Origin of the sequence: Pseudomonas phytophila, assembly GCF_025643095.1 — a bacterium.
GTDB lineage: Bacteria > Pseudomonadota > Gammaproteobacteria > Pseudomonadales > Pseudomonadaceae > Aquipseudomonas > Aquipseudomonas quasicaspiana.
Window position 1 is genome coordinate 3,439,750 of record NZ_CP081201.1, and the last position, 230,686, is coordinate 3,670,435.

At 56.3% G+C, this 230,686-nt stretch carries 184 protein-coding genes and 12 pseudogenes (2 of these 196 running past the window's edge); 99 read left to right on the plus strand and 97 right to left on the minus strand.

Going from position 1 to position 230,686, the window contains the following annotated elements; all coding sequences use genetic code 11:
• On the plus strand, positions 1-489 hold the 3' portion of the coding sequence (locus K3169_RS15630) for an IclR family transcriptional regulator (protein ID WP_263267108.1). 276 nt of this gene lie to the left of the window's left edge; 489 of the gene's 765 nt are visible here — the last part of the coding sequence; its start codon lies beyond the left edge, outside the window; it ends in the stop codon at positions 487-489.
• Between the two features lie 114 nt (positions 490-603).
• Here K3169_RS15630 and K3169_RS15635 read toward each other — a convergent pair whose 3' ends face one another.
• The 3 genes from K3169_RS15635 to sfnG form a co-directional block, all read right to left on the minus strand.
• On the minus strand, positions 604-1,575 hold the full coding sequence (locus tag K3169_RS15635; protein ID WP_122706717.1) for a carbon-nitrogen hydrolase family protein: 972 nt from the start codon (positions 1,573-1,575) through the stop codon (positions 604-606).
• Between the two features lie 444 nt (positions 1,576-2,019).
• Positions 2,020-3,081: an SDR family oxidoreductase gene (locus K3169_RS15640; RefSeq protein ID WP_263267109.1), complete on the minus strand. Its 1,062-nt coding sequence runs from the start codon at positions 3,079-3,081 to the stop codon at positions 2,020-2,022.
• A gap of 740 nt (positions 3,082-3,821) precedes the next feature.
• Positions 3,822-4,922 carry a dimethylsulfone monooxygenase SfnG gene (gene sfnG / locus K3169_RS15645; RefSeq protein WP_263267110.1) on the minus strand — a complete coding sequence of 367 codons (1,101 nt, stop codon included), beginning with the start codon at positions 4,920-4,922 and terminating at the stop codon, positions 3,822-3,824.
• A gap of 238 nt (positions 4,923-5,160) precedes the next feature.
• Here sfnG and K3169_RS15650 point away from each other — a divergent pair.
• Positions 5,161-5,291, plus strand: a pseudogene (locus tag K3169_RS15650) (monooxygenase); the annotation flags it as partial.
• Positions 5,292-5,297: 6 nt separating this feature from the next.
• On the opposite strand, the gene K3169_RS15655 reads toward K3169_RS15650, so the two are convergent.
• The 5 genes from K3169_RS15655 to K3169_RS15675 all read right to left on the minus strand — a co-directional run bounded on the left by K3169_RS15655 (position 5,298) and on the right by K3169_RS15675 (position 11,090).
• Complete coding sequence (locus K3169_RS15655) at positions 5,298-5,702, minus strand: DUF2251 domain-containing protein (protein ID WP_263267111.1); 405 nt, start codon at positions 5,700-5,702, stop codon at positions 5,298-5,300.
• Positions 5,703-5,884: 182 nt separating this feature from the next.
• Positions 5,885-7,870 carry a glycoside hydrolase family 3 protein gene (locus K3169_RS15660; protein WP_263267112.1) on the minus strand — a complete coding sequence of 662 codons (1,986 nt, stop codon included), beginning with the start codon at positions 7,868-7,870 and terminating at the stop codon, positions 5,885-5,887.
• A gap of 545 nt (positions 7,871-8,415) precedes the next feature.
• On the minus strand, positions 8,416-9,819 hold the full coding sequence (locus K3169_RS15665) for an MFS transporter (protein WP_263267113.1): 1,404 nt from the start codon (positions 9,817-9,819) through the stop codon (positions 8,416-8,418).
• A 108-nt stretch (positions 9,820-9,927) separates the two neighbouring features.
• Entirely contained in the window at positions 9,928-10,089 is a 162-nt protein-coding gene (locus K3169_RS15670) for a hypothetical protein (protein ID WP_161628588.1), read from the minus strand.
• A gap of 251 nt (positions 10,090-10,340) precedes the next feature.
• Positions 10,341-11,090: an SDR family NAD(P)-dependent oxidoreductase gene (locus K3169_RS15675; RefSeq protein ID WP_263267114.1), complete on the minus strand. Its 750-nt coding sequence runs from the start codon at positions 11,088-11,090 to the stop codon at positions 10,341-10,343.
• Positions 11,091-11,211: 121 nt separating this feature from the next.
• Between K3169_RS15675 and K3169_RS15680 the strand changes: the two genes are divergently transcribed.
• Entirely contained in the window at positions 11,212-11,583 is a 372-nt protein-coding gene (locus K3169_RS15680) for a winged helix-turn-helix transcriptional regulator (RefSeq protein ID WP_263267115.1), read from the plus strand.
• A gap of 225 nt (positions 11,584-11,808) precedes the next feature.
• On the opposite strand, the gene K3169_RS15685 is transcribed toward K3169_RS15680, so the two are convergent.
• Positions 11,809-13,434 carry a methyl-accepting chemotaxis protein gene (locus tag K3169_RS15685; protein WP_263267116.1) on the minus strand — a complete coding sequence of 542 codons (1,626 nt, stop codon included), beginning with the start codon at positions 13,432-13,434 and terminating at the stop codon, positions 11,809-11,811.
• Between the two features lie 454 nt (positions 13,435-13,888).
• Here K3169_RS15685 and K3169_RS15690 point away from each other — a divergent pair, with 454 nt between their 5' ends.
• Complete coding sequence (locus tag K3169_RS15690; protein ID WP_231666683.1) at positions 13,889-14,332, plus strand: hypothetical protein; 444 nt, start codon at positions 13,889-13,891, stop codon at positions 14,330-14,332.
• Between the two features lie 21 nt (positions 14,333-14,353).
• Here the strand turns inward: K3169_RS15690 and argE are convergent, their stop codons facing one another.
• The 8 genes from argE to K3169_RS15730 all read right to left on the minus strand — a co-directional run bounded on the left by argE (position 14,354) and on the right by K3169_RS15730 (position 22,281).
• On the minus strand, positions 14,354-15,505 hold the full coding sequence (gene argE / locus K3169_RS15695; protein WP_263267117.1) for an acetylornithine deacetylase: 1,152 nt from the start codon (positions 15,503-15,505) through the stop codon (positions 14,354-14,356).
• Complete coding sequence (locus K3169_RS15700; RefSeq protein WP_263267118.1) at positions 15,502-16,179, minus strand: DUF1028 domain-containing protein; 678 nt, start codon at positions 16,177-16,179, stop codon at positions 15,502-15,504. Before K3169_RS15700 ends, argE begins: the two co-directional genes overlap by 4 nt.
• 11 nt (positions 16,180-16,190) lie before the next feature.
• Positions 16,191-16,607: a RidA family protein gene (locus tag K3169_RS15705; RefSeq protein ID WP_027900371.1), complete on the minus strand. Its 417-nt coding sequence runs from the start codon at positions 16,605-16,607 to the stop codon at positions 16,191-16,193.
• Positions 16,608-16,662: 55 nt separating this feature from the next.
• Entirely contained in the window at positions 16,663-17,952 is a 1,290-nt protein-coding gene (locus tag K3169_RS15710) for a flavin-containing monooxygenase (RefSeq protein WP_263267119.1), read from the minus strand.
• Between the two features lie 126 nt (positions 17,953-18,078).
• Positions 18,079-18,810, minus strand: coding sequence for a class II aldolase and adducin N-terminal domain-containing protein (locus K3169_RS15715; protein ID WP_255877816.1), 732 nt, complete (start codon positions 18,808-18,810; stop codon positions 18,079-18,081).
• 162 nt (positions 18,811-18,972) lie between these two features.
• Positions 18,973-19,806 (minus strand): ABC transporter substrate-binding protein, encoded by an 834-nt coding sequence (locus tag K3169_RS15720; RefSeq protein WP_099271342.1) that lies wholly within the window; start codon positions 19,804-19,806, stop codon positions 18,973-18,975.
• Between the two features lie 49 nt (positions 19,807-19,855).
• Positions 19,856-20,728: a phytanoyl-CoA dioxygenase family protein gene (locus K3169_RS15725; protein WP_099271341.1), complete on the minus strand. Its 873-nt coding sequence runs from the start codon at positions 20,726-20,728 to the stop codon at positions 19,856-19,858.
• Between the two features lie 32 nt (positions 20,729-20,760).
• On the minus strand, positions 20,761-22,281 hold the full coding sequence (locus K3169_RS15730; RefSeq protein WP_263267120.1) for an amino acid ABC transporter permease/ATP-binding protein: 1,521 nt from the start codon (positions 22,279-22,281) through the stop codon (positions 20,761-20,763).
• Between the two features lie 475 nt (positions 22,282-22,756).
• Between K3169_RS15730 and K3169_RS15735 the strand changes: the two genes are divergently transcribed.
• Together K3169_RS15735 and K3169_RS15740 are read left to right on the plus strand one after the other, a co-directional pair.
• Positions 22,757-23,701 (plus strand): LysR family transcriptional regulator, encoded by a 945-nt coding sequence (locus K3169_RS15735; protein ID WP_263267122.1) that lies wholly within the window; start codon positions 22,757-22,759, stop codon positions 23,699-23,701.
• Between the two features lie 380 nt (positions 23,702-24,081).
• Complete coding sequence (locus K3169_RS15740) at positions 24,082-24,738, plus strand: DUF2625 domain-containing protein (RefSeq protein ID WP_263267123.1); 657 nt, start codon at positions 24,082-24,084, stop codon at positions 24,736-24,738.
• Positions 24,739-24,787: 49 nt separating this feature from the next.
• Here the strand turns inward: K3169_RS15740 and K3169_RS15745 are convergent, their stop codons facing one another.
• From K3169_RS15745 to K3169_RS15755, 3 genes are all read right to left on the minus strand, one after another.
• Positions 24,788-25,351: a hypothetical protein gene (locus K3169_RS15745; RefSeq protein WP_231675546.1), complete on the minus strand. Its 564-nt coding sequence runs from the start codon at positions 25,349-25,351 to the stop codon at positions 24,788-24,790.
• A gap of 128 nt (positions 25,352-25,479) precedes the next feature.
• A complete protein-coding gene (locus K3169_RS15750) occupies positions 25,480-26,415 on the minus strand; it encodes a LysR family transcriptional regulator (RefSeq protein ID WP_263267124.1) in 936 nt (311 codons plus the stop codon).
• A 114-nt stretch (positions 26,416-26,529) separates the two neighbouring features.
• Complete coding sequence (locus K3169_RS15755) at positions 26,530-27,219, minus strand: GntR family transcriptional regulator (RefSeq protein WP_255881423.1); 690 nt, start codon at positions 27,217-27,219, stop codon at positions 26,530-26,532.
• A gap of 323 nt (positions 27,220-27,542) precedes the next feature.
• On the opposite strand from K3169_RS15755, the gene K3169_RS15760 reads away from it, so the two are divergent.
• The 3 genes from K3169_RS15760 to K3169_RS15770 all read left to right on the plus strand — a co-directional run bounded on the left by K3169_RS15760 (position 27,543) and on the right by K3169_RS15770 (position 30,998).
• Positions 27,543-28,220, plus strand: coding sequence for a DUF2848 domain-containing protein (locus K3169_RS15760; RefSeq protein WP_263267125.1), 678 nt, complete (start codon positions 27,543-27,545; stop codon positions 28,218-28,220).
• A 5-nt stretch (positions 28,221-28,225) separates the two neighbouring features.
• A complete protein-coding gene (locus tag K3169_RS15765; RefSeq protein ID WP_263267126.1) occupies positions 28,226-29,566 on the plus strand; it encodes an amidase in 1,341 nt (446 codons plus the stop codon).
• Between the two features lie 100 nt (positions 29,567-29,666).
• Positions 29,667-30,998 carry an MFS transporter gene (locus K3169_RS15770; RefSeq protein ID WP_263267127.1) on the plus strand — a complete coding sequence of 444 codons (1,332 nt, stop codon included), beginning with the start codon at positions 29,667-29,669 and terminating at the stop codon, positions 30,996-30,998.
• 396 nt (positions 30,999-31,394) lie between these two features.
• Here K3169_RS15770 and K3169_RS15775 read toward each other — a convergent pair whose 3' ends face one another.
• Positions 31,395-32,735 carry an MFS transporter gene (locus tag K3169_RS15775; protein ID WP_027900940.1) on the minus strand — a complete coding sequence of 447 codons (1,341 nt, stop codon included), beginning with the start codon at positions 32,733-32,735 and terminating at the stop codon, positions 31,395-31,397.
• Between the two features lie 369 nt (positions 32,736-33,104).
• Positions 33,105-34,247 (minus strand): glycerate kinase, encoded by a 1,143-nt coding sequence (locus tag K3169_RS15780; RefSeq protein ID WP_263267128.1) that lies wholly within the window; start codon positions 34,245-34,247, stop codon positions 33,105-33,107.
• A 316-nt stretch (positions 34,248-34,563) separates the two neighbouring features.
• On the opposite strand from K3169_RS15780, the gene K3169_RS15785 reads away from it, so the two are divergent.
• The 3 genes from K3169_RS15785 (at position 34,564) to K3169_RS15795 (ending at position 37,933) form a co-directional block, all read left to right on the plus strand.
• Entirely contained in the window at positions 34,564-35,574 is a 1,011-nt protein-coding gene (locus tag K3169_RS15785) for a zinc-binding alcohol dehydrogenase family protein (RefSeq protein ID WP_263267129.1), read from the plus strand.
• A 23-nt stretch (positions 35,575-35,597) separates the two neighbouring features.
• Positions 35,598-37,121: a UxaA family hydrolase gene (locus K3169_RS15790; protein ID WP_263267130.1), complete on the plus strand. Its 1,524-nt coding sequence runs from the start codon at positions 35,598-35,600 to the stop codon at positions 37,119-37,121.
• A 98-nt stretch (positions 37,122-37,219) separates the two neighbouring features.
• Positions 37,220-37,933: a FadR/GntR family transcriptional regulator gene (locus K3169_RS15795; RefSeq protein ID WP_231675555.1), complete on the plus strand. Its 714-nt coding sequence runs from the start codon at positions 37,220-37,222 to the stop codon at positions 37,931-37,933.
• Positions 37,934-38,123: 190 nt separating this feature from the next.
• Here K3169_RS15795 and K3169_RS15800 read toward each other — a convergent pair whose 3' ends face one another.
• A complete protein-coding gene (locus tag K3169_RS15800) occupies positions 38,124-38,411 on the minus strand; it encodes a DUF1883 domain-containing protein (protein ID WP_122708867.1) in 288 nt (95 codons plus the stop codon).
• A 46-nt stretch (positions 38,412-38,457) separates the two neighbouring features.
• Positions 38,458-38,760, minus strand: coding sequence for a winged helix-turn-helix domain-containing protein (locus K3169_RS15805; protein ID WP_049826745.1), 303 nt, complete (start codon positions 38,758-38,760; stop codon positions 38,458-38,460).
• A gap of 84 nt (positions 38,761-38,844) precedes the next feature.
• On the opposite strand from K3169_RS15805, the gene K3169_RS15810 reads away from it, so the two are divergent.
• Entirely contained in the window at positions 38,845-39,933 is a 1,089-nt protein-coding gene (locus K3169_RS15810; protein WP_027898516.1) for an NADH:flavin oxidoreductase/NADH oxidase, read from the plus strand.
• Positions 39,934-40,014: 81 nt separating this feature from the next.
• On the opposite strand, the gene K3169_RS15815 is transcribed toward K3169_RS15810, so the two are convergent.
• A complete protein-coding gene (locus tag K3169_RS15815) occupies positions 40,015-40,914 on the minus strand; it encodes a polysaccharide deacetylase family protein (RefSeq protein ID WP_231675557.1) in 900 nt (299 codons plus the stop codon).
• 534 nt (positions 40,915-41,448) lie between these two features.
• Between K3169_RS15815 and K3169_RS15820 the strand changes: the two genes are divergently transcribed.
• Positions 41,449-41,886, plus strand: a complete 438-nt coding sequence (locus K3169_RS15820) for a response regulator (RefSeq protein WP_049826748.1) — start codon at positions 41,449-41,451, stop codon at positions 41,884-41,886.
• A gap of 133 nt (positions 41,887-42,019) precedes the next feature.
• Here K3169_RS15820 and K3169_RS15825 read toward each other — a convergent pair whose 3' ends face one another.
• The 6 genes from K3169_RS15825 to K3169_RS15850 form a co-directional block, all read right to left on the minus strand.
• Positions 42,020-45,118, minus strand: a complete 3,099-nt coding sequence (locus K3169_RS15825) for an error-prone DNA polymerase (RefSeq protein WP_263267131.1) — start codon at positions 45,116-45,118, stop codon at positions 42,020-42,022.
• Complete coding sequence (locus K3169_RS15830; RefSeq protein WP_263267132.1) at positions 45,115-46,530, minus strand: Y-family DNA polymerase; 1,416 nt, start codon at positions 46,528-46,530, stop codon at positions 45,115-45,117. Before K3169_RS15830 ends, K3169_RS15825 begins: the two co-directional genes overlap by 4 nt.
• A 9-nt stretch (positions 46,531-46,539) precedes the next feature.
• Positions 46,540-47,157, minus strand: coding sequence for a translesion DNA synthesis-associated protein ImuA (gene imuA, locus K3169_RS15835; protein WP_231671925.1), 618 nt, complete (start codon positions 47,155-47,157; stop codon positions 46,540-46,542).
• Complete coding sequence (lexA, locus tag K3169_RS15840; RefSeq protein ID WP_027898521.1) at positions 47,157-47,774, minus strand: transcriptional repressor LexA; 618 nt, start codon at positions 47,772-47,774, stop codon at positions 47,157-47,159. Before lexA ends, imuA begins: the two co-directional genes overlap by 1 nt.
• A 65-nt stretch (positions 47,775-47,839) precedes the next feature.
• Positions 47,840-48,520 carry a hypothetical protein gene (locus tag K3169_RS15845; protein ID WP_231671879.1) on the minus strand — a complete coding sequence of 227 codons (681 nt, stop codon included), beginning with the start codon at positions 48,518-48,520 and terminating at the stop codon, positions 47,840-47,842.
• Positions 48,521-48,805: 285 nt separating this feature from the next.
• Positions 48,806-49,924, minus strand: coding sequence for an MFS transporter (locus K3169_RS15850; protein ID WP_122708873.1), 1,119 nt, complete (start codon positions 49,922-49,924; stop codon positions 48,806-48,808).
• A gap of 357 nt (positions 49,925-50,281) precedes the next feature.
• On the opposite strand from K3169_RS15850, the gene K3169_RS15855 reads away from it, so the two are divergent.
• The gene (locus tag K3169_RS15855) at positions 50,282-50,554 is read left to right on the plus strand and encodes a DUF1652 domain-containing protein (protein ID WP_164581409.1); all 273 of its coding nucleotides are present in this window, start codon (positions 50,282-50,284) and stop codon (positions 50,552-50,554) included.
• A gap of 103 nt (positions 50,555-50,657) precedes the next feature.
• Here the strand turns inward: K3169_RS15855 and K3169_RS15860 are convergent, their stop codons facing one another.
• Positions 50,658-53,150 carry a UvrD-helicase domain-containing protein gene (locus K3169_RS15860; protein ID WP_263267133.1) on the minus strand — a complete coding sequence of 831 codons (2,493 nt, stop codon included), beginning with the start codon at positions 53,148-53,150 and terminating at the stop codon, positions 50,658-50,660.
• A 279-nt stretch (positions 53,151-53,429) separates the two neighbouring features.
• On the opposite strand from K3169_RS15860, the gene K3169_RS15865 reads away from it, so the two are divergent.
• Positions 53,430-54,125: a pirin family protein gene (locus tag K3169_RS15865; RefSeq protein ID WP_263267134.1), complete on the plus strand. Its 696-nt coding sequence runs from the start codon at positions 53,430-53,432 to the stop codon at positions 54,123-54,125.
• 350 nt (positions 54,126-54,475) lie between these two features.
• On the opposite strand, the gene pgm is transcribed toward K3169_RS15865, so the two are convergent.
• From pgm to K3169_RS15885, 4 genes are all read right to left on the minus strand, one after another.
• Complete coding sequence (pgm, locus tag K3169_RS15870; protein WP_231674572.1) at positions 54,476-56,116, minus strand: phosphoglucomutase (alpha-D-glucose-1,6-bisphosphate-dependent); 1,641 nt, start codon at positions 56,114-56,116, stop codon at positions 54,476-54,478.
• Positions 56,117-56,247: 131 nt separating this feature from the next.
• Positions 56,248-58,548 (minus strand): ATP-dependent DNA helicase, encoded by a 2,301-nt coding sequence (locus tag K3169_RS15875; RefSeq protein ID WP_263272305.1) that lies wholly within the window; start codon positions 58,546-58,548, stop codon positions 56,248-56,250.
• A gap of 550 nt (positions 58,549-59,098) precedes the next feature.
• Positions 59,099-60,604: a hypothetical protein gene (locus K3169_RS15880; RefSeq protein WP_231674573.1), complete on the minus strand. Its 1,506-nt coding sequence runs from the start codon at positions 60,602-60,604 to the stop codon at positions 59,099-59,101.
• Positions 60,605-61,244: 640 nt separating this feature from the next.
• The gene (locus K3169_RS15885; RefSeq protein ID WP_263267135.1) at positions 61,245-62,273 is read right to left on the minus strand and encodes a zinc-dependent alcohol dehydrogenase family protein; all 1,029 of its coding nucleotides are present in this window, start codon (positions 62,271-62,273) and stop codon (positions 61,245-61,247) included.
• A gap of 364 nt (positions 62,274-62,637) precedes the next feature.
• On the opposite strand from K3169_RS15885, the gene K3169_RS15890 reads away from it, so the two are divergent.
• From K3169_RS15890 to K3169_RS15935, 10 genes and pseudogenes are all read left to right on the plus strand, one after another.
• Positions 62,638-63,552 (plus strand): LysR family transcriptional regulator, encoded by a 915-nt coding sequence (locus K3169_RS15890; RefSeq protein ID WP_122805179.1) that lies wholly within the window; start codon positions 62,638-62,640, stop codon positions 63,550-63,552.
• Positions 63,553-63,920: 368 nt separating this feature from the next.
• Positions 63,921-64,220, plus strand: coding sequence for a His-Xaa-Ser system protein HxsD (gene hxsD, locus K3169_RS15895; RefSeq protein WP_034103415.1), 300 nt, complete (start codon positions 63,921-63,923; stop codon positions 64,218-64,220).
• Positions 64,217-65,704: a His-Xaa-Ser system radical SAM maturase HxsB gene (gene hxsB, locus K3169_RS15900; protein WP_038856396.1), complete on the plus strand. Its 1,488-nt coding sequence runs from the start codon at positions 64,217-64,219 to the stop codon at positions 65,702-65,704. The genes hxsD and hxsB overlap by 4 nt, the downstream gene beginning before the upstream one ends.
• Positions 65,704-66,939: a His-Xaa-Ser system radical SAM maturase HxsC gene (gene hxsC, locus K3169_RS15905; protein WP_217385257.1), complete on the plus strand. Its 1,236-nt coding sequence runs from the start codon at positions 65,704-65,706 to the stop codon at positions 66,937-66,939. The genes hxsB and hxsC overlap by 1 nt, the downstream gene beginning before the upstream one ends.
• Positions 66,936-67,544, plus strand: coding sequence for a His-Xaa-Ser repeat protein HxsA (gene hxsA, locus K3169_RS15910; protein ID WP_217385016.1), 609 nt, complete (start codon positions 66,936-66,938; stop codon positions 67,542-67,544). Before hxsC ends, hxsA begins: the two co-directional genes overlap by 4 nt.
• Positions 67,545-67,594: 50 nt before the next feature.
• Positions 67,595-68,008, plus strand: a complete 414-nt coding sequence (locus K3169_RS15915; RefSeq protein ID WP_029612449.1) for a hypothetical protein — start codon at positions 67,595-67,597, stop codon at positions 68,006-68,008.
• Positions 68,009-68,040: 32 nt separating this feature from the next.
• Positions 68,041-68,346: a hypothetical protein gene (locus K3169_RS15920; RefSeq protein ID WP_038856402.1), complete on the plus strand. Its 306-nt coding sequence runs from the start codon at positions 68,041-68,043 to the stop codon at positions 68,344-68,346.
• A 134-nt stretch (positions 68,347-68,480) separates the two neighbouring features.
• The gene (locus K3169_RS15925) at positions 68,481-69,431 is read left to right on the plus strand and encodes a hypothetical protein (RefSeq protein WP_244997590.1); all 951 of its coding nucleotides are present in this window, start codon (positions 68,481-68,483) and stop codon (positions 69,429-69,431) included.
• A 128-nt stretch (positions 69,432-69,559) separates the two neighbouring features.
• Entirely contained in the window at positions 69,560-70,030 is a 471-nt protein-coding gene (locus K3169_RS15930; RefSeq protein WP_263267138.1) for a hypothetical protein, read from the plus strand.
• Positions 70,031-70,942: 912 nt separating this feature from the next.
• Positions 70,943-71,124: pseudogene (locus K3169_RS15935) on the plus strand (transposase); the annotation flags it as partial.
• 189 nt (positions 71,125-71,313) lie between these two features.
• On the opposite strand, the gene K3169_RS15940 reads toward K3169_RS15935, so the two are convergent.
• Both K3169_RS15940 and K3169_RS15945 read right to left on the minus strand, forming a co-directional pair.
• Positions 71,314-74,118: a type I restriction enzyme HsdR N-terminal domain-containing protein gene (locus K3169_RS15940; protein WP_217385015.1), complete on the minus strand. Its 2,805-nt coding sequence runs from the start codon at positions 74,116-74,118 to the stop codon at positions 71,314-71,316.
• Between the two features lie 237 nt (positions 74,119-74,355).
• Positions 74,356-77,286 (minus strand): DEAD/DEAH box helicase, encoded by a 2,931-nt coding sequence (locus K3169_RS15945; RefSeq protein ID WP_217385014.1) that lies wholly within the window; start codon positions 77,284-77,286, stop codon positions 74,356-74,358.
• Between the two features lie 679 nt (positions 77,287-77,965).
• On the opposite strand from K3169_RS15945, the pseudogene K3169_RS15950 reads away from it, so the two are divergent.
• Positions 77,966-78,180 (plus strand): annotated as a pseudogene (locus tag K3169_RS15950) (transposase); the annotation flags it as partial.
• Positions 78,181-78,321: 141 nt separating this feature from the next.
• Here K3169_RS15950 and K3169_RS15955 read toward each other — a convergent pair.
• The 5 genes from K3169_RS15955 to K3169_RS15975 are packed head-to-tail and all read right to left on the minus strand — an operon-like array spanning position 78,322 to position 90,430.
• Complete coding sequence (locus K3169_RS15955; RefSeq protein ID WP_263267139.1) at positions 78,322-79,764, minus strand: multidrug DMT transporter permease; 1,443 nt, start codon at positions 79,762-79,764, stop codon at positions 78,322-78,324.
• The gene (locus tag K3169_RS15960) at positions 79,764-84,257 is read right to left on the minus strand and encodes an ATP-binding protein (protein WP_263267140.1); all 4,494 of its coding nucleotides are present in this window, start codon (positions 84,255-84,257) and stop codon (positions 79,764-79,766) included. Before K3169_RS15960 ends, K3169_RS15955 begins: the two co-directional genes overlap by 1 nt.
• Positions 84,250-87,453: a helicase-related protein gene (locus K3169_RS15965; protein ID WP_217385012.1), complete on the minus strand. Its 3,204-nt coding sequence runs from the start codon at positions 87,451-87,453 to the stop codon at positions 84,250-84,252. The genes K3169_RS15960 and K3169_RS15965 overlap by 8 nt, the downstream gene beginning before the upstream one ends.
• Positions 87,450-89,225: a phospholipase D family protein gene (locus tag K3169_RS15970; RefSeq protein ID WP_217385011.1), complete on the minus strand. Its 1,776-nt coding sequence runs from the start codon at positions 89,223-89,225 to the stop codon at positions 87,450-87,452. Before K3169_RS15970 ends, K3169_RS15965 begins: the two co-directional genes overlap by 4 nt.
• The gene (locus tag K3169_RS15975; RefSeq protein ID WP_263267141.1) at positions 89,219-90,430 is read right to left on the minus strand and encodes a helix-turn-helix domain-containing protein; all 1,212 of its coding nucleotides are present in this window, start codon (positions 90,428-90,430) and stop codon (positions 89,219-89,221) included. The genes K3169_RS15970 and K3169_RS15975 overlap by 7 nt, the downstream gene beginning before the upstream one ends.
• Positions 90,431-90,665: 235 nt before the next feature.
• Here K3169_RS15975 and K3169_RS15980 point away from each other — a divergent pair, with 235 nt between their 5' ends.
• The 9 genes from K3169_RS15980 (at position 90,666) to K3169_RS16020 (ending at position 104,034) form a co-directional block, all read left to right on the plus strand.
• On the plus strand, positions 90,666-93,209 hold the full coding sequence (locus K3169_RS15980) for a DEAD/DEAH box helicase family protein (protein ID WP_217385010.1): 2,544 nt from the start codon (positions 90,666-90,668) through the stop codon (positions 93,207-93,209).
• The gene (locus K3169_RS15985) at positions 93,196-94,335 is read left to right on the plus strand and encodes a hypothetical protein (protein WP_217385009.1); all 1,140 of its coding nucleotides are present in this window, start codon (positions 93,196-93,198) and stop codon (positions 94,333-94,335) included. Before K3169_RS15980 ends, K3169_RS15985 begins: the two co-directional genes overlap by 14 nt.
• A complete protein-coding gene (locus K3169_RS15990) occupies positions 94,335-95,855 on the plus strand; it encodes a phospholipase D-like domain-containing protein (RefSeq protein ID WP_263267142.1) in 1,521 nt (506 codons plus the stop codon). Before K3169_RS15985 ends, K3169_RS15990 begins: the two co-directional genes overlap by 1 nt.
• A complete protein-coding gene (locus tag K3169_RS15995) occupies positions 95,852-97,258 on the plus strand; it encodes a sigma-54-dependent transcriptional regulator (protein WP_217385007.1) in 1,407 nt (468 codons plus the stop codon). The genes K3169_RS15990 and K3169_RS15995 overlap by 4 nt, the downstream gene beginning before the upstream one ends.
• Before the next feature lie 673 nt (positions 97,259-97,931).
• Complete coding sequence (locus tag K3169_RS16000) at positions 97,932-100,628, plus strand: ATP-binding protein (protein WP_244997588.1); 2,697 nt, start codon at positions 97,932-97,934, stop codon at positions 100,626-100,628.
• 592 nt (positions 100,629-101,220) lie between these two features.
• Positions 101,221-101,511 carry a type II toxin-antitoxin system ParD family antitoxin gene (locus K3169_RS16005; RefSeq protein WP_177121182.1) on the plus strand — a complete coding sequence of 97 codons (291 nt, stop codon included), beginning with the start codon at positions 101,221-101,223 and terminating at the stop codon, positions 101,509-101,511.
• 2 nt (positions 101,512-101,513) lie between these two features.
• Entirely contained in the window at positions 101,514-101,870 is a 357-nt protein-coding gene (locus K3169_RS16010) for a type II toxin-antitoxin system RelE/ParE family toxin (protein WP_263267143.1), read from the plus strand.
• A gap of 981 nt (positions 101,871-102,851) precedes the next feature.
• Positions 102,852-103,097 (plus strand): hypothetical protein, encoded by a 246-nt coding sequence (locus K3169_RS16015; protein WP_231674576.1) that lies wholly within the window; start codon positions 102,852-102,854, stop codon positions 103,095-103,097.
• Between the two features lie 190 nt (positions 103,098-103,287).
• Positions 103,288-104,034, plus strand: coding sequence for a hypothetical protein (locus tag K3169_RS16020; RefSeq protein ID WP_231674577.1), 747 nt, complete (start codon positions 103,288-103,290; stop codon positions 104,032-104,034).
• Between the two features lie 128 nt (positions 104,035-104,162).
• On the opposite strand, the gene K3169_RS16025 is transcribed toward K3169_RS16020, so the two are convergent.
• Complete coding sequence (locus K3169_RS16025) at positions 104,163-104,318, minus strand: hypothetical protein (protein ID WP_231674578.1); 156 nt, start codon at positions 104,316-104,318, stop codon at positions 104,163-104,165.
• Positions 104,315-104,575: a hypothetical protein gene (locus K3169_RS16030; RefSeq protein ID WP_231674579.1), complete on the minus strand. Its 261-nt coding sequence runs from the start codon at positions 104,573-104,575 to the stop codon at positions 104,315-104,317. Before K3169_RS16030 ends, K3169_RS16025 begins: the two co-directional genes overlap by 4 nt.
• Positions 104,576-105,238: 663 nt before the next feature.
• On the opposite strand from K3169_RS16030, the gene K3169_RS16035 reads away from it, so the two are divergent.
• The 6 genes and pseudogenes from K3169_RS16035 (at position 105,239) to K3169_RS29800 (ending at position 110,776) form a co-directional block, all read left to right on the plus strand.
• Complete coding sequence (locus K3169_RS16035) at positions 105,239-105,709, plus strand: hypothetical protein (RefSeq protein WP_231674580.1); 471 nt, start codon at positions 105,239-105,241, stop codon at positions 105,707-105,709.
• 469 nt (positions 105,710-106,178) lie between these two features.
• Positions 106,179-106,511: an IS66-like element accessory protein TnpA gene (gene tnpA / locus K3169_RS16040; RefSeq protein ID WP_003317539.1), complete on the plus strand. Its 333-nt coding sequence runs from the start codon at positions 106,179-106,181 to the stop codon at positions 106,509-106,511.
• Positions 106,508-106,843, plus strand: coding sequence for an IS66 family insertion sequence element accessory protein TnpB (gene tnpB, locus K3169_RS16045; RefSeq protein ID WP_263267146.1), 336 nt, complete (start codon positions 106,508-106,510; stop codon positions 106,841-106,843). The genes tnpA and tnpB overlap by 4 nt, the downstream gene beginning before the upstream one ends.
• 83 nt (positions 106,844-106,926) lie before the next feature.
• Positions 106,927-108,453, plus strand: a complete 1,527-nt coding sequence (locus K3169_RS16050) for an IS66-like element ISPsy43 family transposase (protein ID WP_007247618.1) — start codon at positions 106,927-106,929, stop codon at positions 108,451-108,453.
• 1,192 nt (positions 108,454-109,645) lie between these two features.
• Positions 109,646-109,900, plus strand: a pseudogene (locus tag K3169_RS29795) (HAMP domain-containing protein); the annotation flags it as partial.
• Between the two features lie 159 nt (positions 109,901-110,059).
• Positions 110,060-110,776, plus strand: coding sequence for a methyl-accepting chemotaxis protein (locus tag K3169_RS29800; protein WP_370445645.1), 717 nt, complete (start codon positions 110,060-110,062; stop codon positions 110,774-110,776).
• A 250-nt stretch (positions 110,777-111,026) separates the two neighbouring features.
• Here K3169_RS29800 and K3169_RS16060 read toward each other — a convergent pair whose 3' ends face one another.
• The 8 genes and pseudogenes from K3169_RS16060 to K3169_RS16105 all read right to left on the minus strand — a co-directional run bounded on the left by K3169_RS16060 (position 111,027) and on the right by K3169_RS16105 (position 116,766).
• A complete protein-coding gene (locus K3169_RS16060) occupies positions 111,027-111,302 on the minus strand; it encodes a hypothetical protein (RefSeq protein ID WP_231674581.1) in 276 nt (91 codons plus the stop codon).
• Between the two features lie 1,044 nt (positions 111,303-112,346).
• Positions 112,347-112,571, minus strand: a complete 225-nt coding sequence (locus K3169_RS16070) for a DUF6555 family protein (protein WP_231674583.1) — start codon at positions 112,569-112,571, stop codon at positions 112,347-112,349.
• Between the two features lie 296 nt (positions 112,572-112,867).
• A complete protein-coding gene (locus K3169_RS16075) occupies positions 112,868-113,419 on the minus strand; it encodes an ATP-dependent Clp protease proteolytic subunit (protein WP_231674584.1) in 552 nt (183 codons plus the stop codon).
• 52 nt (positions 113,420-113,471) lie between these two features.
• Positions 113,472-113,753: a general stress protein gene (locus K3169_RS16080; RefSeq protein WP_231674585.1), complete on the minus strand. Its 282-nt coding sequence runs from the start codon at positions 113,751-113,753 to the stop codon at positions 113,472-113,474.
• 350 nt (positions 113,754-114,103) lie between these two features.
• Positions 114,104-114,256, minus strand: a pseudogene (locus tag K3169_RS16085) (general stress protein); the annotation flags it as partial.
• A 355-nt stretch (positions 114,257-114,611) separates the two neighbouring features.
• Positions 114,612-115,735: pseudogene (locus tag K3169_RS16095) on the minus strand (SGNH/GDSL hydrolase family protein).
• A gap of 277 nt (positions 115,736-116,012) precedes the next feature.
• Positions 116,013-116,450: a cell wall hydrolase gene (locus tag K3169_RS16100; protein WP_231674588.1), complete on the minus strand. Its 438-nt coding sequence runs from the start codon at positions 116,448-116,450 to the stop codon at positions 116,013-116,015.
• Positions 116,451-116,505: 55 nt separating this feature from the next.
• Positions 116,506-116,766: a tail fiber assembly protein gene (locus K3169_RS16105; RefSeq protein ID WP_231674589.1), complete on the minus strand. Its 261-nt coding sequence runs from the start codon at positions 116,764-116,766 to the stop codon at positions 116,506-116,508.
• A 299-nt stretch (positions 116,767-117,065) separates the two neighbouring features.
• Between K3169_RS16105 and K3169_RS16110 the strand changes: the two genes are divergently transcribed.
• A complete protein-coding gene (locus tag K3169_RS16110) occupies positions 117,066-117,233 on the plus strand; it encodes a hypothetical protein (RefSeq protein ID WP_231674590.1) in 168 nt (55 codons plus the stop codon).
• A gap of 121 nt (positions 117,234-117,354) precedes the next feature.
• On the opposite strand, the gene K3169_RS16115 is transcribed toward K3169_RS16110, so the two are convergent.
• On the minus strand, positions 117,355-117,582 hold the full coding sequence (locus K3169_RS16115; protein WP_231674591.1) for a hypothetical protein: 228 nt from the start codon (positions 117,580-117,582) through the stop codon (positions 117,355-117,357).
• Between the two features lie 546 nt (positions 117,583-118,128).
• On the opposite strand from K3169_RS16115, the gene K3169_RS16120 reads away from it, so the two are divergent.
• Positions 118,129-118,725 carry a hypothetical protein gene (locus K3169_RS16120; RefSeq protein ID WP_263267148.1) on the plus strand — a complete coding sequence of 199 codons (597 nt, stop codon included), beginning with the start codon at positions 118,129-118,131 and terminating at the stop codon, positions 118,723-118,725.
• A gap of 56 nt (positions 118,726-118,781) precedes the next feature.
• Here the strand turns inward: K3169_RS16120 and K3169_RS16125 are convergent, their stop codons facing one another.
• The 3 genes from K3169_RS16125 to K3169_RS16135 form a co-directional block, all read right to left on the minus strand.
• Complete coding sequence (locus tag K3169_RS16125; protein WP_231674593.1) at positions 118,782-118,979, minus strand: hypothetical protein; 198 nt, start codon at positions 118,977-118,979, stop codon at positions 118,782-118,784.
• A gap of 125 nt (positions 118,980-119,104) precedes the next feature.
• Positions 119,105-119,323, minus strand: a complete 219-nt coding sequence (locus K3169_RS16130) for a hypothetical protein (protein ID WP_231674594.1) — start codon at positions 119,321-119,323, stop codon at positions 119,105-119,107.
• Between the two features lie 83 nt (positions 119,324-119,406).
• Complete coding sequence (locus tag K3169_RS16135; RefSeq protein WP_231674595.1) at positions 119,407-119,559, minus strand: hypothetical protein; 153 nt, start codon at positions 119,557-119,559, stop codon at positions 119,407-119,409.
• Between the two features lie 104 nt (positions 119,560-119,663).
• Here K3169_RS16135 and K3169_RS16140 point away from each other — a divergent pair, with 104 nt between their 5' ends.
• The 6 genes and pseudogenes from K3169_RS16140 to K3169_RS16170 all read left to right on the plus strand — a co-directional run.
• Positions 119,664-120,764 (plus strand): DNA-methyltransferase, encoded by a 1,101-nt coding sequence (locus K3169_RS16140; protein WP_263267149.1) that lies wholly within the window; start codon positions 119,664-119,666, stop codon positions 120,762-120,764.
• A gap of 207 nt (positions 120,765-120,971) precedes the next feature.
• Positions 120,972-121,760, plus strand: a pseudogene (locus K3169_RS16145) (DUF2786 domain-containing protein).
• A gap of 70 nt (positions 121,761-121,830) precedes the next feature.
• Positions 121,831-122,238, plus strand: a complete 408-nt coding sequence (locus tag K3169_RS16150; RefSeq protein WP_231674597.1) for a hypothetical protein — start codon at positions 121,831-121,833, stop codon at positions 122,236-122,238.
• A gap of 38 nt (positions 122,239-122,276) precedes the next feature.
• Positions 122,277-122,704: pseudogene (locus tag K3169_RS16155) on the plus strand (PAAR domain-containing protein).
• Between the two features lie 3 nt (positions 122,705-122,707).
• On the plus strand, positions 122,708-123,343 hold the full coding sequence (locus K3169_RS16160) for a hypothetical protein (protein ID WP_263267150.1): 636 nt from the start codon (positions 122,708-122,710) through the stop codon (positions 123,341-123,343).
• A gap of 194 nt (positions 123,344-123,537) precedes the next feature.
• Positions 123,538-123,725 (plus strand): annotated as a pseudogene (locus tag K3169_RS16170) (dienelactone hydrolase); the annotation flags it as partial.
• A gap of 1,092 nt (positions 123,726-124,817) precedes the next feature.
• On the opposite strand, the gene K3169_RS16175 reads toward K3169_RS16170, so the two are convergent.
• The 5 genes from K3169_RS16175 to K3169_RS16195 all read right to left on the minus strand — a co-directional run bounded on the left by K3169_RS16175 (position 124,818) and on the right by K3169_RS16195 (position 130,916).
• Positions 124,818-126,437, minus strand: a complete 1,620-nt coding sequence (locus K3169_RS16175) for a methyl-accepting chemotaxis protein (protein WP_231674599.1) — start codon at positions 126,435-126,437, stop codon at positions 124,818-124,820.
• A 218-nt stretch (positions 126,438-126,655) separates the two neighbouring features.
• Positions 126,656-127,816: an L-talarate/galactarate dehydratase gene (locus K3169_RS16180; protein WP_263267151.1), complete on the minus strand. Its 1,161-nt coding sequence runs from the start codon at positions 127,814-127,816 to the stop codon at positions 126,656-126,658.
• A 37-nt stretch (positions 127,817-127,853) separates the two neighbouring features.
• The gene (locus tag K3169_RS16185; protein ID WP_231674601.1) at positions 127,854-129,374 is read right to left on the minus strand and encodes a tripartite tricarboxylate transporter permease; all 1,521 of its coding nucleotides are present in this window, start codon (positions 129,372-129,374) and stop codon (positions 127,854-127,856) included.
• Positions 129,375-129,385: 11 nt separating this feature from the next.
• A complete protein-coding gene (locus K3169_RS16190) occupies positions 129,386-129,877 on the minus strand; it encodes a tripartite tricarboxylate transporter TctB family protein (protein ID WP_231674602.1) in 492 nt (163 codons plus the stop codon).
• A gap of 64 nt (positions 129,878-129,941) precedes the next feature.
• Positions 129,942-130,916, minus strand: a complete 975-nt coding sequence (locus K3169_RS16195; protein ID WP_263267152.1) for a tripartite tricarboxylate transporter substrate binding protein — start codon at positions 130,914-130,916, stop codon at positions 129,942-129,944.
• Between the two features lie 733 nt (positions 130,917-131,649).
• Here K3169_RS16195 and K3169_RS16200 point away from each other — a divergent pair.
• Together K3169_RS16200 and K3169_RS16205 are read left to right on the plus strand one after the other, a co-directional pair.
• Entirely contained in the window at positions 131,650-132,984 is a 1,335-nt protein-coding gene (locus K3169_RS16200; protein ID WP_099269352.1) for an MFS transporter, read from the plus strand.
• Positions 132,985-133,029: 45 nt separating this feature from the next.
• Entirely contained in the window at positions 133,030-134,448 is a 1,419-nt protein-coding gene (locus K3169_RS16205; protein ID WP_099269353.1) for an FAD-binding oxidoreductase, read from the plus strand.
• 41 nt (positions 134,449-134,489) lie between these two features.
• Here K3169_RS16205 and nhaA (K3169_RS16210) read toward each other — a convergent pair whose 3' ends face one another.
• On the minus strand, positions 134,490-135,839 hold the full coding sequence (gene nhaA, locus K3169_RS16210) for a Na+/H+ antiporter NhaA (RefSeq protein WP_099269354.1): 1,350 nt from the start codon (positions 135,837-135,839) through the stop codon (positions 134,490-134,492).
• Positions 135,840-136,076: 237 nt separating this feature from the next.
• Here nhaA (K3169_RS16210) and K3169_RS16215 point away from each other — a divergent pair, with 237 nt between their 5' ends.
• Positions 136,077-137,354 carry a DUF2254 domain-containing protein gene (locus K3169_RS16215; protein WP_263267153.1) on the plus strand — a complete coding sequence of 426 codons (1,278 nt, stop codon included), beginning with the start codon at positions 136,077-136,079 and terminating at the stop codon, positions 137,352-137,354.
• A gap of 1 nt (position 137,355) precedes the next feature.
• Here the strand turns inward: K3169_RS16215 and K3169_RS16220 are convergent, their stop codons facing one another.
• Positions 137,356-138,663: a chloride channel protein gene (locus K3169_RS16220; RefSeq protein ID WP_411567002.1), complete on the minus strand. Its 1,308-nt coding sequence runs from the start codon at positions 138,661-138,663 to the stop codon at positions 137,356-137,358.
• Positions 138,664-138,912: 249 nt separating this feature from the next.
• Here K3169_RS16220 and K3169_RS16225 point away from each other — a divergent pair, with 249 nt between their 5' ends.
• The 5 genes from K3169_RS16225 (at position 138,913) to K3169_RS16245 (ending at position 145,728) form a co-directional block, all read left to right on the plus strand.
• Positions 138,913-139,869, plus strand: a complete 957-nt coding sequence (locus K3169_RS16225; RefSeq protein WP_263267155.1) for a TAXI family TRAP transporter solute-binding subunit — start codon at positions 138,913-138,915, stop codon at positions 139,867-139,869.
• An 80-nt stretch (positions 139,870-139,949) separates the two neighbouring features.
• Positions 139,950-141,977, plus strand: a complete 2,028-nt coding sequence (locus K3169_RS16230; RefSeq protein ID WP_263267156.1) for a TRAP transporter permease — start codon at positions 139,950-139,952, stop codon at positions 141,975-141,977.
• Entirely contained in the window at positions 141,974-142,354 is a 381-nt protein-coding gene (locus K3169_RS16235; protein ID WP_263267157.1) for a DUF1850 domain-containing protein, read from the plus strand. The genes K3169_RS16230 and K3169_RS16235 overlap by 4 nt, the downstream gene beginning before the upstream one ends.
• A 490-nt stretch (positions 142,355-142,844) precedes the next feature.
• Positions 142,845-144,515, plus strand: coding sequence for a BCCT family transporter (locus K3169_RS16240; RefSeq protein ID WP_263272308.1), 1,671 nt, complete (start codon positions 142,845-142,847; stop codon positions 144,513-144,515).
• 100 nt (positions 144,516-144,615) lie between these two features.
• On the plus strand, positions 144,616-145,728 hold the full coding sequence (locus K3169_RS16245) for a mechanosensitive ion channel family protein (protein WP_263267158.1): 1,113 nt from the start codon (positions 144,616-144,618) through the stop codon (positions 145,726-145,728).
• A 121-nt stretch (positions 145,729-145,849) separates the two neighbouring features.
• Here the strand turns inward: K3169_RS16245 and K3169_RS16250 are convergent, their stop codons facing one another.
• Together K3169_RS16250 and K3169_RS16255 are read right to left on the minus strand one after the other, a co-directional pair.
• Positions 145,850-146,554: a 3'-5' exonuclease gene (locus K3169_RS16250; protein WP_263267159.1), complete on the minus strand. Its 705-nt coding sequence runs from the start codon at positions 146,552-146,554 to the stop codon at positions 145,850-145,852.
• Between the two features lie 14 nt (positions 146,555-146,568).
• A complete protein-coding gene (locus tag K3169_RS16255) occupies positions 146,569-148,449 on the minus strand; it encodes a DUF294 nucleotidyltransferase-like domain-containing protein (RefSeq protein ID WP_263267160.1) in 1,881 nt (626 codons plus the stop codon).
• Positions 148,450-148,740: 291 nt separating this feature from the next.
• Between K3169_RS16255 and nhaA (K3169_RS16260) the strand changes: the two are divergent.
• A pseudogene (gene nhaA, locus K3169_RS16260) lies at positions 148,741-149,916 on the plus strand (Na+/H+ antiporter NhaA); the annotation flags it as partial.
• A gap of 585 nt (positions 149,917-150,501) precedes the next feature.
• Here nhaA (K3169_RS16260) and K3169_RS16265 read toward each other — a convergent pair.
• Positions 150,502-151,065: a carboxymuconolactone decarboxylase family protein gene (locus K3169_RS16265; protein ID WP_263267161.1), complete on the minus strand. Its 564-nt coding sequence runs from the start codon at positions 151,063-151,065 to the stop codon at positions 150,502-150,504.
• Positions 151,066-151,210: 145 nt separating this feature from the next.
• Here K3169_RS16265 and K3169_RS16270 point away from each other — a divergent pair.
• Positions 151,211-151,423: pseudogene (locus K3169_RS16270) on the plus strand (winged helix-turn-helix transcriptional regulator); the annotation flags it as partial.
• A 719-nt stretch (positions 151,424-152,142) separates the two neighbouring features.
• On the opposite strand, the gene K3169_RS16275 reads toward K3169_RS16270, so the two are convergent.
• Complete coding sequence (locus K3169_RS16275) at positions 152,143-153,057, minus strand: LysR substrate-binding domain-containing protein (RefSeq protein ID WP_263267162.1); 915 nt, start codon at positions 153,055-153,057, stop codon at positions 152,143-152,145.
• 393 nt (positions 153,058-153,450) lie between these two features.
• Between K3169_RS16275 and K3169_RS16280 the strand changes: the two genes are divergently transcribed.
• From K3169_RS16280 to K3169_RS16290, 3 genes are all read left to right on the plus strand, one after another.
• Positions 153,451-154,611: an MFS transporter gene (locus K3169_RS16280; protein ID WP_122397613.1), complete on the plus strand. Its 1,161-nt coding sequence runs from the start codon at positions 153,451-153,453 to the stop codon at positions 154,609-154,611.
• Positions 154,612-154,897: 286 nt separating this feature from the next.
• Positions 154,898-155,476 carry a DUF1349 domain-containing protein gene (locus K3169_RS16285; protein WP_411567051.1) on the plus strand — a complete coding sequence of 193 codons (579 nt, stop codon included), beginning with the start codon at positions 154,898-154,900 and terminating at the stop codon, positions 155,474-155,476.
• Positions 155,477-155,615: 139 nt separating this feature from the next.
• A complete protein-coding gene (locus tag K3169_RS16290) occupies positions 155,616-156,053 on the plus strand; it encodes a DUF4174 domain-containing protein (protein WP_263267164.1) in 438 nt (145 codons plus the stop codon).
• Between the two features lie 77 nt (positions 156,054-156,130).
• Here K3169_RS16290 and K3169_RS16295 read toward each other — a convergent pair whose 3' ends face one another.
• Positions 156,131-157,336: an MFS transporter gene (locus K3169_RS16295; protein ID WP_263267165.1), complete on the minus strand. Its 1,206-nt coding sequence runs from the start codon at positions 157,334-157,336 to the stop codon at positions 156,131-156,133.
• A 124-nt stretch (positions 157,337-157,460) separates the two neighbouring features.
• Here K3169_RS16295 and K3169_RS16300 point away from each other — a divergent pair, with 124 nt between their 5' ends.
• The 11 genes from K3169_RS16300 to alc all read left to right on the plus strand — a co-directional run bounded on the left by K3169_RS16300 (position 157,461) and on the right by alc (position 166,138).
• Positions 157,461-158,084: a TetR/AcrR family transcriptional regulator gene (locus K3169_RS16300; RefSeq protein WP_122709028.1), complete on the plus strand. Its 624-nt coding sequence runs from the start codon at positions 157,461-157,463 to the stop codon at positions 158,082-158,084.
• A gap of 28 nt (positions 158,085-158,112) precedes the next feature.
• Positions 158,113-158,553: a hypothetical protein gene (locus K3169_RS16305; RefSeq protein WP_027898543.1), complete on the plus strand. Its 441-nt coding sequence runs from the start codon at positions 158,113-158,115 to the stop codon at positions 158,551-158,553.
• Between the two features lie 640 nt (positions 158,554-159,193).
• Entirely contained in the window at positions 159,194-159,643 is a 450-nt protein-coding gene (locus K3169_RS16310) for a hypothetical protein (protein ID WP_122709029.1), read from the plus strand.
• Positions 159,644-159,822: 179 nt separating this feature from the next.
• Entirely contained in the window at positions 159,823-160,701 is an 879-nt protein-coding gene (locus K3169_RS16315) for a MurR/RpiR family transcriptional regulator (RefSeq protein ID WP_231671895.1), read from the plus strand.
• A 234-nt stretch (positions 160,702-160,935) separates the two neighbouring features.
• Entirely contained in the window at positions 160,936-161,787 is an 852-nt protein-coding gene (locus K3169_RS16320) for a transporter substrate-binding domain-containing protein (RefSeq protein WP_263267166.1), read from the plus strand.
• 8 nt (positions 161,788-161,795) lie between these two features.
• Complete coding sequence (locus tag K3169_RS16325; RefSeq protein ID WP_263267167.1) at positions 161,796-162,413, plus strand: urea carboxylase-associated family protein; 618 nt, start codon at positions 161,796-161,798, stop codon at positions 162,411-162,413.
• A 10-nt stretch (positions 162,414-162,423) separates the two neighbouring features.
• On the plus strand, positions 162,424-163,068 hold the full coding sequence (locus tag K3169_RS16330; protein WP_263267168.1) for an urea carboxylase-associated family protein: 645 nt from the start codon (positions 162,424-162,426) through the stop codon (positions 163,066-163,068).
• Between the two features lie 3 nt (positions 163,069-163,071).
• The gene (locus K3169_RS16335) at positions 163,072-163,731 is read left to right on the plus strand and encodes an amino acid ABC transporter permease (protein ID WP_027898549.1); all 660 of its coding nucleotides are present in this window, start codon (positions 163,072-163,074) and stop codon (positions 163,729-163,731) included.
• The gene (locus K3169_RS16340) at positions 163,731-164,393 is read left to right on the plus strand and encodes an amino acid ABC transporter permease (RefSeq protein WP_263267169.1); all 663 of its coding nucleotides are present in this window, start codon (positions 163,731-163,733) and stop codon (positions 164,391-164,393) included. The genes K3169_RS16335 and K3169_RS16340 overlap by 1 nt, the downstream gene beginning before the upstream one ends.
• Positions 164,394-164,412: 19 nt before the next feature.
• Positions 164,413-165,099 (plus strand): urea carboxylase-associated family protein, encoded by a 687-nt coding sequence (locus K3169_RS16345; RefSeq protein WP_263267170.1) that lies wholly within the window; start codon positions 164,413-164,415, stop codon positions 165,097-165,099.
• Between the two features lie 34 nt (positions 165,100-165,133).
• Positions 165,134-166,138, plus strand: a complete 1,005-nt coding sequence (gene alc / locus K3169_RS16350) for an allantoicase (RefSeq protein WP_263267171.1) — start codon at positions 165,134-165,136, stop codon at positions 166,136-166,138.
• A gap of 208 nt (positions 166,139-166,346) precedes the next feature.
• Here alc and K3169_RS16355 read toward each other — a convergent pair whose 3' ends face one another.
• A complete protein-coding gene (locus K3169_RS16355; RefSeq protein ID WP_122805195.1) occupies positions 166,347-167,258 on the minus strand; it encodes a LysR family transcriptional regulator in 912 nt (303 codons plus the stop codon).
• Positions 167,259-167,379: 121 nt separating this feature from the next.
• Here K3169_RS16355 and K3169_RS16360 point away from each other — a divergent pair, with 121 nt between their 5' ends.
• Complete coding sequence (locus tag K3169_RS16360) at positions 167,380-168,306, plus strand: alpha/beta hydrolase (protein WP_263267172.1); 927 nt, start codon at positions 167,380-167,382, stop codon at positions 168,304-168,306.
• Between the two features lie 177 nt (positions 168,307-168,483).
• Here the strand turns inward: K3169_RS16360 and K3169_RS16365 are convergent, their stop codons facing one another.
• Positions 168,484-168,930, minus strand: coding sequence for a GNAT family N-acetyltransferase (locus K3169_RS16365; protein WP_122709064.1), 447 nt, complete (start codon positions 168,928-168,930; stop codon positions 168,484-168,486).
• Between the two features lie 190 nt (positions 168,931-169,120).
• On the opposite strand from K3169_RS16365, the gene K3169_RS16370 reads away from it, so the two are divergent.
• The 4 genes from K3169_RS16370 to K3169_RS16385 all read left to right on the plus strand — a co-directional run bounded on the left by K3169_RS16370 (position 169,121) and on the right by K3169_RS16385 (position 172,726).
• Positions 169,121-169,594: a hypothetical protein gene (locus K3169_RS16370; RefSeq protein ID WP_206361752.1), complete on the plus strand. Its 474-nt coding sequence runs from the start codon at positions 169,121-169,123 to the stop codon at positions 169,592-169,594.
• A 113-nt stretch (positions 169,595-169,707) separates the two neighbouring features.
• Entirely contained in the window at positions 169,708-170,205 is a 498-nt protein-coding gene (locus tag K3169_RS16375) for a hypothetical protein (RefSeq protein WP_122709035.1), read from the plus strand.
• A gap of 135 nt (positions 170,206-170,340) precedes the next feature.
• Entirely contained in the window at positions 170,341-170,796 is a 456-nt protein-coding gene (locus tag K3169_RS16380) for a GNAT family N-acetyltransferase (protein ID WP_231671907.1), read from the plus strand.
• 76 nt (positions 170,797-170,872) lie between these two features.
• Positions 170,873-172,726: an ABC transporter ATP-binding protein gene (locus K3169_RS16385; protein ID WP_263267173.1), complete on the plus strand. Its 1,854-nt coding sequence runs from the start codon at positions 170,873-170,875 to the stop codon at positions 172,724-172,726.
• Positions 172,727-172,819: 93 nt separating this feature from the next.
• Here K3169_RS16385 and K3169_RS16390 read toward each other — a convergent pair whose 3' ends face one another.
• From K3169_RS16390 to K3169_RS16430, 9 genes are all read right to left on the minus strand, one after another.
• On the minus strand, positions 172,820-173,842 hold the full coding sequence (locus tag K3169_RS16390) for an ABC transporter permease (protein WP_027898404.1): 1,023 nt from the start codon (positions 173,840-173,842) through the stop codon (positions 172,820-172,822).
• A 36-nt stretch (positions 173,843-173,878) separates the two neighbouring features.
• Complete coding sequence (locus tag K3169_RS16395) at positions 173,879-175,432, minus strand: sugar ABC transporter ATP-binding protein (RefSeq protein ID WP_263267174.1); 1,554 nt, start codon at positions 175,430-175,432, stop codon at positions 173,879-173,881.
• 70 nt (positions 175,433-175,502) lie between these two features.
• Entirely contained in the window at positions 175,503-176,438 is a 936-nt protein-coding gene (locus K3169_RS16400; protein ID WP_231674629.1) for a sugar ABC transporter substrate-binding protein, read from the minus strand.
• A gap of 475 nt (positions 176,439-176,913) precedes the next feature.
• Positions 176,914-177,924, minus strand: coding sequence for a Gfo/Idh/MocA family protein (locus K3169_RS16405; protein WP_263267175.1), 1,011 nt, complete (start codon positions 177,922-177,924; stop codon positions 176,914-176,916).
• A 207-nt stretch (positions 177,925-178,131) separates the two neighbouring features.
• The gene (gene iolD / locus K3169_RS16410; RefSeq protein ID WP_263267176.1) at positions 178,132-180,063 is read right to left on the minus strand and encodes a 3D-(3,5/4)-trihydroxycyclohexane-1,2-dione acylhydrolase (decyclizing); all 1,932 of its coding nucleotides are present in this window, start codon (positions 180,061-180,063) and stop codon (positions 178,132-178,134) included.
• Positions 180,064-180,227: 164 nt separating this feature from the next.
• The gene (locus K3169_RS16415; protein ID WP_263267177.1) at positions 180,228-181,730 is read right to left on the minus strand and encodes a CoA-acylating methylmalonate-semialdehyde dehydrogenase; all 1,503 of its coding nucleotides are present in this window, start codon (positions 181,728-181,730) and stop codon (positions 180,228-180,230) included.
• A gap of 24 nt (positions 181,731-181,754) precedes the next feature.
• Positions 181,755-182,543, minus strand: a complete 789-nt coding sequence (gene iolB, locus K3169_RS16420) for a 5-deoxy-glucuronate isomerase (RefSeq protein ID WP_027898410.1) — start codon at positions 182,541-182,543, stop codon at positions 181,755-181,757.
• A complete protein-coding gene (iolE, locus tag K3169_RS16425; RefSeq protein WP_263267178.1) occupies positions 182,540-183,433 on the minus strand; it encodes a myo-inosose-2 dehydratase in 894 nt (297 codons plus the stop codon). Before iolE ends, iolB begins: the two co-directional genes overlap by 4 nt.
• Before the next feature lie 52 nt (positions 183,434-183,485).
• Complete coding sequence (locus K3169_RS16430) at positions 183,486-185,423, minus strand: bifunctional 5-dehydro-2-deoxygluconokinase/5-dehydro-2-deoxyphosphogluconate aldolase (RefSeq protein WP_231674635.1); 1,938 nt, start codon at positions 185,421-185,423, stop codon at positions 183,486-183,488.
• A gap of 284 nt (positions 185,424-185,707) precedes the next feature.
• Between K3169_RS16430 and K3169_RS16435 the strand changes: the two genes are divergently transcribed.
• Both K3169_RS16435 and K3169_RS16440 read left to right on the plus strand, forming a co-directional pair.
• The gene (locus tag K3169_RS16435; protein ID WP_231666559.1) at positions 185,708-186,628 is read left to right on the plus strand and encodes a MurR/RpiR family transcriptional regulator; all 921 of its coding nucleotides are present in this window, start codon (positions 185,708-185,710) and stop codon (positions 186,626-186,628) included.
• Positions 186,629-186,826: 198 nt separating this feature from the next.
• The gene (locus K3169_RS16440) at positions 186,827-187,942 is read left to right on the plus strand and encodes a Gfo/Idh/MocA family protein (RefSeq protein WP_231674636.1); all 1,116 of its coding nucleotides are present in this window, start codon (positions 186,827-186,829) and stop codon (positions 187,940-187,942) included.
• A gap of 47 nt (positions 187,943-187,989) precedes the next feature.
• On the opposite strand, the gene K3169_RS16445 is transcribed toward K3169_RS16440, so the two are convergent.
• Together K3169_RS16445 and K3169_RS16450 are read right to left on the minus strand one after the other, a co-directional pair.
• Positions 187,990-188,991, minus strand: coding sequence for an NADP-dependent oxidoreductase (locus K3169_RS16445; RefSeq protein ID WP_263267179.1), 1,002 nt, complete (start codon positions 188,989-188,991; stop codon positions 187,990-187,992).
• Positions 188,992-189,184: 193 nt separating this feature from the next.
• The gene (locus K3169_RS16450; RefSeq protein WP_263267180.1) at positions 189,185-189,973 is read right to left on the minus strand and encodes an SDR family NAD(P)-dependent oxidoreductase; all 789 of its coding nucleotides are present in this window, start codon (positions 189,971-189,973) and stop codon (positions 189,185-189,187) included.
• Positions 189,974-190,276: 303 nt separating this feature from the next.
• Between K3169_RS16450 and K3169_RS16455 the strand changes: the two genes are divergently transcribed.
• A complete protein-coding gene (locus tag K3169_RS16455) occupies positions 190,277-190,846 on the plus strand; it encodes a TetR/AcrR family transcriptional regulator (RefSeq protein ID WP_263267181.1) in 570 nt (189 codons plus the stop codon).
• Between the two features lie 520 nt (positions 190,847-191,366).
• Here K3169_RS16455 and K3169_RS16460 read toward each other — a convergent pair.
• Together K3169_RS16460 and K3169_RS16465 are read right to left on the minus strand one after the other, a co-directional pair.
• Positions 191,367-192,563, minus strand: coding sequence for a diguanylate cyclase (locus K3169_RS16460; protein WP_027899671.1), 1,197 nt, complete (start codon positions 192,561-192,563; stop codon positions 191,367-191,369).
• A gap of 132 nt (positions 192,564-192,695) precedes the next feature.
• Positions 192,696-194,720 (minus strand): methyl-accepting chemotaxis protein, encoded by a 2,025-nt coding sequence (locus K3169_RS16465; RefSeq protein ID WP_231674640.1) that lies wholly within the window; start codon positions 194,718-194,720, stop codon positions 192,696-192,698.
• Positions 194,721-195,262: 542 nt separating this feature from the next.
• Here K3169_RS16465 and K3169_RS16470 point away from each other — a divergent pair.
• From K3169_RS16470 to K3169_RS16495, 6 genes are all read left to right on the plus strand, one after another.
• Positions 195,263-197,695 carry a TonB-dependent receptor plug domain-containing protein gene (locus K3169_RS16470; RefSeq protein WP_231674641.1) on the plus strand — a complete coding sequence of 811 codons (2,433 nt, stop codon included), beginning with the start codon at positions 195,263-195,265 and terminating at the stop codon, positions 197,693-197,695.
• A gap of 284 nt (positions 197,696-197,979) precedes the next feature.
• Positions 197,980-199,221: a multidrug efflux RND transporter periplasmic adaptor subunit MexE gene (mexE, locus tag K3169_RS16475; protein WP_027898638.1), complete on the plus strand. Its 1,242-nt coding sequence runs from the start codon at positions 197,980-197,982 to the stop codon at positions 199,219-199,221.
• Positions 199,222-199,233: 12 nt separating this feature from the next.
• Positions 199,234-202,425, plus strand: a complete 3,192-nt coding sequence (locus tag K3169_RS16480; protein WP_263267182.1) for an efflux RND transporter permease subunit — start codon at positions 199,234-199,236, stop codon at positions 202,423-202,425.
• Positions 202,425-203,822 (plus strand): efflux transporter outer membrane subunit, encoded by a 1,398-nt coding sequence (locus tag K3169_RS16485; protein ID WP_122396476.1) that lies wholly within the window; start codon positions 202,425-202,427, stop codon positions 203,820-203,822. The genes K3169_RS16480 and K3169_RS16485 overlap by 1 nt, the downstream gene beginning before the upstream one ends.
• Positions 203,823-204,743: 921 nt before the next feature.
• Positions 204,744-205,847, plus strand: a complete 1,104-nt coding sequence (locus K3169_RS16490; protein WP_263267183.1) for a tetratricopeptide repeat protein — start codon at positions 204,744-204,746, stop codon at positions 205,845-205,847.
• 380 nt (positions 205,848-206,227) lie between these two features.
• Positions 206,228-206,590: a histone-like nucleoid-structuring protein, MvaT/MvaU family gene (locus K3169_RS16495; RefSeq protein ID WP_027901819.1), complete on the plus strand. Its 363-nt coding sequence runs from the start codon at positions 206,228-206,230 to the stop codon at positions 206,588-206,590.
• A gap of 459 nt (positions 206,591-207,049) precedes the next feature.
• Here the strand turns inward: K3169_RS16495 and K3169_RS16500 are convergent, their stop codons facing one another.
• Positions 207,050-207,601: a DUF4946 domain-containing protein gene (locus tag K3169_RS16500; RefSeq protein ID WP_099269504.1), complete on the minus strand. Its 552-nt coding sequence runs from the start codon at positions 207,599-207,601 to the stop codon at positions 207,050-207,052.
• Between the two features lie 174 nt (positions 207,602-207,775).
• Here K3169_RS16500 and gloA point away from each other — a divergent pair, with 174 nt between their 5' ends.
• Positions 207,776-208,297 (plus strand): lactoylglutathione lyase, encoded by a 522-nt coding sequence (gene gloA / locus K3169_RS16505; protein WP_095097829.1) that lies wholly within the window; start codon positions 207,776-207,778, stop codon positions 208,295-208,297.
• 63 nt (positions 208,298-208,360) lie between these two features.
• Here gloA and ahpF read toward each other — a convergent pair whose 3' ends face one another.
• Together ahpF and ahpC are read right to left on the minus strand one after the other, a co-directional pair.
• The gene (ahpF, locus tag K3169_RS16510) at positions 208,361-209,923 is read right to left on the minus strand and encodes an alkyl hydroperoxide reductase subunit F (protein ID WP_099269503.1); all 1,563 of its coding nucleotides are present in this window, start codon (positions 209,921-209,923) and stop codon (positions 208,361-208,363) included.
• Between the two features lie 124 nt (positions 209,924-210,047).
• Positions 210,048-210,611 carry an alkyl hydroperoxide reductase subunit C gene (ahpC, locus tag K3169_RS16515; protein ID WP_027902690.1) on the minus strand — a complete coding sequence of 188 codons (564 nt, stop codon included), beginning with the start codon at positions 210,609-210,611 and terminating at the stop codon, positions 210,048-210,050.
• Positions 210,612-211,024: 413 nt separating this feature from the next.
• On the opposite strand from ahpC, the gene K3169_RS16520 reads away from it, so the two are divergent.
• The gene (locus K3169_RS16520; protein ID WP_263267184.1) at positions 211,025-211,999 is read left to right on the plus strand and encodes a DNA-binding protein; all 975 of its coding nucleotides are present in this window, start codon (positions 211,025-211,027) and stop codon (positions 211,997-211,999) included.
• Here K3169_RS16520 and K3169_RS16525 read toward each other — a convergent pair.
• The 3 genes and pseudogenes from K3169_RS16525 to galU form a co-directional block, all read right to left on the minus strand.
• Positions 212,000-213,658: pseudogene (locus tag K3169_RS16525) on the minus strand (ATP-binding protein); the annotation flags it as partial. It abuts the gene before it with no gap.
• 144 nt (positions 213,659-213,802) lie between these two features.
• On the minus strand, positions 213,803-215,161 hold the full coding sequence (gorA, locus tag K3169_RS16530; RefSeq protein ID WP_122709093.1) for a glutathione-disulfide reductase: 1,359 nt from the start codon (positions 215,159-215,161) through the stop codon (positions 213,803-213,805).
• A gap of 100 nt (positions 215,162-215,261) precedes the next feature.
• Positions 215,262-216,095, minus strand: a complete 834-nt coding sequence (galU, locus tag K3169_RS16535; protein WP_027902687.1) for a UTP--glucose-1-phosphate uridylyltransferase GalU — start codon at positions 216,093-216,095, stop codon at positions 215,262-215,264.
• Between the two features lie 341 nt (positions 216,096-216,436).
• Between galU and K3169_RS16540 the strand changes: the two genes are divergently transcribed.
• On the plus strand, positions 216,437-216,664 hold the full coding sequence (locus tag K3169_RS16540) for a hypothetical protein (RefSeq protein ID WP_411567003.1): 228 nt from the start codon (positions 216,437-216,439) through the stop codon (positions 216,662-216,664).
• Between the two features lie 102 nt (positions 216,665-216,766).
• Positions 216,767-217,048: a hypothetical protein gene (locus K3169_RS16545; protein WP_099269500.1), complete on the plus strand. Its 282-nt coding sequence runs from the start codon at positions 216,767-216,769 to the stop codon at positions 217,046-217,048.
• A gap of 6 nt (positions 217,049-217,054) precedes the next feature.
• Here K3169_RS16545 and K3169_RS16550 read toward each other — a convergent pair whose 3' ends face one another.
• Positions 217,055-217,405 carry a hypothetical protein gene (locus K3169_RS16550; RefSeq protein ID WP_122395669.1) on the minus strand — a complete coding sequence of 117 codons (351 nt, stop codon included), beginning with the start codon at positions 217,403-217,405 and terminating at the stop codon, positions 217,055-217,057.
• Between the two features lie 168 nt (positions 217,406-217,573).
• Here K3169_RS16550 and K3169_RS16555 point away from each other — a divergent pair, with 168 nt between their 5' ends.
• The 3 genes from K3169_RS16555 (at position 217,574) to alkB (ending at position 219,026) form a co-directional block, all read left to right on the plus strand.
• Positions 217,574-217,879: a DUF1883 domain-containing protein gene (locus K3169_RS16555; protein WP_095097853.1), complete on the plus strand. Its 306-nt coding sequence runs from the start codon at positions 217,574-217,576 to the stop codon at positions 217,877-217,879.
• Between the two features lie 26 nt (positions 217,880-217,905).
• Positions 217,906-218,088 (plus strand): hypothetical protein, encoded by a 183-nt coding sequence (locus K3169_RS16560; protein ID WP_027902682.1) that lies wholly within the window; start codon positions 217,906-217,908, stop codon positions 218,086-218,088.
• A gap of 260 nt (positions 218,089-218,348) precedes the next feature.
• Positions 218,349-219,026: a DNA oxidative demethylase AlkB gene (gene alkB, locus K3169_RS16565; RefSeq protein WP_122395668.1), complete on the plus strand. Its 678-nt coding sequence runs from the start codon at positions 218,349-218,351 to the stop codon at positions 219,024-219,026.
• Between the two features lies 1 nt (position 219,027).
• Here alkB and K3169_RS16570 read toward each other — a convergent pair whose 3' ends face one another.
• Genes K3169_RS16570 through K3169_RS16590 form a run of 5 tightly spaced genes read right to left on the minus strand, consistent with a single transcriptional unit; the run spans position 219,028 to position 224,494 of the window.
• The gene (locus K3169_RS16570) at positions 219,028-220,845 is read right to left on the minus strand and encodes a glycoside hydrolase family 15 protein (protein ID WP_231677601.1); all 1,818 of its coding nucleotides are present in this window, start codon (positions 220,843-220,845) and stop codon (positions 219,028-219,030) included.
• 37 nt (positions 220,846-220,882) lie between these two features.
• Positions 220,883-221,701: an HAD family hydrolase gene (locus K3169_RS16575; protein WP_122395666.1), complete on the minus strand. Its 819-nt coding sequence runs from the start codon at positions 221,699-221,701 to the stop codon at positions 220,883-220,885.
• Positions 221,694-223,226, minus strand: a complete 1,533-nt coding sequence (zwf, locus tag K3169_RS16580; RefSeq protein ID WP_122395665.1) for a glucose-6-phosphate dehydrogenase — start codon at positions 223,224-223,226, stop codon at positions 221,694-221,696. Before zwf ends, K3169_RS16575 begins: the two co-directional genes overlap by 8 nt.
• A complete protein-coding gene (gene gnd / locus K3169_RS16585) occupies positions 223,226-224,203 on the minus strand; it encodes a phosphogluconate dehydrogenase (NAD(+)-dependent, decarboxylating) (RefSeq protein WP_099269494.1) in 978 nt (325 codons plus the stop codon). The genes zwf and gnd overlap by 1 nt, the downstream gene beginning before the upstream one ends.
• Positions 224,204-224,257: 54 nt before the next feature.
• On the minus strand, positions 224,258-224,494 hold the full coding sequence (locus tag K3169_RS16590; RefSeq protein ID WP_147471352.1) for a hypothetical protein: 237 nt from the start codon (positions 224,492-224,494) through the stop codon (positions 224,258-224,260).
• 45 nt (positions 224,495-224,539) lie between these two features.
• On the opposite strand from K3169_RS16590, the gene K3169_RS16595 reads away from it, so the two are divergent.
• Positions 224,540-224,713 carry a DUF6026 family protein gene (locus K3169_RS16595; protein WP_099269492.1) on the plus strand — a complete coding sequence of 58 codons (174 nt, stop codon included), beginning with the start codon at positions 224,540-224,542 and terminating at the stop codon, positions 224,711-224,713.
• Between the two features lie 441 nt (positions 224,714-225,154).
• On the opposite strand, the gene K3169_RS16600 is transcribed toward K3169_RS16595, so the two are convergent.
• Entirely contained in the window at positions 225,155-225,646 is a 492-nt protein-coding gene (locus K3169_RS16600) for a GNAT family N-acetyltransferase (RefSeq protein WP_122395664.1), read from the minus strand.
• A 598-nt stretch (positions 225,647-226,244) separates the two neighbouring features.
• Between K3169_RS16600 and glgA the strand changes: the two genes are divergently transcribed.
• The 3 genes in view from glgA to malQ are tightly spaced (at most 15 nt apart) and all read left to right on the plus strand, a layout consistent with a single transcriptional unit that may run on beyond the window.
• The gene (glgA, locus tag K3169_RS16605) at positions 226,245-227,834 is read left to right on the plus strand and encodes a glycogen synthase GlgA (protein WP_027902675.1); all 1,590 of its coding nucleotides are present in this window, start codon (positions 226,245-226,247) and stop codon (positions 227,832-227,834) included.
• Positions 227,835-227,849: 15 nt separating this feature from the next.
• Positions 227,850-229,664, plus strand: a complete 1,815-nt coding sequence (treZ, locus tag K3169_RS16610) for a malto-oligosyltrehalose trehalohydrolase (protein ID WP_122395663.1) — start codon at positions 227,850-227,852, stop codon at positions 229,662-229,664.
• Positions 229,654-230,686, plus strand: the start of a protein-coding gene (gene malQ, locus K3169_RS16615) for a 4-alpha-glucanotransferase (protein ID WP_122395662.1). 1,046 nt of this gene lie beyond the right edge of the window; the window shows 1,033 of its 2,079 coding nt (coding positions 1-1,033); it begins with the start codon at positions 229,654-229,656; the stop codon falls past the right edge of the window. The genes treZ and malQ overlap by 11 nt, the downstream gene beginning before the upstream one ends.

Genomic DNA, 230,686 nt, shown 5'->3' on the forward strand with positions numbered 1-230,686 from the left:
CATGCCCTGCAGGAAATCGTCAGCCAAACACATGAAACCGCGCAGATGTGTCTGCTCAACGGGCGCAAATACACAGTGGCCCTGATGAAGGAGGGCGAGCGGCATTTTCGCATCTCCTCGGACATCGGTGAAAACGCCCCGATCCCGTGGACCGCGTCCGGGCGCCTGTTGCTGGCGCATTTGAGCGACCAGGCAATCATCGACTTGATCGACCACGATGACTTCATCCTGCCCAACGGCGAGCGATTGCCGCTGGAGCAGTTTCTGGGTGAGATCCGTCAAGCGGGCATTGATGGCTTCTTCTCCTTCGATAGCGTCGCCGACACCTTCACCCATTGCTTCGCCGCGCCGGTCAAAGACCCGAACGGCATCGCCATTGCGACCCTGTGCATCGTCGCGCCACGTGCCGATGCGAAGAGCAATTATGACCAATATCGCCGGGTACTGATCGACAGCGCCAATAGCCTTGGCCGGCGTATCAACGAATAACCGCGGCTGTCTGCGCTCGCAAAAAAGCCCGCTAAGGCGGGCTTGTCTTGTGGGGTATTAACAGAATGTCGCGTAAAGCAGGACTCCCGCTTGCCTTGCTTGTTTTAGCTCACATCAATCCTCAAACGTCACAACATTTTGACGGCGCCGGTCAACGACAAGTCGCGTCACGTCTGGCCGGGAATAATGCCCAACCTGATCAAGGTTCTGCCGCTCACGGCGTACTTCATTGCGGTCCAGCGTCGCGACCAACAGGCACTCGTCACCAACGGCGGGCGGAATGACCCAGTCACCATTTGGCGCAGCAATACATGAGCCGCCGTTTGCGAGGATCTCTGGGCAATTTGCGAGGATCAAGTCCAGGTGCGGCGTATCGGATGGAAAATCTTCACGCCGCATCAGCGCCGATACCGAGATGGTGAAGCAACGCCCCTCTTTGGCAATGAAGCGAGTGATGTCGTCGGTATTGCGCAGGTTGCCGGGCCATAGAGCGACATGCAGATCTTCGCCTTGGGCATACAGTGCGGCACGCGAGAGGGGCATCCAGTTTTCAAAGCAGTTGAGACCGCCGACGGTAAATGACCCGACCGGGTGGACTTGCAAACCATGCCCGTCACCCGGTGACCATGTCAGGCGCTCTTCGTAGGTAGGCATCAACTTGCGATGCACTGAACCAATCACGCCATCGGCGCCGATATGAACCCGCGAACAATACACGCTGTAGCCGCCACGATCTGCTGCCCGCTCTATACAACCCAGCATGACAGCGATGTTGTGTTTGGCAGCGGCAGCACAGACGGCATCCAGATGCCCGGCCTCTATCTGTACTGCCTGCTTTAGGTAGTAAGCGTGGATATCTTTTTGTATCGAGCAGTTGAAGCGCGCTCCATCGGTCAGCTCCAGCCAGAAAGGGTAGCCGGGCAATAGGGCTTCGCCGAACGTGACGAACTGGCACTGTTGCTCTGCAGCACGTCCAATGTAATCGACTATTTTCTCAAGCGTTGCTTCGCGGTTAAGCCAGATGGGTGCAATCTGTGCCAGACCAACAGTTAATAGATCCGGATTTTGAGTAGAACTGGATGGCATCGGTCATTTCCTTAATGAATTAAAGTGACTCGCACGCGAGAGAGATTCGCTTGATTAATAATTTACCCGAGGTAGGTGGTTATTATTACAAGACAATACAGTAGCGCTCAGGGCGCTGTTCTCGCCTGATGAGTGACATAGGCTTAAACGGACATATAAATTTCTGAAAATGCTAATTGAGCATCGATCAGTTATTAACAAACTGTTTGATATCTGGCAGTGCAACAGTTGCTATGGAGTTACTGTCTACGAGCATATCCTACCCGGTGCAGCGGCAGGTGCCAGCCCCCCACAAATCAAATGCGCAAGATTATGCAAGTCTCCGATCAAGGCGGAATCGGTGGGCGTGCCGCTGATGTAGTGGAGTCGCGGCTGACCAAATTTGGGAGAGATTGAAAAGGGGCCACGAAGGCCCCTTTTCAAGATATGCGTTTTTGAAACGACTTAAGGTATCAAGCGCATCTCACGTAGTTTGTCGAACACGTCGAAAAATGCTTGATCACTGGCCTGGTGGGCAGTGAAGCCCAATGCACGGCTTTTCGACATGTCCGTTACCACTTCGATGGGTCGACCGAGGTCTGCATCGGTATGCCATGGGGATATCAGGCGACCAATATCGGATTCTTTCAGGCCGTGCTCCGCAACTATTTGCGTCCATACGGCCTGGTCTTCAGCCATTTGCTCCTCGAGGGGAGAAAGTGAAGCGGGATAATCGGCAGCAGACAAGTCGAAGTATTCGGCGATCCTGCTCCACATCCATTTCCAGCGGAACACATCGCCATTAGTGATGTTGAATGCCTGATTGGCCGCAGCCGGTGTAGTGGCCGCCCAAAGCTGTTGTTTCGCCAACTGCCGTGCGTCCGTCATATCGGTGAGGCTGTCCCACTGAACTCTTGATCCGGGAAACACAAAAGGGCGATTGGTTTTTTTGCAAATCGAGGCATAGACGGCGAGGGTGGTTGCCATGTTCATCGCGTTGCCCACGGCAACCCCGGTGACGGTGTGCGGGCGATGAACGCTCCAGGTGAAGCCGTCTTTCTCGGCAGCGGCGAAGAGTTCGTCTTCCTGGGCATAGTAGAAATTTTCGACATCCAGCCGACCCTGTTCCTCGCGGAACGGTGTTTGCGGAAGGCTACCTTTACCATACGCCTCGAATGGGCCGAGGTAGTGTTTCAACCCGGTAACCAGTGCTACGTGCTCAACGCTCCCGGCCGGGCGAATCGCGGCGAGTACGTTACGTACCATGGCGGCATTAACGCGAATGTTCTCGGCTTCCGTGGCTTGCCGTGACCATGTAGTAATGAATACGTGAGTGGGCTTCAAATCCGCCAGCGCTTTTTCCAGCGAAGCAGGATCCTGAAGATCTGCCGCGACAGGGATCACGCCTTGCACTTGCGACGGGTTCCTCGATAACGCCGCGACCTGCCAGTTGTTGTCAATCAGTAACTGCGTGATGGCGCTGCCGACGATGCCGCTGGCGCCCACAACCAATGCTGTCTGGGTCATAAGTTTCTCCTGGATTTAGGTTTGGGAGTCCTCTAAGCAATAGAGGTTCAACCTAAACCGGATTCGCATTGGCGGTAAAGGTTTGACAAGTAGCCCTTACGAATCCACGTGGCCTGATCATAAACGCGGCATCTGAAGCCAAGGGTAAGAGGTGTCGTGGATGAGCTCGGGCTGAAAAGAAGCCTGAGCTTATCGATAGCAGTCCTGTCCATCGGGAAGTGATTTCGAGGATGAGTTGGGCGAGCAATGAGGACTCGATCGGGCGGCGCAGGTTTGGGAAGCAGAGATGAGAAATGTTGAGGTACGGGTGGCGAGGTTGCTGAGGTTGCTGAGGTTGCTGAGGTTAGTGGACTCAGACAACCTCATGACATATCTAACATAACACCCTATTTAACATAATATACATTATGCGTACCCACGTGTTTACCCTTGAGGGTCGTTACTGGACAGATTTAGAGCCTACTAGCAGCGTCTCCTGCTTTCAGCTTGGAGATGCTTGCCACTGCATGCTTGAATGCCGCCCGACAAAATTGTCTCACCAGTTGACGGAGAAATAGCACTGATTATCTGGAGCTTTGATAAAGCTCAAAGGAAACGTGACCGCGCCGCAAGCGCGAAGCTTCTAGCTCAGATCATGACAACACCCGTTGGAGCTACCTGGATAGAGATCGCAAACCGTGAACATCTGTGGCGCCACCAACAGCTGCCGTAAATCTCAAAGTCCACAGCAGCCGGCAGCATCATGCGGGGACGCTTGCACCCTGTTCCTGCCTGGAAGCTTCCAGTTCGCGGACCAACGGCAACACGCGCTCGCCGAAGTAAGAGACTTCCTCCTGGAAATGCAGGAATGCCGACAGCACCAAATCCACACCCACTGACTTCAGCTCCACGATGCGCTCGGCTATCTGCTGCGGCGTACCGATCAGGTTGGTCTTGAAACCGTCGTTGTATTGCACCAGGTCCTGAAAGGTCGATTTGGCCCAGTTACCCTCACCTTCGGGGCTGGCCTTGCCGGCCTGTCTGGCTGCATCACCAAACGCATTGACCGCTTCCGGGTCAGCCTTGTCGATAATCTCGGCCAAAACCGCGCGCGCCTCTTCTTCGCTGTCACGTGCAATGATGAAAGCGTTGACGCCGACCTTCACTGAATGCCCGTTTTGCGCCGCCTTGGCACGAATGTCATCGACCTGAGCCCTGATTCCTTCCACGGTATTACCGTTGGTGAAATACCAATCGGAGACCCGCGCCGCCATGTCCCGCGCGGCGCGTGAACTGCCGCCCTGAAAGATTTCCGGATGAGGCTGCTGGATAGGCTTGGGCTTGAGGTTGTAATCATGAAAGCGATAGAAATCGCCCCTGAAGGTGAAGTTGTCAGTGGTCCAGATGCCCTTGAGGGCGCGAATGAATTCCTCGGAGCGGCGATAGCGCTCGTCGTGCTCCAGCCAGTGCTCGCCGATAGCCGTGAACTCACCCTTGAACCAGCCGCTGACAATGTTAACTGCCACCCGACCGGCCGTGAGCTGATCGATGGTCGCCAGTTGCTTGGCGGCCAGCACAGGATTCCACGGCCCTGGCAAGATCGCTGCAATGACCTTCAGCTTTTCAGTGGCAGCCAGCAGCGCATGGCTGAAAGCGACTGACTCATGCTGGAACTCGGCACCGTAACCTGCAGTGAAGCGGATCTGGGTCAAGGCGTACTCGAAACCGGATTGCTCGGCAATTTGCGCCAGTTTACGGTTGTAATCAATGGTCCAGTTGGTGCGCTGTTCGATTTTGCTGACGACAAGGCCGCCGCTGACATTGGGCACCCAGTAAGCAAATTTGATGGGCTGCTGACTCATGGAGAACTCCTCGGTTGGAAACCCCGAACGTCATTGCATCCGGGATCGACTTTCTTCACCGGAGCAGCAAACGTGCCATTGCCATAAGTCAATCAAGATCAAGCACTTACGTATAACTCACAAAACATCGCGCTGTACTGTTTGCTGACAAGCTGTTGAGCAACTGTCTGTCAGGCAACAGATGCATTTCGGGCCTCCCGAAAAGGTCTATTGAAATCAATACACAGCCGCAAACCCACTGTCCCCTGGAACCGATTACGAAACCCTGGCCAAGAGCTTTCGGCCGATTTTTCGTGAGATAAGCGCGGGTAATGCGGGCGCGAGATAGCCCGCACCCTGCCCTACAAGCCGACTGCCTGGCTAAGTGAGATTTTCTTAAGCAAACAGATCAAGGACGCTCTCATCCCATTCATGCCCGCTCTCGGACCAGTCATTGCCCGTCTGCGGTGGAAAGCCTGATCTGCAGTATCCCTGCCTGGCAGCGAAATCAAACACTGCATGGGGATAATCATTAATCAGGAGTACCGCCTTGCTGTGATCGATCGACCAGCCGATTTTGACAACCGATGGCTTGTCGCGGTCAGAAACATCAGCGACGTTGTATATATGCATCGCATCGCGAATCGGGTTATCGACAGCCGAAGTATCCAGGGCATAGAAATAACCTGTGTCACCATCATCTTCAAAAACCACGACGAAAGAGCCATCTGCTGCGGGAGCCTCCAGCACCAGAGCCTGGCCGACTTTGAGTTCATTTTCAGCAGCTAGATAAATTGGCATCCTGGCAATCCCCGACCTTTTTGGCTATTAAATGCTGTAGGTTACAGACAACCGCAGCATAAATTAATTGCCATATCCGCGAATCAACCGGCTTATGGCCCACAGCTTCGCACCAGAAGCCATAGACCGTCAGCCGGTTTTCCCTCACACGAACACAGCCCACATTGTCACAGCGCAACTGCTTAATACTTCAAACCGAAATGCACAGGATACAAAGGTAATTTGCTGTCGGCGGCCTTGCCTGATTGCTGTGCCTCGACAGATGCCATTGACGACGGTAACTCGAATGGCAGCCTGCCTTCTGGCGAGTGCTTGCCGGTCAATACATCAAGCAGTGCTTGGTCGCTCACTCCAAAGTTTGCAACGAGCGCCTGGCTGGCTTTTGCGACGTTACTCAGGATGGCTGGTCGGTCCAGGTAAACTGTCGTGATGACCGGCACTTTCGCACTGATCTTCAACAACTCTTTGTACTCGGCGTTATCCTGTTTGAAGTCCAGATCGCCTTCGTGCAACCCCGATCCAAACGCATAGGTCGCATGGGTCTCGAACGGCGCGCTCATGCGTACCAGCGCCACATCGGCGTCTTCCGGAGCGGATACCACGGTCAAGCCGTGCTGCTGAGCCTGAGTATTCGAAACTCCGACCAGATAGACCTTGGCGCCAGGCTTGAGCGGAAGCACGTTTTGCTTGTTCTGCAGCATGACCAACGAACGACGTTGTGCCTCTAGTCCTTCGTCCTTGAATTGCGGATTGCCGACAATACGCTCGGCTTCTGCGGCGTCCGCATAAGGCGTTTCGAACAGGCCCAGCTGGAATTTCTGCAGTAGCAATCGCGTTACTGACTCGTCTATCCGGGCCAGGGTAAGAGCGCCCTCCTTCACTGCCTCAATGAGAGGCTCGGTATTGAATGTGCCGCCAAACTGGTCAACACCCGCGTCCACCGCCTTGACGAAACGTTGTTTTTCAGTCAGCCCCTCAACGCCCCATGGCATTCCGTATTTGGGATATGCCTTGTTTGGATCTTCACCTGGCTTACTCCCGGTCAGGCATTCGTCTGTGCAGCTGTTGGTGATCAGCCAATCGGTGAGGATGATGCCTTTGAAACCGTATTCGTTACGCAGCAACTCGGTGAGCATTTGCTTGCTGAAACTTGCCCCGACACGCTCCAAAGGCTTGCCATTGACGTCAACCCCGTCAGGCGGCACGCCGTAGGTAGGAATAATCTCGGCAGCGTTGACAGCAAATGCCGCCTTGAACGGGCTCAATTGCGTCTTGAAGTCCTCAGCGCTGTAGGCCAGATCTCGGCCATAGGCGTTCATTGCATCAAAGCCTTTGTTTGCCGCGCCATAACCAGCCCAGTGCTTGACGGTTGCCGCGACGCCATCCGATTGCAACCCCTGGGTTCCGTGCTGGAAGCCGACGATGTAAGCCGCGGTCATCTTGCTGACCAGGTCGACGTCCTCACCAAAGGTGCCGTTGATACGTGACCAGCGTGGCTCCGTGGCCAGGTCTGCCTGTGGCGACAGCGCAATCTGAATGCCCATGGCACGGTATTCCTGACGTGCAATGTCGCCGAATCGTTGCACCAGTTTTTCGTCGCCTGTCGCAGCTAGCCCTAGCGTCTCTGGCCACTGGGAAAAGCTACCGGAGCTTACGCTCGCGCCCAGGGTGTACTGGAAGTGATTGCGCGGATCGGTGCTGAAGCTGATGGGAATTCCAAGGCGGGTTTTCTCTGCCAGGCCCTGCAACTGGTTGTAGCTGTTGACCATCTCCACCGGGGTGATGCTGAGACGCGAGATGAAATGGTTGATGTGCTTGTCAGCAATCAGGGGTGACAGCTTTGCAAGGTTGTAACCGGCGTCGGTACCTGTCGCTACGTAGGGAGCGGTGCTGTGCATCATCAGACCGATCTTTTCTTCCACAGTCATGCGTTTTACCAGGTCCCTGGTGCGTGCTTCGGGTGTCAGGCGCCAGTCTTCATAAGCGTCCAGCTGACCATTGTGATCAAGGTCTTTGAAGGTCTGGCCGTCTTTATGTAGCAGCGGACTGGAAACAGTTTTGAGTGCGGGCTGGTTGACGTGTGGCGCAGTCGTAGTGCTGTTGCTGCAGGCGCTTATGCAGCAAGAAGCGACAACGACCGCAGCTGTTCCGGAGATAGATTTTTTCATGTAAGTGACCGTTTTTGGGCGTTAGTTATCAGAGCGCACCAGCGATAGCGCTGCCACTGGAGACACTCGGCGGACGATCTACAAACGCGAATTCGGAATTCAATTACAGTGTATGCACTATTTATTTTCGATGGGAAGACCCTGATGGAATATTTCCTGAAATTTTATGAGCCCGACTATACCTGCGTATATACGAGTTAAATGGCCGTAAATCTGAATAAAAAACATGGCTCGCACTTTGCTAAAACCGCCCCCGATTTTGACAAAATACCTCCCTAATAAAGCGTATACGCTAATAAAATGCACCACTAAGCAGCGCATTGCTCCAAGGAGGTGCATACGTTGGGCGTTATTCAGGAGAAACAGACATGGCTGTCAAAGAGGAAGATTTAACTCGAATCGTCGGTCGACGTTATTGATGCTGACAGAAGCGGGTTACCGCCCATCAGTGCGCCTTGAGGGCAAGGCAGGCGCACTGATGCTTTAGGCATTAATCAAGGGCTGAGCCGAAGCTCGCCAAATTGTAAATTTCTCCTGCGCGCTGCTTACAGATCCGTAATTTCCTTATGTCGCGGCACCAATGCCTTCATCACGCACCACGCCACTAGGTATGCAAGCGCACAGATGGAAAACATGATCATGTAGCCGGTGTGGATATCGTTGATGGTTTTGTAGTAATCAAAAACCCATCCACCGATCTTGGTCATGACGACGCCGCCTAATCCGCCCGCCATGCCACCGATACCAACCACCGACGCTATGGATTTCTGAGGGAACATGTCGGATACCGTCGTGAAGATATTGCACGACCAGGCCTGATGCGCCGATGCCCCGATACCGATGAGCAACACGGGTATCCAGAAGCTGATATAGCCCAGCGGCTGAGCGAGTAACACGAGCAACGGGAAAAGCGCGATGACGAACATGGCTTTCATGCGGCCGTCGTACGGTTTGTCGCCGCGGGACATGAAATAGCTTGGGAACCACCCTCCTCCAATACTGCCCACCATGGTCATGCTGTAGAGCACGGCCAGCGGCAATACAATTGCCTGACCCTTCATGCCGTACTGTGCGCCGAGATAAGTCGGCAACCAGAACAGGAAGAACCACCACACGCCATCAGTCATGAACTTGCCGAACGCAAACGCCCAGGTCTGGCGGTAGGTCAGCAATTTGAACCACGATACTTTCTTGCCTCCTGCGACCGAGGCGTCGGCAGTGTTTACCGATACAGCCTCATCGGCGCGTATATACGCCAATTCTTCCGGCGTGAGCCGAGTCTGCTTCTCCGGTTTTTCATACACGAAAATCCACGCGCCGAGCCAGATGAAACCCAGCATCCCAATCACGATGAATGCTGATTCCCAGCCCCAGGCAGCAGCGATCAGTGGAACAGAAATCGGTGCCAGAATTGCGCCCACATTGGCACCCGAGTTGAAAATCCCCGTTGCGAAGGAACGCTCTTTTTTCGGGAAGTATTCAGCTGTGGCCTTGATCGCAATAGGGAAGTTACCCGACTCGCCGATTGCCAGTACTGCGCGTGCCAGCATGAACCCTGCGATGGATACCGGAATAACTGCGAAGCCTAGCGCACTGGATATTGAGGCGATTCCCTCTCCCAGCGGTACTGCAAAGGCATGCATGACTGCACCCGTCGACCACACCCCAATGGCGACCATGAAGGCAGCCTTGGTGCCGATCTTGTCGACGAAACGACCCGCGAAAAGCATGGAAATCGCATAAACGAACTGAAAGACCGAGGCGATGTTGGCGTAGTCGGTATTGCTCCAGCCGAATTGGGTTGAGAGGCTTGGAGCCAACAGGCTAAGTACCTGCCGATCCAGGTAATTGACCGTGGTCGCAAAGAACAGCAGTGCACAGATCGTCCACCGATATTTGCCTATGGCGTGGCTAACGCTTTGCACGTGGACCGCTTCATTAACGTTCATAGCATCACTTTATTATTGGATTATGCGGATGGTTCTCTCGACAACATTTCGAGAGCGCAGGTGTACGCCCTCCATGCCCGATGGCTGGAGTTGAATGTAAAGCTGAAGTTATCGGGTGTTCGGAAAGTTGAGCAGCGACGGGCTTGATTGCGCCTGCAGGTGCGCACTAAAACCTGAGCCGGCAACGACGGCAATCAGCGAGATATTCAAGCGATCTGGATTCATGATGGACGACACTCTGTTTTTATTTTTAGCTTTGGCCGACGACATTCGTCTGTCGTCGTACAACATCTGCTTTATATCGAGGGTGGCACCTCGATGTCAATCCGAAACATTCAGAAATGTATTTTTTTATCGAGTGCATGACCATCGGTACATCGCGCATACAGCGAGACTCGAAAAGCACCCTGCGCACGGGGAATTATCTGGCTGGTTGACACAAAAACCCTGGATCGTCAGTCAGCGCCGCATTGACTCGCAAAGCCAACATCCAGCCAGATTCGATCGCCCTCCTCTTCACCTCAAACCTGTGCAAACCCACCATCAACAAACATCTCGCTTCCCGTCATGAAGCTGCTTTCGTCCGACGCCAGGAACAAGGCCGCTGCCGCAACGTCTTCGGGCTGCCCGATACGGCCCACCGGCAACTGGGCAACCATGCCGTCAACAATGGCCTCTGCCTGGCCAGTGGGTGCAAGGGCCAGGTCGAGCCCTGGGGTGGAAATCGGCCCCGGCGAAATGACGTTGACGCGAATGCCCGTACCTTTCAGGTCCAGCGCCCAGCTTCTGGCGAAATTACGTAGCGCAGCTTTGGTCGCGCTGTAAACGCTGAATGCCGGTGTGCCCATGGTCCCTGTTGTCGAACCGGTGAGGATGACCGAACCGCCTGTGCTCATCAGTGGCAGCGCCTTCTGCACAGTGAACAGCGTCCCTTTGACGTTAGTGCCAAAAGTGCGATCGAAGGATTCTTCGGTGATCGCCCCGAGCGGCTGGAAATCGCCCAGCCCGGCGTTTGCGAACAGCACGTCAATCCGGCCTTTGGTGGCTTTGACCTCGGCGTAAACGCGGTCCAGGTCGTCCAGACTCGAAATGTCAGCCTGGATCGCTATCGCGTCATGCCCAATCTGTTGCAATGCGGCGTTCAATTGCTCTTGCCGACGACCGACGATGATGACCTGCGCCCCCTCTGCCGCAAAGCGTATGGCGCTGGCGAGGCCGATGCCGCTATTGCCGCCAGTGATGACTGCGATCTTTCCGTTGAGCCTGCTCATGTTGATGTCCTCGAAATATGAGGCACAACTGTAGATCCGCGCTATCAAGTTGAATAGTATGCACCTTTTAGTAAGTACCTTTTAGTCAGCATCCTTGAGCAAAGGACGGAGCGGCCCGATCATGGCAGACAACACCTTTAAATGTGGGCTCGAAGCTGCGCTGGCGGTGCTTGGCGGCAAATGGAAGCCACTGATTCTCTATAACCTGACGCGCAATGTTCACCGCTACGGGGAACTGAAACGTGCGATTGGCGGTGTGACCGACAAGGTATTGATCCAGCAACTCAAGGAACTGGAGCGCGATGAAATCGTTTCGCGCATGGATTTTCAGGAAATACCGCCAAAGGTTGAGTATTCCCTGACACCTTTCGGACAGTCCCTGGCGACAGCGCTGGGTGCGCTATGCGTGTGGGGTACGGAACATATGCAGACCGTAGAGCGCATCAGCGAGCGGCGCACGTCCACCCTCGCCCGTCCGATAAACCCTCGGTAAAGCGGTGGTCCAGACGTGTCGCCTTTGAAGGTAGGAGGCAACTTGTTAGCGAGAAGGCTAACGCGACTACTCAGGCGCGTCGCCTCGCGAACAAGTTCGCTCCTACCCCGACAACGCGGAGGCTCAGCCTAGTCGCCTTTGCCTCCTGCCGAAAAGCATCCCAATTCAGTAATTTACATTTCGTTTAAGCGTCGCGACAGCGCAGTGACAGTGGACAGCCTCATATCAAATCACAAAACGCGCCACCATCCCGTTCAGGTCAACCGCCAATCGCGATAGTTCATGACTCGCCGCGCTGGTTTGATTAGCACCCGCAGCCGATTGAGTGGCCAGATCACGGATATTCACCAGATTTCGATCCACCTCGCGTGACACCTGAGCCTGCTCTTCCGAGGCGCTGGCGATCACCAGGTTGCGCTCATTGATTTGCGAAATTGCTTCAGTGATCTGTTCCAGCGCTTCTCCGGCAGCGCGGGCCAGGTCCAGAGTGGTTTGCGTGCGACTGGTGTTTAATGCCATCGACTGCACTGCGTTACCGGTTCCGCTTTGAATGCCGGCGACCATTTGTTCAATCTCTCGTGTTGATTGCGCGGTGCGATGCGCCAATGCCCTTACCTCATCAGCCACTACCGCAAAACCACGACCTGCTTCGCCAGCCCTTGCAGCCTCGATGGCCGCGTTCAGTGCCAGCAGGTTGGTTTGCTCGGCGATCGAACGGATAACGTCCAGTACCTTGCCAATATCCCGACCTTGCTCCGCCAGGCCTTCGACCAGTGTCGAGGTGGTCTGCACGTCCTGAGTCATGGCCTGAATCGCCTGCACGGTCTGAACAACTTTATCGCGCCCCTGACGTGCGGTATCAGTGGACTGCTCAGAAGCCTGAGATGTGGAAACCGCATTGCGGGCCACCTCTTCCACCGCCGCTGTCATTTCGTTCACGGCAGTCGCGGCCTGTTCGATTTCGTCGTTCTGTTGCTGCAAACCACGCGATGACTCCTCGGTCACAGCGCTCAACTCTTCGGCTGCTGATGCCAACTGCGTAGCCGATCCTGAGATCATCTCGATGGTTTTACGCAGGTTCTGCTGCATGATCACCAGCGCTTCAAGCAAACGTGCCGGTTCGTCCTTGCCATCCACTTCGATATGTTTGGTCAGGTTGCCCGCAGCAATTTCCTGAGCAGCGTTCACGGCTCTGGACAATGGCGCCACAATACTGCGCGTCAATAACCAGGCGAGTAACACTGTCATCAATGACGCAATAACTGCCACAGCAATAATGGCGACCGTTGCACCATCGTATTGCTGCCCGGCTACTTTAGAGCCAGCAACCGCCCCCGCTCTGTTTATATCCACCAGGTCTTTGAGTTGCTTGGTCATCAAGTCAGAAGTTTGTCTCATGCTGGTGTTGATCATCGCACGAGTTTCTTCAACCTTATTGTCACGCGACAGTTGCGCTGCTTGATTCAGCAAGCTTATGTACTGAGTCAGTGTCCCATCAAACTGTTGGTAGATTGCTCTTTCATCGGCTTCTGCGGGCAGCGCAATGTAAGCGGACTTGGCAGCCTGCAATTGGGTAATAATTTCAGCGACACGTTGGTCGCTTTCCTGAATCATTTCAGGTTCGCGGTTAACCAGCATACGCAGGGAAAAAATCCTCAGGCGTAGCGCGTACTCGTTGATATTGCCTATCAGCGAAATGCTAGGCAGGGTATTGGTTTCCATATCGACCGTGGCCTGGCGAATCAAGCTCATGCGGTTCAGCGCGAAAAAGCCCAACGCAATAACCAGCAGCGCAATAAACGCGAAGCCAAGAAACGCACGCGGAGCGATATTCATATTTCTTATAGTCATGGACCTATTCTCATTGGAGTAAACAGCAATAGCGCTCCATGCTCTAACCATTACGAGTCGACCTGCCCGGTTTCATAACGCAGGGGCGAACGTCGTAGCCCTTACACACCTTGTTACGTCTATCGGCGGTGATTTCGTATTAGTTGAGAAGAATTTAAAATTTATTTTTTGACGCCAATAGCCTGTCTAATGCAGGCACTACCAGCGTTACACGAGTGCACTCCATATTTGTAGTTATGTGCTGCGGTACTACTAACGGGTGAACACTAAAAAAAACTGGTGCATAGCTAGTGCATAACTGGTAAGTCGTTAGTGCATCGCTAGTGCATATCACGCACGCGACAAGCAAGCTTGCTGAAACCATCATGGCGAGTCCGCCCGCTCAAAGACGTTGAAGTATCGGCACCAAGGGCCGATATAAAACATTCAGTCATCCATTACAGGAGCTTCACCGATGCACCAAAGGCTCATAGCAGGCGTCCTTCTTCTGTTACTCAGCGGTTGCTCGCTGCATCCGTATACCAAAGAAGAATTGCTGAGCAAGGGTACAGCCAGCCCGGAATATTGCCTGACGCAGGAGCGGGTTCTGGTTGAAGAGCGGGTACAACGCTATTTGAATAAATGCTATCACCCGCGTGTGATCGAAGTCGCAACGGGTGGAACGATAGTCCAGGCCATGCAACTGAAAGTGGACAGCAATGCACAACGGAGCGAGATGTTGCTTTGGGCACCGACCATCTATGGAAACCAGTACTACATGAACGTCATCGTCTCGGAAAAGAACCTCGCCTGCAAAACGACCCTGACCGTCGTAGCGTCTGGCTGGGGGTTTGGGCGCAGTTCCCCGAAGATTGTGGAAAGCGCCAACGGGGATGATCCGTGGTGTCCAATGCCGTGACCGCACCCTTTTTTTACGAGGTCAGTGCCGAACAAACGCCAACACCTGCCCCAGCATCCGGTCACATGCATCCAGTTGCTCGATACTGATGAATTCATCCGGTTTGTGCCCTTGCGCCATGCTGCCGGGGCCGCAGACTACGGCCGGGATTCCTGACTGATCGAACAATCCGCCCTCAGTGCCAAAAGCCACCGTGCCGAATGATCGTGAGCCGCAAAACTCCGCGATCAACTCTGCGGCCTGGCTTTGCATCGAGATATCCAGTCCTGGGTAACTCGACAGCTCGGTAAGGCGAATGTCGCTTTGCCCGCTGACAGCCCGCATTGCAGGCAGCAACTCATTTTGTGCGTAAGCGTGCAATGCAGAGATGACGTGGTGCGGGTCTTCTACAGGAAGCGAGCGCACTTCAAAGTCAAAGCGACAATGTTCAGGAACAATGTTTAACGCTACGCCACCGCCGATTACCCCAACCTGCACGGTCGAGAACGGCGGATCAAAGCGCGCGTCCTGCCGTTCTTCGGCCTGCAACGCTTTCCCGAGCCTTCCCAGCTCGTTGATCAACTGCGCAGCGTACTCAATGGCGTTGACGCCACTGGGCGCGTGAGCCGAATGGCAAGCCAGGCCGTGCACATCACAACGCATGGCTACTTTGCCTTTGTGCCCGAGCACCGGTTTCAGCTCCGTGGGCTCACCGATCACACAGAGCAACGGTTTAACCGGCTTTGAACCCAGCACTTCCAGCAGCGAGCGGACGCCCAGACAGCCAACTTCCTCATCGTAGGAAAGCGCAATGTGCACCGGCATACGCAATGTGTTCCGGGTCAACTCCGGAACCAGCGCCATGACACAGGCTATGTAGCCTTTCATGTCGGCAGTACCACGGCCGTATAACCTCCCCTCCTTCTCACTCAGCTCGAACGGCGGAAAAGTCCAGGACTGGCCGTCTACCGGAACTACATCCGTATGACCCGACAAGACGATGCCGGGCACGTCAGCCGGGCCAATCGTCGCGAAGAGATTGGCCTTGGTCTTTTGCGCGTTGTAGATCAGCTCGCAGGAAACGCCATGGCCATCGAGGTATTCACGCACAAATTCGATTAGCGCCAGATTCGACTCGCGGCTGGTGGTGTCGAACGCAACCAGACGAGCCAACAGCTCGCGGCTGGCGCTCATCGGTCATCTCCCGGTACGCCATAGCCTGGCGCTCCGGCGGGGTTCAGCGCGCGGTCGAGATAATCCTGCATCTGTGGCTGATAGGCTTGCCACAAACCATCCAGCACGTTGATCGGGTCGTGCTCAGCCCAATCCACTCGCAAATCAACAATCGGCCAAGGCAGATCGGCCACCACTTTCAGTGCTGCCGAATGCACAGGCCCGGCTTCTCCGCCCGCCGCATGACCTGCTTGCATGGCTTGCAGCAAACGCTCGGCGAGGTGCCCTGAAGCCAGCTCAAAAGCCTTGACCATCGCGTTGATCACTTCAGGGTTAGCCAGCATGTTGCCGGCCGCGACGCACTGTTCCCCGCTGACGGCATTGTGAATTCCAAGGGTTTTGCTGCCGCTGAAATGCGCGACGCGTCCTAGGTGATCAATCGCAGTGATCTGCCGGTACTCACTGAACGTTTGATCCGCCCACAGCTGTTCAAGCGCCTGTGCGGGTGACGCGCCCTGCTCTATCAGGTCCAGTGCTTGCGGGCCAAGGGCTGGCAGCGTGATGTTTTGCGAAGACACCGCCCCCACTCCGGCTCGCAGCCAGGGGCAACGTGCACCCACGGCGATGCTTGAGGAACTGATGGCGATGCCCAACTGACCGGTTTTGGCGCAACGTGCAGCAATGGAAAATGTCATGACGAAAGTCCTTAATCGGGAATGACGGCGATCACGTCGATTTCCATCAGCCACTGCGGCTGACCCAAAGCAGAGACCACCAGCCCCGTGGAAATAGGGAATACCCCTTTTAGCCACTTGCCCACTTCGTGATAAACCGGCTCGCGATAACGCGGGTCGATGATGTAGGTGGTGGTCTTGACGATGTGCGACAAATCGCTGCCCGCCTCCTCCAGCAGTTGTTTGACGTTCTTCATGGCCTGATGCGCTTGAGCGCCGGGATCACCGAGGCCGACCAGATTGCCATCGAAGTCGGTGCCGACCTGACCCCGTACGTAAACGGTATTACCGGCACGCACTGCCTGGCACAGGTCGTTGTCCAGACTCTGGTTCGGGTAAGTGTCTTTGGTATTGAACATGCGAATACGGGTGTGGGTCGGGGTAGCCATGTAAATCTCCTGTGAACACTGGGGCGAGTTACGCCCAATCAAAGACGATCAACGTTTAAACGTTGCGCAACCTGACTGCTGGGGCTGCGCGCTTGCCCTGGTCATACGACCGGTACTTGTGCTGGGTGGCGATCTGATCAGCGACATGTTTGGCGTCATGCCACACACCCCAGATGAAGGCCGAACCGCGTCGCGAAAGCCACGGCAGACCGACGAAATACAAACCTTGCTCTCTGGACACCCCACGCTGATGTATTGGCTTGCCCTTGGCGTCGAAAGCATCGACCTGCAACCAGCTGTAGTCCTGGGAATAACCCGTGGCCCAGATGATGGAACGGACACCGGCTGCAGTCAGGTCCAGTTCACGCAACGGATCAGTGATACAGGCGGCGTCCGCCACACGTTCGCGCGCCGCTGGCTCCAGCGGTAAATCCAGACCATTTCGATGGGCATACGCATCGGCGGCATCGAGTAGTGACAGGTAGTTCTCGTCACCGAGGTCGAGATTTTCGACGAGGTCATTCTGGAAACGTACCTTGCCATCGGCAAAGCTTTCAGTCAGGCCGACCAGCGTCATGCCTGCTTGCGCCAGGCGGCGGAAGTCAACGGTATGGCCGCCTCGCGCGCCACTGACGGCAATGGTCACGTGCTCTTTGCCTGGCTGCATGGTCTCGCTGTCCCACAGCCCGAGAACGCCAAGCCACCAGCAGAAGTCACGTCCACGGTAGGCTCGCGGCGGACGATCATGAGGACCGACCGACAAGTAGACCTGACGGCCGGAGCGCTGCAACTCATCGGCGATCTGTACACCGGACGAGCCGGCTCCAACGACCAGAACCGCGCCGTCAGGCAATTGCTGAGGGTTGAAGTACTGCGCCGAGTGGATCTGGTGCAACGTGTCATCCCTGGGCGCAATCGATGGAATGACGGGTTTCTGAAACGGGCCGGTCGCAGACACCAGGTGATTGACCACGTAGGTGCCAGCACTCGTCTCCACAGTAAAGCCTGCTCGCTCGACATTGCGGGTCACACGCTTCACCTCGACACCGGTCTTGATCGGCGCATTGAATTTACGCGCGTAGCGTTCGAAGTAGTCGGCGACCTGTTCTTTACCGGCAAACCCGTCCGGGTCCATATCGAATTCGAGACCCGGAAACCGGTCATGCCAGGCCGGACCATTGGCAACCAGCGAATCCCAGCGACCGCTGCGCCACGCTTCGGCAACCCGGTGTTTTTCCAGCACAAGATGCGCAATGCCCAATCGGCTCAGGTGTTCACTCATGGCAACACCGGCCTGCCCTGCACCCACGACGAGCGTGTCAATTTCTGTGATGTGTTCGGTCATCCTGGCATCCTTCAACACGCCCTTTATGACGGGTTGACGCAGTAAAAATAACGAAAATGTCAGCGCGCAGGCGCAACAAGCCCTACGGCATCTTCAGACGCGTATACAGTCAGTAACGTGTTCGGATCAGTCGGCCAGTGAAGGGTCCGCCTGAAGCATCAGCCACTTCATTTCTTCGAAATGCTGTTGCGAAAAATCAGTGATCTTTTCCCAGTCCCGTGCTGTTTTTTCAGCTACATCGTCCGGCAGCGTCTTCAATGGCTGCCCCGTGGACCAGGCCGTCACCAGAATCTGGCAGGACCTTTCCAGGGTCCAGATATCGTCGAATGCTTCACCTACCGTTGGAGCGGTCACCATCACGCCATGGTTACCCATCAACAAGCGACTTTTGCCGTCCAGCAGGCCGACCAGCCGAGCACCTTCAGCAGTGGTGTCAGCCATGCCGCCGTAAAGCTCGTCTATCGCAACCCGGTTGAAGTAGCGCGCCGTGTTCTGATCAATCGCCGGAATATGCGGCTTAGCCAGGCACGCCACCGCTGTTGTGTAGACCGGGTGCAGATGCAGAACCACCCGTGCTTCAGGCAGACGCTGGTGCATTTGCCCATGGATGGACCATGCCGTTGCATCCACATCCGGTCGTTGCACGGCGTCTTGATCATCAGCATCGAGCAGCAACAGATCACTGGCACGCAAGCGCGAGAAATGTTTCCACTTCGGGTTCAGCAGGAACTGCTTTCCGTCAGCTGAAATCGCCGCGCTGAAATGGTTGGCCACCGCCTCATGCATGCCCAGATGAGCAATGATGCGAAAGGTCGCGGCCAGATCCAGACGCGTCTGTTCCTCGAAGTTAAGGGCCATGTTTAAAATACTCCTGCCTACAACGCATAAATCATCGGGTTGAAATACATCCCCGGTAGGAGCCAACTTGTTGGCGAGGCGGATCATCAGGCTATGCAGGCCCGACGTCTCGCCAACAAGTTGGCTCCTACCAGGTCCGTGTTTTTTTAACGACAAACGCTTTTAGGGCTTGGGCATCAGCGCCGCGATGTCATCCGCCGTCGGTGCCTGGAACTTGTACTTGTCCAGCAAAGCCTTGTATTCCGGCGTCTTGCTGTACTTCTCGAGCCCTTCGATCAACGCATTGCGGACGACATCGTTGCCTTTCTTCACGCCGAAGCCGTTGAGCACCGGATAGATCAGGGTTTCGGATGAAATCACCACCCGGTTACCGAGCTTTTCAACCACGCCCCGCGCCACAGCAGCGTCAGTGATCTGCGCTTCAACCGCATGTGCAAGCATGGCCTGGGTCGTTTGCGGATCAGTCCCGTATTCGCTGATCGCGATAGGCGGCAGGCCGTTCTTCACGCAGTAATCCGTAGAGAGTTTCTGCAGTTGTTGTAGCCAGGACGTCGCGGCCATGGAGCCGATCTTGTGGCCACAAAAGTCTTCCGGGGTCTTTGGCTGATACGCGCTGCCCTTTACCGCCAGAATCGACTCTCCACTTTTCAGGTAAGGAATCATGTCGATGACTTTCAGGCGCTCAGCGGTGATGTACATCGACGAGTTGGTGATATCAAACCGGCCGCCTTGCAGCCCACCGATCAGATTCGGGAAACGGGTGTCGAGATTCTCGGCCTTCATCCCCATGACCTTCGCCAGGCCATCCAGGAACTCGATGTCGAAGCCTGCCGGCTGGTTTTTGTCCATGTACTCATACGGATAGAACGTCATGTCGGAACCGGCAATGATCTTGCCTGGCTGCTGGAAAGCCGAGGCCATTGATGAGGCCATGGCAACCGCAGCGCCTAATACAACCATCGCAGCGGGACGAACGAACAGACGGGATAGCTTCATAAGTATTCCTCGTGGAGTCAGTAAGGTTCAGGCAATTGCTGTTCAGGTCTCAGGCAGTAGCCATGTCGTTTCCGGCCTGCTGCACAAAAAACGAAGCACCCTTGGGTTTCTGCGGCAGACGGATCTGGTTCGCGGTGCTGCGCACCAGGCCGCTTTCATGTCCCGCCACCATCAAACCGGTGTGTTCGCTGGGCAGCGGGTTTTCCCCGAAGGGCAACGCATCTTCGGCGGCGTATACGCTGATGAATAAAGTACGCGGGAACTCGGTTTCATTCGGGCTTGAGGCGTGCAGCAAGCGGGTGTGCATGAAGCACACCGAACCCGACGGTCCATAACAGGCCACCGGTTGCTGGCAGTGCGCTTCAACAACTGCGTCTTCCACAGCACCCGTGAAACGCCCGTTCTGCCAATGCGACCAAAGCTCGCCTTTATGGCTGCCCGGTGCCACATTCAGCGGGCCATTTTCGGGTGTCACCTCACTGACCATCAGCAGCGCGGTTACCAGGTCGTCGTTGCTGTGCGGCGTAAACAGAAAATCCTGATGCCACTTCACCTGCGTGGCGGTGTGCGGCAATTTTGAGTTGATTTTGCTGTGATGAAAGCGAGTGCCGTTGCCGCCGATCAACTGCGCAGCAATAGTTGCCATGCGCGACTGAAAAGCAGCCTGTTGGTAAGCCTTTGAGATTTCCGTTGGCGAGGTCACGCGGCGCAATGACGGATGATCCGGGCGATGGTCGCCTTCAATATCAAATCGCGGCCGACCATCCAGCGTCTGCCCCCAGGCGCAGTTTTGAGTGCGGCTGTCTTCCACCCACTGGTCGAAGTCGTGCTGCAGCGCCGCCACTTCGTCGGCTGCCAGCACGTCCTCCACGACCAGAAAACCCTGCGCGTGAAACTGGTCGATCTGCCATTGCTCGATCATGTTCTTCTCCCCTGCAAACAAGCGTTAAGGTTTCAAGCCAACGAAACATCTTTCAGAAAAGCTTCCACTCGCGGGTGCTGTCCATCGCGCAGTGCCTGCGGGCTGTCATCGCAGACCACCCGGCCCTTCTCCATGAATACGATTCGGTCAGAGACCTTGAAGGCGAAGTTCATCTCATGGGTCACGATGACCATGGTGATGCCCTCTTTCGCCAGTGTTTCGATCACCTGTAGCACCTCGTTAACCTTCTCCGGATCGAGGGCTGATGTCGGCTCATCGAACAGCATGATTTGCGGACGCATCATCAACGCACGAGCAATCGCTACGCGCTGCTGTTGCCCGCCGGACAACTGATGCGGATATTTCCAGGCGTGCTCTAGCATGCCGACCTTGTGCAGCAGCTCGTACGCCTGCTGTTTGAGCTCCTGCTCTGAAGCGAGACGGTGGTAACGCGGCGCCAGCAGCAAGTTACTCAGAACGGTCAAGTGCGGGAACAGATTGAAGCTCTGGAACACCATGCCGATGTTCATTCGATGCTCCGTATGCTCGACATAGCGCGGCGGTTGCGCCCCCTGACGGACGAGGTGAATGAACGGCTGGCCGTTGATCCTGATATCGCCGTTATCGATTTGCTCAAGGCCGTTGAGCAGACGAATCAAAGTGGTCTTGCCCGAGCCGGACGGCCCGATTACAGACACCACTTCGCCAGGATGAATTTGCAGGCTGACAGCGCCCAGCACTTCGATGTCGTTGTAAGCCTTGTGCAATTTCGTGGCCTGAAGTGCCGGGCCTATGAAATCGGAGGCAGGACGGGCTATTACGGCGCGCTCCTGAGTGGCGAGTTTGAGCATTTCAGCGTCAGGCTCACGCACCACTTTGCGCTGGGTGACATCCAGATATCGCTCCAGCCGCTTGAGCAAAAAGTCGAACACGGTAACGATCAACACGTAATAAAACGCGACTGCAGCCATGGTTTCCATGACCAGAAAGTTCTGTGAATACAGGCGCTGCCCGACCATCAGGATTTCGGTCAGCGAGATCACCGACACCAGCGAGCTGAGTTTTACAATTGAAATGTATTCGTTGGTCAGCGACGGTAAAGCCACCCGCAGCGCCTGCGGGATCACAATCCGCCATTGCGTACCGACAAAGCGCAACCCCAATGCTCTTGCCGCTTCACTTTGCCCTTTGGCAATCGACAACAGACCGCCGCGATGAATTTCCGCGACGTAAGCGGTTTCACACAGCACCAGGGCAATCAGACCCGCCCAGAACGGGTTGGCCAACACTGCGGATGTGGCGGGCAGTGCCTGTGGCAGGTTGTAGACAAATATCAGTAGCACCAGCAAAGGCACGCTACGAAACAACCAGATATAGCCACGGGCAGGCAAGTTGATCAGGGGGTTGGAAGATTGTTTGGCCAGCGCCACGACGAAGCCCAGAACAATGCTGATCAGCCAGGTCAATGTACTGAGCTGTATGACGGTCCACGTTGCCATCCAGAACTCGGTATCGCTGAACAGGCTGAACATGTATTTCCAGTCAAACGTCATCGTTGGCTCGCTCGGCTAAGTAACAGTGGCGGGTGATATCCAACGCAAGTTGAATACTGAGCGCTGCCCCGCTCTCCCTTCTGAAGCCATCATGAGCGAAGTTTTGTCGAACGACCCAATAGTAAGTTTTGGCTCATAGCGTAGGAAAAACCTAAGCAGACCAGGCGGATGAGATATCCAATGCAGCCGGATGGCGAAACTATTCACCTTGCGCAGAACATCGCGCACATTTTTAGGGCGATCACTGTTTAACCTGCCTTGATTCGCTCACTTTCAGTGCGAAACCCACAGCCTGCGGGCCGTGTAGGCCAATGGATTAAGTTGGTCGGCACGCGCTAATCGCTAATAAAAAGATCAGCTATCGGTTGAGCAACCGAATAACCAGGAATTCTGGCAGCTGGCACGCTCCTCGCTAAGCATAGGCAAAAGCTATTCAGGCAACTCCGCTTATGCCCGTATGCTGACGAGGTAATCAGTGACTCACTTCACGTTGAAACAGCTCAAGTACTTCGTCACCGCCGTTGAAATGGACAGCATTGCCGAGGCGTCACGACAACTGCATATCTCCCAACCGTCTATTTCCGTCGCCATTAAAAATCTGGAAGAGGCGTTTAATCAGCCACTGTTTGTACGGCACCACGCGCAAGGCGTTTCCCTGACGTCTGGTGGCGGAAAGGTGTACGAAAAAGCTAAAGAGTTATTACGGCTCTCGGAAGAACTGGAACAAGACTCTCGCGCCGAGAGCAAGAATGTATCGGGCACTATCGCACTTGGCTGTTTTGAATCAGCCGCGCCACTGTATATGCCCAGGCTCGTCGCCGGTTTTAAACAACTCTATCCCGACGTCACTATTCAGCTCTGCGACGGGGAACAGCACGAATTGATGCATGGGCTGCATCGCGGTCGTTTCGACCTGGCCTTCCTTTACGATCTGGAACTGGGTGCGACGATCCACAAAGAAGCATTGAACGCCCCACACAAACCCTATGCGTTACTGCCAGCCGGGCATCCCCTTGCTCAACAGAAAACGGTGACGCTGCGTGAGTTGAGCCAGGAGCCCATGATCCTGCTGGATGCCGTGCCCAGCAGAACCTACTTCATGGATATCTTTACCGAGAAAAGTTATGCGCCCGTGGTGGCTTACAGCTCTCCCTCGATTGAAATGGTGCGCTGCATGGTCGGCCAGGGGCTGGGCTTTTCGGTACTGGTCACGCGGCCTTGCACCAACATGACCTACGACGGTGAGCTTCTGGCGCAGCTTGATATCGAAGATGACATGCCTGCCTCGACCCTGGTGATGGCGTATCTGCGCAATAACCAGCCATCCCGCGCGACCCGACTGTTCATGGATTACTGCCGCACCGTCGAGCTGGCGCCGCCATCAAGTTTGAGGCCGCAAGTTTCTTATCAGCTGGATTGAAATGCATCTTCTGCAGGAGCTGCCGAAGGCTGCGAAGCGTTTCTCCTGACACACCGCGATCGCAGCCTTCGGCAGCTCCTACAGGTCCTATGTTTGCCGCGAGACAGCGCGGTGCCCTGAAAACCGCGGCAGTTACAGGTCACCCGTTTCGCTGCCTCAATGACACCACGCTGTCGCGAAGCAAACTGGACTTTGTAGGAGTGAGCTTGCTCGCGATAACGTTAGACCTATTGAGAAATTAACGTCTGGCCTGACGCAATCGCGAGCACGCTCACTCCTGCACGTCCGATGTTTGACCCGAGGCAAGGTGCGCCCATCAAATGCTTAACTTTGACGCGCATGCCGGTACCATAAGGAGACTTTCCCCGAGGACCGGTTAAATGAAGCGCCTTGAAGATCTGATCGAACACGATGAACCTGCCCTGCCCTTGTTAAAGGAGTTGCTGAGCACTGCGCAACGTAGCTGCCAGTTGCTGCCTCCCTCAGAGGAAAACGCCAGAGTATTGCTGGGGCTCCAGGTCACTACGCGATCAACTTTAGGCGCGGTTGCCTACGAAACCGGAGGCATCCTCATTGACGGAGGCTGGCTACGTTTTCTGGGATCCGGACACGAGCAACTGTCCAGAAACATCCTTGACTGGACCCATCTGCACGACGGAGGTGGTCACCTGTTGGTGGCGGACGACGCAGCAGGCGGTTTCTTTTCAATCAATGGCGGACGTTTCGGAGAAGACGTTGGCTCAATGTATTACTGGGCACCGGACACTCTGGAATGGGAGCCATTGGAAATTGGCTATACAGACTTTCTGGAATGGGCACTCAGCGACCAGATGCTCATGTTCTACAAAGACCTCAAGTGGCCGACATGGCAAGAGGACCTGGAGAAGATGAACGCGGATCAATGCATGACGTTCTATCCTTTCTTGTGGACGCAAGAAGGATCGCTTGAGACAAGCAGCCGCAGGGTTGTGGACGTCGCAGAACACTATGAGTTGAACATCGGCTTTGCCAGCAAGTTGGAGAACCCATCGAGCTAGCATGCCTCAACCATTGATTTAACACGCAGCCCCTTCAGGAGCGCAGAGGTTATGACCGCCGCTTTAGTGCGCTGTAATAATGATCGTCCCAGTTTTCAAGGGAAGGCTTGCGGGTCGTGCACGGTTCATATCGGGTGTAGTACGAAAAACCTTCCTTAACAACAAGGGGAGCCGCCGTGATGGTCTCCCCATCCTTGACTCTCCAGGTGGCCAGTTCGCGCCTGAAATACCGACGCATGGCGTTGGGGGCCGTGTTGTCGCATGACTCCGCCACCTCGATATACAGCTTGCCCCCATACTCAAGGGTGAAGTCGAGTGATCCGCTAGCAGGAAATTCACCTTTGTAAACAGGGACTCTTATCTGGCCTCCCCCGCAACCCCCTCCACCATAGCCGGGTACCCCTATGCTGCCCATGCAGAAAAATCTGTCGGCGCCGAGTACGATCTGGTGGATTTTTACTGACGTGTTGGCAAGCGGTTCGCCGTTGTCACCGACCACGCGCAAGGTGAGGTGCATAGGCTCGCGCATTCGAACCCCGTTCGCGACCGGGCTACATCCGTTCAAAGACAGTGTCAACAGGGCCATCGTGGCCAAGAGGGGCAGTGCTTTCATGTGTGGTGTGGCCTTCTATGAAGGATTCCATCCCGGACGGCCGTGCAGTTTCCTTTAACGCACCCGGGTTTAAACGTGCGGCATTGTTACATGTTCTGGGGGGACTCGGCGTTGCTAATGAGGACACTTCAAACCTGTGCGCCGCTTAAGCTGAGAACCACCATTTCCGGCCCCATCTGCCTGGCATATTGCTCCAGAGCATGGCGGGCGATGCTGACCACTTGCTCAGTCAATTCCAGACCCACCCCGGCGCGCCAGCAGGCGATGATGTCCAGCGGTTGAGGCCGCGTCACGTTTTCCAGAATGAAGAGCTTGCCCTCCGCCAGCTCCTTACTGACCAGAGCAGCCGGCAGCGCACCGATGCCAAAGCCGTCGCTCACCAGCAGGGTCATGGCGGCTACGGAGTTGACGCAACTGATTCGCGGGCTGTCCACACCGTCTGCGTGCAGCAAATTAAGAATGTCCTGATGCGGACGGGAGTTGCGGGAAAAGGTGATGATGCGTTCGGCAGCCAGTTCGTCGATAGACGTGTAACTGCGCTGGTAGATGGACCCGGCTTGCACAATCCACTCAACCGGCAATACGGCCAGATGCTGGTTGCGGACCGCATCACTGCGCACCATGTCGGTCTGCACGATCAGGTCGAGATAGCCCTTCTGCAATTGGTCACACAGGTTGAGTGATGTGTCGACAGTCAGCTCGATTTCAACCGCCGGGTAACACTCCATTAACGTCGATATGAACGGGCTCAACCACGTGTGGATGACCGTATCCATTACCCCGAGTCGCATACAGCCCTTGAGATCACTGGTGGCGCTGATGGACTGCTGGAGCGCATGCATCGTGTCGATCATCTGTTCGGCATAGTTGAGCACGCGCTCACCTTCAGGCGTCAGCGACACACGTTTGGAGTCACGCAAGAACAGCTTGGCGCCGAGTTCCTCCTCCAGCGCGGCAATGCGATTGGAGATGGAAGCCTGGGTGGTGAACATCTTCTCCGCAGTCAGGCGAAAGCTTTTCAGCCTTGCCACCCAGACAAAGGTTTCCAGAAACTTCAGGTTCATGCGTAACAGCCTGTACAGAAATGATGGATCGACTTACGCAAAGAGCGTCAGCAAGCAGGATCCACACGCAAGTTGTACGCCAGAATTTTCAGAGGCAGGGGTTGCCGAGCGCTCTTAAAGAGTACGCATGATGGCTCGGCGGAAGTCATCGATGTGGTGATGGATAGCTTTGATGGCGGCCGCGCTGTCGCGATTCTCCATCGCGGTGAGTATCTGTAAGTGCTCATCGTAGATGCGCTCACTGTGGTGCATTTCGGACAATGTCAGAAACCAGAAGCGCGCCTGCTTTTCATGCAACGTACGGAGCAGTTCAGCCAGTACCCGATTGCGCGCAGCGGCGGAAATGGCCAGGTGAAACTGCAGATCAACTTCCATCAGACCCTTCACATCCCGGCGCTCCAGCAGCGGCTGTGTGCGCCCGATGATTTCGCGCATGTGGATGAAGTCATCTTCCTGAGCACGCTCGACGGCGAGCTTCACGCACAGCTCCTCATTGGTTCTGCGCACTTCGATCATGTCGAGAATGTCGTTCAATGAGATAGGCGTCACCATCACGCCCTTGCGCGGCAGGATGGTCACCATGCCTTCCATTTCCAGACGGTGCAGCGCCTGATGCACCGGCGTCCGGCCCAGCCCAAGCATCTGGGTCAATTGCGCCTCGTTGATGGCTTCACCGGGACGTAGCTGGCAGGAAATGATGCGTTGCTTGATCTGTACATACGCCAGCTCGCGCAGGCTTGCACCACTCTTGGCAGCGGGTTTGCCAACGAGATCGGCGGTGGGCAGGTCAGTTGAATCGGGCAATCCGGAAATCCTCATGGGGCGCTGCTGATATATCACTGTATTTCATATCGTCAGGATTGTCGCTTTCCCCTCTCCCCAATCCGGTAACGAAAACGCGCCGTCAGAACGCATCGTCCGCCCAAAAGTGGTGCGTTTTGGTAACACATGGCCATTTCGTACGTTCTGTCACGAATTTTATCATCCATATAACTCTTTGATAAAAATGGTTTTTTACCTCGTCCCACGGTGTCTGGCATATCAATTGCGTATTGATAATCCTGTGATATATCAGTGTAACTTCACAAATCACTGACTTTCTTCTTATCCGTAACGAGGACACCGCATTGACTCAGCTAACTCTCCAGGTCGCCAACCACGGCGCAGTAGTCGTAGAAATCGATCACCTGATCATCGCTGGCTGGGCTGGCCGTAACAGTGCTGCCGTGGAGCACCATATTGCCGAGCTGGAAGCCCTTGGGGTCCGTCGTCCAACGACGATCCCCTGTTTCTATCGGGTTGCCGCAAGCCTGCTGAACCCGGATGAAAGCATTCAGATACCGGGCAAGGACTCGTCCGGGGAAACCGAGTTTGTGTTGATCCCAAGCAGCATCGGCTTGCTGGTCGGCCTCGGCTCTGACCACACCGACCGCAAGGTCGAAGCCTTCGACGTCACCGTTTCCAAGCAAATGTGCGACAAACCGATTGCCGCCACAGCCTGGCGTTTCGATGAAGTCCAGAGTCATTGGGATCAACTGATCATGCGCACCTGGCGCACCCGCGACGGTGTTCGCAGCCTTTATCAGGAAGGCCCGGTCACCAGCTTGCTGGCACCCGACACGCTCCTGGCCAAGCTCAACGACAGTGCCAGCCTCGCACAAGGCACCGCGATGTTCTGCGGCACCCAGCCGGTCATTGGCGAGTTGGGTTATGGCGAAGCCTTCGAGATGGAATTGTTCGACCCGGTGCTTGATCGCAGCCTGCGCCACGCCTACAGCGTAGAACCGTTGCCAGTCGCGGAGTGATGCAGATGAAGCCAATCAATGAGCTTGCCAAGGATCTCGCCAGCGGCGCGACCACTAGCGAGGCCTTGGTCACTGCAGCGCTGGAGCGTATCAGTGCGCACCGAGCGGAAGGCGGCAATGCATACCTGTCGGTGGATGCTGAAAGTGCTTTGCAAGCTGCACGTGCCAGCGACCTGGCCCGTGCAGCAGGCTATGTGCCCTCCCCGTTGGCGGGCCTGCCGGTTTCGATCAAGGACCTGTTCGACGTGACGGGACAGGTCACGGCCGCTGGTTCCAAAGTGCTGGCCGGTAACGCGCCTGCTGAAATGGATGCGCCTGTTGTTGCGCGCCTGAAAGCTGCGGGCGCGATCCTGCTGGGCCGTACCAACATGAGTGAGTTTGCCTTCTCTGGCCTTGGCCTGAACCCGCACTTTGGCTCTCCGACCAGCCCGGCAGCGACCGGACGCATTGCGGGCGGCTCCAGTTCTGGCGCAGCGGTGAGCGTTGCCGAAGGGATGGCGGTGGCCGGATTGGGTACGGACACAGGTGGTTCTCTGCGCATTCCGGCAGCGTTCTGCGCATTGGTTGGTTTTAAACCTACTGCCAGCCGCGTGTCTGCCCAAGGCGCATTCCCACTCGCGACCAGCCTGGACTCCATCGGCGCGCTGACTGCCAACGTCGACGACAGCATCCTGCTGGACAGCGTTTTGTCAGGCGAAACTTTTGATACGCGGCCGGCCTCACTTAAAGGCCTGCGTCTTGCGGTGACGCGGGACTTTGTCATGGACAATGTTGATGCGACCGTCGCAGCCGCTTTCGAGCGCAGCGTGCAACGCCTGACTGACGCGGGTGCATCGATTCGCTGGTTTGACTTCCCCGAGTTGCACGAGCTGCCAAAGATCAATGCTGCGGGTGGCCTGACGGCTGCAGAAGCCTGGTATTTGCATCAGGGCTGGCTGAGTGGTGAGCAAGCAGCTGACTACGATCCACGCGTGGCACAGCGTATTCGTCGGGGTGAAGCGTTGAGTGCCGCTGATTACCTGCATCTGCTCGCCCAGCGTCAGACCATGATTGCCCTCGCCACCCAACGACTGGGCGATGCCGATGCCTGGCTGATGCCGAGCGTTGCCGTGGTCCCGCCAGAGTTGGCACCGCTGGAGCAGGACGACGCGCATTTCTTCGCCACCAACGGCCTGGTTCTGCGCAACACCAGCGTGATCAATTTCCTGGACGGCTGCGCAATCAGCCTGCCCTGCCATGTGCCTGGTGAATTACCGGTGGGCTTGTCCATTGCTGGTCTGAAGGGTCAGGACGCCCGGGTACTGCAAGTCGCCCGCAGTGTCGAAGCCCTGCTGCGCAACCCGTAAACCTGAGCGTGATTGTCGTTGCGCTCGTGGCCTTTGCCGCGAGCGAACCGCTATGGCGGCCGCTTTCAGGCTGCCATCTCTTGATCGATGGAGATGCAACATGAACCACAATCCCTCCCTGACCGGCGGCGCTGCTGACGTCGCGCCTGATCAGGCCGCAACTGCCGCGACCTATCGCAAGATCGCCTGGCGTCTGTTGCCGTTTCTGGTGTTCCTGTTCGTGCTGGCCTGGATCGACCGGGTAAACGTCGGCTTTGCCAAACTGGCGATGCTCGACGACCTGGGCTTCAGCGAAGCGGTCTACGGACTCGGCGCAGGTATCTTCTTCATCGGTTATTTTCTGTTCGAGGTGCCCAGTAACCTCCTGCTGGAAAAGATCGGTGCTCGTCGCACGCTCGCCAGGATCACGATCCTCTGGGGTCTGACGTCGATGGCCATGGCCTACGTCTCAAGTCCGATGTCGTTCTACATTTTACGGTTTCTGCTTGGCGTGTTCGAAGCAGGGTTCTTTCCTGGCGTCGTGTTGTACCTCACCTACTGGTTTCCCGCCGCGCAACGGGCACGCATCAACGGTATGTTCATGACCTCGTTCGCCATTGCAGGTGTGGTTGGCGGCCCGATTGCCGGTTTTATCATGAGTCGCATGGTGGGCGTCGGGAGCCTGGCGAACTGGCAGTGGCTGTTTATCCTCGAAGGCATTCCTTCGGTGCTGGCAGGTTTTGCCGTGCTGCGCTATCTGCCGGAGAAACCCGTCAATGCCAAGTGGCTGAGCCCTGCCGAGCAGCAGATGGTCAGCGCGGTGATTGCTCGCGAAGATGCAGAGCCGGAAAAGCACAGCGACCTGAAAGCGCTTGTACGCAACCCCAAGGTCTGGCTGTGTACGCTGGTGTATTTCTGCATCGTTTCGGGGAACGCCACCATCGCTTTCTGGACGCCTTCGGTGATCAAGTCGTTGGGTGTAAACGACACCATGAGCATCGGTTTGCTGGCAGCGATTCCTTTTATCGTGGGCACTCTGGCCATGCTGTGGAATGGTCACCATTCCGATAAAACCGCGGAGCGTCGCATTCACTGCTCAATGGCAGCCTTGCTCGCAGGACTGGGTTTGATCGCCACCGGTCTGTGCCTGGGCAATGCAACCATGGCTTTGATCGCCCTGACCATTGCAGCAGCCGGGATTCTGGCGGCGTTTCCGGTTTTCTGGTCAATTCCTGGCGCCTTCCTCGCGGGTACAGCTGCTGCGGGTGGCATCGCATTGATCAATTGCATCGGTAACCTCGCAGGCTTCATCGCGCCTTACATGATTGGCTGGCTGCGCACACTCACCGGCAGCCTTGCGGCGGGCCTCTACTTCGTAGCGGCACTGGAGATTCTTGCTGCCGTGTTGGTGTTCTTTCTGTTCAAGGATGTGAAAGTCAGCCGTACGAAATGAGCTGTGGGAGTCGCCCCGGTGTCCCTGACACCACGCTGTCGCGCAGCAAACACGGACCCTGTAGGAGTGACCGGGGTGGCGATCCACATTGCTCGCGATTCGGCCTGTCAGTCGATGAATATATCGCTTGTACTGGAGCTATCGCGAGCAAGCTCACTCCTACAGTAAAAAGCATTCCAAATCAGATAGTTATATTTTGTTTGATAGGAGCGGGGCTTGGTCTGGGCGGCATTCCGACGATAAACGATAACGCGGTATGTCTTCCGGCTGCGTCTCATGCATCGCGGGCAAGCCCGGCTCCCACAGGGTTGAGTTGGACTGTCGCGTGCCACCGCGCACAAAAAAGCCCCCGTACCATTAGGTCGGGGGCTTTTTTTATTCTGATCCCACTACAACCTATTTCTCCAACGGCTTGCCTGCTGTCTCCCTGGCGCAGATCAGCGCGATCAACGTAATACTCAACGCTGCGCACACGTACAACGAAACAGCCAACGTCGAACCATAGGATTTATACAAAGAGGCAATAATCAGCGGCGCAAAACCACCGCCGATAATCCCTGCCAACGTATAAGCCAGCGACGAACCTGCATAACGCACCCGAGTCGGGAATTGCTCAGTGACGAACGCAGCTTGCGGACCATACATCGCGGCATGAATAACCAGACCCACCACTACAGCCATGCAAATCGACAGCGGCTGAGCGCTATCCATGAGTTTGAAGAACACAAACGCCCAGACCATCGCACACAGCGCGCCACCAATATAAACCGGTTTGCGGCCGATCTTGTCCGAGAGAATTCCGAACAGCGGCACACAGATCGCGTTTAGCCCCGCGCCGATCATCGTCGCGGTAAGCGCCAAAGGCCTTGGCAAGTGCAAGACGGTAGTTACATACGTCAGGGTGAACACCACGACCAGCGCATAAAGCACATCCGAACCCACCCGTGCGCCGCCCGCCAGTAACAGCCGACGCCAGTGATTGCTGAATACTTCCTTGATCGGCGTTTTCGCAGTTGCGTTGTGAGCCTCGATTTCCTTGAACACCGGGGTTTCCTCAACACCGCGACGCAACCAAAGACCGAAGATCACCAGCGCGACGCTGGACAGAAACGGAATGCGCCAGCCCCACGACTGGAAGTCTTCAGGACTCAGCCCCCAGGAAACCAGCGCGATGAAACCCGTGCCCAGCAATGTGCCGCAGGAAGGACCGACCTGAGTGAACGAGGCGTTACGACCGCGCTGATGCTGCGCACCGTGCTCCATGGAGAGCAAAACCGCGCCCGCCCATTCACCGCCAATCGCCGCGCCCTGCACAAATCGTAACGCTACCAGCAGAATCGGACTCCAGATGCCCCACGCAGCGTAGGTCGGCAACAAACCCATCAGCCCGGTCGCCACCCCCATCAATACCAGCGTGGTGACCAGCACAAAGCGGCGACCAAGTTTATCGCCCAGGTGGCCAAACACGATGCCACCCAGTGGCCGGGAGATATAGCCGACAGCGTAAGTCGAGAACGCGAGAATGGTGCCGGTCAACGGATCAAACGACGGGAAGAAGATCGCATTGAAGACCAGCGCTGCCATCAGGTTGTAGACCGTGAAGTCATACCACTCCAGTGTCGTGCCGATGGTGCTGGCGGCTGCGAGGCGACTCATCTTCTTGCCCGAAGCCACGGGCGCTGAAGAGGCAACAGGTGGGGAGTCAGACAGCGCCTGTGTGTTTTGCGTCGTACTCATCATGTTCTCCATTAATCAACAATGAAGAAATGATCTGTCGGCACGTTATGGCTGACAAACGGGTTTTTTACACGGCAACGATCAGTTTTTCTTGTGCAAAATGGCCTGCGCACCAATCAAGTGCCGCCGTTGAACCACGCTGGCGCAAATGGCAGTCGTGTGTATGGCAAACACCTACTTTGCAGGAACTGCCGAAGGCTGCGATCGCGGTGTTGCAGGATGAGCGCTTTCGCTGCCTTCGGCGGCTCTCATCTAACAACACGTAACTATCTGAATTCACAAAGAGCCGGTGGGACCGAATTTATTCGGGAAGAGGCCAGTGCATCCGCAACATCATCTTCGTCTGGAATGCCGTCTTCCCGGTAGACACTAACGTTTTTCTCGTCCCAGTTGCCAGACCCGGGCCACATCCCTCGCCCGTTCCTGCAATAAACGCGGTGCATCTTCACAGGCTTCTGACAGGGCCATCGGGCCGGAAACCACCGAGAATGCGGCGGCAATGCCGTGCTCGTATAGCGCTTCATAGCCTTCACCCAAAGTACCAGCGAGGATGACCACCGCCACATCATGCTTTTGGGCAACCCGAGCAACACCAATCGGCGTTTTGCCCCGCAAGGTCTGGAAGTCGCAACTGCCCTCCCCGGTTATCACCAAATCCGCGCCCTGGACTTTTTGTGCCAGATCGACCAGCTCGGCTACGACTTCAACGCCTGGACGGAAGCCCGCTTTCAAGAACGCTTTCGCGGCAAAGCCCATGCCTCCAGCGGCGCCCGCACCGGGTTCGTCTCGCACATCGCGATCAAGGACCGCAGCGCAACGGTCGGCATAACGCGCCAAGGCGTGATCCAGCGATTGTATCTGCTCGGGGCTCGCGCCCTTTTGCCGGCCAAAGGTGAATGAGGCGCCGTGTGGTCCGCATAGCGGGTTATCGACATCGGCTGCGATTTCGAAGCTGATGGACTGCAAACGGGGGTCCATGGCGCTCAGGTCGATACGCGCCAGACCGGCAAGTGCCAGACCTCCGGAGGCCAATGGAGAGTCGTGCTCATCATAAAACTGCACGCCCAATGCAGTGAGCATGCCCGCCCCGCCGTCATTGGTTGCACTGCCGCCGATGGTCAACACGACTTTCTCAGCGCCAGCATCAAGTGCTGCGACAATCAATTGGCCAGTCCCGTAGGTGGACGTGATGCAAGCATTGCGCTGGTCCACCGCCACCAGTTGCAAACCACTGGCTTCAGCCATTTCGATGATTGCGGTTCGCGAATTGGGCAACCATCCCCAATGAGCAGTTACGTCAGTGCCCAGTGGCCCGCTGACGACGGTTTGACGTCGTTCGCCGTCGAGCACTGCGAGGATCGCATCCACGGTGCCCTCACCGCCATCGGCCATGGGGCATTGAACAAGTTCTGCGCAAGGAAAGACTTCAGCCAGACCCAGTGCAATGGCCTGGGCAACACCGGCCGCACTCAGGCTGTCTTTAAACGAATCAGGTGCAATAACGATCTTCATTAACGCTCCGGCGATCTGACTGCGCACAAAATAGTGACTACTCGCGAAGCATAATGAAGGTCAGGTCACGGTTTGCACAAGCGAGTGCCCGCAGCCCTCAGGCAAATTAAAAAATTTTAATTGGTCGGTCCAATTAATGATTATGAATATTGGTCTTGCCAATAAAATTCCCGGCGTGTAGTTTTTCAGACGTGATCATCCGAGCGGGCACCTGCCCGACTACAACAAAAAGAGATCAACAAAGAGAGCCTCCTGATGTGTAGATATCCCGCCTGCAGCGCGCTCGGTGCCCTTTCCCTCAACAAGGAGCATCAGCATGCTGACCGTCATCTGTAACGAACCCGGCTCGTTAACCGCTATCGAACGCGATAAACCGCTCAGGCAAACCGGAGAAGTCCTGATCCGCGTCAAACGCGTCGGAGTCTGCGGCACCGACCTGCATATCTTCACCGGCAACCAGCCTTACCTCGATTACCCACGAGTGATGGGCCATGAGTTTTCCGGGGTCGTCGAAGACGCCGACAGCGACAGCAAGCTGGCCGTAGGCGATGTGGTTTACGTGATGCCGTACCTTTCCTGCGGGACATGCATCGCTTGCCGCCAAGGCAAAACCAACTGTTGCACCAGAATTCAGGTGCTGGGGGTTCATTGCGATGGGGCTTTTACCGAATACCTGAGCATTCCCCAGGCATTCGTCCACAAGGCCGAGGGCGTTTCGCTTGATCAGGCCGCGATGATCGAATTTCTCTCGATCGGTGCTCACGCGGTACGTCGCTCGAATGTGCAGGCGGACAAGCAGGTGCTGGTGGTCGGTACGGGTCCTATCGGGATGGCCGCTGCGGTCTTCGCCAGCCTGCGCGGCGCGAAGGTCACTGTGCTGGATACCCGCGAAGACCGTCTGGCCTTCTGTAACCAACACCTGAACATTCAAGCGGCCGTGCAAATCGGCGAAGGCGACAAGCAGGCTCTGGCCGACCTCACCGGCGATGATTTTTTCGACGTCGTGTTCGACGCCACCGGCAATGCCCGGGCCATGGAACGGGGCTTTGAATTCATCGCGCACGGCGGCACCTACGTGATGATTTCGGTAGTACGGGACTCCATCACCTTCTCCGACCCTGAGTTTCACAAACGTGAAGCCACCTTGATGGGCAGCCGGAACGCCACCAAAGAAGACTTCCACTATGTGGAGGAATGCTTGCGCAACGGTTTGATTCCAGATGCCGCGCTGAACACCCATCGGCTGACACTCAAGGATGTCGCCGAGTCGTTCACCACACTGCTCGACCCGAAACAGGGCGTGGTCAAAGCCATCATCGAGTGCTGAAAAACGCCTATAGAGGACACACCATGAACCAGCCCTCCTTGCTTGTTTTGTCACCCGGAGATGATGTCGCGGTAGCGCGTGGCGATATTGCCGAAGGCCAACGGCTAAGCGCTGACGGCATTGAGCTGATCGCCCGGCAGCCAATTCCGTCCGGCCACAAGATTGCCCTGCGCGGCGTGTCGACCGGGCAACAGGTGCTCAAATATGGCCAGACCATCGGCCAAGCCACGCAAAGTGTTGAGTCCGGCGACTATGTCCATGTCCACAACCTGGCGATGCCGACAGTCAGTACCGAATACAGCGTGCGGGACGCTTATGTGCCCACGTCCCTTAGCCACGAACCGGTCACATTCGAAGGTTACGTGCGTGACGATGGTCGGGTCGGCACGCGCAATTACATCGGTATTATTTCCAGCGTCAATTGCTCTGCGACGGTCTGCAAACACATCGCTCATGCGTTCTCTGCCGAACGTTTGAAGGACTTCCCCAATGTCGACGGCGTGGTTGCTATCACCCACGGCAGCGGCTGCGGCATGGGGGCTAAAGGTGAAGGCATCGACATTCTCAAGCGGACGCTGAGTGGCTATGCCAATCATGCCAACTTCGCCGGTGTGCTGTTGATCGGTTTGGGGTGTGAGGTCAACCAGCTGACGCCGTTGCTGGATGAGCTTGACGATCGCTCGGCCCTGCTCAAGGCCAGTCTGATCATTCAAGATGCGGGCGGCACGCGGGAAACAGTGCAGCGCGGCATCGCTTACATAGAGGCGATGTTGCCGGTCATCAACAGCTTCAAACGCACAACCGTCCCCGCCAGTCATCTGTGCGTTGGTTTGCAATGCGGTGGCTCGGACGGTTACTCGGGCATTACCGCCAATCCGGCACTGGGCGCAGCGGTGGATCTGCTGGTGCAACAGGGCGGCACTGCGATTCTTTCGGAAACCCCGGAAATCTATGGCGCTGAACACCTGCTCACAGCCCGCGCCGCCTCCCCCGACATTGCAGCGAAATTGATGGATCGGATTCACTGGTGGGAAGCTTACGTACACCACAACGACGGTGACATGAACAACAATCCCTCGCCCGGCAACAAGGAGGGTGGCATCACTACCATTCTGGAAAAGTCTCTTGGGGCTGTCGCCAAAGCAGGTGCAACCGGCTTGATGGGGGTTTATCAGTACGCGGAAACCATTGAAGCCCGTGGACTGGTGTTCATGGACACGCCCGGCTACGACCCGGTGTCGGCGACAGGCCAGGTGGCAGGCGGCGCGAACCTCATCTGTTTCACCACCGGTCGGGGTTCGACTTACGGTTGCAAACCCACACCGTCCCTGAAGATCGCCACCAATACGGGGTTGTTTCAACGCATGGAACTGGATATGGACTTCAACGCCGGAGGGATTGTCGAGGGTCTGGAATCAGTGGCTGAGTCGGGCCACCGGTTGTTCCAGCTGATGCTCGACACTGCTTCCGGGCGGCAGACCTGCAGTGAAGAAAATGGTCTGGGTGATAACGAGTTCCTGCCATGGCAGATAGGGGCGGTGATGTGATGATGCCCTGAGCTTCTATTCCATGTGCCGCTTCAGCAGCGGCCAGTTAATCGGTCGCTATGGTAGCCTTCGCCAACTTTCCGATGGACGCCATAACCATGGTTTCACCGATCAACGCCGCTGAACGAAAGCCGTATCAGAAAATTGCCGATCAATTGCGCAACTACATCGCGCAGGAGGACTTCAACACCGGTGCCCGGCTTCCCCCTGAACGGGATCTGACGCGGCTGCTGGGGGTGTCCCGACCTTCGCTGCGCGAGGCGCTGATCGCGCTGGAAATCGAAGGCGCCGTTGAAATCAAGATGGGCTCAGGTGTCTATGTGCGCGCAAGCCACAAGGACGGCACCAGTAAGCCGGTGACCTTGGGCGAGAGCCCTTCCGAACTGATGCAGGCTCGTGCATTAATCGAAGGCGAGAGTGTGATTCTGGCTTGTTTGCACGGCAAGAAAAGTGACTACCGTTATTTGCAGGACTGTATCGACGCGATGCGTGAAAGCATTGCCAACGGCCTGCCGCCGCTGGAAGACGACCGCAAGTTTCATCATCGCCTGGCCAAAATGAGTGGCAACTCGGCTCTGGTGCGGATCATCACTGCGCTGTTCGATGAGCGACATAACCCGATTTCGGCTCACCTCAGCAAGCATTCAGAGAATAGGTCGACCTGGGAGGCGGCGGTGATTGAGCACGAGGCGATTCTTCGCGCTGTTGCCAACAAAGACGTGCTCGGCGCGCAGACCTCGATGCGCCAGCACTTGAGCCGCTCGGAAGGCCGCTGGCTGCAGGCGCTGGAGCCTGAGGATGTCAGGGGCTAGCGTTGACTTTATATCTGTGGCGCCTGTATCGCGGGCAAGCCCGGCTCCCACATGAGATCGCTGTCTCCGGTTGGAGCGAGGCTTGCCCGCGATTCAGTCGATGAGGTCAATCAGATAGACCGCGTCATCGTTCTTCGCGGGCAAGCCCGGCTCCCACAGTTGACCGCGTGCAGCCCGCGGTGATCAAAGATCAAGACCTGCGAATGATCTTGATCGAATGGGTCAGCGTCGGCTTGCGCGTCACGCTGATGGCGCGGCGTGTGACGGTATCGAGGGTGATGTTCCAGTAACCACTGCTTGGCACAGTGATTTTGGCTGGAAACGTATCGAACGCACCGCCGTGATAGGTGTGCCGTCCGCCGTTCTTGAAGGCGCGGAAGTTGGCATCGCTCATCAGGCGAATGTTACAGGTCTGCGAAGCCTGAATGACCACGATGTCGTCTTCATTGAGGTGTTCACGCTGGTGTATGAATTTCATCTACCACTCCGGCCAGATGGGTCAGGCCTTTCTATCGTTTAAATCTTCAGGCCCTTTGGGCAAGGATCGCGGCCATCAGCCCCGGAAAACGGTCTTCCAGATCATCAGTGCGTAGCGAGTTCATGTGCGTGGTGCCCACGTTCTGGGTCATGACCAGGCCTGCATCACGCAGCACCCGAAAATGATGGGACATACTCGACTTGGGTCTTCCACCGTCAAGCTCGCCACACGTGGCCTGAGGCACGCTGCCTAAATAACGGACTATCTCCAGGCGAACCGGATCGCTCAGGGCGTAAAACACTCGCTCGAGTTCGAAGTCGCTGGCGGGGGGATGTTTGAATGGGCGCATGGGGTGAATCATACACGGGGCTTTACCGAACAGCCATTGTTCGAATAGTATCGAACAAACGAAACGTCATCCGAGGTCTGTTCAATGTCCGCGCTATTCCAACCCTACACCCTGAAAGACATCACGTTGCGCAACCGGATTGCGGTTCCGCCGATGTGCCAATATTCCGCAGTAGACGGCCTGATCAACGAATGGCATCAGGTGCATCTGGCCGCCCTCGCGCGCGGCGGTGCAGGCCTGGTGATCGTCGAAGCGACCGCTGTTTCGCCTGAAGGCCGGATTACTCCGGGCTGCACCGGGATCTGGAACGACGAACTGGCTCAAGCGTTTGTACCGGTCGTGCAGGCCATCAAGGCAGCAGGTTCAGTGCCCGGCATTCAGATTGCCCACGCAGGTCGCAAAGCCAGCGCCAACCGTCCATGGGAAGGCGATGATCACATCGCGGCTGATGATGCTCGCGGCTGGCAGACCATCGCGCCCTCCTCCATTGCCTTCGGCGCTCACTTGTCAAAACAGCCAACGGCCATGACGCTGGACGACATTGCCCGTGTTCGCGAGGATTTCGTCGCCGCAGCCCGTCGCGCCCGAGATGCCGGTTTTGAGTGGCTGGAACTGCACTTCGCTCACGGTTACCTGGCTCAGTCGTTCTTCTCCGAACACTCCAACCACCGTGAAGATGCCTACGGCGGCAGTTTTGAAAACCGCAGCCGTTTCCTGCTGGAAACCCTGGCAGCCGTCCGTGAGGTCTGGCCAGAGCATCTGCCGCTGACCGCACGTTTTGGCGTGCTGGAATTTGATGGCCGCGACGAACAGACGCTGCTGGAATCCATCGAATTGACCCGCCAGTTCAAAGCGGCCGGCCTGGACATGCTGAGTGTCAGCATTGGCTTCTCCATTCCCGATGCCAACATTCCCTGGGCTCCAGCGTTCATGGGACCTATCGCCGAGCGTGTAAGGCGCGAGGCCGACATTCCGGTTTCGTCTGCATGGGGCTTTGGTTTCCCGGGCATCGCCGAGCAAGCGGTCAAAGACGGTCAACTGGATCTGGTCATGGTCGGCAAGGCTCACCTGGCCAACCCGCACTGGGCTTATTTCGCGGCTAAAGAACTGGGCATTGATCGCGCGTCCTGGACATTGCCTGCGCCTTACGCTCACTGGCTTGAGCGCTACTAAGCGTCAGTAATACTAGCGACAGGCTAAAAGCAGAAAGGCGACCATGGTGTCGCCTTTCTGCTTTTTAGCGGCTGAATGTCGTTATCTGGAATCGTTATCCCAGACCCAGCCCCACACTCCAGGCAAGTGAACAGCTACAGCGCTGGTGGGTACGGTTCGGGACAGTGCAGCTCGTTGCAGCTCGGCGCGGTCATCGTAAAACGGCTTGGGGGCAACTTGCAGGCCGGTTGTCTGAGCGCTGTCCAACAAAATCTGCAGGTATTCCCGGGTATGCCGTGCGGTGTATCGATTCAGGTCATGAAAGGTCACCACAATCGGAATGGCGCCATCTACAGCGTGAAACTCACCGCTGGCAACACGCTCGCGCACTTCAGACATTTCCCTGAGCATGTGGGCACGTCGGCGCGGGCTGGCGTTGAAACCCCAGATTTTTCCGTCATTGGCGCTGATATCGGTCAACAGCACCTGCATCCCATGCCGCTGGTACGCGGCAAACGTACGCTGATCGTAGTTCCAGAACGGTGGGCGGAGTAACGTCGGCGGGCTGCCCATGTTTGACGCGATGATCGCGCTGCCCTGTTGCAGGGATTGTTCCAGTACTTCGTCACTCAGGGTGCGGTGGTTGGTGTGTCCGGGCGTGCCCGAATGAAACCCCAGGATGTGCCCCGCAGCGGCTTCACGGCGCATGATTCTGCGACCACGGTCACTGTTGCCCGCGCGCGTGGCACCAGTCTGAACGAAGAAAACCGCTTTGATATCGTTCTGCACAGGGTTCTGCGCAAGACTGTGCAGCACTTGAATCGTCGGATTGGCCAGGCTGGATGCACTCGGACCATCATCGAAGGTCACAACAAAACGGATCGGCGCTTGCTGGCTCAAGCGTTCCCGGGTTTGCTGAGTCAGAGGAACAGGCGTTGCAATACACCCGACGAGCACCACTGACAGGATTAACCCGGACAAAACAGCACAGAGACTTCGCATTGACGGGGTATTCCGGGTGACGGAGGCGCGGGATGATGGCAAAGAAAGCGAGTGTATACGTAGGCCATTTAGCTGTGTAGTGCTGGATGCCTGTGCCACGTACGTTATCGCCTGGCCCCGGACATACCGAGGACAGGATCTGTAGGAGTGAGCTTGCTCGCGATAACGGTAGACCTGCCAATACATTACCGTCTGGCCTGACGCCATCGCGAGCAAGCTCACTCCTGCAAGAGTATTCATTCAACCCGAATAATCGTGCCCGGTTCTGATCCAGTTCACAGGTCCATCCACTTCTGCTTTATTTCATGACTCTGGTTGATTCCAATCGTGATAACTTTCCTGCCTGAATGGCTTTAACGGATGTTTTTGCCCTTTTCAGGCAGAGATAAACAAACCGACTGTCTGCAACTCGTCGATTTTTATAAAAAAATGAATTTTTTCGGGTTTGTTTTGTTCAGATATCGGGGAGCAACAAAATGGATCCACGTTGCTGTGCTTCCCGATTTTTAATGTATGAGGCTGAGGAAGGGAAAAATGACTCAATCACCGCAGTATGGGGAGTCCTCGCAAAACCAGGATCTGATCTTGATCGTCGAAGACGAACCGATGATCCGGGACTTTGTGCAGGAGATTCTGGAGTTCGAGGGCGGCTTCAGGACTGAGTCTGTGGAAAATGCCGATCAGGCGGTTGAGTATCTCGAGAAGCATGCGGCGGATGTCTCGCTACTGCTGACCGACGTACGCATGCCCGGCAGCATGGATGGCATTGCTTTGGCGAATATGGTTGCAACCAAATGGGGCATCCCCATAGTTGTTATGTCAGGGCATGGAACACCGGGTAGCGACCAGTTGCCTGCGGATGTTCTGTTTATCGCCAAACCCTGGACCATTTCCCAATTGCTTGATGGTGTCGACGAGACGCTAAGCGCCAGTAAAGCTCCACTGACCGTACCCGCCAGCGAGTCTCGCTGAAAAACGCAGCCTGAAATTCCCGAACTGCCTTTCAGATCTCAAAACCTTGAAGGCCGTTGCAAGACGTTAAATCATCTGCCAGCCAGTCGGCACCCTGCCCTTCAATCAACACGCCGAATGGCTGGCAGATGGTTTATTTAAAGTCCCGACTGCGTATATCCAGCCCTGTCAGCAACGGCGTCAAGTTGTATAGACGTTGAGCAATCAGGTGGCGCACGCCGCCCTGCGACTCGAGACGACCAAATACCTGAAGCAGTTGCGAATCCACAAGCACTTTGCGCTGCCGTTCGGCCAGATCGCGCCAGACCACTACGTTAACCATTCCAAACTCGTCCTCAAGGGTTACGAAGGTCACGCCGCTGGCTGTTCCAGGACGCTGGCGACCGATCACAAGCCCGGCAACGCTTAACGTGCGGCCATGTTCGAGGTCCAACAGGTCTTTTGAGCTGCGAAACCGTTTGGCAGACAACTGTCGGCGCAACATCGCCAACGGATGTGGGCCCAGCGTGGTGCCAGTCGTGGCGTAATCAGCCATCAAGTCCTGGGCGACTGTCGGCAATGGCAATGCAACCTGCGTTTCCACGACACTGTGCTCCGGGCCGAACAAGGGGCGTTGTGCCTCAACACCCGCGACTTCCCAGCGGGCCCGATGACGATGCCCGATCAGGCCACGCAAGGCTCCGGCATCAGCCAGTTGCTCCAGCGCCCGAGCGCCCAGCCCCGCGCGCTGACTCAAGTCAGTCGCGTCCACTAAAGCACTTCGCGCTCTGGCCGCTTCAATCCGCTGACCATCTTCTTCGCGAAAACCTCGAACCATGCGTAGCCCCATGCGTAATGCCAGGGAGCGGTTCCGGTCAGGATGATCTACAGGCTCAAGAGAGCAATCCCAGTTGCTATAGCGCACGTCGACCGGACGAATTTCGATGTGGTGACGACGCGCGTCTTGCAGGATTTGATCTGGACTGTAGAAGCCCATCGGCCAGCTGTTGATCAGCGCACAGGCAAAGGCCGCAGGTTCATGGCACTTCAACCAGCAACTGGCGTAAGTCAGCAAGGCAAAACTGGCGGCATGAGACTCCGGAAACCCGTAGCTGCCAAAGCCTTTGATCTGCTCGAAGATTCGCTGAATAAAGGCAGGCTCATAACCATTCGCAGTCATTCGCTCGGCGAGACGCACCCGATGTGGCTCCAACCCGCCGTGACGCTTCCAGGCGGCCATCGAGCGGCGTAATTCATCCGCCTCGCCGGGCGAATAGTCCGCAGCGATGATCGCCACCTCCATCACCTGCTCCTGAAACAATGGTACGCCCAGGGTACGCTTGAAGACTTTCTCCAGTCTGGGCGGATAGGTCACTTTCTCTTCGCCATTGCGCCTGCGCAGATAAGGATGAACCATATCGCCCTGAATCGGCCCCGGCCGGACAATGGCCACCTCGATTACCAGATCGTAAAACTCCCTGGGCTGCATACGGGGCAGCATCGCCATCTGCGCACGGGATTCAATCTGAAAAACGCCGATGGTGTCCGCACGACTGATCATTTCATAGGTGGTCGAATCGTCCACCGGAAGTGTCGCGAGGGTCCAGTCATTACCCCGATAACGGCGCACAAGATCAAAGGTGCGACGCAACGCGCTGAGCATGCCCAACGCCAGAATATCGACCTTGAGCAAGCCGACGGCGTCCAGATCGTCCTTGTCCCACTGGATGATGGTTCGATCAGCCATAGCGGCGTTTTCAACCGGCACCAGGGTGTTGAGCGGATGTTCGGAAATCACAAAACCACCGGGGTGCTGCGACAGATGCCGGGGAAAGCCAATCAGTTCGCCGGTCAGTGTCAGTACCCGATGTAGGATCGGCGTTTGCGGATCGAAACCGCTTTCACGCAGGCGCTCCGCCGATGGCAGCTCATCGCTCCAACTGCTGAAACAATCGGCCAGCGCATTGATCTGATCAGCCGGTAACCCCAGCACTCTGGCGACATCACGTACCGCGCCCGTGCCGTGGTAAGTACTCGCCACAGCCGTCAGCGCTGCCCTGCCCCGGCCATAGCGTTGAAATACGTACTGCAAGACTTCTTCACGACGCTCATGCTCGAAGTCCACATCGATATCCGGCGGCTCATTACGCTCCTTTGAAATGAAGCGCTCGAACAGCAGGTTGCTTTTTTCCGGGTTCAGTTCGGTGATACCCAATGCAAAGCAGACCACCGAGTTGGCCGCAGAGCCACGGCCCTGACAAAGGATGTGGCGGCTGCGAGCGAACTGGACGATGTCGTGAACCGTCAGAAAATAGCTGTCGAACTTCATCTCGCTGATAAGGCCCAGTTCCTTTTCGATCTGTGCCCGGGTTTCGACTGATAGCCCAAGTGGCCAACGCTTGCGCACACCTTCCTCGGTCTTTTCCCGCAACCACGAAGTAGACGTGTGCCCGGCTGGCACCAGTTCGTGGGGATACTCGTACTTCAACTGTTTCAAATCGAAGCAGCAGCGCCGGGCAATGCGTGCAGTTTCAGCCCGCAGAGCTTCAGGATAGAGCGCTGACAGAACTCCGGGCGAACGCAAATGACGCTCGCCATTGGCAAACAGATGATGACCTGCCTCGGCCACGGTAGTGTGATGTCGGATAGCGGTCATGGTGTCTTGCAAGGCCCGTCGACCCCGCGCGTGCATGTGCACGTCACCGCTGGCGACGGCTGGAATCTGCAGGGTTTGCGCCAGAGCCAGCAGTGTTTCCAGACGATGCCGATCATCGGGCCCACAATGCAACTCAACGGCTAGCCACAATACATCCGCAAAATGGCTGCTCAGCCACCGGCCTTGCTCTTCCAGGGCGCTGGCCGCCAGCCCGGTATCCGGAACCCACAACGCCAGCAGCCCTGGCATTGGCTGGCTGAAGTCGTTACGAAAGAGTTGATATTGCCCCTTTTTGGCTCTGCGTCGGCCTACGGTGATCAACTGGCAAAGCGCCTGATAGCCCTGAAGGTTTTCCACCAGCAGAACAACCTTGGGGCCGTCAGCGATCTGTATTTCGCTACCGACGATCAAGGGTAATTCAGTTTTTTTCGCGGCCTGCCAGGCGCGGACGATTCCGGCGAGGGTGCACTCATCGGTGATCGCCAGTGCCGAATAGCCATGAGCTTTGGCGCGCTCGAACAGCTCTATGGCACTGGATGCCCCGCGCTGGAAACTGAAGTTCGACAGGCAGTGCAGTTCGGCATAGTGGTCGCTCATGCAAACCAGCCGTGCAGTAACAGGTCGCCTTGCGCGCCAACAGGACGATAAGCCCAGCCACGTTGTCCGCTGCGCGTTTCAACCAGAAAGTAATCGCGCCGCACATCGCCACCATCCCACCAACCCGATTCGATGCGCTCGGGGCCGGCAAGAATGCGAGTGCCTACGCCCTGTAACGGCTGCGGCTCAGGTAATAACCAACCCGGCCTGGGGACTGTGGGCGCATCGGGCCTGGCCTTGGTCAGCACGTTACGTTGCCATGCGCATTCAGGGCGATGGTCGGCATGCATCTGCAATGCATTGACCGAATCATCGCCCAATCTAGCCCGCAATCGTTCGCGCAGTTGCTCCCAGGGCAAAGCCTGTTGTGGGCGCTCATCGAAAAGCTCCCGATGGGCAGGCACAAAAGCTGGCAGATCCCGGGCCAGCAAGCGTACGGCCTTCACGGGTGATGTCACCTGGATTTGCTCAAGCCTGCCTCTGGCCAACTCAAACAGCATGCCCGCCTCACGCTCGGCACTGAGCAACCCGACAGACACAACGCTGTCCGGCCCTTCGTTATGCTCAAGATACAGGCCAAAACGCTGCACGCCACTGTCACGCCCGGCGAGGAATGCGGCCAGATCGGCAATGAGGCGTTTGAGGGGAAACAGTAATGCCTGATGAGACTCCACATCGAAATTCAGCTCGATGCGCACGTCGAAATAATCCGGAGGCACATAACACTCCAGGGCAACCGGACGCTCGCCCAACAGTGAATCCAGATGCTGCAGGACCTGCGCCGGGAAACGTCGGGCCAGGGTGTCGCGTGGCAAGCCCAATACCTGACGCAGGTTGCGTAAGCCCATACGGGACAGCGCTACGGCGACTTCACGACTCAGACCCACACGGTCCAGGGGCATTTGCTCAAGCTTCTGGCGTAGATCGCGGGGGCATGTGACGGCCAGTCCATCATGGGCATTGGCCAACATCCGCGCCGCCACGGGGTTGGGGGCGACGACGATGCGATGGCTGAAGCCCAGCGAGCTCAGCTCCTGGCGCAGTCGCGCTTCAAACACCGGCCATGGACCGAACAGGCCCAGGCTGGACTCGATCTCCATCAGCAAAACCCGCGGATACTTCAGGCTGACCTGCGAGCTGAAACGATAGGCCCAGGCAGCCAATAACCGGTGCAGGCGTTCGGTTTCGGCAGGATCGTATTCGACCGTGGCGAAATCCCTGACCAGCACCTGCGCACTGGTCAGCGACTGACCGGAGCGCAGGCCAAGTGCCCGAGCCGCCGGGTTGATTGCTTGCAGGATGCGTCGCTGCGCACTACCGCTCACCAGCGCCAGTGGTTCATCAGGCTCGGAACGACGGCGCATGACGCCGTCCAGTGCCATTTGTGGCAGCAAGACACAGGCCCACAACATAGGCGAACCTCAGGCGTCAGTAGAGAACGGAATGGGAGAAACCGGTGCCAGACCGCCACGGCATTTGAGTACACGCAATTGCTCAGGCCGGGTATCGATGGCGATTCGCAAGGCTGCGGGTGACGGGTTGTGCAACGCCGTCATGGGCCGACAGGCGAAAGCCAGGGTCTGCCCCGTCTCGGCGGCGACTTGCAACCGGCGCAGGGCGCGATCATCGGCCTGACGTGGCCAGCACAGCACAGCCCCGCAACTGCCAGAGCGCAGACATTGCTCGACAGCCCACAGCGCATCACGATCACTGGCCTGGACCAGGCTGACCTGACGCATGTCTATCCCGGCCGCCAGCCAGGCCTGGGGATAAGGAATGTAAGGAGGCGCCACGAGCACCACACGTTCGCCGCTGTCGGTCAGTCTGGCCAGTGTCGGCCACAGCAGACGCAACTCACCACTGCCATCGGCCGCGATCAGGATCTCGCTGAGTGCCGACGCTGGCCAGCCGCCCGCAGGCAAGACGTTGTCCAGCGCTGAATGGCCAGTAGGCTGCAAGCCGACGGGCGCTGCGGGCTGCCGGCCTTTCCAGACCCGGCGCTCGTCGAGCAGCGCATCGAGACTGACCACGGCGCCCATCATGCACGCCTCACCAGACCACAGAACACACCCTCAATGGCAAAATCCTGATCTGCCTCTACCACGATGGGTGCATAGGCCGGATTACGCGGCAGCAAAACAAAGGCATCGTGGCCCTTTTGCAGCCGTTTGATCGTCACTTCACCGTCGAGTCGTGCCACCACGATCTGACCGTCATGGGCATCGCTGCTGCGGTGTACGCCCACCAGGTCGCCGTCAAGGATGCCATCCTCGATCATCGAGTCCCCCTGAACACGCAGCAGGTAATCAGGAACGCGGGAGAAGGTACTGCGGTCCAGCAGCAAGGTATCGTGGTAGTCCACATCCGGCCCGATCGGCATGCCCGCAGCCACACGGCCCATGACGGGGATTTCCAGCAATTCGGGACGCGGTGCGGACTGAATCAGGCGAATACCCCGAGCCTGATTGGGCATAACCTCAATCAGGCCCGCTTCGGTCAGGGCGATAATGTGTTTGCGGGCCACACTGCGCGAAGCAAAACCAAAGGCTTCGGAGATTTCGGCCAGGCTCGGGGATTGACCTTGCTGCGCGATACGGTCGCGGATGAAGGTCAGGATGGCGCTGCGTTTGGGAGATAATGTGCTCATGGAGCACATTTGTACTCCATTGCATTATCTGTGGCTAGAGCATTTGGTCGCCGAGTCTTGCGACTCTCGAAAAATCAGCTCGGGCAACCCTCGGCACCGTTGTTCAGTCCTTGCTTGTAGTTCTCGTATTCCAGCGAAGCTTTGCCGTTAACCCATCTGAGGGTCAGGACCAGCACTGAATCGAAGTCATCACCGGTCCAGTCATCCAGAAGTTTGATTTTCTTCCCGGAAGCCTCCTCGGCCACCTTATTGATCAATTCGGGCAGATAACCGTGGGACCAGGCCGTATAGATGGTTGCATCGTGATACTTGTCGCGCATCAACTCATCAGCCAGCGCGCCGGTGTCATTGGCACCGTAGTCAATATTGACTGGCAGACCCAGTTTGATGGCGCTCGGGCCAACCGTCATCAATGGCCGCAGGTAGCTATAGGAGAGATCACCCTCGCCCTCTTCTACATGACGGCTGGGGTTGGCGGCAAAAATGAAATTGGCTTTACCGAATTGTCGCGGCAGCAACTCGGACAGATCAATGGCGCGGTTCAGGCCCTGGCAATTGAGTTGCCCAAGACCCATGGAAGGTTTCTCCGCATGGCGCATGAATACCAGTGTCTGAACACCATTCTTGGGTTCGGCATGTACGCCTTTGCCCAGGCTGAACAGTGCGATAGAGGATGCGACCAGTGCGGCAGGAACAAAAAGCCAGGCACAGCGGCGCTGAAACCGGCTGAGGATGGGGAATTTTGAAATTTTCATGGGTCTCTGATTCTGATGTGCAGTAGTGAGGTGCGTAGCGTGAAATGCCTCCCTGACCGGGTCAGCTACCCCGTGCAACTCCCTTCTTCGAGCACTCCGAAGCGTGTCCCTGATACGCCCCACAGCCTAACGCGCACATGTTTCGATCTTGTTGACGTGCCCATAGGAGTCAAAATCGCCCCTAAGGTTTCACGGGAAGCCCTCAAAAGTCCGAGAAATCAAAGGATAAGGTGTCATTGAATGCGTGTTTTCTCCCGAACAAAACACTGAGCCTGCTTCGGTCTTCTACTTGCGAAGCCCGCAAAATACGGCACTGAGCGCTACCGCCAGACCTGCCAGAGCATACACCCATACCGCCGATGTCACAGGTAACAATAATCCCGCCAACAAAGGCCCGATGCCCGCACCGATATCCCGCCACACAGCATTGGCGGCCAATGCCTGTACGCGGTCAGGCCCGGGGTTGCGCTGGGCAACAAGCGTCGTCACCAGCGGCAGTTGCACGGCACGTAGAACCAGCACCCCGCCTGCGCCCAGTATCAACCAGTGAGAGCCGAATGCGATGAGTGCAAGACACGTCAACAGAGAGCAGACCACCAGCATGCGCACGGCGCCAAAGTGGTCCGCAGCACGACCGCCAACAGGACTCAGTACCATCTCTGAAACATAACGCAGCGCCAGCAGAACACCTGCCACGATAACGCCGTTCCCGCCCATCACGGTCTGCGCCTGTAAAGCGAGACTGAAGATAAACAAACCGTCCAGCGCAACGCCTTCGATGAATGACCAGATGGCGACACTGTCCGGGGCTTTAAAGCGTCGACCTGTGGGGGCAGGCATGACATGCGGGCTGTCAGGCAACCCTCGTGCAAGCCACCAGCCGACAAGTGCAGCAACGGCCAGCAGCATGAAAATTACACGCGGGCCATACTCGATGCTGATCAGAGCACCCAACGGCAGCGCAATCATGGGGCCGATAGCGATAAATGCCCTTGAGCGCCCCGAGCGGTGTGCGGCACCCGCCAGTTCCGAAGTTGCCAGCACCTGGGTCGAAAGATTCATGGCTGCATAGGCGAGTCCCCACCCGAGACGCAGAATCAGTAGCCACCAGAAGCCTGAAATGAAGGCATTGCCCAAGGCACAAACAGCAGCCGTTGCTGCAGCCAGCATTACTGTGGGCCGATCACCATGACGTGCGTAAAAGCGCACCACGTAGCTGTACCCGAATATCCGCACCAGCCGATTGGCCGCCAACAGCACACCCGCTTGTGCGAGGCTGATACCAAAAGCCTGAACGTGCATGGGAAGTAACAGATACAGCAAAACATCGCTGGGTAGACACAGCGCCAGAACAATTGCGGAACGACGGGAAGCTACATCAACGGTGCGCGGAGCCGAAGCCATATCCAGAAAGATCCGGTTACAAAGCGGAGCCGCAGCATGCCGTCTCAAGGCGGGTGATGACAACCCTGTGACGACGCAAATAGCTTTTTCTGTGCCAGCGCATAACCGAAAGAGCGTTTAGGAATAACAGGCATGCTTCACATCAATAAATCGAAATATTTTCCATTTACAGCAAAAAAATCCCTACGAGTGTTCCGCAGGGGTGCTACTTTTGCTCTTCGTAAGGACTGTTCGGAAATGTTGCAGGAAGGCACTCCGGCTGACGTAAGAATTCTCTGATTCATACCCGGCCACTCAGCTTTTGCTGCCGTCTCGACAGCTCCCTTGCCTCCCCATTTGAGCCATGCAATTGCTCGTTTGAAAGAGGTGGGCCTCATGAACAAAGTCACCTTCCCCAATGCTTGTCAGTTGATGCGCTGGTATTTCCATCCGGTGGGCTTTGAAGCCACGATGGACGCTCCCAGCAGCATGGTAGCCCGCCTGTTTGACCGGGCCAGTGGCGAGACAGTCATCGCTGTGGCCGGTCTGCGTTGCGCAACCGTGATGAACGCGACCGAGGTGGAGCTGATTATTGAGGCCATTGAGGCAGAACTGGATTCGTTCGTGCCGTTGCGAGCTGTAGGGACCTGAATCACCTTAGTGAAAGCTTTTCCTATAAGTGCTGGCACTGCGCTGCAGCCAAGCACCGCCCCCACATAAAAACATTGCTGTATCAATGATATAGGGCCGATATCTAAACGCTTCCCTTATGAGCTCGCCGATCCTCGAAAAACGGCTTGTCTGCCGGTATCCGGTCCGAAGCCTTTGTCGTATTCACCCCTTCCTTCGCGCTGCCATCGATATACCAGTAGCAGTGCCGCACGGCCCGGGTGATCGCCACGTAAGCCAGACGCAGGACCTCGTCTTTCTGCGCATTGTCGAAAGCATCGGTATCTCCGGGATTGCCTAATCCGGCCTGACGATAAAGCTGATTCTTGTACGGCGAGTGAGTCAGATGCTGACAATCGCCCAGCAGGAATACTGCGTCAGCCTGCAGGCCTTTGGCGCTGTGATAAGTCAGTTGTTTAAAGCGACGCGATTGAGGCGGCAACGCATAATCTGCATTCACTAAAGCTTGCAACTTACTGGATAACAAAGCTTTATCGCTGCTCTTTCTGTACAGCAACAGGATCGAATCGCCGTCGTTGTAGTGCTCGATCAAACGCTCGGCCAGGGCCTCGTCATCTCTCTCCAGCACCGTAACCGGCAGCAACTCCTGCGCCGCACCGCTGGCTTTGGCTTTCTTGCCCGCAATGGCAGGTGCCGCGCGCACGATGTGCTCGGCCGCATCAATGATGTACTGATGACTGCGGTAATTGTCACTGAGCATGACCTTGGTGGTCGCAGGCGCAGGAAACTCCTTGGGAAACTCCATGAAGAACTTCGGTGAGCTGCCACGCCAGCCATAGATCGATTGCCAGTCATCCCCGACACACAGCAGCGAGGCATGCTGCGCGGTCCGCCCGATATGCAGATCAGACCCGCGACGCCGAATTTCACGCAGACAGGCGCGCACCCACGAAACGATCTGCGGCGAGACGTCCTGAAACTCATCGATCATCAAATGGGCCAATGGCCTGAGCTGATGATCGCCCACCAACTTGAGGTTTTCCGGCGAGTTCTCGCCAAACAGGGCGAACATCCGGTTATAGGTCATCACTGGCGGCGTCTGGGTCAGCAAGTGATGTTCGAAGGCCTTCCAGAACAAACTTAGCGCTTCAAAGAAATAGCGGTCGGGATCGTTATTGGCAAAGCTCATTTCGGCAACGGCTGCGGGCACATCCAGCCCCAGGTTTTCAATAAAGCCAGCCGCTGCAACAAAGCTGTCCAGCAACGGCGAGGCGCTCAGATCGCCCTTGACCTTGTAATCGAACCCCGGGCCGGCAACTGCTGCGCCTGACAAGGACTGCAACACACGGCTACCCGCTTCATAGTTATCCAGCCAGATCAAAGGCTTGCGGCAGAAAGCTTGAAACAACGTGCGCTTGATGACCCACTCCGCCCAGATCGGCAGCTTCGCCCCCGGGCGTTTCATCTGCTGGTCTTCGGAGGGATCAAAGCCGAGTACCACCCAGGCATCCAGCTCTGCGATATAGCCGTGCAGATGAAAGCCAAAGCCGTTGATCTCAACAGTCTGCCGCATGGGTTCGACGCCTTTGATGGGCCAGGCCCTGGCACGAATCCACAAGTCTTCGATGGTGTCGCACAGCTCTTCATCGCGTTTGGCCGACAACTCGGTGACCGTCACCCGTTTCTGTACATCGGGGTGGTCGCGCTCCAGCTCCTTGAGCTGCAGCGCCTGGCGGTACAGCGGTGCCATCACATCGCGAAAACGCTCGTTACTGGCATAAAGGTCGCGATAACAGAGATTCAGTTGCTGACGCTGAGCGTCATTGATGCGCAGATCAAAAGGATTGCTGTCCGCACCCTCCTCCAGTCCCGCCGTGGATTGAGCGCCGAGGTTTTCAAAAGCAGTGAGCTTCTCAAGGCCCGGCATGCTGCGCACCAGCGGCAGAATCCGCGAGTGAAAGGTACGCACCACATCCCGCGCCTGCTTCTGGTCCAGACTCAGACCCCAGCAGGCAAATATCTCGACCAGTTTATTGACGAAGTCCTTGCGCGACTCGCGGGTGAAGGTCACCACAGTCATGGAGTCCAGTTCGAAACCCAGGTAATGACTGAGCAGCAGGATGCGCAGCACCAGCGAAGTCGACTTGCCCGCGCCCGCCCCGGCGATGACGTAAGTCGATGGCGTGTCACTGAAAATCATCTTCCACTGCGCAGCGCTGGGTTGCGCATGGGCGGGTAACTTCTGCCCGACGTCGGCTTTCATGCGTTTCTTGATGTCGGCGCTCAGCGGCAGACGCCAGTCATCGAACAAATGATCATCGACTTTCGGCCCACGATGCTCATTCGGACGCGTGTCGCGGATCACCAGAACCTTGCGGCCCTCTTCGATACCGTCCAGATGCCCCTCGGCGTAGCCCTCTTCGACACCCTGCAAGTGACCGTTGAGGTAACCGTCGGCATGGCCTTGAGTCCAGGACGGCGGATGTTGCGCGCCCAGACGATTCAACCCGCGCCCCAATAGTCGCGAGAGCAAGCGTTTGATCAGAGACAGCTGGTTGGGTGGCGTCAGATCGGATTCGGTATGGGCGGGAACATCAACAGGCAGATTGTCTGGCACGCAGGCTCCAGGGCACAGGTAAAACAAAAGTCGCCTATGGTCGCGCGATTCGACTTTCAGCTCCAGTAAATGCTTTTCGATCAGTCAATTAGCCGATCAACTGCAGGTCAAGTAGAGAATAACCCGCATCCAAAACATCGAATTAACAGATAGCTTAAAGCGAGTATTTACGCTTTTTATCGATACTTATTTGATCAATCATGGCTGCCATCGATAACCGCACAACGTTCAGCAGCCCGGGCCTACCATCATGCCCGCTTCTGCACAGGAGGCCACACCATGCTGCAATTACGACCTTTCAACACTCTGGGCGGCGCCAACCACGGCTGGCTGGACGCACACCACCATTTCTCGTTCGCTGAATATTACAACCCAAAACGCATGAACTGGGGTCAACTGCGAGTCTGGAACGATGACGTGATTCAAGCCGGTACCGGCTTCCCGAAACATCCACACCGGGACATGGAAATCATCACCTACGTTCGTGAAGGCGCCATTACTCACGAAGACAGCCTTGGCAATAAAGGCCGAACCGAAGCAGGCGATGTCCAGGTGATGAGTGCCGGGACCGGTGTCGCTCACAGCGAGTACAACCAGGAATCGACAGCGACCAAGATCTTCCAGATCTGGATCATGCCCAATGAAACCGGCGCAGCGCCTTCATGGGGTGCCAAACCGTTTCCAAAAGGTGATCGCGAAGGTTTCGTAACCCTGGCAAGCGGCAAATCGGGTGATGACGTAAGCCTGCGCATTCGAGCGGATGCACGTCTGGTGGCCGCCAACCTGAAAGCCGGCGAAAGTGCCGAATACCAGATGGATGCCGGTCGACGCGCTTACTTGGTACCGGCGACCGGCAGCATTGAGGTCAATGGTTTACAAGCGAACGCCCGGGACGGCGTTGCCGTTGAAGACGAGCGCGTACTGCGAGTGACGGCTATCGAAGACAGCGAAATCGTGTTGGTCGACGTGGCTTGAGTCTTGAGTAAACGCAAATGAAAAGCCCGGACTCTCGCGAGTCCGGGCTTTTTTGTGGAAAACAACTTACTGAATTGACATGCATTTTCTGTAGGGGCGCCCCTGTCAGCCAGACGTCGTGCTGTCGTGCAGCGATCACGGACCCTGTAGGAGTGAGCTTGCTCGCGATAGCGGTAGACCTTTTGAGGAATTACCGTCTGGCCTGACGCTATCGCGAGCAAGCTCACTCCTACAGTCAGTGCCCGATGTTTACTTCGCCACAGCGCATTGTCAGGACACAGCGCCGCCCTCATTGATCCTGCAAGAGCGCACCGAGGTTACGAGGTGAGCTCCTACAGATTCAATTTGCATCAGGCAATCGCGGCATCCACCAGCACTTGAGCTTCTGCCACAAGACGCTTGAGGTGCTCTTCGCCGATAAAACTCTCGGCATAGATCTTGTAGATGTCCTCGGTACCCGATGGCCGCGCTGCAAACCAGCCATTTCCAGTCATCACTTTCAAACCGCCAATCGCCTGATTATTGCCCGGTGCATGGCTGAGAACGCTCAGGATCGGCTCGCCCGCCAGTTCCGTTGACTTGACCTGATCCGGCGACAGTTTGCCCAGCGCCGCTTTCTGCTCAGGGCTGGCTTTGGCTTCAACGCGTGTCGAGAACGGCTCGCCCAGTTGCTCAGTCAGTGTCTGGTAAATTTCGCTGGGATCGCGACCTTTACGAGCAGTGATCTCTGCAGCCAAAAGCGCAGGAATCAGACCGTCCTTATCAGTGGTCCAGACCGTGCCGTCCTTGCGCAGGAACGACGCACCAGCGCTTTCTTCGCCGCCAAAACCCAACGAACCATCGAACAGGCCTTCAGCAAAGAATTTGAAGCCGACTGGCACTTCGTACAGGCGACGACCAAGACGCGTAGCGACACGATCAATCATGCCGCTGCTGACCACGGTTTTGCCAACCGCTGCGTCCGCACGCCAGCCCGGACGGTTCTGGAACAGATAGTCGATAGAGACTGCCAGGTAATTGTTAGGAGCCAGCAGACCACCCGTTGGGGTTACGATCCCGTGGCGGTCGTGATCAGGATCGCAGGCAAATGCAACCTGATACTTGTCTTTCAGGCCAATCAGGCCCTGCATGGCAAAGTTGGATGACGGGTCCATACGAATGCGGCCGTCCCAGTCAACGCTCATGAAGCGGAACGTCGGATCGACGAACTGGTTGACGACATCCAGATTCAGACCGTAGTGCTCGCCAATAGCCGACCAGTAACGCACCCCGGCACCGCCCAACGGGTCTACGCCCAGGCGCAGACCTGCGTCGCGAATGGCGTCCATGTCGATGACGTTCTTCAGGTCAGCCACATAGGTATTCAAATAATCATGACGATGGGTGGTGTCGGCACGCAGTGCTCGTTCGTGAGTAATACGGCTGACGCCCTGAATTTTTTCCGCCAGCAGTTCATTGGCCTTGGCTTCAATCCACTTGGTGATATGGCTGTCTGCCGGACCGCCATTGGGAGGGTTGTACTTGAAGCCACCGCTTTCCGGCGGGTTGTGCGACGGCGTGATGACGATACCGTCCGCCAGGCCGGATGTGCGGCCACGGTTGTAGCAGATGATCGCGTGGGAAACCGCCGGGGTTGGCGTGTATTCGTCACCTTCGGAAATCATCACTTGCACACCATTGGCGGCAAGGACTTCCAGTGCGCTGGCAGCGGCCGGCGTGGACAGGGCGTGTGTATCAGCCCCCAGAAACAACGGTCCGTCGATGCCGTTGGCCTGACGGTACAGGCAAATCGCCTGACTGATCGCCAGAACGTGCCACTCGTTGAAGCTGAGTTCGAACGAGCTGCCACGGTGGCCGGAAGTACCAAACGCTACGCGTTGGGTCGAAATCGATGCATCAGGCTGGCCGGTGTAATAAGCGGTAACCAGTCGCGGAATATCGACCAGCAACTGAGGCGGTGCCAGCTTGCCGGCGAAGGGACTGAGACTCATACAACCTCCATGAAAAGCAGAATAGAAATAATGCTGGCTGCTGTACGACACAAGAAAATGATCAGCGGCGCGGCAGTTTACTGGCAGTTGGACCTTGTTGCTCGGCTATCGATCCCTAAGTCGTTGAACGTTCATAGCTGCCACCAGCGCGGGAGTAACTGACGCACCTTCGGCTCGGCAAATCGATCATCGATCAGCATGACCACGCCTTGATCCTGCTGCCCTCGAATCACTCGCCCCGCCGCTTGCACGACCTTTTGCACCCCTGGGAAGAGGTAGGTGTAATCGTAGCCCGCGCCGAACAACACAGCCATGCGTTGTTTGATCTGCTCATTGACGGGGTTGAGTTGAGCCAGCCCCAGTGTCGCAATGAATGCACCGATCAATCGCGCGCCCGGCAAGTCGATGCCTTCGCCAAATGCACCACCCAGTACGGCAAAGCCGATGCCCTGACTTTCCAGGGTGAAACGATCAAGAAAGCCCTGACGATCACTTTCACTCATGCCCCGCGCCTGCTGCCAGATCGGGATGTGTGGATGGCTTTGCTGCATCAAATCCGCGACTTGCTGCTGATAATCAAAACTGCTGAAGAACGCCAGATAGTTGCCCGGTCTAGCCTGAAACTGTTCAGACAAAAGCTCCACGATGGGCGCCAGTGACGCCTGACGATGGGTGAATCGTGTGGAAATACGACTGATGATCTGCACGTCCAGCTGTTCGCGACTGAACGGCGACTCCACATCAATCCACGCGGTATCCGGCGGCAAGCCCAACAGATCGGCATAGTAGTGACGCGGGCTCAGGGTTGCCGAGAACAACACACTGCTACGGGCGGCTGTGAGCCTGGGTCGAATGAAACGGGCAGGCACCACATTGCGCAGGCACAGCCTGGAATAGCTACGCTTGCTGCTCTGCGCCCTTTTACTGATATCGAACACAAAATGCTCGTCGAACAACTCGGCGATGCGCACAAACGCAATCGCCTCAAAATAAAAGCTTTGCAGCGCGCCATTCAGCGCATGAGGGTGATCATTGAAATAATCCCCCATGGATGCGACGCACAGGTTCAGGCTTTGCAGAAATTTGCCCGGGGTTTCGGCATAGGCCTGATACGGAGCAACCTGCTCCTTGTGCAGCGCATTCCATTCACGATTCAAGCGTTGCAGGGTTTTCTGCAACGCTTCGGGTGCCGTCTGGCGCAACGTGCTCAGGTTCTGCTGATCGAGGCTGGCGCTGTACATCTGCCTGGCTCGCTCGACCATGTTGTGGGCTTCGTCCACCAACACCGCCACGCGCCACTGATTGAACTGGCTGAGCCCGAACAACAAGCCGCTGAGATCGAAATAGTAGTTGTAGTCAGCAATCACCACGTCCGCCCAACGCGCGATCTCCTGACCGAGGTAGTACGGGCAGACCTCATGAGCAAGTGCCACATCACGCATACCGGCCTGGTCCAGCCAGGGAGCGTACAACGCAGCACTGCGCGCCGCCGGCAGACGGTCATAAAAACCCTTGGCCAGCGGGCAGGAATCGCCATTGCAGGCTTTATCCGGATGCTCGCAAGCCTTGTCCCGGGCGACCAGCTCCAGCACGCGCAATTTCAACTCCGGCGCACTCGTACGGATCACTGTCAACGCATCCAGCGCCAGTTTGCGGCCAGGCGTTTTGGCGGTCAGGAAGAACACTTTGTCCAGCTTCTGCGTCGGCGCAGCCTTGAGCATCGGAAACAAAGTGCCAATGGTTTTACCAATACCAGTAGGCGCCTGCGCCATCAGGCAACGGCCGGTGCTGACCGCCTTGAAAACCGATTCCGCCAGATGACGCTGACCGGTACGGAAACTCCCGTGAGGAAATTTCAGCTGGTTTAACTGTTGATTACGCCCACTGGAGTGCTCCAGCTCCTGCTCTGCCCAGCGCAAAAATATGGCGCAATGTTGTTCAAAGAACGCCTGCAGGATCGACGCAGTGAAGCGCTCACGAATCAGCGTTTCCTGCTCGGTGACAATGTTGAAATACACCAGCGCCAGGTTGACTTCGTCCAGCTGCAATTGCTGGCAGAGGAGCCAGCCGTAGACCTTCACCTGCGCCCAGTGCAACTGCCGGTGATTGTCCGGCATCGTTGACAATTCGCCGCGGTAAGTCTTGATCTCCTCCAACTGGTTTAGTGCCGGGTCATAACCATCGGCCCGACCACGAATCCTCAGTTGCTGATATTCACCCGACAGTGAAACCTCTGACTGATAACCGGGACCGCGTCGCGCCGCAACACTGCGATGCCCCGCGATGCCTTCCTGTGCGGTAGGAGATGGCGTGAAGCGCAGATCAAGGTCGCCTGCTTTGGCGGTGAACTCGCACAGCGCACGCACCGCGACAAGATAACGAGCCTGATCAGCGGGATCAGGCGCCAGCGAGCGCAGCTCTTGAGTGCTGATCCCGTTTCCTGTTTCAGAACTGATGGATGAAGAAATGACGGTCACAACCTGAAATGCCGGTACTGGATGGGCATACAGATAACAGCACCGGTTATATCTGGCAAATACAAATGGATCGGCGGGGCCTGGATGATTCAGGTTATGCAAGGATCTTTGGGGATTGATCTATGCCCTGGCGCAGCGCAATTCCCCAAGCAAACACTGGACTGTAGGAGCTGCCGAAGGCTGCGATCGCGGTCTATCAGGAGAAATGCTTCGCGGCCTTCGGCAGCTCCTACGGGAAATGTATTTCAATCCAGCAGTTTGCACGTTGTTTGACGAGAGCCGCCCCGGTGTTACTGACACCGCGCTGTCGCGCAGCAAACATTGGATCTGTAGGAGCGCACGAGCACCGCGAGGCCGCGATGGCGGTGTATCAGACAGGACGCAATCGCTGCCTCGCGATGCTCGTGAGCTCCTACAGAAAATCATTCCAGGTCAAGTGATTGCATTTTGTTTGATAGGAGCAGCTTCAGCCGCGAGAGCGTTTCGCGGCCAGGCGACCGCGCGGTCAACGCCCCGAAAGCACCTCAACGACATTGCCACCCGTTTGCGGGTCGACGGTCATGACCCCTCTCTTGTCAGGATCAGAGGCGCGCACCCGGGCAATGATGGAGGTCGGGTCGTTGAAATCCACGCGTTTTTTGCGGTACAGGCTCTGCAAGCCTTCAAGGGTCAGCCCGCTAATATCACCCAGCCATTGCAGAACCTGATCGGGTGCGGCCATGCCCTGCAAGGCTTTATGCAAGTCGGGCAAGGCGACCAGCATGCCGGGATGCAGGCGCCGCAGGAAACCCTCAAGCTCGCGCCCTTCATTGACGAAAGGTGAAAAAAGCAGGCAAATCAGCTGTGCTTCGCTGACGCCAAAACCTTCCTGCGCAAACGTAGCTGCCAACTCGCGACGGGATGCAATGCCCTCCTCGCTGGCATAGGCGCTCATGGCCTGATCGATCAGGCGCTGAGGCATGCCTTTACTACGCATCATTGATTTGGCCAGTTGCAAATACTCCTCGACCCCCTCGGCATAACTGCGTCCCTGGACATACTGCACTTTCAACCCGCGCATGTGCGCCATCAACAACGGGTTTGCGCAATCGGATTCACTGAAACTGAACGCCAGGTCCTCAAAGCGGAACCCCAGGAATTCGGTCAGCAGCTTCCAGTGCTCTTCGGCATTGCTGACGATCAGGTCAGAGATGGCAATGAATGCTGGCGCCCCCGCTTTGTTTGTAACGCTAACGGGAGCGATCAACTGATCCCCTGACTCATCATTCGTCCCATACAGCTCCTGCTGGTAGGACTGGCTGATGCTGCCAACAACACTCAACATTGTGTTGAAATTCTGGTTTCCCGAATCGCTGAAACGATGCGCAGTGCCGGGCGCCAGGCGCATGACCCACGTGACGTACTGTTTTTGCTCTTTGCGCGAATCGCCACTCACCACCGCATCGACCCCGCCGCCCCAAGTGGTAGCCAGCTCAAAGAACTCGGCGATGCCCAGGTAACAGCTGTTGCAGAACGTGGTCCGGCCGTCCCCGGCAGAAACATGACCATTGACCAGCATGTCCGAACGATTCTGCTCCCGTCCGGCACGGGACATGGGCACATCTGGCTCAAAGACTCTGACCACCTGATGATCAACCTCCAGCAGTTCCACTCGAGGGTCGTCATGCAGAAACAGTGCTGAGTAGGTCCGCTGGATATTCTCCATGACTGCCGGTGTAATGCCGGCATGGCGCATGTTGGCAACACGCAGGTTGAAGGTGGCAGGTGCGCGCCCGGCAATGCTCAACTGGGCCGCTCGCAGCAGCGCCACGGTATAGGCGCTGTCCTTGCCGCCACTGAAAGGCACCAGCACATTGAAACTTGAAATACGCTCAATGCCGCCTGCGGCCACGATCAATCGCTGAATCAGCAACTGCAGCGCCGTGCGCTCTGCTCGTCGAAAATAACCCAGCAGCCGCTGCAGCACTTGCTGATAGACGTAGTTCATCGCCTGTTCGTGAATGGAGCTCATGCTGATGCACTCCTTTGCATTCCCCAACGAAGTGCGTTGCAAGAAAGGAGTTTAAAATCGGACAGCTTTGAAAAATCATAATTGACCATGACTCATTCCCTGAGTGGTAAAAGCACCCAACTATTATCGATATTAATTTGGTAATTACAAGATGTGAAACAGGAATTAAAGAGGCGAGATTAGTGCGTTTAAGTTTGCAAACATTAAACGTGATAGTTTAATTTCCTGTTTATAAAATTCAATTATTGAGGTGTTTCATAGAGCCTTTGCGCAAGGCCGTCGCGCTGCAATGGTAGCCTTGAGGGCGTCATTTCACTCGGGAATGCGGTGTGTCAGGGCTGCCGCCTTCGCGAATGAATTCGCTCCCACAGAACATCGGGATTCAAACCATGCACTTGCGAGTGTTCGATACACAGGTATTCAACTCCAGCGAGACGCGACAGATAACACACACTCAAGCGCATAAGTATTGCCGCGCTCTCGCAGATTCGTTTAATAATTGCCTGCGCACACAAACAATAACGCGCTGAATGTTTAAATGCTTTGAAATAACGTTCAGGTTACGGACTAAAGTCAAATGTCACACAGCAAAATGCCCTCCAGCGTGGAGGGCATTTCAAGGGTGAAGCAACCAGCCTGATCAGGCCTGAGACTCTTCCACTTCCAGCACTGCACGGCCACCAATCGGGCAACCATCCATGTAGCGGTGCGCCTGAACCACATCACTGAACGCAAAAACCCGGGTTTTGAGGGGTTCCAGCACCCGGTCGGCAGTCAGCTGATTGATGTCACGCAGCGCACGTTGTAGCGCCGCGTCATCCTGAGTGATCCCCAGTTCCGGTTTGCCCGTGAAATTACCCAGGCAATGTACGAAGAACTGAATGTTTTTCTGGAACGCTGCACAGGCCGGGAATGGCGTCTGATTACCGCCTTGCAGGCCGTACAGCACCAGGCTGCCACGAGGAGCAAGCACATCGCCCATGATCGACATCTGTGGACCGCCCAGGCCGTCGAGCACGACATCGACACCGCGATTGTCCGTGTACTTGTTGACGGCCATCAGCAGGTCCTGCTCTTCGGTCACCACCACTTTGTCGGCGCCCAGAGACAGCAGGTACTCGCGAGCGTCGTCGGTCTTGGTGACCGCAATCACTTTCAAACCCAATGCCTTGCCCAACTGCACAAACGAAGGTCCCGCACAGTGGCTGGCGTCTGTCACCAAGGCTGTTTGCCCAGGCTTGATCCGCGCCAGATCAACATATGCGAAGTACGCTACGAGCAACGGCGTGTAGTGCACGCTGGCCTCAATAGGCGTCAAAACATCGGGATAACGCGTCAATGAAGTACGCGGCATAACGATGGTTTCACCGTAAACCGGATGCTGATTCGGATCGGCCGCAGGGAAACTGGCAACCTTGTCACCGACCTTCAGATCATCGACGCCCTCACCCACTGCGGTGACAACACCGGCCATTTCCTGACCGATACCTGCGGGGAGCCGTGCCTGTGAAGGCGCCAGGTTCTGCCGCCATAGCACGTCGTACCAGCTGATGCCGATCGCCTGGACACGTACCTGAACCTCGCCGGGTGCTGGCAACGCGACCGCATGCTCTTCGATCTTGAGCACCTCGGCTGGACCAAACTGATGAAAACGGATCGTGCGGGACATTTCGAACCTCGCCTAGAAAACCTTGATGCCATGAACTCTATCCGGGCTCTGCCGGTAACACTATCAGTGGCTATTAATAGTCGACATGTCTGTCATCGATTGTCATAGGTTTCGCATGGATATTCCCAGGCCAATCGTCAAACGCTCATGGGCGGCCATTGTTCGCATGTCAGCCGGACAATGCAACCCGCAGCATTGCCGGACGTCTGGCGCGCCGAAAATTTATGAATGCGCAAAGGTAGCGTTTGCTCGTACTATTCACGCCCGAGATGTGTCAGCTAGATCCACCCTGCTTCACCAGACAGCTGCAAGTGTTCCGCTGTTTGCACACCATCGCATTGATCAACGGCCGAGATCTCCCGCCATGAACCGCAACGACCTGCGTCGCGTCGACCTCAATTTGCTCATTGTCTTTGAAACCCTGATGCATGAGCGCAGCGTGACGCGTGCGGCCGAAAAGCTTTTTCTCGGCCAACCGGCGATCAGTGCTGCCCTGTCGCGCTTGCGTGGCCTGTTTGACGATCCGTTGTTTGTGCGCACAGGTCGCAGCATGGAGCCGACGGCTCGGGCAACAGAGATCTTCGCCCTGCTCTCGCCAGCCCTTGATTCGATTTCCACAGCCGTCAGCCGTGCTTCGGAGTTTGACCCGGCGACCAGCACCGCAGTCTTCCGCATCGGCCTGTCGGACGATGTGGAATTCGCCCTGCTGCCATCCCTGCTCAAACGCCTGCGTTCGGAATCACCGGGTATCGTGCTGGTCATCCGCCGGGTCAACTACATCCTGATGCCCGCACTGTTGGCATCCGGCGAGATATCCATCGGTGTCAGCTACACCAGCGACCTGCCAGCCAACGCCAAACGCAAAGTCCTGCGCCGCAGCAAACCCATGCTGCTACGCGCCGACACCATGCCAGGCGCATTAAGCCTCGAAGACTTCTGCTCCCGCCCGCACGCACTGGTTTCGTTTGCAGGGGACTTGAGTGGTTTCATCGACGAACACCTCGAGAAGCTCGGCCACAAACGCCACGTCGTCCTCGCTGTCCCGCAATTCAACGGCCTGGCCACCCTTCTCGCCGGTACCGACATCGTCGCCACAGTACCCGACTACGCGGCGGCTGTGCTGACTGCCGCTGGCGGAGTAAGAGCTGAGGCATTGCCTATCGAAACCCAGACCTTCGAACTGCACATGGCATGGCGTGGGTCGCAGGATAATGATCCGGGTGAAAGGTGGTTAAGGTCGCGGATTCAGATGTTTTTTGGCGACCCTGAGAGTCTTTAGACGTCGTCTGGCAGGCTGTTCGGCTGAACATTTCTGCCTTTCCACAAACCATGGAGCTCCATTCATTTCCGGTGGATTGCTACATTGGGGGCACATCTGAGGGCATGCTTTGGATGGTTTGAAAAGGATGCCCCCAACCTAAGGCCAAGCAGGCTATTGATGAGGATAGCTCTGACCGGACTCTCTGCGAGTTGCTATACCGGCCTGAGATTTTCAGCGAAACGGTGAACATGCAGCCGATGAACATTTGATGATTCTTCGCATTCACACTGAATAGATGCGTGCAAATGTAAAAAATTATGATGGCATAATGCCTCGGAAAGCGGCAATATCCACACGTTCCCAACGGATTTTAAGGAGCGGTTCCGATGACATGGCCAGTCACGCTGAAGCTCGATATCTCAGCCTACCCGCTCAGCGTGGTGCAACGCGCCGCTTATTCACTGGCCGACACTGTCGCAATCCAGATCGGTATTGAAGCCAATCAAATTAGCCTCACGGCCCACCCCGCTGAAGCAAGGTTAACGCTTTCCCCGGAGCAGGCTCACTCACTGATCCTCCAGCACCTGAACGACTTCGCCCTGCGCGACCATATCAACCGCGAAACAGCAGGGTTACGTGAAATCCTGGCCCGAGCCGCGCTCGCTGGATGTGGGATTTCCCAGTGACACTGATTGCGACAGACGCCAAGCACTACCGCTTGCTGCCTTTTCGATTCATGCGCATGAACACGGGACAAGACCGTGACATCCTACTCACCTCCGATACCGGTGAGTACATGCACGTGAACGACGCGCAATTACGAGCCCTCAGTTACTTCGACGTTCAAGCAAGTACGCCTTTTTACAAGGACCTGCTGGCCCGCCACTTCATCTACGAACCAGGTCGCCACGACCCGTTCCCGGAAATGGCCGCGCAGTATCGCAGCCGCAAAGACTTCCTCTTCCAGGGCCCTGCACTGCACTTGTTCGTGGTTACATTGCGCTGCAACCACACCTGCCAGTACTGCCAGGTGTCGCGGGCCCCTCTGGGCGGATCCGGCCACGACCTGTCGGAAGCGGATGCACAGGCGGCGGTCGATCGCCTGTTCGAATCGAACGCTCCCGCCCTGACTGTGGAGTTTCAGGGTGGCGAGCCGCTTCTGGCCTTCGAGCGCGTTCGCCAGATTGTCGAATGGGTCGTCGAACGGAACATGGTCGAACAACGGGATATCCAGTTCGTCATCACCACCACACTGCACCATCTGACGGAGGAAATACTCGACTTCGCAGAAGAATATCGCATCCAGTTTTCGACCTCGCTCGATGGGCCGGCGCCCTTGCACAATGCCAACCGCCCTACCCCGTCACGAGACTCCTACGAGCGCACTGTAAAAGGCATCCAGTGGGTCCGTGAGCGCCTTGGCCATGATGCAGTTTCCGCGTTGACCACGCTGACTTCAAGAAGCCTCGAACAGCCTGAAGCGATCATCGATGAGTATGTAAGCCAGGGCTTCTCCAGCATCTCGCTTCGGCCTCTGAGCCCTTATGGGTTTGCCACCAAGAGTGCCCATCGACTTGATTACCCTATTGAGCGATACCTGGCCTTCTACAAGAAGGCACTGGCCTATTTGCTGCATATCAACCAACAGGGCGCATACCTCTCAGAGAGTTATGCGAGCTTGTTGCTGAAGAATATCCTGACACCCTTCTCCTCCGGCTATGTAGACCTGCGCTCCCCCGCTGGCGCAGGCACTGCGGCGCTGGTCTACAACTATGACGGTGACGTCTATCCCTCGGACGAAGCCCGAATGTTGCTGGAGATGGGTGAAGACGGCTTGAGGCTCGGCACCGTGCAGCAACCCTTGTCTGAATTACTCGCATCGCCCGTTATGAATGCGTTGCTCGCCAGTGGTGTAGCAGAGGCGCTGCCGGGCTGCTCCGATTGCGCACTTGTCCCGTACTGTGGTGCTGACCCCGTCGAACACTATGCCCGCCAAGCTGACCCGATCGGACACCGAGTGTTCAGCAGCTTCTGCAAGAAGAACATGGGGCTGCTGAAGCATCTTTTCGGCCTGCTTTGCGATGGCGACGACAACGTGCAGAGGGTGCTGCTGTCTTGGTTGAACAGGCGCTCTTACAACGATGTCCGGTTCCCGGGTTACAGGGGCTGATGGCGATGCTGCGCAAAGATACCCACTTCGAAATCCATCACCTGAATGAGCCGAAGCTGCTCAAGGTCATCACTCTGGATGAGTTCATCGAACAAGGCCTGGCTGTTTGTGCCGGAAGCGCTGAGTTCGGTGATCTGCTGCTTTGGCTGCCAAACGAAGAACGGCTACGGAGCCCACATCTGCTCTCATTACCAGTGGGTGGATTTCTGATCCCGGAGCCATTGATCGACGACTTCGACAGCGCGCGGACACACCTGCACACCCCCAAAGATGCGGATGTCGTGCAGCCCGGCGATGTCATTGCCATCACACCAGGCAACGCGTTGGTGAGAGTGCTCTATCGACGAGGCTCAGACAGCAACCTGCTGTTTATGACCGATCGTTGCAACAGCCTCTGTCTGATGTGCTCGCAGCCTCCCAAAGATATCGATGACCGTTGGCACATCGAGGAGAACCTACGGCTGATCGACCTGATGGACCCGGGCGAAGAAAATCTGGGAATCAGCGGTGGAGAACCAACGCTTTATCGCGACGGCCTGCTGGAAATCCTGGCCAAGTGCAAAGCCGTTTTGCCACAGAAATCCATTCATGTACTCAGCAACGGACGTCTGTTCCAAGACCCGAACTGGATCGCAGCGCTCTCTGCCATCGGCCACCCTCAGTTGAGCTGGGGAATCCCGCTGTATGCCGACAATGCCGAAGACCATGACCATGTGGTGCAGGCTCCAGGCGCGTTCAGCGAAACCCTGCAAGGTCTTTACAACCTGGCGCGGGCCAACCAGATCATCGAGATACGCGTGGTGCTCAATCGCCTGACCACGCCACGCTTGCCCGAGCTCGCCCACTACGTGTTCAGGAACTTGCCCTTCGTGCGGCATGTTGCGCTAATGGGTATCGAAAGTACCGGCCTGGCCAGGAAGAACTACGAAGAACTATGGGTTGACCCGCTGGACTATCAAGAGTCGTTGAGCCAGGCCGTGTATTTCCTGTTTAACCGCGGAGTGCCGGTTTCGATCTACAACTTGCCCCTGTGCCTGATCCCGGCCCACCTCTCGCGTTTCGCCCGCCAGAGCATCTCGGACTGGAAGAATCTGTTCATCGATACCTGCCAACAATGCGCTGCCGTCAAACATTGCTCTGGCTTCTTCAAATCCCAAACCGACCGCTGGCAGAGCCGCGGCGTACAACTACTATCGACCGAGGCCTTTAGCGCCTATGCAAGGAGTGCACAGTGAAATTGCTCGACCGCTGGAAAGTCCTGATCAGTGGGATCAGCTTGCTGCCAATGGCAGGTACCACCCTGGCACAGGCGGGCCATCTGTCGCTCGCCGATGCGAACTGGCAACCCAACGACAAGCTACAGCCCCCAGTATTTGCCGATACGCTCAATGCGCCAGACACCGTCAACATCTATGCGGCACATCGCTCGCACAGTTCACACCGGTCCCACAGCTCGCATAGTTCTCACTACAGCGGCTCGGGTGGCTATAGCGCACCTCGCTACTACAGCCCACCCGCTGCCAGTACCCGAAGCTACAGCGCGCCGAGCTCTTCGAGCAGCACCTCAAGCAGCAACAGCCTTTATCAGTCGTCTGGCACTACCAGCGGGATAAGTTCGAGCACTTCAAAGAACCGCGCGACCAATGAGCAGAAAAGCAACCTGGTCACCCGTGTGCAGACCGCGCTGATGGTGCGCCAGTATTACCAAGGCATCATTGATGGGGTGATGGGCAAGGCGACACGTGGTGCGTTGATGGCCTTTCAGATGGACAGTGGGCTGACCGTGAATGGCCGGATGGATACGCCATCGCTGAATGCGTTGGGTATCAAGATTCCATAAGTCGCTTCAGGTTAAAGCTAGCGTCCGTTCAGCAACGAAGGAATTATCCCATGCAGCACATCATTCAAGTCGACAACACTCTCTGGGCATTGATCAGCCGCCTGCAAGGCAAGGAACTGCAAACACCGTCGCGTAGCGCCCGTTTCCGTATCACGACCGTTGATGCAAATCGCGTTGTGATTGAGACCGGATCGGAAGACTCGCAGTTGGCGCTGACTCGAGCAGCTTTCCAGCAAACGTTGGACTACCTCGCTGGTAACAATCATTTCGGCCAAGCACAAGCTGTGGAAATCAGCTCCAACCATACGTACGAAAAAGCCGGCCCACTTTGCCAGGCGGCTCGTTACAGAGCAGAAGGCAAGCCGGGCCGTACCAACATCACCTACATTCTGCCGATTCTGGAGCAGTGCCAGGCAGTCGGCATCCGGTCAACCACCCCAAACAGCACTTGGCTGCTGCCCTGAACCGCTCCTGATATCTTTACAAGGACGCCAACATGTACGCCAAAATGGACACCTTCCGCCCCAGCAGTGCCGCGTCGTTCGATCAACCCTGCAAGGTTACGATCGACATCGAGTTTATCACCGTCTCCTATGACGACGCGGGGCAGACCTGGCAATACCGAGGCCAGGCAAAAGGCCCGGGGCATTACGAACTGCAAGCAGAAGGCTTCGACGGCAGAGCAACGCTGCACCGCTTCGAAGGCTCGAATGTGCTGGAAGGCACTTGGGTCGAAGGCGGCGTACGCGGGATGTGGCGAATTGTCTGCCAGCCGATTGATTCGCCATTCGTGCCCACATAAATAAGCTGAACTCGTGGTGGTTTGATGGGCCGCCACGGGGTCATCCACCTCAACTGGCAGAACGAGACGTACATCAAGGCGGCCAAGCATTGCTATCCGCATGGATTTTAGAAGCACTGAAAAGAAGTTCAAGGATGAAAATGATAGCTCTGAAAGCAAAACTGCTCGCCAAATTCCAGCAATATTCCGTATCCCAACGGTTCTATCTCGCCTCGGTAGTTACGTACCTCATCACGATTGCAGCTTCCCTATACACGGGCATATCCGCGCTTACCATCGGGACAACGGTCGCGGCTGCATTGATAATCTGCGGATTCATTGCCTGGTGCATCCCTTTCGCCCGCTGGCTCCATACAGCATGGGATAAGCCATTCGCCAAAACGCCCATCATCATTATGCATCTGCTTGCACTGCTGATGTCGACAGCATGCGCGCGTTTCGCGGTTGCCGAGACGTTAGGACTGCCCCCTCAAAGTTTTGATCTGACAGTCGGCTTTCTCGCGTTGCTGTTCTACATTCCATCGTGGCTGCTTGTGGTGGCAATACTCCTTGGTCTGACAGCAGTGCTGATCATGGTCATCGCGATGATCAGCCTGCCATTCGAAGCAGCCTGGCAACATATGACCCGCTTGGCCGCGCTCCTCGGCTTTCAGGCTAAATCCAAGCAATCGCGCAGTATGATCATGTTCCATGGTGCAGGGGCTCTTATCATTAGCGTGCTATTTGCCATGAGCTACGACTACCTTACCGACAACTTCAGCCCGGCCTTCAAGGCCGTGACCAAAGTCATTGCACTACGAAGTGATTTCCACAAGGCCCCAAACTATCCCGACGTGCGGACTGGAGAATATGTGCATCCGTTGGAGAATGGCTTTATTGCTTACGCCCGCGAACAAGAAGACAAAAGTGTCATCATTGGCGTTCGTTTACAGCCTGCCGAGAATTACGATGTCGTGGTGTCGACTATTCCGCCTTTCAAGGTTGCAATGACAACCATGGCAGAACACGTCAAGCAATCCCCTGCGCTGATTTGGCTGCTCAGCAGCGCTGCTTCAGAGACTAAGTCTGACTCGATACTGCGTTAAACCTGGTTGCCGAGCCAGCAGGACAGAAGTTCGAGACATCAGTGGATGAGTCAAGGTCGCACAGTCGTCTCTGAAAAAATACGGCATAGCTGTCTGACCCGCGACACTGAAACAATCATGGAGGAAACATGCAGATCACATTACAAGGTGAGGACGACCTGGAACAGGTACTTCGCGAGATACATCGACGAGCTTGCACGTATGAGGGACCATTGGTGCACCAGTTCATGGAGCTGGCCAAGCTCAGCGCGCCAGTCGAGCCTGATGAGCCCCTTGGAGAGGAGCCACAGCGTAATAGGTCAAGCAGCGGCTACGCGGAAGCCGCGAGGCGCAGCGAGACCAAAGAGCGATTTGAAGAGGCCCTGTCGTTACTGATGGTGCTCGCTTTTCCGGTGAACAGCGGAACCGAACAAGCAGTTCGCCGCGAACTCAACGAGTTGCTCGCACGCGATCAGCAGGTCGAGTCAATGCATATGCGCGTCGGCAACCGAAAAACCAACCTACGACATAACCTTGGACGGCGCCCGACGAAGCAGCAAATTGCGTTACGGGAAGCGTTGCTCAAATTTCTCCCACGAGAGACCAACGAGGATTTATGAGTACGACTCCATCACCCCTGGCGGCAAGCACCAAGAAAAATAAGAAGAACCAACCGGCAGCACATGACTTGGTCAAAGCTGTGGGCGCGCTCTTCGATATTGCCGCGAAAGCGCCTCCCCCTCTGCAACTACAAGCGATGACCCGCGATAAGCTGTACGAAATGCTGGTTCTAGCTCGTTTGCTGAGGGTATTTCGGCGTGCACACCCTAAAGGGTCAATCATTCATCGGCCACCCTCCAAAGGAGGTAAAGCGTCTGAGGTGATTGTGGCGAGTAAACCAGCTCTAGCTGATCGCCAGAGGTTCTCACACTTTGATCTGCTCGATGCCGCTGGCCGACCAGTAGGGGAAGCTTGGACGTCGGTCGAGTTTGAGTCGCTGAGCTGGGCGCATAACGGCGGATATCCGGGAAACGCCCCCCGCCAGGCCCGACACGAGCTTGACGTCTGTGTACTTGAACCTGGCGCGGGAGAGCGTCCGTCTCACTTGCAGGTCTTTGCGGGCATCAGTTGCAAAGACGTGCGCAGTTCCTCGAAGGAGAACGTACGTGAGGCACTGGGGCTACGGCGCGAAACAGCATTCCTACACAGGCCTGTGCAAAGCCTCGCCCCTTGGTTGGTCACTGAGGTCCCCGCGAAACCGAGTGCACCGATCCTTCTAATCAGCTCCGACGTCGGGGTAAGGAAATACTCATCACCAGTTGACGCCCTGGGCGTCTATGTCCGATTCGTGCGTCGCCCTTGGGAAGCAGAGGCTTAAGTCTTTTTGATCAAGCATCCAAGCCTGTAAATCTAAGCGGCATGCCGTTACCTTGGCCGCCACCGATTTTTGGCGTCGAGCCGCTGCCCTGTTTGTAGTCTAACGAAACCGGGCCCCCATTTAGGCGAGAATGCTCGCCAGATAGAGGTGCCTGATGACCAAACAACGTCGTTCCTTTTCCACTGAATTCAAACACGCGGCAGCAGGCCTCTTACTCGATCAGGCTATAGCCATATCGAAGCCTGCCGTTTGCTTGGAGTTGTCGAGTTCGCGCTGCGTCGCTGGATCAATCCGCTCCAGCAAGAGCACAATGGCGTCACTCCGCAGAGCAAAGCGCAGAGCAACCAAGCGCTCACCTACTCCTCATCAAAATCGTCCCTATCTTGTTTTTCATGAGCGTCCTTATTCAAGTATTGTCAGAGGAGATTCTGCTCAGCTACAAGAACATTACGCTTCACCGACAACTGTAAAAAAACACTCAAAGTCTAAACGCGACAATAAAGACAGCGAACGCCGACATACCAATCAGTGAAGCAAATTCCAAAAAAGACCGCTGATATCACTTTTTACCATCTCCGCCACCTCGCTCAGGGTGGGTGCCTCGAAATTGTATTGCCTTCCTTGATAAAACTTATTGGGCGCGGGAAAAGCACCTCCTCCCCCCGAGGTATAGATCCCACCCACTGAACGATTAAGTCGCAACAACTCAGTGCTTATGTGCTTGCTTTTTGTGGAATTCATAAACAGTCCACCAGGAAGCTCATGCTCGAACCAGCAGATAGTGCGAGAATCATCAACTTTTTGCACTGGGACCCAGTACCAATTTATGGCCCGTTCACCCGCCCCTCCCGACACTAGTGCCTCCCTTCGGAAAGGCATTGCGTTCAGGTAAGAAAATTCGTTGGCCACACTCCCAAAGCTGGCATTCACGACTTCGATATACAGATCAGCAGCTCGTGAAAAATGAAAATCTAGATAAGCTTTCACAAGCTCCGGCTTTTCAAACATTTGATCCTCATTATCCCAGTGCGGTAGCCACCACCACTCAATAATTTCGCGACCTGCATCCTGAAGACACCTTAAATCATCTATCAATGAATTAATCGGAAAGGCAATATCACTATGCTGACGAGCCGGCACAACCTCGTTCGCAAAGGGTCGGAGTTGGTCCAGCAAATAAGCTAGCGAGTCATCCGGAGTGAATTTTCTAAAACCGAGCGATGTCAGATAACGTATCCGGGAAAGTGAACGCTCATTGGCCAGTAAAACTCCGCCTCGAAAATTTCGTTGCCGGACAATCTCGTTAAGCGCACCTTTTATGTTTAGTGCCGCAGCATATCTACCCCCATTTATATTCAAACGTGAGCGCGTCAGATCAACATCATGAACCATGCGATTATCAATTGGAGAGGTCTGCTTTACGCGCAAACACAAGCCATCTGACGGCGTGATTTTATATGAAAGCTTCGAAGCGCTCGTTGAATCTATATCACCATGTATCGCAACGTCATCGACCGGAACATGCACATACGCAAGGCTAGACCGGAGCTCGTGACTGATATCCGGAAAGTAGCGAGCTTGCATGATATCGACACCACTTAACACTTCATTCAAAAACTCTTGAATATTATCCTGATCCGGATCACCCGCGGCCTTACAGCTTCGCGCCACGTTTATATATTGGCGTAAGGGAAAAGCATCAATTTTTCCCCATAGACGCTTGCGGGAAGCCGATTCAAGCACCAGCGAGATGAGCATGACTGGCAATAATGAGTCAGGTTGAATATCCAACGCATCAATACTTTCAAGAAATTCTGCTTGAGGTTTCTTCGCTAATGCTCGAGCATGAAGGTAGTCTCCTAGGGCGTCATGTAAAAAGCCTACGCCAGTACCGGTACTCACGATTATTCCAGCGTTGTGGAGGTTGTCAAAGCACTCGCTACCCAGTCCGGCATCGGTGATAAGTTTCAAAGCCTCTATAGCAGTTAATCGGCGCTTCACACTCGAATCTGCGATCAAAAGCATGGCTTCATTTAAATAAATTTTAGTCGTAGGCGTACTCGTAAAGCCTTCACTCAACTGAGTCAGCCAGTGCTCAAACAGCTCTTCCAAACGACTTGGAAAAGCGCTATTGACCATAAAGAAATTTATTATACGACTCAGTAACAAAGGCACTTCACTTAATACAGTTAGGAATTTTGGTATCCCAAATACCGGAAACTCTTTCCCCATGGCTTCCACGACCATATTTTTTTGCTCCTGACTGTCCAGCTTTTCCAGCAAAAGGCAGGGAAGTTCTAGCCGGACTGGCATCGAAGAGCGGGAAAAGATGAAAATCTGGGAATCGGGATAGTCGCGCTTGAACAGGCGAAGTTTAGAATCTACAGACGAACGCAAGGAATAAGGCACATATTCGTAACCATCGCAAACTAATGTTACACCAAATCGCAGCACGGAAGATCTAACGCTGGCTAGCGATATTTGCGCTTGCTTCGCCTTGATACGCTGACAGATAAAGCCCATCACATCGCAATTCGATTGCGCAAACTCGAACAACGGAAAGTCAATAGCGCCGACATGTTCAAAATTATAAAAACTTTTCTCTATTGCCTGCTCCATAAGTTGCTTACAGAGTACAGTTTTTCCGTACCCAGAAGGTGCAATGATAAGCGCCCCCGTACTATACGACTCCATCAACGATGTTGACAGCACCACGTCTCCAAGCTCCGTTACCAGTCTTCGGGCAATGGCACGCTGCTCATTCCTAGACAGCTCTGCAAGTTTGTAATCTTTAAAACTCAGCTCGGCGGAAACTTTTTTGATTTCCAACACCTCGATCTGTCTTATCAGCGATTGCCTGGATAACAGGAGTTCAAGCCGAGGACGTTGCTCAGCTAGACGCATGACATTGTATTCAAATATTAGAGCGCTCTCATGGGTACGCTGAAGTTGCCAAACTTGCAGATCGACTCCGTTTGTTAAAAGTAACACAGGAGTACGTAACGCAACCGCGTATGATTCGGCTTGATCTTTGGCATCCTCCAGAGTTTTTTTTGGCGACTTAGCTTCGATGACCAACAGAGAAGTATCGCGATTTTTCGGCAAGCCCGCATAGACAACCATATCTGCTTCAAACGACCGCCCCTTCTTAGTCCCCTTAATTAAAGACACCGGAACTTTCGGCTGAATATCATCTGTCTTGTAACCCAATGCCGCGAGCAAAGGAGCAACCAACCGATGTTCGACATCCGCCTCATTGGCAAAAGGGCCTAGACTTGAGAGGGACTCCCAAAATCTTTCGTAGCCACTCACAGTAAAATCAGCACGCATAAAAAAACCTTACAGATAGTGATGCTTCCGAAAGAAATACATGGTGGGTTGCGCAAATTCTTCAAACATAGCCAAGAGAACCAAGATGAGAACAAAAAAATTATAAGGGAAGAAAGCTTCGACACATTGCTCTGGCCAGAGCCTAGGCCCGTATGCCTATAGCATATAAGGCGAACGGCAAATTTAACGCTTCTCCCACCTAGATACGGCAATCGGGATTATGAGTTCGCCCTCGCGTTATACACTGGTTATAACCCTGACATCTGAACCAGACACATTTTTAATGTAGGAATAACTTGTACCGAGGACAGCGAGCTGATCAGCGGAGATCTTCGCTGCTGAAATGGCAGGCTGTACGATCACAAATCTGAAAATCATCTCGTGGTCGTGGCACTTGTTGCGAAGCAGCTCCAAATCTATTGGGTCACCCTTGAGGATTCTGTCGAACCCTTTCGGCAACGATTGCTGGTACCGCCCCATCAATCGATTGAAGAATTTTTCCTCGGTGTGCAGCCATTTCACCGATCGTGATGCCTGACCGCAGACCTCGTAAACATCGGAGACACGAGCACCAGGCCGATCTTTTTGGGGGCAATACTTGCAGTGGTAAAGGTCGACAAAGATTGCGTCCTTGCTCTCTTTGATTGCCACAAGATCCGCAATCTCACCAGCGCCATCATCGTTGAAAATGAATGCATAGTCGTCCTCAATACGGCTGTAGGTGAACCCTTGGACGGTGTCCATGTTACGGGTAGCCCTCATCGACTCGCTGTGGATCTGGGTGGTTCCCCAGTCCCAAGCCTCAATCAGCGCTATGGGAAGCTTCAAGTCCAAGCTATTGGGTGTGTAGAACCGGTAATTGCCCTCGATCATCGAACCGTCCACGGCTAGCAGGACCAAAGGGTTCATATCCAGGTACTGCTCGAACGAGCTCTCTTCGGCGAAAATGATCTTGACCCCAGGGCAGGAGACTTTGTAGCTGTCGTTCAGTAACCGTATCGTGATGTCAGGCAACAGACGCTCCGTGCCATCTACTGCAATGGCGATGAGGGGCACTTCTAGTGTCAGGTCATCGCTTCGCCGAGGTTTGCCAAGCTCGACATCAAGCAGGTTGAAAATCTCACCGTTGAACGCTAGCGAAATTTTCTGCTCGTTTTCGATCGCAATGGACTCCGGCCAATCAGCATAGAAAAGTCCCGTTGGCCAAGCCCCTTCGATCTTCTCCGAGCGAATCACATCCTTGAGCACTTCAGAAGGGTTGATCGAGGCATCGTTGAGTTTTTGCGAGGCACGTTTGCACCACTCAATCCAGTAAATGATGCTGGAAGAGTTCATCTCCCAGATCTTCCCTTTGTGAGAGCAGCCAACGGTGGTGCGATGTCCATCTTCATAGCCCGTTGCGAAGATGTTGGACTTTTTCGCCGTGCCGTTCTCGATTTCACTGATGACGGTATTGATGTCCCGCCCGACGTGCATCGTGAATCTCAGATCCTTGCGTGTCCTGGACAGCCCCACGTTCTGCAGCTTCATGAGCTTGATGTCGTGCAGGGTTCGGAAGGTAGGCTCGCCGTTGATTCGCCTGGCATCCTTTGCAATCAAATTCAAAAAACGCGTCGCTTGCGACTCATCACCAGAGGAGTGAATGAAGAGCGTCTTGTCGGGCGCGTGGTAGTACGCCAGGTACAGAATCCAGTTCGTGTCCACAATCGCCGAGGTTTGAGCCCATCCGACGGGTGTTTCTCGTCGCGTCACCATGATGATGGTGTCTGAATCGTCGTTGATAGAAAGGAACTGCAGCGGTTCTTTCTTCTGGGAGAAGTGATTCGCTTTCTCTGGCCGCCACTGGTCGCGCTCCACATGGTAGGCGATCGCACTGATCTTGGGGTTTGGGTTCAACCCGAAGATCTCCTCGGAGTCGGCATCATCCGGGAACTGTTCAGTGAACGTCTCTTTTTCGATTTCGCGGGCGATCTTGTCTTGGCTCACATCTCGAATCACGGCGCTCCAGTCGGCACTTTCCTTGTAAAGCACTGCCATCTGGTAATCGACTTTCTGGTTGGCTATGTTTGAGACGAATTTGGCGTCGCCTAGCGTGTCATCAACCCGGGTTAGCCGACCGATGAACTGTAGTGTGACGGCCGGACTGCGATGCTGGTCGTGAATAGCCGCGATTTTCAGCTCTGGCAGGTCGAAGCCTTCGCCCAGCATGTCCACGCATACGATGATCTTGTATTTCTTCTCGACAATTTCACCCAGCAGCTTGACCCGATTCGGCACCTTGCTGTGGATGAGAATGGGTGAGAGGTCCTCATGCTTTTTGTAGAGCTCAAACAGGGCTTCAGCACGTTTTTGCGATCGTGCGCGTACCATCAGTAGGTGGTTAAAGCCTTGCTCTCGATCGCCTCGCAACAACTCTACCGCCTTATCAGCAACCACTTGGTCAGCCAACTCGAGGTTGTATTCGCGCACTGGGTGAAATTCGATCGACTTGAAGTAGCCATCGATCTGCGCATCCTTCAACGGGTAGTTGTAGATAATCTTGCCTTCAAGGGGCTGATTGTCCTCCCTGAAAGGCGTAGCAGTGAACTGCAGGCATGGCTTCTCTTTAAACGCGGTTTTCACCCGCCCCCATGTCATGGCGGCCACATGATGGGTTTCATCGATGATCAGGTGGCTGCAGAGCTCAGCCAAGGCTTGGAGGGATTCTGTGTCGAATCGCTGCAATGCTTGCGGGGTAGCGACAATTACATTCGCCTCGGCAAGCTGTTGAACATCTTCAGCCGACATTCCTGAGCCGATCGCCCTAACCACAGGGTTAAGTGCTATGGCAGAAACAGCACCGATCTCCCGAAGTTTTTTCAGCCCGAGGCATTTTTCGACAAGCTGGGAACGCAAGGCATCTGACGGGACGAGCACCAATGTCCTTGCCAACCGCCCTGCGATAAGCAGACCAAGCATGGTATCGGTCTTGCCGGTACCCGTTGGCATCACGATCGTTGCCGTCGTGGCCGGAGACATCACCAGGTGTCCCAGTGAAGCGTATAGGGCGGCAAGCTGAGGTTTACGCAAGCCCGGCGTATTGGTATCCCGGACTGCCAGGTTGAAGTTGAAGATGTGTTGCTGCCAGCTTTGATATACGTCTAAGTACTTCCCTGTAGCATCGACCATTGCGTTCACCAAATTGAATGTGAAAATCAGCGCTGATTATTCAATGGCCACATGCTATCAGTGAACGTCATTTCAGGTGTACCCCGAAAAGCAGTTCTCAAACGCCCCACTCCTCTGCCTTCTCCAACCGGAGATCGATACCCAACGGTCCAATTCGAGATGAACGTACACTGAAAGCCATCCGAATCCATCTTAGCCTATGTGAGAAATCGCCATTCGCGATCACTCGCAAACCTGATTCAACTGGGGGCAAAACTGGGGGCATATTTTGAATTTTTCCGCCTGAAAATACTGTTCTAGAGCCTTGTCAAAATGTTCTTTGGCGCCCCTGACAGTCTTTAGGGGCTTTGCGCATGCTTGTTAGCTGATCATTTCTGCGTTTTTCTAGCCTCGAATAGCCATTTACTTCCAGCTAATTGCTACATTTGGGGCATATTTTAGGGCATGTTTTGGATGGCTTGAAAAGGATGCCCCCAACCGAAGATGCTCAGCGCTTTCGGTAATCTGCCGACCACGCTGTTCATCTTGGGTGCCAAAACTGTCTTCGCGGTGATTTTTCGCTTTCCAGAGTGCTCCCGAGAGTAAGACCGCTGCTTAAGCTCACCACCTTCGAAAACCAAGCTGCTCCAACAGACGTGGCGCGGAGGATTATCGGCACTGACCAACGGCCAGAGGTTACCGAGCCATAAAACGCAAGCCGAAGCCCGGCCTCCCACGGCTATTCGACAAACCAAGTACCGGGAGCGGGATGTCATCGAGCGTCTATTTGGCTGACTGAAAGAGCACCGCCGGCTGGCCACGCGTTACTGCAAGCTCGCAATAAGTTATCTCACCATGGTCACATTGGCCTGCTGCCGGCGATGTTTACGACATCTCTCTTCGTACAGTGCCTAGAACAAAGCTACAACAGTATCGATGCCGCTCGTTCGCTTGGACTGATTGAGTCAACCTTGCCCTGGGTGGTCACCCAGCTCAAGGGCGTCACGTTCCGATACCAGCGCCGCCCTACCCCGTCAGCGTGGAAGCGACAGCTGATTAGACAAAGAAGACCCCGCCCTTCAAGACCTCATCGAACGCTTCCTGCGTGCTGTTGCGCTGAAGTATCCGAACTTGCCAGAGATAGAATGACCGAACCACTTGGCCTTCAGAGGCAGGCACTTCGCGGTAGGCCGTTCCGCGCGACACTAAGGCTGCACCACAGGCCGCACTCAGTTGCGTCGGCCGCACCGGCCCCCAGCCCGAGTTCCAATGGGAATAATCCGCCACCACTTTTTCACCCTCTAGGACCTCAAGCATACCGCCTTCTTGGCGCACCTCGATTTGAGCAGTATGCACGAGAGTAGGCACAAATAATCTAGATGGATAGAGGTTCAGCTGCAGGTATCCCATGCGATCAAAGTCAACCCGTCCCGCCAAAGGCAAAGACGCCGACGGGTCGTCCAAGAGCTCATCGATAGGCATTCTACGCAGCCATACGTTTTCGTCGAGCGGCTTCGTAGGCAAGCTCGACAGCATAGGCATGTCGTCCCAGTAGGTGTCGAGATGTACTGCTAAGTCCTGATCAGCCACCTCACTGTCACCGACCTGCAACCAACGCGCCAGCGATATTTCAACACAACGCCCCATCGTCATCTCTACGGGAGAGCTGAACGCAACTAACTCATCACTGGGTCGCTCGGCCTCGACGCGGTCGACGACACCTCGCAGGATTTCCTCAATCGCCTTTGAGTCCCCATCGAAATCCCCCCGCATCAGTCCCCATGTCGGCCGTGACGGACTCAGCGCAGCCAGCGCTGGATGAACGGGCATTGCTTTAAGCGCGTAGTGGCGAACGACATCGGCCGGCAGCCCCCACAACTGTTCTGCTACCACCAAGGTACGCAGATAGGCAGATATCCCACGAAGGGCGGCACGACTCGAGTACGGTCCCACGAATCCTTCGCCCAGCGACCGCGCAAAGTGCCAGAAGTCCCCCTGTACGGGCGACTCAGGATAAGCCGTCAGGTTTTGAGTCCATTCGAACGCCATCTGGCGGATTAGCGGGAGCGAGGTCCGATTCTCTAGCCGGCTCAGATTCGTTCGTAAGTTCCTTGCCAGTTGCAGCCCCTGCATGCCATCGAAGTCACTGGGGATCTTGAAGTCTGGCGGCGCCACTTTAAGGTCGACATCGAGCGCCTGCGCCTCAAAACCGAGGGCCTCTAAGAACAGGTTGGACAGCAGGGACGGTTTGGGTGTGTGCTTCAACAAGTCCAGATTGGCAACGTATCCGTCCACCGCCGCAGCAATCCAGAAAATGCAAAACGCCTCGACGACTTCCGCCTCAAGCTTGCACGAGCTCAGCAATCTCAGGAGCGCAGCCTCGGTTTCTGCCGCTGTGTCAGGGGCGCCAAGTCGTTTTGCCAACTCCTGCATTGTCCACCATCGGCCCGCAGGTATTGGCCATCCGAGACGAGCAATGAGAATTCGAAGATCGTCCATCACTCCTCCTGAAGGTCTACTGTCGCAAGTTCGACTCCCCAGCGCGGCACAGTCAGGGGTAGCGTTCGAGTATCTTCGAGTACGCAATCGACCATCACTTGCGCAAATGCGACCGCTTCATCAATGCGCTTTTGCTTCGCATAGAAATAGACCATGGCTTCGCCCGGAGCCAATCGCGGCCGCTCTGGCTCACCGAACATGGAATAGGTCGTTTCACTTACGAATTCGTCGCACCGCTTCGGGTAATGCTTCGCCACAAGGTCCAACCGTGCCAGCGTCTTCTCTTCGCCCTCCATGAAGTTCATCCACCCGCCACTGTTAATCTGTGCCTCCACGAGATACTTCCAAGCCGCCTTCAGACCACTCATTTTGCGTCGGGTGTGGAAGGCGTGACCGGACATATGCAGTAAACCACGGCCCAGACCCCGGGCCGACAACAACGGAACATCGAGCGCCTCTAGAAGCCGCTTCCCTTGACCGTTACCCTCCCAATACCGATACCAATCCTGTAGCACCGCTTCGTCGTCGTAGCCACGACCCGAGAGGCGATCCAGCAAAGCCTCCAGTTGTTCAGGCTCGAAGGTTGAGACGTCACCATCAAAAGGTTTTCGATCGGTGTTAGAACGAGTATGTTCCTCGCGATCCAGCACACCGATATCCCATCCTCCGTGAGCGATGAGTTCCTGCAGTCGCTCAGCGGCACCCGGAATGCCCTCCTTGGAAAGGCGCTGCAGCACGTTGCCAACATTCGGATGCAACCCTGTGCGCATCAGCGCGTCAAGCTGCCAGCCAGACTTCACGCCCTGCTCAATGTAAGTACTCAGGCTATTCTCAGCCGCAGTCCACTGCCCCGCACTAACATGCTCCTCATACTTGGTCACTAATGCGGCAGGAGCTAGCTTGGCCAGCAACACGTCTGCCTCGGCCAACACATGTCGGGTACCACTGCCGTCCGTGTAGTCGAGCACCGAGTGGACTTGAGAAGCCACCTGCGCCAGCAGTTGACTTGCAACCTCTCGCGCGTGGTCGACCAGGAAGCCTATCGCATCAAGAGTCTTGCTCAACGTCGGGTCTTTGCGATGCGAAAAGCCAGTTGCCAGCTCCCAGGTCTGTCGACATAGTTTACGCGCGGGGTCCTCCAAACCATGCGCAACGGCGATTCCACACAGTTGCAGCGGCGTCTGCAAATGCACGCTGGTCTCCTGACGAACTTCCGCATCAAAAAGCTCGTGTTGGGATCTCACAAAGGTTGCGGCGGCCTCATGGGACATCTTCGTCAAACGTCCAGAGGCATACTGCTCACGGAAGGACACGGCATCGAACCATTTGAAGGTCCGTGAGGCAGACAACGTAGCCTCCGTCAGATCAGCTTCGACGTCATGGCCTAACAGGATGCTGCCGAGTCGGACATCACAGGCCACGCGATGCAGCGCTGCCCGAAAATCATCAGCCGACGATTGCCAGTGGTAACTTTGTCGAAAATGTCGGTACTCAAGCGGCTCCAGTAACTCATAGAGGTCGTGGAAATCCACAAACTCTCCTCGCCACCAGCGATTCGCAACCTGTGTCGCGACGCCCGAGAGGGCATTCAGGAAGTCTGTAATGTTTTCTCGATCCGCATAGATTGGTGCGCGTACAATGCTGAATTGAGTTTGTGCCTCGGTTGCCATGCAAAAACTCAAATGCACGGTACTGAAAAACCAGTGGTGTACCAACCTCGCCAGCCCCACCCCCCGTTTACGGTAGTCCAGCTCCAGCCAATCAATCGGGATATCCGAGCTCAAGGGCGTCACAGACCGCGTGCGGCCAGCCCCGATAGCAGCAACAAAGGGTGTCGACGAGAGCAAATTGAAGTCGGGACGCTCGACGATGCTGACATTGACTTGAGCCGCAGCTCGGAGGCAGGCATCGCTGACAACATGCTTGCGCCAGCCGTCACCCATCGACGCTGCGAGTGACATCAATTCGTCCAGTTGCCCCTCTGCGGCCATCAACCGTACGCACGGCAACCACCATTCCGGATGAGCCCGTGTTGCAAGCTGCGTGAGCCACTCCGGGGTGGTCCCTACTGCACCCAACTGCGCAAACGCACCAGCCAGGAATCTGAAAGCATCCAAACCGCTCCCCGTCGCATACTGGCTCGAGAACCGACTCGCACCTCGGAAGCGTCGCAGCGTTTCTTCACCACACATCTCAGCCACGATATGCTCGCCTCGCGATTGCAGCGCCAGTCCCAACGCCGCTACAAGTTCTATTTCCGCCTCGTGCCTAGAAGCAACAATTTCTTGGATCACTCCATCGTCCGGCGCCAGCGTCCACGTATAGGAAGCCAGTCGAGCCATGTCCTCGTCCGGCATCTGGTATTTGCTGCCCTCAATCATGCGGTCCTTCAAGTGCTGAAGGCGATAAGCCTGCGCGAACTCAGCCCGATCAAGCGCTGCAGTTACGGCGTCGGTGATCAATGTGTCGAATAGCGACTGCGGATAACCCTCCTCCAGGCGCTGTAGCACCCAGTCACGGGTCAAACCAGCGATAAGATTGCCTGGATCACCGAGCTGCGCCTGGATCGTCCAGAGCCAGTTCACCCTCAACGCGTCGGGCGCCAAAGTCTCTAGCCAATGCGCAACCTGCGGCCTCAGTTCAGCGATACGATCGGAGTACCCATCGGTCGAGCGCACGTATACGGCCAGACTCTCGTGAAAGACCTTCAGCCCAGCAGCCGACGAATGAAGCAGATGTGCCACCTTCTCGATTTCCGGCGCAGCCAGTCCCATCGCGGTAGCGATCTCAGCGAATGCGGTTCGCGGCCAGAAGAACGGAAAGGTGCATACCAGTCGCAGGGCATCCTTCGAGCTAGGAGAAAGACGCTCCCACAGTGATCCGTAGTAGAACTTCGCCTCTTGGCTCAGATCGCCAGTGAGTTGTTCGACGTCCCATCGCGTAACCTTGCCACCAGCAAGCACCAGTGCAGAGGTTGCGTAGATGACATGCAGCGGATGCCCATTGGTCTTGGCGCGGAGCGCGGTAGCAGCACTTTGCAACTCCTGCTCGATAGTAGCCTCATGTACAGCGGAAGCTCTAGACGTTTCAGCCTTACTCTCCTCCCCATGAGGTTCCGGTTCCTCAAGCTCTACGGGCTCAAGACGCGTGCTCAACCGACCGCTCTGCACTGCCTGTTGCAGGTATAAAAGGACGGCGTCGCCGGACATGGGCGGGAGCATCTTCCAATTTGCCCTGGGCGCCGCTACCAAAAGGTCGGCAGGCAATTGAGTGTCGGCCACTGGCTGTGTACCGACCAGCAGCACCAAGTGCTCAGGGCAAGGCACCAACTGAGAAAACAAGTCCTCAAGCGGTTGTTTGTCTGCAGCATGGATGCGCCATACGTGGTCAAGACCGTCCAAGATCAGCACGAACGGCTTGTCGAGCGACTTGTAGTGGGATGCAGCGGCTTCCAATAATGCTCGTAGGCTGCCTGAGGTAGCAGGAACGTTCGGATGAAATCGTTTGATCTGCGACCGGATGGACTCCTCGACAACGTAGCTGTGTACGCGATCCCGACCACGCTCCGTCGTGGACAAAAAGTAGTGGTGGCGTACAGTTGGAATATCTTTTTCGGCAAACGTGTCGCACAGAGCGCTGAGGTAGGTGCTCTTGCCACGGCCTGGCGGCCCAGTCAAGACAATCGCCTTACCGGCCGAGCGCATGGCTTCCTCGACGAATTCGCGATGGAAGACTGCATCAGGTACCTCATACCCCTTGGGGACTGCAAAATCCTCGGGCAGCGGTGCAGGCGGCGTCGCTTGAAGGATCGCGCGAAGCTCTGGCAACGTAATCCAGCCGGACGGCGGCGGAGAGTCCTTCTGAGTAGCCCAGTTCAACGCAAGAGTTTTGAGTACGGCGATGCCCTCCGGCGTGCCATGCGCGCGTAACCTTGCGTCAATCTCGTGTTCAAGGGTTTCGTAACCCTTATCGCTGTGCGTGATCTGCAACTGATCGAGAAACTTCTTGCAGTCGTTCTCGTCGCCAAGCTCGGCGATAAGCGCCGCGCGCCTCGGACCAGCAACTTTGGAAAAATCAATCTTGCCGTTCGATAGGCAGACTTCAATCTCGGCATCTGGTCGGCGATTGGTCAGCAGAGATATCTCGCCGATCCGTGCGGGATCCAGCGACCTGTATGCGTCATACCACTTTTTCAACATCGACCGGGATCGCTCTGTCTTGCCAGACTTCTCAAGCAACCAATCCCAAGACAGCGGATGTGCATCAGGGTTTGGCGTGAACTTTACCTGCTTGAGATCCTGCAGGCCGTCTGAACGCTCCACCACGATGTCATCCAGCCCCATCGGTGCATCCGCCTCGACGTCACATTCGAACTTGACCTTTGCATAGCGACTCGGCGCATCTAGCCAGTCGCACAAAACCCTCAACCCCTGCCGATTCTGATAGATGTAGCCGGAAGCGGTGATCGCCGTGTTCTTAATATTCTCAGTCATCGTTTGCGATCCTTTGCACCGCGATTACAGCTCGGCCCACATCCGTGCGGTACAAAACCGGCGCCAATCGGATCATCAACTGACGTTTCAGGTAGGCAAGCGCATCGCTGTCGAGGTTCAAGCTTTTCAAATGTTCGAGCAATTCGCTTTGCCCAGGTTGGCCGAAGGCCAAGCGATAGAGAGACAGCACCTTCTGCATATTCGGATAACGCCGTGCCTCCTCGCTGAAGGCTAGACTTGGGATCAGGCGACGAATCTTCGCGTCGCCCAGCGGATAGTGCCAGTACGGCACTAGGTCAGTGCCCCAGGACGGGCTCTCTGCAGACTTGAACAGGTGTTCCCAACTAGTCGAAGGCGTTTCGGGCCCAGCCACTGCCTGTACCACCCGCCGCCTGACAACCAGCGACTGGTAGCGATTGACCCGCCCTTCGCGTTGTTCCAGGTCGATGGGATTGCTGGGCAGGTTCCAATGTACCACCTCACTACAGTACCAGTGAAAGTCCAGCCCCTCCTGCCCGATGGAGGTCGATGCCAAGACGAAGGGGCGAAACGGCGAGTTGAAGCTTTCCCGAATGCTCACAATGCGAACCTGGCCGGCATCGTCCGTAGCCTTTTGCGCGCCTAGCGGCACCGCGTAATGGCAGCGCAGGTGGGTGTCGTCCTGATCGCGGTCGAGCTTCCATACCTTCACGCTCGACGGCGAGGTACGCAGCACGTTTTCCAGGGTCGACACCACGCCCTCGAGCGAGCGGTTGGGGGCCAGCAGATAGAGGTACTCCTCCAGCATCGCCTGAATACCGCCCTCGGCGCAGTAGCGGACAATGCCGCGCCAGGGGTGCTCGGCGTCCAGTCGCCTGGCGATCGCACTGCCGGCCACCCCGTTGAACAGGCTGACGAACCCCAGCGCCACCCGGCTGACATGCCCATGCAGGCAGTGCTGCTCCGGGTAATACTGCCTGAGGGCACGGTGCGCACAAACCGCCGGCGACCCCAGCGCCAGCCTGGCGAGGTGCTCCGGCAGGTCGGCCGGCATGGCGCCCAGGTCGTCCAGTTGACCGAAGCGATCGGCAACTTCACCCGCGCGCTGTTGCACGCCCCCGGACACCCCTGACAGATTCGACAGGCTGTCGAACCACCCGCTCGTCCAGCCCTCATGAACCTTGTCCAGCAACATCGGCGCAAACAGATACCAATAATGGCTGTTGTGCCCTCCCCTATGGCTGCGTTTGAACGGCGCCATCTGCTGCTTGAAGTGCCGAGTCAGTTCGGCGATTCGCTGCTGCAGGGTGACTGCCGAACGCTGGACAGGGATGTCGATCAGGCAGCGAGCAGGATAGATCAATGACCAGTTGGCCAGGTCGCCACTGTCGAGCTTGATCACGGCGCGCCGCTGCTGCGCTTGGGTGTCTTGCGCGTCCTGACTCAAACCCGCGCGGCGCCTGCTGAAGTACTCGGTTTTGTCGGCGATGTGCTGCTGAACCCGCCGCTCCGCCTCGTAGCTGACCAGGCCGCTGACCATCCGCGGCACCATGGCCCATGAGGAGAACAACAGCGTTTTGCTGAATTGTTCATGGCCTGCGAAAAACCCGTCGAGCGGATAGTGCGGCCAGCTGGGCGGCAGCCACAGCAGCATTTCCGGGCCGGCTTTGCGTCCTTGTGCGAACAGGTGGGTGGTCAGCCAGCGAACCTGGGGGTTGGGCGCTTCGCGGGCAACGTCGAGTGTGAACTTGTGCACCCGCTCACGGGGCAGCCAGAGCTGCTTGCTGACGTTGATGCGATTGAGTGTCTGCGGCGAACGCTTGTAATGGCGCAGCAACAGCTGCTGGATGTTGTAACCGGTGCTGAACGACAACGGCCAGGCCGCCGACTTGAAAAAGCTCATGAGCTGGCTGGCCAGCTGCCGCGCGCTGTCGTTTTCGAGCACCACAGCGAGCCGGTCGAGTTCCACGTAGGCGCGGATATCGTCAGCCCGCAGTTCTGGCCCTGGCCGAGAGGGGTTCGCATCGATCAGGCCATCGACATCCTGCGCTATCTGGCCGCGCTCCGTGCGGCAGATCAGCGGGCGCAACAAGCCTTCCACTGCTCGCCTGGGCGCGTCATCGAGGGCCCTGGCGTTGACGCTGTAGGTTCCCAGGCGCAGCAGCTCGGCCTGCAATGCCTTGCGCGCCGGCTCATACTCCTGCAGCGGCGACAGGCTCAGAAACGCCAGAATCTGCTTCAGCTTGCTCAAGTGGCTGTCATCGTTCTCGTCGTCCGCCACCGTACTCATGGCCTTGAACGGTGTGGCCGAGAGCAGCAGCACCTTGCTGTCGCGCTCCCGGCTGAAGATCTCCCGGGCGATCAGCGAGTGTTCATTGTCCTCAGCTTGATCCAGCAGGCTTTCAAAGCGCTGGAACTCGTCGAGAATGAACAGGTCGGCACGCAACTGCGTGGCGCAGCATTGCGCGAACAGCACCCGCAGCGTGCGCATCATCTCGCGCTTGCTGGCGCGGTGGCGCTGCGCACGCAGGCCGGCAACGCAACGCAACTGCTCCAGCAGGCTCGGCCGATGGTCTTGCGCACAGTCGATCTGCGCAACGAAGCGGGTCACGATCGGTTCGAGCAAGCCTTGTCGCTCGATCTGGCGCAGCTCCTCCTGCCACCCCCCGGCATCCTTGACCCTGTCCTGAAACAGCGCCGTCAAGCTGCGACGCGAGCCTTTCAATTGCGGGTGGCAAAGCAACGCCGCCAGAATGATGCCCCGTTCACGCCGATTGCCAGTGCCCATCGTCAACGCAAACGACGTGGCTGGGGTGAGGGTGCAGATTTCCAGCACCGCGCCCTCCTGCTCGGGCTGACGCAGGGCGACGTGGGCCAGGCGTTCATAGGAAGGCTGGCGAACCCAGCTACTCCCGCTCGGAAACACGGCCAGCTTGGTCAGGTTCTCGGCAGCCAGGCTCAGGTTGGAGCAGATATAGGTGACCCGCATGGGCTCGCGCTTTCGCCAGTCGCGCAACATCGACACGATCAGGCCCTTGGCGACGATGGTCTTGCCCAGCCCCACCTCATCGGCGATCAGCACTCGCCCGCCATGCTGCGGATCATTGAATTGCGCACTGATGCGCTCGACGGTTGCGCGCTGAAAATCCTTGAGCTTGCACCAGGTACGCTGCAGGGCCAGCTCGATGCTGTCGCGATCCGATACACACCCGGTCATGCTTTGCTCCTCGTAAACGCTTGGTACTGTGCCCATAAACTGCGGAGTTCAGGGGGAATCAGGTTCTCGGTTTCGGCCAGTTTCGCCAGTACATCGTCGATGCGTTGCAGCTTTTGTGGCTGGCGGGCTGCACATCGCAGCAGCGCTTCATGCAGCGGGCCGTTGAGCATCTGGTCGATGAGTACATCTGCATCGCTGTCGCTGCCTCCCCCATCCTTCGCGCGAATGTCAATTCGATGGACATGCGTGGGGTTCAGCAGCATGTGAAGGTAGGCCAACAGCTTGTGCGGGCTGTCGATCAGGGTGGTGGTGATGTGCTGCTCCCGGTTGTCGCCGCCTTCGATCTCTAGGCGCAGCTTGATCACCAGTTCACTCGCCACCTCGGCCCCCGCGACCACCCGCAGTATCAGGAAGGCGCTGAGCTGGGCGAGCCCCACGCCCTCCCACACCAGGCGCGGGGCCAATACCCGAGGCTGCCCACTGACCAGCGGCTGCGCCTCGATCACCCAGTTGTCATCGGGTTCCAGCACCTCTGGCGGGCACTCGATGGCGCAGGTGTAGGTGCCATTGGCATCGGCCTCTGCGCGCATGCACCAGTCGGCCAGGATCAACCGGTACAACAGCCTGCGCAGACATTCTTCGGTTGCCTGCTCGGGCTGCAAAGACAATGCGCCAAAGCGATGGGGCAGGAAGATGCCCTTGGAGTCCTGCTCGCTGCCCACCAGCTCGGCACGCAGTTGCTGCGCCGACTGCCGGGCGTTGCTGCTCGACAGGCGCAACATGAACTCGGTATTGCGCGGCTGCGCACCGCTGCCGCCCAGTGCCGCCTTGGTAGCATTGGCCGACCCCACATGCCAGTGGCTGATCGGCCCCTCCTGCAGCAGCACCATCTTGGCGTGTAGATCCTGCGGGCGGGCGTGGCTGAGTTCATCCTCGCCGTCGATCAGCCGGGGGTTGAGAGCGAAACACTCCCAGCCTTGCAACCGCTCCTGGCCCAGGCGCTCGAGCTCTTGCGCGCGACTGAACAGCCAACGGTGGGTGCACTCCTGCTTGAGCTGGTCGAGGGCATCGGAGTGAAGAAACGGCGACATGACCATCACGGTGTCAGCGTTCGGGCACGACAGCAGCGGCGACTGCCCGGGCTTCTCGGGCAAGGTACTCAAGGCACTGAAGCCATCCGGCCTGTCCCAGGTTACCCGCGGCAGTTCCTTGGCCAGCAACGCCAGTTCGCTGCGAAAGTCCTCGGCGCTAGGCATCAATGACTTGAGCAGCGCCACCAGCCCATGGTTGTCGTCACTGCGGGCACCGCCCAGCTCGCCTTCCAGGGCGACCGCAAGGTCCCAACTGCGGTCGAAGGTCAGGTTGCGCGACATCACCAGCAACCGGTAGCGCACCTTTTTGGCCTGATCGGTGAATCGCAGCAGCCACAGCTTGGGGTGGAACGCACTGAAGGCTTGCGTCGGCACCTGGGGCACTAACAAGGGTTCGAGCAGCGAAAAAAGCAGGTTGAACTGGCGCGGCGCCTTGATGCAACCTTGCTGGAAGAACACTTTGACCTTGCCCTTGAGCTGGCTGATCGCCTCGAGCAGCGCCAGCTTGTCGGCCTTCAGGTCGCCTTCGGGCGTGCAACTGAAGGACAGCGCCAATGGAAGGCACAGCAAGGTCTCAAGATCCAGCGAGTAGGTCGTCGCCACCGCGTGGCTCAAGGTAAAACCTTCAGGCGCGGTGAGCTTGTCGCCGTAGTCGATACGGTCGGAATGCGGATTCAGCATGCCAGGCCCTCCTGAACATCGCGCAGCACGTTGCGCACCTGTGTCCAGCGGTAGTCCAGCCGCGACATGCCATGCCATTCGAAGTCTTCGGGCAGGCGCCTGTTGAGGATGCTGCGCTGGTTCTTGTTGGCCCTGGCCTGCTCTTCGACCAACCTGTCCAGCTCGTCCTCCCGGGCATTGCCTGCAATCCCTCGAGCCCAGTTTTCGAGAAATGCCCTAGTGTGGCCGGCCAGCGAAACCTTGGTGTGCGCCAGCCATCGATCGACCTCCTGCGGGTGGGCATGGGCCTGCAAACGCCAGGCGTCCCAGTATTCGCTGTAGGTATCCAGCAACGCCCGGTGCTCGGCGCCGTTACGCACCAGCAGCATGTTCAAGCGCAGATGGGCACCGTAAATCAGCTCACTGAACGCCTGCGCCATGGCCACGCTGTCGCGGGTCTGGCGAGGCAGTTGCGTCTGATCGCCCACCCAGGCTGCCAGCGCCGGAAACCCGGCCTTTCCCTTGACCAGCGCCTGCTCGCGCAGATCGGATCGTTCAAGCTCGGTAACGAGGTTATACTCAGGCCCGGTTTTGAGCTTTTCGCTCAAGAAGCGCGCCTCCGAATCGGTCAGTTCGATGCTGACGCCGTCAAGCCAAGCCGGATCATGGCGATCTAGGTGGACGAGCCTCGACGGGCTGTGGGCGTCGCTGTCATCCCCCGCCTCTTCCTGCAGACCGGCCCAGGGTTCTTCTGCCGAGCCGATGGCCTGCGCGAACTGGCGCAGCGACCCTTGGGTATCGATCAGTTTCCAAGTGCGCAAGCCAACCCAATAAATGGACGATGGCTGCCGGGAAACCCGCTCGCCTTTTTGCAGGGAGAACCCGGAGATACCGGTCTGGCCAGAATTATGGTGCTTTACCCTGAGCAACTCCGAAAGATGCGCCTCCTGTTCCTCCAGGTAGTGGGCAAGTGGCTGCTTGCGCTGGCGCGCACAACTGAGCTGCAGGTAATCGCGGATGATCCGCGGCACGGCGATGAAATACTTGGCCCGGGTCTGCAGGGTGGAAAACCCTGGGAACATCAGGTCGGAGAATGCATCGCGCAAGCCCCCGATGCCCAATTCGTCCAGCGTGCCGGGCTGCGCAAGCTGGCTGAGCGCATGCTTGACCCGTTCACGGTCTTCGTTGGAAAAGTCCACCCATCCCAGTTGGCTACGGTTCGACACCCTGTCTCGCTCCTTGTCCTCTTCGCGCAGGCACCACAGGATATAGCTTTTAGCCATCATCCGTTAAGCTGGTTCGCCTCGATAGACAAATATGTCTGCGAATGGCCAAGTCTGGCCAGTAACCTGTTTATCTCTGAATAGCAATTTACTTATAAATCAATATCTTGAGCATGAAAACCACATAGGCATACCACTTGCAATGGACCCTGCTGACCGTCCCAACAGGAATTGACCGATGGCTTTGCTCTACTACCAAAACCTTCAGCACCACCGCCCCGACATTCTCATGAGCCGGGTTTTTCACGGCCTCAAGGACTTCAACGACTTCCTTCAGGTCTCTGAAAAGCACCTCAACAGCGACCACGCCGTCAAGCGGCTGGGGTGGGCGGCCGCCTTTCGGCCGGAGGGCATCGAAGACAACCCCGCAGGCTTCTGGATCAGCCTGGAGCCGCCCGAAGATCGGCCCGGCGAGCCGGAAGCGACCTTCCGTGCGTTTCTCGACGAAGACGCGCGTGAGGTTTACGAATTTTCCGCACCCGATGGCCTGGACGTGCAATTCAGGTTCAACCGCCAGCGTTCCCTGCGCATCCTCGACCGGGACCCCGCCGGCCAGCGGCTGCTACTGGAGCGCCAACCCACCGAGAGCCAGTTGTTGCTGCGCCCCAACACCAATACCCTCAGGCGCCAGCAGGAAGCCATCGCCTGCCTGCAGGACGTACCTTCGGTGGAGCACCGGCCCTTGTTGCGCCTGCTGGAGACCAACGACCATGCGCGCTGGCCAGAATTGCTCGCCCCTGCCCTGGCGAGCGATACCTGGAAACTGCTGCTTGACCTTGAGCGCCCCGGTACCGACGAACAGCGCCGCTTCGTCGAACAGGCCTTGCACACCACCGACTTCATGTTGCTGGAAGGCCCACCAGGCTCTGGCAAAACCACCGCGATCTGCGAGTTGATCCTGCAGATGGCCGAACAGGGCAAGCGGGTACTGTTGTGCGCTTCGACCCACGTGGCCGTCGACAATGTCCTGGAAAAACTCATGGACGCCCGCAACCCCCATCGCGACCAGATCATTCCCATCCGCATCGGTGATACCCGCAACGTGTCCGAAAAGGCCCGCGAATGGCAATTGGAGACTTTTCGAACGACCGAGCGCAAGCGACTGCAAGCAGCATTGAGCCGTCAGCCAAGCCCGAGCCTGGCGCAACGGACACTGCTCGATGCGCTGCGCCAGGATGATCACGTGATCACTGAACTGGTCCTCAGCACCGCCAACCTGACCTGCGGCACCACCACAGGCATCCTGCAGCACCCGGACCTCAAACGCCGGCGCAGCAACTACCCGCCATACGACATGCTGATTCTCGACGAGGCATCCAAGACCACGTTCCACGAATTTCTCGTTCCCGCCGTACTGGCAAAGCGCTGGATCATCGTCGGCGATCCGCTGCAGCTCTCACCTTACGTGGATGAACAGGCCATGGCGGCCAACCTTGACGCCTGCCTGCCCAAGACATGGCTGCGCAACGCCTGCGTCGATGCGTTCATGGCCCGCCATCAGGGGCGTGGCTGTGTGGTTGCCAACCCCGACGCGCAGGCTCGTCAGGCCTACCAGGCTCAAGCCGCCGCATTGGGGGTAAACCTTGCACAGGCTGAGGACCCCACTTCGCTGCAGGATGCCTGGATCGTGCTGGGGGCAGGCGAAACCCTCGGCGCACGCCTGGATGAGCTGCCGTTGGATACGACCCTTGTGCGCGGCGAAGCACCGGCCATGCTCGAGCGCCGTGCGGCGGCGGCCCGCCGGCGGAACCCGCGGCTGAGTGCCGCAGAGCCTGTGCCAGACTGGAGCATGGAGCTTGCGTGGCGCATCAATGCCGAATACGAGCAACGCCACGCTAGCCAGGAAGACAGCTCCGGACAGGCGCGCATAGCCCGCCAGATCGAGGCCTTGATGCCAGTCGAGGGTTCGGGAGTGGCGCCCGATCACGTGAACAAGAACGTCGCCCGGGTACGCAAGGTGGCCCTGCCCTCGATCCTTGAATCCCTGCAAGAGGGTTTTGGCCGCAACCATCAGGAGCGAAGCGGCAACGCGCTAAGCGATGGCCTGCCCGAGGCGGTCCTGGCTTCACGGCACGTGCGGCTGAGCCATCAGCACCGCATGCACCCCGATATCGCGGCGTTTTCGCACCAGCATATCTACCAGGGCCAGGCGCTGTTCAGCCCAGCGCGGATGACGGCCGAGCGTACCTGGAGCTACGACCGGCACCCCGCCACCTGGCGCCATGTCAAGGCACGCTTCGACGGGCAATCGAACAGCAACCCGGCCGAGGTCGAAGAGGTCATCGCAGAACTCAAGCGCTTCGAGCGTTGGGCCGGCAGAAACCGCAGGGATGATGGCCACCCCTGGGAGGTCGCGGTTCTCACCTATTACCGCGGGCAGGAACGGGCATTGCGCAACGCGCTGCGCAAGTGGTCCGCCAATGGCCATGCCCAGCGCCATTTCGCCAAGGGCCCGAAAGGCAGCCCGTTCATCACGCTGGACCTGTGCACCGTCGATCGCTTCCAGGGGCACGAAGCCGACCTGATACTGCTGTCGCTGGTACGCAATCACATGACCCCCTTCTTGCGGAGCCCGAACCGGCTGAATGTCGCCCTGACCAGGGCGCGCTACTGCCGGATCATCGTGGGCGATCGCCATGCCCTGGGTAAAACCAAAGACAGCCTGCTCGGCAAACTCGCCGCTGAAAAGACCTGGGAGACCTCGTTGCATGACAAGAACTAACGCCGAACGCGGCAATATCGTCCTGAGCCGTCAGGTGAGCATTTTCTGCTGGCACGTGATCGGTGAGGTGGCCCGGGCCACCCAGCGCCCGGAGTTGCTGCCGTTGCTGCAACGGGCCGACGTGAAGGAGGCCATCGACGCCCACGACATCGCCGTGCACCTGTTCTGTGAGCCCTCCCGCCTGGCTGCGGCGCGGCGCCTGCTGGACATCGCCTGCGGGCTGGGGCTGCTGCAACAGTTGCCGGATCCCGGCGCACAGGGCGCCAAGCGTTGCAGCTACAGCCTGACTGAACTCGGCCGGGATGCCTTGCAACGCAAGGAAGTGTTCGTGCCCGAGTACGCCTGCTGGCGGCTGTGGGCCAGTGATGACACCTTGCTGGAGTGCCCGGTGCTGCTGGTCGAACCGTTCGAGGAGCCCCGTGCCACGCAGGATGTCCGTAGCAAAGAGCACCCTACCCACGAGAAAATCCCTGCCTGGCTGAACCAGGCCCTGCGCAAGACCATCACGCCCCTAGGCAACAAGGAAGCGCTGCGCATCGAGCTTCTGGAAAAGAACCTGCAGCCGCAGAAGACCAAGGCGACGCTGGTTGCCACCTGGGACGTCGATCATAGCGGCTTGCAGCTGCACGGCAATCTCGACGGGACGCCCATCGACACCCCGTCCAGTGCCCCGCCGCTAACCGCACAAGCCGTCTGGCAGGGGCTGCTGCAGTCTGCCGGACTGGTGGACGACTGGGATGACCAGGCGCTGGCCTTGAAAAGATCCTTCGACACCAGCTCGGATGCCGAGCGCAACAGCCTGCGCGCCGACCTGCGTGTACCCGCGCCGCAGCTTGCCAAGCTGGGTCGTTTCGATGACCTACGCATCGCGCGCGTGGCATTGACCCCGGGCTCGCACGACGATGCCCAGCGCTGGGCACAATGGCGCCTGCTCGAGCACGTCAATCACTATGCCAGCAGCGAACGCTTCAAAACCTGGACTACGCAGGCCTACGAACCTTTTCTCAGCTTCGAGCTGAGCGCCCCCCGGCGCAAGGACCTTGCCGAACAGACCTGGCAACAGCGCGAAAACAGCCGCGCCACCACCCTCTGGCACCTGGTTGCCGCTGAAGATTGGGGACTGTGATGAACACCAAAATGACCAACCCTTGGGTACGCACGCACACCGAAGTGCTCGACCAACGTGCCTTGCCCATGCCTGCAGCATGGCAAGGAGGCCGCGCGCAGCGCCCGCCAACCCCGGAGATCGGCCACTCGATCCACGTTTCCGGCAACCAGGGCGCACTGCGCGCCGAACTGATCGCACTGCTGAACCAGGCCGTGGACATGGCAGTGATCTGCAGCTTCCTGATCGCCGACCCCGGTTTCGAAGCAGCGCTGAAGGCCACTGCCGAGCGTGGCGTGCGGGTGTATGTGATGGTGGCTTCGGAAGCGCGCCTGGGCAGGGAACCGAGCCAGGGCGAGTTCGACCAGAAGACCCACGCGCACCACAAGGCGATGCTCAAGACATTGGGCAAGTCCGTGCTTTTCCGTACAGCGGCGCACTTTCACGCCAAGGTCGTCCTGATCGACCCCTACACCCGGCCGGCAGGCGTCCTGCTCACCGCCAACCTCACGGAGGGCGCCCTCACCCGCAACGAAGAACTCGCAGTGCGCCTGAGCCCGACTCAAGTCGAGGGCATTGCCGGCTACCTGCGCTGGGCCATGTGGCAAACGGCGGAACATGAATTGCTCGACGGCAACGACTTCAAGGCCGCCAAACCCATCAAGGACGTGCAGCACCCGGCACCCCAGGCTGGCATCCGCGCCACCACGGCCGAGCACACAGGCATCGCGCAACACTTGCTGCAGGCGTTGAGCAACGCCTCAAGCCACATCATCGTCAGCAGCTTCGGCTGGGACCCGCAACATCCGGTGGTCGAACGGCTGTGCCAGCGCGCCCGTGAAGGGCTGAAGGTGACGGTGCTGGCACGGGTACGCCCGTCGGCCATGCCGGCGCTGTTGGCACTCGCCGAAAGCGGTGCGCAGGTTCACGGTTTCAAGTGGTTGCATGCCAAGGCGCTGTGGACCGATGCCGGTGACGCCATGGTGATGTCGGCCAACCTCGAGCCACACGGGCTGGACGACAGCTTCGAGCTTGGCGCGCTGCTGGATGTGCGCCAGGCCGAAGAGCTCAAGCAGCGCCTGCAATACTGGCAGGCCGTCGCGCCCTGGCAACTGCTGCCAGCACCCGTGCTGGGGGACCTGAGTGGCGAGGTGCAGCTGTGGCGCAACGGTCGACTGGACCCGGTGCAGATCCTGGCCGCAGCCGAGATCAACCTGGGTGAGGTGGTTGCCGAGTCCGCCCACCACCTGGAGGCACCACGCCCGGACGTTTCCCAGCCCTCGCAGAGCAATGACCCGGCCCACCAGTTGACCTGCAGCTGGACCGTAACGGCCCCCTACAGCAATCCGAAGGCCAGCCCGCACATGCGCCCCGCGCAAGGCAAGGAGAAACCTCGGCCCTACGCCCCCAAAGTGCTGCGCGAACCGGGCGGGCGCCTCACGGTAGCCATCAGCCAGCCTGGCGAACTGGCCCCTGCGGTCCAGTTGCTCGGTGAAATCGGTGCCGCCGCCGTCGTCATCGACAGCAGGCAGCGCCCATGAGCGATACGCTTCTTTGCTGGCACGCAGAACGGGCCGGCCTGGAGGTGCTGGAAGGCGCGCTCGGCAAGCTTACCGAGCTTGGCGTCCAGGTCAGCCGAGTCATCTACCTGGTCCAGGCGCAAAGCGCTGCCGACATTCCGCCCAGCATCGGCGCTGCGCACATCGAACCGATCAGGATCAGCCTGCCCGACCCCACCCGTCACCAGGCCATCTATGACGCGATCCAGCGCCAGGTACTGCCCAGGCTGAAGGCGGTCGTCGGGAGCCTGCACCTGAACCTCTCGCCGGGTACTCCTGCCATGCACAGCGTCTGGTTGATCCTGCATGCCGGTGGGGCATTTGCAGCGGGCACGCGCCTGTGGTCATCCCAACCCGGACGGCTTGACCCCGTGCCATTCGAGGTCAGTAGCTACCTCGCAGAGATACGCCGGCAACAGCGGCTGGAGCCGGGCGTGCCGTCCTACAATCCAGAGGCACGCTCGGCAGCACGGCGCGAGGCAATGAACTGCCTGTTTCGCTATGCCCGGGTGGCAGGGGCTCCGTTGCTGATACTGGGAGAGCGCGGCACCGGCAAGAGCCGCCTGGTGGAAACCCAGGTGGCGTTGCTCAAGCATCGACCGGACAAGGTGGTCACCCTCGCCTGTGGCGGCCTGGAATCGAGCCTGGCGGAAAGTCTGTTGTTTGGCCACGTCAAGGGCGCCTTCACCGGCGCCGCGCAAGCGCGCAAGGGCCTGCTCGCGCAGGCCAGTGGCGGCATTCTATTTCTTGATGAAATCCAGGATCTGCCGCGGCCTGTGCAGCGCCAGCTGGTGCGGGTGTTCCAGGATCGCCAGCGACGCTACCGCCCCATCGGCAGTGATACAGAGATCAGCGCCGACTTCGAACTGGTCTGTGCCTCGAACCTGTCCATGGCCCAACTGCGCGAGCGGCTGGACGAGGACCTGTGCGATCGCCTGAGCCACCTTTGCGTATCGCTGCCCGCCTTGCGCGAATGTCGCGAGGACCTTCAGGAAGACTGGCAGCGGGTCTGGGCAGATTGCCGTGTCGATGCACGCCTTCCAGCGGCCGCCCCCTGGTCGCAGGCACTGCAGAAAGGGCTGGCAGAACACCCCCTGACCGGCAACCTGCGAGATCTGCAGCGCCTTGCGGCGCTGTGCATGGCTTGGTTCGAACCTGGCAGCGCGACTGGTTGGCTGGACAAGGCTCTTCAACAGTGGTCCGGTGTCGTCCATGGCTTATCAACTGCCGAGCCGGTTCGAACAGGCAGCCGTGAGGAACAGACCAGGCAATTCCAGGCAGAGCTGGCACTACGAACCAAAGCTACTGAAGGGAGTTGGAAGGCGGCTGCGAGCGTATTGGAATGCAGCGTAAAAACGCTGCTGCGTGATACCGAGGGATACTGACGTTCACAGTTAAACCCGTCCCCCTGGCTGGTCGGGACCAGGGGCACTGCCGAAAGCCTGCCCCACGCCCCTAAAACTTCTGACCAAACGGCTGCTGCCCCATGCCCATCGCCAGCACGAACGTCGGCCACAGAACGAGCACCAGGATCAGCCAGTGGGGATGATGAACGCCATAATGGTAGAGATTGCACTAGCCGGTGTAATTCCAGCGGCGCCTGGCCGAAAGCTCAGACTCACTAGCATCCCACCGGAAAAGCCTCCAGCGGCCGGCCGCGCCCTTCGTAGCCCGGCTAATGGTCAGAGCGGCGCTAACAGGTGCATGGCGGCGCTCCAGAATTGGTGAGAGCCTTGCAAAGTCACTGTTTCAAAAAGGTTCTTGATGGATGAGGACTGTCGATGCTCCAGCTCTTTTTTTAAAGGAAGCATGGGATCTGAAAAATCGAGAGCTGAAAATGCTTTTGGGTGAAGGCTACAAAGAACAGCCTTTCCCCGGGCTGGGTTGATACTCCAGCTAGCCAGGCAACGGCCGATACGGCAGGATGGGATCCGCCGTACTCACCCGATATGCCGGTATCACCCATGCGTTGTTCAACGGTGTTTCTCTGGCGTGTACGAAGTGAGCTTGGCCCACGCATGCCATGCCACCAATGCCACAAACAACAGAGACAATTCCATGTCGGTCGATTATCCAACCCTTGATGAGGCACAGGAAAAGCGTATTGCCGCTGTTCATGGTGGTTTCCTCTATCAACATCTGTTCGCCGTCGGTTGCCTGCTGAAAGCGAACGGCTCGGACGTATCGCATTTGGTGATCGAGCGTGACGAGGACGTCGAAATCGCTCTCGCTGACACTCGCATCTACGTCCAAGTCAAAACGCGTGTCGAGCCGCTCGTGCCTAGTGACCTCAACACTGCCTTTGACCGCTTCCAGCAGCTTCGCGATCAGCATACTCAGGGCCAGCGCCACGGCACAGCTGTGTTCGTGGTTGCCTCGAACCAACCTCCAGGCCCGAAGCTCAGTGCCAGCATCGAGCGCAAGGAACTGGCGAATGATGTTCATTTCATTTATCCGGGCCAGGCGATGCCGACGGAACTCGCTTGCCTTCCGGCGTGCCAGCCCGACTTGGCACGCATGGTAGCTGACTGCGTGAGACTGGCAGAAATGGTACCCCATGGGGTACTGGTACCGGAGTCACTGGTATGGAAGCTGGCGGGCAAGGTGCAAGCCGCTGCTACCGGTCGCGAAGATCTGGGAGGCTACACGTTTCACACAAAAATGCTGCCCGCCCTCTTCGAACAGATCCTTACACAGCTTCAGCGGCTGCCGGCGCTCGAAGCCAACTACCTCCCACAGATTGATGAACCCGAGCTCATCAATGGCGAACGTATTCGCATCATTTGCGGTTTCTCAGGGGCGGGAAAGACATCATGGTGCGCCCAAGCTGCGATACGTAGCCCTGAACCCTGTGTTTACTTCAACGCCCGCGAAACCGCAGGCCCGGCTCTCGCTCGGTCACTGACAAGGGAGATTACGGGAGCTGTTGTTGATAGCCCTCATGAGATTAACGAGCTCTTTGCAACCGGCGCTTCGGGCATCGACTCATTGAACGCTCTTGATCGCCATCTGGAGGCCCAAGGCATGCAGCCATTGGTGGTGATCGATAACGCTCATGAGATCCCTGCCGCAGACCTGCAGGCGGTTTTCGGATGCACCCCACACATGCGCTTCATTCTGCTGTGTCAGCCGCTGGGATCGATCCAGGAACTGGAGCAACTGTGTGGCTTGCGACGAGAGATACTCCAGGGGTGGAGCCTCGATTCTGTTGCAGCAGAAACGTCTCGCTTGGGCGCCAGAGGTGACGTCAACGCTCTGGAGAAGGTGCGCTCCATAACGGCTGGAATGCCACTTTATCTGCAAAGCGCAGCCCGGCTCGCGGCCCAGGCTTACACAGGCGACCTGGCCCAGCTTTGTGCGGCACTTGAGCAGCAGGCCACCATGGAAACAACTGTTCAGGAACTCATCCTGACCAAGGTGTACCAGGGGCTCGCACAACCCTGCCAGCGAATCGTCATGCTGTTGAGCATGGTGGATGTCGCCATCACCCAGGACGAGCTGCAAAGTTTGATGCAGTGCTACGCCACGTTGCCAACCGCTGCAGTCAATACGGCGGTGCGAACACTGCGTGCACTCGGAGTTCTGGAGGTTCAAGGTAACCGCGAGATCAAACTCCACGATGCCATGCGACTGATTGGGGCCAGCCAATCGCACGCCGTAGACGAACAACACCTGCTCGCGACGAAAAGGTTGCTCAAAGACCTCCTGTTGACTTCGTTGCAGCAGGCGCGCAGCTACCACCGACTGAGACTTCTTGTCCGTGCCTTGCTGGATCTGGAGGAACACGAGTTCCTGATCGAGTTGGCCGGCGAAGAGATGTTCAAGGAGACCGGACTGGGAACCATGCTTATCGACTACTTGGAGGCCGCCGCCACCGCACCAGACTTTGATCCCGAGACCCGGTACTGGGCCGTCGACTCTTTGTTTTTCCTCCTCCATCAATCGGAAGAGGAGCGTGACAAGCCAGAACACCTCGCACTGATGGCTCAATTGGTGCGTGACAACACGCTCTCCGGACGTGCAGTCATCTCCTACCACCTCAAACAGATGGATTGGCTGGGAATGCAGGGGGACGCGCCCGGTGTCCACCAGGCAATCAAACTTATAAGCGGACTGCCGGGGCTCACTCCAGAACGTATCCCGCCGTTCCACTACAACGCTGCCGTCGCACTGTGGCGAGTACATGAGTATCGGGCCGCCGAGACGTATGTTGATAAAGCCGTCAAGGACTATCTTGACGTCCTGAAAATCAGCGAACGGTGGATTTTGGGCCGAGCAATGGCGGATGTCTCAGCTTTCTTGAGTGGATCACCTGCTGATTTGGAGGCCGTGAACCACCTCGCAAGTGCCTACGAAGTCAAGTCCATGTTGATGAGGCTGCGTCGAGTTAACCCGGTAACGTATCGCCTCTTCGCTTTCAAATTTTTCTGCTGCATCCAAGCATTCAGTTCCGTAATCAGGACGGGGCTCGATGCTGCTCAGGACATGTTGGATATGCGTGACTTTGAGGCAGCCCGGGAAATGGTGGGTTCTAACATCATCCCTCTCATCACGCAGGCCCAACTACTGGGCGAACTTACCAGTGCCAGAAGCTTCTACGCCGTGATCTTGGCCTACTGTAGAGATCTCAAGGGCGCTGACAAGGAGATGGCCTCGCTCGCGCCCTTCCGCTCCGGCCTCTCGGATAAAAAACGTGGCGAATACGACTCTCAGTTGCAGTTGATTGAAGACATTCGAGCTGGCCGGGTCAGATAATCCGATGTTGCGAAGCAGTCGAAAATCCCAACCCGTGCGGCCTCGAAAACGATGTAGGTTACGGTTACCGAAATCCCTGACGCCAAGCCCACTACCCTCCCCAGACCATGGGCCATGAAACTATAGAAAACTCCTGTAGCAGTGATGTATTTAGTCATCCACGCAGCTCTTACGTAAACCGGAGTCTTCCTTATCACTTTCACAGCCGTACTCCCATAGCTGTTGGCGATGGGCTCGACTACACGTGGCGGACTTTTCAAGCGCCCGAGAGCTTTGGGAGACGGCAATCCATTCCTAGGCGGATCCCTGTAACCAAATAGGGTAGTAACCTGCCAGGCTAGCCTTGCATTACTGGCGTGCAGACGTGCGAAAGTGGTGTCCCACAGATCGTTCAATGCGATTGTTGATTTCCACGGCCATCCGGACACTTCCAGGTAGGCAGCGGCGTAGGATCACTTAGAACCTTGCTGATTGGCGCCGAATCAGCCATCACCTGATCGCCGGATGTCGGCCCCAAGCTATTCTCCCGAGCGAAAATGGCATAATATGCCAACAATCAAAAGTACCTGTTTGTATGGAACTGGAGCTCATTATGGCGACGCGAAACGTTGTGCTCACCCCTCACCAGGATCAGGTTATCCATGACCTTGTGCAGTCCGGCCGTTATCAGAATGCCAGCGAAGTGATGCGGGAAGGTTTGCGTTTATTGGAGCAGCGCGTCGCCGAAGACACCGCCAAAATTGAGGCACTGCGTCAGGCGACCTCGATCGGCATCATGGATCTTGAGCACGGGCGCTTTACTCAGGTGAACGAAGGGAATCTGGAGCACTACCTCGAGGGCTTAAGCCTGGAGGCAACCCTCCCCGCGAGAGAGAAACACTAAGCATGCCGCAGTATCGGATTTCCAACGCGGCGCGCGCCGACATTGTCGACATCCTCAGGCTCTCCCAGACGCAGTTCGGCGATCAAGCACGGCAGCGCTACCAGGCGCTGATCTTTACGGCGCTGCAAGCTCTTGCCAGCACGCCTTATCGCATTGGCAGCCACGACCGCGATGAGCTTGCACCGGGCCTTCGCAGCTATCACCTCACCTATTCACGCCAGCAGGCCAAACACCCCCATGGGACGGTCAAAAGCCCACGCCATATCGTGTTCTATCGTGTGGCAAATGACGACCTGATCGAGGTCGTCCGACTCCTTCATGACGCCATGGAAGTGCAGTTGCACTTGCCGAACGACTGATCAGCGACCGGGCCCAACGGTTTAACCGGCCATGAACAGCGAAGGTAAGGCGCCCCCCTCTACATCGCAACCTGAGCCCCCTCCGCTGCCAGCCGACTCGGCGGCCAATTGAAGCGCGATGTTCTGGGCCCGACCGGACTATCGAGATCCACGACCAGAAACACGATGTTCAATTTTGCCCACCGCTTTCAATGCTGAACAACCGCTTCATAGGCGTTTTCCGTGGCTAGGCTCCTGGCATTACGCTCCAACTGCCGATGGACACGCGGATCAATGCCCCTAGCATCCAGAGCCCTGGCAACATCACGCAGAGCACGAGCATCTCGCGAGTCAATTTCAGGATAGGTGCAGAGAGAAAGACCCGACAACACCACTTAAGGATATCGACTCATTACCCATATCCTCTTCCGAACGACCAAGGATTTGCCAGATAAGGGTTGGTCATCCAGTATACGGAAGCGCACTGAATACCAGCCACTGCCACACTGGAGTCCGTCGGAGATCGCCATTCGCGATCACTCGCATACTCGGTGCGGATGGGGGCAAAACTGGGGGCACAAATAGTTTTTTCAAGGCTAGAACCACCGTTCTAGAGCCCAGTCAAAATGTTTTTTGGCTTGCCTGAGAGTCTTTAGGCGTCGCAAGACAGGCAGTTCTTCTGATCATTTTGCCTTTTCACAGACCACGGAGCTCCATTCACTTCCAGTGCATTGCTATATTGGGGGCATATCTGAGGGCATGCTTGGGATGGTTTGAAAAGGATGCCCCCAGCCTTAGGCTGAACAATCTTTGTCTCGAAAAATCACCTGCGATAATTTCCTACTTCCGTTGAATGCTATCAGATCACCTCACTTCAAAGGCGCAGAGTGCTCATTGCCGTCGAAGCAGTCTGCGCTTGCTGGGTTGATGTCGCCAATGATCGCAACCGCGGTCATGACATCAATTCCGGGCTAAGATCCAGCTGTATTTGAAGCCATTCCAATGCATTCGAATGTACTTAGAGCAGGCAATGGGTTCATCCGCCGCGACCAGATCAAAGATGCTTACAGCGAACTCTCTTTTATTGAAGGAGCCGTGCATGAGTTTTTGCAGAGCAGCGAGCAAGTCCGAAATATTTTCATGGTCGAAGTCAGCAGAGAAAACCCATCTCTGGCGAATTGCGCACCAGTCATTCGCAAGGCGCGTACCAGGCAATGGATCATGTTCGAGGCTAACCGTTCTAGCTGACGGCTCCCTGCCGTCCTAGAGCGTGCCAGACAGACGTGGCACGCCTTTGTGAAGAAAGGTCAGTACGAGCTACATCCCCCTCCCGGCGTCCTGCCGATTGAGCCCCCCCACAGCGTGCTACTCGTCACCCGGACCTGTCCGGAATCGCGCCACTCGATTACTGTATATCCAAGCAGTATAATGAGAAGTAATGATGCAACCCTTCAAACCCCAAAGCCACACTGAGGAGTGGTATCGATCATGCTGGAATGCCAGCGCCTGGACCAACCCCAGTGCCAACTACCGGTACCTGATGAGGTTTGCTGACAACTTATTAAAGATGGGTTGCGTCGACGAAATGGAGCGATTCGAAATGCTTGAGCTGGCCACTGGCGCGTTCTGTCACCACATTGAGGAGGCTCCGCTCGCCTGGAGGAATCCAGCAGCGGACTACGATATCTACAACGAAGCCGGGGTTCAGACAGGCAGCATCAGCGGAAACCGGGTATTTCTTCATGGGCCAGGCGTGAAGCCAGGTCCTATGGAGTTCTTCGCGCAGATCCTCGAGGCAGACGGAGACAGACCCGTCATCACCAGAACCTATGCTCAATATGGCGTCTTCAGGGATCGCTACATTTACACCGAGACTGGCCAAAAGCTCACCCTTGTAGAGACTTGGAAGTTGGTTGACGGGAAGATGATCAAGCGCCTGGATGATCCTGATACCTACAGATCAATCATTGATGCAGGGCTGATTGCGCTGGAGGAAGGCGACATGGTCCGTTACGTCGCGCTATGGGAGCGGGAGCAATTCTCAATTTTTAGGCAGTGTTCGAGTTGCTGCGACCGCTTCGAACTCCGCGAGGATTGCCATTCCTGTAAAGGCATGGGTTTCATAGAGGATCCACTCTGTCCGAGCAGGCTGCCCTCAAGCCATCCTACTCAGGGGCATCTCTGAAGAAGCGTGACGCCCCAGGTTCAGTGTCGAGAGATAGGGATTCAAACTCTACCGGCATGGTGCCTAAGACGCCCGATACCCGCCGACTCGGCAAAGCGGCTCACCGCTGTCAGGCTAGCCCAAGCCTCTCAACGCGAGCGCACCGGCAACCAGCGGCTGCGGGCGCCGCCCGAACGAATGGTCAACTTCCATTTTTCGCCCTGCCGACTCACGGACACCTCCTGCACCGCGCCCACCTCAAGCTTGGCGCACAGCGTTCCTTTGATGATGACTGAACGTGTCACGGTACTAGGGTGCCCAATACAACGCGAACGGCAACGCTCAGGGCCTGTACCTCGGCGTGAAGCATGCGCCCAATGTGATAATCGATTATCTGTGCGTCTTCCAGAGCCTGTAAGTAAGCGGTGCAAAATTGAAGACGCTCGTTGGCGAGGGCAGTATTGGGGCTTTCCCGCAGCGCAGTGAGTGCGCCGACCCACGAGGCATAGACGTTGTCAGGCAGGTTATCCGGGAGGTTCAACAACGAGGGCTCATCAGTCATGGGACAATATCCGTGATCCAAGGCGCAGTTCGCGCAAAGGCCGCGGTGGTATAGCACGGAATGCCAGTCTCAAGGGGGCTGCTTTCCAGCAGGCGCAAAAAAACCCGCCAAAGCGGGCTTATCTGTGGGGCTATTTAACAAATGTCCCCTTATTGGTATTGAAGGCCTGCCCCTTGCTCGACCAGCCTCAATCCTCATCGGGGGAACTGCACATACGACAAAGACCCTGGTGGCTGCTCGTTCACATCATGCGACAGAAGCCCCCACGCAAAGCAACAGCATCAATGGATGATTTTTCGGTGACAAGCAAAAATATGCTTCGTACGTACCCCCATGAGAACGTAGGGCTCGTCCATTTCCATATGAGTAAGCGTCCAGCCAAGTCACCTTGCGTGATTTCGCCAGATATCAGCTGATATGCAAGCAATTTTCTCTGCATCGCTTACCTATCGGCTCCCCTTGTCATCGCCAAGACGGAGCATCATGATTAAGCAATGACTAAGAATGAGGAGCACACGCTTGCGTAGCTCAAGCAGGTATCCATTGATATGGCAGTAACTGGCCGGTGTCACTCGCCCGCTGCGTAGGTACCTCTTCAAGTGTCGACATTGCGCCACGCTGGGCGCTTACCAAGACAACCATTGACACCCAAAGTTGAAGCTTGTGAATAAAACCGAATGGCAAGCCCTAAAGCCCAGGCTTAAAAAGTACCTCGCAATAGCCTCGCTGCTCTGCTTCGTCGGCTTTCTCACCTATGGCTACCTGCACAAACCGGAGCTTCCCCCCCAAATAGTACTAAAGCAAAACTTCATCCCGGGGGAGTGGCTATATATCGTCGAGGAAGCCAGGGATCGTTCAGAGCCCAAGACGCTGAAGTTCTATATGGATAACCGTGAATCGACTGACGAAACCATGAAGGTGTATCTGGGCAAGACGCCGCCGTTTCTGGTTTCAGACACCGATTTGAAAGACGTGGGCATCCAACGCGTCGCCAACGGCCTGCACATCAAACTCAAAGGCGCAGTACTGAGATATCGAAGCGACCTTTATCTCGAGGATGGCGACACCTACACCACATATAGGGTAAGCCTTGAACAAGTTGAGACCCGACCGCCCTTGCCGAGCGGTCGGTAATCTTATTTGAATAGAGGGGCCAGCGTGATCGCCAGCGCCGGCCATTACATGGACATGAAAAAGAAGTGATCGCCCATGGAGTCGGCGTGAAACTGGCGCCCTCACTCAGGCCTGGCGTCAGGCACCCACTACGTGCACTAGGTTGCGGCCTGGGCGATCAGCCAATCATGATCACGCTTCGCGAATGGCCGTGGCATTCCGGCAGAGACCCGAAGCGCCATTCTGTGAGTATCCCTGGTACGAATGAAGCCATATGATGCAACACGTTGAGGTCATTCGCTCGTGGGGGGACTCCACCCTTTCATAATTAGTTTGAGCCTTAGCGACTGCCTGCTCCTGCTAGGCGAATATCCCAACTCCATTTTGGTAACCGTCCGGGCAACACACCTTCCTGACACCGTCGCTTGAGGCGATGGTGTCCACCCAAATATAGGTGGACACCATTTTTAGCCTCTTTAAGCGGACGCCCATGCCACAAGAACGCCGTTCCTATTCCAAGTCCTTCAAGGCCCAGGTCATTGCTGAGTGCGCCCAACCTGACACTTCAATTGCCAATGTCGCCTTGACCCACAACCTCAATGCAAACCTCGTCCATAAATGGATTCGGGTGCATGCACAGAAAAACCTGACACTTCAAACCGCCTTCATCCCGGTCAAGACATCGCCGCCGGTGCCGATGCATCAGGCCCTTCCTGCCACGATCCGAATCGAAGTGCCGCATTCAAAAGGCGTAGTCGTGGTGAGTTGGCCGGCAGAAAATGCAGCGGCGTGTTCTGCTTTCCTGCGAGACCTGCTGCGATGATCCGCATCGACTCCATCTGGCTTGCCACCGAGCCCATGGACATGCGCGCAGGCACCGAAACGGCGCTAGCCAAGGTGATCGCGGTGTTCGGTGCGGCGCAGCCGCACTGTGCTTATCTGTTTGCCAACCGTCGTGCCAATCGCATGAAAGTGCTGGTGCATGATGGCTTGGGGATTTGGCTTGCTGCCCGGCGCTTGAATCAAGGACGTTTTTTTTTGCCGGGCGTGCGGCACGGCTCTGAAGTCGAGTTGGATGCAGAGCAACTTCAAGCCTTGGTGCTCGGCTTGCCTTGGCAACGCGTCGGTTCCGGAGCAGCCATGACGGTGCTCTAATTCGCCTGCCATGGCCTGCTTGCCAGCGCAATTGGCCCATCAGTCTATCGCCGCCACTAGCCCTCTCTGGCAAAATCGGCGGCATGACTTCGCATCCGAATCTCGATCAATTAAACCCTGAAGAACTGCGTGCCTTGGCGGCGCAGTTGATCCAGCGCGTCGAGACGATGGACAAGCAAATCACTCATCACAAATCGGTCAACGAGAAGCTGGCCCACGAGATCGCGCTGCTCAAACGCTTCAAGTTTGCCAAGCGCAGCGAGCAGTTGAGCCCGGATCAAGCCAGCCTGCTCGACGACTTGATCGATACGGATATCGCCGCTATCGAAGCCGAGTTTGAGGCGCTGCAACCGGCACCTGTCGAAGCCAAAGTGCGCCAGCAACCCAAGCGCGCACCGCTGCCACCGCAGTTTCCTCGCACACTGATCCATCACGAACCGGACAACAGCCACTGCCAATGTGGCTGTGCCCTCAAACGCATTGGCGAAGATGCCAGCGAAAAACTCGACTACACACCGGGCGTCTTCACTGTTGAGCGTCATATCCGTGGAAAATGGGCGTGCGAGCGGTGCGAAACACTGATCCAGGCGCCGGTACCGGCGCACGTCATCGACAAAGGCATCCCGACAGCGGGCTTGCTGGCCCACGTCATGGTAGCCAAGTTCGCCGACCATCTGCCGCTGTATCGCCAAGAGAAAATCTTCGGCCGCGCCGGGCTGCCCATCGCCCGTTCGACCTTGGCGCAGTGGGTGGGCAACTGCGGCGTGCAATTACAGCCGCTGGTTGATGCGCTGCGCGAAGCCGTGCTGACGCACGACGTCGTTCACGCCGACGAGACGCCGGTACAAATGCTGACGCCTGGTGCGAAAAAAACTCATCGCGCTTACGTCTGGGCCTATGCCACCAGTCAGTTCTCCAACCTGGCGGCGGTCGTTTACGACTTCAGCCCGAGCCGCGCTGGCGAACATGCCCGAGCCTTCTTGGGCAGTTGGAACGGCAAGCTGGTCTGCGATGACTTTGCCGGCTACAAGGCAGGCTTTGAACTGGGCGTTACGGAGATCGGCTGCATGGCCCATGCCCGCCGGAAGTTCTTCGACTTGCACGTGACCAACAAGAGCCAGGTCGCCGAAAAAGCGCTGAACTACATCGCGGCCTTGTACGAAGCTGAACGAGAAGTCCGAGAGCTGGAGCCGGGTGATCGGCAGCGAATACGGCAGGAAAAAGCAGCGCCAATCGCCGACGCACTTCATACCTGGATGATCGCCCAAAGACAGCTTGTGCCTGAGGGTTCGGCCATCGCCAAGGCGCTGGATTACAGTCTCAAACGCTGGATAGCGCTGACGCGCTATCTCGATGACGGTGCCGTGCCCATCGATAATAACTGGTGCGAGAATCAAATCCGGCCGTGGGCTCTTGGGCGTTCGAACTGGCTGTTCGCGGGATCGTTACGCAGCGGTAAACGTGCAGCGGCGATCATGAGTTTGATCCAATCGGCGCGACTCAACGGCCATGATCCGTATGCTTATTTGAAGGACGTCCTCACGCGCCTGCCGACGCAGCGGGCAAGTGAGATTGCGGAGCTACTACCGCATAGGTGGCGACCGGTTTAGTTGCGCAAGACGGGATGCCCGGACGCACCTCCAACTGGTGCCATTACCGGTCTACTTAGCCTTTATGCTGGTTATCCATGCATTCCTCCCTACAGCTTCGCCCGGTTCAGCCGATAGTTTTCGTACCAAGAGAAGCGCGGCAATTCGATCCTGTAACAAAGGAGAGTAAGCGGCTTTTGAGGAAGATCTCTTGGAATGCTTTCATTACCTCATAACCATAAATGAGAGATGGGCACTTTTTAACGCCTAAGAAAGCACTCACAGACCTTGAGTGATCGAGAACCCGATGAATTTATTAGCGCCTGCCCTGTTCGTTACCAACCGTGTTCGATTCCCCATGAAATTCGCAATTTTGGGATTTATTGTCCTGATTCCTCTGCTCCTGCTAGGCACCCGGGCGATGCTTTCACTGAACACGAGCATCACGGGCATCAAGCATGAACAGGTGGGTCAACAATACTTGTTGGACGTCACCCCTATCCTGCGTCTAACCATGATTCAGAGGGCGCTGACACACGGCATGCTCAGCGGTGACACCAACGCAGTAGCCAATGCAGCACGCAATGCTGAAAAGCTTAACGATGCCTATGCGACTCTTGCTGCGCAGGACGCAAAATTTAGCACCCAACTGGCAACGACAGACCGAGTTCAGACGTTGCGTACCGCTAGTGTGCAGCTGGTTGAACGCGCCAAAGCAGGCGAAGCACCTTTGGTGATCTTTTCCGCGTGGAACGACCAGTTAACCGACCTAATGAATTTCGTTTACTACATTACGGCCACTTCCGGCATGATTTTGGACGAAGAAGCAGGTTCGTTGTACCTCATCGATCTAAGCTCTATACGTCTACCTCGGCAAATAAATCTGGTCGGACAGATTCGCGGTCTGGCCAGCGGTTTTAGCGCTGACCGTCCTCTGGACGACACCACTCGTATTTTTGCCCAGACTTTGTTGAAACAGGAGCTGCTAATGCGTCAAGAGTTGCAGCAGAGCCTTTCCCTGCTTCGCCGAGAAGAGCCTAAATTATCTGGTGTAGTTCAGCCGTCTGTAACAACAGCCATTACCGACCTGGAAAATCTGCGTAAAGACCTGGTGGACTACCTTGATCCGAGCAAGCGCTCAAACGTGAATGCCAACACCTTGGGCGAGCGTGGAAACGCCGTCGTTGCTCAGTTTTACAAAGCTCAGGATCAGATGCAGGAATCGCTGCGAATTCGAATTGATGAGCGTCTGAATACACTGAGTAATGAGCGTACTTTCGGCACTGAGCTATTTATCGCCATTGCGATACTGCTGCTCTATGCGTTCGTCGGCATCTACAAGGCTCTGCGGATTGGGGTTGATGAGCTCCTAGCTGTGACGGCACGTATTGCTCAAGGCGATCTGAGCGCGCGCGTCCGAATCAACAGCCACGATGAAATCGGTGATGTAGGCGAGGGACTTAACCGCATGGTAACGGCCTTCTCTGGCTCACTGAGCCAGGTGGAGCGTAGCTCGCATTCAGTCTCAGATGCGGCAAAGCGACTAGAGATCTCCATAGGCCAAGCCAAAGCCTCAATGAACTCACAACAGGCTGAAACCGAGCAGGTTGCTACTGCCATCAACGAAATGACCGCGAGCGTTGCCGACGTGGCCCAGAATACCGAGGGCGCAGCACGTGCCGCTGAATCTGCAAGCAGTGCGTCTAACGACGGCTTGAAAGTTATGATTGAAACAAGTGCCGCTATTGAGGCGTTGGCCAACGAAGTGGAGCTCAGTGCAAGCAAAGTCGAAGCGTTAGCGACACACAGCAAAGAAATCGGTGGTGTCATCGAGGTCATCAGTACCATCGCGGATCAGACTAACCTGCTGGCCCTCAACGCGGCCATCGAGGCGGCGCGAGCTGGCGAGCAAGGCCGTGGTTTCGCGGTCGTGGCTGACGAAGTGCGGACTCTGGCCTCGCGCACACAAAACTCCACAGAAGAAATTCGACGGATCATCCAACAGTTGCAAGGCGCTACTGATGCCGCTGTTCAACAGATGAAAGCTGGGCAAACCCGAGCTAGGGAATGCATTCAGGCAGCGAGCCAAGCGTCTGGCAGCCTGAACCAGATCAATGAAGCAGTAGACGGAATTGTGGGCATGAACACTCAGATTGCAAGTGCGGCGGTGCAGCAACATTCGGTCTCAGAGGATATCAATCGCAACGTCATCGGCATTCGAAACAGCAGCTTAATCGTCATGGAAGGCGTAGAGGACAACGCCGTAACGGCTGACGAGCTTTCATTGCTCGCTAATGAACTTCGCAGCGTAGTCGGCAAGTTTAAGTTATCCAGCAACGCTTGAAAGGAATCTCAAGCGTTTCAATTGTTGATAGCACGAGAAAGTGCTTTGATCGGGTCTGACTGGGGTGATGATGCCCGGCAGTCCCTGATCGACATTGAGGGCTGAGCTTCATCGTTGCGCAATCTCGTAAAACAATAGAGCCAGCTACGCTAGATGACTTGCCCGGACGGTTACCCATTTTGTCCCCTGTAGCGTGATCATCACGTCTCCCAGTGCTTCTTCCTGAAGCCCCTGCCCGCATTCGATATCCCTACCTAGGGAGATGCTGCAACAGGTCCGCTAACTCGCGCCAAGGAAAATCCTCTGTCGCGCCAACGCTACATTGCGGACCATGAAGAAAAGGCCGCATGCTTTCGCTGCCCTTTTGCGAATGACCGCAGGACACACAACGTAAAAAAATACCCACCACCCGCCAGCGTTGAAAATGAGCCAGTACCATTTGATCCAGTTGGCTGGCTGGAGGGGTTAGCAGTTCAATAGCATGATCTGAATCGAGAATACCGTATGGAGTGTTTATGTCGCTCATGGCGGCTCCAGTAACAAGGCTGACATGTACCCATAATTGAATGCCAAATCGTAAATCACCGCAGCAAGAACATAAAAGCCCCCCGGGACGCCTTTTCTGTTAGGGACATACAACGAATGCCCGCTATGAGAACTGGCGCCCATCTCACTCCCTTATGACGGATACGCGCAAACCATATATGCATCTGGTGAACACGCCTTGCTGCTTCTAATGATCCGGAGCATATGCAAAGCAGAGCTTATTTCCCTCTGGATCTCGACAATACGCAGCATAGAAATCGGACGCATATTCTCGCAAGCCAGGCTTACCTTCATCGGCAGCCCCCATTTCAATTGCAAGCGCCCAGACCTCACGAACCTGGGCTTCCGAAGTCGCTAGAAAACTCACTTGAACTCCATTTCCACAAGTGGCTGGAAGACCATTTATAGGGTATTGCACAAAGAACTGGGGCCATCGCTTGTTGGGGTATCGCCAGCCTACGCCTTTAGCAGATCCACCGTTTCCCTCAGACACCTGAATCAAGCCCAATCTCGGCAGTAAAGCATCGTAAAAGGCAGCCAAGCACTCAAGATCCCTAGCCCCAACGTGCACATGACTGAACATAGCATTCTCCATGAAAGGGATGTGTCGCTTTAAGATAAGAGTATGCCTCCGGGTACCAATCTCGTGTAATCAAGCACAATTCCACAACCCAGGTTAATTGTTTTTGACATATCAAGGCCCGTCACTTGAGCAACGAAAAGCGTGATGGATTGCTTGGTCGCGATCGGCCGTCCTTAGCGATGATCGCGAGCTCACGATCATCGCGGCGCTTCGAGGGAGACCGGTAGTCCAATAGCTCCTCATCACGGCGAACGTACGGAAAGCACTGAATCCGGGCACACCAGTCATAGATAAATTAACTACTATGCCCAAGCAGGCGGCTATCCATACGACGCCGAAAAGAATCGCGATCATTATTTCAGTGCGCACTGACATTAGTGCTTTACCCAGCGGATGAGCACGGATGATGTCCAAAGAAGCCCAGCGTTAGCTCTTCCCACATTAAGCGTGACTCCATGCAACGTCTGTTATTCCAAGCCGTTCGGCGAGTGGCTTGCTGACCTTCGGGACTCTCTCACTGCGGTATTTTGGAATCTGGCCAAGGCCAGCATCAACCGCAGCCCAATGCCAGGCTTCTGAGTTATTCATCAAATCCGCTCTTACATAGAACGTCTTGTAAGCGCCGTGATAGAGGTAGTCCACCTTGTAATGGCACGAACTGGGCATGATCGGATGCTCCTTTAAACCGATAAACTAATTGAACTCAACTAAAAACCTCCATGATTGACCACATCACACAACCGAAAGCGTCACCCTAAAAAAGATCATTTCTCGGCGAAGGGTAATGTAATATTCGTGCATACTCTTAACAGAATGTAGTACACGCCCACATCAACGAGACCTGACGCGTTGAGGTCATACGCTCGACGGAAGCAGCTCCTGAACCATAATCAACTTACCTTATTGCTTAGCGTAACGAAGTCATGAGAATTCCTGGACCCAATCTGGTGATGTAGTCAAATCTAAGAATGGATGAAGGTGCTCACAAACTCCGCTTTGATAACAGGAAGCTCTACCGCATGGATCAGGCCAGCCGCAATTGCCTGTTGCGGATCAAGAATGCGCGGTGCTGCAATAAGATATTTTTCGGTTTCGAGGTTGTCTACTCCATCTTGAGTGCGCTCGGCGACGATGCGTGCATACAACTGCAAATCGTAGTCTAGGCTCATCGCGTATTCGGACATGCGCGAATGGTCAACTGAACCTTGCACATGCCAATGAAAGGGATGGAAAAGAAATTTACTGTACTTACACGCAGTCCTGCGCTCACCGGCTAAAAAAATGATATTGCCCATCGATTCAACGGTGCCCAAGTTATGGGTATGTACCGGAATTGGAAGAGACAATAGAAAGTTATACATGGTGAAACCATAGCTGCACTCGCCGCCCATAGTAGCGATATTCACTATTAGGCCTGAAGCATCTCGCTGCACAGCTAATGAGGCTTTTTCGATAAGCTGGCTGCAAGTGGAGGCGGTGACCGGTCCCGTGAAATTAATAACGTGCAACGGCATAGTATCCCTCGTCGATCAAACAGGGGAGCAAAGCCCCCCTGCGTCAAGCGTTTCAATTGTTGCGTCCGCCACCGTGGCTGTTCTCACCACCTTTACGGCCTGCTTCCGACGCTTTCTCCCGGTCGTTAGCAAAATTGTCTCCGCTGTGCTGACCACCTTTGCTACCTGCCTCAGCGGCACGCTCGGGATCCTTTTTAAAGTTCCCGCCGCTGTTTTGGCCGCCCTTGCTGCCATTCTCTTGGTAGAATTCCTTGTCATGGGAAGCAGCAGTAGCATCACCACCTTTTTTACCGGCTTCATTGACGCTCATTTGGTCTTTTTCATTCGTGCTCATGTTTATTTACCTCGTTGTTGTACCGGTTGCGCAACTGTAATTTCGCGATAGCAAAATCGAGTTGACCCACCGCTGGTGGACAAACTTATAAATATCTTTCACACAAAGGTAGCTTTTCAAACCCGCCGACAGTTACTTCGACGAGCTCAGCACCTCGGCGATATTCGTAACACTTCTGCATGTTCGATCGTGGGCCTGCTCTTGCTTCAGCACGCACTTGGTCGCTCGTTTTTTGAGAGAGCAAACTTTGCTGACTTTCAGACGATAAACGCACGGCTTTCTCCTTTTCTATAGATCTATAGTGTAGGAAGGGGCAGCGATGCCGCCCCCGCAGTTGTGCAGATTTATAGTTACGACTTGCGGCCGCTGCCATGGCTATTCTGGCCACCCTTGCGACCAGCATCCGAAGCCTTTTCACGATCGTTGGCAAAGTTACCGCCAGAAGCCTGGCCGCCTTTCCTCCCCGCCTCCGATGCTTTTTCATGATCGTTGGCGAAATTACCTGGGTTCTTATTACTCGTCGTCATAATAGTACTCCAAATGTAATTGAGGTTTCGCTTATGCCCACTGTTCGCAGCAGGCATAAACTAAGATAAAGCCAGTGTTAAAAACGTTCTGAATTTTTTTTGGAGCTGCCAACAAACGGTATGCAACCAAATGAAACTTGTACAGACCATATACCAGCTTGACGTTTCGTACAGGTCTTGTTCATTCCTAGCGGGGCTATGATATCAACTTGCTGTAATTTCATACCGTTTCGCTTAGTGCGCTGAAGGTGAGATCCCCATATATAAGCCCTTTACATAAAGGACTAGATCCCGCGGCTAGATTGATCATTGCTGACATACTTGGCAGGGCTTAAATCTTGCGTATTCCAAACTGAGCGGCTTTTACCGTGGAGTTCTGGGCCGCGCCCGCCGCCAAGTACAGGCCCATGCGCGACGTGATCACCGTCTCACTGATGTCAACTACCCCACGCTGCGTTTCCAGCTCCCCGGAAAAGTTGGCAGGCATGGTGAATGGCTCTTGGTACTTGTCCATCGACCGGTAATAGAAGGTCGTAGAGGTGCCGCTGACCGGCTTGGTGATGATCAATTCTGCTTCCCACGCCAGTATGCCGCGCGACGAGCCGACATACACTGAGCCTCGCCGAATTCTGCAGGCTCTTTGAACCACCGCGTGGTGATACCGGTTAAGCCAGAGCCGACGGCCTTATACCCATCAGCCAGCAAGGATCCAGCCACGGCATTCACACCCGCCAGGAGAGTGCCGCCAGTTCCGGACATTAGCGGGTTGGCATTGAGGCAGCCGAATGGACGGATAGCCGAGTAAATATCGCCAGCGTCCGTCGGCAACGGGATGCCAGGGAATTCAAAGTTGGCGGTAATGATCGGCACGACACTCGAGCTAATGAAATCCGCGCCCACGATATTCGGGTGCAAACCCTCCACCGTCATTGCTTCTGTAAAGCCATCCCAGATGTTCATGACGCGCATGAACTGGCTCACGTAGCTGAGCCCCCAGTCTTTGTAGGCAATTGCGTCGGCCAGCGCTTGCCCGGCCAGCGCTCGTGCGCCGAAGCGTGGAGTGCCTGTGCCGAGGATCAGGTACTTGCCGGGCGTGTTCAGAAAAGCTGTGACAACCTTCATCACGTTAGCTTTGGTGTCGGCCAGCGTCATACCGGCAGTGGTGCTGTCGTTGGTGCGCGACAGCAGAAGCCACAGATCGGCAGTGGAGGAAGCGATGCAGGCCGGTAGCCGGGCCATGAACTGGCCGGTGTGGTCGCCGACTTTGCCCTGGTTATCGAGGTAGCTCGGGCACAATCCGGTACGCGCCGCGATCATGGCCGCGAAGCCGTATGCCTCAGTACCGTATGCGGTTGCAGCGATGGTGTGGCAGTTTCCGGAGAAGCTGTCACCAAGCAGGCCTAACCCACGGCGGATTGGCTGTCGGCGCGGTATCGCACTAACGAGAAGGCTCATTTTTCCACCTGATACGCGGCGGAGCCGACCGGCGTAAACGTGTAGGGAAGTTTCCCAAATCCAGACGCCATGCTCCGTCTGTACTGAATGAGTCCGTTTGAACCCAAGTGGTGCCCACGGCCTTCTCTACCTTGAGGCTGCCGCCATTAGCTTGCACAGCCACCGTGTGTACGCCGTAGCTGTACTTCAGCACGAATTGTTCGGTACGCATTTTGATCTCCAAGATGTTTTAAGCAAAAGCCTCGCGCGGCAAAGCGAGCGTGACCTGCTCAGTCGGCTATGGAACGTCACGAAAGAAGACGTGACGACCCAGCTTCAGCGTCTGCTTGGCCTTCGCCGCCCACCCCGGGGCCATGGGCATTGTGGTCGCGTAGTAGTGAGTCGCTCCTCGAGTTGGATCAGGCTGCTTGCCGTCGATCACCAGGTCAGCAGCTATGCGCGCTTGAGCCAACTCGCGGAATGGGATTGCTTTTGCACCGCTCAAATACAGGTAATTCGGGTCGTTCTTGTTCCAGCAACTGAACTGGTAAGCCTTCAGGCACACGCCGCTGTACCCTTCCCCCCACCAATCCGGCTTGCCGTCATTGTTAAGATCGATGTCGACGCCATTGCGGATGGTCCACGCCACGGCGATCTGACCATTCAAGCCCTCACCACGAGCCTCTCCCCATAAAGTGCGGGCAAAAATGTCGCGGTCTTTTTCGGATACGGTCATGCTTTCTCCAGGCAAAAAAATACCCGCTCAATGGCGGGCTTTTTTGTTCGTTTAATCAGGCGGGAACAACTGGCCAGTCTATGGTCTTTGGATAACCTGGGTGATCAGGAAGTCGGCCAAGACACGCCTTGAGGCGCGCAATTTCAGCATCGGTTGCGTCGTCGATGTCCACTGCGTCCTGAATCGGAGGGATAACAAAATCAGCAACAGCGCGGAGCCTGGCTATTTCTGCGGCTGCGTTAACCAAAGCCTGAGCCGACGCAGAGGCTTCTTTCATTTCCTTGGTGATTAATTCTTTCCATTCAATGTTACTCATCGTTTGGCTCCCCAACTGCTGGCTCTTCGGTAGCAACGTCTGGAGCTGGCAGCGGCTTTGGAAGCTCAACCAACCCGTCTGGAACGGATAGGATCAAGGATACGCGAGACAGAGGATTGTCGCGGACAGCTGCACTCAAGGAACTGCAGATCAGCAACACGCTGATGCGTCGCCTGGTAAGCGCGTTCGACATTGATTACTCAGTACAGCAGGCAAGCCGGTGAAGCGTCTGCAATGCCGAGTCGCACAAAGACGCAAACAGCGCTGGTTACACCTACCACCCTCCGGAATGAAAGCGCATGACCAAAGCAAAGAAGTCTCCGGCGGATCACTCGAAGGATTATCGGGACCGGGAGAAGGCAAAGGCCAAAAAGCTGGGAATCGAAAAGGTGATCATCCGAATGGCGTCGGGCGTTAAAGCCGGGATGGCCGCTGCCATGAAACGCAACGGCATCCAAAGCCCGTAGGAGGCCTGGCAGAACCTCGGACTTTTTGGATGCGGGCAAGCCCAGAAGATCAAGACCGGATGCTTAAGCCTGATTCGTCAGTTTTCAGCAAGTCTGCCAAATCAGAAACCTAAATCGCGGTTTACCACTTCAGTGTCACCTTACCTCCACCAGCACTGGCGATACGGACGTAGTCACCAATAGGCCTCTCACCGAGGCCGGACAAGATTAACCCTCCGTTACCACCGTTAGCTGCTGAAGCTAAACGGACCATGTCGCCCACATTTCTACCGGCCACACTTAGTTCAAGCACGCCACCCGCCGACAGCATCCTTATCAGATCTCCAAGCGAAACTAAATCAAAGCTCATCTACAACTCCTTTTGAACCGGCTCCATGTCGGCCTCCCGTAATACCCCAACTCAAACCAAATAGCCACTATGTCGCATCCGGTTATGGAGGGCGGTTGCAACCGCGAGCTGCAAAGCACTGGCGTCAGCAGTGGCGCCACTAACGAGATGAAAATGCATGACCAAAGCAAAGAGGTCAGCCAACGATCATTTAGTCCAGCCAATAGCAGCTAACGAATTCATTCGCTGCTTCTTTGCCAGCGTCCACAGCGTCGTCATAACTCTGCCAGCTATCGGTAAGGGTGGCTGCGACTACCAAGTCCGCGTCAATCTTAGTAAGTACTACCACTGATAGCGGGACTGGATTGCTAGGACTACCCCATTTGAATGCAATTACGAACTTGACGCTATGAAGCGGATCGTCGTAATCAACGGTGGGGCTGCGATCAACTAATAGAGGCATCTGAACTCCTTTGATCCGGCTCCATGCCGGTCATCATCTATAGCTCACCCCCAACCTATTTGCCACCACCGGTCACGGAGGGCGGCGCATGCATGGAGATAACCATGAGCAAGGACACCAAGATTTTGATCCCGGAAATTCCCGGCGAGTGGACAGAGCGCACGCGCAGCGGCCACACCTGCAAGTGGAACGATGGCTGGCACGGTAAACCCCACCGCAACGGCCTGCCCTACGTTGAGCTCATGGCTCCTGAAAAGGATCTTTACGCTGAACGCATCGAAGGGGCCCGGTACTGGGTATCGGGTTGCAAAAAATGCACCGGCAGCACCGAAGGCTACAGCTACAAAGTTTGCGATAAGCACGACGTATGCATTCAATGCAAAACGCACCGATCCGCTCTGGCGGACACGCCTTGGGGCCAACGCGACGGCTTCATCTGCAAGCCATGCCAAGACGCAATCGATGCAGTGGCCAAGGCTGAGGCACTGGCCAAGGTCGCGGCCGACGACTATGACGAGTGGGACTACAGGGCGCAGGACGAGTGCAAATGTCCGCATTGCGCAACCGTGATCCACATTGAAACTGAGGACTACGGCGACAAGGACATGGAGTGCGACACCTGTGGCGGCGACTTCCGGCTTCAGCTCGAATACAGCGTCAGCTTCACCACGACGGTTATCGGGGAACGTATCACCTGCTAATGCCGGTCAAGCCACGCTGTGTCGGCATCCCCATCCCAAATCACCAGGTCACCAAGTCACCACTTTCCGGCTAAATAAAAGACGCCACCAGTTAGGCCAGCAACGAAAATGGCTTTCAGCAAGTCGGTCAGCGTCCCGGTTCCCAAAACGTACGCTTCGACCTTCACAGCAACAAAGAAAATCGTGGCAACTAGCGGGATGAACATGATGCCCCGTTGAGCCTTAAATCTTTCCTTTTCGGTTCCGAACCACACGTTTTAGATCTCCTTCGGTTATCCAACCATGACTCAAGATAACTTGCGGAGCAGCTCAGGTCACCCTAAGAGATCATTCCCACCTCACGTCAACGAATCACGCTACACAGGGATCAGCCTGTCAGCTAATGGTCAACGATATCGAAGCCCTTCACCAAGTCGCGGCAGTATCGAATCTCATGCACCGCACCTGGCTTGTACAGGTCGAGCCACCCTGCTTCCTCTTCGGCCAGATCACTCGCCGCCTGCTCTGACAGCTCGCCGATATCGATACCCATGCTCGCTGCTGTTGTGAATACAGCGACGAGCGCGTGCTTCAGTTCCATTGCGTGCTTGTCGGTCATGTCGGAACCCTCGTGGGTTTAGACTTAAGTTTGCTTCACGCAGATTCAATAGAGTCGGCAGTCACCTCAATTTCACTGACGGCCTAAGCAACATCCTCTGCTCCATAGGCTGCGTCGTTGAGCATCCAATCGATCGATGCCTCACATAACGAGTCCAGCTCCAATCCTTGCTTCATAGCAGTGGCAAGCACGGCTTTTAACGCCAACCTAGACACCTCTTCCGTGCTTGCGCCCATGACTCACTCCTTTGGCTTGAGCTTTAAGCATAGCCCATTACCTCTTCAACAACTTGCGCCACCTCATCCGGTACCGGAAGGGCTGCGCCTAACTGGAATCCGATATGAGTCAGCTCCACCAGATACTGGTCGGCGACTGCATCGAGATGATGCGGACGCTGCCAGACCAGTCAGTGCACACATGTGTGACCAGCCTGCCCTACTTCGGTCTGCGCGACTACGGTGTCGAGGGCCAGATCGGCCTTGAGGAAACGCCGCCAGAATTTATTGCCCGGCTGGTCGATGTGTTCCGTGAAGTTCGTCGGGTACTACGGGACGATGGCACGGCCTGGGTTAACATGGGCGATAGTTACGCATCGATATCAGGAGGCTACGCAAAGGGTAGACAGGCTGGCAAGCACGGAGCGGTTTCGACGGCGACCAGAGGTGCAGTGCTACGCGGCCAGAGACCCACGCCCCCAGAGGGATTCAAGCCAAAAGATTTGATGGGCATGCCGTGGCGCTTAGCTTTCGCGCTGCAGAACGATGGCTGGTATCTGCGGCAGGCCATCATTTGGCAGAAGCCAAACCCGATGCCAGAATCCACCCGAGACCGATGCACTAAGGCCCATGAATACATCTTCCTGCTAAGCAAATCGCGCCGTTATCACTGCGATATGCAGGCGATCCGGGAGCCAGCGGCCGAATCCAGTATCACCAGATGGGCGCAGGATCTCGAGCAACAGTCCGGCAGTGACAGGGTGCCCGGAAAAACCAACGGGCCGATGAAGGCCGTCGGTGGTGAGCGATCTAGGCGTGAGAGTTTCCAGCGAGATGATTCAAAACGGGAGAAAGCCATCCCAGGCCAGAGCAAAGGCACCCACCGGCCAGATCGGGCTGAAAGTGAATGGGATGTTGCGAGCCGGAATAAGCCCAGCGTGTGGACCGTGCCGACTCAGGGCTTCAAGAGTGCCCACTTCGCCACATTTCCGCCCGACCTTATACGGCCATGCATTCTGGCCGGAGCGCCGCGCGGTGGAGTCGTGCTTGATCCGTTCGGCGGAGCCGGTACCACCTCACTTGTTTCAATGCAGGAGGGTCGCAGATCAATTATCTGCGAGCTGAACCCTGACTACGCGACACTTGCCCGCGCTCGAATAGACTCAGCCTGGCTGGATGGGGCTGCTCAGATGGACGTGTTCCAAGACGCAGTGCCCGCTGCCTAAAGGGGTGCTGCCCGTCACTGCGAGCGCGAAGAACAATGCTGTCCCCAACCTCACAAGCGCGGCTACCAGGTTCACCCACTCAGTAATTCTTTTCATTTTTGCAGTGCTCCAGCGCATTTGAGGCTGAAGTGTCTGCGACCTCTAAACCCCGTTCCACTTGGGGTTTTTCCAACTCAACGAATCACGCCACACCGGCGAGGATGATCTATGTCCGAACAACCGATTGACCAGAAGAAGCTAGAGCGAGCCATCCGCAAAATCAAACACTGCTTGGCACTCGCTCAAAGCTCCAACGAGAACGAAGCGGCAACGGCAACGGCAATGCGCCAGGCGCAAGCGCTGATGCGCGAGTACCAGTTGAGCGAAACGGACGTTAAGTTGAGCGACGTCGGCGAAGTTGAATCGTCGATGTCGCGCGCTGAAAGACGGCCGGTCTGGGACCGGAACTTGAGCGCGATGGTCGCGCAAGTCTTCAACTGCAAAGCATTGCGGTACCAACACTGGTGCAATACCAAGCGTCGCCGCGTTGAGCGCGCAGTATTCGTTGGCGTCAACCCCTCTCAGCATATCGCATTGTATGCGTACGAAACCCTGCTCGCGAAGCTCACACAAGCCCGAAGCGAATACTCGTCCGGCGTGCGCGCTGGTCGGCACCGCCGCAGCTATTCACCAGCAACAGCTGGCGACCATTTCGCAATCGCTTGGGTCAACGAGGTCCACAGCAAGCTGCATGCCCTGGTCCCTCGCGGCGAGGAAGGTCAACTGCTTGAGCAGAAACAGGCCGGATAAGAGCTGGTAGCGGTGGAAGCGCAGTACCAGCCCCTAATCGCTGAATACCTCGCCGACAAGAAGGTCGGTGAAGCACGTAAAGCCAAGGAAGCGGAGCTTGATCTGAACGCACAGATCGCCGGAATGCTCGCCGGACGAAGGGTCGAGCTGCATGCCGGGCTTGCCTCGGGAACCGAAGAGCTACTCGCGCTATCCGCCAGCGCCTAAAACAAACCACCGGCGAGGGCACAGATGAACCCCTACCTGGTCACAGGCCCGGTCCAGATCGGGCTGAGTGGTGGCCGAACCAGCGGCCACATGGCCTGGAACATACTGGAAGCACACGACTGTAAATGTCGTTGCCAACGCTGACACCTATCGTTTCTGCTTCGTAGAAAAGAACCGGATCGACGCGTTTTCCAGAATCGCCGCACGCCCCAATGCCCAACGAGCGGAACTCATTGCCACTCTCTTCGGCATGGATCAGTTCAATGAGTTCGTGGGCCATTTCAATGAGAGCATCGATGCGCAGCTTATCCTTCTCGGCGAACAACAGACCACATTGACTGCTCGCAGAAATGCGTTGGCAGCAGATAGAATGACCGTTGAAAATGAAGCGGCGTCGCTGCACGAAAACCATCCAACGTATAGTCCGGTGCTTTTCCGGCGCGTCTATCAAACACAGTCTCCCCATCTGACATCTTGAAACGGGACTTCCCATGAGCGGAAAAACCTGCCGCACGCATCACAGACCCCACTAGTTGCCCTCTCCCGGGACATGGCACTAATCCAATGGTCAGTGGCTCCCCCGATGTGAATTTTGATGGACTTGCTGCCGCTCGGATGACCGACAAATCCGCCTGTGGAAGTCCAATCACGGGAGGAGTCAGCTAAACTGTCTTCATCAACGGCTTGAACGCTGCTACAAAAGACAGCACTGGCGGTCACGGCAATGTCGTAGTGGGTGGTTCCGGGACAGTCACCATTGGAGACACTTTCGTACCAGCACCTTTCAGCGGCCTGCTGCCGATGCCTGTGCACTTTAGCGACAAGATCAAATTAATCGACGCGCTGACGCCAGCTTCGAATATGGAACCAGTGATTCGATGGGATCCACACACGTCGTGAGTTCACACTTGGCAGAAACCATAAAACTATTTCTGGAAGATTGAAAAATGGCAGCAGAGCAAGTCAATCTTCTCAATGGCAACACCGCGAGCTTGGCAGTAACGCCGACTTTGACAGTTGTGAAGGACCAGACTGTCAAGACGGCACCCGTTCCAGTAAAGAAGGCTATGAACATACTCCGTAGCGTCACTTGCTTCGCAATACTTCTCTGCACTGGCTGTGCAAAAACGGCCAACATTCCACCAACCGACCTAACGTTATCGTCTTTCGGGCCTGGCCCCAGCAACCTGTTTACTGCCCGCTTTAGCTCTACGGTGGATTTGCAGAACGCTTTCAATGACTACGAAAATTCCAATCAGCTCACACCTACCCTGATCTGCTCTCTCAACCAAGACATGGAATTTTTATCGGAGCATTCAATAGCTATAAAAGCCGAAGGACGGGTGACCGCGGACAGTAAAACGAAACCCAATTATAAGTTTTCTTCCGAGCTTATCTTTTACTACACCAATCCGAATGGAACTCAACGCGACTTGAATGACTATGACTCCTTCAAGCCCCTGCTTGCGTCGCAAACTTCAATTCCATGCAAGGTCCGCATCACCGCCTATGGGTATAAAGCCTATTACACTAATACGTTACTCATCCCCTCCAGGCTCATGATTGAGCAGATGTTTAAATAAACATCGTAAAAGACTGGGCGGTTGAACACAACGCTCAGGACTTGCGGTTGATGGTCTGGCCTTTCCGTTCAATGTACGCGCTGCGCGGATGTACGCCGAGTTCGGGTTCGAGAACCGTGCATACGAAATGGGAATGCGCCTGACGACGGATTGAAGTTCTCCATCAGTTGATCCAGTCAAGGAAAATAAAAACAATGAAAAAAGCTTTCATCACCCTGCTTCTGATCTGTCTCTCCGGCCGCGCAATCGCTGACGGCAACCCTATCGGCTTCCAGTCCTCGACCCTGCCAAACCGCAATTGATCGAAGACAGCCCAGTGTTCGTTGGTGCCCTCGCCGTACGCAATGCGCCAGCGGCTGCCGGCGAACACCCGTTTGCTCTCCGGGGTACGGAATGATTTGCCAGGATGGCGACGACGGGCGATCACGTGAGGTGATTCATCAACAAGTGACGTCGCTGATTAGCGAATTTCTGGGTCCGGCGCCTCGTAATGAGCGGTAGCCTCACGTCGGTAGGTTTTTGACTATCGTATTCCAGCATATCGACCTGCCGAAGCTGCCGAAACAGGCTTTTCCCTATTTCGACAGGCCATAACATCAAGTGAGGGAGCGGCATGCCAGTCATCCGTGAAGAACAGATGAAGTGTTAGAGCTGGACAGCATGCAGCAACGCAAGCGAAGGCTAAGTGCGCGCCTTCCAATGTTCGTGGTTGAAGAATTCGATTTATCCGCGTTAATTGAGCGCATTTCTATAGTCGGCTTGATCTAAATACCTCGCAGAGGTGGCCATCCGCAAGGGGTTGAAAGGAGCCTGTGAGGCAAGCCTCTTTCGGCCCCACCCCGGAAGTCCAAAGCTACCTCCGGGAAGACCAATACTGCCCTAGCGGTCCCGCTAGAGGCGTTACACTGGAAACCACAAAGCGTCATACTGAATTTCAGCCAAAATATTCGTTTATGTGGAACTCTACAATCGCGGGCGTACGGGGGCAGAATTGGGGGCACATCTGAGGGCCTGCTTTGGATGGTTTGAAAAGGATGCCCCCAGCCTGATACTCAACAATCTCCTTCTCGAAAAATCACCTGCGACAGCTTCCTACCTTCATTGAATGTAGATATCGTACGTATTCCCAGCAGAATGCATGGCACATTTATACCCAGATAACGTAATACATAAAGGTAACCCGCGCTCGGGCTGCGCCCCATTCTCAGAGTTACTTTGAGCTTAGGCTCGTACGCCGCGAGGACCGCAAATTACCAAATGGAAATTCCGTGAATAATACGCTCACGTTGTAGACGCTTCACGATTGTCATAAAACATCCCTAAGCACTAGAGGAGTAGTAACGTCCGTTAAAGCATCATTGTGGGTTATTAATCGTCGTGAACGGGATTCACCGAGGATCAATTGAAGTATTTATGAGTCTGGATCAGCGTACGTTCGCCGATCCGCAGCTCATATCAGTTCATATAAAAATAGTCACACGACGAATCGGTTTACCAGCTGATTCAGATTAACTGCTAGCTTGGACATTTCGCCGCACGCACTGGCCGTTTGACTAGCCCCTGCTGCACTCTGGGTTGCCAGCTCGCGAATGCTGACTAGATTGCGGTCAACCTCACGCGCCACATGCGATTGCTCTTCAGAGGCGGTCGCGATCAGCAGGTTACGTTCGTTGATCTGAACAATGGCCGTGGCGATTTGATCCAGCGAGGTACTGGCCTCCTGGGCGACGCCCAGTGATTCAGTCGCCAGATCCCTGCTCGTATTCATCGCCTTCACCGCCTGATCAGATTCGTTCTGAATGGCAGCGATCATTTGCTCGATTTCCTGAGTCGACACCTGCGTGCGATGGGCCAATGCCCTCACTTCGTCAGCCACCACCGCAAACCCACGGCCTTGCTCGCCTGCTCGTGCAGCCTCGATCGCAGCGTTCAACGCCAACAGGTTGGTCTGCTCGGCAATCGCGCGAATGACTTCGACAACTTTACTGATGCCCTGAGCACGATCTGACAACCCTTGAATCTGTTCACTCGTGTTTTCAACGTTACCGTTCAGCTTTTGAATGGACTTCAGCGTCTGCGCCACCCGCACCTGACCGACCTCGGTATAACCCTGAGTACGCTTGGACTCTTCGGACGCCGACTCTGCGTTGCGAGCAACCTCATCAACGGCCGCGCTCATTTCCGTGACCGCTGTTGCCGCTTGATTGACCTCATCGTTCTGGGCAACAAGGCCGCGACTCGATTCCTCAGTGACTGCCGTCATCTCCTCTGACGCCGAGGCCAGTTGGGTGGATGAATCAGAGATCTGCATGATCGTGTTGCGCAGGTTCGTTTGCATCTGTGCGAGCGCTTTCAACAGTCGCCCGGCTTCATCAGTGCCGCTGACCTGTATCTCTTTAGAGAGATCACTGGCCGCGATGCGTTCAGCGACGGACAGGGCATCGTTGATGGGCGACGTAATACTTTTCGTCAGCAGCATGGCCAACCCGACCGTCAGGACAACAACGCCCGCAATAATGCCTATAACCAGCAAGAGACCTTCATTGTAAAGATCGGTAGCGTTCTGCCCGGCCTTCGCTGCGCCTTCGTTGTTAAAGGTGGTCAGATCCTTGATCTGTTGTTCCATCGTATTAGTCAGCGGACGGATGCCTGTACTTACCAGGCTGACCGCAGCCGCAATGTCACCCTGCCGCATCAGCGGTTCGAGAAGATCCAATTGCCTGGAGTACGCATCAGCGCTGTTTTTTACCTGCGTATAAAACGTGCGCTCGCTGTCTTCCCCGACGAGGGAATCGTACTGCGCCACAGCATCGGTGAACGCCTTACGGTAGCCAGGGAAGTGTTCAATTGTCTTTTGAATGGACTGAGGGTCGGCAAGACCACGCTGTGTTTCGAGCCTCAAGCGAAGCACCGTAGCATTCATCAATGCCGTCTGTCGGATGCTGGCCATCCAGTTCAGTTCGACTTCCTTTTCCGAGTCCCTTAGCTTGCCCATCTGCACCACGGCAAACACGCCAAGCACAGAGACCAACGCAATAATCAACGCGAAAAACAGGGCCGCGCGTGGTGCTACGTTGAGATTTCTAAGACGCATATAACAGTCCTATTTTCTAGCTAATAGTTGACGTACTCCAAAGGCTATCGACTCAAAGTTAAAAACTTTTAGGCTTGCGTTGACCGGAGGCTTTCGGCCGAAATTTTCGAAAATTGATCAGTCGCCCAGACGGCAACTTCAAATCGTTACGAGCCTGAATGCACGGGGACTAAATCGGCCGCCCGATGTGCAACACACACCGGGTGACCAAAGTTTATTCAAGGACGAGTGCCAACTTCGGCTTCTTGCGCGGTCCACGGTTTGACCTGCTCGCTGAGTGTCAGGCCCAAGCCCGGACGCTTAGGAACCAGCATGCGGCCGTCACGGGTTTCCAGGCGCTCGTTGAAGAGCGGCTCAAGCCATTCGAAATGTTCGACCCACGGCTCGGTGGGGTACGCAGCCGCCAAGTGGACGTGTAGCTCCATGGCAAAATGCGGAGCCAACATAAGTCCCGCTTGCTCGGCCATTGAGGCGACCTTAAGGTAAGGGGTAATGCCACCTACTCGTGGTGCATCAGGCATCAGGAAGTCAGCGCCGCGATGCTTGATAAACTCGGCGTGCTCGGCAACGCTGGTAAGCATTTCACCCGTGGCAATAGGCGTATCGAATTGTTGAGCCAGAGCGGCGTGGCCCTCAGCGTCATAGCAATCCAGCGGCTCCTCAATCCAGATCAGGTTGTACTCTTCGAATTGGCGGCACATTCGCTGGGCAGTCGGGCGGTCCCATTGCTGGTTGGCATCAACCATCAGAGGGAAGTTGTCTCCTAGATGTTTGCGCACGTTGCTGACACGCTCTATATCGATGGCACAATCCGGCTGTCCGACTTTCAGTTTGATACCACCAATGCCCTTTTCACGTGACAGATCGGTGTTCTTCATCAACTGGTCAAGCGGAGTGTGAAGGAAACCGCCCGAGGTGTTGTAGCAGCGTATCGAATCACGTTCTGCGCCGAGCAATCGGGCTAGCGACAAGTTGGCGCGCTTGGCTTTCAAATCCCACAGTGCCACGTCGAAGGCACCAATGGCCTGAGTGGACATGCCGCTGCGGCCTACCGACGCACCGGCCCAGCAAAGTTTGGTCCAAAGCTTGGAAATGTCACTTGGGTTCTCCCCAATAAGCGCCGGGGCGATTTCCTTGGCATGGGCGAATTGACCCGGCCCGCCTGCACGCTTGGAGTAGCTGAAACCAAGGCCACGGTGACCATCAATGGTTTCAATTTCAGCGAACAGGATGGCGATCTCGGTCATCGGCTTTTGCCGTCCCGTTAGCACTTTGGCATCGCTGATGGGGTTGGCCAGAGGCAGAATTACCGAGGATACCCGAACCCAGGCAATACGATCCTCGTCGGAGGACTTGATAGATTCTTGTTGTGCAAGCATGGAGCTCTCCTTAGCAGTGATGAAGTCTTGAAAGAGATCAAGTGCGCAGAATCTCGTCGATCGCACTCTTCTTCGGACGCATGGCGCTGTAGACCTGCCAGATGATGAAAACCAGCGCCAGACCCAGGAACGAGGCGGCGATGGGGTTGGCAAGAAATGCCAGGAAATTGCCATCCGAAAGCATCAGTCCACGACGCAGGTTGGTTTCAGCCATAGGCCCCAGAATGAAACCGATAATAAAAGGTGCTGCGGGCATGCCTGCCTTGACGAAGCCATAGCCAAGGACACCGAACAACAAAATCGACCAGACATCGAACAGGCGGCTGGACAAGCCAAAAGCTCCGACGACACAGAGCACCAGAATGATCGGCAGCAAAATGTGTTTGGGCACATCCAGCAGTTTGATGAACAGGCGCAGGCCGTAGAATTCCATGAATAGCATCATGAAGGTGGCGACGATCAATGCAGCAAAGATCGTGTACACCAGCGGACCCTGGCTGATAAATAGCAGCGGCCCTGGCTGGATACCGTGTATCAGAAAACCGCCCAGCATGATCGCGGTAACGGTGTCACCGGGAATCCCCAGAGTCATCAAAGGCATCATTGCGCCGCCGATACCTGCGTTGTTAGCCGTCTCACTGGCCACGACCCCACCGATGTTGCCTTTGCCGTACGAGTCTGGGTCCTTCGCGCGCTTTTTGGCGATGATATACGCCACCAGATTTGAAGTGCCCGCACCAATGCCCGGCAAAATGCCAATCCCCAAGCCTATTAGCCCGGAGCGAAAAGCATTGGGAATTTGCTGGCGAAACTCTTTGAGTGAGAAGCCGAAGCCTTTGATGTTTTTCATGCTGACTGAGCGCGCCTTGCCTTGTTTGGCGTGTCGGCCGTTTTCCGCAAGCTTGATAATCTCGGCCACCGCAAACATGCCGATCATTACCGTGAGCATGGAAAAGCCACCGTTCAGTTCAGGGAAGCCGAAGGTGAAGCGGCGGATAGCTTCAACCGGGGCGATGCCCACGGTAGAAACGGCAAAGCCCAGTGCACCCGCAAATAACCCTTTGGCCATGGACCCCGCAGACAGCGTGGCGATCAGGGTCAAGGAAAACACCGCGATCGCAAAATATTCATGAGGACCGAAACGTAAAGCGACCTTGGCCAGCTGCGGAGCGATGAACATTAGCGCCGCAATACTGAACAGGGTGCCCAGGAAGGAAAAGACGATGCCAATGCCCAGCGCCTTGACGCCATGGCCCTGCTCCATCAGCGGCCCACCATCGAACACCGTCGCAATTGATGAAGGTGTCCCGGGAATCTTGAGCAAGATCGCTGAAATGAGACCTCCCGAGGTGGCACCGATGAACAGCGACACCAACAACGAAAGACCGGCCTGAGGCCCCATGGTAAATGTCAGCGGCAGGCACAGTGCGACGGCCATGGTGGCAGACAAACCGGGCACGGCACCGAAGACGATGCCTACGGCCACGCCGATGGCCATGAGCAACATGATATTGATTGAGAAAACTGCACCGAAGCCTTGCTGTAACAAGTCGAGCATGCTCGAGACTCCTAGAAATTCATCAGACCAGCGGGCAGCATCAAATCGAAGGCCTCGCGGAACAGCAGGTAGATGACGGCCGAGGTCGCCAAGGCGATCAGGGCGTAAGTAACGTGTCGTACCTTATGGTCGTGCGGCGTCAACACGATGAACTGCAGATACAGATAGACCACGGTCATGATCGGAAAACCGACCGGATTCATCAGCGCGATATATCCCACGATCAGCGCCAGCGTCTTGACCACGGTTTTCACATCAATCGCAGTACTCGTCTCCTCTGCATCGATCTGGGGAAGGTTGTCGGCTGGTGCTTGAGGTGTGGAAAAAGCACTGACGAGCTGTATGACGGCAAGGAGGCAGAGCATCCCCGCCAACAGCGCTGGAACGAAAGCGGCATCGATACCGGAGTGAGTCGGTAGTTTGAGCGTCATCAGTAAGTAGGCTAGCGCGGTGCCAAGCATGGCAGCGCCAATAATCAGCTCTTTTTTCTTGCAAGTAGCCATCGAAAAACCTCGGTTAATAGTCCAAGCGATACGGGCTGGCGATAAGGCCAGCCCTTCTCAGGTTTCACTTGGTGCGCAGAGCATCCTTGAATTGCATGAAGTCATCGCGGGTCTTGGCGAGGATTTTCTTGGACTCTTCGGTCCCGTAGTAGGCAACCGGCTGCTTGAACTTCTTCAGTTCCTCGGCATATTCGGGCATTTCGCTGATCTGTTTCATGATGTCAGCCATCTTGCCCACAATCGCTACGTCAGTGCCCTTCGGGAACGCTACGACATAAGGCTTGTCGATGGTGAAGTCGACACCTTGCTCCTTGAAGGTCGGGACGTTACCCAGCATAGCGTTGCGTTCGTCATTAGGCTGGCCTAGAGCAACCATTTGCCCGCCGTTGACGTAGTCTTGTACCGAGCCGTAACTGATGGCGCCGAGGTCAATGCGCGCGCCAAGTAGCGCGACAACTTTCTCCGATACGGTGCCGGCATCAACCATCTTCAGTTTGACGCCGGTTATTTTCTCGAACATCAGGCCCTGAATATGCGAGAAGTTACCCATCTCGGTGCCGTAGGTAACGCTTTCTGGCTTGGCCTTGGCCTTGGCGATCAGGTCCTTGACGCTGGTCACTCCGGATTGAGTAGAGGCCACGAAGACCGCGCCCTTGTCGACCCCGGCGATGCACGAGATATCAAACGCTTCGAAGCTGTCATCAGAGAGCCCCGCCACTTCGTTAACGATCAGTTGCCCTGGATGTGTGAAGAGGATCGTGTTCCCGTCCGCTGCCGCACTTTTTACCTGCTCAGCAGCCAGCGTGCCTCCGCCTCCGGCAACGTTGGTCACCACCATGGTCTTGCCGGTGATCTTGTTGAAATACTTGGCCATCATGCGTGCATTGAAGTCGGTATCACCGCCGGGGTTGGCAATAACGACGACCTGCACCGGGCGAGTCGGCCATTTCACATCTGCTGCGAAGGCCATGCTGTTTGAGGTGATAGCACCCATGCCAACAAGTGCAGAAAGGAGAGAGACGCGAATTGTTTTTATCATTGGAATGCTCCGGTTTTAAAAAGCTGATCGAACGTGTGGGGCTCGGCGAAGTTGTAACTCTTTATGTCAGCGCACCGAATTACATACGGGTGACCGCTATCAGTGGTGGGTGCATTAGGCGTTCAAGGCGTTCCCCGTCATTGCGCAGGTCGCTACTGCACAAATCAGAAACAGTGAATCGACCGCTGATAAATGAACGCACAGTGGCCCGCGAACTGCTGGTTGGCAAAGACCTGTGTGTGGAGAATTGGAAATGCTGAGCGCCCTGCTCTGCCGGGCTTTGCAGCCAAACGACGGCATGGTCTGGGCGTGAACATAGATGGGGAATCAAGGAATACTGCGTGCTGCTTTCAAGACGCGCGACGAGGGTCGTCAGCATGATCTGAGCCTCAATTATTATTATTTTTTGTCATATGTTGTCATATGACTTGAGCTTTTCTACCAAGCAGCCGTACTGCTGTCAATGTGCGATCGGCTGGTGATAAATACCTTTCAACTGTCTGTCGTGAACTCCGATCATAGAAGCGCTATGGCTTCAGTCCCAGAATTGAAGACATTCAGGCACGAATAACTTCAGGTCAGTTAAAAGATGTGTTTTTTTGAGTCGTACGATAACTTACCCGTCTCGGACTATCCCAGCTCATGCTGACCAGGCGAGCAGGCGTCACCGGTCAGCTTCGCGGAGTCGAAAACAAAAATAACAACGTGTTCGATCATTGGAAGATCAAGCCATATGCCTGAAACCAAACCGGGCCGGGTCCGTTACTCGATCCTGCTGATGCTGTTTTTTGTCACATCAGTGACGTTCGCCGACCGCTCCAGCCTGTCCATTGCCGGTTCTGCCTTGCAGGCTGATTTAGGAATTGACGCGCTGACCCTCGGCTATATTTTCTCGGCGTTTGGCTGGGCCTACGTGATCGGCCAGATTCCTGGAGGCTGGCTGTGCGACCACTTTGGTGCGCGTCGGGTGTACGGCATCGCGCTGTTCAGTTGGTCGCTATTTACCCTGATACAGGGGTTTGTCGGCGTGTTACCGCTGAGCTGGACAATCGTCAGCCTGTTCCTCCTCAGGATGGCGGTGGGCTTTGCCGGCGCCCCCTGTTTCCCAGGTAACGCCCGGATAATTGCCGCCTGGTTTCCAAGCGCAGAGCGCGCCACGGCAACGGCCATTTCCAGTTCAGCGCAATACTCTGCCACGGCGATCTTCGCCCCCTTGATGGGCTGGGTCGTCCAGGCCATGGGCTGGCAGTACGTGTTCATCGTGCTCGGTGGATTTGGTCTGCTGTTCAGCATCCTCTGGTTCAGGGTCATCCATGGGCCACGTGAGCATCCGACGATCACCCAGGCCGAATTCAGCCATATAGCATCCGGTGGCGGATTGCTGGACCTTGAGCCTCGCGTGGGTGATGCCACCGAATCGCAGTGGCGTTACCTCAAGTTGCTACTGAGCCACCGAACGCTGATAGGCCTTTACCTGGGCCAGTACTGCAACAATGCGATCACCTATTTTTTCCTGACGTGGTTCCCCGTTTATCTGGTGCAGGCGCGCGGCATGACCATCCTGTCCGCCGGTTTCTTCACCGCCTTGCCAGCGATCAGCGGTTTCGTGGGTGGCGTCCTGGGAGGTTTGATATCCGACGGTCTGCTGCGTTGGGGCTATTCCCTCACACTGGCCCGCAAGCTCCCCATCGTCTGTGGCCTGCTGCTGTCGAGCAGCATGGTGCTGTGCATTTACGTTCAGAGCGACGCAGCCGTGGTCGGGCTTATGGCCCTGGCATTCTTTGGCAAAGGCTTCGGCTCGCATGGCTGGACGCTAGTCGCCGATACCTCGCCGCGCCAGATCATCGGCCTCTCGGGCGGTCTGTTTAACACCTTCGGCAACTTGGCGGCGATCACTACGCCAATTGTGGTTGGTTATCTGGTCAGTCGCACCGGCTCGTTTGATTCGGCGTTGGTTTACGTCGCGGCCAACGCTCTGCTGGCGGTGTTTTTCTATCTGGTTGTGGTGGGCCGTATTTACCGGATTGATCTGGAGAATGGGTCGGGCGGTTCGGCCGTCAAGGATTGAACTCATCGGTTTTCATTTTGGGCTAACAATAAGAAGGAACGTGTCATGAGTCATGTGAGCGAAGCATTGATACAAGCACTTGAGCAGGTAGTCGGCTCACCGGGCCTGATCCAGGACCCAGAGCGCATGCAGAGCTATTTGAGTGACTGGCGCAACGCCTACTGTGGCAAGGCGGCGCTGGTGGTGCGTCCAGCCAGCACCGCTGAGGTCGCTGAGGTCGTACGTTTGTGTCGAGAAGCCGGCGTGGCGCTGGTACCCCAGGGGGGTAATACAGGATTGTGCGGAGGCTCGATTCCGGACAATTCGGGCACTCAGGTCGTGTTGTCACTGACGCGCATGACCGCGATTCGCGCCATCGACGCGGCCAATGAAACCATCACTGTAGAAGCCGGGGTAATCCTGCAACGCTTGCAGGAGGCTGCCACTGAAGTGGGCCGCCTGTTTCCGCTCTCGCTGGGCGCCGAAGGCAGTTGCACTGTTGGTGGCAACCTAGCGACCAACGCAGGCGGGACCGCCGTCTTACGCTATGGCAACATGCGTGACCTCACCCTGGGGCTTGAAGTGGTGCTCGCCGATGGGCGTGTGTGGGATGGTTTGCGCGGCCTGCGCAAGGACAACACAGGTTATGACCTCAAGCACCTGTTCATAGGTTCGGAGGGAACGCTGGGAATCATCACTGCTGCCGTGCTCAAACTGTTTCCCGCAGTGCGCAGTCTGACCACTGCATGGGTGGCGTTGCCAAGCCCACAGGCAGCGGTCGACCTGATCGGCCGCATGCGCACATTGTGTGGCGATCGCCTGACCGGATTTGAACTGATGTCGCGGCAAAGCGTGGAGTTCGTTCTGCAGCACGTGGCGGGTTGCAACGATCTGTTCAACGAAGTTCACCCCTGGTACGTATTGATAGAGCTCAGTGACACCCTGATTGACGCGAATCTGGGCCAAATGCTGGAAGACGGGCTGGGCGAAGCGTTAGAACAAGGTGAAACACTAGACGCCGTAGTTGCCAGCAACGAGGCCCAGGTCGCGGCACTGTGGGCATTACGCGAAGGCATATCGGAAGCCCAGAACCATGAAGGCCCTAGCCTGAAACACGATATCAGTGTGCCCGTCAGCAGCATTCCCGCATTCATTGAGGCAACTGACCGTAAGCTCAAAGAAGCTTTTCCGGGCGTGCGAATTGTCGCTTACGGGCACGTCGGGGACGGCAACCTGCATTACAACATCAGCAAACCTGTGGGCACAGAAGATGTACCTTTCAAAGCCCATGCCGACGCGATCATGCACGTCATTTACGATGCAACAGTCGCGTTTGCAGGCAGCATCAGCGCCGAGCATGGTCTCGGACAAGCCAAGCGGGACGCCGCTCAGCACTACAAGGCGCCGCTGGAACTGGAACTGATGCGAACCCTCAAGCAAGCCCTTGACCCGGACGGTTTAATGAACCCCGGCAAACTGCTGTAACACCGGGGCCCGGCCAAAAAGCTTGGGGGTGAGATGACGTTTCAAGCTCTTTTATGAAACGTTATCTTCCCCCAAATCAAACCTATGACTGCTGCAACCGAAGAGGCGGCCAGCACGCTGAGCTTGGCGGAGGACAGTAATGCAGCATCGGAAAACGCCAACGATGCAATAAAAATAGACATAGTGAAGCCAATCCCTGCCAGCAGACCAACTAGCCCTACTCCACTCCACGTCACACCATCAGGCAACTTGCAGATGTTCAGTTTGACCAGAGCAAAGCTGGCCAGCATAACGCCCAACGGTTTTCCAAGCACCAACGCCAGCATCACGCCCATAAACACCTTCTGGGAAAGCGCCTCATCCAGATTGGCGCCCGCAAAGCTCACCCCGGCGTTAGCCAGTGCGAACAGGGGCATGACGCCAAAAGCCACCCAAGGGTGCAACCCAACCTGGATTCGCTGAACGGGTGGCAGCACTTCGCGCTGCGCGTGGCGCAATTGCTTGAGTGGTTCTGCGACGGCCTGCGGATTATCTTTGGCCTGAGAAAAGCGGTCCATTAACTCATGGAAGGTCCGCCCGATTGTTTCCAGTGGACGCTCCGTTGCGGGCTTGGAGTTCACCGGGGTCATGAGCCCAAGGATCACTCCCGCCAGCGTTGGATGAACTCCAGTCTTCAGCAGGCCAAACCAGACGATGGCACCCGGCACAACATAGGCATATGCCTTGCCTATGCCCATTCGCTGTAAAACCAATACCAGCGCCAAACCGCCCAACGCGACTACCAGCCCTAGATAATCCAGGCTCTCGGTGTAAAAAATCGCGATGATCAAAATCGCGACGATGTCATCAATAATGGCCAGTGCCAACAGCAGAATCCGCACGCCACTTGGGATAGATTTCCCCAGCAAGGCGAGTACTCCGACGGCAAAAGCAATGTCAGTCGCGGTAGGCACAGCCCAGCCAGCACTCGCCTCGCTACCGTGATTAAGCAGCGTGTAGATGATCGCCGGCATCATGACACCGCCCAGCGCCGCCCCTAAAGGCAGTGTCGCGAGTTTCATATTCGCCAGTGCGCCGTCCTTGATCTCTTGGCGGATTTCAGCGCCAACCACCAAAAAGAAGATCGTCATCAGGCCATCATTCACCAGAAAATGAAGTGAGCGGGAGACGCTGAAATCACCCACCCCCAAGGTGACCTGCGTGTGCCAGAAATGCTCATAGGATTCGGCGACCGGACTATTGGCCCAAATCAGCGCCGCCAAGGCCGCGAGCAAAAGTACGATCCCGCTGACCGCTTCAATATGAGAGAACCGCTCCAGCGCAGAAAACGCACGTTCGGTTAAAACCTGAGGACGGGGAATAGCTGCAGAGGCCGAGTTTTTTTCAGACACAATAAAGCTCCGTTGGCGGCCCGACCAACGTTTGATTTTAACCTGCGCAGTGCCGTATGCAACAACGCACCCAGCGCGATCATAAGAAGCTGGCGGATGAGATGCAAATTGCCATGGCCTAACGCGCCATGAAACTTCTGACTTGAGGCACACTCAATCAGCCGTAGCCTGTGGCACACCTCACTGACCTCATTCACGCTTTGCCCACAACTGACCCGACATTTAAAAGGACTGATTATGATCGCTCGCTGGCGCTGGCTGCTGAGTCAACTGACCAAGCGACTGTGGTTCAGAGCCAGCCTGTTTTCCCTGCTCGGGGTCGCAACTGCATTACTTGCCGTGGTTTTCAAAGACTTCATTCCCGAGTCGCTACCCACCCGAATCGGTGCCGACGCTGTCGACAAGATTCTGGGAATCATCGCCTCCAGCATGCTGGCTGTCACCACCTTCTCGCTGAGCACTATGGTGACGGCCTATGGCGCTGCGAGCAGCGGCGTTACGCCACGTGCGACGACGCTGGTGATGGAAGACACCACCACACAAAACGCGCTTGCTACTTTTATTGGCTCATTTCTGTTCAGCCTGGTAGGCATCATTGCGCTGAGTACCGGTGCCTACGGCAGGCAAGGCAGAGTGCTGCTGTTTGCCGTGACCATCGTGGTGGTCATCCTCATCGTCTACACCTTGTTGCGCTGGATCGATCATTTGTCCAAGCTCGGGCGTGTCGGCGAAACCATTGACCGGGTGGAAAAGGCTGCAATCGAAGCTATCAGTAAGAGGGGTCAATGGCCTTATCTGGGTGGTACGGTTTACCCGGTAGATAACGCGCTTGCCTCCTCTGCACAATCGGTCAAAAGTCGCGACACAGGTTATGTGCAACATATCGATGTACATGCTTTGGGGCTCATCGCCAAAGCGCGACAGCTGAAAATCTATCTGGATATTCTGCCGGGAAGCTTTGTCCACCTGGGCATGCCCCTTGCTCACACAGTGGCCCTGAGCAATAAGACGGCTGACGAACACTATCCATTGGAGGAGAAAATTCTCGAGGCCTTGACGCTGGGGGTTCGTCGAACTTTCGAACACGACCCACGGTTCGGGCTTTCGGTCCTTTCCGAAATTGCTTCACGCGCCCTCTCACCAGCAGTCAATGATCCGGGGACTGCTATCGACGTCATTGGTCGGGGAGTCAGAACCCTCACTTGCTGGGCGCAACCGCAACAACGCGTTTCGCAGATCGACTCGGACTGTGAGCAGGTTTACCTGCGTGGCCTGACAGTGGACGACTTGTTCGATGACTTCTTCGCCCCCATCGCCAGAGATGGTGCGCCGCTACTGGAAGTGGATGTGCGTTTGATGAAAGCCCTTGTCAGCCTCTCGCAGATCAATCCGGTGCTATTCCAAAAGCCATGTGCCAGGCACGCGGATCTTCTACTCAAGCGCGCCAATAGCGCGCTCACTCTGCAAGAGGATAAAGATCAACTCCGCGCACTGGCCCGGCCTTTTGCGGTTTAGCCTACTGCCTGGCTTGGCGCGGCATCAAATCATCCAACGAAGCCTTAATAAAGCCGCGAGCCAACTGCTGATACAGCTCAGGCCCCATTCTTGAACTCACTGCCTTGGCGATCAGGGCGACAGCCATAAGGCTGATCACCATAGAATGGCTGTCAATCATCTCCATGACGATGATCGCGGACGTGATGGGCGACTGGGTAACAGCAGCCAAAAAACCGACCATGCATAGGGCGATCATGGGCTGCGCAGCCAGGCCGAACAGATCAGCGACGTTTGCACCTACGGCGGCACCCACGGCCAGGGCCGGGGCAAATATGCCGCCGGGAATGCCCGAGAAATAAGTCACCAATGTGGCAAGAAAACGCGTGATTGGGGCGTGCCACGGCAGGCTGATTTCGGAGGCAATGACATGGGACGTGATGCCGTAGCCACTGCCAAAAGACATGCCACCGCTTAGCCAACCCAATATCGCCACAATCAAGCCACAGATCCCAGCGAACCAGACAGGATGCCGGGCGCGCCACTCCCAGACTAAAAATTCACGATGTCGCTGAGGCCACAGCAACATTCGGCTAAACAACCCGCCCAACAGCCCGCAGCCGACACCGATCGCCATCACTGGTACGACAATATCGACATTGATGCCCTCTATGTCGAAGTGACCGAAGTAGTTGTAATTACCTTGCAAGGCAATTGCGACCATCCCCGACAGGATAATGGTACTGAGCAGCACCCCGCTGGTGCGGGTTTCCAGCTTGCGTCCCAGCTCTTCCACAGCGAAGGCGATGCCGGCCAGCGGGGTGTTGAACGCAGCGGCAATACCTGCCGCACCACCGGCCAGAATGAGGTCCTCAGCGCGAATGATCCGTGCATTGGGCAAGAACCGATGAAAGAAATGCATGATCGAGGCCGCGACCTGCACGGAAGGGCCTTCGCGCCCAGCCGAAAAGCCTCCAGTTAACGCCAACGTGCCGAGCCCTATCTTGGCGAAGGCTATCCGTAGCGACAGAAGACCGTCCACGCGTTTGCCTTGATGAACCAGCCGGGTGGCCGCAATCACCTGCGGGATTCCACTGCCCTGAGCGCCGACAAAGAAACTCGTAGTGAGCCACACCACCAGCATGCCGATCAGGGGCGTGTAAATGAAGGGTAGCCAAGGCCGCTCGGCAGTTTGCTGGGCAAATTGGGCCAAAGCCATATCGGCCAAACGAGCAAACATAACCACCAGCAGGCCCGCCATGGTTGCGGCCGCCCACAGCGTGATACGGGTGCGCCATCGCATCGAGGCGAAACGGCGGCGTATCAGCATTATTGGTGTAATCACTCAATGGTTTCCAGTTGCGGTTCAGCATGATGTGTCAGCAAGACTACTCAAATTAACGACGACGTCCAAACACAAACCGTCGATGTTTATACGCCCAGCCGCTGACAACCTGCGCGCAAAGTTCTCGCGACACACTTGCGAACAGATTGGCTAGCAAGTCGCCACCTTTTTCGCCTGCATCAACTACAGTGCAATGACTCTGAATAAAAGCCATAACAAGACGGAGCATTCCCAATGCGAGTAACACAGCGCTTCACCCTTCTGGCCGCTGCGGCAACCCTGGCAGTTGCCACCACCACTGCACAGGCTGCACCGGTGTTTATCAACGTACTTACCGGTGGCACAAGCGGGGTTTACTATCCAATCGGGGTAGCCCTTTCACAAATCTACGGGGAAGCAATACCCGGCGTGAAGACCTCGGTTCAAGCCACCAAAGCGTCGGTAGAGAATTTGAATCTGCTGCAGGCCGGGCGCGGAGAGTTGGCTTTTGCCCTCGGTGATTCGGTTGCCGACGCCAAAAATGGTGTGGAAGACGCAGGCTTCAAGGTACCGCTGACCAAGTTGCGCGCCATCGCAGGGGCCTACCCCAACTACATTCAGATCGTGGCCAGTAAGGAATCAGGCATCAAGACGTTGGCCGATCTTAAAGGCAAAACCGTGTCGGTCGGAGCCCCAAAGTCAGGCACGGAGCTCAATGCACGGGCGATCTTCAAGGCGGCCGGATTGACTTATGACGACATGGGCAAAGTGCAATACCTGCCCTTCGCCGAATCTGTCGAACTGATCAAAAACCGACAGTTGGACGCCACGCTGCAGTCTTCGGGGCTTGGTATGGCGGCGATTCGTGACCTGTCCTCGGTCATGCCGTTGAACTATGTCTCAATCCCCACCGACGTGGTGGAGAAAATTGGCAACGCTGCCTATCACAGCGCAATGATTCCGGCCAATACCTATGATGGGCAACCGGAGGCAGTACCGACGGTTGCGATCACCAATATTCTCGTTACCCGTGAAGATGTTGCGGATGAGGTTGCCTATGAGATGACGAGGCTGATCTTCGAAAACCTCACGCGTCTGGGCAACTCTCACTCAGCAGCCAAAGACATCAAGCTGGAAAATGCTGCGAAAAACCTCCCCATCCCATTGCATCCGGGTGCCGAGCGTTACTACAAAGAAAAAGGCGTGCTCTAAATAGGCAAGGTGCAGCGGTTTAATGTGCCGCTGCACCGGCACATCGCTCGATTTCAATGCAGTCATGAGGCAGGCAGCACATGAGTGAAGATCAGCACGGCATTCCCGCGAACCCGCAGGACTGGCCGAAAACCTTGTTTTATGTGGCGCTGGCGTTTTCGATCTTTCAGATCATCACCGCGGCGTTTGCCCCCATTTCCAGCCAGATATTGCGGGCCGTCCACGTTGGTTTCCTGCTTTGGGTGGTGTTTCTGAGTTATCCGGCTTACGGCAGGAAACGACCTTGGCAACCATTTGCCTGGATACTAAGCCTGGCCGGTATTGCCACCGCACTTTATCAGTGGGTATTTGAGGCGGATCTGATTCAGCGCTCCGGCGACCTGACAACCAGCGACATGGTGATCGGGCTGGTCTTGATTGCACTGGTGTTCGAGGCTGCCCGGCGGGTGATGGGGATCGCGCTCCCGGTGATCTGTGGTCTGTTCCTGGCTTATGGTTTATTGGGGGAATACTTACCCGGTGACCTGGCCCACCGAGGGTATGGCTTCGACCAGATAGTCAACCAGTTGTCGTTTGGTACCGAAGGGCTGTACGGCACACCTACTTACGTTTCCGCCACCTACATCTTTCTTTTCATCCTGTTTGGTGCGTTCCTTGAACAGGCTGGCATGATCAAATTGTTCACTGATTTCGCCATGGGATTGTTCGGCCACAAAACCGGAGGACCAGCGAAGGTAGCGGTTGTTTCGTCAGCACTGATGGGCACTATCACCGGCTCTGGCATCGCCAATGTCGTTACCACAGGGCAGTTCACTATTCCGCTGATGAAGCGCTTCGGCTACCGGTCAGCCTTCGCTGGCGGGGTGGAAGCAACCTCAAGCATGGGCAGCCAACTGATGCCGCCGGTGATGGGCGCAGTGGCGTTTATCATGGCCGAAACCATCAACGTGCCTTTTGTAGAAATCGCCAAGGCTGCGTTGATTCCCGCCATCCTCTATTTCGGCTCAGTGTTCTGGATGGTTCATCTGGAAGCCAAACGCTCCAATCTCCAGGGACTGCCCAAAGACCAATGTCCCAGCGCGCTGGGGGCAGTAAAGGAAAACTGGTACCTACTGATTCCTCTGTTGGTGCTGGTCTATCTACTATTTTCGGGACGTACCCCGCTGTTCTCCGGCATGGTTGGGCTGGCACTGACTGCCATTGTGATTCTCGGTTCGGCGATCATCCTCAGGGTGTCCAGCTTCGCTTTACGCTGCGCATTCTGGATTGCGTTGGGGGTGCTGTGCGTCGGCTTTTTCCAGTTGGGGATCGCGGTCATCTTTGCGGTCATAGCAGTTTTGGTAGTGGTCTGCTGGTTTATCAAGGGCGGTCGGGAGACCCTGACTATATGCCTGCATGCGCTGGTTGATGGCGCACGTCACGCAGTACCAGTAGGAATTGCCTGTGCATTAGTCGGCATCATCATCGGTGTGGTTTCACTTACCGGTGTTGCATCGACCTTCGCTGGCTACATTTTGGCAATTGGCCGGGACAATCTGCTGTTATCACTGATCCTCACCATGATCACTTGCCTGGTTTTGGGCATGGGGATCCCAACCATTCCCAACTACATCATTACCAGTTCAATCGCCGCACCGGCCCTGTTGGAGCTAGGCGTTCCACTGATTGTGTCGCATATGTTCGTGTTCTATTTCGGCATCCTTGCTGACCTCACCCCGCCGGTCGCTCTGGCTTGCTTTGCCGCTGCGCCGATTGCCAAAGAGACAGGATTCAAGATAAGTCTATGGGCGGTACGCATTGCTCTGGCCGGGTTTGTCATTCCATTCATGGCGGTCTATAACCCGGCACTGATGCTGCAAGGTGACAACCTGTGGATGACCGCGTACATGTTGATCAAGACAACCTTGGCCGTAGGCCTCTGGGGCATGGCCTCCACCGGGTATCTGCAACAGAAAATGCCGGTATGGGAACGCTCAATCAGCTTCATCGCCGGAGCTTTACTGGTAGTGGCTCTGCCGTTGACCGATGAGATCGGCTTCGCGCTGGGCTTATTATTGATCGGCCAGCATTACTGGCGCGCTCGTCAGTCAGGCTTGGCGAAAGCATGATCGGTTTGTGTCTGGGCCTTGCCGGCGTGGTGTGGGCCCAGCTCCCCCTCTCCCATTTCACGCTCGCCTGGACCCACACCATCGAAAAAATCCGCTGGGAGGAAGATTATCGCGTCACCGAGCAGGGCCTGCTTTTGGGTGAGGCCCGGGTCCGTGGGGCTGGCGCGGGCATGGAGATCCCGCCAGACGCACAACTTCAAAACGGCAGCTGGCATTACCAACGTCAACTATCGCCCCTGCAGCCGCTCAAACTTGCTCGCACGCCGGAAGCTGGTGACTTCCAGCTGTGTTTCGATGGCACCTGCCACTTGATGAGCGAATGGGTAGGACTACCCAGCAGCAGTGACGCGTCAATAGAGCTCTGGAGCTGTACGTAAGACCAAAGCCGCGTCTGCGACTCACCTGACAAAAAACCGGTTGGATAAAAAGCGTGTATTAATCTGCATTAAGAAAAATTTAGTTTAAAGGACGGGCTGACCGGCCCAAAATCCTGTCGCCTTTAGAAGGCATGCCATGATTGCATATTGCCTGAGTAGGCTCTTAGCACTGCGCACGCCGCATGATTTCTCATTCAATCATCAGCTCGAATGTTCAGCGTTCTGACGGACATAAACGATCGCTTACCAGACCTGTGACCGCAGCCTGGTTTACCTCATAAAGTTGTTCTCAAGGGTGGAATGGCTTCGCTCCAGAGATTGCAACTGACACTGATCCCCCGATTGCTCGGGCGGACAACCCACACCCTCGGCATCTGACAGCCGATTGATTGTTCGATCCGACCGGGGAACCAAATATCTCGTTCTACCCTCGGAACAGCGGGCATCAATACAAATGCACGCAATGCGTGCCCTAACCAAGGAGGCTCTCATGGGTCAAAATCCAAAGGATGATCTACCCGTCAATCCTCAGCCCGTCAGTGAGGACGGCATCCCTGCTCCCAGCGGAGCCGCTAATCTCATTGATACCGACTACGTCATCGGTCAGGACAACATAAAGGGTGACTTCTCCTTTTCGCTCGATATCCATGGCAAAGTTTTCATCATTTCGGCAGCTGCAATATTGCTGTTCGTCATTCTGACATTAGCGCTACAGAATGAGGTCGAACCTCTTTTCAGCTCCATCCGCAACTGGCTGACCGGGCACCTTGCCTGGTTTTTCATGAGCGTGGCGAACGTGTTTGTTGTGCTGTGTCTGGCGTTGATTGTTTCCCCGTTGGGCAAGGTTCGCCTGGGCGGAAGAGACGCCAAGCCAGACCATACTTACATTGGTTGGTTTTCAATGCTCTTTGCCGCCGGCATGGGTATCGGACTGATGTTCTATGGCGTTGCCGAACCTATGTCGCACTATGCCGCGTCAATGGGTGGTGTCACGTTCGATGCGAATGGAGTTCGTACCGACTGGGCTCCGCTGGCAGGTGCTGCAGGCGATATGAAAGGGTCCGCCGACCTGGCGATGGCCTCAACGATCTTCCACTGGGGACTGCACCCTTGGGCGATCTACGCGATTGTCGCCCTGTCCCTCGCTCTTTTTTCTTACAACAAGGGCTTGCCGCTCTCAATACGCTCGATCTTCTATCCATTGCTGGGCGAGCGTGTCTGGGGATGGCCAGGGCATATCATCGATATCCTCGCGGTTTTCGCCACGCTATTCGGATTGGCGACCTCACTGGGGATCGGCGCGGAACAGGCAGCTGCGGGGATTGAGTATCTATTCGGTATCAAGTCCACGAACCTGAGCAAAGTTGTGCTGATCATTGGCATCACACTGATCGCACTGTGGTCGGTGTTGGCTGGTCTGGACAAAGGCGTGAAGCTGCTGTCCCAGATCAACATGGGTTTGGCGCTGTTGCTCCTGCTGTTCATTATTGTAGTGGGCCCGACCCTGGCTATTTTCAGCGGGTTCTTCAAGAACCTGGTGACCTACGCAGAGTACCTTCCGGCACTGTCCAACCCCTTCGGAAGAACTGACACCGAGTTTACTCAAGGCTGGACTGCCTTCTACTGGGCCTGGTGGATCAGTTGGTCGCCCTTTGTCGGGATGTTTATCGCCCGTGTCAGTCGTGGTCGAACAGTTCGAGAGTTCCTGGTCTCAGTGTTGTTGGTACCTACACTCGTTTCAGTATTGTGGATGACGACGTTCGGCGGAACGGCGATTGACCAAGCCACGGTCCAGGGATTTGTCGGTGTCAAGGATGCCGTACTGGAGCTCAAACTGTTCGCAATGCTCGGGCATTTACCGCTCAAGGACATCACCTCGTTTCTGGGGATTATCCTGGTCATTGTCTTCTTCATTACGTCGTCTGACTCCGGGTCCCTGGTGATCGACACCATCACAGCCGGTGGCAAAGTCGATGCACCTGTTCCACAGCGCGTTTTTTGGGCAATCATCGAAGGCGTGATCGCCATCGCTTTGTTGCTCGGTGGTGGTCTGGTGGCACTGCAGGCGATGGCAGTTTCAACCGGCCTGCCCTTCGCGATTGTACTGATGCTGGGGTGCATTTCCCTGATCAAAGGCCTGATGTCTGAGCCTCGATCGTGATACCTGACAGGTGAGTTGACAAAATCTGAAATTAATTCGTCTGCGAGACGCGTAACTCTGCAAAGGAGTTGCGCTCTCGCGGGACACTATTGAGGGTCGCATGCTTCAGGAAACTATCGATTTTTTCATAAACTACCAAATCTTGGGCATTGCATTAGCCAATTGGGCCTTAGCGATTTTGGTGTCAACCATAAGCTTCCTGTGCGCCAGGACTGTGATTGGATTTTTCCTCAAAAAACTCCACTCGAAATCATCGCAACCCACCGCTCATATCAGCCACATCACGGTTGAAGTGTTGTCAGGGACCAGCAATACACTTCTACTGCTCGCATCCTTATTGATAGGTATCGGCGTACTGGATTTGCCTGAGCGCTGGTTGGGCAGAGTGAGCAGCCTCTGGTTTGTAGTGGCGGCGCTGCAAGTTGGCTTATGGGTGAACCGGGCTATTGCACTCGCACTCTCCCGGTACTTCAGACGTCACGGCACCCATCAGACGTTCGAAGGCAGTGCGCTGGCAACGCTGAGTCTGTGGGGGGCAAAAGTATTTCTATGGGTCATCGTCGTGATGTCCATGCTTTCAAACGTTGGCGTAAACATCACTGCCTTCGTCGCAAGCCTTGGAGTGGGCGGCATTGCAATCGCACTGGCGGTGCAGAATATATTGGCAGATGTTTTTGCGTCACTGTCTATTGCTGTAGATAAGCCTTTCGAGATTGGCGACTTTATTGTTGTCGGTTCGCTGTCCGGTACCGTGGAGCACGTAGGCCTGAAGACGACGCGCATACGCAGTCTGGGCGGCGAGCAGATTGTGATGGCCAATGCAGAGATGATTGGCAGTACGATACAAAACTACAAGCGACTCCAAGAACGTCGAATTGTATTTGAGGTCGCACTCACCTATGCCTGCTCCCCCGAACAAGCCAGAGCAGTGCCTAAATTGATTGAAAATATCGTAAGCCATCAGGACAAGGCCAGATTTGATCGCTCACACTTACGAACCTTTGGTGAAAGCGCCCTTGAGTTCGAGACGGTCTACATCGTACTCGACCCAAGTTACAACGTTTACATGGATGTCCAGCAGGAAATCAACCTTGGGATACTGGAGGCCTTTAACGAACTGGGTGTCACTTTTGCCCACCCTTCGCGCACGATTCATGTGGCTTCAGTCCCCAGTGAAAGCACGCTCGCTGTCCGTACCGACCACGCTGCTTAACTAACGCCGTTACTGCTGCAGTTGCCGCGCACTGTTTTCTTTTTGCTAACTGGACGGCCATAACGATATGGGAGACTACGGATCTGCATGGTAAAAAGGCTTGATCAAGCGTAGCAGTAGATCAATCCCACAGCGTCCCGATGGGAGTAGATGGGGAGTAATGGTTAGCTATCTGCGCCTGCAGCAACTCGGCAGTAGCAAGGGCATCGGTTAGTGCGTGATGCGCATGGTAGTTTGGCAGGTTATAGCGCACGCGGCTGTCAGCAAGCCTGATCGAGGGCTGAGGACGACGAAGAAACCTGTCGAGCCATCCCGGTTTCTGTCTATGCATTCGTGCTTCCAGTTGCATGGTGTCAATGACCGGAAACTGCAGCCCTTCGCCGAGGTAACGGCGAAAAGCCTGATCAAGAAAGCCTCGCTCAATATTACGGTAATGCACAACCATCACCTTCCCTGCCATCGTACCCAACAGGGCGTCCACAACCTCAGTCAGCGGGGGAGCCTGCAAAATATCGGTATGGGTTATGTGGTGGAAGGTGATTGATTGGTCACTCAGCTCTGAGGGAGGCTTAATCACCCGATAAAATGCCTGACCACAACGTACACGTTGCAAGCTGAACGGCATCAGCCCGATGCTGACAATGCTATGGGTCTGCGCATTGAGGCCGGTGGTCTCCACATCCATCGCCAGCAGTTGCACTTGTTCTATGGGTGTCTTTGCGTCAACGGCGCCAGCTTCATAGAAGCTTCGCACGCAAGGATTAATCGCGTTCTTAGCCAATGTTTGAAACCTGTCGGCCCAATCCACAGTTTCAGGTTTGCTCACGGAGCGGCTATCCATCATTGCGACTGACGCCCTTTGCCCGGATAGCGAAACCGCAGAAAATTCTGCGCATTGCTCAACACCTGAAACGCCTCTTTAAGGTTGTGCCTTTCACTGGTCGAAAAGCGCTCCGGCTCGATGTAGTTATCCGGCGTCGCGCCCTGCTCCAGGGCTTCTGCTTGATGCCGGATGCGGACCATGGACAAAAACTCCAATGCGTAACGCAGATGCTCCACTGCATCGGGCTGTAAACGCTGGGTCGTGCTGATTGCATCAAGGCGATCAAACGAGTTCTGTGCCGTACTGCCGCATGCCAGAGCGTGGATGCGTATGAGGTCGGTAAGGGGCGCTGTTCCCCTGCCCTTCAAATTGATAATTCTCTTCTGCTGGCCGTCTGTTTCCACTACAAAAGTACGGAAGAATCCCAACGGCGGAGTACGGTTCAGCGCGATCCGGGCCATTGCGTTAAGAAATCCGGGATGGGTGCTGGATTTTTCCGCACACAACTGCTTGAGCTCGTGAACGAGATCAAGCTGGCCATAAACTCCATCGAGATCGAAAAAAATACAGCTGTTAAGCAGCGTCGCAGCATTTGGTTTTTCGATCCATTGCTCAAAGTAGGCCCGCCAGACCCTTAACGGCTGCCGCCACTGATCATTGGTGGCCATCACCCCACCCTTGCAGTAGCTATAACCGCACGCTGCGAGGCCATCACTGACGAATGTGGCCAGACTGTGAAAATAACCGTCATGCAGAACGGGGTCGAACCGATCATCCAGCACCAGAGCGTTGTCCTGGTCGGTCACCAGCAACTGTTCATCTCGAGCCATCGAGCCCAGCACCATGAAGCAGTAAGGTACTGGCGGCGGGCCCAGTTCTTTCTCCGCCAATTCAATCAGGCGCTGGGTAAAGGCCCGGCCAATACCTGAAATGGCGCTGCCAATCATGTGCGCCGTCGCGCCGTCCCGCACCATCCGAATGTAGGTGGCGCGAAGATCGCGGAGCAACGAGCGCAGTCCCGCGACAGACGTCTGATTGGATATGCGGTTGACCAGGTACAGGCTACTCTGGGACTCGTAACGGATGATATCCGACAGATTAATCAGCCCTAAGGTACGGCCCTTGTACACGACTGGCAGGTGATGAATATTACGCCTCAGCATGACCAGCATCGCCTCGAACACCGAGTCATCTGCCTGTATTGCTACGGGATCGCTGGACATGACTTCACTGATGGATGTAGATACCCCGCTTCGCCCCAAGGCAACCACACGGGTACGCAGGTCACGATCAGTGACGATACCGACCATCTTTGCTGCTTCGCCTTCACCCGCAGCCATAACCACCACACAAGAAACACTTTGTTCGGTCATGACTTTAGCGGCGTCATGCACCGAGGTATCGGATGCGACCCAAACCAGAGCACGAGAAATCAAAGCGCGACTTTTGAGCTGGATCAACTCGCTTGCACGGCCTTGAGCATCGACGGCGGACTTGAGTCTGGAATGGCCTTCAGCCTCAACGAAATCGGCAAAGGCATCGTGTTGCGCGCATAACTGGGCGAACACCTCTGAGGGAATAAAGTAAATCAGGCTGTCTTCCAGGGCCCGGGCAGGAAAGCGAACTTTGTTGCTGCGCAGCAAACCTGCCTGGCCAAAGATGTCTCCTTCAACAAGTCGGTTATAGAGCTCGCCATTTCTGCGATAAACCTCCACTGCCCCGCTGCGCACGTAGTGCAGGTCCTCAATGACCGCTCCCGCCTCAAGGATATCGCTGCCGGCCTTGAAATAGCTGACTTCTACGCGCTGGGCGATTGCATCCAGCGATGCCTGCGGCAGCGTATCGAAAGGTGCGAAGCGTTGAAGATGATCGCGAATCTCCAGTAACTCGATTTGCATGGAACCTCAAAGTTGATGAGCAAGGTGGGCTCTGCGAAGTACCCGGGCAGTATTAGTGCTCCAGTCATGCGCCACCAAATCACATGTCAGGGAGATGTTCAACCAACCCATGCCCGTGTGAAGAAGCCCGCAGGGGGAACCGACGTAATTGCTGTATTTCCTGGTAGCCAGCAACGGGTCGTCTTGTCATGGGCATTTGTGTAATATGCCCCGCTGGGTGTCACCGCAAATACGCGGCATGGCAGGTTTAACTTAGCGCAGGTCGGGCCGCCGCGCGGGGTTATCGCGCCTATGAACCTGGATCCCTCGCGTCTTGAAAAAGACCATAGTCATCGTGCAACACCAGCTGCGCTGGCTTTTCTAACCCGCTTTTTCGCTGCCGAATCCGCTGGCGGCCTGATTTTGATGGCGGCTGCGTTTGCCGCGCTCGTCGTCGCGAACTCCTCATGGTCTGAAGCTTACTTTTCAACCCTGCATATCAAACTCATTGGTCTCTCGATCGAACATTGGGTCAACGATGGATTGATGGCTATTTTCTTCATGCTGGTCGGCCTCGAAATCAAGCGTGAAATGCTCGTAGGTCAGTTATCCAGCTGGAGCCAGCGCGCACTTCCAGGCTTTGCCGCACTGGGAGGTATGCTCTTACCGGCATTGATCTACATTGCCATCAACTGGGGAAATCCTGAAACCCTGGGTGGTTGGGCAATTCCTGCGGCAACGGACATCGCCTTTGCGTTGGGCGTTTTGTCCCTGCTGGGCAAGCGCGTTCCTGTCTCTTTGAAAATTTTCCTGTCTGCTCTGGCGATTCTTGATGACCTTGGGGCAGTCGTTATCATCGCACTGTTCTACACCAGCGGTTTATCCATCAGCATGCTTATGGCTTCGCTGGCCGTGATTGTTTTTCTGCTCGTGCTCAATCGTTGCGGCGTGAAGAGGCTTTGGCCTTACCTGATTGCGGGCGGTTTACTGTGGTTTTTCATGCTCCAGTCCGGCATTCACGCGACGTTGGCGGGAGTCATTCTCGCGCTCTGCATTCCGCTGGGTGATTCGAACAACGAGCGCAAGTCTCCACTTCTCTATCTGGAGGAAAAGCTGCATCCGTGGGTTGCTTTCGCCGTCGTGCCCGTCTTTGGTTTTGCCAATGCCGGAGTGTCTCTTGCAGGCATGTCACCCGGTAATCTGATTGATCCAGTGCCGCTGGGTGTAGCTTTGGGGCTTTTGCTGGGCAAGCAAGTGGGCGTGTTCGGTTTCTCCGCGCTGGCCATTCGTTCAGGTCTGGCAAAATTGCCGGAAGAATGTGGTTGGTTCCATCTATACGGCATAGCACTGCTATGCGGCATTGGCTTCACGATGAGCCTTTTCATCGGGGCACTGGCCTTTGCCGGAAATCCACTCCTGGTAGATGAGGTAAAGGTCGGTGTGTTACTCGGCTCAGTGCTTTCCGCTGCTCTAGGGGTTGCAGTTCTTCTCAGCGCCAGGCCGCTCCTGTTGGAGCCTGATATCAACCGGTCAGGCAGCCACGGACCCGATCAGCTCGATAAAGTAAGCGGCATATAGTGACCAATTGAGGTCTTCCAGATGCAGGATCAAGTCTTCTGGCTACCCTGAAAGCGGCGGGGTTACTGCCCCGTCGCCAGTACCTTGGTCACACTTCACATTTCAAGCGCGTCAGCCAGTTCGATACCGAGCTACCTGCGGAGCTTCGCAGGCTGGTGTGGCTGAGAATGACCTGACCAGCTCTGGTGCTCTTTGTCGGCAAAGTGTCGTGCTCATCCAGTACACGAAGGCACACTGAATACCAGCCACAGCCACCCAGATCCATGTCAGAAATCGCCGTTCGCGATCGCTCGCACACCCAGTGCCATTGGGGGCAAAACTGGGGGCATTATTAGTTTTTTATGACCTGAAACTACCGTCTTAGAGCCCAGTCAAAATGTTTTTTGGCGATCCGGACAGCCTCTCACCAAATGATCCTGCCAAGGCATCACGCCACATCTTCATAGCAACATGCCTCGGCCCCAAAAGGCACGGAGCATCAGTTCAACAACAGACTCATCCCTCAACAAACGGCAGCGGTGCATCAGTATCACGACGCACCGCGAACACATTCAAAGTCATCGCCACCAACGAGTAATACCCGAACACCCCGACAAGCTCTACAAGGCCAGGCTCTCCGAACACCTGGATTGCGTTCGCATACAAATCCTCGTCAATACGACGCGTCTCGTACAATGACTTGCCCAGGCTGTAGACCAACTCTTCGTCCTCGCGCGCAAATTGCGGCACTACTTGCAGTCGCAGTGCTTCAATAACAGAGTCTGTGACTCCCGCCGCACGTGCGATCGGCTCATGAATCTGCCACTCGGCCTGCGACTGCCACCACGCTGCGGTGAAGAGAATCGCCAACTCCGTCAGGCGCAACTCGAGCCGCGTGCCATATCGACAGAATGCTCCCAGTTGCTGGGCATGACTGGCCAGTTCTGGACTGTGAATCCAGGCCAGAAAAGGTCCATCCAGGTTGCCCCTCGGGCCGGCAAGAATGTCCTTGAGTACCGAACGCTGGGCTTCATCCATGGATGCCTCAGTCAGTTCGCTCAGCCGCGATTGAATGACCATGACGGTATTTCCTCAGAGACTTTTCAACATAAGGTGCAGCGCACGCTTGAGTTTGTCAGCAATCTCATCATGGCGGGCTGCTTGAATTTAGCATGTAGCTTTAGGGCGGGGTCGAACGGCGTTTCTCAACATCAATCTCGGGAAGCGGCGGCTGGAGCGAAATGGCATCGTCTCGCGCAAGGTCATTTCGTTCTCGCCTGTGGCGGTCCAGTATGAGATCACTCAACTGGGGCGAACACTGCAGCAGCCATTTCGCGAATTGCATAAATGGACGCTCGATAAATTACCTGATGTTGAAGCTGCACGGTTGAAGTTTGACCAGGGCGCAGAGGTAAGTTTGAGTCAGGCACGGGATTGAATCATCGCAGCAACCAGTGCGTGACAGTTGATCAAGTAAAATGGGCGCCCCGCCCTGCGTAAGCCTATCCAACATCGCCGTTTAGATGGAGACACTTACCTTAATTTACGTCCCCTGAAAAGACGCGTATCTCATTGGATTGGAGAAAATAACTCTACAGTGAAACAACCTATAGACGGTGAACCCTCCGAAAGCTCGGGGCCTCATATAGATTGTCGACCTTTCAGGAGTTTGCAACATGCAGAAAATCACTACAACGCTGGTTCTAATCTTGTGCATTACCGGGGCCATGTCTGGGTGCTTTGACAATTCAGACAGTGACCAGGGAACAAAAAACAATCCCGATAACGGCTCATCGGTAAGAATGGAGCAACACTAAGCAGGCGTTCCTCTTAAGTTCATCATTTGATATTCAAACACGGCGTGCATCCCTTAGGCCGTACGGAGGTGAGCCCTTTTGGCGCCAGCTCTGCGGAGAAAGAACCTTCGATTTGACCGGTTTCATCGAATCCGTCAAGTCAACCGGTTACAACGGGCCTTGGGGTGTGGAAATTCTCTCGGAGAAACTCAGAAAGAAGCCTTTGGAAGAGCTCGCTAGTTTGCCGTTCACTACGTCAATGAGCGCGCCAAGCGCCAGGCCGTAATTCAAGTTATGGAAAGCGAGGTAATGCCAGCGGGGCTGTCCTGCTGGCGCACATACATGGCCGCACGACGCTATTTTAATCCAGCGCCCCACGCTCAGCGCGTAACACGAGTTCATCCACGACACGTCGAACCTTCGGTAGCAGATGACGCGTTTGTGGCCAGACCGCATGAATCGCCACATCGGCGGTACTGTATTTTTCCAGCACTTGAACGAGTCGCCCAGCCTCAAGGTGGTCTCGAACCAGAGAGTTCGGAATCTGACAGATACCGTGCCCGGCAACCGTCATGGAAACGATGGCGTCACCATCACCCACTTCATGGGTACCCGGTGGAGTAATCCGGGTGAGTTCACCGTTTGCATTCTGGACGCTCCAACTCATCCGCTGTCCGCGACGGAAGCTTACGATACAGCTGTGGGTCTGAAGGTCCTCAACAGACTCAGGACAGCCGTGTTTCGCAAGGTATCCGGGTGACGCGCAAATGATCTGCTTCTGCACCGTCAGACGACGTGCAACGAGGCCACTTGAATCTTTCAATGTGCCAAAGCGAATACTGAGATCGATGCCCTCTTCGATCAAATCAATGACGGCATCGCTGAAGGTCACCGTTAATTTGAGGTCGGGATTTGCGTCCAGAATTTCCAACAGTACCGGGAGCACAACGCTGCGGCCGTAGGCTGCTGGCAGATCGACCCTCAAGCGCCCACTGGGTGTTTGTTGGTGACTGGTCAGCGACGCCTCTGCTGCCAGGATTTCGTCGACAGCTGCCGAGCAACTCGCAAAATAGGCCTCTCCGTCCACGGTTAGCCCAGAGCTTCGGGTGGTGCGATGGAAGAGTTTGCAGCCAAGCCGTTCTTCAAGCTTCGCAATGCTTTTTCCCACTGCTGACTTGGTGATGCCGAGCCGATCGGCAGCCTTGGTAAAGCTTCCTGTGCGTGCGGCGGTCACGAAGATCAGCACACCACTAAGGGCCTGTTCAATCTGCGCCATTGTAGACTTTTACTCCCATCTGCAAGAAATAATAGGCGGTATTTCTCCCATAGCTCTACCTTAGCCTGTTCCCAAAGTGATTCCTACCCATTGGGATTTGCAGTTTCTGCACTCGAACCTTCTTCGTGAACGCTTCGTCCAGGCAAGTTAGGAGGACATCACCGCGTTCCACGATCGCAGGTTACCTGCAAACAAGTAGAGAAATACTCAACTCTGTTGCTACTGAGAGCGCCTTTATCAACCTAGAAGATACGGGCAAAGTCACATCTTGAAATATCCATTCCCTGCGAGTCATTGCCGCAACAGGAAGTGGCGAGCACCCATCGCCTTCTTTCTCTCAGGCCCGCGTTAAAGCGCGACGACTCCAACTCTAAAATACACAGGATGAAGACTATGCCTTTAGCTTTATGGGCGCTGGCCCTCAGTGCATTCGGAATCGGAACGACTGAATTCGTCATCGCAGGGCTTCTGCCCCAAGTGGCTGCAGATTTCAATATTTCCATCCCCCAGGCCGGTAATCTGGCAACCGTATACGCCTTGGGCGTATTCGTAGGCGCACCTCTGCTTATCATTCTGGGTACCCGCATTCCTCGTAAACCTATGCTTCTGCTCCTGATGAGTTTGTTTGTCATCGGCAACTTCGTCACGGCAACAGCAAGCGACTTCGATATCGCACTGCTGGGTCGGTTAGTGACCTCTTTGACTCACGGCGCATTCTTCGGCATCGGTGCAATCCTCGCCGCCGACCTGGTTGCGCCGAACAAACGCGTTCAGGCCATCTCGTTCATGTTCTCCGGCTTGACGGTCGCCAATCTGGTAGGCGTTCCGGTCGGCACCTGGCTGAGCCAGGTGATGAGCTGGCGCGACACCTTCTACGCGATCACGATCGTGGGTGTGCTGGGCTTCATCGGCGTGTTGATGCTGATACCCAAAATCCCTAACCACGAGCGCCCTCAGATCAAGAAAGAATTCGCAGCGTTTGCGAACCCCCGCGTCTTGCTCGCGATGGGCATCACCGTCTTTGGCCCGGCAGCGTTCTTTACTTCAATCACCTACATCGCACCGATGATGGTCGAAATAGCCAGGTTTGACCCTGGTAGCGTGACGTGGCTGATGGTTGTCTTCGGTCTCGGCCTGTTCGTTGGCAACATCCTGGGTGGTCGTTATGCCGACAAGGCTCTGATGCCACTGCTGTACCTGACGCTGGGTGGCCAGGCAATCGTCTTGCTGATCTTCAGCCAGACCGCTCACAACCAGATCATGTCGGTAGCCTGCATCCTGCTCATGGCAGGTTTTGGCTTCGCAACCGTTTCCCCTATCCAGAAACTCGTCATGGACAAGGCCCGAGCGGCGGGCGCTCCGACCCTGGCATCTGCGGTAAACATCGGCCTGTTCAACCTCGGCAACGCCATCGGTGCCTGGGTGGGTGGCATTGTGATCGCTGCCGGCCTGGGTCTGGCGGCCCCTAACTGGGCAGGCGCCATTCTTTCAATGATTGCGCTCTTGCTAGCGTTGGCATCCGGGGCGTTGGACCGTAAGCACAGTAGCCGGTGAATTGGCAGGACGAGAATATGTGCCGCAAATGTCCGTCCGGGCCACGGATGCCGAGCCAAGCTATCGAAGTCTTGTCCATACAGCTTGCTTAAGCACCCGAAAAGCGCCTGACACCGTGTGACCGTTTATACGGCTGTCACTTGTTCGCAATGGCCAGGCTGGGTTTCAGGTTGATTTTCTGCAGCAGGAAGGTAAAACAGTCACCATTCATCCAGCACAGAATATGGAGGGCAGCTTGTCAGGTAAAAAACGGATTGCAGCGGTCAGTCAGCGTTTTGAAGAGTCCATTTGGCGAGCTGCCAGCTGGCTAAACGAACCAGGCCATTGCCTCGCCTGTTCAGACGACTCATTGGAGGTGGTTACAGATTTCCAGACCGATTTCTGGCGTGTAACTCACTACGGATTCATACGAGACAGCGGGCATTTTCTGGGGTTTAAAACCACGGGTGGCTTCACTGCTCAAGTGAGGATTAACGCCGAGTTCCGCGAACTTTATGATCAAGCCGGGATTATGGTCAGGCTCAACGAGCAGACATGGGTCAAGGCCGGGATTGAGTTCAACGATGGAAATCCAATGATCAGCAGCGTGCTCACCGTAGGCAGATCAGACTGGGCGCCCGGCTCCTTTACAGGAGACCCCGACGATTTCTGGCTTCGGGTTACCGTTTCCGAAGGCGTGCTGCGCTTGCAGTATTCAAGAGATGGCGTGAGCTGGCCATTGCTAAGACTTGCCCCCTTTCCAGAGGCGGAAAGCTATGAGGTTGGCCCTATTTGCTGCACCCCGCAGCGCGAAGGGTTAAAGGTAAGATTTTCCGAATGGTCGTTGACGCCTCCTTTGGGGCGGGATTTACATGATTTAAGCTAACTCCGACTTATGTGAGCGCAGACTTAATCTGTAATGCCGGGCTCGGCGCGTGTAGAACCTCCGACCTTCGGTCAGTCATCGCGAGCAAACCGGTAATACCAGCGTCGAAGGGTTGATACATCCTGCTCAGGAGATGCCAATGAAAAGCTTAATGACTCCACTGGCCTTGCTGCTTGGTATGACGGGCAGCCAGGTAATGGCTGACACCGCCTCGAACCCCTTGGTCAGTGAGCGCTGGCAGTCCCGGCCGTTGATCGTCGTAGCACCCAGCGCGAGCGACGCGTCCTGGCTTGAATTCCAGCAAGAGCTGATGAAACCTGCCAACCGCGAAGCCTTTGTCGAACGGGAGATGGTGCTGTATTCCGTGGTCAATGGCGTCGGCAAGCGCAATGATAAGGCTCTGGATCCAAAGGCCACGTCGTCGCTGCTCAACACACTGGGTGTAAAGCCCGATGGCCCGACACGTCTGCTCCTGGTAGGTAAGGACGGCGGTACAAAGGTGGACCAATACGCGCCGCTGGACATCAAGGCGATTTTCTCGACCATCGACAAAATGCCGATGCGCCAGAATCGCTAGCTTCGTGCTCCCTCAGCTCATGGACGCTGGAGCTGGCTGCTACCCCTGGCCAGCAACCAACTGAATGCCACTGAATATCAATGACCAACGACCACTTGCCCGGACTGCCTGTCACCGCCTGCAAAACCATGGACTCGGGCTCGGGATGCAATGGCCAGACTTAGCAGTAAAAGCACCAATAGAACCCACGGAAAGGAGCTCACTCCCCATTGCCCAAGCAACACACCACCCAGTAATCCGCCCCCTGCAATGGCGCTGTTCCAGACCACGACGTTCATCGAAAGCGCAACGTCAGCGCCCTCACCTGCCGAGTCGGCAAGCGCGGTTTGCAAAAGCGTGGCAGCGCCACCGAAAGTCAGGCCCCAGATAAATACCCCGACGTAAATGGCCGCAGCTGTGTTTGAAAACAAGCCAAGCAACACCGAAACCGCTGCGAAGGTTACGAGGCTGACCAACACGGTTGTACGCAGATGACGATCAACCAGCCGTCCCGTTACCCAGATGCCCGCCAACGCGGCGACACCAAATGTGAGCAAAACCAGATCCACATCATTTGCCAGCCCTGCCTCGGCGACGAAGGGCGCGATATAGGTGTAAAGAATGTTATGAGCCAGCATCCAGGTGAACACGACGCCCAATACAGAACGCACACCCGGCGTAAAGAACACCTGACGAAGCGCCATGCGCTGTGACGAGGACTGACCGGGATAGTCCGGCACGTTGACCAATACCCAGACGATCAACACCAGCGTCATTCCGGACATCAGTCCAAATGCCATGCGCCAGCCCATAAAACTACCCAGCCATGTTCCCAAAGGCACGCCGAGCGACAACGCGATGGGCGTTCCCACCATGGCAACCGCCAGCGCGCGGCCCTGCAACCGGGGCACAACCATCCGTCGTGCATATCCCGCGATCAGGCTCCAGGCCAGACCCGCAGACACCCCGGCGAAAAACCTCGCGACTAACGTCAGCCAGTAATTTGAAGACAACGCAGTGATGGAGTTGAAAATCAGGAAGCCGACAATCGTCAGCAGCAGGACAGTTCTACGACGCCAGCTTTGTGTAGCGATGGTCAGCGGAATGGCTGCCAGAAGTGAGCCCAACGCGTAAACAGTCACCATCTGCCCGGCAAACGATGCCGATACTCCCAGGCCACTGCCGATCTCGGGCAGCAAACCGGCCGGCAACGTCTCAGTCACGATGCATATGAACCCCGTCATCGCCAATGCGAGTAACGCCCCAAGCGGAAGCTTTTCGCTTTGTTTCTGATCTGCAGTCATTCGAATCTCCCGACTAATATACTGATCGGTATAAATATAGGGAGAAGCTACGGGATGGTCAACGACTTATGTATCGATTAGTATTTAAGTAGCTTCACTCAACTACGTCTGAAGGAGATCCGGCATGGCACAGATGGGACGTCCACGCACGTTTGACCGTGACGTGGCAATCACGCAGGCGCTGCATTTATTCTGGGAGCATGGCTACGATGCGACATCCCTCAGTCAGCTCAAGGCCCACATCGGCGGAGGCATCACTGCGCCTAGCTTTTACGCCGCCTTTGGCTCCAAGCAGGCCCTGTTCACTGAGGTCATGGAGCGCTACCTCACCACCCACGGCCGGGTGACCGACAGCCTGTTCGATACCACCCTGCCGCCCAGGGAAGCAATTGAACTGACCCTGCGCCGCTCGGCGAAAATGCAGTGCGAGGCCGATCATCCCAAAGGGTGTCTGGTGTCGTTAGGACTGATGAGCGCTTGCTCGGACGAGAGCAAGGCCATCTCCGAACCGCTCGCACGGGCAAGAAACCTGAACCGTGCGGGTATCGTTGCCTGTATCGAACGCGCTATTAACACAGGCGAATTGCCCGCGACGGTGATGCCGGAAACTCTCGCCGCCGTGTTCGACAGCTTCATGTTGGGCCTCTCGACGCTGGCGCGCGACGGCGTTCCACATGCCACACTGGATGCCGCAGTGACTCAGGTGATGGGGCTTTGGGATAGCTTGCGCATCGTTGCCGAGGAATGAAGGGCCGCAGCCAAGAAGGATGTTGTTTATGCGTCATTGGAATTATAGATATCTTGCGTTAGCGCTATTCCTGTCGGGATTGGCTTTCTCCATATACAAAACATTTCAGGCAGAAGTTGTTCCTATCAAAGAGTATCAACGGGCACGAGCCGAACTCGCCAACATCATCCCACCCGCGGGTGACAGGTTAGGGGATCAGAGTAGTAGCTATCAAACTTACCGGGCGTTCAGCCGCTACGACTATACAAGTGTTCAATCCAAAGAATGGGTCTCATCATTTTTTACGCACCAACTGGAGTCAGCAGGCTGGCTAACGAACCTATATGGCAAAGAAGGAATATTTTTTTGCAAGAACGGACTCAGGGTCGACCTGAGCTACTCGGCTACCCGCGAGACTCGATATTCCTTAGGTTTCATGCTGGGGGACCAGCCCGGCGAAAGTGACAAGGGCTGCCAAGGCGCCGGATAACGTAGCCTTGAATCTTTTTTCTGTTTGCTTCACCTCCTTCCCGTTGGAAACAAGTGACGTAGAATCCTGCTACATCCGAAATACGATGGATCCTCACACGCCTCCAATCATTAGTTCGAGCTCGATACAGTGACGATTGAATCCTGCAAGTCTCTCTTTCTTACCTCCCTTACTGAGCCAGATGAGGGAGGTCTTCAGTTGGTCGTTCGTGAAGGTCAAGAATGCAGATCCCCTGAGGAAATTGCCAAAGCCAAAGCTTTACAACCGGATCTAAGCTCGCTTTTGGAAAAAGCCACCCTGATAAGGCACGGTCCAGGCTGTAGAGTCTTCACGTTACATTGGCCAGGCTACATATCGTACGCAGTCGAAAATGAAAGCTACTCCCTTAACTGCACCACAGATGAAAGAACGGGGAAGCTGTTCAGACTCTATAGCAAATCAGCCTATCTGGACTATTTAGCGAAAGTGACCTTCGCAAGCGACGTTTATCCCGGACCGTTTAAACATTGGGCTGTCGTTTGTGAGGACCACGTTGTCAATATCGCATCGTGTGACGAACCGATTATTGCCATCCAGACTATTTAGACTGCGGCGTCAAATTGACCCAAAGTGTGCTGACCTACTGCTCGATGGAGCCACTATGTACATAGTCCACGATTCCCGCTCAGACGAAATCCTCAGGCTTGAGCACCTACTGGAGGGGTTCAACTATACCGTCTGGCTCAACACTTACGGGCCTTTTGAGCTGAACAGAACGCTTGAGGAGCAACTGTCCCATTCCATTGGTAACGAAGTAATCATTGGCAGCCATTCCAGCGTGACGCCAAGCGAAGCCCGCAGCGAGATTACAGAGCGATTGCTGCACTTGGGAGATGAAGGTTATGGCCCGATAGATCTAACTGCAAAGCACGCAGAAATCCTGAACCTTCTTGAAACCCTATTAAAGAATATCAACCTCGACCACGCCAACACCGTCACTTCGTTCTGGCTCACGAAAGGCCATCCGGCGTACCCGGTATTCTGGGAGTTTTCGTTTGATATCATTTCCGACGGTAAACGATTGATTCTAATGGGTAGCAGCAGCGACTAGCCTACGAAGGCTTGGCTTTCGGACGCCACATTGGATGCCGCAGTGACTCAGGTGACCGGTACTCGCGCAGCGTACGGATCTCAAGAATTGACTGTCGTTTGCCCCATACCATCCCGGGTATCACCTCCCACGCCTGCTTTTCTATAAACTTCAGCTTTCGTCTGTCAGTGAGAGCGTCCATGTCTTCCAAGGTCATATCCAGAGCAGCCGAGCAAGCCGCCTCACTGGAAAGCCGTATTCGTGGCCGGTATGAACAGATGTCAGCGGTTGAGCAGAAGCTGTCCGACGTGATCCTCGCTTCGCCCGGCCACCTGGCGATGCAGACCGCGACTGAGCTGGCGATCAGTGCCGGTGTTTCCAAGGCCACCACCACCCGCTTCTTCCGCGCGTTGGGCTATGACTCTTATGAGAAGGCTCGCCGAGATGCGCGCAAAGCCAGCACCGGCGGCTCGCCTTTGTATTTGCAGCATCTAGGTGAAGAGGACCACGACCCTCAGACACTGATTCAGCATCACCTGAATCAGGAAGTCACCAACCTGATCAAAACCTACGAGTCCCTCGCTCAGGCAGATCTGTTCCAGATCGCACAGGCCATCGCCAAAGCCCGTCGAGTGGTGCTGATCGGTTATCGCCACAGTCAGACCATCGCCGTCATGTTTCGCAGCAACCTCATCCAGGTACGCAGCGACATCCTGTTGCTTCCTGCACCCGGCGATTCTCTGGCCGAGTACCTCGCAGGGCTAGACGAGCGCGACGTAGCCATCTGTATTGGCTTGCGCCGTCGTGTGCCGCAGCTTGAAAGTGGCATGGCAGCAATGAATGCCCTCGGCGTACAGATTCTGTATATCTCTGATGTGCTGGCCGGTAAGCCTGCGAAGCTGGCGAAGTGGGTCATACGCTGCCACACCGAGGGCACCCTGATGTTCGACAGCAATTCGAGCATCGCAGGTATCACCAACCTCCTCTGCTCGCTGGTCGGCAGGGAGCTGTCCAGCGAAAAATCGACGCATCTGGCCAACGCCGAGATTCTGCATCAGGAACTGGGCGAGCTGGAATAGATCCCGATACGACCAATACAGCACCATAACAGGACAGCCGCGCACCAGCGCGGGGCGGGCCACCCTGCTGCCAAAGCTCATGACCATATAAACAAGAAACAATGGTTTCATGATTTTAATTCGTGAAACCCATGTTTCTTAAGGCTTGCTGATCTTCTTTCAAGTCCGCAAGCAACGCTGGCATAGAAACTGCGATACCCCTTTGGTCTTCATACCGAACCAAAGGGCGCCATCATGAAAAAAATGTTCCCAGGTATACCGTTTGTTCTGGCTGCAATGACCTTCGGCGCCACGCTGTACGCGACAGTGGCTTCAGCCGATACACTCGATGAAATCAAATCCCGTGGCACGCTGACCGTAGCGATCGACCCAACCTTCGCCCCCTATGAATACACCGATGACAGCGGCGCGATCATCGGCTACACCCCGGCGATCATGGCTGAGGTGGCGAAGACCCTGGGCGTAAAAGTCGAATACCAGAAGATGGCCTTCAGCGGCATTATCCCCGCGCTGATTTCAGGGTCAGTGGACGCCGAAGGCTCCTCCCTGAACGTCACCGCCGAGCGGGCGAGCAAAGTGCTGTTCGTGGCGCCGTTCGGTAAAAGCGTCAACGCAGTCATGACCCGTGCCGATGACAAGCGTCTGGACCCCGCCAGCCTGAAAATCGAAAGCCTCTCAGGCTTGAGCGCAGCGGTTAAAACCACCTCCGCGCCGGAACAACTGGTCAAACAATTCAACGTCGAACTCAAAGCCAAGGGGCTGGCACCGATCAAGATCGTCGGCGTCGACAGTGTCGATCAGACCCTGTCAGCGTTGATGACCAAGCGGGCCGATTTCATCCTCGACGACATCACCGTACTGGGCAGCCTGCGCAAGCAGCACCCTGACAACCTGCGCCAGGTCGGCGAACTGGGCGACAGCCAGTGGATCAGTTGGGCCACACGCAAAGATGACGTTCGCCTGAACAAAGTCATCAGCGATCAGATCATCGCCATGAAGAACTCCGGCGAATTGCAGAAGCTGCAACAGCAGTATCTCGGGGTGACCTTCGACCTGCCTTCCAGTGACTTCATTCCTGCCAAATGAGAACCCACATGTCTTCCCCTGTCACCCAAGTCCATGTACCGGCCGGGCACGGCCGCACGTTCGAAGTCCGCAGCGGCCAATTCATCACGGTGATCGACCGTGACGGCCAGCAAGCCGCTGACTTCGTCGCCATCGTCAACGGTCAGCCCGAGCAATATCTTTCGCCCACCCACACCCGTCGACGTTTGAACTCGCTGTTTTTTGCCATCGGCGACAGCCTCTACTCAAACGCCGATGAGCCTTTATTGCAGGTACTGCATGACACCGTCGGTGTGCACGACGCCAACGTGCCAGCCTGTGACTGCACGCGCTTCAGCGTTGACTTCGGGGTCGACGGCCATCGCAATTGCCTGGACAACATGCACGAAGGCCTGAGCCATTACGGAGTGCTGTCGGTAAACGTGCCCGAGCCTTTCAACCTGTTCCAGAACGGCCCGGTAACCGCCGACTGCCGGATGCAGGTCACCGATCCGACCAGCAAGGCGGGAGACAGAATCGTCTTTCGCGCCTTGAAAGACCTCGTCTGCGCGGTGTCCTCCTGTCCGCAGGACATCATTCCGGGTAACGGGCTGCTCGTTACTCCCATCGACATCGTCATTTCCGATGACGAACCGTCGCACGCCTGAGGCCCCTCCCATGCTGATCATGAAAGACGCCATCGAAACCCGAGCGCCACTACCACCCAAGTCCGTCAGGGTGCCAGCCGCCAGCGCCGGATCAATCCTCGTCAAGCGCGGCCAGTTGCTGCGTGTTACAGCCCTGCAAGACGGCGCCGTGGCAAGCCTGTTCGGCTTTAGCGAACTGGAGCCCAGCGTCCATTTGTCGGTGCATCACACCCGGGTGTTCAGCAACTCGTACGTGCTGGGTGCCGGCATGCGCATGGTCAATAATCGTCGACGTCCGGTCATGGTGCTGGGCAAGGACAGCGTCGGTAAACATGACCTGCTAATGCCGGCCTCCACGACCGCCTTCCTGGCAGCCAACGGCTATCCAGACCAGACCGGCTGCGTGGAATCGCTCAAAGCAGAGCTGCAACGTCTCGGCCGTCAGCAACCCAAACTGCCGGACCCGATCAACCTGTTCATGAGCGTGCAGCTGGATCAGCAAGGAACGCTGACGCCGTTACCGAACACGGTCAAAGCCGGTGACTCGGTGACCTGTCGCGTGGTGCTGGACACGCTCTTCGTAGTGTCCACCTGCAGCACGGGCATCGCGGGCAATGATCAACCCGGCGCGGTCGAATTGTCAGTGGCTGAAGACCTCAGTGAATTTCCGGTTTAATCCATGAGTTCATACGCGCAACTGCTCAATGCCCTGCCTGATCTTGCGAACGGGCTGTTGGTCACGCTGGAGTTGACGTTGCTTGCCGCCGTTACCAGCTTCGGCATGGGCCATGTCATCTGGTGGCTGCGCGGACGATCGACGCCAATGTGGCGCGGCCTTGGGCATTTGTACGTCAGCCTGATGCGTGGGGTCCCGTCGATTGTCCAGTTGTTCATCGTGTTCTTCTCTCTGCCCCTTATCGGGTTGGGTGGCAAACCCTTGCTGGCTGCGGTACTCGCCATAGGCCTGAACAGTGCAGCGTATGTCGCCGAAATCCTGCGCGCCAACTACCGCAACCTGCCCGGCGGGCAGACCGAAGCGTCTTCGGCGCTCGGGCTCTCAGCCTTTGAAACGTGGTGGTATGTCTCGGCACCGCAAGCCTTGCGCGCCAGCCTGCCCGCGTTGGTCAATGAGTTCACCCTGGTGGTCAAGACCACGCCATTGGCTTCGGTGGTGGCAGTGACCGAACTGACCTACGCCGGGCAACTGGTGATCGCTCGCACCTACGAAGCCACCCCGGTGCTGGCGATCGTCGTCGCCGGTTACCTGCTGATTTGCTGGCCGACACTCAAGCTCGCGCGACGCCTGGAAAGTCGCTTCAACCGCTCCAGGAGGCAATGATGGATTGGTCCGCGATTCTCGATAACGCACCTGATCTGGCAGCAGGCCTGCTGGTGACCTTGCGCCTCAGCCTGATCTCGGCGTGCACCGCCCTCACCTTTGGTGCGCTGCTGGCGTGGGCGCTGCAACGAGGTCAGCCGTGGTTGCACGCAATGGTGCGCGCCTATATCGACTTCGTGCTGGGCTTGCCGATGCTGGTGCTCATCTATCTGCTGTTTTTCATCTTGCCGGAATACGGCATCACACTCAGTTCACCGGTAGTGGGGGTTACCGCATTGACCCTGTATTACGGGCCGTACATGGGTGAAGTATTGCGTTCCGCATTTGGTGGCATTGCCCGGGGCCAGTATGAAGCCAGCGCCGCGCTGGGCCTGCGTCCTTGGGAAACCCTGCGTCATGTGCTGCTCAAGCAAGCACTGCCCGTGGCGCTACCGCCATCGATTGGCTTGTTGATAGGCCTGATCAAGGACACCGCGCTGCTCTCGGTAGTGGGCGTGGAAGAGTTCATGTACGCGGCCAAGCAAGCCATCTCCACCAGCTATGCCCCACTGGAAATTTACCTTGTTGTCGCCCTCGCCTACTGGCTGATCACCCTGTTGCTCGATACCGCCGCGGGCGCTGTTGAGCGCCGTCTCAATCGCCATCGTCTGGCCCGAACCTGAATCTGAACTGGAGTTCCCCATGTCTGTAATGCCGACTTCCTCCCTGACCATTCCCGCTGGCCACGGTAAAGCTGTGCGCCTGAAAGCCGGGCAAACGGTGCGTGTGATCAATACCCACGGCACCCAAGTGGTGGACTGCTGGGCCTGGAATGCCTATGACCTTGAAGAATTCATGTGCATGGAAGCGACCCGGGTATGGACTCAGCACCTGAATCCGGTGGTGGGTGACAGCTTCGTCACCAGTGCGCGCCACCCGATCCTGACGCTGGTTGAAGACACATCGCCGGGCGTGCATGACACCTTCATGGCAGCCTGCGACCGCCGTCGTTACGAACTGCTCGGCTGCACCCACTACCATCGCAACTGCAGCGATAACCTGTTCGAAGGCATGCTGGAACTGGGCGTGACGCCGCCACGACGGAACCTGGCTTCGTTCAACATTTTCATGAACATCCGCGTTCAGCCAGACAACATCACCCTGGCCACTTTGCCCACAGTCACCAACCCCGGTGACTACATCACGTTACGCGCGGAGATGGATTGCTTCGTCGCGTTTTCCGCATGCCCGCAGGACATCGTCAACATTCAGGGCCAGGGCGACAACACGCCCAAAGACGCTGATTTGCAGATTATTGACCAGGCATTTCCAGCCATTCAGGTGAAAGGCCCCTGGGTGCCGGACCACGTGAAGTCAGCGCAACAGTGAGCAGCGCTCGGCACCCTATTTCAGAGGTAGCGTCATGAAGATCCCCCAACACGCATTCGAAAAATACCTGAACCTGGCAGACGCACGCCTGGGCGCAGTCGCCTTGTCCGTCACGGATGACTGGTTCGCCGACGTCAATCGTCTGTTTCAGCACACGCCCGCGATATTCAAGGCCGATGTATTCGACAACAACGGCAAATGGATGGACGGCTGGGAATCCCGCCGCAAGCGTCACGAAGGTTACGACCATGCGGTGATCCGCCTGGGTGTGGCGGGCACGCTCAAGGGCGTAGACATCGATACCTCGTTCTTCACCGGCAACTTCCCGCCGTCGGCATCCATTGAGGCCTGCTTTCTGGAAGGCGCCGATCCCGACGAAAATACCGTCTGGACCGAAGTGCTCGGTGCAGTGGAGTTGAGCGGTGACAGTCACCATTATCACGCCATCAACGACGATCAACCCTACAGCCACTTGCGCCTGAACATCTTTCCCGACGGCGGCGTCGCGCGGTTGCGGGTCTACGGCATCCCGCACAAGGACTGGTCAAACATCGATCCGGACGAGAGCGTGGACTTGTGCGCCGCCCTCAACGGCGGTCGCGCCATCGCCTGTTCGGACGAGCATTACGGCCAGATGGGCAATATCATCAATCCCGGCCGCGCAGCGGTCATGGCCGAGGGCTGGGAAACTGCCAGACGTCGCACCCCGGGTAATGACTGGGTGATCGTTGCGTTAGGTGTGGCCGGAGTCGTTGAACGCATCGTGGTCGACACGCTGCACTACAAAGGCAATTATCCGGATCGTTTGTCGATCCAGGCCGCCTGCGTAAAAGGTGGCACTGACGGCCAGATCGAAACGCAAAGCCTCTTCTGGCGCGAGCTTTTGCCGGAGCAAAAAATGGAGATGGATCGAGAGCATTTCTATGAGGCAGAACTGGCCAGCCTGGGACCGATCACCCACGTACGATTGAACGTCTTTCCGGATGGCGGCGTTAGTCGATTGAGGCTGTTCGGCAAACCGGTGGCTGGCGCTGTTTAATGACATGAACGATAAGATATGGGGGATCCGTAGCGTGATGTCGCCATCAGAGCTGCCCCCCATCGGCGAAGAATGTGCAAAAACGCGCTGGAGCATGAAAATCGAGATTGTGGACGGATTTGATTTGCTGCCATCGGTGGCGATCAGGTTTCCATTGAGCGATGGGGAATGCCAACCTTTCAAGTCAATTTCAGTGTACTCAACCGAATCATTCCCCCCATGGCGGACGAGGCGACCAAGCCTCCACAAGCTTATCGATGAAGAGTCGAATTTTTGGTGAAAGATGCCGTTTGCTAGGGTAGATCACCCGAATAGGCTCTTCGGCCTCTGCATAGGCTGCGAGCAATTGAACAAGCTTGCCGCTTCTCAAATCCTCGTTAACCACGTAGGAGGGAAGAGTCGTAATGCCAAGGCCAGCGACAGCTGACTGATGCAATGACTCAGCGCTGTCCATCTGTAACCTCCCACCATGGAAAACGGGTACAGAGCTACCATTCACTCGATAATTCCAGGGAAGCAATCGCCCCCCGCTCACAAAATGCAGGCACTGGTGACCGGATAAATCTTCAGGCGTTTCAGGTGGGGCATGCTCAGCGAGATACCTGGGTGAAGCGCAGGTAATCATTTGTTGGTAAGCCACTGTGCGCGTCAGCAACCGAGAATCTTCCTTGGGAGGCCCAATCCGAATGGCCAAATCAAAACCCTCATCAATCAGGTCCACCAGCCTGTCGGAAAAAGCGATATCCACGCTCAATGATGGCCAATCCTTCAGGCAACGCTCCACGTGCTGGAGGACGTGGAGCCTGCCGAGTGCAACCGGCAGGCTAATCCGCAGTCGTCCACTGGGTGTCGAGCGACGAAAAGCAAGGGCATCTTCTACGTCGTCCAGATCCTGAAGAACCCCCACACAGCGCTCATAAAGAACCTGACCGTCATCCGTCATGCTCAAACTACGCGTGGTGCGATTGAGCAAGCGTACCTGTAAGCGAGTTTCGAGTCTGACTATCGACTTCCCCACCGCCGAGCGTGTGAGGCCGAGGTGCTTTGCCGCTCCAGTGAAGCTCCCAGCGTTTACCGAACTTACAAAGGCGGCTATATCGTTCAGGTTGTGAAGTTCCATGGAGCCTCTGCAGTCTCAAGGTTCGGGCTATTTGGCACCTGCTATGGGGAACCCTATTCCCCAATTCCAAGCATAGTATCTCAATTAGCTAATCCACCGCCCAACGATCAATTGAGGTTTTATGAAAACTGAAGTACAAGCAGCCGTCCAAACCTGGGCCAACAGCCTTGGCGATCTGGTACCCGTTCTGAAGGGCATCGACACCACCACAAAAATGAGCGACATCCGCGACTCCTACGCAAAGATGCTCGCGCAAAATCCTGCGCCTGCTGGCGTCAAATTTGAATCAGTCGACATGGGTGGTGTGCCTGGCACACTGGTTACTCCAGATGAAGTCAAAACCGATGCGGTATTGATGTACATCCACGGCGGGGCTTACATTGTCGGGCGTCCAGACGGCTATCACGGGATCGGCGGCAACTACGCAAAAATGCTGGGTGCTCGTGTTTATATGCCGGACTATCGCCTCGCCCCAGAGCATAAGTTTCCCGCGCCCATCGGCGACACATTGCGCGCCTACGAGTGGTTGCTGGAGCAGAAAATCCCGGCTAACAAGATTGCATTTTCTGGTGAGTCAGCTGGCGGTGCGATGGTTGTCAGCGTGATGGTGGCGGCGAAATCCAAAGGACTTCCATTACCTGCGGTTGGCTCATCCATTTCTCCGTGGGCAAACCTTGAACATACCGGCGCCTCGATGAGCAATCGTGAGGGGCTGGATCCTCTGAACTCCAAGCCAGTGCTGGATATCCTTGCCAGAGCGTTCCTGGGCGACACATTGGCCAATCATCCTCTGGCCTCTCCTGTATTCGCGGACGTCACAGGTCTTCCGCCAATTTTGGTTCAAATCGGAGAGAACGAGTTGATGTTGAGTGATGCGATGCGTCTCGCAACTCACCTTGCTGACAACCGCGTTCGCGTCAATCTGGAAGTATGGCCAGCGATGTTCCATGCCTGGCACTTCTACGCCACCCTGTTGCCGGAAGGTCAGCAAGCGATGGAGAGTTCCGTTCGCTTCATTGAGATTGGCCTGGCAGACGCTAGTCGCTAAACATGCAAATAGACCGCGACAGTTTTCTCGGCTGTCGCGGTTAACCCATAGACTGGATTTGTCCGGCGTTCAGGCTGATAGCATCGCGATAAACGTTCCCGGGCTTCACACTTTCTTCCCGAGAAGTTGTTTTCCGAACAACTCAATTAGCCAGACGGAACGCACCTCCGAACTTCATCAGACCAGTTTTTTTTCGAAATAGACGCGTTCGAAACCATGCTCGGTGCGTCGCCCCAACTCTATATACCCAAGCCTGGGGTAGATCAGGAGGTTGTCCGCCATCTTCTCGTTTGTATAAAGATGCACTGCACTCATTCCGAGCTGTCGGCTGGTTTCTTCACAAAAGCGGATCAGTGATTTGCCTACCCCGCGTCCTGTTGCGCTGGGCATCACCGCCACATTTTCCAGCAGCACATGCTGCTGCTCGGCATAAAACACCACGAAACCTTCAAACCTGGCGTTTTCATCGGTTGCCACGTAAACGGTCCCGGCTGCAATTTGCGCTGCAAAGTCGGCAGTCATGGGCGCAGGTTTGCGACCGATTGCAGGTATATAGCGGGCGTAGGCCTGTTCAGCGCAGTGCCTTATAGCAGGCTCATCTTGTGCTTCAGCTGGACGGATCAAACATATACCTTCTGTGAGGGGCATGGCGTGCGATTGATACTCTGGCAGATCATAAGCGCAGATGTCGACGGGCTGTTTTCGGGCGACCGGAGTCGGACACATCATGTAAGTCGCCAGTTTTTGATAGGCTTATATGAAACCTTAAATGACTTCCCGATACGCCATGGTCAATTCAACGCTTGAGCCCCGCATGAATATCATCAGCGCCACGATGTACCAATCGAAACACACGAGAGCTCCACACCCGGTGCTCACCATTGACTCCATTCCACTTGCGAACTGGATCAAAGGCGTCGTTTACGACGGTGAGGGCAACGACGAAACCAACGGACTGGTTCCTGCGCAAGGCTGGTTGATTGACGACGATGACTCGAACTACGCGTGGAGGATTCTCGAACCTGTCATGGAAAACTGTTCGACCATCGTGCCACTGTTGGTCTGTTCGGACGACATGGACCTGAGCTGCACGGTTGCGGTGGTTGAGCAAGTGATAAGGGGTGACACTGTCATTTGGGAGCGTTTTGGTCGAGCCGTCGATACCATTTCCGGCGTCATCACTGCGGTGGACTGGAATCAGATGAATCAGCCAGTGTCTTTCCCTAGAGTACAGTTTCAAGAGGCGCTATCAGAATTCAAAAGGCTGACCGAGCATGAGTGGGCCTGAGTGCGACCGGCCAAAAGCGGTCAGACGATTGTCGGTCGCTGCTTCACATGACCCCGTTTGACACGCAATAAAGCTGATGCACTTTCTGACGCGTTCTCAACACGAGGCCAGGTATGTTCGATCACTCCACCTACCCTGAAATCGCTGAATGGTTCGCCAGCTTCGGAGTAGACGAGGTGTCATACAGTGGCTGCTCCATTGACCTGAGCAACGAGCCACCTGAGCACTGGTTCTATAGGCGCAACAAGCTGCGGCCCGACAGTCTGAAACTTGATCTGAACATCCCGGCCAATGGGAGCTGGCGGGTCGACCTGTCTCGTCATGACAATCTGTTCAACGTCCAGTGGCGCTCGAATGATGACCTGCGCATCGAGTCCCGGCAACTGCGCTACCGCAAACAGATCAAGTGGCCACGACTGCACAACCTCATGGACTTCCCCTTGCTTGCCGGGCAACTGGAGCAGTGCCTAGGGGTGCATTTCCTGCGTCATGCCAATGTCGGGGCGCGCTTGCTGGAACCCGAGGTCCTGGCGAGCAATCCAAAAATCCGGCAATGGTTGGCACCCTGTGCCGACACTTTGGGCTGGAACCGGAAAATGCAGCCGGAATAAGGTGGTACCCGAACCGCTGGGCAACAAAAGCGGTTGATCTACAGACTTCGCTCTCGGGCAGTAAGCTCGATTGTCTGATGGATGATTAACCCTCCAGTCGCCAACCCATCAACTCAATGCACGAACGAGTACCCAATGGACTGTGTCATCCGAAACGCGATAAACACGGACGCCCCCGCCATCAGCAGGATTATCGTGGCAGCACTGCGCGAATCCAATGCCCAGGATTATTCGTCAGACATCATCGAGCGCGTACAGCAAAGCTTCTCACCCACGGCGATTCTGCACTTTATGACCTGCCGCCAGGTGTATGTCGCGTGCTTTGATGATCATGTCATTGCAACCGCAAGTCTTGATCAAGACATCGTGCGGAGTATGTTTGTTGAGCCGGCCCATCAAGGGAAAGGCATAGGCCATCGGCTGATGTCGAACCTCGAAGCCGTCGCAACGCAGAGCGGGATCAAACGGTTGCGGGTGCCCTCCTCAATCACGGCCGAAGGGTTTTATCTGTCGCTGGGCTTCCAGAAGCTCAGGGACGAGTTCCACGGCGCAGAGCGCACGATCATCATGGAAAAAGTTCTGAACAAGTAACTTCCCACCCAATCAAAAATCCTTAAGCCGCCTTTAAGTGCAAGAATCTTCGCACTGGATCGTTTTGGAGATCACCATGCTTCGCGCGTTTGAACAATGGCTCGACCCCTTCCCGCCTGATGAAGTCCCGCCGCCGCCCGACGGCCTGGCGCGGTTTCTGTGGGCCTGCACGCGGGGTGCCCGTGGCTACATCCTTGCGTTTGCGCTGCTCAGCGCAGGGGTATCGATTTACGAAGCCTGGCTGTTTTCATTCCTCGGGCAGGTCGTGGACATGCTGTCGACCTGGCAAGCCGGCGGCGATGCGGCCGCTCAGGAAAGCAGCGTGCTGTGGAGCATCGGCATCATATTGGTCACCAGCATCGGGCTGGTGGCGTTGCGCACGATGGTGCAGCACCAGGTCCTGGCGATCAATTTGCCCTTGCGGCTGCGCTGGGATTTCCACCGGTTGATGTTGCGACAAAGCCTTTCTTTCTTCTCAGACGAGTTCTCCGGCCGGGTCACCACCAAAGTCATGCAAACGGCGCTGTCCGTGCGTGAGGTACTGTTTACCCTTATCGAGATCGCCCCCGGGATTGGGGTTTATTTCATTGCGATCATCGCATTGGCCGGTAACTTCGACCTGAGGTTGATGCTGCCTTTCATTGCCTGGATCGCGTTGTTTGGTCTGGCCATGCGGTACTTCGTGCCTCGCCTGGGCAAGGTCGGCCAGGAACAGGCCAATGCGCGTTCATCAATGACCGGACGTGTTTCGGACGCCTACACCAACATCACCACGGTAAAGCTGTTCTCGCACTCGAAACGGGAAGCGCATTTCGCGCGTGCAGCGATGGAGGACTTCAAAGTCACTGGTTTGCGCCAGATGCGTCTGGTCAGCCAGTTCGAGATCGTCAACCAGGCCTTGGTCGTGGCTTTGATCATGGGTGCAGGTGGCTACGCCCTGTGGCTGTGGCATCAGGGTGAGGTCGGCACGGGTGCTGTGGCGGCGATTACCGCCATGGCGTTGCGCATCAATGGCATGTCCCACTGGATCATGTGGCAAATGACGTCGCTGTTCGAGAACATCGGCACCGTTCAAGATGGCATGGCCACTTTGACCCGCGGCCCCAAAGTTCAGGACGCGCCAAACGCGGCCACGCTGTTGACAAAGGGCGGCGCGGTCACCTTCGACAACGTGAGCTTCAACTACAACGGCGAACGTCAGGTGCTTGATGCCCTGAACCTGACTATTCGTCCGGGCGAGAAAATCGGCCTGGTGGGTCGCTCCGGTGCTGGTAAATCAACCCTGATCAACCTGCTGTTGCGTTTCTATGACGTGGACAACGGCACGATCAGCATCGACGGGCAAAACATTGCGCACGTTACTCAGGACAGCTTGCGCAGCGCCATTGGCATGGTGACGCAGGACACCTCCCTGCTGCACCGTTCCATCCGCGACAACATCGCTTATGGTCGGCCCGACGCCACCGACGAGCAAGTCCGTACTGCCGCGGTCAACGCCCAGGCCGATGGGTTCATCAGCCAGTTGAGTGACAAGCAAGGCCATTCCGGTTACGACACCCTGGTGGGTGAGCGTGGTATCAAGCTGTCGGGCGGCCAGCGTCAACGGGTTGCAATTGCCCGGGTAATGCTCAAGAACGCCCCGATCCTGCTACTCGACGAGGCGACCAGCGCGCTGGACTCGGAAGTCGAAGTGGCGATTCAGGAAAGTCTTGATGAAATGATGCAGGGCAAAACCGTGATTGCTATCGCTCATCGCCTCTCCACCATCGCTGCCATGGACAGGCTGATCGTCATGGATGACGGTCGTATCATTGAACAAGGCACCCATGCCGAGTTGCTTGCCAAGAATGGTACCTATGCGCGGCTATGGCATCACCAGAGCGGCGGGTTTCTGGGAGAAGATCAAGGCGTAGTCGAGACGACGGAATAAGCTTGAGCTGCGGTTGATTGGGTAATTTGCGAATTGATTAACATCCATAGAATCCAGCGCTGCCGTCGACCAAAAACGGCAGCACTGACCCTTTCAGCGCTTGAGTTTGCGCTTGTTGCGGTACTGGTCGATCACCACCGCAATCACGATGATCAAGCCCTTGATGATGTCCTGTATGTAGGCATCCACACCGACAAAGGTGAACCCGCTGGCCATTACGCCAAGGATCAACGCACCGATGACCGTGCCGGTGATGCGCCCTACTCCGCCAGCCAGGCTGGTGCCGCCGATGACAGCGGCGGCAATCGCATCCAGCTCATAGGACATGCCCATGCCCGCCTGACCGGTGGCCGCACGTGCCGAGGCCACCACACCCGCCAGTCCCGCGAGCAAACCGGCGATGCTGTAGACGATGATCAAATGACGCTTGACGTTGATCCCCGACGTGCGCGCCGCCTGCATGTTGCCGCCAATGGCGTAGGTGTACTTGCCGTATTTGGTGTAGCGCAAAGCGATATGGAAAATCACCGCCACTACCAGAAAAATAATTACCGGCATCGCACCATGACCAATGGCCGTGTACGAATCCGAAAGCATGCTCACTGGCTGGCCTTCGGTGTAATAACGGGCCAGGCCACGGGCCGAAACCATCATCCCCAGGGTCGCAATAAACGGCGGGATACCCGTGACGGCGATGATGCTGCCATTGATTGCGCCCGCCAGTAGCCCCACACCAAGTCCCATCGCCACCGGGATCCATACCGGTAAATCCGTCAGGCTGGGAAACACTGCTCGGGAAAAGTCAGAGGTTTGCGCCAGGCTGGCGGCAATCATCGCAGACAACGCCAGCACTGATCCCGAGGACAGGTCGATGCCCGTGGTGATAATCACCTGAGTCACGCCGATTGCCAGCAGGCCGATAATCGATACCTGCAGGATCATCAACACCAGACGCTGGGAATTCATCAGGAAGCTTTGATCACGCACGATCCAGCCGAACAGTTCAAACACCAGACCAATGCCGATCAGCACAAGGAAGATGCTGAGTTCGGTAGGCATACGTCGACGATTTTTGGTCGGCACTGTGGCCGATTTGTTTTCCGTTATTGCGTTCATAACCCGTCACCCTTTTTATTCTGCTTATTCTGTGGATCAGTGGAGCGCCGTCATTCCGGAAGCCAGTTGCATGACTTTTTCCTGGGTCGCTTCATCGCGATCCAGGATGCCCATCAGATCGCCCTCATGCATCACCATGACCCGGTCACTCATGCCCAACACCTCCGGCAACTCAGAGGAAATCATGATCACTGCCATGCCTTCACTCGCAAGGAAAGAGATCAGGCGATAGATCTCGGCCTTGGCGCCGACATCGATGCCACGGGTGGGTTCGTCAAGGATCAGAAGGCGCGGGTTGGTCATCAGCCAGCGCGCCAGCAAGGCTTTCTGCTGGTTGCCACCGGACAGCGTGTCGATGCACTGTTCAAGGGAGGGGGTTTTCACCCGAAGTTTCTTGCACATGTCCTCGCACAACACGCGCAGGGCTTTTTGTTGAATAAAGCCGTGGCCCGAATAATGCGGCAGCACCGCCATCTCCATGTTTTCCAGCACCGACAGGCATGGGAACAAGCCACTCAGCTTGCGGTCCTCGGTCAGCAGGGCAAAGCCTTTGTCGATCGCCATGTGCGGATCGGTAATACGTAGCGCTTGGCCGTCGAGAAGTATCTCGCCGCCACTGGCGGGGGTAATACCAAAAATGGTTTCCGCTACATTGGTACGGCCCGAGCCCATGAGTCCGGCGATGCCCAGAATCTCGCCAGCGTGCAGATCAAAGGATACGTCCTTGAACACGCCATCCAGGCGCAGGTCTCGTACCGACAAGAGCAAATCGCCGATGGGCTTCTCACGCACCGGAAACAACTGGCTCAGCTCACGGCCCACCATCATCGAAATAAGGCTGTCGCTATTCATGCTGTCGGCGCGCTGCAGGCCGATGTAACGACCATCGCGAAATACTGCCACCTCATCAGCAATAGCGAACACTTCGTTCATTTTATGGGTGATGTAGATGATGCCTTTGCCCTGAGACTTGAGGTCGGCAATGATCGAAAACAGATGGGCCACTTCCTTGTCGGTAATGGCCGAGGTCGGCTCATCCATGATCAGGATGTCGGAGTCATAAGACACGGCCTTGGCAATCTCGACCATCTGCCGTTCGGCGATGCTCAGGTTGCCCACATGCTCCTCAGGATCGAGGTTGATGCGCAGGCGGGCCAGCAGTTGGGCGGTACAGCGGTGCATTTCACGGTGGTTGACCATGTGCAGGCTGTTGAGCTGTTCGCGGCCGATCCAGATATTCTCGGCGATGCTCATGTGGGGCATCAGGTTGAGTTCCTGATGGATCATGGCGATCCCGGCCTTCTGTGCCGCCAGCGGTGTTTCAAACACTATCGGTTTGCCGCGCAGACGAATTTCACCGGCATCAGGCTGGTAGATACCGGCGATGATTTTCATCAGCGTCGACTTGCCCGCACCGTTCTCACCCATCAGCGCCAGCACCGAGCCCGGCCGTACGCGCAGTTGCACATCGTCCAGAGCAACAACGCCGGGAAAACCTTTGCTGATATTGACGATTTCCAGCAGGTAAGGCTCTTCCGGCAGCCGGGGCTGGATGGCGGGAGGCTGCGAGACAGTCGCTTGAGCGAACATAAAGCGGTACTCCATCTGCGAGGCGGCCGAAGCCGCACTGTCAGCTGATTGTTTTGTTGTTATGCCAGGGCTATTTGAAGTCTTTGACGTTATCCGGAGTGATCAACTTGAACGGGATGACAATGTTCTGTTCGATCGTCTCTTTCTTCGCCATCCGGCGTGCCGCCTCAAGGGAGCCGACGCCCTGGCCTTTGGCATCCTGAAACACCGACACGGCCATCTCGCCTTTGGAGATCGCGTTCAGGCCATCCGGCGTGCCGTCCACACCTGCAATCAACACACTGCCAGGCTTGGTGCCGGCCGACTTGAGCGCCATGGCTGCACCAATTGCCATTTCATCGTTATTGGCAAGCACCGCGTCAAACTCACGCCCTTGGGTCAGCCAGTCGTTGACCAGTGTCATGCCTTTGTCGCGCAGCCAGACGCCGCTTTGTTCCTGCTCAATTTTGATGCCCGGGTACTTGGCCAGAACTTCCTTCACTCCCTTCGTGCGGTTGGTGGTGGAGTTGTTCGCCAGGTCACCCAACAGAATCACGATCTTGCCCTTGCCGCCGAGTTTGTCGGCGATGTACTGCATTTGTAGCCTGCCCGCTTCTTCGTCATTGGACGTCACAGCCGCAACGCCCTTGGGCAGATCAGCCTGGTCGGGACGGCGATTGACATACACCAGCGGGATACCCGCCTCGATTGCTTCCTTGCTGATCCGCGCCGTGGACGCCGTATCCACCGGGTTGACGATGATTGCATCGACTTTCTGGCTAATGAAATTCTCGACCTGACTCAGTTGCTTGACCACGTCGGCACGTGCGTCTTCGAACTGCAGTTGCACACCGTCGCCCTTGGGATAGGACTTGGCTTGCTTGTCCATGTGCTCACGGACGTTGGTCAGATAGGTGTCGTCGAACTGCGACATGCTCACGCCGATCTTCAGATCGGCAGCCGTGGCAAATCCGCTGGCGAGCAACAGGGACAAAGCCAGCGCGGTAAAACGGATCGGGGTCTTCATGAACGGTCTGTCTCCAGTATTTTTGTTTTTAAGACGTTGCGTTGATCAGAGCGGGTCGTGCGAGGTCAGCAGTCGAACCACTGGTGCACCTGGAATACAGGGAATCCCGGCGCCTTTGTGTTCGACACGCAGCATGCTGGGAAAGGGGATGCGGAATGGCCGGGCGCTTGGCAGAACGCGGGGCTTGCAGACAGGGCATTAACTCGCAGTACAACGTTGAAGACTTTCATCTGACGGTACCTGGTTGTTTGATCTTGTTTTTGTAGAGTCGCCCAAATCAGGTTCGGGACGTACTTCATGCAACCTGAAAAAGACTTTATTGGAAAATAATTTCCATATCAATATGTTTTAGAATTTAATTCCATTTCTTTATTCAAGCCACCCGTGGGGGCTCATCGTTCATTGAAATAAAACCCGTCACGCAGCAGAGGCAGACTGCCTGCGTGCACATTCTGACCGGCGCTCATCAATAAAATCAGCCGTAGAAGCGCGGACGTTCCGGCAAGCTGACCTGCACAATCTGCTCACTGCCTTGCGCTTCGATACATGCATCTGCGGCCACCGCTGCCGCAAACCCATCCCACGCAGAAGGTCCACCGACTTGCCCGGCGCGCACTCCATCGATAAAAGCCTGTAATTCCACGTCATAGGCACCAATGAAGCGATCCTTCCAGTCCATCAGAATTGCGTTGGACAGTTTCGCCCCACTGCGTAATTGCACCTGGGACGGTTCAGGCAATTTGGCGATACCGGTCTCCCCCACCACTTCGCACTGAATGTCGTAGCCGTACTGGCAGTTCACGAACACCTCTACATCAATACGCGTGCCCCTCGCAGTTTCCAGCAGCACGATCTGCGGGTCACGCAGGTGAGCCAGGGCTTTGCTGGACTTGCGCGGAAATACCACTTGCACCGACACGTAGTCATCGTTGAGCAGCCACCGCAACACATCCAGCTCGTGGATCAGCGTGTCAGTGATCGCCATGTCGGTCCTGTAGTGCTCGCCCACTGTCGGGTTGCGGTGCGCGCAGTGCAACATCAACGGCTCGCCGATCTGGCCGCTGTCGATCACCGCTTTCAACGCGCGATAACCTTCATCGTATGGGCGCATGAAGCCGACTTGTACCAGGCGCTTGCCATAAGCCACTTCCGCGTCGACGATAGCGCGGCAGCCAGCAGCGGTGACTGCCAGAGGTTTTTCGCAGAACACCGGTTTGCCAACGGCAATGGCGGCGAGCACAAACTCTTCGTGGCTCGGCCCCCATGAGGTCACCAGCACGGCATCGACCTGTGGCGAATTGATCAGCGCATGTCCGTCGGGGTACACCTCGGCGTCCAGCTTGAGGTCGGCAATCACCTTGGCGGCCTGCTCGAGGTCTATGTCGGTGACCGCAATGACCTGGCTATTAAGCAAAGTCTGGCTGCAACGACGAATATGGTCACGGCCAATAGCGCCGGTACCGATCACTCCTAGCTTCAACGACATACACAGTTCTCCGATCAAAAAATAACTGACTGATTTGGAATTCATTTCTGTAGGAGCGCGCTTGGTCTGGGCCGTATCCGGACGATGCGGTGCGTCAGCGAAAAATGCGTTCCCTGACCAGATCCCATCGCGGGCAAGCGCGCTCCTACAAGTCCCCGTTTGCCGCGCGACAGCGTGGTGCCGGGAACGCCGCGGCGACTCTTGCTTTTAGTACTGCCGGGCCTTGGCCAACTGCTCATTAACTTTTTTCGCTGCGGCATTGGTGCGTTCGCTGGTGGACTCCTGCGCCACACCCACCCGCCACCACGACAGGTAGCCGTGGATCATGGTCTTGGGCAGTACCTTGATATCAATCAGGGTCGAGACGGTTTGAGTACGCGCATCGGCCAAAGAGGCCTGCAGTTGCTCGACGGTGCTGACCTTGTAGGTCTTGCAGCCATAGGCCTGCGCGCTCATGGCGAAATCCACCGGCACCAGGCCGCCATCAAGCTTGCCGCTCTCGGGGTCGCGGTAGCGGAATTCAGTGCCAAAACTGTCCATGCCGTTGCCGATCTGCAGGTTGTTGATGCAACCGAAAGCCATGTTGTCGAGCAGCACAACGTTGATCTTGCGCCGCTCCTGAATCGAGGTGACCAGCTCTGAATGCAGCATCATGTAAGAGCCGTCACCGACCAGGGCGTAGACCTCTTTGGTGGGTTCGGCGAGTTTCACGCCAAGGGCGGCGTTGACCTCATAGCCCATGCACGAATAGCCATACTCGACGTGGTAGGTGTTGACGCCCTTGCTGCGCCACGCGCGCTGCAGATCACCCGGCAGGCTGCCGGCCGCAGCGACGATGATCGCGTCGTCGGCCAGCGTTTCATTCAACACGCCCAGCACCTGGCTCTGGGTCAGGCACGAGCCAGTCAACTCGATGAATTCCCGCAATACCGCACGATCAAGACGGTCATCAACCTCTGGCACGAAGTTGTCGCCCTGGTAGCGAACCTCATAAACCCGGTCCACTTCCGCCTCCAACTGCGCCTTGGCAGTGCTGATCTGCTCACCCCAGCCGGAACGGTAATCACCCAAGACGTCCGTCAACGCCTCCAGCCCGAGGTGTGCGTCTGACAGCACTTGCACGCCGTCCAGTTTCAACGCGTCGCAAGGGTTGATATTGATATTGAGAAACTGCACGTCAGGGTGCTTGAACAGCGACTTCGACGACGTGGTGAAGTCGGTATAACGCGTACCGATACCGATGATCAGGTCCGCCTGCGGCGCCAAAAGGTTTGCGGCAAGGCAACCGGTTTCGCCGATACCGCCGAGATTCAGCGGGTGGCTGGAAAGCACTGCACTTTTCCCGGCCTGGGTTTCGGCAAACGGAATATCGAAACGCTCCGCAAATGCCTGAAGTGCAGCATTCGCGCCGGAGTACTTGACCCCACCACCACAGATGATCAGTGGGTTGCGTTTACCGTGGAAGGCGGCCAGGGCATCCTTCATCATAGCTTCAGTCGGTGGTCGACGATCCAGACGATGCACGCGTTTCTGGAGGAAGTAATCCGGATAATCCCAGGCTTCGGCCTGTACGTCCTGCGGCAGAGCCAGGGTGACAGTGCCGGTTTCTGCCGGATCGGTCAGTACACGCATGGCGTGAATCGCCGCTGTCATCAACTGTTCTGGGCGGTTGATGCGGTCCCAGTATTTGCTCACAGAACGGAAAGCGTCGTTGGTGCTGATGCTCAGGTCATGAAACTGCTCGATCTGCTGCAACACCGGATCAGGCTGTCGACTCGCATACATATCGCCGGGCAACAGCAGCAGCGGAATACGGTTGGCCGTGGCAGTTGCGGCAGCGGTGAGCATATTGGCCGCGCCCGGGCCTACCGACGAGGTACACGCGTAGATCTTGCGCCGCAGGTGTTGTTTGGCAAAGCCGATGGCGGCATGGGCCATGCCCTGCTCATTGCGCCCCTGATGCACCACCAGATCGCCGCTGTCCTGCTCAAGGGCCTGGCCGAGGCCGAGCACATTGCCGTGGCCGAAAATCGTGAAGACTCCGGCGACAAACTTGCTCTGCACACCATCGACTTCGATGTATTGGTTATCCAGGAACTTCACCAGGGCCTGAGCCATGGTCAGTCTCGTTGTAGTCATGTCGCGCCCCCTTATTGGTTTTTCTGGAGGACGCAGCAGGCGCCCGATGCCTGCTGAATATCCACCGGGGAACGCTTGAGCGCGTCCCTCCGGTCGAGGGCAAAACGTAGAGACGTTTGCATTATTGTTGTGCTCCACTATTTGTTATGTGCCACTGGGAAACGTCACTTGGCAGTCGGCATGCTGAACTCGGGGCCCTTGGCAATACTGTCAGGCCAGCGTTGCATCACGCTTTTGTAACGGCTGTAGAAGCGAATGCCCTCTTCCCCATAGGCATGATGATCACCAAACAACGAGCGTTTCCAGCCGCCGAAGGAATGCCAGGCCATGGGCACCGGGATCGGCACGTTGATGCCGACCATGCCCACCTTGATGCTGCGGGCAAAGGCTCGGGCAATGCCGCCATCGCTGGTGAAGCAGGACACGCCATTGCCGAATTCATGGGCGTTGATCAAGGCCACTGCGCTGGCGAAATCTGCCACGCGCACAATGCCCAGTACCGGTCCGAAAATTTCTTGCTGATAGATGCTCATTTCCGGGGTGACGTTATCGAACAGCGTCGCCCCCACGAAGAACCCGCCCTCCGCGCCCGGCACCTTGAAGCCACGCCCGTCGACAAGGAGTCTGGCGCCCTCGACCACGCCCTGATCTATAAAGCCCTCGACTTTAGCCTTGTGCACGCCCGTGACCAAAGGCCCCATATCGCTGTCGTTGTTCATGCCGTTGCCGACCTTCAGCCGGTCGATACGCGGCAACAATTTGTCGATCAACTTGTCACCGACATCACCCACTGCAACGGCAATCGAGATCGCCATGCAGCGCTCACCTGCCGAACCGTACGCCGCGCCAATCAAAGCGTCTGCCGCCTGATCGAGATCAGCGTCGGGCATCACGATCATATGGTTCTTCGCACCGCCCAAGGCCTGCACGCGCTTGCCGCGTTGGGTCGCCTGCTGATAGATGTACTCGGCAATCGGCGTTGAGCCGACAAAGGAAATCGCTTCGACGTCCGGATGCTGCAGCAAACCGTCGACCGCACTTTTATCGCCTTGCACCACGTTGAATACGCCCTCGGGCAGTCCGGCTTCGGTGAGCAGGCGCGCCATCAGCAAACTGGCGGAAGGATCGCGCTCGGACGGTTTGAGGATGAAACAGTTACCGGTGGCCAGAGCCATCGGGATCATCCACAGCGGCACCATCACCGGAAAATTGAACGGCGTGATGCCGGCACATACGCCCAAGGGCTGGCGCACGCTCCAGTTGTCGATGCCCCCGCCGATGTTGTCGCTGAAGCGGGTGGTCAACAGATTGGGCGCACCGCAGGCGTACTCGACGATCTCGATACCACGGGTCACCTCACCTTTGGCGTCGGAAAAGACCTTGCCGTGTTCACGGCAGATGATCCCGGCCAACTCGTCATGGTGCTGTTCTAGCAGCTCCTTGAACTTGAACAGCACCCGCGAACGACGCAGGGATGACTGCTCCGACCATTCCGGAAACGCCTTGAGGGCCGAGGCGACGGCATCATCGACGGTCTTCTGGCTGGCCAGGCCCACGCGCGCCTGGACCTCGCCCGTGGCCGGATTGAATACCTCGCTGAAACGCTCGCTTGCGCCGTCCTGCACCTGTCCGTTGATGTAGTGGCCGATTACCTTGATGCTGCTCATTGTTCTTGTTCTCCGTCGAAAAGGTTAGAGATCGAGCAGCCAGCTGTGCTGCGGGTCATTATGGAAATGCCAGGCGCGTTTGGGACCGGCCATCACATTCAGGTAATAAGACTCGTAGCCATACGGCACGCTCACCGGGTGATAACCCTTTGGCACCACTACCAGATCGCTGTTTTCCACGGCCATTGCCTCGTCGATGCTGCGGTCATCGGTGTAGACGCGCTGGAACACATAGCCCTGAGGCGGATTGATCTGGTGGTAATAGGTTTCTTCAAGAAAGCTCTGGTGCGGCAGGTCATCAGTGTCGTGCTTGTGCGGCGGGTAACTCGACGAATGCCCGGACGGCGTACGCACCTCTACGACCAGCAGTGAATGCGCTGGCTCGCTGTCCGGCAGGATGTCGCACACATAGCGAGTGTTGGCACCTTTGCCGCGCACGCTGCGCTTGCAGGCTTCGGGTCGAATCAGCCGCGGCTCATAGCCCTGCGCACCCGGCGCAGCGCAGACGGCGATCTGCACGTCGCTCAAGGCAGTCACCTGAGCACTTGTGCCCGGCGGAAGGTAAGCGGCAAAAGGCGACTTGTCGTCAAAGACCGACTGACGATCCCCCAGATTTTGCCAGTTGAAGGACTCACCCTCGATGTTCACGCGACCGCAGAGCAGCACCAGGCAAAGCTCCTTGTCGCCAGCACTGACCGGCAGGGTTTCGCCCAGACTCAGGTGGTACGCAGCGAAACCTACGTAATCCAGACGGCCGTCTTCCAGGGCGACCATGGTTTGTCCATGTTTGTTGCTTTTGACCAACAGACTCATTGTCCAACCCTCTCGTTGAGAAGTGCACGCAAAGTGTCATAACCCTTTTTGGCGTAGATGTAGCTGGGCGCCACGGCCGGGTCCTGCTCGGCTTCCACCACCAGCCAGCCCTCGTAGTTCGCTGCGAGCAGTACGTCCAGCAACGACGCGAAGTCGATATCGCCATCGCCGGGCACCGTGAAGGTGCCGTTGACGATGCAGTCAGGAAAGCTCCACATCTGGTTACGAGCCAGTTGCACCACTGGTTTGCGCACGTCCTTGAAATGGATATGACAGACACGATCGATGTGTTTGCGCAGCACTTCGATGGGCTCGCCACCGCCCATGTAGCAATGGCCCGAGTCAAACAGCAGGCCCACTTCAGGGCCCGTCCGGCGCATGAGCTGGTCGATGTCTTCAGGGGATTCGACGTAGGCGCCCATATGATGGTGGTAGGCAAGACGCACACCTTGCGACAACGTGAAGCGCGCCAGCTCGGTGAGTTTGTCGGCGTAATCTTGCCAGGCTTGCTCGCTATGAAAGCGTGGTCGTTCGATAAGCCGTATGGGTGAACCCTGGATAGAGTCGGCGACTTCGCCATAGACCAGCACCGAAGCGCCATTTTGCCTGAGCAGGTCGAGGTGTCCGGCAATGGCATCGACCTCTTCGGCGACCGAGCGCCGCGCCAGACGGCTGGAGTACCAGCCGGAGACCAGAGCCAGGCCGTAAGGCCGCAGCACATCACCAACGCCCTTGGCGTCTTTGGGAAATTTGCCGTTGAGTTCGAAACCTTCGTAGCCGATGTCCTTGCCTTCTGCAAGGGCAGTGCTCAAAGGCGTTTCACCGCCCAAAGCCGGCAGATCGTCGTTGCTCCAGGAGATCGGGTTGATGCCAATTCGGATTGCGGGCATGGCTGCACCTTTTATTGTTATCAGAAAGCAATGAGATCTGCTTTATTCCGCCTCAGGCCCGCGCGCTGCGCCAGGCATTGATCAACTGTTCGAAGGTGGCCTGCACCTTCTGGATCAGGGTTTCATCATCAATGTCACCCGCCATCCACGCCCGGCTCGGCTCCTGAAAAATCGTGCGACCCACAGCAAAACCACGGCAGGTTGTGCTCTGACTGGCTTGCCTGAAGCCATCAGCAAGGGATTCGATCGACGCGTTAAGCCCCAGCAGTACAACGCCGCGGCAATACGCGTCGCGCTCCTGAATCAGTTCGTCGAGCTTTTTCCATTCCTCGGCTGACTGTGCCTCGATCTTCCACCAGGCCGGGTAGATGCCCAGGTTGTAAAGGCGCTTGATGCTGCGATAAAGCACATCGGGATAAGTGGACGGATGATCCTTGGGCGGAATAACTTCCAGCAGCAATTCGTGACCGCTGACCAGAGAAGCCTCGTACACCGCCTTGAGTTGCGCCTCCTGCTCCAGACGCAACAAAGGTTCGTCATCGGGATGAAACTGCACCAGACACTTGATGATCTGCTCCTGAGGCCAGGCGATCAGGTTGCTGCCAAGCGAGCGCCCGTGCTCAAAGCCCAACGGACGCGAGTTCTGAATCTCCACCGGACGGGCGATCCACCATCCGCGGCCAGTGGCAGCATTGAGCGCATCCTGACCGAAACGCTGGTCGGCAAGCAGGCCCACATCAGCCTCGACACCCTGCGCGTGCAATTTTTGCTCGACCCGCTCCACCGCCTGAATAAACAGCTGCTTGATAGCGGTAAGGCGCGCCGGATCCTGACCGGCCTTATGCGCCAGGTCCACGAACTGCCAGCGGTGGTCGAAGGCAAACACGAACAGCTGTTTCCAGGCCTTGCGTGGCACCGTAACCCGGTGCAGGCGTTGCAGGATCGGGTCCTGATCCGGGCGAGTGATCGGAACCGGGCTGCTGAACAGATACTCCAGCTCAGCGGGGGTCGGCATGGCGGGCGCACAGGCGTGACGGGAAACGACCAGGCCACCGCAGGCATTGGCCAGCTGGCAGCAACGCTCGTCGCTGGCATCGTTTAACCAGCCACTGAGGAAGCCCGACATAAAGGCATCGCCCGCACCCAGCACGTTAAGCACTTCAACCCGCACGCCGGGGTAGACTTCACCGTCCTGCAACCGTGCCGGGATAGCACCATGAATCACCGTACAGCCTTGCGGGCCCAGCTTGACCACCAGGGTCGCCGAAGTCACTTCACGCACGGTACGCAAGGCGGTCAGCAAATCCTCACTGCCACCGGCAATCAGAAACTCTTCTTCAGTGCCAACGATCAGGTCGAAACGCGGCAGAATCTTCTGCACATGCTGACTGACAGTCTGGTCGGCGACAAAACGGGTTTCTCCATCCGCCTTGCCCGCCAATCCCCACAACACGGGGCGATAGTCAATGTCCAGCACACGCCGGACGTTGTGCCGCTCGGCGTAATCCAACGCCTGGACGCTGGCTTTGTAAACGCCATCGGTAGAGAAATGCGTGCCGGTAATCAACAGTGCTTTGCTGGAAGCGATGAAGGCTTCACTGATGTCTTCAGCGCGCAACGCCATGTCGGCGCAGTTTTCACGGTAGAACACCAGAGGAAAGGTTTCGCGGTCCTTGAGGCCCAGCAGTACCAGGGCGGTGAGGCGTTCGGGATCAACCTTGATGCCACTGACGTCACAGCCTTCGCGAGCCAGGGATTCCAGAAGGAAGCGACCCATGTGGTCGTCCCCTACCCGGCTCAGCATTGCCGACTTCAACCCCAGCCTGGCCGTGCCGAATGCGATATTGGCGGAAGAGCCACCGAGGTATTTGGCAAAGCTGGATACGTCCTCAAGTCGTGCACCGACCTGCTGTGCATAGAGGTCGACGCCCAGGCGCCCGAGGCAAATCAAATCCAACTGACGCCCATTGGCAAAACGAGTCTGGCCCATGCTGGCTCCTGTTATTTTTATAAGCCTGCGTTGCACCGCCATCGAGACGGCAAACGCTCTTGGTGCAATCAGACTAAAACGTTCAGAAGCACCAATCAATATTTATTCCATAGTTATTTTATATGGAATTTATATTCCAGACATCCCGCGTATACTTCTGGTGCCGACCCACCCTGTATGTCGGTCAGGGTCGACGTGATGCCAAGGTATTTTTTTACGCCTACCCTGTAGACTTGCGCCACCCATCAGCGCACCAGCATAAATAACAAGCAGAAGGATTGCCCATGCCACGCACCGATCAGCCGGCCAAGCCAGAGACGACTCAGGAAGACGTTCTCGCCAGCCCCCCGATCAATGCCGAACGCCTGTTGCAAATGATCACCGATGAGTACGAAAGTCTGCCGCGCCAGCTCAAGCGCATCGCCAGCTACATGAGCCAGCAGAGCGACCGGATCATGGTTGACCGCATCAGCGACATTGCTGGCGAATGCGAAGTGCACCCTTCAGCCATCGTGCGCTTTTCCCAGCGCTTCGGGTTCAGTGGGTTCAGTGAAATGCAGGCGCTGTTTCGCGAGGCGTACACCCACAAGACCACGCCGGTGCAGAACTATCAGCAACGCATCCGCAGCATGATCGTCAATAAGTCGCAGAAAGCCAGTGGCGGCGACCTGGCGCGAGAATGCGTCAACGCAACGCTTTCGGGCATCGAACGGCTGGGCATGGAGCTCGACGATGCCGCCTTCGACAAGGCGGTAGATCTGGTGGTCAATGCAGACAACATCTATGTAGTCGGCGTACGGCGCTCCTTCGCTGTCGCCGACTATCTGGTCTACAACCTGCAGCACACCAACAAGCGCATTCATCTGATCTCCGGTCTGGGCGGCAGCTATCGCGAGCAGATGCGCAGCGTGCGGGCCAATGATCTGGTGATCGCCATCAGCTTCACGCCGTATGGCAAGGAAACCCAGCATTGCTTGCGCATTGCCCAGCATCATCAAGCGAAGACGCTGATTATCACTGACAGCAATCTGTCGCCGCTGGCAAAGCGCGCCAGTACGGTGTTATTGGTCAATGAAGGAAGTTCGTTCGCATTTCGGTCTTTGAGTGCAACATTATGCTTGTGTCAGGCGCTGTTTATTGCCGTGGCGTATCGGCTGGAACTGAAGGTCGATGAGATTCATGAGCAGTTGGGGTTTGAAGACTGACCGAGCGATCAAGGGCGAACCTCGCAGGACCGCCTTAAGGCGGGAGGACGTCGGGAGATTCACTGGATTTCTTTCGCCAGAAAAGCTGTCCTCCCGGCTAAGACCGCCTTCCGTAAATTTTTATTCCATTAATTGTCATAAGAGAATATTTATTCTATAAATCACCCCTCTGAAAATAAAAATCAAAAAGGGTGAGTCATGCGTAAACTCGGAATCGGGCTTATCGGCACGGGCTTCATGGGGCGTGCCCATGCGTTGGCTTTTCGAAACGTCAGTGCAGCTTTCGAACTGCCTTTCACGCTTCATCTCGCTGCCCTGGCCGATGCCAATCCCGCTCGCGCGCAATCGTGCGCGACGGCCTGGGGGTTTGAACGCGCCTATGGCGACTGGCAACAGTTGATCGATGATCCTGCGGTCAATCTGATCGCCATCACCACCCCCAACCACCTGCACTATCCGATGGCCATGGCCGCGATTACCGCTGGCAAGCCGGTCTATTGCGAGAAACCGCTGGCGGTGAGTCTGGAACAGGCCACTGCCATGCACCAGGCGGCAAAGGATGCAGGCGTGGTCACCCGTGTCGGCTACAACTACCAGCACAACCCGGTCATGGGGTTGGCAAGACAGCTGATCAAGAACGGTGAACTCGGTGAGATCATCAGTTTTCAAGGCGAATTCAGCGAAGACTTCATGGCCGACCCTGCGTCGCCCTGGTCATGGCGCTGTGAGGCTGCACACGCGGGAGGTGCGCTAGCGGATCTGGGCAGCCATTTGCTGGGCATGGCGCGGTATCTGCTCGGCGATATCGAAGCGGTATGCGCCGACCTCCAGACCGTGCACCGCCAACGCCCGGCCACGGCCGGTAGCCCGGAACTGCGCACAATCGCGGTAGACGACCTGGTCCATGCGCTGCTGCGTTTCACCAATGGCGCGCGCGGCACCTTCAGCAGCAGCTGGCTCAAGCACGGCTATAAAAACCATTTGAGTTTTGAAGTAAGCGGCACCAACGGCACGTTGTCGTTTGATCAGGAGCGCTTGAACGAGCTGCGTCTTTGCCAAATGGGCCAAGCAGGTTTTCAGCGTTTACTGGCGGGCCCGGACCTGCCCGGATATGCAGCGTTCAGCCCTGCGCCGGGTCATCAATTGGGCTACAACGAGCTGAAAACGCTGGAAGTGCATGAGCTGATCATGGCCTTGGCCGGCCAGGGACAGCTCGGCACTGATTTCGGACAAGCGCTGGAAGTCGAGCGACTGGCGTCGGCGATTCGACTCGCTGCTCGCGAACAGCGCTGGGTCAACCTTGGAGAGGTCTGATCACCGAAAACCAGGGTCGGGGTGGGAATCAACCCAATGACCGGTGCTCATCTGATCTTCACAACGACCTTGCCTTTGGCGCGCCCCGTGGCTAGATATTCCAATGCTTGCTTTGCCTGCTCGAACGTAAAGACCTTGTCGATCACCGGTCGAACATGCCCGGACTCAAGCAGCTTACCGATCTCGCCCAGTTGGGCGCCGTCGGGGCGAACGAAGAGGAATGAATAGGCAACGCCTTTGCTTTTCGCGAGCCGGATGATTTTGCGGCTCATCAATCCAAAGACGAAACCAAGGAAGGCATTCAATCCGCGAGCCCTGGCGAACGCTTTATCCAAGGGGCCAACCAGAGAAACGATCCTGCCGCCAGGCTTGAGGACATCAACGGACTTTTCGATCACGTCGCCTCTGAGCGTACCGAGCACCAGGTCGTAGTTACGCAGAACGGTCTCGAACGCTTGTTTCTTGTAGTCGATCACTTCATCTGCGCCAAGGCTGCTGACGTTCTGCACATTAGGCGTACTGGTGTTGGTGGCCACTTTCGCGCCCAGGTGTTTTGCAAGCTGGATCGCAAAGCTGCCAATGCCTCCGGACCCGGCCGGGATGAACACTTTCTGGCCCGTTTGAAGATCGCCGCGCTCTTTGAGTGCTTGCCACGAGGTAAGTCCGACCATCGGAATGGACGCTGCTTGAACGAAATCCAGATTGGCAGGCTTCAGCGCGGCAGCACTTTCCGGTACGACCGCACATTCAGCAATTGAGCCGGTACCGAGGTCGAACAGGCTGGCATAGATCTCATCCCCGGCCTTGAAACGAGTCACGCCGCTGCCTACCTGAGTCACCACGCCCGCCAGATCACTGCCCAGAATGGCGGGCAGTTGAAACTTCAGAACAGGCTTGAAAATACCGGTAGGGATCATGTTGTCGATGGGATTGATCCCGGCAGCATGCACCTCGACCAGGAGTTCATTGGGCTTCAAGACTGGAAGGGACACCTCAGCAAAGCCAATTTCCGGGGATTTGCCGTAGCGTTTGAAGGTCAGCGCTTTCATAGAGCCTTGATTCCGGGAAGGTCTGGAATGATTTTCTGTAGCGCACGAGCACCGCGAGGCAGCGATGGCGGCCTGTCTGATACACAGCCATCGCGGCCTCGCAGTGCTCGTGCGCTCCTACAGATTCAATGTTTGCTTCGCAACAGCGCGGTGTCACGACACCGGCGCGGCTCGCGTCAACACGCAACAACCATCAGGCTTTCGGCTGATAGCGCTCGGCGGCATTGGCCTGGCGGATATCCGACAGCAATCCCTGGCGCGCGGCATCCAGTGCATCCCAACGCTCCGCGACATGCAGCGGCGGGATGGTGACGAGTTCGCGCTGATCAAAGCCGACAAGCGCCGCGTCGACCAGTTCTTCAACGTCCATCACATCAGCGATGGTATTAACGTCGATTCCCGCCCTCTCCCATATCTCGGTACGCGTCGCCGCAGGCAGTACGGCCTGGACGTATACGCCACTCGGCGACAATTCCAGATTCAGGCCTTGAGACAGGAACAGAACGAACGCCTTGGTAGCGCCGTAAACCGTCATACCAAATTCCGGCGCCAAGCCCACTACCGAACCGATATTAACGATTGAGCCAGTACCCGACTGGGCAAAACGCGGGGCGACTGCGGCGGCCAGACGGGTCACTGCAGTGACGTTCAGGGTGATTAGTTTTTCGATAGCGTCTGCCCCCTGCTGAACGATCCCACCCGACTGAGCCATGCCAGCGTTATTGATGAGAATGCCAATTTGCGCGTCTTCGCGCAGACGAGCTTCCAGCGCGGTAAGGTCTGCAGACTGGGTCAAATCTGCCTGAAGTACCTCGACAGCAACGCCGTTTTCTTCACGCAGTTGTAAGGCCAGCGTATCAAGGCGTGCCTTGTCCCGCGCAACCAGAACCAGATCGTGGCCGCGACTGGCGAAGCGTTTGGCATAGATGGCGCCGATGCCGCTGGAGGCGCCAGTGATGAGTACAGTTGCAGGCTTTGTCATGGAAAAGTCCTTCAAATAATCGGGTTTTACAGGGTTGGAAAACAGGCGTTTCAGCCCGCAATACTGGGGTTAGCCGAGGCATCCGCCGCACAACTGCCATAGAGCGTGTCTCGATTGAGCTGCGCCTGAGGCGATGTGGTTTTCTGGGAAACAACGAGCGTTTTGCCGGGCATTTTTGTTTGGCTTCTGGCGTGAGAACGGAGCCAATGATTACGGTCGAAATCTAAAATGTCAACATTTTGATGTCGAGCGACATCAATGTATAGTGGCGGTCTCATGTTGGACAACACTGCTGGATGAGCGATGAAAGTCACCAAGCAACAGGCGCAGGCAAATCGCGCACATATCGTTGAAACCGCGTCGGCCCTCTTTCGCGAGCGCGGTTATGACGGCGTTGGCATTGCCGATCTGATGGCGGCAGCGGGCTTCACCCAGGGCGGCTTCTACAAGCACTTCGGCTCGAAGGCCGATCTGATGGCGGAGGCAGCGGCGTGCGGCATTAGCCAGTCGGCTTCGCTGACGGCGGCGGCGTCGGTTCAGGAGTTCGTCGAGGTTTATCTTTCCCGTGAGCACCGCGACAACCGCGCCACGGGTTGCACCATGGCCGCGTTGTGCGCAGATGCAGCCCGCAAGGAAGAAGAGGTCCGCGCCACGTTCGCTGCGGGCATCGAAACCCAGCTGGCCGTGTTGCGCGATGGCGCCGGGCAGTCGGAGGATGAAGACTCTGCTCAGGCACGAGCCAGACGACTGGCCATAATGGCGCAAGCACTGGGCGCTATCGTCTTGTCGCGGGCATGTCCGGATGACTCGCCATTGGCTGATGAAATTCTGGCGGCGAGTCGCGAGACTATTCTCGGGAAAAAGTTTTCCTGAATACTGCTTTCACTGGATGGCTTAAATCCTGAGTGCAGCGCTTTGTCCGATTCGAACAGGTTGGCTATGGTCTCAGGCTCATTAGCACTGGTGGGACCGAATTTATTCGGGAAAGCGATCTTTCAGGCGATACGAATGCTGCGTATGCACCGGCCTCTTCGCGAATGAATTCGCTCCCACCGGGATCAGTGCTTGCAGGCCAACATGGAATCTTTCACAGATACCGTTTCAGGCGGATCGCAAATCCCTGTGGGAGCCGGGCTTGCCCGCGATACATGAGACGCGGCTGGAAGACACACCGCGTTAGCCTTTATCGTCCGCATGCGGCTCGGCCCAGGCGCCGCTCAGATATAGGTACTCACCTGTAGGAGTGAGCTTGCTCGCGATGAACGATGACACGGTCTAGCTCACAAACCGAGTCGTCTGCATCGCGGGCAAGCCTCGCTCCCACAGGTTTACAGGCCAAAATATAACCGTCGCCAGAGTTCGCTCAAAACTGCAATGCATCAAGTAATTCGTGCTAAGCACAGCGAAGGCAGTCACGGCCGGCATGCTTGGCGGAGTAAAGCGCGGCGTCAGCGGCACCGATCAAGGCTCCGGCGCTGACGTGAGGCGCGACGGCGGCCGCGACTCCCAGGCTGATGGAGACTCGAGCACCTTCGCCCAGTGCCGGGTGCGGTACATCGAGGGCAGCGACTGCCGCTCGCAGCCTCTCCGCTAACGCGCTGGCTTTGGCGAGATCTGCATTCAGCATCAACACCAGAATCTCTTCACCACCGAAACGAAACGTCAAAGCCCCCTCTTTTTTAGCAATCTGCTGGATAGCGCCGCTCAACAGTTTCAAACAGATATCGCCCTGCGGATGACCATAACTGTCGTTGTAGATTTTGAAGTGATCTATATCCAGGAGGATGACCGCGACTTTTTTGGGCGAGCGCGCCGCGTGATCCCAGACCGATGTCAGTACTTCATCCTGATACCGGCGATTGAACAATTGGGTCAGCGCATCAGTGCGCGCCATTTCCATCAACTGCACCTGCAACAGACGTCCTTGCAAGGCGAACAGATAGCTCATCCGGCTACCACGCTCAAGAAAATACGATGCCATCAACAGCAGTGCCACTGTCGAAACAAACAACAACGCATTGGCTTGCCAGATCAGAAAATCAGCGATATCCGCCATGTAAGTCGTCACGAGCTGGATGACCAGCATCAGGCTCATCGCCAGCGCGGCGTAACGCAATGGCAGTTGCTGGATCATGGTGCAATAGACCATGAGCAGCAGCATTCCCAACTGGTAGTGAAGCCGATACGGACTGTCGCTATAGATCATCACGATCAGTGGCATCAGCGAGGCGACGACAGTGCCAGTCGCCGCAATGGCTTCCAGCGCCCAGCGCTTTTTCAGACGCTGGATCCACAACAGGAAGACGATAAACATCGGCGTGATCAGGCACAGCCTGCCGAGTGCTACGTAAGCAAATACATCGCGCAGTGTCAGCCAGTCGCTGATCAGGAACAGGTTGTAAACCAGTCCTCCTCCAATGCCGACGATGGTGATGAATTGACGCCGCTGTTCCAGTGTTTCGGCCTCGTAGCGTTGCTCAAGATCGTCACTGAAGCGCAATGCACGCACCCCTGACGCGATGGTCTGCTCGACCTCGATCAGAATTTGAGGATCCTTGGCACTTGGGCGATCCAGGAGGGTATTGAGCATGGGGCACCGGAACAGCAAAGAGAATTCGGTTGGATAGCGCAATGCAGCCTGCTGCTACCCTGATAACCGGAGCGATCTGTAAAGACGACCGCTCCGTTCACACGTCATGAGATGAGTGTTGTCAGCCACGTTCTACATCTTGAAACGTGACACCACCATTCGTAGCTCACCTGCCAACGTCGACAGCTCGTTGGCAGTGACGGCGTTATCTTCTATCTCTTCCCTGAGCGCTTCGCTCCCGTTGCGAATTTCGGTGACGTTACGGTTGATGTCTTCAGATACCGCATGCTGCTGTACAGCCGCACTGGCGATCTGGGTATTCATCCCGACAATCCGCTCGACACCCTCGTTGATTTCATCAAGGCTGGCCGCTGCCTGATCTGCAGAGGCAATACAATCCTGCGCCCGGTGCCTGCCGGCTTTCATTTGCTCCACCGCCGCGGTTGTTGCCAGTTGCAACTCCTGGATAATCCGGCGGATTTCTTCTGTCGAATTCTGCGTGCGTGAAGCCAGGGTCCGAACTTCATCAGCAACCACCGCGAAGCCACGGCCCTGCTCCCCTGCACGGGCAGCTTCGATGGCAGCATTCAGCGCCAACAGGTTGGTTTGATCGGCGATGTTGCGGATAACCTCGATCACGCCGCCGATTTCCTGGCTGTGCACGGCCAGCGCAGAGACCTTCTCGGCGCTGACTTCAACTTCACTGGCCAGTTCTTCAACGGTCAGTCGGGTGTCGCGCATGACTGCAAGACCTGTGCTTGACGCCTGGCTGGCTTGCTCGGCGGCACGTGCGGCGCCCTCGGTATTCTGCGCAACATCCGCAACACTCGCGGTCATTTCATTGATGGCCGTGGCAACCTGTTCGGTCTCACCCTGCTGGGAGGTCATTGAGTGTCTTGCTCGCTCGATTGACAATCCGAGGCGTTGAGCTGCGTCCGATACGGATTGTGAGCTTTGTTCAACCTGAGTCAGCGATGTGCTGAATGCCTGTGCCATATGGTTGAGGCCATTGCCAATGTCCGCCATCTCATCTTTGCCCTGCACTTTTGCGCGGGCCGTGAGATCGCCTTGCGCAATCAGTTGGGTAGCACTCAGCACGCTATCGATTGCCCGGCGCATGGAACTGTAGATCCCGCTGAATGCGTAGATCAGCAACAGCCCCATGAACGCCAAAGCGCCCAGAATCAGCATTCTTTCGCCTGACTTCTCTTCGATACGCTGATCCAGCAAAGCCGACAGAGAATCCTGCAGCATGTCCTGGGCCTTGTACAAATCGGCCACTACAGCGTTGCCTTTTGCTGGCAGGTCCTGCACGCCACTGATGGTGTCGCTGGTCGAAGCGATCAGCGAATCAAGGTCGTTACGGAAACTGTCCAGATTCACCAATGCGTTGGTCACAGGGAGTTGAATCCGGTCAGCCAGAGCGGGTTCCTTGCGACGCAACAGATTGAGGCTCTGTTGCAGTTCTATGCGGATCTGCGCTTCAAGCTTCAGCAGTGACTGCAGCGTAGAACGTGTGCCGTCAGTCAACGGTTGCCCGTTGCGCAGACCGCTGGACAAGCCCCGTAGTTGTCCCACTACGTTGATCTGGCGAGGTAGCCTGATTGTGCTCTGGTCGATCATGAACAGCGAAGCGTAATCCTCATCCAGGACCATGCCGGAAGTGGCAGAGACGAAATAGATGAAGTTCAGCGTCTGAACAAGCTGATCATTCCAGTCATCGAATGCCTTCCATGGGTTGGCACCCGGCCTGGCCTGATCGATGAGGCGCTGAGCCCCGGCGCGCAAACGTTGCACGCGGTCGCCGGTTTCCAGCGCCATATTGTATTGACGGTCAGTGGAATCAAGCTTTGAAAAAGCATCCAGCAGCTTCGCCTGGTTGGCCGAGAAATCAGCCTGGACCGTCGGATCGCCACTCAGCAAGCGGTTGGTAAGCGCACGTTGCATCATCGATAGGCGAAGTACCGGGGTGACGTCCATCAAATAGCGCTGGCCCACTTGTTCGGAATGCACCCCATCGATGCTCGCATTGATCTGGCTGACGATTCGGCCACCCAGCAGCGACAAGGGGATGAGGACTATTAATGCAAGCAAAGCGAATTTTGCGGGAAAACGTAAACGGCTGGACAGGTACACGGCAGGTGCAAGGATGTTCATGAAGATTCTCACAGCCCTGATGGGCAATATTTTCTTGATGGGGGTGAGAACGATCCGTTTCTCTAAACAATCAGGGACTTCTTTGGCCCCTTGAAGCGCACTTCGAACGATGATTTCACAAGCTAACTCAAATACTGGCTATGAGACATCATTCAGGTTACAGCTCCGACTCGCGGATTCTGTAAAAAGTTGCGCGGCTTGATTATGTTTCGGCTGAATTTCGATTTTTATTGATCTTTATCGACGAATGGCTATGTGCCACCTCGAATATCTACAATCAGGGTGCTGCTGCCCATGCGCGGGTGTATTAGGTAGAGCGCTGTTATACGCGCCGCAGCCTCATCAATTACTTTCATATCTTTTCTTTATAGAATGCCGATAACGAATAATATCAATATTCCAAAAAAGCATTTCCAACGCTTTTATTATGCAAATACTATCCAGTGCAGACGACATCGTTCCAGCTTTCACACCTTTCTATCAGGCCAACTCATCTGCACCCTCGCCACGGGCCAGTGCCAGTTCAATGGACACCGCCCGACATGACAACGACGCTCGCAGCAAGCGCTGCCAAAACGTTTCCGCTTTCAACACTCGCCGCCGCTCTGTTGCTCGGGGCATTCTCGCCAGTCGCCGAGGCCGCCGACGACGAATCCCGGCTCAGTACAGTGACAGTGATCTCCACCGGCGTACGCGGACAACAACGAACAGTGGCGGACAGCCCGGCGCCTATCGACATCATCAATAGTGAGCAGTTACTCAAGACCGGTCGCGCGGAGCTTTCGGAAGCCATCGCGAAACTGCTGCCCTCTTTCAACTTCGGCACCAACATTGCGGGCTATAACTCGGTCACACGGCCATTGAGCAACCGTAGCCTTGGCCCCGCCTACACACTGGTATTGGTCAACGGCAAGCGCCGCCACAATGGCGCAACAGGCCAGCGCGGTTCCATCGATAACAGCGGTGCCAACGCGGTGGATATCGACCTGATCCCGGTCAGTTCCGTGGACCACATCGAAGTGCTCAAGGACAGCGCCGCGGCACAGTACGGTTCCGATGCAGTCGCCGGGGTGATCAACATCATTCTTAAATCCGGTGATTCTGGCGGACACTATGAAACCACCTACGGCAAGCTGTTCTCCGGAGCCGGGGAAACCATCAAGATTGCTGGCGACCAGGGTTTCACCCTCGGTGAAGAAGGCTTTTTCCACTTTTCAGCCGACGCTCGCAAACGTGGCGAGGCGTCCTGGAACAACAAGGCTGACAGCAGCGTTCGCGCGTTCAGCGACCCGGTAAAAGAGGCGGCCTGGGATCGGGTCGCGATCAAAAACGGCGATCCGGATCTCAAGGCCTTCAACCTGGCCTACAACGCCGAACTGCCCCTGGAAGACCTGACGCTGTATTCCTTCACAACTTACGGTGAGCGTGACGCCGAGGCTGCCAATTACTTCCGCTTGCCCACCGGCACCGCAGCAGTACCGGAAGTATTCCCCGACGGTTACTACCCGCTGAACAACATCAAGGACACGGATTACCAGTTCCTGTTCGGTGGCAAGGGCGAAGTGGCTGACTGGAACTGGGACCTGAGCACCACTTACGGGCGCAACAACGTTCATCACTCCAGCGACCTGAATATCAACCCGTCACTGGGCACCGCGTCGCCCACCCGATTCGACAACCTGGCGACGTTTCGCTTTGAGCAATGGGTCAACAATCTGGACTTTACGCGTCGCTATGACAGCCTGTTCCAGCTGACCTCGCCGGTGCAGGTATCGGCAGGCCTGGAACATCGCTGGGAACGTTTCAGTACCTTTGCGGGGGATCCCGAGGCTTATATCACTGGCACCTATCCAGCTGCATCGGGCGCGCAAGCGGCAGTCACCATTCGCCCGGAGGATGAGGTCAACCTGATTCGCAATAACTATGCGGGTTACCTGGATCTGGGCTTTGATCTGACCGATCGCTGGTTTCTCGACGTTGCCGGGCGGGTTGAACATTACGACGATGATTCAGGCAACACCTTCGGCCTGAAGGTGAACTCCCGCTATGAACTGACAGACACGGTCGCCGTAAGAGGCACAGTCGGCACCGGTTTCCGGGCACCCTCCCTGACCCAGATCGGTTATACGGTTGCAGACAACCGGGTCGCCGTCGATGTGAACGGTAACGTGGTACCCGCCGTGACCCGGCTTACTCCGTCAGGCAGCAACCTGGCCAAAGCCTTGGGCGGCGATGATCTGAAGCCAGAAAAATCGCGCAACCTTGGCTTGGGTTTGACCTGGCAACCAGCACCACGCACTAGCGTCACGGCCGATGCCTACCTGATCGACATTGATGACCGCATTGCCCTGACCAGCAACATTTATGATCAGGGTAATGGCGTCATCAATGGCATTCTCGCCGCTCAAGGCGTTCCTTCGGGAACCTGGGTCAACTATTACACCAACGCGTTCGACACCCGCACACGCGGACTGGATATCGTTGCTGACCACACCACGGCATTGAATGGCTGGGGTGATGTGCGCTGGAGCCTGGGGTTCAACTGGAACAAGACCACTATCGAGGGCGTGACCGACACCCCCGCCGCGCTGGGCAGTTCGGGCGTAACCCTGGTCGGCCGGGACCGCGAAGGCGACCTGACCGAAGCCTCACCCAAAACCAAATGGATTCTGGGTGCCAACTGGAAAGTCGAAGACCTGGCGGTCAACCTGCAGACCAGCCGCTACGGGGCCGTCAAGACACTGGCCGTCAACCCAGGAGGCGACCGCAGCTTTGGTGCCAAATGGATTACCGATCTGGATATCAGCTACACCTTTATTGACCAACTGACGGTGAGCATTGGCGGCACCAACATCTTTGATGTGCGGCCGTCGAAAAACGCTGTGTACAGCAACCTTGGTCTGGCACCTTATGGCAACCCGCCGTTCTACCCGGGTGGCGGTTACTGGTACACCAAGCTGGCTTATGATTTTTAGTTGATTAGTGATACTGCGCTATTTATCTGCGAATGAGGATCTGTGGGAGCAGAGCTTGCTCGCGATAAGGCTGGAGGCGGTCCAAAGTGAATCGCGTCCAGCCTTATCGCGAGCAAGCTCTGCTCCCACAGGATTCTGCGCAACTCCGCAAACCATCGGATTATTACTGGCAGAGACATACTCAATATCATTCCGAATGATATTAACTTTTGTTTCATTCGATTCGTGCAATACAACCCTCAAGAACAGAATCCGCCCATCTTAATATTCCGGCGGACATTCCCATGGCTCAGAAATTCAATCAATTGCGCTTCCCTCTCGCCGCGTTGGCGTTGGTGGTGATCAGCGCTTGCGGCGGAGCACCTGAAGCGACGGTCGCGCCTGCTGCCGCTAAAGTCAGCGTGGCGAAAGTGCTGGAGCAACCCGTCAACGAATGGGATGAATTCACCGGACGCCTCGAAGCACCGGAAACTGTTGAAATCCGCCCGCGGGTTTCCGGCCAGATCGACTCAGTGGCTTTCACTGATGGCGCACTGGTCAAGAAAGGCGATGTGCTGTTCCAGATCGACCCTCGCCCTTTCCAGTCTGAAGTTCGCCGCCTCGAAGCTCAGCTGCAACAGGCTCGCGCTACTGCAAACCGCAGTGACAACGAGGCCCAGCGCGGCGAACGCCTGCGTACCAACAATGCCATTTCCGCCGAACTGGCCGACTCGCGTACCACCACCGCACAGGAAGCCCGCGCCGGGGTAGCCGCCATTCAGGCGCAACTGGATCTGGCAAAACTGAACCTGAGTTTTACCCGCGTGACATCGCCGATCAGTGGCCGTGTCAGCCGCGCCGAAATCACTGCCGGTAACATCGTCACCGCTGATGTCACCCCGCTGACCAGTGTGGTTTCCACCGACAAGGTCTACGCCTACTTCGACGCTGACGAGCGTGTCTTCCTTAAATACACCGAGCTGGCGCGCAAAGGCCAACGTGGCCAGGCCACCCCGGTGTACTTGGGTCTTTCCAATGAAGTGGGTAACCCGCATCAGGGCCAGATGAACTTTGTCGACAACCAGGTCAACCCGCGGACCGGCACCATTCGTGGTCGCGCTGTGTTCGACAACAGCGATGGCAGCTTCACTCCAGGCCTGTACGCACGGGTCAAGCTGGTGGGCAGCGGCGTTTACTCAGCGGTGCTGATCAATGACGAAGCGGTGGGCACCGACCTCGGCAAGAAATTCGTACTGGTCATGGGTCAGGACAACAAGCCGACGTATCGCACAGTCGAACTGGGTCCGAAAGTCGAAGGCCTGCGAATCGTACGCAGCGGCCTGAGCAAAGACGACACCATCGTGGTCAAGGGCCTGCAACGCGTCCGTCCCGGTCAACCGGTCACACCGGAAGAGACCCCGATGGCCAGCGCCGAGACGCTCGCTGCACTGCTCAAACAACGCCAGGCTCTGGAAGCCAGCAACCTGCCGCAAGTGAAGCCTAAAGCACCTGAAAAAGTTGCCGGCATCTCCGCGCCACGCGGTTAAGGGAAACCACTGATGAACTTCTCTCAATTCTTTATTTCGCGTCCGATCTTCGCGGCAGTACTGTCGCTGTTGATTCTGATCGCAGGCTCCATCTCGCTGTTCCAGTTGCCGATCAGTGAATACCCCGAAGTTGTGCCACCTACCGTCGTCGTTCGCGCCAACTTCCCGGGCGCCAACCCAAAGGTCATCGGCGAAACCGTAGCCGCTCCGCTGGAACAGGCCATCACCGGCGTCGAGAACATGCTGTACATGTCCTCGCAATCCACCGCTGACGGCAAGATCACCCTGACCATCACTTTCGCACTGGGCACTGACCTGGACAACGCGCAGGTACAGGTTCAGAACCGGGTCACCCGGACCGAACCGAAACTGCCTGAAGAAGTGACGCGCATCGGTATCACCGTGGACAAGGCGTCGCCCGATCTGACGATGGTGGTCCACCTGACCTCGCCGGATAAACGCTACGACATGCTGTACCTGTCCAACTACGCGATCCTTAACATCAAGGATGAGCTGGCGCGCCTTGGCGGTGTCGGTGACGTGCAGTTGTTTGGTATGGGCGACTATTCGCTGCGGGTCTGGCTGGATCCAAACAAGACCGCCTCGCGCAATCTGACCGCGACCGACGTTGTGAACGCTATTCGCGAGCAGAACCGTCAGGTCGCTGCGGGTCAGTTGGGCGCGCCGCCCTCGCCTAGTGCTACCAGCTTCCAGATGTCGGTCAACACCCAGGGCCGCCTGGTCAGCGAAGAAGAATTCGAAAACATCGTGATTCGCTCCGGAGCTGACGGCGAGATCACTCGTCTGCGCGATGTCGCCCGTGTCGAGCTGGGTTCCAACCAGTACGCCTTGCGCTCATTGCTTGATAACCAGCCTGCAGTGGCGATCCCGATCTTCCAGCGCCCTGGCTCCAACGCCATCGACATCTCCAACGAAGTTCGGGCGAAGATGACGGAGCTGAAACAGAACTTCCCGGAAGGCATGGATTTCAGCATCGTTTACGACCCGACAATCTTTGTTCGCGGCTCGATTGAAGCGGTTATTCATACGCTGTTCGAAGCGTTGATCCTGGTTGTGCTGGTGGTCATCCTGTTCTTGCAAACCTGGCGGGCCTCGATCATTCCATTGGCAGCTGTGCCAGTGTCATTGATCGGTACATTCGCCGTCATGCACATGTTCGGCTTCTCGCTCAACGCGCTATCGCTTTTCGGACTCGTGCTGGCCATCGGTATCGTGGTCGACGACGCCATCGTAGTAGTGGAAAACGTCGAACGGAACATCGGACTCGGACTGAACCCCGTTGAAGCCACCAAACGGGCCATGAAAGAAGTGACAGGACCCATCATCGCCACGGCGCTGGTGCTCTGTGCGGTATTCATCCCGGCTGCGTTCATCTCCGGATTGACGGGGCAGTTTTACAAACAGTTTGCCCTGACGATCGCGATTTCCACGGTGATTTCGGCCTTCAACTCGCTGACCCTTTCACCGGCGTTGTCCGCCGTGTTGCTCAAGGCTCACGACGCGCCCAAGGATCGCTTCTCACGTGGCCTCGACAAAATGTTCGGGAGTTGGCTGTTCCGCCCGTTCAACCGTGTGTTTGAACGCGCCAGTAATAGCTACGTGGGGATTGTCGGGCGTGTAATTCGCAGCAGCGGCATTGCACTGGTGCTGTACGGCGGCCTGATGGTGCTGACTTACTTCGGTTTCGCCACCACACCGACCGGTTTCGTACCGCCGCAGGACAAACAGTACCTGGTAGCTTTCGCCCAGTTGCCGGACGCTGCCAGCCTGGACCGTACCGAAGACGTCATCAAACGCATGTCCGACATCGCCCTCAAGCAGGACGGCGTGGAAAGTGCGGTAGCGTTCCCGGGCCTGTCCATCAACGGCTTCACCAACAGCCCGAACGCTGGCATCGTGTTCGTGACCCTAAAACCTTTTGAGGATCGCAAAGACGCCAGCCTTTCGGCAGGCGCCATCGCGGGTGCACTGAACGGCAAGTTCGGCGAAATTCAGGATGCCTACATGGCGATCTTCCCGCCGCCACCCGTACAAGGTCTGGGCACCATCGGCGGCTTCCGCCTGCAGATCGAAGACCGTGGCAACCTGGGTTACGACGAGCTCTATAAAGAGACGATGAACATCATCGCCAAGAGCCACAGCGTGCCGGAACTGGCCGGGCTGTTCACCAGTTACACCGTGAACGTACCGCAGGTCGATGCTGCCATCGACCGTGAAAAAGCCAAGACCCACGGCGTGGCGATCAGCGATATCTTCGACACGCTGCAGGTTTACCTGGGCTCGCTGTACGCCAACGATTTCAACCGTTTCGGCCGTACTTATCAGGTCAACGTTCAGGCTGAACAACAGTTCCGCCAGGACGCCGATCAGATTGGTCAGCTCAAGGTGCGCAACAATCTGGGCGAAATGATTCCGCTGGCGACCTTCATCAAGGTCAGCGACACCGCTGGGCCGGATCGGGTCATGCACTACAACGGCTTCATCACCGCAGAAATCAACGGCGCTGCGGCTCCAGGATACAGCTCGGGTCAGGCTCAGGCCGCTGTGGAAAAACTGCTCAAGGACGAACTGCCTAACGGCATGACCTACGAGTGGACCGAGATCACGTATCAGCAAATCCTGTCCGGCAATACCGCGCTGTTGGTCTTCCCGCTGTGCGTACTGTTGGCCTTCCTGGTACTGGCTGCTCAGTACGAAAGCTGGAGCCTGCCACTGGCGGTGATCCTGATCGTACCGATGACACTGCTGTCGGCCATCACCGGGGTGATTCTGTCGGGTAGCGATAACAACATCTTTACCCAGATCGGACTGATTGTTCTGGTGGGACTGGCCTGTAAGAACGCGATTCTTATCGTCGAGTTCGCCAAGGACAAGCAAACCGAAGGCATGTCGCCGCTGGAAGCCGTACTGGAAGCGTGCCGCCTGCGTCTGCGTCCGATTCTGATGACCTCCTTCGCGTTCATCATGGGGGTTGTGCCTCTGGTGTTCTCCAGCGGTGCCGGTGCAGAAATGCGTCATGCCATGGGTGTTGCGGTGTTCTCGGGGATGCTCGGGGTCACCTTCTTCGGCCTGCTGCTGACGCCGGTGTTCTACGTGCTGATTCGTAACTATGTCGAGCGCAAAGAGGCCCGCAAGGCGGCCAAGGTACAGCGCCTGCAAAACCTGAACCCGGAGGCGCACTGATGAATTCGTTAAAGTTGTTCATGCCCAGTCTGCTGGTTCTGGCGCTGGCAGCCTGCGCTGTCGGCCCTGACTACAAGGCTCCCGACACCACCGCTGCCAAGGTCGCTTCGGCGACCCAGGACAAGTTTGACCGCAGTCATCAGGAAACCATCTGGTGGCAGCAGTTTGAAGATCCAACCCTGAACCAGTTGGTCGCCAAATCGTTGAATGACAACCGCGAACTGCGCGTCGCCTTCGCCCGCCTCAAAGCGGCTAGAGCAATTCGCGACGACGTCAGCAATGACGCCATGCCCGTGGTCACCAGCCGGGTCAGCAGTGACCTGGGCAAAGGCCAGCAGCCGGGCATCACTGAACGCCGGGTCAGCAGTGAACGTTACGATCTGGGCCTGGACATGGCCTGGGAGCTCGATTTGTTCGGCCGTATTCAGCGCGAGCTGGAAGCCAGCGAAGCCGATCAGGACGTTGCCGAAGCCAATCTGTACCAGCTTCAAGTCACGCTGACGGCCGAAGTGGTCGACGCCTATGGCCAGTTGCGTGGTGCGCAATTGCGTGAGGCCATTGCTCGGGAAAACCTGAAAAACCAGCAGGAATCCCGAGGCGTTACGGCCCAACTGCGCGACGCCGGGGTAGGCAACGAGCTGGATGTCATGCGTGCCGATGCGCGTCTTGCCGCCGTCGAAGCATCGGTTCCGCAATTACAAGCCGAACAGGTGCGTCAGCGTAACCGCATTGCAACGTTGCTGGGTGAGCGTCCGGAAAGCCTGAGTGTCGACCTGAGCCCGGCGAAACTGCCGGCGATTGCCAAGGCGCTGCCTATTGGTGACCCGACGCAGGTGTTGCGTCAGCGCCCGGACATTCGCGCCGCTGAACGTCAGCTGGCCTCCTCCACTGCGCGTATTGGTGTGGCGACGGCTGATTTGTTCCCGCGCGTCAGCCTGAGTGGTTTTCTGGGTTTCACCGCTGGCCGGGGATCGCAAATCGGTTCGTCAGCCGCCAGAGCCTGGTCGCTGGGGCCAAGCATTTCCTGGGCTGCGTTTGATCTGGGGAGCGTGCGGGCACGGATTCGTGGCGCTGATGCTGATGCTGAAGGTGCGTTGGCGAACTATGAGCAGCAGGTTCTGTTGGCGCTGGAAGAATCGGAAAATGCATTTAGCGACTATGACAAACGTCAGCAACGCCTGGTCTCGTTGATTCGTCAAAGTGAATCCAGTCGCGCTGCGGCTAATCTAGCCTCGATTCAGTATCGCGAAGGCACCGCAGACTTCCTGGTGCTGCTGGACGCAGAACGCGAGCGTCTGGCGGCCGAGGACTCGCAGGCTCAGGCTGAGATTGAGCTGTATCACGGCATTGTCGCTATCTATAAAGCACTGGGCGGAGGCTGGCAGCCACAGGCTTGATGGATTGAATGCTTAAACCAAGAAGCCCCGCTCCTTTTGGACTGCGGGGCTTTTTGGTGTCTGGCGTTTGGTTATTCTTGGGTACATATCCGTTACTGCGTTATTGGCTTCTATTGGTTGCGCCCTTACGGCGCCTCACTTTTGATAGAGCGCAAAAGTAAGCAAAACGCTCTTGCCCCACCACTCGGTCCCTCGCCTAGGCTCGGGATGCCCGCCCGCAGATCCTGAACCGTGGGCCGCCGCAACGGGCCATCCATGGCCCAATGCGGCTAACCCGGCATCCTTGCCGGGTTGCCCACGGTTCAGGATCTGCGGCGGCCAGCGTGGTTTCACGGGGCGCCTAAGATCAAAATCAAAAGCGCGGCGGCCTGATAGCCGACCTGATGTTGGACTTTACCGCTGTTTTGTAGGAGCTGCCGAAGGCTGCGAAGCGGTGTGCCAGACGAGGATTGTGTTGGATGGGCTGACGTCTCGCGAACAAGTTCGCTCCTACCGTTCCGGGGTGAAACACGGTCCGGGGCGTTACCGCTGTTTTCGCTCTGCTTTTGATCTGCTTTTGATTTTGATCTTAGGCGCCCCGTTAAACCACGCCGGCCGGAATTCGATATTGCTGTGTGGGGCAAACCGGCAGGGATGCCGGTTTAGCCGCCTCAGGCCATGGATGGCCGGTGGCGGCGGCCCCACGCAGCAATGTCGGATTACGGGTATGCCGAGCGACAGCGAGGCACCCAGTGGTGGGGCAAGAGCGTTTTGGTTACTTTTGCGCTTCTCAAAAGTGACGCGCTGTAAAAGCGCAACCAATAGCTGCCGTGACTGCGATAACGGATATGTACACATAATGGAGAGCTATCGATACCCATCACTCAACATACACCGTTTGACACCAAGCCATCCCTCCACGAAGCTGCAAGCCGTAAAGAAATGGATATCGGTATTCTCATGCCTGTTCGAGGCTTTTTTTCAAAAACATCGGCCCGCCGCCGCATAGCACTAATCGCCGGATTAATTCTGATCGCGCTGATCGGCGTCGTTTACCTGACACGCCAATGGTCCGTCCCGCCTGCTCCCCCGGTGCTCAGCCAGACTTACGGCGAAGCCCTGGAACTGGCGCATAACGGAAAACCTGGCGCTGCAAGGGTCCTCTACCAACACCTTGCACGCAACGACCTCTCCGACATTCGTCGCGCCAGCCTGCTGGCCGAACTCGCCAACTACCCGAGCCCCCAGGCACTTAAACTGCTGGATGCCGCCCTGCAGAGCGATTCGGTCCTCATCCGTCAGGCAGCGATTGAAGTCACCACAAAAATGCTCCCCGACGGCAAGCGCAGTATCTTGCTGGGGCCATTGCTTGAAGACCCCGAGGCGGCGGTTCGTCTGGCTGCGACCATGGCCCTGCTCGACTTGTCTCCCGACGAACTCGGCCTGTACTTCGCAGCCTTGCAACATAGCGTCGACCTCTGCACCGCCAGCCTCAAAGCGCAGCCCGCCACGGGCACGAACCAACTGCAACTGGCTCGTTTACTGACACACAGCGGTGAAAAGACTACTGCGCTCTCAGTGTTGAAGGCCGCAATGGACGCCGAGCCGAAAAATCTGGATGTGGCCATTGCCTACCTCGATCAACTCGACCAGCAAGGGCAAGCCGAGCGCGCACGTCAGTTGCTTGCACAACTACTGGCGCAACACCCGCACTCCTCAAGGCTTCAGCATGCCTTGGGTATGTGGCTGCTGGTGCACGACCAAACCGAATATGCCTTGCTGGCACTGGCCAAGGCTGTTGAGCTGGAACCTGACAACACCGACTATCGCTACGATCTGGCCGTGGCGCTTCACGACCTGGAACAGGTAGAGGCAGCACAGAAACAATTGGCTGAAATCCTCCAGCGTCAGCCAGCCAACCGCAAGGCACGGATTTTATTGATTCGATACTGGAAGGAAACCGGACAATTGCAAAACGTTCAGGTACTGCAAGCCGGGCTTGAACAGCAGAACCCCGACGACCCCGCGCTGCAGCAGGGGCTATAGCAGAAACTGTCGCCTCGAGACCCGTTTTGACGATAAAGCCGGTCTATTTCTGTGGCCGTCTAATATCAGAAATAACTTACAGCCGACTTCATCAGATAAGACAACATGAGTAGCGTCGCGACCAACTGTAATCATCCATTCGCCTGGTTAATCGCATCAAAACTATTTTCTAAGTCAAAAAAAAAGTGCATGATTTACCCGCTACAGATTACAACTACCTTTTTTCATCAAAACGAAAGCGACAGGAAGCTCCCATTTTCATCAGGACAAAAACGCGCTTTGGATTCCCCAACGGAGGATCGAATACGCGTGTGAGCCCTAGTTCTTGTCATATCGTTTTGTGACGCTGGTAACAGCCACTCACCGTTGGAGTATGTTATTTGTCCAGACTTGCAGAGTTTCGCGCAGCAGAAAAAGCCCTTCAGGAACAGCTGGCTCAGTTGGAGTCCTTGAAGAATGATGCGGGCCTGAAGAAGGAGATCGAGTTCGAACAGAAGCTCCAGGCTTTGATGAGCACCTACGACAAGGGGCTACGCGATATCATCACGATCCTCGACCCTAAAGGCTCTTCGTCCCTGCCGGCAGCCGCAGGGCCAAAGCGCCGTCGCGCACGCGTCGTAAAGGTTTATCAGAACCCGCATACCGGCGAACTGATCGAGACCAAAGGTGGTAACCACCGCGGTCTGAAATCCTGGAAAGAGCAATACGGCGTAGATACCGTCGACTCATGGCTTCGTGCTTAATCAAGTTCGTTGCATAAAAAAGCCCTGCACAGCAGGGCTTTTTTATTGGAGTGACAACTCTCTGGCGTCAGATATAATTCTTCCGCATTAACCGCTTCCTTCATACCGGACCGCGGTTCAATATCGTTCAATAAAGTTCGACCACCCTCGCCGCGGTCACGACATCCACTACAGTTAATGCCTCGGGCAGCGATATCTATTTATATACCCCAGGTATCACCAATAATGATTGAGCCATAACCGCTAAAGGGAATCGTCAATCATTGCTAATAACGACGAGTTTTATCATACGAACTTGTCAGACTATTCCGATATTTATAAGTACGAGCGTTCCAGATTTTTCTCACGAGATTCACGATTTTTTCACAGGCACTATCCCAAGATAGAGGCTGCTAAAGGATTAGCGCCCCAATGCCCGCTTCGGCGGGCTTCTTTTTGCCTGAAATTCGTGTTCCGCGATCATTGCGCACCGTCCAGGCGCAGCGTGCTGCGGATCTGTAAGGCCTCGTCCTTCGTCTCCGCGTAGCCGGCCGCAGAACCGGCGTAAGACAGCGACCACGCGGTATTGGCTGTCGCCGCTGCTACCAGCGTCTGGGTCATGACGTGCACTCCGTTCTGGGTAATCGTACACGTCGTCTCAACTGCCGGAATTTTGCTCAGCTCCGTGGCACGCACTCGGGTACACACACTCTGGAAGCCGCTGCGGGCAAAATTGACCTGCACGGCCTTGCGCATCTCCAGCAATACGCCCTCTACATTGACCTGGTGACCTGACGCCAGACGCGACTGCGTAAGTTCCATCACCATCACTGGATTGCCTGCCTGATCATTTTTGGCAGCCCGCTGCCGGGACTGTAGTGAAGGCTGAACTGAATCGGACTGCCCTGCGCTAAGGTCTTCGACCTCCCATCCGCTGGGCCATAGGATCACCGCGTCACTCGCATGAGCGGCACCAGCAATCAGTACCAGGCAAAAACCAATGAATGAATATCTGTATCGCGGGTCAATCATGAGCGGCGTCACCGAAGTCCATAAAAGCCATTACCGAGTGCATAAACGATGAAGTCTGCCCGCCCGGCTCCTCAGTAACAAGGCCCGGCGCACTTCATTTGCCACACAGGTTTGGCTTCGACGCGGGTGGCCCGTATCATTTGTGCATACAGAAGACCTCAACCGGAGATATCCATGAGCCTGCAAGACCTTAATACCTTCCCTGGCGTGACCGCAGAGCCGGAAGCTGCGACCCGGCAATTCGTGTTCAATCACACCATGCTGAGGGTCAAGGACATCACCGCTTCACTGGACTTCTACACCCGGGTGCTGGGTTTCAGTCTGGTTGAAAAACGCGATTTTGCCGAAGCCGAATTCAGCCTGTACTTCCTGGCGCTGGTGGACAAAAGCCAGATTCCGGCAGACGACGCCGCCCGCAACGTATGGATGAAATCGATCCCGGGCATCCTCGAGCTGACGCACAACCATGGCACCGAAAAAGACCCGGCGTTCGCCTACCACAACGGCAACGCCGATCCTCGCGGCTTCGGTCACATCTGCATTTCCGTGCCGGACGTGCATGTTGCCTGCGAACGTTTTGAAGCACTGGGCGTGGACTTCCAGAAGCGCTTGGCTGACGGCCGTATGAACAGCCTGGCGTTCATCAAGGACCCGGATGGCTACTGGGTAGAAATCATCCAGCCAACACCGCTGTAAGCTAAAAGCAAAAAGGGCCTCATGAATATTCATGAGGCCCTTTTTTATCGCCTGAAGATTTGCTTAGGCCGGTGCGGAGGTCCGGATCAAGTGATCAAAAGCGCTGAGCGAGGCTTTGGCGCCCTCCCCCAAAGCAATGATGATCTGCTTGTAAGGCGTGGTAGTGACGTCACCTGCAGCGAAGATCCCGGGAATGGACGTTTCGCCACGTGAATCCACAACGATTTCCCCGCGTGGCGACAGCTCGATACTGCCTTTGAGCCAATCGGTGTTAGGCAGCAGACCAATCTGCACGAAGATACCTTCCAGCTCCACCGTGACTTCTTCACCATTCACACGGTTCTTGTAACGCAAGCCGTTGACCTTCTGCTCGTCACCAGTGACTTCAGTGGTCTGGGCATTGGTGATGACCGTAACGTTCGGCAAGCTGGTCAGCTTGCGTTGCAACACCGCGTCAGCACGCAACTGCACATCAAACTCCAGCAGTGTGACGTGAGCCACGATACCCGCGAGGTCGATGGCCGCTTCAACGCCCGAGTTACCGCCGCCGATGACCGCGACGCGCTTGCCTTTGAACAGTGGACCGTCGCAGTGCGGGCAGTAAGCAACACCCTTGTTGCGATATTGCTGTTCGCCAGGAACGTTCATCTCCCTCCAGCGTGCGCCAGTAGCAAGGATCAAGGTCTTGGCCTTGAGGCTTGCACCGCTTGCAAACTTCACTTCATGCAATGCGCCGTCTTTACCAGCAATCAACTGGTCAGCACGCTGCAGGTTCATGATGTCTACTTCGTATTGCTTGACGTGCTCTTCTAGAGCAACGGCGAGCTTTGGACCTTCAGTGTGTTGCACGGAAATGAAGTTCTCGATCGCCATGGTGTCGAGCACTTGACCACCGAAACGCTCCGCCGCCACGCCGGTACGAATACCTTTACGGGCTGCATAGACAGCCGCTGCAGAACCGGCCGGGCCACCGCCAACGACCAACACGTCGAAAGCATCTTTGCTGTTGAGCTTCTGTGCCTGACGATCACCGGCACCGGTGTCGATCTTGGCCAGAATTTCTTCCAGGCCCATACGGCCCTGACCGAACAGCTCGCCGTTCAGGTAGATGCTTGGCACCGACATGATGTGGCGATCAGTGACTTCGTCCTGGAACAGCGCGCCATCGATAGCGACGTGCTTGATATTAGGGTTGAGCACAGCCATCAGATTAAGTGCCTGGACGACATCCGGGCAGTTCTGGCAAGACTGGGAGAAATAGGTTTCGAACGTGAAATCGCCTTCAAGAGCGCGAATTTGCTCGATAGTGTCCGCACTGGCCTTGGATGGATAGCCGCCTACCTGCAACAGCGCCAATACCAGCGAGGTAAATTCGTGGCCCATCGGGATACCGGCGAAACGCAGGCTGATGTCTTGTCCCGGGCTATTGAGCGAGAACGACGGAGTACGCGCGTCGGTGCCGCTGTCGTTGAGCGTAATGTCTTTCGAGACGCTGATCACGTCGTTGAGCAACGCCAGCATTTCCTGGGATTTCGCGCCGTCATCGAGGGACGCGACGATCTCCACCGGACGGGTAAGCCGTTCCAGGTAGGATTTCAGCTGGGCTTTAAGATTGGCGTCCAACATGCGGGCGATTCCTTTTTGCTGTAGTAGAAAAAACAACGCCCAGGCGATGGTCGCCCGGGCGTTTTTTAGGGGCGATGCGGTTTACTTGCTCAAGAGCTCAGCGCCCCCAGCCGATGCATGCGGCTTAGATCTTGCCGACCAGGTCCAAAGATGGAGCCAGGGTGGCTTCGCCTTCTTTCCATTTAGCCGGGCAGACTTCACCTGGGTGAGCAGCAACGTATTGGGCAGCTTTGACTTTGCGCAGCAGCTCGGAAGCGTCACGACCAACACCACCATCGTTCAGCTCAACGATTTTGATCTGACCTTCAGGGTTGATCACGAAAGTACCGCGGTCAGCCAGGCCAGCTTCTTCGATCAGTACGTCGAAGTTACGGGACAGGATGTGGGTCGGGTCACCGATCAACGGGTACTGGATTTTGCCAATGGCTGGCGAAGTGTTGTGCCATGCAGCGTGGGCAAAGTGGGTGTCAGTCGACACGCCGTAGATTTCAACGCCGAGCTTTTTGAAGTCAGCGTAGTTGTCAGCAAGGTCTTCCAGTTCGGTTGGGCATACGAAGGTGAAGTCTGCTGGGTAAAAGAAGACGACAGACCATTTGCCTTTGAAGTCAGCTTCAGACACGTCTACGAAAGAGCCGTTCTGGAACGCAGTGGCTTTGAACGGTTTTACCTGGCTGTTGATGATAGGCATCGGTGGTTCTCCTAGGGGGTTGTTAATTCGATGGAACAGAGCTTACGCATAATGACCTATGCAGGCTCATTGGCAAACCTGATGTAGTCGATTGGTTTTCTCTATAACGGCAGCTCATTAATAGAAGGAAATGGTATGCACGTAAATCCAGGCGTTGTGCCTTCATCCGAAAAACACTGAACCTGTAGGAACGCACGTGTCGTTCAGACGCCGCGCTATCGCACCGCCAACATTGGATCTGTAGGAGCGCACGAGCACCGCGAGTCCGCGATGGCGGTGTCTCAGGCAGGACACCTTCGCGGCCTCGCGGGGCCCGTGCCCTTTTACGACAGACAAAACGCCCCTCGATATAAATTCAAATTTAGTATGTAATTACAGGGTACATACCACAGTATGAAATAAAGGCGATTAAAATGGCTCGGGGCGGCGTAAGCAAAGCATTGGTACAAACAGCACGACTGGCATTGATGGCCCGCGGCGAGCACCCGAGCATCGATTCAGTACGTATTGAAATGGGCAACACGGGCTCTAAAACAACGATTCATCGCCATTTAAGAGAGCTGGACGCAGCTGACCGGGCAGGTACAACCCCGGCTGATATCAGCGACGAGCTGACCGAGCTGGTTACCCGCCTTGCCCATCGCCTGCAAGGTCAGGCACAAGAAACCATAGACGACGCCCGGTCGCGCTTTGACGCAACCTGCCAGTTGCAACAGGAAGAATTACTGAAGACCCAGAATCAACTTGCAGAAACCACCACGCGACTGGAACGCAAGACAGAACAACTCAAGGAGCAAGCCGCCACCCTTCTCGCAACTCGCGAACGACTGCAGATCGAGCAGACCCAAAACGCTCGGCTGACCCAGATCAATCAGGATGCGGCGACGCGCCTGGCTGAAAAAGATGAACAAATCCGCTCACTGGAAGAGAAAAACCTGGACGCCCGCGAATCTGCGAAAGAGCAGCGTGAGCTATCGCTGCGGCGTAACGACGAGCAGGAAGCAGAGCTGCGTCAGGCGAAGAAGATCGCCACGCAGCATCAGGAAGAAATCACCCGACTCACTCGTGACAACGAGCGCCTGCTGGCAGAAAACCGCAGCGTCCAGCGTGAACTGAACAGTCAGAATGATCAATTGGACAAAAAAGCGGCTCAAGCAGCAGACGCCATTGAGCAGCTCCAACAATTGGAAACCCGCTGCGCCCTGCTGGAAGAGCGTGCCCGCGCTGCACAGCAGGAAAGTGCGGACACTCGCCAGCAACTGACTGACCAATTGCAGCAGAACCGAGTAGTGGAACTGATACTGATCAAGACCGAACTGGCCCTTGAAAACCTGCGAGCCACCACTCAGGCGAAGACCAAGCCAACACCTTCAAAAAACGCAAAATGATCAGGCTTGATCACGCAGCTCAAGCATGGTTCGCACGCGCAATCCCAGCTCATCGAAAGTAAAGGGCTTGGTCATCATGTCCATTCCGCTCCCGAGAAAGTCTCCACGGACCTGAGCTTCAGGTGCATAGCCGGTCACGAACAGGACGCGCAACCCGGGCCTGTATTGCCGGGCTATTTCAGCCAGCTGACGCCCGTTCAGCCCCGGCAACCCCACATCACTGACCAGTAAGTCAACGCGCTTCGAGCTCTGCAAGTAAGATAATGCGGCCTTGCTGTCAGCCGCTTCCAGAGTCGAATATCCCAGCTCCTGCAACACATCGACCATCAGCATCCGTACCGGCTCTTCGTCTTCAACCACCAGCACGCACTCGCCATTGACTGCGCGCGGCGCTTGCGGCCCATCAATGACGACCGGACTGCGCTCACTCACATCGTGGTGGCAAGGCAAGTAAAGCTGCACAGCCGTACCCTGCCCCTCAGCGCTGTCGATCACAACGTGACCTCCAGTCTGCTTGATAAAACCGTAGACCATTGACAACCCCAGCCCTGTGCCCTGCCCAATCGGTTTAGTCGTGAAGAAAGGGTCAAAAGCCCGGCCCAGAACATCGTCAGACATTCCTGAACCGGTATCACGGACACTCAGGCAAACGTACTCGCCCGCGGAAATCTCGTTCGACCGCCCCTCGACAGTGACATGCTCGCTGGACACCGTCAGCTGACCGCCATCAGGCATGGCATCCCGGGCATTGATAACCAGATTGAGCAATGCGTTTTCCAGTTGGTGCTCATCGGTACTGGTCAGCTGCAGACCATCATTCAGCTCGATACTCAACTCGATGCTTTCCCCGATGGTTCGCGCCAACAGTTCCTGCATAGACGTCACCATCTGATTCACATCGACAGCGCTATTGTTCAGCGATTGCCTACGAGCAAAAGCCAACAGCCGATGAGTCAGGGCGGCAGCACGATTGGCAGAGGTCATGGCGGCCGTGATGTAGCGATCAATTTCATTGCTACGACCAGCGGCAATGCGCCGCTGCATCAGATCCAGCGCACCCAGTACGCCGGTAAGCATGTTGTTGAAGTCATGGGCGATACCACCGGTGAGCTGCCCAATGGCGTCCATTTTCTGCGCGTGCCGCAACGCCTCTTCAGCCTGCTCACGCTCGGCCATTTCGATCTGCAGCAATTCATTGATACTAGCCAGTTCGCGGGTACGTTCGGCCACTCGCAACTCAAGGCTTTCATTGAGCTCACGGAGCGCTTCTTCAGCATTGACCTGGGCAGTGATATCGGTGTGAGTCCCGAGCCAGTGGGTTATGTGTCCGTGCTCATCGCGAATCGGCAAGGCCCGCGCCAGGAACCAGCTGTATGCACCGCTCTTGCTGCGCAACGGGAACGTGTCCTCCCAGATCGAGCCGGTCGCGAAACAGTGCGTGAGCCGCGCCGTCACCCGGGCGACGTGCTCCGGATGATGCACCGAACGCCAACCCAATGCGCGCATGGCCTCGAGAGAGGCCCCGGTATAGGTATACCAGCGCTCGTTGTACCAATAGATATTTCCGGCAGAGTCCGCCGTCCATGCTAACTGACTCATGTTGTCAGCCAGGCTGCGAAACTGCCGCTCACTCTCAAGCAACGCATCAATGTTGCGCATAGAACCTATATCTTGCTCGTCGAAATTCAATGGCATCGCCGCCCAAATAAATTGACTGCTCATTGCGGGTGTCCTTCCTGGAAAGTTGAATCAGCCCGGCCTTCATCCTGAATCCCGGGCATACATCATTTATGCAGCCAACGCTTAACGGTCCACCGGTGAGCGCATGGTGACGAACTCTTCAGCCAGTGTCGGGTGCACGCCAATCGTGTCGTCAAACTGGCGCTTGGTGGCACCAGCTTTCAGGGCAATAGCCAATCCCTGAATGATTTCACCTGCCTCCGGACCGACCATATGGCAACCCAGCACCTTGTCTGTTTTGGCATCGACCACCAGTTTCATCAGCGTCCGCTCCTGATTTTCGGTCAGCGTCAGCTTCATGGGGCGGAAGCTGCTTTCAAAGATCCGCACCTCATGGCCTGCCTTGCGGGCATCTTCTTCCGTAAGGCCGACGGTGCCAATGTTGGGCAGACTGAAAACAGCGGTTGGAATATGCGTGTATTCAACCGCCCGGTAATCTTCAGGCTTGAACAAACGTCGCGCTACAGCCATGCCCTCAGCCAGCGCCACCGGTGTCAGTTGCACACGACCGATGACATCGCCGATGGCCAGAATCGACGGTTCGCTGCTTTGGTAATTCTCATCAACTTCGACAAAGCCTTTTTCGTCTAGCTTGACGTTGACGTGCTCCAGCCCGAGGTTATCGAGCATCGGACGACGCCCGGTAGCATAGAACACGCAGTCGGTGTTCACCTGCTCACCATTCTTGAGGAGTAGCTGAAGACTGCCATCAGCCTGCTTTTCGATGCGCTCGATGTCCGCATTGAATCGCACATCCATGCCGCGCTTGGTCAGCTCCTCGTGCAAATGAGTGCGCACGCTGCCATCAAATCCGCGCAGGAACATTTCCCCGCGATACATCAGCGTGGTGTCAGCGCCAAGGCCGTGGAAAATCGAAGCGAACTCGACCGCGATGTAACCGCCACCGACAACCACAATACGTTTCGGAAGCTGATTGAGATGAAACGCCTCGTTGGAGGTAATGGCGTGCTCGCGACCGGGAATATCCGGCACCTGCGGCCAGCCGCCGACAGCAATCAGAATATGTTCAGCGGTGTAGCTCTGACCGTTGACTTCAACCTCGTGGGGACCTTTGAGCGTGGCATGCCCTTCAAGCAGCGTCACTCCGCTGTTGACCAGCAGGTTGCGATAAATGCCGTTGAGGTGCTGGATCTGGCGATCCTTGTTGGCAATAAGCGTTTGCCAATCGAACCCCGGCTCTCCGGTCGTCCAGCCAAAGCTTTTTGCCTGCTCGAAATCTTCAGCGTAATGCGCACCATAAACCAACAGTTTTTTCGGCACGCAGCCTACGTTGACGCAAGTGCCGCCCAGATAGCGGCTCTCGGCGACTGCCACGCGCGCACCAAAACCAGCAGCAAAACGCCCGGCGCGCACACCGCCAGATCCGGCACCGATGACAAAAAGGTCGAAGTCGTAAGCCATGCAAATCTCCTAAACAGAGCTACAGCATATCAGTCAGAAACGACAAAGCCACCCGAAGGTGGCTTTGTCCAGCAAGCAAACCTGAGGAATTCCCGGTTGCTTAACTGCCTTTCTTGTAGAAGTGCTCGAAGCAGAAGTTGGTTGCTTCGATGTACCCTTCAGCGCCGCCGCAGTCGAAACGAGTGCCTTTGAATTTGTAAGCCAGGACGTTGCCTTCTGCCGCCTGCTTCATCAAAGCGTCGGTGATCTGGATTTCGCCGCCTTTGCCTGGCTCAGTCGCTTCGATCTTCGCGAAGATGTCCGGCGTCAAAATGTAACGACCAATAATCGCCAGGTTGGAAGGCGCATCTTCAGGCTTCGGCTTTTCGACCATGTCAGTGACACGGAACAGGCCCGGCTTGATTTCTTCACCCGCGATAACGCCATATTTGTGCGTTTCGTTGGCAGGCACTTCCTGGATTGCAACAATCGAGCAGCCATAGTGCTTGTGCAGTTTGACCATCTGCGCCAGCACGCCTTCACCTTCAAGATTGACGCACAAGTCGTCAGCCAGCACGACGGCAAATGCCTCATTACCGATCAGTGGACGACCGCTGAGGATTGCGTGGCCCAGACCCTTCATTTCGGTCTGGCGAGTGTAGGAAAAGCTGCACTCGTCGATCAGTTTACGAATGCCAACCAGGTATTTTTCCTTGTCGGTGCCCTTGATCTGGGTTTCCAGCTCGTAGCTGATGTCGAAATGGTCTTCCAGCGCGCGCTTGCCACGACCGGTGACGATGGAAATTTCATTAAGGCCTGCAGCAAGAGCTTCTTCCACGCCGTATTGGATCAGCGGCTTGTTGACCACTGGCAGCATCTCTTTGGGCATGGCTTTGGTCGCTGGCAAAAAGCGAGTGCCGTAACCGGCTGCGGGGAACAAGCATTTCTTGATCATAAAAGTCCTTTATAAGGGCTGTTGGCGTTAGCGGCGCAGTCTAATCAGGCGGCGATCACCTTACAATGGTCCGCCTCTGGCCTTTCAATGCCATGGTAGAGGAATCCTCGAGCAGATAGTTCCGCTCGATTTCAGATTTAAAGAACATCAAAGCGCCTTTGAGCACCCGGTTTCACACCCGCCGGATTCACTTCCTGCCAGCGCAAATACTCTGTTTTGATCAACAGAGGCGGTGATTTCAGCAAGCATCCAAAGCTCACGAAAGCGTAGCCGAACACGGTTTAACTTGTAGGATTTATGTCAACGCAAAGCGCAGGAGACAGCCACCCAACTGACGCTTTATGATGCGCAACTGCATAGCCACCCACGAGACCGCTGCAATGTCATCAGTAAAAAACATAAACGGTTACCTGATCAAAAAGCTTCAGGATGGCCAGTGGTGGGCCTGCTCGGCCGAAGATGAAGCCATCGCGGGCCCATTCGCCAGCGAAGAGGCCGCTATTGAAGTAGCCGCGGTCTTACAGGACCAGCCAAAAGCTTCACGTCGACGCACCGGAAACAAACCCTGATCGAAGCATATCGAATGATGTCGGAACGATGGCTCTCTGTGTCTGTCATAGCATCAAACCCTTGAACCTACTCCCCCGCCTTTCCTGAAGAAGTACAAAGACATGATCAGAGTTTTGTCCATTATCGCTGTACTGGGCCTTACTGGCTGTGCAACCGCCTCCAACACCTACTTGAAGAACGGCAAACAGGGCTTGAACATCGACTGCTCGGGCGAAGCGATGTCTTGGGCCAGTTGCTACGAAAAAGCAGATGCTTCCTGCGCAGGGACTGGCTACGAGATCGTCGGTACCGATGGCACGCCACGGCCCCCCGAAAGTGAAAAGACTCTCGGGGTCGATGTGGGCAACTACAAGAACCGCAGCGTACTGGTCGTGTGCAAGTAAAGCGTCTTAGCCCGAAATACAGAACGTCGCAGCATGCTGTACGTCCTTGGGACGGATCGGCATATTGGACAGTCGTTCGTAAACTTTGATCGTGCTGCCGCCTGACCGGCTTTCAACGTCCAGAATCGCTGCAGGATCTTTGCTGAATTTCTGCGCAACGATCACCCGCAGGCCGTCATGGTGAGGTTCGATCAGAGGCGGCTTGCGGCTGTTGGCGATTTTGCCAACGAAGCAGTCGGTATATTCCTGCGGAGTTTTGCCAGACATCACGTTCATGGTCGCTGGGGTATGTTCGATATCTTCGACGGTGGCGCAGCCAGTCATCGCCAGAGCCAAAATCACGACAGCCAATTTCATACAATCCTCCCGGTAAAGGTGCTACGACAAGCCTGAGGGGAATTAAATCCCTGATAAAGTCGTTTTTAGCGAGATGACCGCAATAAAACCTTAATCGCTGATAAATGCGGACCTGCACCATGTTATCGTTTTGATTTTTTGAAAGAAGCCTTACCGTCGGAGACATCCATGAAATTCGTACACCAGCGTGAGCACCTCAATGAAGACGATCTGGTCGTCATTGAGTGTTCTCAGCTCTGCAACATCCGCCTGATGAATGACTCGAACTTCCGGACCTTCAAAAACGGCGGACGTCACACTTACCACGGCGGTGCATTCGACAAGTTCCCGGCCAAAATCGCTGTTCCGAGCACCGGCTTCTGGAACATCACCATTGATACTGCCGGTCGCAAGATGGATACCAACGGCGGGCGCAAAACCAATTTCACGCATTCGATCAAAATAGTCCGTCGTTCGACGTCTCGACTGAGCTGATCAACACCCAAAAATCAGGAGCCAACGTGAACACGCCTGCCCCGAGAACCACCAAATACGCTGTCAGCTACAAACTCAACGGCGAACGCCGCTTCGAATTCGCCCAGTTACAGTCTGCCTCCGTTGAAGAGGCAAGAAGCGCGCTGGAAAAAATGCACGGTGAAAGCGGCGATGTGATTAGCGAAGTGAAGGTCAGTAAAGCGCTGTAATACCATTTTTCGGAAACCCTTGTCATAGGCTGCGCGGCATTCGGTGTTTGACCACAACCTGATGGGCGACACAAAACCTTTGGGACCGAATTCATTCGGGAAGGCGGCATTTCAGGCAACACACAAACTGTGAATTTACTGACCTCTTCGCGAATGAATTCGCTCCCACCGGAACTGCATTTGCAGGCCAACATCAAGCTCGTCCTGAAAATGACATTCCAATTTCAGGCAGCTCTCAGCATTGAGGACTCCATAACCTCATGAAACGGCAAAGCACAACGCCAATCACCTTCGACCTTTTCGCCGAAGAGCCCCCGCAAAGTACCGCCATGGAGCAGATCGGCCCCTGCTCCTGGGTACTGCGCGGCTTTGCGCTCGCGGAAATTGAGCGTTTGCTGCCCGCACTGGAAGACACGCTCAGCAAAGCCCCCTTCCGGCACATGGTGACGCCGGGCGGCTTCACCATGTCGGCAGCCCTGAGCAGTTGCGGCAGTTTTGGCTGGATGACTGACCGTGGCGGCTACCGCTATACCCCGATCGATCCGCAGACCCAACTGCCATGGCCCGATATACCCTCGGCATTCATGGCGCTGGCGCAACGCGCGGCCGGAGCCTGCGGCTTTGCGGATTTTGTTCCCGACGCCTGCCTGATCAACCAGTACATACCCGGCGCAAAAATGTCCCTGCATCAAGACAAGGACGAAAAGCACTACGAGTGGCCGGTGGTCTCAGTTTCCCTCGGGCTACCTGCGATCTTTCTTTTTGGTGGCCATCAGCGCAATGACAAAACCCAACGCGTAGCGCTGTTGCATGGTGATGTCGTGGTCTGGGGCGGTGAAGACCGTTTGCGCTTTCACGGTGTCCTGCCGATCAAGCCCGGCCATCACCCATTGCTGGGGGAGCAGCGAATAAACTTCACCTTCCGGCGCGCCCATTAAGCTAAAGGGCAGCAGACTCATTGGCAGCGCGTGATTTAACCGGGCAGACCACCCTGTGCAGGTTGAGGGCGGTGTTGATAATGCCAATATGGCTGAACGCCTGAGGGAAGTTGCCCAGCATGCGCTTTTCCTTGGGATCGTATTGCTCGGCGAGCAAACCCAGGTCGTTGCACAACCCACACAGACGATCAAATAACGCCGCCGCCTCTTCCTCACGGCCCATGAGCACATAGACATCCGCCAGCCAGAACGAGCACACCAGAAACGTTCCTTCGTGACCGGATACGCCATCCACACTGCGCTCAGTGTCGTAACGCAACAGCAGACCGTCCTGAATGAGGTGCTTCTCGATGGCCGCAACCGTGCCGATCACTCGCGGATCATCAACCGGCAAGAAACCGGTCAGCGCAATCTGCAACAGGCTGGCATCCAGTGCAGGAGAACCATAGGTCTGCGTAAAGCTGCCAATGTCCGGGTCATAACCATTGAGGCAGACATCCGCGTGGATGTCGTCCGCGACCTTGCGGTAGTGAACCGCCAGCGCCCGCTCCTTTTCGGTTTGCGCCGACTCCGCAAGCAACGTCGAATTGCGGTCGAAGGCGACCCAGGTCATGACCTTGGAATGAGTAAAATGGCGCGGCTCGGAGCGAATTTCCCAGATTCCCTTGTCCGGCATATGCCAGACTTTTTCCAGAAACGGCATGATCACGCGAGAAATCGCGATGCTGCGCGGCGGACGCGGCAAACCACCTCTGATAGCCTGAATCATGGCGTCAGCGACTTCGCCATAGACGTCCAGTTGCATCTGCGTCGCTGCACCGTTGCCGATGCGCACAGGGCGCGAGCCTTCGTAGCCATTCAGCCAGGGCAATTCGAACTCTGACAGTCGTCTCTCACCGCCAAGCCCGTACATGATTTGTATCTGTTCAGGATTACCAGCCACCGAACGCATCAACCACTCGCGCCACGCAGCCGCCTCCTCGAAGTAACCGAGATTCATGAACGCCAGCAGCGTCATCGTCGCATCACGTAGCCAGCAGTACCGATAATCCCAGTTGCGCTCACCGCCCAGTTGCTCAGGCAGCGATGTAGTGACCGCCGCGACAATGCCGCCCGTGGGCTGATAGGTCATCGCCTTCAAGGTGATCAGTGAGCGTTTAACCTGCTGTGTCCAGGGGCCGACGTCAGGGCAGCGATCAGAGAATTCAAGCCAGAAATACTCGGTTTCGGCCAGCGCCGATTCAGCGTCGATGGCGTCATGAAGGCTTTCAAAAGACGCCTGATGCGTCAGGACAAACGCCTGGCGCTGGCCTTCGGCGATCTGGAAATGGCAGCCGGTGTGGTGATCGAATGCGCGCAACGGCTCAGGGGCACGCAGCACCAGCATTTCAGGGCCCGCCACTGCCGTGAGGGTCTGGCCGCCTTTGTTCTCGACCCATGGCACACTGCTGCCGTAGTCAAAGCGAATCGCAAGGTCCATCTCGAAAGACACCTGCCCACTCAGGCCAACGACCATCCGAACCACGTGACTGCCTTCGCCCGGCGGCATGAAGTCAATGAGCATGGCGCGACCGGTAGCGGTCTCGAACAGCGTCTCAAGAATCAGGGTCCCTTCCCGATAACGCCGCTCGGCACTGACCAAAGGCTGGCTGGGAGCGAGCTTCCAGCGCCCATTGTCTACATCACCCAGGAGCGCGGCGAAACAGGCAGGTGAATCAAATCGCGGGAAGCACAGCCAGTCAAGCGAGCCATCTCTGGCGACGAGCGCGGCAGTTTTGCAATTGCCGAGCAATGCGTAGTCTTCGATCAATGCAGCCATGAACAGCATCCATAATCGGGGAAACATCAACAGCCGTTCAGCGCGGCAGCATGTAGCGCTCAATGGCGCTGGCAACTCCATCTTCCAGATTACTGCCGGTGACGACATCAGCCTGACTGCGAACGCTTTCCTCAGCCTGCCCCATGGCAACTGAAAACCCGGCTTTATGGAACATCGCGACATCGTTGCCGCCATCACCCAGTGCAGCGGTGTGCGCCATGTCGACGCCCAACTGCCCTGCCAGGGTGACCAGCGCATTGCCTTTGTTGGCATCCAGCGCAGTCACATCCAGATAGTAAAGCTGCGAGCGTGCAGCGAAGGCTTTTCCTTCAACCATCGGGTTGAGGGTTGTTTCGAGCTGCTTCAAGAGCTCGAAATCGGTACTGGCGGCGACGATCTTGTCGACCCGATCCAGCCACGGCTCGAAGCTCTCAACCTGGACCGGCTCGTAACCAAGAGTCGTGCGTTCGTGCTCGACGTAAGCGCCCTGCGGATCGATCAGAAACCACTGATCATCGGCGAACACCCACACTGCTACGTCGTATCCGGAGAACAGCTCGATGCAGGTCCGTGCAGCTACCGGGTCAATGCGGTAAGCAAACAGGACGCTGCCGTCCGGGGCAACGATATTGGCACCGTTGAAGCCTGCGGTCGGCAGATCGACGCCCAGGGCTTCAATCTGTTCGCGCATGGCGCGCGGCGGACGACTGCTGGCCACGGTGAACAGGATTCCGGCATCACGCAGCCGGGCTACGGCATCGATCGTCGCCTGACTCAAGCTGTGATCGGGACGCAATAAAGTCCCATCGATATCGGAAAGCACGAAACGAACTTGCGGTGTCTTTACTTCAGGCATTGATATCCCGCCATTCTCGACCGTCTTTGCCCAGCAATGTATCCGCAGAAGCAGGTCCATTGCCCCCCGCCGGATACAGCTCGACCTGAGGATTGTTCTTCCATGCATCCAGGAACGGCTGCACCGCCCGCCAACCGTTTTCAATGTTGTCGGCGCGCTGGAACAGGGTCTGATCCCCGGTCAGGCAGTCGTAGATCAAGGTTTCATAACCCGTAGACGGCTGCATCTCGAAGAAGTCTTTGTACTCAAAGCCCAGCTCGATGTCTTCCATTTGAAGGGTCGGACCGGGACGCTTGGCGTAAAGGTCAAACCACATACCCTCATTGGGCTGGATATGGATGCGCAGGTAGTTGGGCTTGATACGGTCGACTTCGGTATCGCGAAACTGCGCATAGGGCGCTGGCTTGAAGCAAATGGCAATCTCGGTGCTGCGCGTACTCATGCGCTTGCCGGTCCGCAGGTAAAACGGTACGCCGACCCAGCGCCAGTTATCGATCATGACCTTGAGGGCCACGTAGGTTTCAGTGGTACTGGCCGGATCAACCTTGTTTTCCTGACGATACCCGGGCACATCAGCGCCATCCCTGGAGCCTTCCGAGTACTGACCGCGAACCGAATTGGCCAGTGCCTCTTCTTCAGACCATGGGCGAATCGCGCCGATGACCTTGGCCTTCTCGCCGCGAACTGCATCGGCTCCGAAGGCTGCCGGGGGCTCCATGGCAACCATGGCCAGCAACTGGAACAGGTGATTGGGCACCATGTCCCGCAACGCACCGGTGTTTTCGTAAAAACTGCCGCGTGTCTCCACCCCTACCGTTTCGGCGGCAGTGATTTGCACGTGGTCGATATAGTGATTGTTCCAGAAGGATTCGAACAAGGCGTTGGAGAAACGACTGACCAGAATGTTCTGTACTGTCTCTTTGCCCAGATAGTGATCGATCCGGTAGATCTGCTTCTCGGTCATGACCTTGAGCAGGCACTCATTGAGTGCAACGGCGCTGGGCAGGTCGGAGCCGAAAGGTTTTTCGATGACGACCCGGCGAAACTGGCCCGGTGCTTCACTCAGCAAGCCCGAAGAACCGAGGCGCTTAGCGACTTCGCTGAAGAAGCGCGGAGCAGTTGCCAGGTAGAACACCGCATTGCCGGTGCCGGTGCTTTTGATCTTTGCGGCGATATCGCTGTAAGTGGAGTCGTCGAGGAAGTCGCCCTGCACATAGCTGATACGGCCAGCCAGTTTGCTCCACAGCTCCGGATCCAGAGGATCCTTACCGTCATCAGCAACTTTGCTGGCTGCCTCCTGACGAATGAAATCCTCGAGCTTTTTCGCAAAATCCGCATCGCTGATCGCGTTGTGGTCAACGCCAACGATATACAGGTTTTCATCAACCAGACCGTCCCTGCTCAGGTTGTACAGCGCCGGCATCAACAGGCGCTTTACAAGGTCCCCATGGGCACCGAACAGGAACAGCGTGGTGGGTGGCGCAACTTCAGGCGTTTGCCGGGTAGTGCTGCGCGATAAACCCATTATTTAGGACCTTCCTTGTGACCGCCGAAACCGAAGCGCATTGCCGACAGCATTTTGTCTGCGTACGAGCTCTTCTGCCGTGAACGGAAGCGGGCAAACAGTGCACTGGAGAGTACTGGGACAGGAACGGCTTGCTCCATGGCAGCCTCGATGGTCCAGCGCCCTTCACCGCTATCGGCCACAGCACCGGAATAAGCGTCCAGTTGCGGGTCGGTTGCCAGCGCATCAGCAGTCAGGTCCAGAAGCCAGGAAGAAACGACGCTGCCGCGACGCCAGACTTCGGCGATATCGGCCATGTTCAGATCGAAGCGTTGCTCGACCGGCAGGTTTTCCGAATTCTTCTGCTTGAGGATATCGAAGCCCTCGGCAAAGGCTTGCATCATGCCGTACTCGATACCGTTGTGAATCATCTTCACGAAGTGACCGGAACCGGCCGGGCCTGCGTGGATGTAGCCACGTTCAGCGCGGTCATCGGCAGAGTTGCGACCTTTGGTGCGTTCGACTGAACCCATGCCCGGAGCCAGCGTCGCGAAAAGCGGGTCAAGACGTCTGACCACTTCATCTTCGCCACCGATCATCATGCAGTAGCCGCGCTCAAGACCCCATACACCGCCGGACGTACCGACGTCGACATAATGCAGCCCCTTGGCTGTCAGCGCCTGAGCACGACGTACGTCGTCTTTATAGAAGGTGTTGCCGCCATCAATGATCACGTCGTCTGCATCAAGCAGGTCGCTCAGGACATTGATGGTTTCTTCAGTAGGCTCGCCTGCAGGGAGCATGACCCAGATAGCGCGAGGCTTGTCCATGGCTGCCACCAGCGCGGGCAGATCGACTGCGGCAGTCGACCCTTCCTTGGCAAGGGCGCTGCGAGACGCTTCATCACGGTCGTACACCACGGTGGTGTGGCCATTGAGCATGAGGCGTCTTGCGATATTGCCGCCCATGCGGCCCAGTCCGATGATTCCAAGTTGCATGCTGGTGCTCCGTAATTCGCGATAAAACAAAAAAATGTTACCTCATTGTACAGCTCACTCCGTCGTGAGCCAGCCATGAGCATGATTTTTAAAGCGGCAAATTCCCGCTATCCCAAGCGCTGCGGGGGCTGCAAGGTGGCCAATGGACACCAGTCGAGAATCACAAGCAATCAAGAACAAGAAACGTTCGCGACCCTCCAAAATAAAAAAGTTCCATTTTTGCGCAAAAGAAATCAGAATTGTGGCCGATAGAGAGGTAAGCAGAGGCGAGTCGGGGATCGCGATAGTCATTTGCCAAGACCTTTCATGTTGAATCCGCCATTTGCGAGGTGAGCAATGGGCACTGTACTACCGGCAACCGCACCACAAACTCTCTATGTCACTATCCGTCGTGACGAACTGCGCCAACTTAAAGAAGAGCGCGAACAGTTGCTCAGCAAGGTCGCTAATTTGAGCCTCATGCTGCAACAATCGCAGTTGATGATCTCCAGCAACGCACTTCAAGCCTGACCCCCCACTCGTTGCCTCTGGGCAACGCAGCGTGACGAATAGCGGCAAGCCCGATCAGCTGGCTTGCCCGTGGCAGCACCCTCCTCCGAATTCCTTTCTTTCTATAAAGCCACTCTCATCGTGCTTCAAACAGCAACGCCTGCTGGAATTGAAACGTATTCCGCAGGAGCTCACGAGCACCGCGAGGCAGCGATGGCGTCCTGTCTGACACAGCTATCGCGGCCTCGCGGTGCTCGTGCGCCCCTACAGGTTCTAGGTTTGCCTCGAGACAGCGCGTTGTAAGGGACACCCGGACACCTCCTACAGGGCTGGCGCTGTACGTAAGATAGTGCGGCAACTCTTAAGAACCAATCGTTCCAGGCTCCGCTGCCGGGGTGTTTCACCTAAAAATCCGACCGGACACCCTGTCTAACGTTCAAACCCCATGCGGGTTTAGCGCGATTACAGTGTCTTCTGCCAGAACATGGCCTTGCCCATCTGCGGATCCAGCTCATAGCCCGCGAAGCCCAGTTTGCGATAGGCGCCCTGAGCGATAGCGTTACCTTCCAGCACTTCCAGAGTCAGCTTGCAGCAACCACGCTGACGGGCGATTTCTTCGACCTTTGCCAACATCTTCTGACTGATACCCAAACCTCGGTATTTACCCAGAACTGCGACGTCATGAATATTGACCAATGGCCGACACTGAAAGGTTGAAAAACCCTCGAAGCAATTGACCAGCCCCACCGGCTCGCCAGCGATGAAGGCCAGGACACTGAACGCGTGAGGACGCTTCGCCAGCTCAATGGCCACTTGCTGCTGCGTATCAATCGATAACGGCTCACCACCGCCCATGACATCTTCGGCGTACTGACTGAGCATGAAGCCGATCGCTTGCGCATGCACCGGGTTGGTGTAGCTGGCTTGCAGTACCAAAACTTCAGGGCTATCCATTACATCCTCTATACGACTGCGTGATCACGAATATGGCTGACTCGACCGAGTCAGGCCTCCGATTCTATCCCGACGTGCGCGAAAATGTTTCGATCAGGGATCAGAATAATTCTACGAGTGCCCCAGGAATAAGCGACACACGCACCAAGAAAAGGCCGTAGTCGTTGTAGGAGGTTATTTTTGCCCCACGTAGGCACGTGCCACACGCCCGCCTGAAGCCCAAGAGCACTATCGTCTAACAATCCGACGGCCGGTCATTGGCATGCCCCATGGGATTTTTTTCCGCTCTAACATAGAGCAGTGCGGCATTTCGCCACATATAACGGATGATATTGCCCCCGTGTAATCAGGCTCCGAACCCTATCCCAGACATTTCCCACAAAAAAAGTCGAAACTTTCCAATCAACGCACAGGTCATCTGATAACAGCGCCTATGCTGTTGGCTAAGCCCGCGTTTTTAGCACTACCTGTCTGTCCGTGAAGAACGCAAACAGTAAATGGGTACTGATCTTGCGTAGTGCTTGTGTGCCCGGTCATAGGACATGGCCAATAACAAATCTGATGCAGTACCGATACTGTATTGAATGGGGAGAAATCGATGATTAGCGCCGCTGTCAAAACCCAGAAGGGAGAGAGTTTTAATCAGCCGGCCAGCGAGCTGACTCATCTGCCAGGCTTCGCTACGACGAGCGTTCCACTGCTGCAACTGCCTGCCGTTACACAGCCTGTGATCGTGTCGAGCAATAGACGTAAAGTCCTGTTTGTCACGTCTGAACTGGCTGACCTGGTCAAGACCGGGGGGTTGGGTGATGTTTCTGCCGCGTTGCCGCGCGCCATGCGCCACCTGCACGACGTCCGAGTGCTGATTCCCGGCTACCCGCAAGTGCTTAACAGTGGCAACCCGATTCACGTCATCAGCCAATTGGGCGGCCACGCAGCCCTGCCGCCTTGCAAGATCGGCCGGATGGACATGAAAGACGGCCTGGTGATTTACGTGCTGATCTGCCCAGAGCTGTATGAGCGTGAAGGTACGCCTTACGCCGACAGCCAAGGACGTGACTGGTCCGACAACCATATTCGCTTCGCCCGACTGGGTCTGGCGGCGGCTGAATTTGCAGCCGGCGCAGTAAAAACCCAGTGGAGCCCTGAGCTGGTTCACGCTCATGACTGGCCTGCCGGCCTGGCACCCGCCTACATGAAATGGCGCGGACAGACCACTCCTACGATCTTCACCATTCACAACCTGGCTTATCAGGGCACTGTGAGCACAGCATCCGCCCGTGAACTGGGTATTCCGGATGAAGCTTTGAGCGCTGAAGGTATGGAGTTCTACGGCAAGCTGTCCTTTATCAAGGCAGGTATGGCTTACGCCAGCCACATCACCACGGTCAGCGCGACCTATGCCAAGGAAATCACGACCCCCGAGTTCGGTTGCGGCCTTGAAGGTTTCCTGCAGCATAAAGCCAACCGCGGCCAGCTCAGCGGTATCCCGAATGGGATTGACGCCAGCTGGGATGCAGCGACCGACGAACACTTGATTTGCCACTTCGCGCCTAATGAATGGCAGCGCAAGGAAATCAACGCCGACCACGTACGTGAATTGTTTGAACTTGAGCCGTCCACCGGCCCGCTATTCGCCGTGGTTTCGCGTCTGGTCTATCAGAAGGGTCTGGACCTGACCATCGGTGTTGCTGAACACATCGTTAACAATGGCGGCCAGATCGCGATTATCGGTCGTGGCGAGCCCGAAGAAGAAGACGCCATGCGCGCCCTGGCAGAACGCTTCCCGGGGAAAATCGGTGTACGTATCGGCTTCAACGAAACCGACGCCCGCCGCATGTTCGCAGGCAGTGACTTCCTGCTGATGCCGTCGCGTTACGAACCTTGCGGCCTGAGCCAGATGTACGCCCAGCGTTTCGGCTCTCTGCCGGTCGCTCGCAACACTGGCGGTCTGGCTGACACCATCGAAGATGGCGTCACCGGCTTCCTGTTCAACGAGTCAACGGTCGAAAGCTATAAAGAAGCATTGAACCGCGCCTTCAAGGTGTTTTCCAACTCAGCACTGATCAACGCCATGCGTTGCCGGGCAATGGCAGCCCCGTTTAACTGGCACCAAGCGGTAGAGCCTTACGCAGAGCTCTATCAGGACCTGTTGAAAAAGAACGTGGGAACTGCACTTCATTATTGATTAAGGGGTCAACGGATGCCTCTGCGTACGGACGAGAACTGGCGCCACGGCGCCGTATTACTGGATTCTGGCCACACGCGGTTCGCCCTCTGGGCACCCGACGCCTATTACGTCAGTGTAGAAATCGAGGGTGGCCAGTCTCTGGCCATGCTCCCGCAAAACGAAGGATGGTTTGTACTCGAGGCCCGCTGTCCGGCGGGCACTCGCTACAGGTACAACATCGACGGGGAACTCGAAGTCCCCGATCCTGCCTCCCGCGCCCAATCTTCTGATGTCCACTCCCATAGCGTGGTGGTCGATCCCCTCGCTTATGAATGGCAGAACACCGGCTGGCAAGGTCGCCCTTGGTCCGAGGCTGTCATTTACGAGTTGCACGTGGGGTCACTGGGCGGCTATGCCGGGGTCGAGGCTCATCTGGAGCGTCTGGCCGCGCTTGGGGTCACAGCCATCGAGCTGATGCCTATTGCGCAATTTCCTGGTGAGCGAAATTGGGGCTACGACGGTGTATTGCCCTACGCACCACAGTCCTCCTACGGTACACCGGAGCAACTCAAGCATCTGATCGATACTGCTCACGGCCATGGCCTGATGGTGATCCTTGACGTGGTCTACAACCACTTCGGCCCGGACGGCAATTATCTGGGGCGTTACGCGAAAGGATTCTTCCGCAACGATGTGAAGACCCCGTGGGGCGACTCCATTGATTTCAGGCGTCGGGAAGTCCGCGATTTCTTCATCGACAACGCTCTGATGTGGCTGCTCGAATACCGGTTCGACGGTCTGCGGATGGACGCCGTACACGCGATCAAGGACGACACCTTCCTGCAGGAGTTCGCGCAGAGGGTTCGTGAGCAGATCGACGCGCCGCGCCATGTCTGGCTTAACCTCGAGAACGAGTTCAACCAGGCCAGCCTGCTGGAACAGGGCTACGATGCGCAATGGAACGATGACGGTCACAACACGCTGCACGTGCTGCTGACCGGCGAGACCGATGCGTATTACACCGACTTCGCTCACCAGGCCACCGAGAAGCTGGCGCGCTTGCTGAGCCAGGGTTTTGTCTATCAGGGCGAACCGACTCGCCACGGCCATACCCGCGGCGAATCCAGCGGGCATCTGCCGCCCAGCGCATTTGTCCTGTTCCTGCAGAACCACGATCAAATTGGCAACCGGGCCTTTGGTGAGCGCCTGCCGCAAATCTGCTCCGCACCTGCGTTGCGGGCGGCCACCGCCTTGTGGTTACTCTCACCGATGATCCCACTGATGTTCATGGGCGATGAATGGGCAGCCAGTGAGCCGTTTCTGTTTTTCACCGATCATCACGGCGAACTGGCCGATGCCGTGCGTGAAGGCCGACGCAGTGAATTTGCCGACTTCGCAGCCTTTGCTGACGAAGAGAAACGCGAACACATTCCCGATCCCAACGATCCGGCAACCTTCGAAGCCTCCAGACCGGCTTTTGACGCGGTGTATCTGGAAACCGACAAAGGCAGCGACCACCGCAACTGGCTTGAGCTCTATCGCCAGCTGTTGGCGCTTCGTCACCAGCACATCGTCCCTCGCCTGCCAGGCAGTCACGCCCTGGGCGCTGAAGTGCTGAGCGAAGGCGCGGTGTCTGCGCGCTGGAGGATGGGCGACGGCGCGTTGCTGCGCATCGATATCAATCTCACTGAACACGCGGTCACCGCCCCTGAATGGAAAAGCGGCAGCGTTGTTTTCGAAACCCTGCCACATGCGGCAGAACTTTCCCGGCGAGGCATCCTCAATCCATACACGGCCATTGTCAGCCTGATAGCAACCGATGTTCTGGAGGAACGGGATGAGCAATGAGCAAATAGAGAGTCTGGCTGCCGAAGCAGGCTTGTCCGTGGACTGGATTGATGCAAACGGAAAGGCGCAAAGGGTCAGCCCTGAAGTGCTGAGCAAGATTCTGGGCTGCCTGGGTTTTCCGGCTGACGACAATCTGCAGATAGACGCCAGCCTGCAACGCCTGAAGCTTGCCCATCACCAACCCACACCTCCGCCTTTGCTGACCGTCGACCATGGCAGCAACCTGGATCTGAGTGCCTGGTTTGAACCGGGCACGCCTTTCGTCCTGCATCTGGAAGACGGCGCCACCATCGACGCCAACCTGACCGCTAATGCCAGCCTGCCTGCCCTGGCTCCAGTGGGCTATCAGCAACTGAACATTGCCGGTCAACACCTGACCATCGCTGTTGCTCCGAAGACTTGCTTCAGCATGGCCATGGCGACCGACAGCCGCGTGCCGCGTGCCTGGGGGCTGACCGTTCAATTGTATGGCCTGCACCGCGAAGGCGACGGCGGTTTTGGCGATACCCAAGCGCTGGAAAGTCTTGCTCGCGCTGCCGGAGAACGTGGTGCTCACGCGCTGGCGATCAGTCCTGTGCACGCGATGTTTGCCAATGACCCGCATCGCTACAGTCCTTACTCGCCCTCCAGCCGCCTGTTTCTCAACAGCCTGTATTGCTCGCCCGGCGCTATTCTGGGTGAGCGCGCGTTGCGCATGGCCATTGAAGAGTCCGGCCTGAGCGATGAGCTCAAACGCCTTGAAGCGCTGCCGTTGGTTGACTGGCCCGCCGCCGCCAGCGCCAAGTGGAAAGTGCTGCACAAGCTGTATGACGCTTTCAGCGGAAGCGATCATCCGCTGCACGAGGACTTCAACAGCTTCCGCCACAGCGCGGGAGAAGCACTTGAAAATCACTGCCGATTCGAGGCCATCCGCGACGAATGCCCGCGTCTGGGCATGAGCGATAACTGGCATGAATGGCCAGAAGAGTTCAAGAATCCACGCAGTGAGGCCATCGCCCGCTTTGCCGCCAATCACAGCGAGC

Excerpts from the sequence above, each read along its gene's own strand:
- hxsC (WP_217385257.1), top strand. The coding sequence starts at position 65,704 with ATGGCGATGCTGCGCAAAGATACCCACTTCGAAATCCATCACCTGAAT.
- galU (WP_027902687.1), bottom strand. The coding sequence starts at position 216,095 with ATGATCAAGAAATGCTTGTTCCCCGCAGCCGGTTACGGCACTCGCTTT.
- K3169_RS15885 (WP_263267135.1), bottom strand. The coding sequence starts at position 62,273 with ATGTCCCGCACGATCCGTTTTCATCAGTTTGGTCCAGCCGAGGTGCTC.
- tnpB (WP_263267146.1), top strand. The coding sequence starts at position 106,508 with ATGATCCGCATCGACTCCATCTGGCTTGCCACCGAGCCCATGGACATG.
- K3169_RS16240 (WP_263272308.1), top strand. The coding sequence starts at position 142,845 with ATGGGTCAAAATCCAAAGGATGATCTACCCGTCAATCCTCAGCCCGTC.
- alkB (WP_122395668.1), top strand. The coding sequence starts at position 218,349 with ATGAAACGGCAAAGCACAACGCCAATCACCTTCGACCTTTTCGCCGAA.
- K3169_RS16545 (WP_099269500.1), top strand. The coding sequence starts at position 216,767 with ATGATCAGAGTTTTGTCCATTATCGCTGTACTGGGCCTTACTGGCTGT.
- K3169_RS16130 (WP_231674594.1), bottom strand. The coding sequence starts at position 119,323 with ATGACCGACAAGCACGCAATGGAACTGAAGCACGCGCTCGTCGCTGTA.
- K3169_RS16540 (WP_411567003.1), top strand. The coding sequence starts at position 216,437 with ATGATGCGCAACTGCATAGCCACCCACGAGACCGCTGCAATGTCATCA.
- K3169_RS15980 (WP_217385010.1), top strand. The coding sequence starts at position 90,666 with ATGGCTTTGCTCTACTACCAAAACCTTCAGCACCACCGCCCCGACATT.
- K3169_RS16600 (WP_122395664.1), bottom strand. The coding sequence starts at position 225,646 with ATGGATAGCCCTGAAGTTTTGGTACTGCAAGCCAGCTACACCAACCCG.
- lexA (WP_027898521.1), bottom strand. The coding sequence starts at position 47,774 with ATGTGCTCCATGAGCACATTATCTCCCAAACGCAGCGCCATCCTGACC.
- K3169_RS15970 (WP_217385011.1), bottom strand. The coding sequence starts at position 89,225 with ATGCTGAATCCGCATTCCGACCGTATCGACTACGGCGACAAGCTCACC.
- K3169_RS16570 (WP_231677601.1), bottom strand. The coding sequence starts at position 220,845 with ATGGCTGCATTGATCGAAGACTACGCATTGCTCGGCAATTGCAAAACT.
- K3169_RS16115 (WP_231674591.1), bottom strand. The coding sequence starts at position 117,582 with ATGAGCTTTGATTTAGTTTCGCTTGGAGATCTGATAAGGATGCTGTCG.
- K3169_RS16140 (WP_263267149.1), top strand. The coding sequence starts at position 119,664 with ATGAGTCAGCTCCACCAGATACTGGTCGGCGACTGCATCGAGATGATG.
- K3169_RS15965 (WP_217385012.1), bottom strand. The coding sequence starts at position 87,453 with ATGACCGGGTGTGTATCGGATCGCGACAGCATCGAGCTGGCCCTGCAG.
- K3169_RS15780 (WP_263267128.1), bottom strand. The coding sequence starts at position 34,247 with ATGAAGATCGTTATTGCACCTGATTCGTTTAAAGACAGCCTGAGTGCG.
- K3169_RS15785 (WP_263267129.1), top strand. The coding sequence starts at position 34,564 with ATGCTGACCGTCATCTGTAACGAACCCGGCTCGTTAACCGCTATCGAA.
- K3169_RS16080 (WP_231674585.1), bottom strand. The coding sequence starts at position 113,753 with ATGAGCACGAATGAAAAAGACCAAATGAGCGTCAATGAAGCCGGTAAA.
- mexE (WP_027898638.1), top strand. The coding sequence starts at position 197,980 with ATGGCTCAGAAATTCAATCAATTGCGCTTCCCTCTCGCCGCGTTGGCG.
- tnpA (WP_003317539.1), top strand. The coding sequence starts at position 106,179 with ATGCCACAAGAACGCCGTTCCTATTCCAAGTCCTTCAAGGCCCAGGTC.
- K3169_RS15865 (WP_263267134.1), top strand. The coding sequence starts at position 53,430 with ATGCTGCAATTACGACCTTTCAACACTCTGGGCGGCGCCAACCACGGC.
- K3169_RS16010 (WP_263267143.1), top strand. The coding sequence starts at position 101,514 with ATGCCGCAGTATCGGATTTCCAACGCGGCGCGCGCCGACATTGTCGAC.
- K3169_RS16005 (WP_177121182.1), top strand. The coding sequence starts at position 101,221 with ATGGCGACGCGAAACGTTGTGCTCACCCCTCACCAGGATCAGGTTATC.
- K3169_RS16000 (WP_244997588.1), top strand. The coding sequence starts at position 97,932 with ATGTCGGTCGATTATCCAACCCTTGATGAGGCACAGGAAAAGCGTATT.
- K3169_RS16555 (WP_095097853.1), top strand. The coding sequence starts at position 217,574 with ATGAAATTCGTACACCAGCGTGAGCACCTCAATGAAGACGATCTGGTC.
- ahpC (WP_027902690.1), bottom strand. The coding sequence starts at position 210,611 with ATGCCTATCATCAACAGCCAGGTAAAACCGTTCAAAGCCACTGCGTTC.
- K3169_RS16375 (WP_122709035.1), top strand. The coding sequence starts at position 169,708 with ATGTTCGATCACTCCACCTACCCTGAAATCGCTGAATGGTTCGCCAGC.
- K3169_RS15705 (WP_027900371.1), bottom strand. The coding sequence starts at position 16,607 with ATGGCTACCCCGACCCACACCCGTATTCGCATGTTCAATACCAAAGAC.
- K3169_RS15655 (WP_263267111.1), bottom strand. The coding sequence starts at position 5,702 with ATGCCAATTTATCTAGCTGCTGAAAATGAACTCAAAGTCGGCCAGGCT.
- K3169_RS15820 (WP_049826748.1), top strand. The coding sequence starts at position 41,449 with ATGACTCAATCACCGCAGTATGGGGAGTCCTCGCAAAACCAGGATCTG.
- K3169_RS16490 (WP_263267183.1), top strand. The coding sequence starts at position 204,744 with ATGGATATCGGTATTCTCATGCCTGTTCGAGGCTTTTTTTCAAAAACA.
- K3169_RS16470 (WP_231674641.1), top strand. The coding sequence starts at position 195,263 with ATGACAACGACGCTCGCAGCAAGCGCTGCCAAAACGTTTCCGCTTTCA.
- K3169_RS15995 (WP_217385007.1), top strand. The coding sequence starts at position 95,852 with ATGAGCGATACGCTTCTTTGCTGGCACGCAGAACGGGCCGGCCTGGAG.
- K3169_RS16255 (WP_263267160.1), bottom strand. The coding sequence starts at position 148,449 with ATGCAAATCGAGTTACTGGAGATTCGCGATCATCTTCAACGCTTCGCA.
- K3169_RS29800 (WP_370445645.1), top strand. The coding sequence starts at position 110,060 with ATGACCGCGAGCGTTGCCGACGTGGCCCAGAATACCGAGGGCGCAGCA.
- K3169_RS16100 (WP_231674588.1), bottom strand. The coding sequence starts at position 116,450 with ATGACCGTATCCGAAAAAGACCGCGACATTTTTGCCCGCACTTTATGG.
- K3169_RS16440 (WP_231674636.1), top strand. The coding sequence starts at position 186,827 with ATGCGTAAACTCGGAATCGGGCTTATCGGCACGGGCTTCATGGGGCGT.
- K3169_RS16215 (WP_263267153.1), top strand. The coding sequence starts at position 136,077 with ATGATCGCTCGCTGGCGCTGGCTGCTGAGTCAACTGACCAAGCGACTG.
- iolE (WP_263267178.1), bottom strand. The coding sequence starts at position 183,433 with ATGCCCGCAATCCGAATTGGCATCAACCCGATCTCCTGGAGCAACGAC.
- K3169_RS16195 (WP_263267152.1), bottom strand. The coding sequence starts at position 130,916 with ATGATAAAAACAATTCGCGTCTCTCTCCTTTCTGCACTTGTTGGCATG.
- K3169_RS15690 (WP_231666683.1), top strand. The coding sequence starts at position 13,889 with ATGCACCAAAGGCTCATAGCAGGCGTCCTTCTTCTGTTACTCAGCGGT.
- K3169_RS16135 (WP_231674595.1), bottom strand. The coding sequence starts at position 119,559 with ATGGGCGCAAGCACGGAAGAGGTGTCTAGGTTGGCGTTAAAAGCCGTG.
- K3169_RS16360 (WP_263267172.1), top strand. The coding sequence starts at position 167,380 with ATGAAAACTGAAGTACAAGCAGCCGTCCAAACCTGGGCCAACAGCCTT.
- K3169_RS16070 (WP_231674583.1), bottom strand. The coding sequence starts at position 112,571 with ATGCCCAGTTCGTGCCATTACAAGGTGGACTACCTCTATCACGGCGCT.
- K3169_RS16395 (WP_263267174.1), bottom strand. The coding sequence starts at position 175,432 with ATGTTCGCTCAAGCGACTGTCTCGCAGCCTCCCGCCATCCAGCCCCGG.
- K3169_RS16290 (WP_263267164.1), top strand. The coding sequence starts at position 155,616 with ATGAAAAGCTTAATGACTCCACTGGCCTTGCTGCTTGGTATGACGGGC.
- K3169_RS15985 (WP_217385009.1), top strand. The coding sequence starts at position 93,196 with ATGACAAGAACTAACGCCGAACGCGGCAATATCGTCCTGAGCCGTCAG.
- K3169_RS15680 (WP_263267115.1), top strand. The coding sequence starts at position 11,212 with ATGGCAGACAACACCTTTAAATGTGGGCTCGAAGCTGCGCTGGCGGTG.
- K3169_RS16295 (WP_263267165.1), bottom strand. The coding sequence starts at position 157,336 with ATGACTGCAGATCAGAAACAAAGCGAAAAGCTTCCGCTTGGGGCGTTA.
- K3169_RS15810 (WP_027898516.1), top strand. The coding sequence starts at position 38,845 with ATGTCCGCGCTATTCCAACCCTACACCCTGAAAGACATCACGTTGCGC.
- K3169_RS16205 (WP_099269353.1), top strand. The coding sequence starts at position 133,030 with ATGAGTCATGTGAGCGAAGCATTGATACAAGCACTTGAGCAGGTAGTC.
- K3169_RS16275 (WP_263267162.1), bottom strand. The coding sequence starts at position 153,057 with ATGGCGCAGATTGAACAGGCCCTTAGTGGTGTGCTGATCTTCGTGACC.
- K3169_RS16180 (WP_263267151.1), bottom strand. The coding sequence starts at position 127,816 with ATGCTTGCACAACAAGAATCTATCAAGTCCTCCGACGAGGATCGTATT.
- K3169_RS16380 (WP_231671907.1), top strand. The coding sequence starts at position 170,341 with ATGGACTGTGTCATCCGAAACGCGATAAACACGGACGCCCCCGCCATC.
- K3169_RS16220 (WP_411567002.1), bottom strand. The coding sequence starts at position 138,663 with ATGCTGATACGCCGCCGTTTCGCCTCGATGCGATGGCGCACCCGTATC.
- K3169_RS15800 (WP_122708867.1), bottom strand. The coding sequence starts at position 38,411 with ATGAAATTCATACACCAGCGTGAACACCTCAATGAAGACGACATCGTG.
- K3169_RS16445 (WP_263267179.1), bottom strand. The coding sequence starts at position 188,991 with ATGAAAGCGCTGACCTTCAAACGCTACGGCAAATCCCCGGAAATTGGC.
- K3169_RS16245 (WP_263267158.1), top strand. The coding sequence starts at position 144,616 with ATGCTTCAGGAAACTATCGATTTTTTCATAAACTACCAAATCTTGGGC.
- K3169_RS16320 (WP_263267166.1), top strand. The coding sequence starts at position 160,936 with ATGAAAAAAATGTTCCCAGGTATACCGTTTGTTCTGGCTGCAATGACC.
- K3169_RS16120 (WP_263267148.1), top strand. The coding sequence starts at position 118,129 with ATGAGCAAGGACACCAAGATTTTGATCCCGGAAATTCCCGGCGAGTGG.
- K3169_RS16405 (WP_263267175.1), bottom strand. The coding sequence starts at position 177,924 with ATGTCGTTGAAGCTAGGAGTGATCGGTACCGGCGCTATTGGCCGTGAC.
- K3169_RS16430 (WP_231674635.1), bottom strand. The coding sequence starts at position 185,423 with ATGGGCCAGACTCGTTTTGCCAATGGGCGTCAGTTGGATTTGATTTGC.
- glgA (WP_027902675.1), top strand. The coding sequence starts at position 226,245 with ATGATTAGCGCCGCTGTCAAAACCCAGAAGGGAGAGAGTTTTAATCAG.
- iolB (WP_027898410.1), bottom strand. The coding sequence starts at position 182,543 with ATGAGTCTGTTGGTCAAAAGCAACAAACATGGACAAACCATGGTCGCC.
- K3169_RS16015 (WP_231674576.1), top strand. The coding sequence starts at position 102,852 with ATGCATTCGAATGTACTTAGAGCAGGCAATGGGTTCATCCGCCGCGAC.
- K3169_RS16160 (WP_263267150.1), top strand. The coding sequence starts at position 122,708 with ATGGCAGCAGAGCAAGTCAATCTTCTCAATGGCAACACCGCGAGCTTG.
- K3169_RS15940 (WP_217385015.1), bottom strand. The coding sequence starts at position 74,118 with ATGCGTGCTGATTTTACTGTGAGTGGCTACGAAAGATTTTGGGAGTCC.
- K3169_RS15730 (WP_263267120.1), bottom strand. The coding sequence starts at position 22,281 with ATGACGTTTGACTGGAAATACATGTTCAGCCTGTTCAGCGATACCGAG.
- treZ (WP_122395663.1), top strand. The coding sequence starts at position 227,850 with ATGCCTCTGCGTACGGACGAGAACTGGCGCCACGGCGCCGTATTACTG.
- K3169_RS16265 (WP_263267161.1), bottom strand. The coding sequence starts at position 151,065 with ATGGTCATTCAATCGCGGCTGAGCGAACTGACTGAGGCATCCATGGAT.
- K3169_RS15850 (WP_122708873.1), bottom strand. The coding sequence starts at position 49,924 with ATGGCTTCGGCTCCGCGCACCGTTGATGTAGCTTCCCGTCGTTCCGCA.
- K3169_RS15825 (WP_263267131.1), bottom strand. The coding sequence starts at position 45,118 with ATGAGCGACCACTATGCCGAACTGCACTGCCTGTCGAACTTCAGTTTC.
- gnd (WP_099269494.1), bottom strand. The coding sequence starts at position 224,203 with ATGCAACTTGGAATCATCGGACTGGGCCGCATGGGCGGCAATATCGCA.
- argE (WP_263267117.1), bottom strand. The coding sequence starts at position 15,505 with ATGAGCGCCAGCCGCGAGCTGTTGGCTCGTCTGGTTGCGTTCGACACC.
- K3169_RS16105 (WP_231674589.1), bottom strand. The coding sequence starts at position 116,766 with ATGAGTAACATTGAATGGAAAGAATTAATCACCAAGGAAATGAAAGAA.
- K3169_RS16575 (WP_122395666.1), bottom strand. The coding sequence starts at position 221,701 with ATGCCTGAAGTAAAGACACCGCAAGTTCGTTTCGTGCTTTCCGATATC.
- K3169_RS15675 (WP_263267114.1), bottom strand. The coding sequence starts at position 11,090 with ATGAGCAGGCTCAACGGAAAGATCGCAGTCATCACTGGCGGCAATAGC.
- K3169_RS16190 (WP_231674602.1), bottom strand. The coding sequence starts at position 129,877 with ATGGCTACTTGCAAGAAAAAAGAGCTGATTATTGGCGCTGCCATGCTT.
- K3169_RS15770 (WP_263267127.1), top strand. The coding sequence starts at position 29,667 with ATGAACCACAATCCCTCCCTGACCGGCGGCGCTGCTGACGTCGCGCCT.
- K3169_RS15830 (WP_263267132.1), bottom strand. The coding sequence starts at position 46,530 with ATGTTGTGGGCCTGTGTCTTGCTGCCACAAATGGCACTGGACGGCGTC.
- K3169_RS16330 (WP_263267168.1), top strand. The coding sequence starts at position 162,424 with ATGCTGATCATGAAAGACGCCATCGAAACCCGAGCGCCACTACCACCC.
- K3169_RS15955 (WP_263267139.1), bottom strand. The coding sequence starts at position 79,764 with ATGGACGATCTTCGAATTCTCATTGCTCGTCTCGGATGGCCAATACCT.
- K3169_RS16075 (WP_231674584.1), bottom strand. The coding sequence starts at position 113,419 with ATGCCGTTGCACGTTATTAATTTCACGGGACCGGTCACCGCCTCCACT.
- K3169_RS15720 (WP_099271342.1), bottom strand. The coding sequence starts at position 19,806 with ATGAAGCTATCCCGTCTGTTCGTTCGTCCCGCTGCGATGGTTGTATTA.
- K3169_RS16500 (WP_099269504.1), bottom strand. The coding sequence starts at position 207,601 with ATGATTGACCCGCGATACAGATATTCATTCATTGGTTTTTGCCTGGTA.
- K3169_RS15930 (WP_263267138.1), top strand. The coding sequence starts at position 69,560 with ATGCAGATCACATTACAAGGTGAGGACGACCTGGAACAGGTACTTCGC.
- K3169_RS16315 (WP_231671895.1), top strand. The coding sequence starts at position 159,823 with ATGTCTTCCAAGGTCATATCCAGAGCAGCCGAGCAAGCCGCCTCACTG.
- K3169_RS16520 (WP_263267184.1), top strand. The coding sequence starts at position 211,025 with ATGGCTCGGGGCGGCGTAAGCAAAGCATTGGTACAAACAGCACGACTG.
- K3169_RS15740 (WP_263267123.1), top strand. The coding sequence starts at position 24,082 with ATGAAGCGCCTTGAAGATCTGATCGAACACGATGAACCTGCCCTGCCC.
- K3169_RS15795 (WP_231675555.1), top strand. The coding sequence starts at position 37,220 with ATGGTTTCACCGATCAACGCCGCTGAACGAAAGCCGTATCAGAAAATT.
- K3169_RS15880 (WP_231674573.1), bottom strand. The coding sequence starts at position 60,604 with ATGAGCTCCATTCACGAACAGGCGATGAACTACGTCTATCAGCAAGTG.
- K3169_RS16110 (WP_231674590.1), top strand. The coding sequence starts at position 117,066 with ATGACCAAAGCAAAGAAGTCTCCGGCGGATCACTCGAAGGATTATCGG.
- K3169_RS15685 (WP_263267116.1), bottom strand. The coding sequence starts at position 13,434 with ATGACTATAAGAAATATGAATATCGCTCCGCGTGCGTTTCTTGGCTTC.
- K3169_RS16390 (WP_027898404.1), bottom strand. The coding sequence starts at position 173,842 with ATGAACGCAATAACGGAAAACAAATCGGCCACAGTGCCGACCAAAAAT.
- sfnG (WP_263267110.1), bottom strand. The coding sequence starts at position 4,922 with ATGAGTCAGCAGCCCATCAAATTTGCTTACTGGGTGCCCAATGTCAGC.
- K3169_RS16310 (WP_122709029.1), top strand. The coding sequence starts at position 159,194 with ATGTACATAGTCCACGATTCCCGCTCAGACGAAATCCTCAGGCTTGAG.
- K3169_RS16595 (WP_099269492.1), top strand. The coding sequence starts at position 224,540 with ATGGGCACTGTACTACCGGCAACCGCACCACAAACTCTCTATGTCACT.
- hxsD (WP_034103415.1), top strand. The coding sequence starts at position 63,921 with ATGACATGGCCAGTCACGCTGAAGCTCGATATCTCAGCCTACCCGCTC.
- K3169_RS16030 (WP_231674579.1), bottom strand. The coding sequence starts at position 104,575 with ATGACTGATGAGCCCTCGTTGTTGAACCTCCCGGATAACCTGCCTGAC.
- K3169_RS15750 (WP_263267124.1), bottom strand. The coding sequence starts at position 26,415 with ATGAACCTGAAGTTTCTGGAAACCTTTGTCTGGGTGGCAAGGCTGAAA.
- K3169_RS16465 (WP_231674640.1), bottom strand. The coding sequence starts at position 194,720 with ATGAACATCCTTGCACCTGCCGTGTACCTGTCCAGCCGTTTACGTTTT.
- ahpF (WP_099269503.1), bottom strand. The coding sequence starts at position 209,923 with ATGTTGGACGCCAATCTTAAAGCCCAGCTGAAATCCTACCTGGAACGG.
- K3169_RS15715 (WP_255877816.1), bottom strand. The coding sequence starts at position 18,810 with ATGGCCCTTAACTTCGAGGAACAGACGCGTCTGGATCTGGCCGCGACC.
- gorA (WP_122709093.1), bottom strand. The coding sequence starts at position 215,161 with ATGGCTTACGACTTCGACCTTTTTGTCATCGGTGCCGGATCTGGCGGT.
- K3169_RS16550 (WP_122395669.1), bottom strand. The coding sequence starts at position 217,405 with ATGAAATTGGCTGTCGTGATTTTGGCTCTGGCGATGACTGGCTGCGCC.
- K3169_RS15915 (WP_029612449.1), top strand. The coding sequence starts at position 67,595 with ATGCAGCACATCATTCAAGTCGACAACACTCTCTGGGCATTGATCAGC.
- K3169_RS16020 (WP_231674577.1), top strand. The coding sequence starts at position 103,288 with ATGATGCAACCCTTCAAACCCCAAAGCCACACTGAGGAGTGGTATCGA.
- K3169_RS15960 (WP_263267140.1), bottom strand. The coding sequence starts at position 84,257 with ATGACTGAGAATATTAAGAACACGGCGATCACCGCTTCCGGCTACATC.
- K3169_RS15660 (WP_263267112.1), bottom strand. The coding sequence starts at position 7,870 with ATGAAAAAATCTATCTCCGGAACAGCTGCGGTCGTTGTCGCTTCTTGC.
- zwf (WP_122395665.1), bottom strand. The coding sequence starts at position 223,226 with ATGGGTTTATCGCGCAGCACTACCCGGCAAACGCCTGAAGTTGCGCCA.
- K3169_RS16480 (WP_263267182.1), top strand. The coding sequence starts at position 199,234 with ATGAACTTCTCTCAATTCTTTATTTCGCGTCCGATCTTCGCGGCAGTA.
- K3169_RS15945 (WP_217385014.1), bottom strand. The coding sequence starts at position 77,286 with ATGGTCGATGCTACAGGGAAGTACTTAGACGTATATCAAAGCTGGCAG.
- K3169_RS15805 (WP_049826745.1), bottom strand. The coding sequence starts at position 38,760 with ATGCGCCCATTCAAACATCCCCCCGCCAGCGACTTCGAACTCGAGCGA.
- K3169_RS16415 (WP_263267177.1), bottom strand. The coding sequence starts at position 181,730 with ATGAGCAGCATCAAGGTAATCGGCCACTACATCAACGGACAGGTGCAG.
- pgm (WP_231674572.1), bottom strand. The coding sequence starts at position 56,116 with ATGAGTCTCAGTCCCTTCGCCGGCAAGCTGGCACCGCCTCAGTTGCTG.
- K3169_RS15670 (WP_161628588.1), bottom strand. The coding sequence starts at position 10,089 with ATGTCGTCGGCCAAAGCTAAAAATAAAAACAGAGTGTCGTCCATCATG.
- K3169_RS16590 (WP_147471352.1), bottom strand. The coding sequence starts at position 224,494 with ATGACTATCGCGATCCCCGACTCGCCTCTGCTTACCTCTCTATCGGCC.
- K3169_RS16235 (WP_263267157.1), top strand. The coding sequence starts at position 141,974 with ATGATCGGTTTGTGTCTGGGCCTTGCCGGCGTGGTGTGGGCCCAGCTC.
- K3169_RS15665 (WP_263267113.1), bottom strand. The coding sequence starts at position 9,819 with ATGAACGTTAATGAAGCGGTCCACGTGCAAAGCGTTAGCCACGCCATA.
- K3169_RS16485 (WP_122396476.1), top strand. The coding sequence starts at position 202,425 with ATGAATTCGTTAAAGTTGTTCATGCCCAGTCTGCTGGTTCTGGCGCTG.
- K3169_RS15745 (WP_231675546.1), bottom strand. The coding sequence starts at position 25,351 with ATGAAAGCACTGCCCCTCTTGGCCACGATGGCCCTGTTGACACTGTCT.
- K3169_RS15640 (WP_263267109.1), bottom strand. The coding sequence starts at position 3,081 with ATGACCCAGACAGCATTGGTTGTGGGCGCCAGCGGCATCGTCGGCAGC.
- K3169_RS15775 (WP_027900940.1), bottom strand. The coding sequence starts at position 32,735 with ATGAGTACGACGCAAAACACACAGGCGCTGTCTGACTCCCCACCTGTT.
- K3169_RS15790 (WP_263267130.1), top strand. The coding sequence starts at position 35,598 with ATGAACCAGCCCTCCTTGCTTGTTTTGTCACCCGGAGATGATGTCGCG.
- K3169_RS16225 (WP_263267155.1), top strand. The coding sequence starts at position 138,913 with ATGCGAGTAACACAGCGCTTCACCCTTCTGGCCGCTGCGGCAACCCTG.
- imuA (WP_231671925.1), bottom strand. The coding sequence starts at position 47,157 with ATGGGCGCCGTGGTCAGTCTCGATGCGCTGCTCGACGAGCGCCGGGTC.
- K3169_RS16185 (WP_231674601.1), bottom strand. The coding sequence starts at position 129,374 with ATGCTCGACTTGTTACAGCAAGGCTTCGGTGCAGTTTTCTCAATCAAT.
- K3169_RS16345 (WP_263267170.1), top strand. The coding sequence starts at position 164,413 with ATGTCTGTAATGCCGACTTCCTCCCTGACCATTCCCGCTGGCCACGGT.
- K3169_RS15845 (WP_231671879.1), bottom strand. The coding sequence starts at position 48,520 with ATGAAAATTTCAAAATTCCCCATCCTCAGCCGGTTTCAGCGCCGCTGT.
- K3169_RS15925 (WP_244997590.1), top strand. The coding sequence starts at position 68,481 with ATGAAAATGATAGCTCTGAAAGCAAAACTGCTCGCCAAATTCCAGCAA.
- K3169_RS16325 (WP_263267167.1), top strand. The coding sequence starts at position 161,796 with ATGTCTTCCCCTGTCACCCAAGTCCATGTACCGGCCGGGCACGGCCGC.
- K3169_RS16340 (WP_263267169.1), top strand. The coding sequence starts at position 163,731 with ATGGATTGGTCCGCGATTCTCGATAACGCACCTGATCTGGCAGCAGGC.
- K3169_RS16335 (WP_027898549.1), top strand. The coding sequence starts at position 163,072 with ATGAGTTCATACGCGCAACTGCTCAATGCCCTGCCTGATCTTGCGAAC.
- K3169_RS15920 (WP_038856402.1), top strand. The coding sequence starts at position 68,041 with ATGTACGCCAAAATGGACACCTTCCGCCCCAGCAGTGCCGCGTCGTTC.
- K3169_RS15815 (WP_231675557.1), bottom strand. The coding sequence starts at position 40,914 with ATGCGAAGTCTCTGTGCTGTTTTGTCCGGGTTAATCCTGTCAGTGGTG.
- K3169_RS15890 (WP_122805179.1), top strand. The coding sequence starts at position 62,638 with ATGAACCGCAACGACCTGCGTCGCGTCGACCTCAATTTGCTCATTGTC.
- K3169_RS15635 (WP_122706717.1), bottom strand. The coding sequence starts at position 1,575 with ATGCCATCCAGTTCTACTCAAAATCCGGATCTATTAACTGTTGGTCTG.
- K3169_RS16280 (WP_122397613.1), top strand. The coding sequence starts at position 153,451 with ATGCCTTTAGCTTTATGGGCGCTGGCCCTCAGTGCATTCGGAATCGGA.
- K3169_RS16175 (WP_231674599.1), bottom strand. The coding sequence starts at position 126,437 with ATGCGTCTTAGAAATCTCAACGTAGCACCACGCGCGGCCCTGTTTTTC.
- K3169_RS15725 (WP_099271341.1), bottom strand. The coding sequence starts at position 20,728 with ATGATCGAGCAATGGCAGATCGACCAGTTTCACGCGCAGGGTTTTCTG.
- K3169_RS16370 (WP_206361752.1), top strand. The coding sequence starts at position 169,121 with ATGAATATCATCAGCGCCACGATGTACCAATCGAAACACACGAGAGCT.
- K3169_RS15710 (WP_263267119.1), bottom strand. The coding sequence starts at position 17,952 with ATGACCGAACACATCACAGAAATTGACACGCTCGTCGTGGGTGCAGGG.
- K3169_RS16460 (WP_027899671.1), bottom strand. The coding sequence starts at position 192,563 with ATGCTCAATACCCTCCTGGATCGCCCAAGTGCCAAGGATCCTCAAATT.
- K3169_RS16050 (WP_007247618.1), top strand. The coding sequence starts at position 106,927 with ATGACTTCGCATCCGAATCTCGATCAATTAAACCCTGAAGAACTGCGT.
- K3169_RS16455 (WP_263267181.1), top strand. The coding sequence starts at position 190,277 with ATGAAAGTCACCAAGCAACAGGCGCAGGCAAATCGCGCACATATCGTT.
- K3169_RS16200 (WP_099269352.1), top strand. The coding sequence starts at position 131,650 with ATGCCTGAAACCAAACCGGGCCGGGTCCGTTACTCGATCCTGCTGATG.
- K3169_RS16385 (WP_263267173.1), top strand. The coding sequence starts at position 170,873 with ATGCTTCGCGCGTTTGAACAATGGCTCGACCCCTTCCCGCCTGATGAA.
- K3169_RS15700 (WP_263267118.1), bottom strand. The coding sequence starts at position 16,179 with ATGACATTTTCCATTGCTGCACGTTGCGCCAAAACCGGTCAGTTGGGC.
- K3169_RS16230 (WP_263267156.1), top strand. The coding sequence starts at position 139,950 with ATGAGTGAAGATCAGCACGGCATTCCCGCGAACCCGCAGGACTGGCCG.
- K3169_RS16450 (WP_263267180.1), bottom strand. The coding sequence starts at position 189,973 with ATGACAAAGCCTGCAACTGTACTCATCACTGGCGCCTCCAGCGGCATC.
- gloA (WP_095097829.1), top strand. The coding sequence starts at position 207,776 with ATGAGCCTGCAAGACCTTAATACCTTCCCTGGCGTGACCGCAGAGCCG.
- iolD (WP_263267176.1), bottom strand. The coding sequence starts at position 180,063 with ATGACTACAACGAGACTGACCATGGCTCAGGCCCTGGTGAAGTTCCTG.
- K3169_RS16435 (WP_231666559.1), top strand. The coding sequence starts at position 185,708 with ATGCCACGCACCGATCAGCCGGCCAAGCCAGAGACGACTCAGGAAGAC.
- K3169_RS15990 (WP_263267142.1), top strand. The coding sequence starts at position 94,335 with ATGAACACCAAAATGACCAACCCTTGGGTACGCACGCACACCGAAGTG.
- K3169_RS16400 (WP_231674629.1), bottom strand. The coding sequence starts at position 176,438 with ATGAAGACCCCGATCCGTTTTACCGCGCTGGCTTTGTCCCTGTTGCTC.
- K3169_RS16305 (WP_027898543.1), top strand. The coding sequence starts at position 158,113 with ATGCGTCATTGGAATTATAGATATCTTGCGTTAGCGCTATTCCTGTCG.
- K3169_RS16355 (WP_122805195.1), bottom strand. The coding sequence starts at position 167,258 with ATGGAACTTCACAACCTGAACGATATAGCCGCCTTTGTAAGTTCGGTA.
- K3169_RS15765 (WP_263267126.1), top strand. The coding sequence starts at position 28,226 with ATGAAGCCAATCAATGAGCTTGCCAAGGATCTCGCCAGCGGCGCGACC.
- alc (WP_263267171.1), top strand. The coding sequence starts at position 165,134 with ATGAAGATCCCCCAACACGCATTCGAAAAATACCTGAACCTGGCAGAC.
- K3169_RS16300 (WP_122709028.1), top strand. The coding sequence starts at position 157,461 with ATGGCACAGATGGGACGTCCACGCACGTTTGACCGTGACGTGGCAATC.
- K3169_RS16060 (WP_231674581.1), bottom strand. The coding sequence starts at position 111,302 with ATGAGCGACATAAACACTCCATACGGTATTCTCGATTCAGATCATGCT.